The 229,234-nt window shown below is 43.8% G+C and carries 237 protein-coding genes, 2 tRNA genes and 5 pseudogenes (2 of these 244 only partly in view); 101 read left to right on the top strand and 143 right to left on the bottom strand.

Going from position 1 to position 229,234, the window contains the following annotated elements; all coding sequences use genetic code 11:
* The 6 genes from AC3CH3_RS08005 to AC3CH3_RS07980 all read right to left on the bottom strand — a co-directional run.
* Positions 1-1,980: the 5' portion of a formate dehydrogenase subunit alpha gene (locus AC3CH3_RS08005; RefSeq protein WP_488536905.1), read on the bottom strand. It extends 876 nt beyond the left edge of the window; the window shows 1,980 of its 2,856 coding nt (coding positions 1-1,980); the start codon lies at positions 1,978-1,980; the stop codon falls past the left edge of the window.
* Between the two features lie 10 nt (positions 1,981-1,990).
* Entirely contained in the window at positions 1,991-2,191 is a 201-nt protein-coding gene (locus AC3CH3_RS08000) for a twin-arginine translocation signal domain-containing protein (RefSeq protein ID WP_008217926.1), read from the bottom strand.
* Positions 2,192-2,269: 78 nt separating this feature from the next.
* Entirely contained in the window at positions 2,270-2,908 is a 639-nt protein-coding gene (locus AC3CH3_RS07995; protein ID WP_019824641.1) for a TorD/DmsD family molecular chaperone, read from the bottom strand.
* A gap of 9 nt (positions 2,909-2,917) precedes the next feature.
* The gene (locus tag AC3CH3_RS07990; protein ID WP_132940749.1) at positions 2,918-4,579 is read right to left on the bottom strand and encodes a 4Fe-4S dicluster domain-containing protein; all 1,662 of its coding nucleotides are present in this window, start codon (positions 4,577-4,579) and stop codon (positions 2,918-2,920) included.
* A 299-nt stretch (positions 4,580-4,878) separates the two neighbouring features.
* A complete protein-coding gene (locus tag AC3CH3_RS07985) occupies positions 4,879-5,607 on the bottom strand; it encodes a DUF3306 domain-containing protein (RefSeq protein ID WP_488536904.1) in 729 nt (242 codons plus the stop codon).
* Entirely contained in the window at positions 5,597-6,061 is a 465-nt protein-coding gene (locus tag AC3CH3_RS07980; RefSeq protein ID WP_019824644.1) for a DUF3305 domain-containing protein, read from the bottom strand. The genes AC3CH3_RS07985 and AC3CH3_RS07980 overlap by 11 nt, the downstream gene beginning before the upstream one ends.
* A 455-nt stretch (positions 6,062-6,516) precedes the next feature.
* Here AC3CH3_RS07980 and fdhD point away from each other — a divergent pair, with 455 nt between their 5' ends.
* A complete protein-coding gene (gene fdhD, locus AC3CH3_RS07975; RefSeq protein ID WP_488536903.1) occupies positions 6,517-7,362 on the top strand; it encodes a formate dehydrogenase accessory sulfurtransferase FdhD in 846 nt (281 codons plus the stop codon).
* A 160-nt stretch (positions 7,363-7,522) separates the two neighbouring features.
* Here fdhD and AC3CH3_RS07970 read toward each other — a convergent pair whose 3' ends face one another.
* Complete coding sequence (locus AC3CH3_RS07970; RefSeq protein WP_029405602.1) at positions 7,523-9,106, bottom strand: ABC-F family ATPase; 1,584 nt, start codon at positions 9,104-9,106, stop codon at positions 7,523-7,525.
* A gap of 451 nt (positions 9,107-9,557) precedes the next feature.
* On the opposite strand from AC3CH3_RS07970, the gene AC3CH3_RS07965 reads away from it, so the two are divergent.
* Positions 9,558-11,903 (top strand): ATP-binding protein, encoded by a 2,346-nt coding sequence (locus AC3CH3_RS07965; RefSeq protein ID WP_488536902.1) that lies wholly within the window; start codon positions 9,558-9,560, stop codon positions 11,901-11,903.
* Between the two features lies 1 nt (position 11,904).
* Positions 11,905-12,792 (top strand): mechanosensitive ion channel family protein, encoded by an 888-nt coding sequence (locus tag AC3CH3_RS07960; RefSeq protein ID WP_010440875.1) that lies wholly within the window; start codon positions 11,905-11,907, stop codon positions 12,790-12,792.
* A gap of 143 nt (positions 12,793-12,935) precedes the next feature.
* Here the strand turns inward: AC3CH3_RS07960 and AC3CH3_RS07955 are convergent, their stop codons facing one another.
* The 3 genes from AC3CH3_RS07955 to AC3CH3_RS07945 form a co-directional block, all read right to left on the bottom strand.
* Entirely contained in the window at positions 12,936-14,555 is a 1,620-nt protein-coding gene (locus tag AC3CH3_RS07955; protein WP_488536901.1) for a methyl-accepting chemotaxis protein, read from the bottom strand.
* Between the two features lie 229 nt (positions 14,556-14,784).
* Positions 14,785-16,812: a sensor histidine kinase gene (locus tag AC3CH3_RS07950; RefSeq protein ID WP_488536900.1), complete on the bottom strand. Its 2,028-nt coding sequence runs from the start codon at positions 16,810-16,812 to the stop codon at positions 14,785-14,787.
* Positions 16,802-18,265 carry a sigma-54-dependent transcriptional regulator gene (locus AC3CH3_RS07945; RefSeq protein WP_488536899.1) on the bottom strand — a complete coding sequence of 488 codons (1,464 nt, stop codon included), beginning with the start codon at positions 18,263-18,265 and terminating at the stop codon, positions 16,802-16,804. The genes AC3CH3_RS07950 and AC3CH3_RS07945 overlap by 11 nt, the downstream gene beginning before the upstream one ends.
* Positions 18,266-18,568: 303 nt before the next feature.
* Here AC3CH3_RS07945 and AC3CH3_RS07940 point away from each other — a divergent pair, with 303 nt between their 5' ends.
* The 6 genes from AC3CH3_RS07940 (at position 18,569) to AC3CH3_RS07915 (ending at position 23,880) form a co-directional block, all read left to right on the top strand.
* Complete coding sequence (locus AC3CH3_RS07940) at positions 18,569-19,375, top strand: ABC transporter substrate-binding protein (RefSeq protein WP_019820638.1); 807 nt, start codon at positions 18,569-18,571, stop codon at positions 19,373-19,375.
* 212 nt (positions 19,376-19,587) lie between these two features.
* The gene (locus tag AC3CH3_RS07935) at positions 19,588-20,286 is read left to right on the top strand and encodes an ABC transporter permease (RefSeq protein WP_009846742.1); all 699 of its coding nucleotides are present in this window, start codon (positions 19,588-19,590) and stop codon (positions 20,284-20,286) included.
* A gap of 10 nt (positions 20,287-20,296) precedes the next feature.
* On the top strand, positions 20,297-21,016 hold the full coding sequence (locus tag AC3CH3_RS07930) for an energy-coupling factor ABC transporter ATP-binding protein (RefSeq protein WP_102478347.1): 720 nt from the start codon (positions 20,297-20,299) through the stop codon (positions 21,014-21,016).
* Positions 20,994-21,578 carry a molybdenum cofactor guanylyltransferase MobA gene (gene mobA, locus AC3CH3_RS07925; RefSeq protein WP_488536898.1) on the top strand — a complete coding sequence of 195 codons (585 nt, stop codon included), beginning with the start codon at positions 20,994-20,996 and terminating at the stop codon, positions 21,576-21,578. The genes AC3CH3_RS07930 and mobA overlap by 23 nt, the downstream gene beginning before the upstream one ends.
* Positions 21,578-23,395 (top strand): bifunctional molybdopterin-guanine dinucleotide biosynthesis adaptor protein MobB/molybdopterin molybdotransferase MoeA, encoded by a 1,818-nt coding sequence (locus AC3CH3_RS07920; protein ID WP_488536897.1) that lies wholly within the window; start codon positions 21,578-21,580, stop codon positions 23,393-23,395. Before mobA ends, AC3CH3_RS07920 begins: the two co-directional genes overlap by 1 nt.
* Positions 23,396-23,613: 218 nt before the next feature.
* Positions 23,614-23,880 carry a DUF2960 family protein gene (locus AC3CH3_RS07915; protein ID WP_017063882.1) on the top strand — a complete coding sequence of 89 codons (267 nt, stop codon included), beginning with the start codon at positions 23,614-23,616 and terminating at the stop codon, positions 23,878-23,880.
* Between the two features lie 166 nt (positions 23,881-24,046).
* Here AC3CH3_RS07915 and nagK read toward each other — a convergent pair whose 3' ends face one another.
* Both nagK and AC3CH3_RS07905 read right to left on the bottom strand, forming a co-directional pair.
* The gene (nagK, locus tag AC3CH3_RS07910) at positions 24,047-24,955 is read right to left on the bottom strand and encodes an N-acetylglucosamine kinase (protein WP_019820649.1); all 909 of its coding nucleotides are present in this window, start codon (positions 24,953-24,955) and stop codon (positions 24,047-24,049) included.
* A gap of 163 nt (positions 24,956-25,118) precedes the next feature.
* The gene (locus AC3CH3_RS07905) at positions 25,119-25,865 is read right to left on the bottom strand and encodes a tRNA-uridine aminocarboxypropyltransferase (RefSeq protein ID WP_019820651.1); all 747 of its coding nucleotides are present in this window, start codon (positions 25,863-25,865) and stop codon (positions 25,119-25,121) included.
* Between the two features lie 68 nt (positions 25,866-25,933).
* Here AC3CH3_RS07905 and AC3CH3_RS07900 point away from each other — a divergent pair, with 68 nt between their 5' ends.
* Positions 25,934-26,737: a sterol desaturase family protein gene (locus AC3CH3_RS07900; RefSeq protein ID WP_488536896.1), complete on the top strand. Its 804-nt coding sequence runs from the start codon at positions 25,934-25,936 to the stop codon at positions 26,735-26,737.
* Between the two features lie 190 nt (positions 26,738-26,927).
* Here AC3CH3_RS07900 and AC3CH3_RS07895 read toward each other — a convergent pair whose 3' ends face one another.
* Entirely contained in the window at positions 26,928-28,973 is a 2,046-nt protein-coding gene (locus tag AC3CH3_RS07895) for a methyl-accepting chemotaxis protein (RefSeq protein WP_488538142.1), read from the bottom strand.
* A gap of 104 nt (positions 28,974-29,077) precedes the next feature.
* Between AC3CH3_RS07895 and AC3CH3_RS07890 the strand changes: the two genes are divergently transcribed.
* Entirely contained in the window at positions 29,078-29,563 is a 486-nt protein-coding gene (locus tag AC3CH3_RS07890) for a C40 family peptidase (RefSeq protein WP_488538141.1), read from the top strand.
* Positions 29,564-29,650: 87 nt separating this feature from the next.
* Here the strand turns inward: AC3CH3_RS07890 and AC3CH3_RS07885 are convergent, their stop codons facing one another.
* Positions 29,651-29,995 carry a DUF3802 family protein gene (locus tag AC3CH3_RS07885; protein WP_010440912.1) on the bottom strand — a complete coding sequence of 115 codons (345 nt, stop codon included), beginning with the start codon at positions 29,993-29,995 and terminating at the stop codon, positions 29,651-29,653.
* 585 nt (positions 29,996-30,580) lie between these two features.
* Between AC3CH3_RS07885 and AC3CH3_RS07880 the strand changes: the two genes are divergently transcribed.
* Positions 30,581-31,447 carry a fructosamine kinase family protein gene (locus AC3CH3_RS07880; protein ID WP_019823083.1) on the top strand — a complete coding sequence of 289 codons (867 nt, stop codon included), beginning with the start codon at positions 30,581-30,583 and terminating at the stop codon, positions 31,445-31,447.
* Positions 31,448-31,540: 93 nt separating this feature from the next.
* Positions 31,541-31,744: a CPXCG motif-containing cysteine-rich protein gene (locus AC3CH3_RS07875; protein ID WP_004733789.1), complete on the top strand. Its 204-nt coding sequence runs from the start codon at positions 31,541-31,543 to the stop codon at positions 31,742-31,744.
* Positions 31,745-31,929: 185 nt separating this feature from the next.
* Here AC3CH3_RS07875 and AC3CH3_RS07870 read toward each other — a convergent pair whose 3' ends face one another.
* Complete coding sequence (locus AC3CH3_RS07870; RefSeq protein ID WP_029405508.1) at positions 31,930-32,538, bottom strand: riboflavin synthase; 609 nt, start codon at positions 32,536-32,538, stop codon at positions 31,930-31,932.
* A gap of 161 nt (positions 32,539-32,699) precedes the next feature.
* Between AC3CH3_RS07870 and AC3CH3_RS07865 the strand changes: the two genes are divergently transcribed.
* Positions 32,700-34,070, top strand: coding sequence for an MATE family efflux transporter (locus AC3CH3_RS07865; protein WP_019823088.1), 1,371 nt, complete (start codon positions 32,700-32,702; stop codon positions 34,068-34,070).
* A 91-nt stretch (positions 34,071-34,161) separates the two neighbouring features.
* On the opposite strand, the gene AC3CH3_RS07860 is transcribed toward AC3CH3_RS07865, so the two are convergent.
* On the bottom strand, positions 34,162-35,004 hold the full coding sequence (locus tag AC3CH3_RS07860; RefSeq protein WP_488538140.1) for a DNA ligase: 843 nt from the start codon (positions 35,002-35,004) through the stop codon (positions 34,162-34,164).
* A 311-nt stretch (positions 35,005-35,315) separates the two neighbouring features.
* On the opposite strand from AC3CH3_RS07860, the gene AC3CH3_RS07855 reads away from it, so the two are divergent.
* From AC3CH3_RS07855 to AC3CH3_RS07775, 17 genes are all read left to right on the top strand, one after another.
* Complete coding sequence (locus tag AC3CH3_RS07855) at positions 35,316-35,645, top strand: STAS domain-containing protein (protein WP_488538139.1); 330 nt, start codon at positions 35,316-35,318, stop codon at positions 35,643-35,645.
* Between the two features lie 62 nt (positions 35,646-35,707).
* Positions 35,708-36,544 (top strand): OmpA family protein, encoded by an 837-nt coding sequence (locus AC3CH3_RS07850; RefSeq protein WP_488538138.1) that lies wholly within the window; start codon positions 35,708-35,710, stop codon positions 36,542-36,544.
* Positions 36,541-38,640 (top strand): SLBB domain-containing protein, encoded by a 2,100-nt coding sequence (locus AC3CH3_RS07845; protein ID WP_488538137.1) that lies wholly within the window; start codon positions 36,541-36,543, stop codon positions 38,638-38,640. The genes AC3CH3_RS07850 and AC3CH3_RS07845 overlap by 4 nt, the downstream gene beginning before the upstream one ends.
* Complete coding sequence (locus AC3CH3_RS07840; protein ID WP_019823098.1) at positions 38,640-39,329, top strand: P-loop NTPase family protein; 690 nt, start codon at positions 38,640-38,642, stop codon at positions 39,327-39,329. Before AC3CH3_RS07845 ends, AC3CH3_RS07840 begins: the two co-directional genes overlap by 1 nt.
* 554 nt (positions 39,330-39,883) lie before the next feature.
* Positions 39,884-40,876 (top strand): ABC transporter substrate-binding protein, encoded by a 993-nt coding sequence (locus AC3CH3_RS07835; RefSeq protein ID WP_019823101.1) that lies wholly within the window; start codon positions 39,884-39,886, stop codon positions 40,874-40,876.
* Between the two features lie 147 nt (positions 40,877-41,023).
* Positions 41,024-41,923 (top strand): ABC transporter permease, encoded by a 900-nt coding sequence (locus tag AC3CH3_RS07830; RefSeq protein WP_019823103.1) that lies wholly within the window; start codon positions 41,024-41,026, stop codon positions 41,921-41,923.
* Positions 41,916-43,148: a quaternary amine ABC transporter ATP-binding protein gene (locus AC3CH3_RS07825; RefSeq protein WP_488538136.1), complete on the top strand. Its 1,233-nt coding sequence runs from the start codon at positions 41,916-41,918 to the stop codon at positions 43,146-43,148. Before AC3CH3_RS07830 ends, AC3CH3_RS07825 begins: the two co-directional genes overlap by 8 nt.
* A 307-nt stretch (positions 43,149-43,455) precedes the next feature.
* Complete coding sequence (locus tag AC3CH3_RS07820) at positions 43,456-43,860, top strand: Hpt domain-containing protein (protein WP_488538135.1); 405 nt, start codon at positions 43,456-43,458, stop codon at positions 43,858-43,860.
* Positions 43,861-44,082: 222 nt separating this feature from the next.
* A complete protein-coding gene (locus AC3CH3_RS07815; protein WP_488538134.1) occupies positions 44,083-45,594 on the top strand; it encodes a sigma-54-dependent transcriptional regulator in 1,512 nt (503 codons plus the stop codon).
* Entirely contained in the window at positions 45,575-46,681 is a 1,107-nt protein-coding gene (locus tag AC3CH3_RS07810) for a glycosyltransferase family 4 protein (RefSeq protein ID WP_488538133.1), read from the top strand. The genes AC3CH3_RS07815 and AC3CH3_RS07810 overlap by 20 nt, the downstream gene beginning before the upstream one ends.
* Positions 46,682-46,932: 251 nt before the next feature.
* Complete coding sequence (locus AC3CH3_RS07805; RefSeq protein WP_488538132.1) at positions 46,933-48,309, top strand: O-antigen ligase family protein; 1,377 nt, start codon at positions 46,933-46,935, stop codon at positions 48,307-48,309.
* Between the two features lie 92 nt (positions 48,310-48,401).
* A complete protein-coding gene (locus tag AC3CH3_RS07800) occupies positions 48,402-49,187 on the top strand; it encodes an acyltransferase (protein WP_488538131.1) in 786 nt (261 codons plus the stop codon).
* On the top strand, positions 49,180-50,298 hold the full coding sequence (locus AC3CH3_RS07795) for a glycosyltransferase (RefSeq protein ID WP_488538130.1): 1,119 nt from the start codon (positions 49,180-49,182) through the stop codon (positions 50,296-50,298). Before AC3CH3_RS07800 ends, AC3CH3_RS07795 begins: the two co-directional genes overlap by 8 nt.
* A complete protein-coding gene (locus tag AC3CH3_RS07790; RefSeq protein ID WP_019823118.1) occupies positions 50,295-51,719 on the top strand; it encodes a GumC family protein in 1,425 nt (474 codons plus the stop codon). Before AC3CH3_RS07795 ends, AC3CH3_RS07790 begins: the two co-directional genes overlap by 4 nt.
* Positions 51,720-52,059: 340 nt before the next feature.
* Entirely contained in the window at positions 52,060-53,160 is a 1,101-nt protein-coding gene (locus tag AC3CH3_RS07785) for a glycosyltransferase (RefSeq protein ID WP_488538129.1), read from the top strand.
* The gene (locus AC3CH3_RS07780; RefSeq protein WP_488538128.1) at positions 53,157-54,344 is read left to right on the top strand and encodes a glycosyltransferase family 2 protein; all 1,188 of its coding nucleotides are present in this window, start codon (positions 53,157-53,159) and stop codon (positions 54,342-54,344) included. Before AC3CH3_RS07785 ends, AC3CH3_RS07780 begins: the two co-directional genes overlap by 4 nt.
* Before the next feature lie 9 nt (positions 54,345-54,353).
* Positions 54,354-55,013: a sugar transferase gene (locus tag AC3CH3_RS07775; protein WP_017063903.1), complete on the top strand. Its 660-nt coding sequence runs from the start codon at positions 54,354-54,356 to the stop codon at positions 55,011-55,013.
* 241 nt (positions 55,014-55,254) lie between these two features.
* Here the strand turns inward: AC3CH3_RS07775 and AC3CH3_RS07770 are convergent, their stop codons facing one another.
* The 8 genes from AC3CH3_RS07770 to AC3CH3_RS07735 all read right to left on the bottom strand — a co-directional run bounded on the left by AC3CH3_RS07770 (position 55,255) and on the right by AC3CH3_RS07735 (position 59,562).
* Complete coding sequence (locus AC3CH3_RS07770; protein WP_488538127.1) at positions 55,255-55,770, bottom strand: GNAT family N-acetyltransferase; 516 nt, start codon at positions 55,768-55,770, stop codon at positions 55,255-55,257.
* 78 nt (positions 55,771-55,848) lie between these two features.
* On the bottom strand, positions 55,849-56,130 hold the full coding sequence (locus tag AC3CH3_RS07765) for a hypothetical protein (RefSeq protein WP_019823127.1): 282 nt from the start codon (positions 56,128-56,130) through the stop codon (positions 55,849-55,851).
* Between the two features lie 194 nt (positions 56,131-56,324).
* Positions 56,325-56,729: a DUF1801 domain-containing protein gene (locus AC3CH3_RS07760; RefSeq protein WP_488538126.1), complete on the bottom strand. Its 405-nt coding sequence runs from the start codon at positions 56,727-56,729 to the stop codon at positions 56,325-56,327.
* A 70-nt stretch (positions 56,730-56,799) separates the two neighbouring features.
* Positions 56,800-57,279 carry a P-loop nucleotide/nucleoside kinase family protein gene (locus AC3CH3_RS07755; RefSeq protein WP_488538125.1) on the bottom strand — a complete coding sequence of 160 codons (480 nt, stop codon included), beginning with the start codon at positions 57,277-57,279 and terminating at the stop codon, positions 56,800-56,802.
* 112 nt (positions 57,280-57,391) lie between these two features.
* Entirely contained in the window at positions 57,392-57,937 is a 546-nt protein-coding gene (locus AC3CH3_RS07750) for a GNAT family N-acetyltransferase (protein ID WP_488538124.1), read from the bottom strand.
* Positions 57,934-58,131 carry a hypothetical protein gene (locus tag AC3CH3_RS07745; protein ID WP_488538123.1) on the bottom strand — a complete coding sequence of 66 codons (198 nt, stop codon included), beginning with the start codon at positions 58,129-58,131 and terminating at the stop codon, positions 57,934-57,936. Before AC3CH3_RS07745 ends, AC3CH3_RS07750 begins: the two co-directional genes overlap by 4 nt.
* 105 nt (positions 58,132-58,236) lie before the next feature.
* Positions 58,237-58,569, bottom strand: a complete 333-nt coding sequence (locus AC3CH3_RS07740) for a GNAT family N-acetyltransferase (protein ID WP_488538122.1) — start codon at positions 58,567-58,569, stop codon at positions 58,237-58,239.
* A gap of 72 nt (positions 58,570-58,641) precedes the next feature.
* On the bottom strand, positions 58,642-59,562 hold the full coding sequence (locus tag AC3CH3_RS07735; protein ID WP_488538121.1) for an IS5 family transposase: 921 nt from the start codon (positions 59,560-59,562) through the stop codon (positions 58,642-58,644).
* A gap of 646 nt (positions 59,563-60,208) precedes the next feature.
* Here AC3CH3_RS07735 and AC3CH3_RS07730 point away from each other — a divergent pair.
* From AC3CH3_RS07730 to AC3CH3_RS07720, 3 genes and pseudogenes are all read left to right on the top strand, one after another.
* On the top strand, positions 60,209-60,751 hold the full coding sequence (locus AC3CH3_RS07730) for a porin family protein (protein ID WP_488538120.1): 543 nt from the start codon (positions 60,209-60,211) through the stop codon (positions 60,749-60,751).
* Positions 60,752-60,769: 18 nt separating this feature from the next.
* Positions 60,770-61,057, top strand: a pseudogene (locus AC3CH3_RS07725) (transposase); the annotation flags it as partial.
* A gap of 360 nt (positions 61,058-61,417) precedes the next feature.
* Entirely contained in the window at positions 61,418-62,440 is a 1,023-nt protein-coding gene (locus AC3CH3_RS07720) for an IS110 family RNA-guided transposase (protein ID WP_488538119.1), read from the top strand.
* Positions 62,441-62,774: 334 nt separating this feature from the next.
* Here the strand turns inward: AC3CH3_RS07720 and AC3CH3_RS07715 are convergent, their stop codons facing one another.
* The gene (locus AC3CH3_RS07715) at positions 62,775-63,251 is read right to left on the bottom strand and encodes a hypothetical protein (protein WP_488538118.1); all 477 of its coding nucleotides are present in this window, start codon (positions 63,249-63,251) and stop codon (positions 62,775-62,777) included.
* Positions 63,252-63,362: 111 nt separating this feature from the next.
* On the opposite strand from AC3CH3_RS07715, the gene AC3CH3_RS07710 reads away from it, so the two are divergent.
* Positions 63,363-64,517: an IS110 family RNA-guided transposase gene (locus AC3CH3_RS07710; RefSeq protein WP_102461521.1), complete on the top strand. Its 1,155-nt coding sequence runs from the start codon at positions 63,363-63,365 to the stop codon at positions 64,515-64,517.
* A gap of 434 nt (positions 64,518-64,951) precedes the next feature.
* Here the strand turns inward: AC3CH3_RS07710 and AC3CH3_RS07705 are convergent, their stop codons facing one another.
* The 5 genes from AC3CH3_RS07705 to artP all read right to left on the bottom strand — a co-directional run bounded on the left by AC3CH3_RS07705 (position 64,952) and on the right by artP (position 69,368).
* A complete protein-coding gene (locus AC3CH3_RS07705) occupies positions 64,952-65,584 on the bottom strand; it encodes a RipA family octameric membrane protein (protein WP_488538117.1) in 633 nt (210 codons plus the stop codon).
* A gap of 829 nt (positions 65,585-66,413) precedes the next feature.
* Positions 66,414-67,082 carry an arginine ABC transporter permease ArtM gene (artM, locus tag AC3CH3_RS07700; RefSeq protein WP_065112560.1) on the bottom strand — a complete coding sequence of 223 codons (669 nt, stop codon included), beginning with the start codon at positions 67,080-67,082 and terminating at the stop codon, positions 66,414-66,416.
* A complete protein-coding gene (artQ, locus tag AC3CH3_RS07695; RefSeq protein WP_488538116.1) occupies positions 67,079-67,765 on the bottom strand; it encodes an arginine ABC transporter permease ArtQ in 687 nt (228 codons plus the stop codon). The genes artM and artQ overlap by 4 nt, the downstream gene beginning before the upstream one ends.
* Before the next feature lie 3 nt (positions 67,766-67,768).
* Positions 67,769-68,500 (bottom strand): lysine/arginine/ornithine ABC transporter substrate-binding protein, encoded by a 732-nt coding sequence (locus AC3CH3_RS07690; RefSeq protein ID WP_054546341.1) that lies wholly within the window; start codon positions 68,498-68,500, stop codon positions 67,769-67,771.
* 139 nt (positions 68,501-68,639) lie between these two features.
* Entirely contained in the window at positions 68,640-69,368 is a 729-nt protein-coding gene (artP, locus tag AC3CH3_RS07685) for an arginine ABC transporter ATP-binding protein ArtP (RefSeq protein WP_372384204.1), read from the bottom strand.
* A 562-nt stretch (positions 69,369-69,930) separates the two neighbouring features.
* On the opposite strand from artP, the gene AC3CH3_RS07680 reads away from it, so the two are divergent.
* From AC3CH3_RS07680 to AC3CH3_RS07670, 3 genes are all read left to right on the top strand, one after another.
* A complete protein-coding gene (locus AC3CH3_RS07680; protein WP_019820794.1) occupies positions 69,931-71,754 on the top strand; it encodes an ABC transporter ATP-binding protein/permease in 1,824 nt (607 codons plus the stop codon).
* 180 nt (positions 71,755-71,934) lie between these two features.
* On the top strand, positions 71,935-72,399 hold the full coding sequence (locus AC3CH3_RS07675; RefSeq protein ID WP_019820793.1) for an acyl-CoA thioesterase: 465 nt from the start codon (positions 71,935-71,937) through the stop codon (positions 72,397-72,399).
* 158 nt (positions 72,400-72,557) lie between these two features.
* Entirely contained in the window at positions 72,558-73,895 is a 1,338-nt protein-coding gene (locus tag AC3CH3_RS07670; protein WP_488537130.1) for an IS4 family transposase, read from the top strand.
* Between the two features lie 73 nt (positions 73,896-73,968).
* Here AC3CH3_RS07670 and AC3CH3_RS07665 read toward each other — a convergent pair whose 3' ends face one another.
* Entirely contained in the window at positions 73,969-76,224 is a 2,256-nt protein-coding gene (locus tag AC3CH3_RS07665; RefSeq protein ID WP_488538115.1) for a peptidase U32 family protein, read from the bottom strand.
* 104 nt (positions 76,225-76,328) lie between these two features.
* On the opposite strand from AC3CH3_RS07665, the gene AC3CH3_RS07660 reads away from it, so the two are divergent.
* The gene (locus AC3CH3_RS07660; RefSeq protein ID WP_019823532.1) at positions 76,329-76,988 is read left to right on the top strand and encodes a glutathione S-transferase; all 660 of its coding nucleotides are present in this window, start codon (positions 76,329-76,331) and stop codon (positions 76,986-76,988) included.
* Between the two features lie 212 nt (positions 76,989-77,200).
* Here AC3CH3_RS07660 and AC3CH3_RS07655 read toward each other — a convergent pair whose 3' ends face one another.
* The 3 genes from AC3CH3_RS07655 to AC3CH3_RS07645 form a co-directional block, all read right to left on the bottom strand.
* On the bottom strand, positions 77,201-77,650 hold the full coding sequence (locus AC3CH3_RS07655; protein ID WP_029405539.1) for a GyrI-like domain-containing protein: 450 nt from the start codon (positions 77,648-77,650) through the stop codon (positions 77,201-77,203).
* A 67-nt stretch (positions 77,651-77,717) separates the two neighbouring features.
* Positions 77,718-77,951: a hypothetical protein gene (locus tag AC3CH3_RS07650; protein WP_029405538.1), complete on the bottom strand. Its 234-nt coding sequence runs from the start codon at positions 77,949-77,951 to the stop codon at positions 77,718-77,720.
* Positions 77,952-77,959: 8 nt separating this feature from the next.
* Positions 77,960-78,211 (bottom strand): Rho-binding antiterminator, encoded by a 252-nt coding sequence (locus AC3CH3_RS07645; protein ID WP_488538114.1) that lies wholly within the window; start codon positions 78,209-78,211, stop codon positions 77,960-77,962.
* 207 nt (positions 78,212-78,418) lie between these two features.
* On the opposite strand from AC3CH3_RS07645, the pseudogene AC3CH3_RS07640 reads away from it, so the two are divergent.
* Together AC3CH3_RS07640 and AC3CH3_RS07635 are read left to right on the top strand one after the other, a co-directional pair.
* Positions 78,419-78,574 (top strand): annotated as a pseudogene (locus AC3CH3_RS07640) (c-type cytochrome); the annotation flags it as partial.
* Positions 78,528-78,707 (top strand): annotated as a pseudogene (locus AC3CH3_RS07635) (BamA/TamA family outer membrane protein); the annotation flags it as partial. The pseudogenes AC3CH3_RS07640 and AC3CH3_RS07635, both read left to right, overlap by 47 nt.
* Positions 78,708-78,878: 171 nt before the next feature.
* Here AC3CH3_RS07635 and catB read toward each other — a convergent pair.
* The 3 genes from catB to AC3CH3_RS07620 form a co-directional block, all read right to left on the bottom strand.
* On the bottom strand, positions 78,879-79,505 hold the full coding sequence (gene catB, locus AC3CH3_RS07630; RefSeq protein WP_488538113.1) for a type B chloramphenicol O-acetyltransferase: 627 nt from the start codon (positions 79,503-79,505) through the stop codon (positions 78,879-78,881).
* A 93-nt stretch (positions 79,506-79,598) separates the two neighbouring features.
* Complete coding sequence (locus tag AC3CH3_RS07625; RefSeq protein ID WP_265971498.1) at positions 79,599-80,330, bottom strand: glucose 1-dehydrogenase; 732 nt, start codon at positions 80,328-80,330, stop codon at positions 79,599-79,601.
* 70 nt (positions 80,331-80,400) lie between these two features.
* Positions 80,401-80,784 (bottom strand): nuclear transport factor 2 family protein, encoded by a 384-nt coding sequence (locus AC3CH3_RS07620; RefSeq protein ID WP_488538112.1) that lies wholly within the window; start codon positions 80,782-80,784, stop codon positions 80,401-80,403.
* Between the two features lie 336 nt (positions 80,785-81,120).
* Between AC3CH3_RS07620 and AC3CH3_RS07615 the strand changes: the two genes are divergently transcribed.
* Positions 81,121-81,453: a PBPRA1643 family SWIM/SEC-C metal-binding motif protein gene (locus AC3CH3_RS07615; protein WP_019823522.1), complete on the top strand. Its 333-nt coding sequence runs from the start codon at positions 81,121-81,123 to the stop codon at positions 81,451-81,453.
* A gap of 96 nt (positions 81,454-81,549) precedes the next feature.
* Here AC3CH3_RS07615 and AC3CH3_RS07610 read toward each other — a convergent pair whose 3' ends face one another.
* The 15 genes from AC3CH3_RS07610 to AC3CH3_RS07540 all read right to left on the bottom strand — a co-directional run bounded on the left by AC3CH3_RS07610 (position 81,550) and on the right by AC3CH3_RS07540 (position 89,216).
* On the bottom strand, positions 81,550-81,774 hold the full coding sequence (locus AC3CH3_RS07610; protein WP_029405536.1) for a hypothetical protein: 225 nt from the start codon (positions 81,772-81,774) through the stop codon (positions 81,550-81,552).
* 120 nt (positions 81,775-81,894) lie between these two features.
* The gene (locus AC3CH3_RS07605; protein WP_488538111.1) at positions 81,895-82,410 is read right to left on the bottom strand and encodes a P-loop NTPase family protein; all 516 of its coding nucleotides are present in this window, start codon (positions 82,408-82,410) and stop codon (positions 81,895-81,897) included.
* 259 nt (positions 82,411-82,669) lie between these two features.
* Positions 82,670-83,140: a DUF302 domain-containing protein gene (locus AC3CH3_RS07600; protein WP_048611159.1), complete on the bottom strand. Its 471-nt coding sequence runs from the start codon at positions 83,138-83,140 to the stop codon at positions 82,670-82,672.
* Between the two features lie 181 nt (positions 83,141-83,321).
* Complete coding sequence (locus tag AC3CH3_RS07595; protein WP_019823513.1) at positions 83,322-83,579, bottom strand: hypothetical protein; 258 nt, start codon at positions 83,577-83,579, stop codon at positions 83,322-83,324.
* A 203-nt stretch (positions 83,580-83,782) separates the two neighbouring features.
* Entirely contained in the window at positions 83,783-84,364 is a 582-nt protein-coding gene (locus AC3CH3_RS07590) for an HD domain-containing protein (RefSeq protein WP_488538110.1), read from the bottom strand.
* A gap of 67 nt (positions 84,365-84,431) precedes the next feature.
* Positions 84,432-84,839 (bottom strand): GNAT family N-acetyltransferase, encoded by a 408-nt coding sequence (locus AC3CH3_RS07585; protein ID WP_488538109.1) that lies wholly within the window; start codon positions 84,837-84,839, stop codon positions 84,432-84,434.
* Positions 84,840-84,934: 95 nt separating this feature from the next.
* Positions 84,935-85,348 (bottom strand): GNAT family N-acetyltransferase, encoded by a 414-nt coding sequence (locus AC3CH3_RS07580; protein ID WP_488538108.1) that lies wholly within the window; start codon positions 85,346-85,348, stop codon positions 84,935-84,937.
* A 52-nt stretch (positions 85,349-85,400) separates the two neighbouring features.
* A complete protein-coding gene (locus tag AC3CH3_RS07575) occupies positions 85,401-85,817 on the bottom strand; it encodes a VOC family protein (protein ID WP_029405534.1) in 417 nt (138 codons plus the stop codon).
* A 119-nt stretch (positions 85,818-85,936) separates the two neighbouring features.
* The gene (locus AC3CH3_RS07570) at positions 85,937-86,281 is read right to left on the bottom strand and encodes a VOC family protein (RefSeq protein WP_479273600.1); all 345 of its coding nucleotides are present in this window, start codon (positions 86,279-86,281) and stop codon (positions 85,937-85,939) included.
* 88 nt (positions 86,282-86,369) lie between these two features.
* Complete coding sequence (locus tag AC3CH3_RS07565) at positions 86,370-86,840, bottom strand: GNAT family N-acetyltransferase (protein WP_488538107.1); 471 nt, start codon at positions 86,838-86,840, stop codon at positions 86,370-86,372.
* Positions 86,841-86,876: 36 nt separating this feature from the next.
* A complete protein-coding gene (locus tag AC3CH3_RS07560; RefSeq protein ID WP_050649971.1) occupies positions 86,877-87,233 on the bottom strand; it encodes a hypothetical protein in 357 nt (118 codons plus the stop codon).
* Between the two features lie 89 nt (positions 87,234-87,322).
* Positions 87,323-87,757 (bottom strand): GNAT family N-acetyltransferase, encoded by a 435-nt coding sequence (locus AC3CH3_RS07555; protein WP_121603275.1) that lies wholly within the window; start codon positions 87,755-87,757, stop codon positions 87,323-87,325.
* Positions 87,758-87,830: 73 nt separating this feature from the next.
* Positions 87,831-88,238 (bottom strand): bleomycin resistance protein, encoded by a 408-nt coding sequence (locus AC3CH3_RS07550; RefSeq protein WP_488538106.1) that lies wholly within the window; start codon positions 88,236-88,238, stop codon positions 87,831-87,833.
* Between the two features lie 73 nt (positions 88,239-88,311).
* Positions 88,312-88,764 carry an NUDIX hydrolase gene (locus AC3CH3_RS07545; protein WP_019823495.1) on the bottom strand — a complete coding sequence of 151 codons (453 nt, stop codon included), beginning with the start codon at positions 88,762-88,764 and terminating at the stop codon, positions 88,312-88,314.
* Between the two features lie 26 nt (positions 88,765-88,790).
* Complete coding sequence (locus AC3CH3_RS07540; protein ID WP_488538105.1) at positions 88,791-89,216, bottom strand: nucleotide triphosphate diphosphatase NUDT15; 426 nt, start codon at positions 89,214-89,216, stop codon at positions 88,791-88,793.
* A gap of 56 nt (positions 89,217-89,272) precedes the next feature.
* Here AC3CH3_RS07540 and tnpA (AC3CH3_RS07535) point away from each other — a divergent pair, with 56 nt between their 5' ends.
* The 3 genes from tnpA (AC3CH3_RS07535) to tnpC (AC3CH3_RS07525) are packed head-to-tail and all read left to right on the top strand — an operon-like array spanning position 89,273 to position 91,535.
* On the top strand, positions 89,273-89,584 hold the full coding sequence (tnpA, locus tag AC3CH3_RS07535; protein ID WP_488537056.1) for an IS66 family insertion sequence element accessory protein TnpA: 312 nt from the start codon (positions 89,273-89,275) through the stop codon (positions 89,582-89,584).
* Positions 89,581-89,934 carry an IS66 family insertion sequence element accessory protein TnpB gene (gene tnpB, locus AC3CH3_RS07530; RefSeq protein ID WP_261893880.1) on the top strand — a complete coding sequence of 118 codons (354 nt, stop codon included), beginning with the start codon at positions 89,581-89,583 and terminating at the stop codon, positions 89,932-89,934. Before tnpA (AC3CH3_RS07535) ends, tnpB (AC3CH3_RS07530) begins: the two co-directional genes overlap by 4 nt.
* Positions 89,935-89,993: 59 nt before the next feature.
* Positions 89,994-91,535: an IS66 family transposase gene (gene tnpC / locus AC3CH3_RS07525; protein ID WP_488538069.1), complete on the top strand. Its 1,542-nt coding sequence runs from the start codon at positions 89,994-89,996 to the stop codon at positions 91,533-91,535.
* A 301-nt stretch (positions 91,536-91,836) separates the two neighbouring features.
* Here tnpC (AC3CH3_RS07525) and AC3CH3_RS07520 read toward each other — a convergent pair whose 3' ends face one another.
* The 13 genes from AC3CH3_RS07520 to AC3CH3_RS07460 form a co-directional block, all read right to left on the bottom strand.
* Positions 91,837-92,421, bottom strand: a complete 585-nt coding sequence (locus AC3CH3_RS07520) for a DUF1294 domain-containing protein (RefSeq protein WP_054546365.1) — start codon at positions 92,419-92,421, stop codon at positions 91,837-91,839.
* 112 nt (positions 92,422-92,533) lie between these two features.
* On the bottom strand, positions 92,534-92,875 hold the full coding sequence (locus AC3CH3_RS07515) for a hypothetical protein (RefSeq protein ID WP_017078746.1): 342 nt from the start codon (positions 92,873-92,875) through the stop codon (positions 92,534-92,536).
* A gap of 123 nt (positions 92,876-92,998) precedes the next feature.
* Complete coding sequence (locus tag AC3CH3_RS07510) at positions 92,999-93,844, bottom strand: MBL fold metallo-hydrolase (RefSeq protein WP_488538104.1); 846 nt, start codon at positions 93,842-93,844, stop codon at positions 92,999-93,001.
* 18 nt (positions 93,845-93,862) lie between these two features.
* Positions 93,863-94,351, bottom strand: a complete 489-nt coding sequence (locus AC3CH3_RS07505) for a GNAT family N-acetyltransferase (RefSeq protein ID WP_171308227.1) — start codon at positions 94,349-94,351, stop codon at positions 93,863-93,865.
* A 62-nt stretch (positions 94,352-94,413) separates the two neighbouring features.
* Complete coding sequence (locus AC3CH3_RS07500; protein ID WP_488538103.1) at positions 94,414-94,668, bottom strand: hypothetical protein; 255 nt, start codon at positions 94,666-94,668, stop codon at positions 94,414-94,416.
* Between the two features lie 61 nt (positions 94,669-94,729).
* Positions 94,730-95,206 carry a GNAT family N-acetyltransferase gene (locus tag AC3CH3_RS07495; protein WP_488538102.1) on the bottom strand — a complete coding sequence of 159 codons (477 nt, stop codon included), beginning with the start codon at positions 95,204-95,206 and terminating at the stop codon, positions 94,730-94,732.
* A 218-nt stretch (positions 95,207-95,424) separates the two neighbouring features.
* Positions 95,425-95,634 carry a DUF3955 domain-containing protein gene (locus AC3CH3_RS07490; RefSeq protein ID WP_065205270.1) on the bottom strand — a complete coding sequence of 70 codons (210 nt, stop codon included), beginning with the start codon at positions 95,632-95,634 and terminating at the stop codon, positions 95,425-95,427.
* A 226-nt stretch (positions 95,635-95,860) separates the two neighbouring features.
* The gene (locus AC3CH3_RS07485) at positions 95,861-96,112 is read right to left on the bottom strand and encodes a hypothetical protein (RefSeq protein ID WP_488538101.1); all 252 of its coding nucleotides are present in this window, start codon (positions 96,110-96,112) and stop codon (positions 95,861-95,863) included.
* Between the two features lie 228 nt (positions 96,113-96,340).
* Positions 96,341-96,748: a GFA family protein gene (locus tag AC3CH3_RS07480; RefSeq protein WP_488538100.1), complete on the bottom strand. Its 408-nt coding sequence runs from the start codon at positions 96,746-96,748 to the stop codon at positions 96,341-96,343.
* Between the two features lie 60 nt (positions 96,749-96,808).
* Positions 96,809-97,417, bottom strand: coding sequence for a sugar O-acetyltransferase (locus AC3CH3_RS07475; RefSeq protein ID WP_488538099.1), 609 nt, complete (start codon positions 97,415-97,417; stop codon positions 96,809-96,811).
* Between the two features lie 96 nt (positions 97,418-97,513).
* Positions 97,514-97,888, bottom strand: coding sequence for a VOC family protein (locus AC3CH3_RS07470; protein ID WP_146454515.1), 375 nt, complete (start codon positions 97,886-97,888; stop codon positions 97,514-97,516).
* Positions 97,889-97,953: 65 nt separating this feature from the next.
* The gene (locus tag AC3CH3_RS07465) at positions 97,954-98,679 is read right to left on the bottom strand and encodes a pseudouridine synthase (RefSeq protein ID WP_488538098.1); all 726 of its coding nucleotides are present in this window, start codon (positions 98,677-98,679) and stop codon (positions 97,954-97,956) included.
* Positions 98,652-98,813 (bottom strand): hypothetical protein, encoded by a 162-nt coding sequence (locus AC3CH3_RS07460; RefSeq protein WP_019823472.1) that lies wholly within the window; start codon positions 98,811-98,813, stop codon positions 98,652-98,654. Before AC3CH3_RS07460 ends, AC3CH3_RS07465 begins: the two co-directional genes overlap by 28 nt.
* A gap of 208 nt (positions 98,814-99,021) precedes the next feature.
* Here AC3CH3_RS07460 and AC3CH3_RS07455 point away from each other — a divergent pair, with 208 nt between their 5' ends.
* Positions 99,022-99,423, top strand: a complete 402-nt coding sequence (locus AC3CH3_RS07455; protein ID WP_004733901.1) for a YkgJ family cysteine cluster protein — start codon at positions 99,022-99,024, stop codon at positions 99,421-99,423.
* Between the two features lie 72 nt (positions 99,424-99,495).
* Here the strand turns inward: AC3CH3_RS07455 and AC3CH3_RS07450 are convergent, their stop codons facing one another.
* The 13 genes from AC3CH3_RS07450 to AC3CH3_RS07390 form a co-directional block, all read right to left on the bottom strand.
* Positions 99,496-99,897, bottom strand: coding sequence for an NUDIX hydrolase (locus tag AC3CH3_RS07450; protein ID WP_488538097.1), 402 nt, complete (start codon positions 99,895-99,897; stop codon positions 99,496-99,498).
* A 231-nt stretch (positions 99,898-100,128) separates the two neighbouring features.
* Positions 100,129-100,509, bottom strand: coding sequence for a SpoIIAA family protein (locus AC3CH3_RS07445; RefSeq protein WP_488538096.1), 381 nt, complete (start codon positions 100,507-100,509; stop codon positions 100,129-100,131).
* 111 nt (positions 100,510-100,620) lie between these two features.
* Positions 100,621-101,217, bottom strand: a complete 597-nt coding sequence (locus AC3CH3_RS07440) for a class I SAM-dependent methyltransferase (RefSeq protein WP_488538095.1) — start codon at positions 101,215-101,217, stop codon at positions 100,621-100,623.
* Positions 101,210-101,716, bottom strand: a complete 507-nt coding sequence (locus tag AC3CH3_RS07435; protein ID WP_488538094.1) for an HAD family hydrolase — start codon at positions 101,714-101,716, stop codon at positions 101,210-101,212. The genes AC3CH3_RS07440 and AC3CH3_RS07435 overlap by 8 nt, the downstream gene beginning before the upstream one ends.
* A 42-nt stretch (positions 101,717-101,758) precedes the next feature.
* Positions 101,759-102,259, bottom strand: a complete 501-nt coding sequence (locus AC3CH3_RS07430) for a GNAT family N-acetyltransferase (protein ID WP_488538093.1) — start codon at positions 102,257-102,259, stop codon at positions 101,759-101,761.
* Between the two features lie 39 nt (positions 102,260-102,298).
* The gene (locus tag AC3CH3_RS07425) at positions 102,299-103,243 is read right to left on the bottom strand and encodes a D-2-hydroxyacid dehydrogenase family protein (protein WP_488538092.1); all 945 of its coding nucleotides are present in this window, start codon (positions 103,241-103,243) and stop codon (positions 102,299-102,301) included.
* Between the two features lie 96 nt (positions 103,244-103,339).
* Positions 103,340-103,804, bottom strand: a complete 465-nt coding sequence (locus tag AC3CH3_RS07420; protein ID WP_488538091.1) for an ASCH domain-containing protein — start codon at positions 103,802-103,804, stop codon at positions 103,340-103,342.
* A 262-nt stretch (positions 103,805-104,066) separates the two neighbouring features.
* Positions 104,067-105,122 carry a glycerophosphodiester phosphodiesterase gene (gene glpQ, locus AC3CH3_RS07415; protein WP_488538090.1) on the bottom strand — a complete coding sequence of 352 codons (1,056 nt, stop codon included), beginning with the start codon at positions 105,120-105,122 and terminating at the stop codon, positions 104,067-104,069.
* A gap of 77 nt (positions 105,123-105,199) precedes the next feature.
* Complete coding sequence (gene glpT / locus AC3CH3_RS07410) at positions 105,200-106,573, bottom strand: glycerol-3-phosphate transporter (RefSeq protein WP_019823460.1); 1,374 nt, start codon at positions 106,571-106,573, stop codon at positions 105,200-105,202.
* A 502-nt stretch (positions 106,574-107,075) separates the two neighbouring features.
* Positions 107,076-107,330 (bottom strand): DUF3297 family protein, encoded by a 255-nt coding sequence (locus AC3CH3_RS07405; protein ID WP_017059204.1) that lies wholly within the window; start codon positions 107,328-107,330, stop codon positions 107,076-107,078.
* A gap of 242 nt (positions 107,331-107,572) precedes the next feature.
* Complete coding sequence (locus AC3CH3_RS07400) at positions 107,573-108,007, bottom strand: GNAT family N-acetyltransferase (protein WP_019823458.1); 435 nt, start codon at positions 108,005-108,007, stop codon at positions 107,573-107,575.
* A 67-nt stretch (positions 108,008-108,074) separates the two neighbouring features.
* Complete coding sequence (locus AC3CH3_RS07395; protein WP_158008806.1) at positions 108,075-108,218, bottom strand: hypothetical protein; 144 nt, start codon at positions 108,216-108,218, stop codon at positions 108,075-108,077.
* Between the two features lie 15 nt (positions 108,219-108,233).
* A complete protein-coding gene (locus tag AC3CH3_RS07390) occupies positions 108,234-109,364 on the bottom strand; it encodes a PcfJ domain-containing protein (protein WP_019823456.1) in 1,131 nt (376 codons plus the stop codon).
* 235 nt (positions 109,365-109,599) lie between these two features.
* On the opposite strand from AC3CH3_RS07390, the gene AC3CH3_RS07385 reads away from it, so the two are divergent.
* From AC3CH3_RS07385 to AC3CH3_RS07370, 4 genes are all read left to right on the top strand, one after another.
* Positions 109,600-110,022: a universal stress protein gene (locus AC3CH3_RS07385; protein ID WP_019823455.1), complete on the top strand. Its 423-nt coding sequence runs from the start codon at positions 109,600-109,602 to the stop codon at positions 110,020-110,022.
* Positions 110,023-110,215: 193 nt separating this feature from the next.
* A complete protein-coding gene (locus AC3CH3_RS07380) occupies positions 110,216-111,592 on the top strand; it encodes a DASH family cryptochrome (RefSeq protein ID WP_019823454.1) in 1,377 nt (458 codons plus the stop codon).
* The gene (locus AC3CH3_RS07375; protein WP_488538089.1) at positions 111,589-113,160 is read left to right on the top strand and encodes a cryptochrome/photolyase family protein; all 1,572 of its coding nucleotides are present in this window, start codon (positions 111,589-111,591) and stop codon (positions 113,158-113,160) included. Before AC3CH3_RS07380 ends, AC3CH3_RS07375 begins: the two co-directional genes overlap by 4 nt.
* Positions 113,160-113,900 (top strand): SDR family oxidoreductase, encoded by a 741-nt coding sequence (locus AC3CH3_RS07370; protein ID WP_019823452.1) that lies wholly within the window; start codon positions 113,160-113,162, stop codon positions 113,898-113,900. The genes AC3CH3_RS07375 and AC3CH3_RS07370 overlap by 1 nt, the downstream gene beginning before the upstream one ends.
* A 146-nt stretch (positions 113,901-114,046) precedes the next feature.
* On the opposite strand, the gene AC3CH3_RS07365 is transcribed toward AC3CH3_RS07370, so the two are convergent.
* From AC3CH3_RS07365 to AC3CH3_RS07335, 7 genes and pseudogenes are all read right to left on the bottom strand, one after another.
* Complete coding sequence (locus AC3CH3_RS07365) at positions 114,047-114,931, bottom strand: PA4780 family RIO1-like protein kinase (protein WP_029405529.1); 885 nt, start codon at positions 114,929-114,931, stop codon at positions 114,047-114,049.
* 161 nt (positions 114,932-115,092) lie between these two features.
* On the bottom strand, positions 115,093-115,227 hold the full coding sequence (locus AC3CH3_RS07360; protein ID WP_019823450.1) for a DUF2256 domain-containing protein: 135 nt from the start codon (positions 115,225-115,227) through the stop codon (positions 115,093-115,095).
* Between the two features lie 240 nt (positions 115,228-115,467).
* Positions 115,468-119,184, bottom strand: coding sequence for an SbcC/MukB-like Walker B domain-containing protein (locus AC3CH3_RS07355; RefSeq protein ID WP_488538088.1), 3,717 nt, complete (start codon positions 119,182-119,184; stop codon positions 115,468-115,470).
* Between the two features lie 5 nt (positions 119,185-119,189).
* A complete protein-coding gene (gene sbcD / locus AC3CH3_RS07350) occupies positions 119,190-120,443 on the bottom strand; it encodes an exonuclease subunit SbcD (protein ID WP_488538087.1) in 1,254 nt (417 codons plus the stop codon).
* A 213-nt stretch (positions 120,444-120,656) separates the two neighbouring features.
* Positions 120,657-120,833 (bottom strand): annotated as a pseudogene (locus AC3CH3_RS07345) (porin family protein); the annotation flags it as partial.
* A gap of 13 nt (positions 120,834-120,846) precedes the next feature.
* Positions 120,847-121,443 carry a LysE/ArgO family amino acid transporter gene (locus tag AC3CH3_RS07340; protein WP_488538086.1) on the bottom strand — a complete coding sequence of 199 codons (597 nt, stop codon included), beginning with the start codon at positions 121,441-121,443 and terminating at the stop codon, positions 120,847-120,849.
* 14 nt (positions 121,444-121,457) lie between these two features.
* A complete protein-coding gene (locus tag AC3CH3_RS07335) occupies positions 121,458-121,982 on the bottom strand; it encodes a GNAT family N-acetyltransferase (RefSeq protein ID WP_488538085.1) in 525 nt (174 codons plus the stop codon).
* Between the two features lie 723 nt (positions 121,983-122,705).
* Here AC3CH3_RS07335 and AC3CH3_RS07330 point away from each other — a divergent pair.
* Positions 122,706-123,449 (top strand): class I SAM-dependent DNA methyltransferase, encoded by a 744-nt coding sequence (locus AC3CH3_RS07330; RefSeq protein ID WP_488538084.1) that lies wholly within the window; start codon positions 122,706-122,708, stop codon positions 123,447-123,449.
* A 128-nt stretch (positions 123,450-123,577) separates the two neighbouring features.
* On the opposite strand, the gene AC3CH3_RS07325 is transcribed toward AC3CH3_RS07330, so the two are convergent.
* From AC3CH3_RS07325 to AC3CH3_RS07310, 4 genes are all read right to left on the bottom strand, one after another.
* Positions 123,578-125,626, bottom strand: a complete 2,049-nt coding sequence (locus tag AC3CH3_RS07325) for a TonB-dependent receptor domain-containing protein (RefSeq protein ID WP_488538083.1) — start codon at positions 125,624-125,626, stop codon at positions 123,578-123,580.
* 181 nt (positions 125,627-125,807) lie between these two features.
* A complete protein-coding gene (locus tag AC3CH3_RS07320; protein ID WP_019826667.1) occupies positions 125,808-126,728 on the bottom strand; it encodes a LysR family transcriptional regulator in 921 nt (306 codons plus the stop codon).
* A gap of 229 nt (positions 126,729-126,957) precedes the next feature.
* A complete protein-coding gene (locus AC3CH3_RS07315) occupies positions 126,958-129,147 on the bottom strand; it encodes an immunoglobulin-like domain-containing protein (RefSeq protein WP_488538082.1) in 2,190 nt (729 codons plus the stop codon).
* 487 nt (positions 129,148-129,634) lie between these two features.
* Entirely contained in the window at positions 129,635-130,633 is a 999-nt protein-coding gene (locus AC3CH3_RS07310) for a hypothetical protein (protein WP_019826670.1), read from the bottom strand.
* A 239-nt stretch (positions 130,634-130,872) separates the two neighbouring features.
* Here AC3CH3_RS07310 and AC3CH3_RS07305 point away from each other — a divergent pair, with 239 nt between their 5' ends.
* Positions 130,873-131,112, top strand: coding sequence for a PAS factor family protein (locus AC3CH3_RS07305; RefSeq protein WP_172379436.1), 240 nt, complete (start codon positions 130,873-130,875; stop codon positions 131,110-131,112).
* A 146-nt stretch (positions 131,113-131,258) separates the two neighbouring features.
* Here AC3CH3_RS07305 and AC3CH3_RS07300 read toward each other — a convergent pair whose 3' ends face one another.
* From AC3CH3_RS07300 to AC3CH3_RS07285, 4 genes are all read right to left on the bottom strand, one after another.
* Positions 131,259-132,983, bottom strand: coding sequence for a methyl-accepting chemotaxis protein (locus AC3CH3_RS07300; RefSeq protein ID WP_488538168.1), 1,725 nt, complete (start codon positions 132,981-132,983; stop codon positions 131,259-131,261).
* Positions 132,984-133,601: 618 nt separating this feature from the next.
* Positions 133,602-134,018, bottom strand: a complete 417-nt coding sequence (locus AC3CH3_RS07295) for a MarR family winged helix-turn-helix transcriptional regulator (protein WP_019826679.1) — start codon at positions 134,016-134,018, stop codon at positions 133,602-133,604.
* Positions 133,996-134,982, bottom strand: a complete 987-nt coding sequence (gene dmeF / locus AC3CH3_RS07290; protein ID WP_488538081.1) for a CDF family Co(II)/Ni(II) efflux transporter DmeF — start codon at positions 134,980-134,982, stop codon at positions 133,996-133,998. Before dmeF ends, AC3CH3_RS07295 begins: the two co-directional genes overlap by 23 nt.
* A gap of 275 nt (positions 134,983-135,257) precedes the next feature.
* A complete protein-coding gene (locus AC3CH3_RS07285) occupies positions 135,258-136,130 on the bottom strand; it encodes a LysR family transcriptional regulator (RefSeq protein ID WP_488538080.1) in 873 nt (290 codons plus the stop codon).
* A 183-nt stretch (positions 136,131-136,313) separates the two neighbouring features.
* Between AC3CH3_RS07285 and AC3CH3_RS07280 the strand changes: the two genes are divergently transcribed.
* The gene (locus AC3CH3_RS07280) at positions 136,314-137,573 is read left to right on the top strand and encodes an adenylosuccinate synthase (protein WP_019826682.1); all 1,260 of its coding nucleotides are present in this window, start codon (positions 136,314-136,316) and stop codon (positions 137,571-137,573) included.
* Between the two features lie 74 nt (positions 137,574-137,647).
* On the opposite strand, the gene AC3CH3_RS07275 is transcribed toward AC3CH3_RS07280, so the two are convergent.
* The 15 genes from AC3CH3_RS07275 to AC3CH3_RS07205 form a co-directional block, all read right to left on the bottom strand.
* Positions 137,648-138,589 (bottom strand): sensor domain-containing diguanylate cyclase, encoded by a 942-nt coding sequence (locus AC3CH3_RS07275; RefSeq protein ID WP_488538079.1) that lies wholly within the window; start codon positions 138,587-138,589, stop codon positions 137,648-137,650.
* 130 nt (positions 138,590-138,719) lie between these two features.
* Positions 138,720-139,358 (bottom strand): OmpA family protein, encoded by a 639-nt coding sequence (locus tag AC3CH3_RS07270; protein ID WP_488538078.1) that lies wholly within the window; start codon positions 139,356-139,358, stop codon positions 138,720-138,722.
* Between the two features lie 8 nt (positions 139,359-139,366).
* Positions 139,367-140,923 carry a TadE/TadG family type IV pilus assembly protein gene (locus tag AC3CH3_RS07265; protein WP_488538167.1) on the bottom strand — a complete coding sequence of 519 codons (1,557 nt, stop codon included), beginning with the start codon at positions 140,921-140,923 and terminating at the stop codon, positions 139,367-139,369.
* Positions 140,924-140,933: 10 nt separating this feature from the next.
* On the bottom strand, positions 140,934-141,491 hold the full coding sequence (gene tadF, locus AC3CH3_RS07260) for a tight adherence pilus pseudopilin TadF (protein WP_488538166.1): 558 nt from the start codon (positions 141,489-141,491) through the stop codon (positions 140,934-140,936).
* A complete protein-coding gene (locus AC3CH3_RS07255; RefSeq protein ID WP_488538165.1) occupies positions 141,481-141,963 on the bottom strand; it encodes a TadE/TadG family type IV pilus assembly protein in 483 nt (160 codons plus the stop codon). The genes tadF and AC3CH3_RS07255 overlap by 11 nt, the downstream gene beginning before the upstream one ends.
* Positions 141,950-142,687: a tetratricopeptide repeat protein gene (locus AC3CH3_RS07250; RefSeq protein ID WP_488538077.1), complete on the bottom strand. Its 738-nt coding sequence runs from the start codon at positions 142,685-142,687 to the stop codon at positions 141,950-141,952. The genes AC3CH3_RS07255 and AC3CH3_RS07250 overlap by 14 nt, the downstream gene beginning before the upstream one ends.
* Positions 142,688-142,699: 12 nt before the next feature.
* On the bottom strand, positions 142,700-143,542 hold the full coding sequence (locus AC3CH3_RS07245) for a type II secretion system F family protein (RefSeq protein ID WP_019826694.1): 843 nt from the start codon (positions 143,540-143,542) through the stop codon (positions 142,700-142,702).
* On the bottom strand, positions 143,539-144,441 hold the full coding sequence (locus tag AC3CH3_RS07240; RefSeq protein WP_488538076.1) for a type II secretion system F family protein: 903 nt from the start codon (positions 144,439-144,441) through the stop codon (positions 143,539-143,541). The genes AC3CH3_RS07245 and AC3CH3_RS07240 overlap by 4 nt, the downstream gene beginning before the upstream one ends.
* A gap of 1 nt (position 144,442) precedes the next feature.
* Positions 144,443-145,714: a TadA family conjugal transfer-associated ATPase gene (locus tag AC3CH3_RS07235; RefSeq protein WP_048658590.1), complete on the bottom strand. Its 1,272-nt coding sequence runs from the start codon at positions 145,712-145,714 to the stop codon at positions 144,443-144,445.
* On the bottom strand, positions 145,711-146,952 hold the full coding sequence (locus AC3CH3_RS07230; RefSeq protein WP_488538075.1) for a CpaE/TadZ family protein: 1,242 nt from the start codon (positions 146,950-146,952) through the stop codon (positions 145,711-145,713). Before AC3CH3_RS07230 ends, AC3CH3_RS07235 begins: the two co-directional genes overlap by 4 nt.
* Positions 146,952-147,431 (bottom strand): hypothetical protein, encoded by a 480-nt coding sequence (locus AC3CH3_RS07225; protein ID WP_488538074.1) that lies wholly within the window; start codon positions 147,429-147,431, stop codon positions 146,952-146,954. The genes AC3CH3_RS07230 and AC3CH3_RS07225 overlap by 1 nt, the downstream gene beginning before the upstream one ends.
* Entirely contained in the window at positions 147,428-148,798 is a 1,371-nt protein-coding gene (locus tag AC3CH3_RS07220; RefSeq protein WP_488538164.1) for a type II and III secretion system protein family protein, read from the bottom strand. The genes AC3CH3_RS07225 and AC3CH3_RS07220 overlap by 4 nt, the downstream gene beginning before the upstream one ends.
* On the bottom strand, positions 148,798-149,622 hold the full coding sequence (cpaB, locus tag AC3CH3_RS07215; RefSeq protein ID WP_488538073.1) for a Flp pilus assembly protein CpaB: 825 nt from the start codon (positions 149,620-149,622) through the stop codon (positions 148,798-148,800). Before cpaB ends, AC3CH3_RS07220 begins: the two co-directional genes overlap by 1 nt.
* A gap of 21 nt (positions 149,623-149,643) precedes the next feature.
* Positions 149,644-150,069, bottom strand: a complete 426-nt coding sequence (locus AC3CH3_RS07210) for an A24 family peptidase (protein WP_488538163.1) — start codon at positions 150,067-150,069, stop codon at positions 149,644-149,646.
* Positions 150,070-150,217: 148 nt separating this feature from the next.
* The gene (locus AC3CH3_RS07205) at positions 150,218-150,424 is read right to left on the bottom strand and encodes a Flp family type IVb pilin (protein WP_019826707.1); all 207 of its coding nucleotides are present in this window, start codon (positions 150,422-150,424) and stop codon (positions 150,218-150,220) included.
* 140 nt (positions 150,425-150,564) lie between these two features.
* Here AC3CH3_RS07205 and AC3CH3_RS07200 point away from each other — a divergent pair, with 140 nt between their 5' ends.
* The 5 genes from AC3CH3_RS07200 to tnpC (AC3CH3_RS07180) all read left to right on the top strand — a co-directional run bounded on the left by AC3CH3_RS07200 (position 150,565) and on the right by tnpC (AC3CH3_RS07180) (position 155,333).
* Complete coding sequence (locus AC3CH3_RS07200) at positions 150,565-151,485, top strand: IS5 family transposase (protein ID WP_488538072.1); 921 nt, start codon at positions 150,565-150,567, stop codon at positions 151,483-151,485.
* Between the two features lie 418 nt (positions 151,486-151,903).
* On the top strand, positions 151,904-152,797 hold the full coding sequence (locus tag AC3CH3_RS07195) for a LysR family transcriptional regulator (RefSeq protein ID WP_019826709.1): 894 nt from the start codon (positions 151,904-151,906) through the stop codon (positions 152,795-152,797).
* Between the two features lie 273 nt (positions 152,798-153,070).
* On the top strand, positions 153,071-153,382 hold the full coding sequence (gene tnpA, locus AC3CH3_RS07190; RefSeq protein ID WP_488537056.1) for an IS66 family insertion sequence element accessory protein TnpA: 312 nt from the start codon (positions 153,071-153,073) through the stop codon (positions 153,380-153,382).
* Positions 153,379-153,732, top strand: coding sequence for an IS66 family insertion sequence element accessory protein TnpB (tnpB, locus tag AC3CH3_RS07185; protein ID WP_261893880.1), 354 nt, complete (start codon positions 153,379-153,381; stop codon positions 153,730-153,732). The genes tnpA (AC3CH3_RS07190) and tnpB (AC3CH3_RS07185) overlap by 4 nt, the downstream gene beginning before the upstream one ends.
* Positions 153,733-153,791: 59 nt before the next feature.
* A complete protein-coding gene (gene tnpC / locus AC3CH3_RS07180; RefSeq protein WP_488538069.1) occupies positions 153,792-155,333 on the top strand; it encodes an IS66 family transposase in 1,542 nt (513 codons plus the stop codon).
* Positions 155,334-155,391: 58 nt separating this feature from the next.
* Here the strand turns inward: tnpC (AC3CH3_RS07180) and AC3CH3_RS07175 are convergent, their stop codons facing one another.
* A complete protein-coding gene (locus tag AC3CH3_RS07175; protein ID WP_248640262.1) occupies positions 155,392-156,234 on the bottom strand; it encodes a helix-turn-helix transcriptional regulator in 843 nt (280 codons plus the stop codon).
* Positions 156,235-156,414: 180 nt separating this feature from the next.
* On the opposite strand from AC3CH3_RS07175, the gene AC3CH3_RS07170 reads away from it, so the two are divergent.
* The 8 genes from AC3CH3_RS07170 (at position 156,415) to tnpC (AC3CH3_RS07135) (ending at position 164,177) form a co-directional block, all read left to right on the top strand.
* Positions 156,415-158,181: a solute:sodium symporter family transporter gene (locus AC3CH3_RS07170; protein WP_248640264.1), complete on the top strand. Its 1,767-nt coding sequence runs from the start codon at positions 156,415-156,417 to the stop codon at positions 158,179-158,181.
* 16 nt (positions 158,182-158,197) lie between these two features.
* Positions 158,198-159,724: a sulfatase-like hydrolase/transferase gene (locus AC3CH3_RS07165; RefSeq protein WP_248640266.1), complete on the top strand. Its 1,527-nt coding sequence runs from the start codon at positions 158,198-158,200 to the stop codon at positions 159,722-159,724.
* 81 nt (positions 159,725-159,805) lie between these two features.
* Positions 159,806-160,174 (top strand): YidH family protein, encoded by a 369-nt coding sequence (locus tag AC3CH3_RS07160; protein ID WP_488538071.1) that lies wholly within the window; start codon positions 159,806-159,808, stop codon positions 160,172-160,174.
* Positions 160,171-160,497, top strand: a complete 327-nt coding sequence (locus AC3CH3_RS07155; RefSeq protein ID WP_432715679.1) for a DUF202 domain-containing protein — start codon at positions 160,171-160,173, stop codon at positions 160,495-160,497. Before AC3CH3_RS07160 ends, AC3CH3_RS07155 begins: the two co-directional genes overlap by 4 nt.
* Positions 160,494-161,693, top strand: a complete 1,200-nt coding sequence (locus AC3CH3_RS07150) for an anaerobic sulfatase maturase (protein WP_488538070.1) — start codon at positions 160,494-160,496, stop codon at positions 161,691-161,693. Before AC3CH3_RS07155 ends, AC3CH3_RS07150 begins: the two co-directional genes overlap by 4 nt.
* A gap of 221 nt (positions 161,694-161,914) precedes the next feature.
* Positions 161,915-162,226, top strand: a complete 312-nt coding sequence (tnpA, locus tag AC3CH3_RS07145) for an IS66 family insertion sequence element accessory protein TnpA (RefSeq protein WP_488537056.1) — start codon at positions 161,915-161,917, stop codon at positions 162,224-162,226.
* Complete coding sequence (gene tnpB, locus AC3CH3_RS07140) at positions 162,223-162,576, top strand: IS66 family insertion sequence element accessory protein TnpB (RefSeq protein WP_261893880.1); 354 nt, start codon at positions 162,223-162,225, stop codon at positions 162,574-162,576. Before tnpA (AC3CH3_RS07145) ends, tnpB (AC3CH3_RS07140) begins: the two co-directional genes overlap by 4 nt.
* Before the next feature lie 59 nt (positions 162,577-162,635).
* Complete coding sequence (tnpC, locus tag AC3CH3_RS07135) at positions 162,636-164,177, top strand: IS66 family transposase (RefSeq protein WP_488538069.1); 1,542 nt, start codon at positions 162,636-162,638, stop codon at positions 164,175-164,177.
* 79 nt (positions 164,178-164,256) lie between these two features.
* On the opposite strand, the gene AC3CH3_RS07130 is transcribed toward tnpC (AC3CH3_RS07135), so the two are convergent.
* Together AC3CH3_RS07130 and AC3CH3_RS07125 are read right to left on the bottom strand one after the other, a co-directional pair.
* Positions 164,257-164,697, bottom strand: a complete 441-nt coding sequence (locus AC3CH3_RS07130; protein WP_488538068.1) for an RNase H family protein — start codon at positions 164,695-164,697, stop codon at positions 164,257-164,259.
* 76 nt (positions 164,698-164,773) lie between these two features.
* On the bottom strand, positions 164,774-164,959 hold the full coding sequence (locus AC3CH3_RS07125) for an AlpA family transcriptional regulator (protein WP_004734957.1): 186 nt from the start codon (positions 164,957-164,959) through the stop codon (positions 164,774-164,776).
* Positions 164,960-165,107: 148 nt separating this feature from the next.
* Between AC3CH3_RS07125 and radC the strand changes: the two genes are divergently transcribed.
* From radC to AC3CH3_RS07095, 6 genes are all read left to right on the top strand, one after another.
* A complete protein-coding gene (gene radC / locus AC3CH3_RS07120; RefSeq protein ID WP_488538067.1) occupies positions 165,108-165,578 on the top strand; it encodes a RadC family protein in 471 nt (156 codons plus the stop codon).
* Entirely contained in the window at positions 165,575-166,003 is a 429-nt protein-coding gene (locus AC3CH3_RS07115; protein WP_065678384.1) for a DUF2787 domain-containing protein, read from the top strand. The genes radC and AC3CH3_RS07115 overlap by 4 nt, the downstream gene beginning before the upstream one ends.
* Before the next feature lie 49 nt (positions 166,004-166,052).
* Positions 166,053-166,493, top strand: a complete 441-nt coding sequence (locus AC3CH3_RS07110; RefSeq protein ID WP_488538066.1) for a DUF2787 domain-containing protein — start codon at positions 166,053-166,055, stop codon at positions 166,491-166,493.
* A gap of 577 nt (positions 166,494-167,070) precedes the next feature.
* Positions 167,071-167,406, top strand: a complete 336-nt coding sequence (locus AC3CH3_RS07105; RefSeq protein ID WP_488538065.1) for a hypothetical protein — start codon at positions 167,071-167,073, stop codon at positions 167,404-167,406.
* A gap of 107 nt (positions 167,407-167,513) precedes the next feature.
* Positions 167,514-168,200, top strand: a complete 687-nt coding sequence (locus tag AC3CH3_RS07100) for a WYL domain-containing transcriptional factor (protein WP_488538064.1) — start codon at positions 167,514-167,516, stop codon at positions 168,198-168,200.
* Between the two features lie 56 nt (positions 168,201-168,256).
* Positions 168,257-169,612, top strand: coding sequence for a hypothetical protein (locus AC3CH3_RS07095; protein WP_488538063.1), 1,356 nt, complete (start codon positions 168,257-168,259; stop codon positions 169,610-169,612).
* 43 nt (positions 169,613-169,655) lie between these two features.
* Here the strand turns inward: AC3CH3_RS07095 and AC3CH3_RS07090 are convergent, their stop codons facing one another.
* Positions 169,656-170,291, bottom strand: coding sequence for an inovirus Gp2 family protein (locus tag AC3CH3_RS07090; protein ID WP_488538062.1), 636 nt, complete (start codon positions 170,289-170,291; stop codon positions 169,656-169,658).
* 1,165 nt (positions 170,292-171,456) lie between these two features.
* Between AC3CH3_RS07090 and AC3CH3_RS07085 the strand changes: the two genes are divergently transcribed.
* Positions 171,457-172,356: a hypothetical protein gene (locus AC3CH3_RS07085; protein WP_488538061.1), complete on the top strand. Its 900-nt coding sequence runs from the start codon at positions 171,457-171,459 to the stop codon at positions 172,354-172,356.
* Between the two features lie 41 nt (positions 172,357-172,397).
* Here AC3CH3_RS07085 and AC3CH3_RS07080 read toward each other — a convergent pair whose 3' ends face one another.
* The 4 genes from AC3CH3_RS07080 to AC3CH3_RS07065 all read right to left on the bottom strand — a co-directional run bounded on the left by AC3CH3_RS07080 (position 172,398) and on the right by AC3CH3_RS07065 (position 174,427).
* A complete protein-coding gene (locus tag AC3CH3_RS07080; RefSeq protein ID WP_102278574.1) occupies positions 172,398-172,598 on the bottom strand; it encodes a helix-turn-helix transcriptional regulator in 201 nt (66 codons plus the stop codon).
* Between the two features lie 177 nt (positions 172,599-172,775).
* Positions 172,776-174,017 (bottom strand): integrase domain-containing protein, encoded by a 1,242-nt coding sequence (locus AC3CH3_RS07075; protein WP_488538060.1) that lies wholly within the window; start codon positions 174,015-174,017, stop codon positions 172,776-172,778.
* Positions 174,018-174,203: 186 nt separating this feature from the next.
* Positions 174,204-174,280 (bottom strand) — tRNA-Val (locus AC3CH3_RS07070).
* 70 nt (positions 174,281-174,350) lie between these two features.
* Positions 174,351-174,427 (bottom strand) — tRNA-Val (locus tag AC3CH3_RS07065).
* Positions 174,428-175,184: 757 nt separating this feature from the next.
* Between AC3CH3_RS07065 and AC3CH3_RS07060 the strand changes: the two are divergent.
* From AC3CH3_RS07060 to AC3CH3_RS07050, 3 genes and pseudogenes are all read left to right on the top strand, one after another.
* Positions 175,185-175,691 (top strand): annotated as a pseudogene (locus AC3CH3_RS07060) (porin); the annotation flags it as partial.
* A 159-nt stretch (positions 175,692-175,850) separates the two neighbouring features.
* A complete protein-coding gene (locus tag AC3CH3_RS07055) occupies positions 175,851-176,981 on the top strand; it encodes an ISAs1 family transposase (protein WP_261875708.1) in 1,131 nt (376 codons plus the stop codon).
* Positions 176,959-177,516, top strand: a complete 558-nt coding sequence (locus AC3CH3_RS07050) for a hypothetical protein (protein WP_488538059.1) — start codon at positions 176,959-176,961, stop codon at positions 177,514-177,516. Before AC3CH3_RS07055 ends, AC3CH3_RS07050 begins: the two co-directional genes overlap by 23 nt.
* Before the next feature lie 127 nt (positions 177,517-177,643).
* Here the strand turns inward: AC3CH3_RS07050 and AC3CH3_RS07045 are convergent, their stop codons facing one another.
* Entirely contained in the window at positions 177,644-178,303 is a 660-nt protein-coding gene (locus AC3CH3_RS07045) for a DUF2726 domain-containing protein (RefSeq protein WP_017065541.1), read from the bottom strand.
* A gap of 273 nt (positions 178,304-178,576) precedes the next feature.
* Here AC3CH3_RS07045 and AC3CH3_RS07040 point away from each other — a divergent pair, with 273 nt between their 5' ends.
* On the top strand, positions 178,577-178,762 hold the full coding sequence (locus tag AC3CH3_RS07040; RefSeq protein ID WP_017059179.1) for a hypothetical protein: 186 nt from the start codon (positions 178,577-178,579) through the stop codon (positions 178,760-178,762).
* A 135-nt stretch (positions 178,763-178,897) separates the two neighbouring features.
* On the opposite strand, the gene AC3CH3_RS07035 is transcribed toward AC3CH3_RS07040, so the two are convergent.
* Positions 178,898-180,856 carry a GGDEF domain-containing protein gene (locus tag AC3CH3_RS07035; protein WP_488538058.1) on the bottom strand — a complete coding sequence of 653 codons (1,959 nt, stop codon included), beginning with the start codon at positions 180,854-180,856 and terminating at the stop codon, positions 178,898-178,900.
* Positions 180,857-181,116: 260 nt separating this feature from the next.
* Here AC3CH3_RS07035 and AC3CH3_RS07030 point away from each other — a divergent pair, with 260 nt between their 5' ends.
* Positions 181,117-182,223 (top strand): M20/M25/M40 family metallo-hydrolase, encoded by a 1,107-nt coding sequence (locus AC3CH3_RS07030; protein ID WP_019824125.1) that lies wholly within the window; start codon positions 181,117-181,119, stop codon positions 182,221-182,223.
* 105 nt (positions 182,224-182,328) lie between these two features.
* Here AC3CH3_RS07030 and AC3CH3_RS07025 read toward each other — a convergent pair whose 3' ends face one another.
* The gene (locus AC3CH3_RS07025) at positions 182,329-182,751 is read right to left on the bottom strand and encodes a DUF3859 domain-containing protein (RefSeq protein WP_488538057.1); all 423 of its coding nucleotides are present in this window, start codon (positions 182,749-182,751) and stop codon (positions 182,329-182,331) included.
* A gap of 69 nt (positions 182,752-182,820) precedes the next feature.
* Positions 182,821-183,189, bottom strand: a complete 369-nt coding sequence (locus AC3CH3_RS07020; protein ID WP_019824119.1) for an ATP-binding protein — start codon at positions 183,187-183,189, stop codon at positions 182,821-182,823.
* 274 nt (positions 183,190-183,463) lie between these two features.
* Here AC3CH3_RS07020 and metA point away from each other — a divergent pair, with 274 nt between their 5' ends.
* Entirely contained in the window at positions 183,464-184,405 is a 942-nt protein-coding gene (gene metA, locus AC3CH3_RS07015) for a homoserine O-succinyltransferase MetA (protein ID WP_488538056.1), read from the top strand.
* Between the two features lie 168 nt (positions 184,406-184,573).
* Complete coding sequence (gene pilW / locus AC3CH3_RS07010; protein ID WP_488538055.1) at positions 184,574-185,341, top strand: type IV pilus biogenesis/stability protein PilW; 768 nt, start codon at positions 184,574-184,576, stop codon at positions 185,339-185,341.
* An 89-nt stretch (positions 185,342-185,430) separates the two neighbouring features.
* On the opposite strand, the gene rlmF is transcribed toward pilW, so the two are convergent.
* Together rlmF and AC3CH3_RS07000 are read right to left on the bottom strand one after the other, a co-directional pair.
* Entirely contained in the window at positions 185,431-186,753 is a 1,323-nt protein-coding gene (gene rlmF, locus AC3CH3_RS07005) for a 23S rRNA (adenine(1618)-N(6))-methyltransferase RlmF (protein ID WP_488538054.1), read from the bottom strand.
* Between the two features lie 4 nt (positions 186,754-186,757).
* Positions 186,758-187,255, bottom strand: coding sequence for a YgjP-like metallopeptidase domain-containing protein (locus tag AC3CH3_RS07000; protein WP_004734935.1), 498 nt, complete (start codon positions 187,253-187,255; stop codon positions 186,758-186,760).
* A 153-nt stretch (positions 187,256-187,408) separates the two neighbouring features.
* On the opposite strand from AC3CH3_RS07000, the gene AC3CH3_RS06995 reads away from it, so the two are divergent.
* Complete coding sequence (locus tag AC3CH3_RS06995) at positions 187,409-187,645, top strand: glutaredoxin family protein (protein WP_016786183.1); 237 nt, start codon at positions 187,409-187,411, stop codon at positions 187,643-187,645.
* A gap of 402 nt (positions 187,646-188,047) precedes the next feature.
* Here AC3CH3_RS06995 and AC3CH3_RS06990 read toward each other — a convergent pair whose 3' ends face one another.
* The gene (locus tag AC3CH3_RS06990; protein ID WP_019824112.1) at positions 188,048-188,920 is read right to left on the bottom strand and encodes a LysR family transcriptional regulator; all 873 of its coding nucleotides are present in this window, start codon (positions 188,918-188,920) and stop codon (positions 188,048-188,050) included.
* Between the two features lie 110 nt (positions 188,921-189,030).
* Between AC3CH3_RS06990 and AC3CH3_RS06985 the strand changes: the two genes are divergently transcribed.
* A complete protein-coding gene (locus AC3CH3_RS06985) occupies positions 189,031-190,230 on the top strand; it encodes an MFS transporter (protein WP_488538053.1) in 1,200 nt (399 codons plus the stop codon).
* A gap of 85 nt (positions 190,231-190,315) precedes the next feature.
* The gene (locus tag AC3CH3_RS06980) at positions 190,316-190,882 is read left to right on the top strand and encodes a DUF1415 domain-containing protein (protein ID WP_446565484.1); all 567 of its coding nucleotides are present in this window, start codon (positions 190,316-190,318) and stop codon (positions 190,880-190,882) included.
* 16 nt (positions 190,883-190,898) lie between these two features.
* Here the strand turns inward: AC3CH3_RS06980 and AC3CH3_RS06975 are convergent, their stop codons facing one another.
* Complete coding sequence (locus AC3CH3_RS06975; protein WP_488538052.1) at positions 190,899-191,969, bottom strand: sensor domain-containing diguanylate cyclase; 1,071 nt, start codon at positions 191,967-191,969, stop codon at positions 190,899-190,901.
* A 213-nt stretch (positions 191,970-192,182) separates the two neighbouring features.
* Here AC3CH3_RS06975 and AC3CH3_RS06970 point away from each other — a divergent pair, with 213 nt between their 5' ends.
* Positions 192,183-192,758: a nucleoside triphosphate pyrophosphohydrolase family protein gene (locus AC3CH3_RS06970; protein ID WP_017059167.1), complete on the top strand. Its 576-nt coding sequence runs from the start codon at positions 192,183-192,185 to the stop codon at positions 192,756-192,758.
* A 156-nt stretch (positions 192,759-192,914) separates the two neighbouring features.
* Here the strand turns inward: AC3CH3_RS06970 and AC3CH3_RS06965 are convergent, their stop codons facing one another.
* The 4 genes from AC3CH3_RS06965 to gntH all read right to left on the bottom strand — a co-directional run bounded on the left by AC3CH3_RS06965 (position 192,915) and on the right by gntH (position 196,472).
* Entirely contained in the window at positions 192,915-193,403 is a 489-nt protein-coding gene (locus AC3CH3_RS06965) for a GNAT family N-acetyltransferase (protein ID WP_017068284.1), read from the bottom strand.
* A 114-nt stretch (positions 193,404-193,517) separates the two neighbouring features.
* Complete coding sequence (locus AC3CH3_RS06960; protein WP_488538051.1) at positions 193,518-194,027, bottom strand: hypothetical protein; 510 nt, start codon at positions 194,025-194,027, stop codon at positions 193,518-193,520.
* A gap of 179 nt (positions 194,028-194,206) precedes the next feature.
* Positions 194,207-194,722 (bottom strand): hypothetical protein, encoded by a 516-nt coding sequence (locus AC3CH3_RS06955; RefSeq protein ID WP_488538050.1) that lies wholly within the window; start codon positions 194,720-194,722, stop codon positions 194,207-194,209.
* Between the two features lie 124 nt (positions 194,723-194,846).
* Positions 194,847-196,472 carry a guanitoxin biosynthesis MBL fold metallo-hydrolase GntH gene (gene gntH, locus AC3CH3_RS06950; protein WP_017068281.1) on the bottom strand — a complete coding sequence of 542 codons (1,626 nt, stop codon included), beginning with the start codon at positions 196,470-196,472 and terminating at the stop codon, positions 194,847-194,849.
* A gap of 193 nt (positions 196,473-196,665) precedes the next feature.
* On the opposite strand from gntH, the gene AC3CH3_RS06945 reads away from it, so the two are divergent.
* The 3 genes from AC3CH3_RS06945 to AC3CH3_RS06935 all read left to right on the top strand — a co-directional run bounded on the left by AC3CH3_RS06945 (position 196,666) and on the right by AC3CH3_RS06935 (position 198,550).
* Complete coding sequence (locus AC3CH3_RS06945; protein WP_488538049.1) at positions 196,666-197,505, top strand: LysR family transcriptional regulator; 840 nt, start codon at positions 196,666-196,668, stop codon at positions 197,503-197,505.
* Positions 197,506-197,603: 98 nt separating this feature from the next.
* Complete coding sequence (locus AC3CH3_RS06940; protein WP_488538048.1) at positions 197,604-198,323, top strand: hypothetical protein; 720 nt, start codon at positions 197,604-197,606, stop codon at positions 198,321-198,323.
* Positions 198,324-198,382: 59 nt separating this feature from the next.
* Positions 198,383-198,550, top strand: a complete 168-nt coding sequence (locus AC3CH3_RS06935) for a hypothetical protein (protein WP_488538184.1) — start codon at positions 198,383-198,385, stop codon at positions 198,548-198,550.
* Between the two features lie 191 nt (positions 198,551-198,741).
* Here AC3CH3_RS06935 and AC3CH3_RS06930 read toward each other — a convergent pair whose 3' ends face one another.
* From AC3CH3_RS06930 to AC3CH3_RS06880, 11 genes are all read right to left on the bottom strand, one after another.
* Positions 198,742-200,214 (bottom strand): lytic polysaccharide monooxygenase, encoded by a 1,473-nt coding sequence (locus AC3CH3_RS06930; RefSeq protein ID WP_488538162.1) that lies wholly within the window; start codon positions 200,212-200,214, stop codon positions 198,742-198,744.
* 370 nt (positions 200,215-200,584) lie between these two features.
* Positions 200,585-200,899 (bottom strand): DUF6559 family protein, encoded by a 315-nt coding sequence (locus AC3CH3_RS06925; protein ID WP_488538047.1) that lies wholly within the window; start codon positions 200,897-200,899, stop codon positions 200,585-200,587.
* Between the two features lie 90 nt (positions 200,900-200,989).
* Positions 200,990-201,748 carry a vitamin B12 ABC transporter ATP-binding protein BtuD gene (gene btuD / locus AC3CH3_RS06920; RefSeq protein WP_488538046.1) on the bottom strand — a complete coding sequence of 253 codons (759 nt, stop codon included), beginning with the start codon at positions 201,746-201,748 and terminating at the stop codon, positions 200,990-200,992.
* Positions 201,735-202,730 carry a vitamin B12 ABC transporter permease BtuC gene (btuC, locus tag AC3CH3_RS06915; protein WP_004734896.1) on the bottom strand — a complete coding sequence of 332 codons (996 nt, stop codon included), beginning with the start codon at positions 202,728-202,730 and terminating at the stop codon, positions 201,735-201,737. Before btuC ends, btuD begins: the two co-directional genes overlap by 14 nt.
* A 133-nt stretch (positions 202,731-202,863) precedes the next feature.
* Complete coding sequence (locus AC3CH3_RS06910) at positions 202,864-203,892, bottom strand: succinylglutamate desuccinylase (RefSeq protein ID WP_065205363.1); 1,029 nt, start codon at positions 203,890-203,892, stop codon at positions 202,864-202,866.
* Between the two features lie 268 nt (positions 203,893-204,160).
* A complete protein-coding gene (locus tag AC3CH3_RS06905) occupies positions 204,161-205,957 on the bottom strand; it encodes a M3 family oligoendopeptidase (protein WP_488538045.1) in 1,797 nt (598 codons plus the stop codon).
* A gap of 133 nt (positions 205,958-206,090) precedes the next feature.
* Positions 206,091-206,708: an alpha-ribazole phosphatase family protein gene (gene cobC, locus AC3CH3_RS06900; protein ID WP_019824079.1), complete on the bottom strand. Its 618-nt coding sequence runs from the start codon at positions 206,706-206,708 to the stop codon at positions 206,091-206,093.
* 9 nt (positions 206,709-206,717) lie between these two features.
* Positions 206,718-207,311, bottom strand: coding sequence for a bifunctional adenosylcobinamide kinase/adenosylcobinamide-phosphate guanylyltransferase (cobU, locus tag AC3CH3_RS06895; protein ID WP_488538044.1), 594 nt, complete (start codon positions 207,309-207,311; stop codon positions 206,718-206,720).
* A gap of 26 nt (positions 207,312-207,337) precedes the next feature.
* Positions 207,338-208,144, bottom strand: coding sequence for an adenosylcobinamide-GDP ribazoletransferase (locus tag AC3CH3_RS06890; protein ID WP_488538043.1), 807 nt, complete (start codon positions 208,142-208,144; stop codon positions 207,338-207,340).
* Positions 208,144-209,172 carry a nicotinate-nucleotide--dimethylbenzimidazole phosphoribosyltransferase gene (gene cobT, locus AC3CH3_RS06885; protein WP_488538042.1) on the bottom strand — a complete coding sequence of 343 codons (1,029 nt, stop codon included), beginning with the start codon at positions 209,170-209,172 and terminating at the stop codon, positions 208,144-208,146. Before cobT ends, AC3CH3_RS06890 begins: the two co-directional genes overlap by 1 nt.
* A 44-nt stretch (positions 209,173-209,216) precedes the next feature.
* Positions 209,217-209,828 carry a flavin reductase family protein gene (locus tag AC3CH3_RS06880; RefSeq protein ID WP_488538041.1) on the bottom strand — a complete coding sequence of 204 codons (612 nt, stop codon included), beginning with the start codon at positions 209,826-209,828 and terminating at the stop codon, positions 209,217-209,219.
* Between the two features lie 657 nt (positions 209,829-210,485).
* On the opposite strand from AC3CH3_RS06880, the gene AC3CH3_RS06875 reads away from it, so the two are divergent.
* Positions 210,486-211,181, top strand: coding sequence for an NAD-dependent epimerase/dehydratase family protein (locus tag AC3CH3_RS06875; RefSeq protein WP_488538040.1), 696 nt, complete (start codon positions 210,486-210,488; stop codon positions 211,179-211,181).
* Between the two features lie 185 nt (positions 211,182-211,366).
* Entirely contained in the window at positions 211,367-212,740 is a 1,374-nt protein-coding gene (locus AC3CH3_RS06870) for an L-cystine transporter (RefSeq protein WP_017077997.1), read from the top strand.
* Positions 212,741-212,845: 105 nt separating this feature from the next.
* Here AC3CH3_RS06870 and AC3CH3_RS06865 read toward each other — a convergent pair whose 3' ends face one another.
* Positions 212,846-213,238 (bottom strand): GlcG/HbpS family heme-binding protein, encoded by a 393-nt coding sequence (locus AC3CH3_RS06865; protein ID WP_488538039.1) that lies wholly within the window; start codon positions 213,236-213,238, stop codon positions 212,846-212,848.
* Positions 213,239-213,247: 9 nt separating this feature from the next.
* On the bottom strand, positions 213,248-214,258 hold the full coding sequence (locus AC3CH3_RS06860) for an aldo/keto reductase (RefSeq protein WP_488538038.1): 1,011 nt from the start codon (positions 214,256-214,258) through the stop codon (positions 213,248-213,250).
* Positions 214,259-214,390: 132 nt separating this feature from the next.
* Between AC3CH3_RS06860 and AC3CH3_RS06855 the strand changes: the two genes are divergently transcribed.
* From AC3CH3_RS06855 to AC3CH3_RS06840, 4 genes are all read left to right on the top strand, one after another.
* Positions 214,391-215,275 (top strand): LysR family transcriptional regulator, encoded by an 885-nt coding sequence (locus tag AC3CH3_RS06855; protein ID WP_428783450.1) that lies wholly within the window; start codon positions 214,391-214,393, stop codon positions 215,273-215,275.
* 359 nt (positions 215,276-215,634) lie between these two features.
* Complete coding sequence (locus tag AC3CH3_RS06850; protein ID WP_488538037.1) at positions 215,635-216,396, top strand: YdcF family protein; 762 nt, start codon at positions 215,635-215,637, stop codon at positions 216,394-216,396.
* A gap of 464 nt (positions 216,397-216,860) precedes the next feature.
* Positions 216,861-218,333 (top strand): aerolysin family beta-barrel pore-forming toxin, encoded by a 1,473-nt coding sequence (locus AC3CH3_RS06845; protein WP_488538036.1) that lies wholly within the window; start codon positions 216,861-216,863, stop codon positions 218,331-218,333.
* Between the two features lie 218 nt (positions 218,334-218,551).
* Positions 218,552-218,773, top strand: a complete 222-nt coding sequence (locus AC3CH3_RS06840) for a hypothetical protein (RefSeq protein ID WP_017059142.1) — start codon at positions 218,552-218,554, stop codon at positions 218,771-218,773.
* A gap of 128 nt (positions 218,774-218,901) precedes the next feature.
* Here the strand turns inward: AC3CH3_RS06840 and AC3CH3_RS06835 are convergent, their stop codons facing one another.
* Positions 218,902-219,423 carry a DUF2058 domain-containing protein gene (locus AC3CH3_RS06835; RefSeq protein WP_019820462.1) on the bottom strand — a complete coding sequence of 174 codons (522 nt, stop codon included), beginning with the start codon at positions 219,421-219,423 and terminating at the stop codon, positions 218,902-218,904.
* Between the two features lie 415 nt (positions 219,424-219,838).
* On the opposite strand from AC3CH3_RS06835, the gene AC3CH3_RS06830 reads away from it, so the two are divergent.
* Entirely contained in the window at positions 219,839-221,173 is a 1,335-nt protein-coding gene (locus AC3CH3_RS06830) for a sphingomyelin phosphodiesterase (RefSeq protein ID WP_488538035.1), read from the top strand.
* A gap of 39 nt (positions 221,174-221,212) precedes the next feature.
* Positions 221,213-222,163, top strand: coding sequence for a chromosome partitioning protein ParA (locus AC3CH3_RS06825; protein ID WP_488538161.1), 951 nt, complete (start codon positions 221,213-221,215; stop codon positions 222,161-222,163).
* A 4-nt stretch (positions 222,164-222,167) separates the two neighbouring features.
* On the opposite strand, the gene AC3CH3_RS06820 is transcribed toward AC3CH3_RS06825, so the two are convergent.
* Positions 222,168-223,202 carry an AraC family transcriptional regulator gene (locus AC3CH3_RS06820; RefSeq protein ID WP_488538034.1) on the bottom strand — a complete coding sequence of 345 codons (1,035 nt, stop codon included), beginning with the start codon at positions 223,200-223,202 and terminating at the stop codon, positions 222,168-222,170.
* Between the two features lie 170 nt (positions 223,203-223,372).
* On the opposite strand from AC3CH3_RS06820, the gene AC3CH3_RS06815 reads away from it, so the two are divergent.
* From AC3CH3_RS06815 to cdd, 6 genes are all read left to right on the top strand, one after another.
* The gene (locus tag AC3CH3_RS06815) at positions 223,373-224,386 is read left to right on the top strand and encodes a DUF2804 domain-containing protein (protein ID WP_488538033.1); all 1,014 of its coding nucleotides are present in this window, start codon (positions 223,373-223,375) and stop codon (positions 224,384-224,386) included.
* 87 nt (positions 224,387-224,473) lie between these two features.
* Entirely contained in the window at positions 224,474-225,322 is an 849-nt protein-coding gene (locus AC3CH3_RS06810; RefSeq protein ID WP_488538032.1) for a sterol desaturase family protein, read from the top strand.
* A 198-nt stretch (positions 225,323-225,520) separates the two neighbouring features.
* Complete coding sequence (gene sbcB / locus AC3CH3_RS06805; protein WP_488538031.1) at positions 225,521-226,945, top strand: exodeoxyribonuclease I; 1,425 nt, start codon at positions 225,521-225,523, stop codon at positions 226,943-226,945.
* A 25-nt stretch (positions 226,946-226,970) separates the two neighbouring features.
* Positions 226,971-227,342, top strand: coding sequence for a CidA/LrgA family protein (locus AC3CH3_RS06800; protein WP_004734867.1), 372 nt, complete (start codon positions 226,971-226,973; stop codon positions 227,340-227,342).
* Positions 227,343-227,344: 2 nt separating this feature from the next.
* A complete protein-coding gene (locus tag AC3CH3_RS06795; RefSeq protein WP_488538030.1) occupies positions 227,345-228,022 on the top strand; it encodes an LrgB family protein in 678 nt (225 codons plus the stop codon).
* A 357-nt stretch (positions 228,023-228,379) separates the two neighbouring features.
* On the top strand, positions 228,380-229,234 hold the 5' portion of the coding sequence (cdd, locus tag AC3CH3_RS06790; RefSeq protein ID WP_488538029.1) for a cytidine deaminase. The gene runs 33 nt beyond the window's last position; the window shows 855 of its 888 coding nt (coding positions 1-855); the start codon lies at positions 228,380-228,382; its stop codon lies beyond the right edge, outside the window.

The raw sequence follows: 229,234 nt of genomic DNA, 5'->3' as shown, positions 1-229,234 counted from the left end.
AAGGATATGTGTGCCTGGGTGTTTCATTTCTGGCGTACCCCAACATGGCCAAGGAAGACCGTAAGTCTCACCATTTGCAGGCCCGCCCTCTGCTTCCAGAGACGTTTTGTGGAATGTATGCCAGTTCTGTTGGTGCTCTTTCAAACGTTCTGGGCTTTGACCTGTGTAACCGATCGTCCACATACCTTTGTTGAATTCACGAGTAATGTCTTCAATCAATGGTTGGTTGTTCTCAACACGGATGTTTTTGAACAGCTGATCAGAGAAACCAAGCTTCTTAGAAAGAAGGTACATGATTTCGTGGTCAGGCTTAGATTCGAACAGAGGATCTACCACCTTGTCACGCCATTGTAGAGAACGGTTCGATGCCGTTACACTGCCGTAGGTTTCAAACTGAGTCGTCGCTGGTAGCAGGTAAACGCCGTCGGTACGATCGTTCATTACCGCTGCAACCGTTGGGTATGGGTCAACAATAACCATCATATCCAGCTTCTGCATCGCTTTCTTCATCTCTGGACCACGAGTCTGAGAGTTCACTGCGTGACCCCAGTAGAACATCGCGCGGATGTTTTCACGTTGACGAATCTTGTCTTTGTCTTCAAGTACACCATCAACCCAACGAGAGACAGGAATACCTGCACTGTTCATTGGTTTTTGACCGCCGTAAGCGTTGTCGTCGAAACGGCCTTTGATCCAATCAAAGTCGATATCCCAAACTTTCGACCAGTGGCGCCATGAGCCTTCAGACAAGCCGTAGTAACCAGGCAGCGTGTCAGACAGTACGCCAAGGTCAGTTGCACCCTGTACGTTATCGTGACCACGGAAAATGTTTGCACCGCCGCCTGATTTACCGATGTTACCTAGCGCAAGCTCAAGTACACAGTAAGCACGTGTGTTGTTGTTACCTGTGGTGTGTTGAGTACCACCCATACACCAAACGATACAACCCGGACGGTTTTCAGAAAGCAGTTTCGCTGTGTGGTAAACGTCTTCTTCGCTTACGCCTGTTACACGTTCAACTTCTGCTGGGCTCCACTTCGCAACTTCTTCACGGATCTCGTCCATGCCGAATACACGTTGGCGGATGAATTCTTGGTCTTCCCATTTGTTAGCAAAGACATGCCATAACACACCCCAGATAAACGCAACGTCTGAACCTGGGCGAAGTGATACATAGTGATCAGATTTCGCAGCAGTGCGCGTACGACGCGGATCCGCAACAACGATCTTACAGTTGTTCTTCTCTTTCGCGATCAAGATGTGCTGCATCGCTACTGGGTGAGCTTCTGCAGGGTTTGAACCAATGAACAGCATCGACTTACAGTTGTGCATATCATTGAACGAGTTTGTCATTGCACCGTAACCCCAAGTGTTCGCAACACCGGCTACTGTGGTTGAGTGACAAATACGCGCTTGGTGGTCAACGTTGTTGGTGCCCCAAAGCGACGCCATCTTACGGAATGCGTAAGCTTGCTCGTTGCTGTGTTTCGCACTGCCTAGGAAGTAAACCGAATCAGGGCCAGACTCTTTACGAAGTTCTAGCGTCTTGTTACCGATTTCTTCAATCGCTTGTTCCCAAGAAAGCTTCTTCCACTTACCGCCTTCCAATTTCATTGGGTACTTAAGACGACGCTCACCGTGGCCGTGCTCACGAAGTGCTGCACCTTTCGCACAGTGTCCACCAGCGTTAAATGGGTGATCGAATGCAGGCTCTTGACCGGTCCATACGCCATTTTGAACTTCAGCGTAGATACCACAACCCACAGAACAGTGAGAACAGATAGTACGTTTCACTTCTGTTTTCGCTTCTGGATCGACTGATTTAGCCTGTGCTTTCTTCATCATGCCCGGTGCGAATAGACTTGCGCCTACCACTGCGCCACCAGCAGCTAATGAAGTGTTTTTCATGAAGGCACGTCGAGACACGCCTAACTGATTAGTTTCTTTGCTCACACTATCGGAGCGTTTGACAAGTTTCATCCGTTATCTCCTAAAGTGTGTCGTAGTAATCGCGAATATGTTGCGTTTCACGATACCCTGTCTTCTTCACGTCTTCTTTCGAAATTTCAACAGTTTCTGAAGCGGTTGCCACTTTAGTTGTACCAGCGACAACGGCACCAGCTACGGCTGCAGTCGTCAAGCCTTTGAGTAAGTCCCTACGGCTTGTATTTATATCTTTATTATCTTTCATCATTGCTTCCTTACCTTACGGTAGATCTTTTTTTGGAGGCTTAATGCCCCTCTATCGATATAATCGCGTACTGCTCGATTACTCGTAATCAGTGACGTTTTTCACATCAATCTTTAATTTGTGCTTACTGCTTTTTGTATTCACGCTAAAACGCACTTGTTCTAACGTTAGGAATGCTTCACACAGCTGAGCTGCCGATTTGTAGAAGTTCGCGCTTTCTGCCCCTTCAAGCTGACGCGTGAAAGAGTTAAACCAAGGGCCAAGGTGCTTATTGAATACCGCTTGTTGCAGGGCTTCTTCTTCGGCCGTTAGCATGGCCATCACTTCACACAATGCTGCGATGTGATCTTCTGGCTCTTTCACTTGATCGTCACGTTCAATGCCTAAAAGCTCTAAATCATGACGAATCTCTGCCAATGGTTTTTCCATCATGGCACCAGTGCGATGCCAAGAACCAAATGGAACAATTTCTCCACGGCCAATGCCAATGAACAGATCTTGATATTCGTCTTCTAACGCTTCGCGATTTGATTCTGTTGCCGCTTGTTGAATAGCAATCCAAGCTTTCTGCATTGCACTTTCAGACGCTTCAATATCTAGCGTTTTTAGAAAGTCGATCACCTCTTCAGAAGGTGCGCTACGAAACAGTGCAGATAGAACCAAATAGATCTCAGTTCTTAGTGTCTGTTCTTGTGCCTGATCCAAATTAGTTTCCAAGGCTAACTCCTAGTATTTCAATTGTTTCAATGGGTCTTGCGCCATTGAATCGAACATATCCACCACACGACAGTCCTCACACATAGCAATACGATTGATCGCTGCTTCATCTGAAAAGTGAGAGTGACCGCGTAACTTGTTCTGTAACATGTCGATCATAGACTGAGGTGCGAATGGTTTATGGCAACGTACACATTCCGCAGCTTTCTCTTCATGAATCACAACCGCTTTCTGACGTTCTTCTTTTACCCAGTTCATACGAGGCGTAAGAGTCAGAACATTTTCAGGACATGCCTTTTCACACAAGCCACATTGAATACAGTCTTGTTCTACAAATTTAAGTGATGGAGAAGCCCCGTCGGTATGAAGTGCACGTGTCGGACACACAGCCACACAACTCATACACAAAGTACAATCTTTGCTTTCACACGAAACCTTGCCATATGGCGCATTCGATGGAAGCTCAACAATATTTTCAACTGGAATACGAGCTGAAGACATTGCATCAAGTGCTGTGAATAGACGTTGGCGCTTATTACCTTGAAGATCGCCAAGTGCAAGGTCGAACGAATCCACACATAGTGTTGGAGGACCTTCACGTAGAGACTCTAAGTACAAAATATCGATGGTTTCTTTTGGAATACCGATTTGGTCTAGTAACTCTTGAGCGATCCCTACTTCGTTATTCAGAACACGAATGATCGTTTCTGGCATAAAGCGAGATGCTGCAAACAGAACTTGAGTCGCGCCATTTACTAAAGCAGCAAACCAAGTATCAATACCAATAGATGGAAGTTCTTCTACGACAATTGGAATCACGTTATCTGGTAGCGCTTTAAGAGCCATCACGTTGTAAGTTTCATGACGTGAGCTACAGATAAGCACGATAGGATCAAGACCGCCCGCTTGCTCGTAATTCGCTAGCGTACGTTCAATGAATTTTTGAGTATCGTCAGGATTAGGCAATGCGTAAGAGATAGCTTCTGTCGGACAGCTTGTCGCACAAGTTCCGACGCCTTGACATAGGTAAGGGTTAATCTCGATCTTATGACCGGTCTTATCCGAGCCTTCACTTGATAGTGCGCCAGCAGGACAAGCATCGACACAACGCTCACAGCCTTTTACGCCACGAGAACTGTGCGCACAAAGGTCAGTGTCTAGACGGAAGAACTTAGGTTTATCAAAGGTGCCCATAAGCGTTGGAATCTCTTCCAGTGCTTCAGCCAGTTTTGGATAGCCACGACCTACTGGGTAATAACCTGGTACAGGTACTTCCTCTGTCATGCAGCTATTCAGACATAGGTCTAGAACAACATCGAAACAATCGTGATTAATCGCGACTTTCGCTAGGTTGCTTGATGTGCCTTTACTTTCGATCACAACTTCAAACGTGCCAAGGAAACCGGAGACTTGAACCGAATTCGCGAAATACAGTTCTGGGTTTGTGCCCTTTTCGCCGTCTGTCGACAATAAGGTTAGGCTCGTCAATTGAGGTAATTGCGCCGCAGCACTTTCAATGATCGCAGTTGGACCAATAACAAGAGTATTACCGCCGCTTTCGTAGCTAACAGTAGGTGGAATCAGATTTGTTAACTCAACTGTATTTTCAAATGCATACAGTCTTGCTTTAGCGTTATTTGAAGTTGCTTGTTCTAATAATTGTTTAAGCATTGCTCAGTTCCATCTTTGGACATGGATAATCTGTTCAACTTTCATTGTAGTAAGCGATAGAGAACTTGCTGAGTAATCCGTTAACAACTAACCCTTTAGCCAGTGTGCCGTTCGTCAGACCATGAACTCGTCTATCTACAAAAAAGTTGATAATGAACGTTATTTAGCAAATGCCATGCCAGTTTAATAATCCCTATATATCAGTAGTTTAATGATTTATAGCGTTTATTGTGCGTATAAAAAAACCGCTTGGGACATTTTGTCGCAAGCGGCTCATTGAGTGTTTAGTCAAAATGTACCTATTCTTTGTGTGGTATATTTTGTCCCATCTTTTTCAGGTCAGCTTCGTCTGACATTGTAGCGTCAATATCTGGTACTGTATTTTTATACAGTTCATTTTCTTGTTCTGTTATTTCGTCAATTTCTGACGTTTCAAGTTCATTATCAGATACCTCAAGACCGCTTTCAGAATTTCCTAAAACCTCACCTTCATCTTTATTATCAATGGCTTGCTCTTCTTCTGGTGTGGTTTCGTCTTCCGTTTTGTCTTTAACCCAATCACGCAAGGTTTCCGCAACCCCTTCAGAAAGAGACTTCAAATTACTGTAATCGTCGTCGTAATCATCTAAACCATCACGAACGTTGAACTCTTCTGAGAGGAATAATTTACGCAAGGCCGCTTTTTTTACGCTCTCAGATGCTTCTGACACCAATAATTGAGCAACAGACAAGTCTTCAGTCGTTTCTGATGCTATCTCCTGAGAGTCAATAGCTTGAGAATCGACAGCATGAGTTTCTTCATTGCTTTCTGGAGAACCATTTTCTAAAGTTCTATTTTCTAAAGTTCTATTTTCTAAAATCTGACGGTCTAATGACTCTGATGTTTCTGCACCTATAGATGAAGCAGCAGACGAAGCCTCTGAAGAAATAAGCTCGGCTTCCTCAAGCGTTTGTTGCGCTTCTAATGGTTCATCAGACGATTCATCGAGCTTTCGTTGAGACCAACGGCTAAAAAAGTTAGTTGCCATTTGATCGACCCGCGCCTTTACGTTTCTTACGTCTTGCTTCTAGTAACTCGCCATGACGGCCAATGAATGCTTCCATCCAAGCTTGTACAGGCAAAGGAATGTCGTATGAAAGGACTTGGTTGTCACCGTCCATGTATTGCCCAGCAACCGTTTGTGATGCCGTAAGTAACTGAATGACTGGCTCAACACCAGAATCGACGTTATCCATCACTAAGAAAAGCTTAGGTTGTTGAGAGCTAAGGTTGAAACGATAGTCTGTACGCTCGTCTTTATGTAATTGAAGTAAACAAACGTCTTGAGTATCGTCTTCTGGCGACAGTTCAAACCCCGTCAATTCCCATTGTGTGGTTACCCAGATACCTGTTTTGATCTCTTTCTCTATTCTTTGGACACCGATTGGCCAAGCTGCTTCTGTTTTTTCATATTGTTCTTGGAATTCTTTTATCTCAGACATACTTCACCCAATTGATTTTCTTTGGTCTGAATGCACTTAGGACATTTTGTACTGTGCGCAATCATATACACGCCATAAAGCAATAAACACGCCAATACGGATTACCTATGAGAGCGTATCTATAGCGTTCGTTATCAAGTTGTCACTATAACGTTAGTCGATACTGGTTATTTCAGACAACTCCACCCGGTGAACTCTCATATTTTGCGCTATTTTAATCTAATGCTTCATGTTTCCATCAATCCCCGTTATTTTGGAATAAGATTTGCTTTAGCTAATTCGCTAATGTTATTCACAGAGCTATGTATTCACAGATCTATGGCATGTTCGAGAACGATAATCGAAACCTAGGCCATAGCGAACCAACAAACTAGCGCATTGATGAATGAGAGCCTTATTGCTCTTGTTGACTTCTTATCTCATAAAATCGCTATCTCATTAAGTAGGAAATGACTGTGGTAAAACCAAACATAATAAAAACCAGTGAGAACCCACTTCAGACAATCGAAGTTGAAGTGTTTGATGAATATGGCGAAAAGCTAACAAAACAGATCGCGTGTGAGCGCCCTCTTACCGTGATATTGAACTGGAAAGAGATCGTAACCTTAATGACGTTAGGTTCTCGTCCGGAGTCATTAGTATTAGGCTATTTGAAAAACCAAAGCTTCCTTTCCGACCCAGAAGCGGTTGAATCTATTATCATCGATTGGGAAACCAGCTCTGCAGCGGTTATCACCAAAGAAGATACAAGCCAACTTGAGCAAGCGCTTAAGAAGAAAACAGTAACCTCTGGCTGCGGTCAAGGTACCATGTATGGCAACGTGATGAAGCAGTTGGAAGATTACCAGGTGCCTCAAAACAAGATTAAGCAATCTGAAATCTACACAGCGCTTGAAGCGTTGACTCATTACAACGATACCTACAAGAAAGCAGGCGCGGTGCACGGTTGTGCTGTTTGCAAAGACGACCAAGTGTTGTCGTTTGTGGAGGATGTAGGCCGTCACAATGCCGTTGACACATTGGCTGGTGAGATGTGGCTTAACAAGGAGTCAGGTGAAGACAAAATCTTTTACACTACAGGTCGTTTGACTTCTGAGATGGTGATTAAGGTTGCGCAGATGGGTATCCCTGTTCTTCTATCACGTTCTGGCGTGACCCAAATGGGCTTAGATTTGGCGCAGAAGTTCGGTATCACCACGATTGCTCGTGCTAAAGGTCTACGCTTCCAAGTGTTCACAGGTGCAGACAAGATCGATTTTGATGTGAAAGGTGAACAATCAGCATCCGGACAAAAAGCGTGAGTTCGATTTGGTGATTCGCTAACAGCTTTTAATATGTAGTTCTGATGTGAAGAGTTAGTGGCTCACAACATATAAATACAAAAACGCCGTCATACTAAAAGTACGACGGCGTTTTTTTAATTCAAGCGTATGTAGTTAGAAACTACGGCTCGTTTAATGCTTAGTCACGAGCTTTCAAGAATTCAGCGTAAGTACCGCGGAAATCGTTGATCTTGCCATCTTTGATTTCAAGGATACGAGTTGCTAGAGAGTCTACGAATACACGGTCGTGAGATACGAAGAACAATGTGCCTTTGTAGTTCTCAAGAGCCAAGTTAAGCGCTTCGATAGATTCCATATCCATGTGGTTCGTTGGTTCATCCATAAGAAGGATGTTTGGCTTGTGCATCATGATCTTGCCAAGAAGCATACGACCTTGCTCACCACCAGAGATAACCTTTACAGATTTCTTGATGTCGTCTTGGCCAAACAGCATACGACCTAGGAAGCCACGAACAACTTGCTCGTCTTCGCCTTCTTGGCGCCATTGGCTCATCCAATCAAACAGGTTCATGTCTGTCTCGAAATCGTGTGCGTGATCTTGAGCGTAGTAACCGATGTTTGAGTTTTCAGACCACTTGTACTCACCAGTGCGAGGTTCTAGTGCGCCAGCTAGTGTGTTAAGTAGTGTTGTTTTACCTACACCGTTTTCACCGATGATAGCAACACGCTCACCTACTTCGAAGATGGCATCGAACTTGTTGTAAAGATCTTCTTCAAAACCTTGAGATAGGTTTTCAACCACAAGTGCGTTACGGAATAGTTCTTTAGACTGTTCGAAACGGATAAATGGGTTTTGACGGCTAGACGCTTTAACTTCGTCTAGTTGAATCTTGTCGATTTGCTTAGCACGAGACGTTGCTTGCTTCGCTTTAGATGCGTTAGCAGAGAAACGAGAAACGAACGTTTGAAGTTCAGCAATTTGTGCTTTCTTCTTAGCGTTGTCAGAGAGTAGACGTTCACGAGCTTGAGTCGCAGCCGTCATGTACTCATCGTAGTTACCTGGGAATAGACGAAGTTCGCCGTAATCAAGGTCAGCCATGTGTGTACAAACCGAGTTTAGGAAGTGACGGTCGTGCGAAATGATGATCATTGTGCAGTTACGTTGGTTTAGCGTATCTTCCAACCACTTGATGGTGTCCATGTCCAGGTTGTTCGTTGGTTCGTCAAGAAGCATGATATGCGGGTCTGCAAACAGTACTTGAGACAATAGAACACGAAGTTTCCAACCCGGTGCCACTTCGCTCATCAAACCGAAGTGCATTGACTCTTCAATACCTACAGCAAGAAGAAGCTCACCCGCTTTAGCTTCTGCCATGTAGCCGTCCATTTCAGCGAACTGAACTTCAAGGTCAGCCACCTTCATGCCGTCTTCTTCGCTCATTTCTGGCAAAGAGTAAATGCGGTCACGCTCTTGCTTAATAGCCCAAAGCTCTTTGTGACCCATGATAACCGTGTCGATTACCGTGAATTCTTCATAAGCAAATTGGTCTTGGTTTAGCTTAGCAACGCGCTCGTTTGGATCGTAGCTTACGTTACCAGAAGTCGGCTCTAGTTCACCCGATAGGATCTTCATGAACGTCGATTTACCACAGCCATTCGCGCCGATTAAACCGTAGCGGTTGCCTTCGCCGAACTTAACTGAAATATTTTCGAAAAGTGGCTTAGCGCCGAATTGTTGGGTGATATTTGCTGTGGAGATCAATGCCATTACCTTATTAATGTGAAAAACGCCGCAACGTTACTTGTTCAGGGCTTTAACTGCAAGTATTGATTGCATTTACCCGCTATTAAGTGAGTGATAACCCAGCCAAATCATAGTTTGAGCTAACTCACACTTTTGATTTTCAATTTGCTGCCTAAAATCCATCGATTTTCAGGAAAAACAAAATATCTAACAATACCCTGTAATTGGCGGCATATAACGCCCTAAATCATGCCAACCATTGAATATATCACATGCTGATTGGTCGCAGTGAAACTAACCTGACCAAAGCAACAGCAGACATAGGCAAAACTAGCCTAATCCCTGACAATTTCATGACAAAATTGGTCGAAACAGGAATAAAGTACTCGCCCCCAATACCGGATTGGATTTCACAAAGTCAGATTAACTAACTATAGTAATCCTAACCTCATAATTCTAAGAGACTTTTATGCGTTCACTATCGCGCTTCTTAATCCTCACTTTGGCCATTCTCTCTTGGCCTAGTCATGCCAACTTGGAATATGACTTACAATCTCAGCCGCAGGTATCCGATTCTGCTGTTGCCCTTGATGAGCGAATTGATTCGTTACCCGACCCTCTATTTATGGAAGCGTCGGATAGACGTCAGGTCAACATTTTGCTTGCCGAAGTTCTGCGAGTCCAAAAGCAAGAGATCAAAACCTTCGAGCAACAGATAAAAGCTTACCGAGATAACAGCGACGTCGATCAATGGTTTGCCGTTCAAACCAGTTACGTCACTTTGAATAGCTTGAACGTGAGTAAGCAGCACCTGTTAGAACAGACAAACTCTGCAAACAAAGAGCGCTTAACCGGTTTTGGCCCTTATGGTGTCACCCAATTTAAGCAAGAGTGGGAATTAACCAAGCTCAATATTGAGTATCTTGTTTATTTCCAAATTCGTAGCTTTAAAGCGCTTGTTAAAGACATCTTTATTTCGCCAGTGCCAGTGATTGGTGCCTCACTAAAAGTGTTATTCATCTACTTCGGTTTAGTGTGGTGGCTTGCCAACAGCACCCGCTTGATTGAACTGTTTCGAATTAACTTTCTTGAAGCGAAAACGAACCCTCCTTTTCTGGTTCGCGTGATTTGGTATATCAGCCGCGCTGATCGTGCGATTGCTTGGCTAATTGCCATCACATTGTCATTGAGAGTGCTTTCTAGTATCCCTAGTCTTCAACATTTGATTTTCCTGGAGATCTTCACTTGGTGGATTCTAGGTGGTTCGATTGCCATCAGCTTTATTTTGGAATTTGCCTACCGTTTAGGTCGTACATCAAATCAAGAAGTGATAGCACTACGCCTATCGACTATTCGTCGTTACGTGTGGAGCTTCATCGTTGCGGGTGTGATTCTCCAGATATCAAGTATTACGCTAGGCAAAGGTACGATTTACAGCTGGATTTACAGCGCTCTGTTTTTTTGGTTTGTGCTGGTCACGATCTCAGTTCTCAGACTATGGAGAGCGAAGGTCTTCGATACGTTGCAACACATCTCTGATCGTCCGGTTTGGGTGAATTGGGCAGTAAACCGCAAGGATACCTTCTTACTTAATATATTGGCGACGGTCATTGGCATCGTGTGGTTGAGTGTTTACAACTTTCAACATCGAATTATGGCCCTGCTATCCAATTACACTTTGTTTAGCCAGGCCTTAGCTTATCTATTTAGAATTGAAGTTGCTAAACAGTCTGACCTTGATAAGAATCAGCAAAACTTGGTTCGAATCAAAGGCGATCAAACCTATGAATACATTCTTCCGGGTAACATCGACAGTACGTTGATAGATTACGCGGGAGATGAAATTAAGCAGTTATCACGCTACTTAATGTCAGACAGCCCGGCTATCTGTATTGTGTCTGGCGAACGTGGTGTCGGCGCGACAACGCTGCTATATACCTTATTGCACAAAGTCTCTAACGCAGAGCCCGTTTATGTGAGCTGTCCTTATGCCGGTTACCAAGAACTTTTAGCGCATCTTGCCGTTAGTATTGGTTTGGAAGAAGAAGCCACTGAGATTCAGATCTTGGCGCATTTGCGTAAGAGCAATACGACTTACCTTATTGCGATTGATAACGCACAACGACTGGTGAAACCAATGGTCGGTGGCTTGTCTGATTTGATTCGTTTAACCAACCTTCTGCGTCGCTCTAAAAAGAACCACCGTGTCGTGATATCGATTGCCAAATCGAGCTGGCGGTTTGTTGATAGAGCGCGTGGCGAACGTTTGCTGTTTGACTTGGTGTGTTTCCTTCCGCGTTGGACTGAGAAACAAGTGGGTGAACTTCTAAATAGCCGTATCAATACGGAGCTTGAGAAGCCGTTGTCTTTTGATGGCTTAGTAGTCCCTAAACAGTGGGACCAAGATGATATGAGTGAAGAAGAACGCGCACGCCAAGGTTTCTATCGAATTTTATGGCACTACTCTGATGGCAACCCTACCGTTGCGCTGCGGTTCTTCCGACTCTCTTTGAACCGAAATAAAGAGACAGATCAAGCAGTGGTGCGCCTTTTCCATGTTCCTGAAGCTCAGGAGTTAGAGAATATGCCAAAACCAATGTTGGCTGTATTACGCTCTATCGTGCAATTGGAAATCGCTTCGCCAGAAGTGTTGTCTGAATGTACACAACTGAGCACGGCAGAAATAACGGGTATTCTGCGTTATTTTGAAAGCCGTGGTTATATTGGTTGGCATGAAGAAAAGGCTCGGATTTCTGAGCACTGGTTCCGCCATATTACGAACGTTCTCGACCGTCAACATTTATTAGTGAAGTGAAATGAAGAAGTTATTTGTCCTATTACTTGTTGGCTTAGCGACTACCGTGAGTTTTCCGACCTATGCAACGGAAGAGTTAGCCAACGTAGAGAACATCTCTAAGATTGCAAGCTTGGTACGATGGAGCGGTGTGTTCTTCTCCATGATCGTTATTGCAGCAATGTGGCTGTTGCTTAAGTTCATCAATTCGTTGGTGACCAGCTTTGGTAGCCAGTTTGTGCAATATAGAATGTTGCTACAAAAACTGCAGTCGTTTACTCAGTTCTTTATCTACGTAAGCACGGGTCTTATCGTGTTCATGATGAGTTTTAGAATTAACGACCAAATACTGGCTTTGATTGGGGGTACTCTTGCTGTTTCAGTAGGCTTTGCGCTTAAAGACTTGGCAGCATCATTTATCGCGGGTATCACGGTGATGATCGATAGACCCTTTCAAGTTGGTGATCGCGTCACGTTTGAAGGTAATTACGGCGACATAATTACGATTGGTTTGCGTTCTGTGCGCATGAGAACTTTGAATGATGACATCATCACAATTCCAAACAACAAGTTCTTAAATGAAGTCACTACCAGTGGTAACTATGGTGCGTTGGATATGCAGGTGGTGATTCCGTTTTACGTCGGAATGAATGAAGACATCACTCTAGCCCGTGACTTAATCCAAGAAGCGGCTTCTTCAAGTCGCTATATTCATTTACCTAAGCCGGTAACGGTTTTAGTAAAACAGACGATTACGGATAACTACTTAGCGATACAACTAACTTGTAAAGCTTACGTAGTGGACACCGCATATGAGAAGTTGTTTGAAACCGACATTACTTTGCGTGTAATGAAGGAGTTCAGAAAGCACAATATCAACCCTCCGAAAATTTCAGTGGCTGCGCATTAATCGAAGTCGGTTTAACGCTTGGAGAGTGAATTAACCTTCTCGTTATCGATAAACAAAAACACCTCCTAACTTATCTCAAGTGCGGAGGTGTTTTTTTATGAGGTTTCTATGTGTGGAAAGACTAAGAGTAAGAGTTGTTGGGTTTATACCTTAAAGTATTTCAACTGTTCTGTTAGGTACTCTGTGGTGTTAGCCATTTTCTGACTGTCTTCTGCCAGTGATTGTGATGCTTGTAGAACTTCATTCGCGGCTAAATGAATGCCAGTGACACTTTCACTCATTTCTGTTGCTACCGCACTCTGCTGCTCCGAGGCTGCAGCAATCTGTGCCACCATGTCGTTCGCGTTATGTAATTCAGTAACAATCACATCAAGTTGTTGGCGCGTGTCATTGGAAGCGACGACACTATGATCGACCTTCTCATTACTGCTTTGCATCGCTTTGTAGGTTCGTTCTGCTTGCTGAGTGAGTTTCTCTATTGTGTGTTGGACTTCGTTGGTTGAATTTTGAGTACGACTCGCAAGGTTACGAACTTCATCTGCAACCACTGCAAACCCTCTTCCTTGCTCACCAGCACGTGCCGCTTCAATCGCAGCATTTAGCGCCAATAAGTTGGTTTGTTCGGATACATCACGTATCACACTCACCACTTGGCTTATCTCAGTCACACCGGATTGTAAGTCTCTCACAAGGTCATTCGCTGTCGAAATGTTTTCTGAAACTTGAGATATCGTTTTGGAGGTCACCTGCATGTTTTGGTCGTTTTGATTCGCATGATCCACCACTTTATTGGTGCTCTCTGCTGTGTTTTCGGCATTTACGGCAACATCAGAAATGGTCGCACTCATTTCTGTCATCGCAGTAGACAATAACTCAAGCTGAGCGTGTTGCGAATTGACACTGGTCGCCGCCTCTTCACTCGCTTGAGCAATGTGGCTTGCCATGTTACTGGAAAGATCCGCAGATTGATTGGCGGTACGTAGCGTGCTTTGCAATTTATCGAGCATGGTGTCGATCTGTTGGCTCATATCGCCTAGCTCATCTTTACGCGTCATATTCATACGTACACGAAGATCGCCATCGGCAATCTTATGGGTGTTATCGATAAGCTTGTTAAGCGGCACAAGGATGTTATTGGATATCGCGTAGCCCATTGCAAACAACAGACCAGACAACACAACCGCAACCATCCCTTCTTTAATCGCCAACGCATAGAACGCATCTTGAATATCAGCGACCAATATTCCAGACCCTAGTACCCAGTTCCATTCAGGGAACAGTTGTACGTATGAGATCTTGTCTTTCAACTCTCCATTTGGGCTCTTCCATTGGTAGTCAAGAAAGCCTTTCTGTTGTGCTGTTTGAGAAATGGTGACCATCTCACGCCAGTGATGCTTGCCTGCGCCATCTCTTAAGTTACCCGCATTTTTGCCATTGAGTTCTGGCTTGAGTGGATGACTAATGATGTTGAGTTGTTGGTTTAAGATCCAAAAATAATTGGTGCTGTCATAGCGAAGCGTTTCAATAGCTTGCAGTGCTTGTTTCTTTGCTGTCTCTTCGCCAAGAACATTTCGTTGGTCATAATAGTGTTGAGCTAGGCTGACCGCTGTTTCTACTTGTGCACTGAGTTTATCTTGCCGCTCTTCCATGGAGCTAGCGCGCTGTTGCATTAGATTAAAAGTGGATGCCATTACCAATAGAACAACCGATAAAATGACGATGGAGACGAGTTTTGATTTGATAGATAGGTTACTTAATTTCATAGCTGACTGACTTTATTATTTGTTTTGATTATGTATTTTCGGCCAAGGTATCAAAATTTCGTACAGTTCAGATGATATGCATCAAGATCGAAAGATATACACTGTGTTACATAAGCAAAAAGCGGTGCTCGTCAAATCAGCAGAGGTTGAGATCTCGCTTGCGATAGATTAGTAGTGCGGGATTTTTGTGCTTGGGCTGAAAGCTCAAGTAACAGCCGGTAAAATTAACTTAGAGATTCGACACCAATAATTGAGGTGTAGCTTTTTGTTGGAGGTAGATACTAAAGCGACTTCCCTTGCCTACCTCAGATTCAACTCGGATCTCGCCACCCGTTTGGCTCAAGATACTTTGAGAAACGGACAAGCCTAAACCTGTACCGTCACGTTTGGTGGTGTAGAAAGGTGAAAAGATGCGTTTCAATTGTTCTTCTTTGATACCACACCCTTCATCTTGAACATGAACGATTGCACCATGAGACACGCCATTCTCCACCCAGTCTTCACTTGAGATAGTCAATGTGCCCTGTCCGTCCATCGCATGAATCGCGTTCATTTGTAGGTTAACGAGAATCTGCAGCAATTGGTTTCGGTTTACTTCCACCGAGCTTTTAGCGTTCAGTTGTGATACGTATACGATGCCTTTCTTCTTCGCGCCAGTCTTTACGAGCGTAATACTTTCATCGACAATTGGATTGATATGCTGCCACGTGATTTCGTCTTGTACGCCGCCATGTCGGCTGTATTGAAGTAGGCTTCGGGTAATATTTCGAATTCGGTCAATCTGTTCCATGATAGCGTGGACCTCTTCATCGACACGGCCCACTTCATCACCGAGTTCAAACTTCATCAGTTCAACATTGCCAAGAATTACTGCCGTTGGGTTATTGATCTCATGAGCAATGCCTGCCGTGAGCTCACCGAGCGCTGCTAATTTTTCATTAACCACCAGCTTATCTCGGGCTTGATTGAGAAGCTTGATATGCAGTTCCAGCTCTTCAGTTTTCTCTTTCAAACTCGCGGTACGAGAATGCACTTTGCACTCAAGTTCAGACGCCGCTTGTTGAATCTCTTGATTACGCTCGTGCAGTAGATCTAACATCTTATCGAACTGTTTAGCGAGCAGTGTCAGTTCGTGTTGATCATCCAAACCTAGCGTACCAATTCGCTTGTCTTGCCCCATCTGGACTAGCTTGACGACTTTATGAATGCGTTCAATTGGGTTGAAAAGATCACGTGCGCCACGGTGAACGATCAAACCGGATGCCAACAACAGCAACACAATGGTAATGCTAATTTCGCCAAGGTTGGTCAAGTAGGTTTCTATCAACGGCCAAATCAAATAACCGGTGTAGAGCATACCAATTACATTATTAAACTGGTCATGGATTGGTTGGTAAGCCGTGATATACCAAGCATCGTAAACATACGCTCGATCTAGCCACTCTTTGCCTTCATTCAAGACTTTTGAGTGAACCTCATGAGAAACACGTGTACCAATGGCGCGCCCTACACTGTCTTCACTGCTCAAAGGCACGTTGGTGCTGACGCGAAGATCATCAAGGAAAACCGTGACCGTACCAATATGACGATTGAAACCTTCTCGCTGTGGATAGATAAGGTTGCTGATTTGATCAACAAGTTGAGTGCTGTTGTTCAGTAAGATCCCACCATCCAGAAAACCAATCACATGATCGTGTTCGTCTTTTATTGATACAACGGTTCGGCTTACCAATCCGCGGGTCTCAACTTCTTGCCCATTGAGCATCGGAACTTCTGCTTTTTTAGCGAGGTCACGATCGAGATAATCGAGTTCATTACGGCTTAAGACACTGAAAAACGAAGACTTGTGAGTTAAGTTTAGATATTCGAGCTTCTTCTCCATGATCTCGACACTGCGCCAGCGCAGAAAATCGAGCTCATAGCGAGATTTGTTCTCAGACACCCAGCGAGTTAGCTCTTCGTGTGAAAGATCACTCGCAAGTTTGGTTCGAAAGTTATAAGACTCGGCAAACGCACGAACGTTGTATGCTTGCTGATTTTGGATCAGGTGAATACTGTTATCGGCAACATCCAAACGCTCATCGACATCAATCAGAGCGCCCTGCCACGTGTAATGTATTGACCAATACAGTGTGATAGCCACAAGCGCGCACAAGGTCAAAATTATCGGAGCTGATGTTAGGAATAATAAGCGGTAGCGAACCATGGTTTTGAATCGGAACGCCCACTTTGACCACCAACGACGTCTAATCGGCATATTCAGAGCCTTCTGTGTTCCAATCTTTGTACTTACGCTCTAGCGTTTTACGTGCCACGCCAAGATCTCTCGCAGCTGCCGATTTATTACCATCATGGAAACTAACAAGCTGTTCTATGTGAGATTTTTCCACTTCTTTGAGTGTCCAAGTGTTTGGATAACCCTCGGCAGCGTCTGCATTATTCAAGTTTGGCATTTCTGCACCATGTGACACCGTCACTGAAATGCTAGCAGGAACAGGGTCGCCATTAATCTCGCGCCAATAGTGTGCTGGTGGCTTGTCTAAAAGAATGCATCGTTCGACTAAGTTTTTAAGCTCACGAATATTTCCCGGCCATTCGTATTCGTTCATCGCCAATATATCTTCATGTGCCCAATTTGGAACAGGCATGCCAAGCTCGCTCGATAAAAGACGAGTAAAGTATGGAACAAGTTCAATTAGATCTGACGGGCGCTCTCTCAATGGCACCACATCAATCTTAAGTACATTGAGTCGGTAGAACAGATCACGGCGGAAGTGCCCTTTATCGACCTCTTCTTGAAGATTTCGGTTCGTCGCCGCCACTACTCGTACGTCAACGGAAATTTCCTTCTCGCTACCGACTGGACGAATGGTTCTTTGTTCTAACACACGTAACAACGCAGCTTGCATTGGCAGTGGCATTTCACCTATTTCATCAAGGAACAAGGTGCCACCACTTGCGACTCTGAACAGACCCTCACGGTTTTTCTTCGCACCAGTAAATGCGCCAGAGGTGTGTCCAAACAATTCACTTTCGAGAAGCTCCGGGGCAATCGCACCACAGTTGATTGGTACAAATGGTCCGGTACGTTTGCTGGCTTCATGTACACCACGCGCAACCAACTCTTTACCCGTCCCTGACTCACCTTCTATTAAAACTGATGCTCGAGACGGTGCAAATTGACTGATCAATAGTTTGAGCTGTTTGGTCTTGTCTGAATTGCCGATCAATTCGGTCTTGATATGACGACTAACATCACGCTTTAACGCGTACTGCATTCTTTGGTCGAGTCGCTTATCCATACAACGCAGAACCGCTTGTATCATCTGTTCGAGGTTGAATGGCTTAAGAATAAAATCTGAAGCACCAAGCTTAAGTGCAGATATGGTCATCTCTAGATCAGCATAACCCGTCATGAAAATCACATCGGCGCGTTTGTCATTGTCGTTAAACGCCTCTTCCCACTCAATACCAGAACGACCTGGCAGGTTGATATCAAGGACGATGAGATCAAAATGTTCGCTAGAACGTAGTGTTTCAGCTTCTTCAACCGAACCTGCGCTTGATACCTTGCCAAAGAACTTACCTAGTGCTTTCTTTAAGATAGCCTGCATACCCAATTCATCATCCACGACCAAAACGGAAAACGCCTGATAGTGAGTCAATGTGTTCGGGTTGAGATTGGATGCAGATGAACTAGGTAAAGACATAATGATTAGCCGGTGAGGAAAGTTGGGACAGAGTGTACCAATTAACCCTTTCTCCAACAGGGGCAATGTGCGACATTTTGTCCTAGCTCATGTTTTGATTCATTTTAACGGGGTAAATGGCGCAGTTTTGTGCGAAATAACAGCAATTTAGTGAGATCTGATGCATGATTTATTGGCATTAAGATTGCTTATAAGGTGTAGATTTCTAATTACAACAATTAGCGTCTTATGCACATGCCCTTCTTCGAGCCCTTTAAAACTGAAGGCATGTCATTCATTTATAACAGAATGGACATAATAATAATGAAAGCAATTCCCTTAACTATTGCAGCTCTATCTATCGTCAGTTACACGGCTAGCAGCGCGGAAGACACCACTCATATCAAGTTGGCGACAACCACAAGTACTTATCACTCTGGTCTACTGGACTACTTATTACCTGAGTTCGAAAAGGATTCTGGTATCAAGGTTGATGTTCTAGCCGCAGGTACAGGTAAATCACTTCGCATGGGCGAAAATGGTGACGTTGATTTGGTGATGACTCATGCACCAAAAGCAGAAGCTAATTTCGTGGAAAAAGGTTACGGCGTTTTACCTCGTAAGCTGATGTACAACGACTTCGTCATCGTTGGTCCACAAAATGACCCTGCGAAAATTGAATCTCAAAAAGCAGTGGCAGATGTGTTTAAAGCGATCGCGACTAATAACGTGACGTTTGTATCTCGTGGCGACGATTCAGGTACTCATAAGAAAGAGATGGGTATTTGGTCGCAAACTAAAATGGAACCAAACTTCGGTGGCTACCGCAGTGTTGGTCAAGGTATGGGCCCTACTCTGAACATGGCGTCTGAAATGCAAGGCTACACCATGACAGACCGTGGTACGTGGTTGGCTTACCAAAACAAACTGGATCTTAAAATCCTTTTCCAAGGTGATAAGAACCTCTTCAACCCTTACCAAGTGATTCTCGTTAACCCTGAGCGCTACCCAAGCATTAACTACCAAGCAGCGAAAGTATTCAGTGATTGGTTGGTTAACCCTAAAGGTCAGAAACTGATTAACGACTTTAAACTGCACGGCAAACAACTGTTTGTTGCAAGCGCAGAATAGTATGCTCTAAGTAATAAGTCGTTGGTTGTAAGTAAAGTGTAGCGTTGAAGATGTCGTCAAAACCAACAAACACTACACTTAACTAAATTCAAGTTAATGAGCACGCTTAAAAACAATAGCTGGCCAATACAGGCTCAAATATATTGTGTCAGCTATGATTAACATCAGTCATTACCGATAAAAACCTATTATCGATTCACACGAGATACTTCATGACCCTATGGCAAACAACGATTGATGCAATGAATCTACTGGTGAGTTTTGACCACGAATTGTGGCAGATCGTCGCGGTATCCTTCAGTGTGTCTTTGTCCGCCATCTCATTAGTGATTGTTCCTGCAATCCTTATGGCTTTCTTATTGGCTTATACCGAGTTCCCCGGAAAGTGGGCTCTGCTTTCGGTGATCAATACCCTGCAAGCGATCCCTACTGTGGTTATTGGTTTGTTGATGTACATGATGCTTTCTCGCTCTGGCCCGCTAGGTGATTGGCAATTGCTGTTTACCCAGAAGGCGATGATTTTAGGTCAGATGCTGATCTGTTTCCCTATCCTAGTCGCGATGATGCACGGTGCTCTGCAGGCCAGTGATCGCCGAGCAGTAGAAACAGCGCGTACGCTTGGTGTATCAACGACACGTGTGGCGTGTACCTTGATTTGGGAAACACGTTTTCCTCTATTGGCCGCAACCATTGCAGCCTTCTCTCGTATCGTTACTGAGGTCGGTTGTTCAATGATGGTCGGTGGCAACATTATGGGGATGACAAGAAACATCCCGACAGCTATCGCTATGGAAAGCCACAAAGGCGCATTCGCTCAAGGTGTTGCCCTCGGTATGGTGTTATTAGCATTGGCATTGGCCCTCAACTTTTTCCTTTCCAGTGTGAGAGGAAAAGGCTATTTAAGAACTTAGGAACGCTGTCATGAGTATAAAAATAACAACGCAGCAAATTTCAATGCGCTACAAAGAGCGTGTTTTGTTCCACATTCCCGAATTGTCGATCGGCCCCAACGATGCCATTTATCTCAAAGGAGACAATGGTGTTGGTAAAACGACCCTACTAAAAATCTTGTCTGGATTAATTCAGCCAAGTTCTGGGCGCATTCAGGCCCCAACACAGAGCTGGCAACAAAGATTATTCCCTCGACTCAAATTCAAAGACATCATCTACCTGCATCAAACCCCCTATCTTTTTGATGGCACGGTGTACCAAAATGTCGCTTATGGCATTCGCTTTAACAAAGAGAGCCAAAAAGATAAGCGAGCTCAAATAATTAATGCATTGAGAATGGTAGGTTTAGAAACCCTGGCAGATGAGCACATCTCTGTGTTGTCTGGGGGGGAGCGTCAACGCGTAGCAATGGCTCGAGCTTGGATTCTTAAGCCTTCAATCTTGCTTATGGATGAACCAAGTGCTTCTTTAGACAAAGAATCTATTGAAAGATTGGTGATTATGGCCGAAGATCTTCTTCAGAGAGGCGCGAGTTTAGTCATCACCAGTCACCAAACTAACGCGTTAACCGATTTATGTAAGAAGCAGTGGTGGATTAAAGACAATACTTTGACCGAATCCCCGCTTCTGCAAGTTATTCAGAAAGATAAAGCACAAGAGAATATTTATGCTGCTTCCAACGCAAACTAGTTGGGTTATTTTGGCTGGCGGACAGGCCAGCCGTATGGGCGGAAAAGATAAAGGACTCGTTGAGCTCAACGGTTCTCCGCTTATTCAATATGTTATAAACAAGCTGTCACAACAAGATGTCAGCATCACTATCAATGCCAATCGTAACTTAGACAGTTACCAAGCATTTGCTCCGGTTGTTTCTGATTCTTTCCCTGACTATCCAGGTCCGCTGGGTGGCATTCATGCTGGTCTTAAAAACGCGAGCACAGATTGGGTTGGCTTTGTCCCTTGCGACAGCCCACAAATAAGTGATGACCTTGTTCAACGTTTTTGCTCTGCAGTAAAAGAAGACAGCGACATTCTTGTCGCGCATGATGGCGAATTTAAGCAACCTGTATTCACCCTATTCCACAAACGTGTTCTGCCAAAGTTAGAAGCGTTTTTGGAACGTGGTGATCGTAAAATCATCTTGCTATACAAAGAGTGTGTCACTGAATATGTCGATTTTAGCGACTCACCTAACTGCTTTGTAAACCTCAACACGCCAGAAGAACTCACCCAATTCGGAACGCTTCAATAATGAAAGATTCAAAACAACGCCCTAACCTTCCTTTATTGGGCTTTGCTGCTTATAGCGGTACAGGCAAAACGACCGTACTTGAAGCCTTGCTACCTATATTGACGGATGCGGGTTTAAAAGTGGGTGTTCTTAAACACGCTCACCACGATTTCGATGTCGATAAGCCAGGCAAAGACAGCTACCGCCTACGTAAGGCTGGAGCCAATCAAATGCTGATCGCTTCGCGTAATCGTCACGTGATGATGACAGAAACGCCAGAAGCCGAAGCTGATTTTGATTACCTACTGACACGTTTCGATACCAACACGCTGGACTTGATTCTGGTTGAAGGCTGCAAGAACATCGCCTTCCCAAAAATTGAACTGCACAGAGACGAAGTCGGTAAGCCTTGGTTGTATCCAAACGATGACAACATTATTGCGATTGCTGCAGACAGCCAAGTTGAATCAGACTTGCCACAAATGGCGATCAGCGACTTAGAAGCGATTCGTGATTTCATCATCGAGTATGCTCAGTCATTCGACTCTACTTCGAAAACAAATAAAGTCGCTTCGTGTGCATCTTCAAAAGACAACACTCCAGTTGTTTGTTGTGATTCTTTCTCTCCTGCTGGCCTAACGGTTACTCAAGGCCAACAAAAGATTGTTGATAGCATTGACGCGATCGATTTGGCAGAGAGTGTTGAATTAGTGCAAGGCTATGGCCGAGTATTGGCTGAAGATGTAATTTCACCAATCAACGTTCCTCAGAACACCAACTCCGCAATGGATGGTTACGCAATTCGTAGTGAAGATTTAGATCTTGATAGCTACAACATCGTTGCTGAAGTTATGGCGGGTCACAGCTATGAGCAAACTGTTCAACAAGGTGAAGCGGTTAAGATCATGACGGGTGCCCCAATGCCTCTAGGCGTTGACGTAGTCGTCATGCGTGAACAAGCCGTTCAAGAAGGCGACAAAGTTAGCTTCCCTGATGCTAAAATCTCGGCTGGACAAAATGTCCGTATGGCGGGTGAAGATTTAGAAATCGGCCAACCTGTCTTTACACGTGGCACACGCATCGAAGCACCAGAAATGGGCATGATGGCGTCGCTTGGTTTCGGTACCTGCCCTGTTCTACGTAAAGTAAAAGTAGGTGTGTTCTCGACCGGTGATGAAGTTCAAGCGCCGGGTAGCGAGCAAAAACCAAACTCTATCTATGACTCAAATCGTTTTACTATTATCGGCATGCTTCAAAAGCTTGGCTGTGACATCGTCGATTACGGCATCATTGAAGATGACGAAAAAAAGATGATGGATGTGCTCCACTTTGCGTCGCTTGAAACCGATATGGTTCTGACTTCTGGTGGTGTGTCTGTTGGTGATGCGGATTACATCAAGCTTGCGTTAGATAAGCTGGGTCAAATCAACTTCTGGCGTATCAACATGCGTCCAGGTCGTCCATTGGCTTATGGCAAAATTGAAAACAAACCTTTCTTTGGTTTACCGGGTAACCCTGTTGCTGTAATGGTATCGTTCATTAACTTTGTAGAGCCTGCGATCCGCAAGCTTCAAGGTCAAACCAACTGGACGCCAGTAAAAGCGAATGCCGTTGCAACTGAGCAGCTACGTTCTCGCCAAGGCCGTACTGAGTTCAGCCGTGGCGTGTTCTCGATGAATGAATCAGGCGTGCTTGAAGTGAAAACGACAGGTAAGCAAGGTTCGGGTATTCTGCGTTCAATGAGCGAAGCGAACTGCTTAATCGAGATCTCACCTGCGGTTGATACCGTGAAAGTTGGCGAGACAGTGACGATCATTCCTCTGCAAGGTCGTGTTTAATTAATAGCACTGCCTAGGGTGTGTTGATTACACTAAAGTTGGGACGTCCGAAGCCCCTTACGCGATGGTGTAGTCACAAGGGGCTTTTATATTTCTGAGCAAACCTTAATAAGTAACCCATTAACTAAGTTAATCTTAAGATTTATTACCATTACCTTGAGCGACGTACGGTTTTTATGTAGAGTGCGCCCAAAGTAAAAATTCTATTGGAGAGCACCATGGCTCGTACCATTCTGTACACTTACAAAGACGAAGACAAAGAGTTACTGTTTTCAAAACAAGAACACCGCACTATCCAAGAAGCTGTTGCTGCAGCTGAAGGCATCGATATCTCTGAGTATCTAAAAACTGAGCAACAGCTCGAGTTGATTTCTGATACTAAAGCGGTTCGCAACTACCAAGACAACTACTTCCGCAAGCTTGGCTTTACTAAGCTTACGTTGAAGCAAAAAGACAACCTTGGTGTTGGTAAAAAGAAGAAGTAAGCCCTCTGGCTCTTTTTCCTATCTCTAGCTTTTCGTTTGCAGTCAGATATAAGAGCTAAAGAAAACACTGAACAATAAAAAATGCCGCAATCTCGAAAGAGGTTGCGGCATTTTTATTTGTTCTTTTTAACTATCTAACCCTAGCTAGCTTAACGTTAAGTTACGATTACTTAATGTTAAGGAATGCAGCCCCACGAACGCCGCCTGAATCACCGTGTTTTGCTTTGATGATCTTAGGACACTTCGCTACAGACAGTAGGTACTTAGGTATACGCTTTGGCATTTCTTCGTAGATAAGTTCGAAGTTTGAAAGACCACCACCCAGTGCAACAACATGTGGGTCAAGACCCGTAAACAAGTTCGCAAAACAGATAGCCAATAGCTCCATGAAGCGATCTACGTGCTCAGCCGCTTTTACTTCACCTTCGTTGTACGCTTGGATGATTTCAATCGCTTTCTTCTTCTCACCGAAGTAGTGCTCATAAATCAATTCGAAGCCACGACCTGATAAGTAGCTGTCTAAACAACCTTTTTTACCACAACCACAACCTAATAGCGGTGCGTTGTCGCCAAGGTGGAACCATGCATCAATAGGAAGACGCATATGGCCTAACTCGCCTGCAACGTGGTTACGACCAGAGAAAACTTTGCCTTCATAAACTAAACCGCCACCGAAGCCAGTACCTAGAATTAGGCCCGCAACTGATGGTTCGTCTTTAAGTTCGTCATCCCATGCTTCTGAAAGCGCAAAACAGTTCGCATCATTCTCGATTTTTACACTACGACCAATCAGCGCTTCTAAGTCTTTACGTAGTGGCTTACCTGTTGAAGCCGGTACGTTAACAACCAGCATTGTGCCGTCGTCTGCGTTTTCCATGCCAGGAAGACCAAGGCCGATTTTGCCTTCGCAAGAGAATTCGCTGTCGTATTTTTTAACTAAACCAGCAATCGTATCAAGCAGTAATTGATAATCGTCTGTTGGTGTTGGAACACGTTCTGTTGCTACTCGCTCAAGTTTCTCATTGAATGCACCAAACTCAATTTTTGTGCCGCCAACATCGAAGCCGTAATACATGAAATCTCTCCAATTTTTCCCTAAATTAGGGCAAATAAAATTTTTAAATTAAACAACTAAGGAGCATTATCCATAACACTCCCCCTACAAACCGTGATAGATGACAAACTTATCTCGTGTTCGAATCTGTTTGAACAACAAGTCAGCACAAAGCGGTTAAAGGTTAGAGTGACGTCTCATTTTTAGTGTGCTCTATGAAAGCGTTCAGGCTTGGTTTGGTTGGATCGGACTTATAACGCGTCTTACTTAGCATGTAGCTTTCGCGAAATGTCTCAAACCACAGCTGTAAAGTCTGAGCACCCTGCTCTTCACCTGCCTGTTTCAAAACCAAGCTCGCCACTTCTGCAGTCGAAAGATGTTGTTCGTTGTCTGACTTACGCATCATATATTGGGAAACCGATTCTGGTTCAATCGACAACACGGGTAAATCTTGCAGATACTCTGAACGACGGAAGATACGTCGCGCTTCTCGCCAACTGCCATCAATAAAAATCAGCAGCAACGTCTTGTTCGAATCTCGCATCTCACCAAGGTCTGCAACCACGCGCGATTTGTCATCGGTATAATCTTCAGGAAAGACCACGACTGGCTGATATTTATCGTCTTTCAGCACATCAAGCATCTCTTGATTTGGCTCAGTACGATGCCAAAGGTAGGCATAGCTGTCTTTAACGGTATCAAGGATTAAACGGCCGGTATTACTTGGCTTAAGTATTTCATTGTCCGATAAGATCAACATGGTCGCGACGTTCGTATTTACGTCTGGTTGATGTTCACAGATACAGCTGTCTTGTTTGATTTTGCAGAACTCACATCGAACCACTTTACACCCGCGCGCGTTAAACGGCTTGGTAGAAAGAGACAAACGGTGTTGATATAAACGGTGAAAAGCGTGGATTCTCATGGACAATAACGATAAATCTAGAAAAGTGGCACGATTGTACTTACAGTGTTCCTAGAATGATAGAAGGAATTCCCATGCAAGACCCATCACTGCTTCGCCTTGTTTGTTTTATTGTCGTTTTCGGACTGTGTTCGCTTTGGGAATACCGTTTTCCACGTAAAACACTGACTCAAAGTAAATGGTTTCGGTGGGGAAACAACTTTGCGTTGGTTGCTTTGAATAGCTTTCTATTGGCTACTCTAATTCCTATCGCAGCATTTCAAGCGGCGGTCATCGCACAAGAAAACCAATGGGGTTTGTTCAATACCCTGTCACTTCCGAAAGAACTGACCATTCTGATCTGTGTATTGCTCTTGGATTGCGCCATTTACCTGCAGCACTTGGTGTTTCACCGCGTTTCTTGGTTGTGGAAGCTACATCGAGTTCACCATGCGGACCTAGATATTGATGTCACAACCGGAACGCGCTTTCACCCTATTGAGATGATTCTTTCAATGCTCATCAAGGTGAGTTTGGTGATCGCGCTGGGTGTACCTGTCATTGCGGTCGTGATCTTTGAAATTGTTCTTAATGCGAGTGCGATGTTTAACCATAGCAATGCACGGCTTCCGTTATGGATTGATAAGCGATTGAGAAAAGTGATTGTGACACCAGACATGCACCGTGTTCATCACTCGGTTATCGTGAAAGAAACCCACTCAAACTTTGGCTTCTTTTTATCTGTGTGGGACATCTGGTTTAAGACCTACCGCGCACAACCCAAGCTTGGCCACGATAAGGTGCATATTGGTGTTCCCGAGATTCAAGATGGTAAAGAGCAGCGGTTGGATTTGATGCTGCGACAGCCATTTGCACGACTCCCGACAACGAAAGACTAGATTCGAATTCAGTTGAGTCTCAAGTTTATATTGAGACCAATCTTAGCTTAATCCGAAAACAAAACGCCCTTAGATTCTTGTGAGAATTTAAGGGCGTTTCTGTATCGATAGAATTATAAGAGCAGCTAGTGTTTCAACTCTTGTGCTGTCAGACTTAACTCAGCACACACGTTTACTTCAGTACGTTCGCTTATTTCAGTACGTATTTATGAAGCATAGCTTGTTGGTGCCCTGCTATCTCTCCGACTTGCTCTGAACTCTCGATCATAGATTCAAGTTGCAGCTTAGTATTTTCGCCCTGCTCAGACACGCGAGTGATAGAATGCGTTACATCGACAGTCGCACGTGCTTGTTGTTCGGTTGCCACCATGATTTGCTCAACACGCCCTTTGATTTGGCTTACTGCAAATTCTATTTTCTCGAAGGCTTGTCTTACATCACCACTGGTTTGCAGTGCATTGGCCATCTCGCTTCTCGATTCCGTTACAGAAGCACGTGAGCGATCTGCTGCCGCTACTAGTTCGTTCATCATGCTACGAATATTGGTAGTTTGCTGGGATGTGCCGCTCGCCAATTTACGCACTTCGTCTGCAACTACCGCAAAACCTCGACCTTGTTCACCTGCTCGCGCCGCTTCTATCGCAGCGTTCAGTGCCAATAAGTTGGTGTTTTCAGCGATACCACTGATCATGTCGACCATTTCACGAATCTGTTTAACTCGACCATCCAAGTCAGCCATCGACTCTTCACTCATGCTAAGAGAGTGCTCAAGCGCTTGTAATCGTTGTTGGTTAAGGCCAACCACTTGGCTGCCATTCACTGACTCATCTTCTGCTATTTGAGCATCGTCGTTCGATGCGTTGGAGATACGAGCAATCTCACCAATAGATGCTTCCAGCTCCGTAATGGTGGTGATCATATTCTGAAGTGATTCGTTCTGCTCGTTCAAGCTCGAATTGGTTTGCTCTGCAGCGTCATGGCTTACTTCAGCCGTTTGATAAAGCGTCTCACAGTTGCGCGTTACCAAACGAACCGAGTCCGCGGTTGAATCAACGACGGTATTGAGTTTTGAAGTAATAACTTGCAGCTCTAGCGGCCCAAGCAATTCGCTCTGTTTAGAGAAGTCATGTTCTGCGAGTGAACTCAACTGTTGAGTAATGTTTCTAAGCCCTTTATTCATCCAACGGCGTAACACTAACCATGAAATCACAATGATTACGGCAATCACTAGCCCGCTGATAAACAACACACGATCAATATTGGTGATGGTTTGATTTACAATCAGTTCACTTTCATCAATCAGGTGGGAAGCGGTAGAAGACAGCTGATTCAATGTGCTAATGACGGTATTCGCTAAGTCGATGACTTGCGTTAAGTTCTGCTCTTGCTGCTGAACCAGTTCGAGTTTCAAGAGAATTTGTTTGATTACACCTTCTTCGGTAAAGCCTTCTTTCACCATCTGGTAAGGCGCCGTCAAGCTCGCGAACTCAGCGATGTCTGGGTGCCAATCGGCAAAATCGCTGTAAGCCAAGTTAAGGCCTGCGATTCGGTTTCTCAATTGACGGTATTCATCTTGTGCTTTATCAATGTCAGATTGCATCATCAACATCAAGAAGGTGTTCGCCATAGCAGACGCACTGGATGTAAATCGGTTCGCTGCATCGCTCGCTTCTGGGTTGTCTTCAACCAAGAATGAGCTGATTCGATTCATTTCTGGTCCTATAGATCCAACGCCATAACGGAACTCGCCCATTTTACTGTCGATCAGATTTTGCTTACTTTGAATCTCAATCTGCGCCAGCAGTACCGTGTTGGTCATAGCTTGCAGTTGCGCCATGTCATCGACAAGGATTTGTTGCTGCTCTAAAGAGATCGCATCAGGAAAAGATTGGGAGATAAAAAGAAGTTCCTCTAGCGTGGTATTACTCTCTGTCGCGAGTTGGTCAATTGAGCCTCTTGTGGCATTCAGTGTATCTAAGTCGGTTGATTGGGTACTGTAAGTGAGAAGTTTTACTTGTTCTAATACGCTTTGCGTTAATTCGGCGTTATTTAGAGCAAGGGGTAATGCTTGTTCCGAGAGTGCATCAAAATGTCCCCCGACACGTTCAACGCCCCGAATGCTAACCATTGATAAAAAACTAACAAGTAAAAGAATGGAAATAAATACAGCAGTGACGGTTTGAATGAGCGAGAATGTATAACGTGAGGGTTTTATTGATAAATTTGTGTCGGGCATGTGAAATCCAGTTTGACTACGAAAAGAGATATCCTTAAGTTAGGTCGTATACTAGAAGTCCTTGATGACGTTTTTATTTCAGTTTTTTGTCAGAAGAGTTACATATGAAAATCAGAAAAATGGCTGTAGTTACAATAACTTTAGCAACATTGGCTGCTTGTAGCTCGTCACCTTCGCCTTCTCAGCTTAGTCAAACCGCACAGAAACCCCTATCAAAGTCAGAACAATTGACTACAAACGCTTATATGAGCGTGTATGAACAGTGGAAAGGTGTGCCATACCATTTCGGTGGGACATCATTTCGAGGTATAGATTGCTCTGCTTTTGTACAGATAGCCGTCCAAAATGCGACTCAACAAGCCCTGCCAAGAACCACAATAGACCAGAGTAAAAAGGGAAAAGAAATAGCGTATGGGCAGGCAACGAGTGGCGACTTGGTGTTTTTTAAGACATCGATGACAGTACGACACGTTGGAGTTTACTTAGGAAATAATCAATTCCTACATGCTTCTACATCGAAAGGTGTGATTATATCGAGGCTGGACAACCCTTATTGGGCTTCCAGGTTTTGGCACTTTAGGCGTTTATAGCGATTCAAAAGATTCACCGCTGAACGACATAACATGAAACGTTACGGCTTAAACGCCTTTTACCATTTTAGAGTGATACGCGAATAGCTAGTCGTATTTAGCAACAGCCGTATCAAACAGGTTCTTCACTAACGCGATATATTCATCAAGAAATACAATTTGTTCGTTAGTCGCTTTCTTAGCCCACACACCCGCTAATACTTCACCAAGATCCGCTACTACGGCATCTGCTTCTTTCAAAAGTTGAAAACGAACGCTCGAATGCAACTCTGGGTTTTGCTCGAAAATAGCCATGATGTTCGTTGAAATCATGTCGGTAACAATATCTTCGACACTTTCGTTTCCAGTATCACCATTACTATTGGTAAACACATCAAGGTTGAATGATAGGTGCTCGATTAAAGCCAAATAGCCATCGGTTTCTACAACCACAATAATTCTCCGTTTTAAGCTCTAGAGCAGATTAATACGTACTTGCCTAATACTATGTAAATGAAGCTATTTGTCATCACTTTATTGTCCAAAACCGCATTAAAATGATCCTAGTTAGTATTTCAGCTTAAAATTAAATCGATATAGCTTTATGTGGTATACCTGCCTACTTACGACATAAGTAAATTCACGCCAACAAAGTGTAAGACAAACTTTAAAGCAAAGTATTGCGCCAGTTAACAATAGCCCTTTCAACTAACTCTAAAAGCTCATTTAATTTAGTCGCTAGACAATAACAAGCTCAAATCACTTTTCCAGTTTGTTGCGTTCAAAACCGTTTCGATTGTGAGACCAGTTCCAAACTATTTCATCACGTCAGGTTTTCAATTTATGTTTGTATTTCAAAGAGCTTGAATCAGTTCGACTTCACAATTCGGCCAATTGATTCTGCGTAAGATGAAGAAGAGCCAAGAACATTGACCAGTGCGTCTATAAATTGTTCAGATTTATCCTAAACTATTGCTATTAAACAAACAGTATTTCTAACCTTCAATCTTTTTAACTTTCAGTCTTTGAGGATTTCCTATGTGGCAGGCCATTTCTCAACAACTTTCAGATACTCTTCTATTTAACTTTCAGATTACTGAACGTACCAAGGTTTCTGGTGGCGACATTAACGATTGCTATATGATCAGCGATGGTAATGAACGTTACTTTGTGAAAGTGAATCAGCGAGAATTTTTACCTAAGTTTGAAATTGAAGCTGAGAACTTACGCTTGTTAAGAGAAACCTCCACTGTTTACGTTCCTGAGTTGGTGCTTATTGGCAAAACCAAAGAGTGCTCGTTCATTATTCTGAATTACTTGCCGACCAAACCGCTCGAGACGGGCAACAATAGCTTCGATTTCGGCGTTCAGCTTGCGCAGCTTCATCAATGGGGCGAGCAAAAAGAGTTTGGTTGCGACCAAGACAACTATATCGGCAGCACACTTCAACCCAACCCTTGGCATAAGAAATGGGGTCGATTTTTCTCAGAGCAACGCATTGGTTTCCAACTGCAACTGCTCAAAGAGAAAGGCATCGAGTTTGGTGATATTGATGACATCGTTGATGTAGTGAATATGCGTCTTGCTGGCCACAACCCTCGCCCTTCTTTGCTTCATGGGGATCTTTGGAATGGCAATGTAGCAAATTCAGCCTTTGGGCCAATCTGTTACGACCCGGCTTGTTACTGGGGTGATCATGAATGCGATTTGGCATTAACGGAATTGTTTGAAGGATTTCCAAAAGAGTTTTATGAAGGTTACCAGAGCGTCAATCCACTCGACGTTGGCTATACTGATCGGAAAGACATTTACAACTTGTACCATCTTCTTAACCACTGCAATCAATTTGGCGGCGAATATTTAGCACAAACTGAAGCATGCATTCAGAAGATACAGGCCGTTTAATACCAATCACAGCGAGCTAAGTCGTTCTATAAAGCTACTGCGATCTATACAAGCGACTACGATTGGAACAAGTTACAGTGAGGAGAATTCGCGATGCATAAATACACAGAGAAACATGTCTCCTGCCCCCACTGTGGGCATGCCATCAGCATAACGCTTGATGCTTCTAATGGGAGCCAAGATTTTTATGACGATTGCCCAGCATGTTGCAATGCCATTCACCTCGACATGCAGGTAGATGAAGTAAGAGACAGGATTAATCTCTCGATTGATGCAGACGACGAACAAGTCTTCTAACACCTACTCTCTTGTCGAGTTGGCTCTACACCTCGATTTAAAGCTACCCTCGATTCTGAGGCTAGCCTAGAAAAACGCAGATACATACAAATAGAAAAAGAGCACTCAATGTGCTCTTTTTTAATGTCTTCGAGGTTTACTTAGTCAGCGCTTTTTAAGCAAGTGCTGCTGATAAACCGCAACTACTATTTTTGGTTTGCTAGTACGCGTTCAACAGTATCAACAATCGCTTGTGTTTGAGGATCAAACTCAATGTTTACTTGGTCGCCTACTTCACGGCCGCCAAACAGAGTACGATTCAGCGTTTCTGGGATCAGGTGAACAGAGAAACGGTTCTCTTCCACTTCACCAATCGTCAATGAACAACCATCAACGCCGATGTAGCCCTTACTCAACACATATTTCATTGATTCTTGAGGCAGCTCAAACCAAAGCGTGCGGTTATTTTCTGTCTTAATCACATCAACGAGATTAGCCATCAAAGTAATGTGGCCAGACATGCTATGCCCGCCAATTTCGTCACCAAACTTTGCTGCACGCTCAACATTCACTTTGTCACCAACATTCAGCTGACCTAAGTTCGTCAATCGCAATGTCGCTTGCATTAAATCAAAAGCAATCTGGTTGCTAGAAATTTCCGTTACCGTTAAGCAACAACCGTTATGAGCTACTGAAGCGCCAATTGCTAACCCCTCAACCATTTCGTCACTTAACTCAATGGTATGAGTTTGAAACAACTCTTTTTTGTTTATAGCAACCAGTGTTGCCATGCCTTGAACGATACCTGTAAACATAAGATTCCTATTTAGCATTCTAGTAACAGTTTTTCATAGCAGTTATTGTGACATTTCTTTATGATTCGTCCAGTGGAAGCTTAAGATCATTGTCTCTGATTCCCTCAGAATGTCCTTTCCTACACTATTATTCTAATTTTCCCTCTTATTTGGAGTTGTTTGTGCATCGTTACAAAGAAGAATCCTCGAATCTAATCAAACTTGCGACCCCAGTATTGATCGCATCTGTTGCACAAACTGGAATGGGTTTTGTTGATACCGTAATGGCCGGTGGCGTAAGTGCTATCGATATGGCGGCGGTTTCGATTGCAGCAAGTATCTGGCTACCATCAATCTTATTTGGTGTCGGTCTATTGATGGCGTTGGTTCCTGTCGTTGCACAGCTGAATGGTTCTGGTCGACAAGTCAAAATTCCATTTGAGATTCAACAAGGTGCGTTTTTAGCTCTCGTCATTTCCCTACCAATCATTGGCGTACTGTTCCAGACACAATTGATATTGGAGTGGATGGACATTGAACAACTCATGGCGGAAAAGACCATCGGCTATATGAATGCGGTGATGTTTGCTGTACCTGCGTTTTTGTTGTTCCAAACATTGCGAAGCTTTACCGATGGTATGTCTTTAACTAAGCCTGCGATGGTGATTGGTTTTATTGGCTTGCTATTAAACATCCCGCTGAACTGGATGTTCGTATACGGAAAACTTGGTGCTCCTGCTCTGGGTGGTGTTGGCTGTGGCGTGGCAACGGCTATCGTATATTGGGTGATGTTTGCTCTGCTGTTCGCTTACGTTTTAACATCAAAGCGTTTGGCGAAAATCAACATCTTCGGTACGTTCCATAAACCGCAACTTAAAGCTCAAATTCGTCTGTTTAGACTTGGGTTCCCTGTGGCGGCCGCTATCTTCTTCGAGGTAACTCTGTTTGCGGTGGTTTCTCTGTTAGTTGCACCATTGGGTTCATTGATTGTTGCCGCGCACCAAGTCGCGATCAACTTCTCTTCGCTAGTCTTCATGATTCCAATGAGTATCGGTGCAGCCGTGAGTATTCGTGTTGGCCATAAGTTGGGCGAAAACAACACCGAAGGTGCGAAGATCGCGACACACGTGGGTATCATTGTTGGTTTAGTTACAGCCCTTATGACAGCGGCGTTAACGATTCTGTTTAGAGAACAGGTTGCATTACTTTACACAGAGAACACGGCAGTAATTACGGTTGCAATGCAGTTGCTGTTGTTCGCGGCGGTTTATCAATGTACTGACGCCATCCAAGTTATCGCGGCAGGTGCTCTGCGTGGCTACAAAGACATGCGTTCAATCTTCAACATTACCTTCGTTGCTTATTGGTTACTTGGTCTGCCTATCGGCTACATCTTAGGTATGAAAGATTGGATTGTCGAACCTATGGGCGCGCACGGCTTCTGGATTGGTTTTATTGTTGGTCTAACATCAGCAGCGATAATGCTGGGTATGCGCCTACACTGGATGCACAAGCAGGACGATGAAGTTCAATTAGAATTTAGTTCTCGTTAGGCTCGTATTTACTAAATCAATATTCAATACAAAAAGAGCTCTGATTTTCAGGGCTCTTTTTCATTTACTGGTCAGCTAGATAACATACGCCCTAATACTCACTCTTTTCTCGAACAAAACGCGCAAACTTGGGCTTTCCGTTTTGCGTAAAGCCGTTATACCGGAAGGTGATTTGACTGCCAATTTCAGGCGGTGCAAGTCTCATCTGGTCACTGAACCCGCTTCCAATATAAAATTCAACACCCTCTTCTGTGTGAACCAAAATCGACCCCATCATCCCTTTATACTTCCCTGTTCCACCTTTGTAACCAATAACCGTGGCTTCCGCATCGTGATGCCTTTTAAGCTTTAAAAGGTCATTACTTCGGCCTGCTTGATAGCGACTGGTGATCTTACGAAGCATCAAACCTTCACCATTACTCTCATCGACATTATCGAGTTGATGGAAAAGAGCTTCTTCATTGTGAATCGGTACATGTTCGATGTAGCTGACATGAGGTTCTCCAATCGTGCTTACCCAATGCAAGATGTTGTAATAGCGCTTTTGATAATCACCAGCTGCCCCTGGCATATCAAACAACATGAAATCTATTTGGCGCCACGCTACGTCACTAGGCGTATGATCAAGGACGGTAGATTGGACTAAATGGAACTTACCTCTTCCTGCCCACAACTCCCCTTCGAGATGTACCTTAGGCAAGTTTTTTGTAAACCACTTCGGTGAGTAAATGCGATTCCCGTTTCGAGTATAAAGGTGTTGTCCGTCCCAAAGAGCCCGAATCCCATCAAGCTTTTCACTCTTCCAGTATTCAGAAACATCAATGCCTTGTTGGTATGTATTGGCGAGTACCAAATGGTCGGGAGGCAAATAGGATGAATGAGAAGAAAGCGAACACGCCCATAGAGTGGCTAAAGCCAATTTGGTTAATCTCATCATCTGCTCCGTATTAATATCTGTAGTGGTCAACAAATGCCTTTAATCCTAAGCGCTCTAACACGCAGTTAGACAATCTTTGCCAGGAGATGCGATCCACTCATCAACCTTATCTAACCTTTTCATTTATTCATTAAATTAATGACTTATAACTCTCATATATTCCGCCGTTTTTAGTTCTCATATTGAGAAACGTCTTTTCTCAATATGAGATAGGAATTCGCACTAAACATAACTCATTGAAAAATAACAACATAAAAGTTGGCACATTCAGTGCAATTGTCCATACATACTTAAAAGGAGATATCGCTATGGAACTACGTAAGATTGATTTAAACACAACGACACTGACACTTTCTATTTTCGGTGATCTGGATGCAGCAGGCAGTCGTTATGCACAAACCGACATCGATGATGTGATTTCTAACGATGGTCACCCTGAAATCGAAGTTGATTTTAGCCAGGTCGAGTTTTTAGATTCATCTGGTGTTGGCGCGATTGTTTATATGTTCAAACGTCTGACTGAGCGCGAACGCAACATGCGACTTGAAAATGTGACTGGTCAGCCTCTTGAAATTATGAACCTACTACGTATTGGCCACGCTATCCCAGTAAATTCAAAAAATCCTGCAAATTCATGAAGACCCACTAAGCTAGAAGTAACAAAAAATAATAAGAAAAATTAGAAACATAGGACGTTGGCATGAAAATACTGAAAAACTACATAGCCCTTTCTCTGTCCGCTTTCGTTCTGGGTGGCTGTACTAGCTATCCTGAACAACGCACAGGGGGTTTGGCTGAAAGTTACGATTCTATTAACTATCAAAACTCAGACTTCTCTCCTGTCATGCCAGACGAGCCTCTTGGTCCAGAACATGGATTACGCTTTGATTGGCAGCTCGCTAAATTGCACCTTGATGCTTTGATCCAAGAAGGTGCTCGTTGGTGTTTCCCAGCTGCTGTTGTTCAAGCAATCGAAAAGCAAAATCGTATTGCTCGTGAACTTCAAGGTGGTCTACTATTGGATGCAGCCAACGACTTAGTCATCCAAAGAAAACGCCTAAACGAGCTTGAAGTCCAACTGGATTACGTAACCTCTCAAGCCCGCTGTGAGCCACCAAAAAATGAAACCCAATTTAGAATGCAACTGTCGGTTATCGAACAGTTGTATGACCTGCTTAATGTTGACAACCAATTCGCGGAAGATTCGATTGAAGTAAACCCGAAGTATATGGGAAGACTTGCGGAAGCAACCAGTTTACTGAAAGAACACAAATCTCTAGACCTTGTGGTTACCGGTCATGCGGATGCGACAGGTACCGAAGAATACAACGATAAGTTAGCACTTGGACGAGCGAAACAAGTCGAACGCTACCTGACTATATTTGGCCTAGGCGCTCAACGAATCAAAGCAGTCTCTGTTGGCGAAACCGTCCCTCTTTTTGAAGGCGAATCTGACGGCACACGTTTAACTAACCGCCGAGTAAGTATCGAAGTTATCTCGCCTAAGAATGCCGAGAAAATGGGAGGTGGATTATGAAATTATTGATCGCTTTTATCATGACCCTATCGTTAAGCTTTACGAGTGTCGTCAATGCGAGCGAAGAGTTTTCAGACGCGGTGCAAGTCGGTGACCTTATCCAAGTTAACGTACCCGGTGAAAGCACCTTAAACACTGGTTTCCAGGTGGATAAGCGTGGACGTATTACCCTTCCTGAAGTAGGCGCTGTGTTTGTTGCAGGTTACGACAGCGAACAGCTTAACAAAGTCGTTCTAGAGTCGCTGGCAACCGCTTATAAAGATCTTTCGAACGCTTCAGTGTATGTAAAAGAGCAGCAAATCATTATCTATGTGCAAGGTTATGTAGAACAGCCTGGCGAATACACTCTCGCATTAGGTTCTAGCATCCAAATGGCACTTTACGCTGCGGGTGGTTTACGCCCGGGCGCGCAACTGGACAAGCTTATTCTTAAGCGAGGCGCGGATAAGAAAGAGTTTAACTACAAACGATTCCTTGATTCAGGAGACGAGTCAACATTACCTACTCTGCAATCACTGGATTCACTGTTCGTTCCAGCTTCTCCATTAGTCGGTAACATTGAACAAGAGTTCGACGCAGCAAAGCTTGCTAACTCAGGTGACAGTGCAGATTCTCGTAACTCCATCAAAGTGTTTGGTGAGGTGAACGCGCCGGGTTCGTTCACTTACAAAGAGAACACCGACCTTGTCGACGTACTTATGCGTTCGGGCGGCGTAACTCGTTATGCCAGTGTTGAGCAAATCCGAGTGATTTCGAACAACACCCCAACGCTATTCAACCTAAAACGTTACTTAGATTCTGGTGACGAAAGTCTGCTTCCAATTTTACGTCCGGGTGCGACCATTTTCGTTCCCAAGCAAGAAGAAGAGATCAAATCCGGCGCCAACATGGTTTACGTGATGGGCGAAGTCGCAGCCCCTGGTGCTTTTGAAGGCAAAAGAGACGCGACCTTTATGGATATCTTGGCTAATGCGGGCGGCCCAACTCGATTTGCAGAGTCACGACAAATCCGTGTCATCAAAGCAGATGGCAGAGTGCTTAAATTCGATTTAGCGGCTTACACTGAAGGCTTACCCAACTCTAACCCTCCTAGCATCAAAGCTGGTGACGCGATTTTCGTTCCCGAGAAAACCGACATGAACGAGAAGTCTTGGCTGAAAATCACGCCAGACAGAGCAGTTAACGTGATTGGTGAGGTCAATCGACCTGGTCGTATTGAGTGGTCAGATGAAATGAACTTCATGGGGCTATTGGCACACGTCGGCGGCCCTACGCTACGCGCAGACACATCGAAAATCGAGGTTGTCACTGGTAGAAAGCTAGTTGTGTTTAACCTTGATGATTTTATTCGAAATGGTGCGCCACGTGACCAGATGCCACAAATTCGAGCGGGTTCTATCGTGCGCGTTCACGACTTGCCACAAGATCCTTCAGACAATAAATCACAATGGGTTCGTCAAAGCTCTGATGCTTCGATCTACATCTTTGGACAAGTGAATGCGCCTGGTCGTTACCGCTTCACCAAAGACATGCACTTCCTTGACATCTTGTCAGCGGCTGATGGCCCAACAAAGGATGCCGACATCCACAATGTTCGAGTAACGCATCGTGACAAAACCTATTCGCAAGTAAGCAAACTTAACTTATCACTGTACTTCGAAACCGGTGACGAATCGTTACTGCCAAACGTAACCACTGGCGACACGATTTACATCCCAGAGAAAGGCAAAAACTGGTTAGATACACCGAAAGAAGAAACCGTTCGTGTGCTTGGTGCGATTAACAACCCAGGGCGTTATGTATTCAACGACAACATGACCATTCTAGATATTCTGGCAGAAGCTGCAGGCCCTACCGACAATGCTTACGTAGAGAAAATTACCATCGTCAATATGTCTTGTTGCCAAGGTCAGGCTCGTACTTTTGACCTTGTTGAATTCAGCAAAACGGCGAACATTTACAACCTGCCGGTGCTGCGCGCCGGTGACACGATTTACATTCCAGACCGTCGCGAAAGTTTTATTGAGAAAGCACGTGTCGGACTTGATGACATACTGCGTATCACCACGACCATCGTATTAATAGGAGCTTTATAATGACTATTTCAGCGACCCATGCCGAAGTCGAGCAACTGTATTTAGCTTCTGAACTTAACGGCCAAAAATCAATATGCGTCACCGCCTGCCATTCAGGTGACGGCGTAACATCTATTGCAACCGCATTAGCCGAGCGTTTTCTTCTTGCGGGTCATTCTACGCTTTATGTTGATCTCAACTTATTCAACCCTGCTTTCAAAGATTTGAATATGCTAGAAGATAATCAGCAAGGTCAATTGATTGAACATGTTGAATCTCAGCGTACATTTATCGGTGTCCCTGCTCCACAAGTTGCTTCAACGCAATTGGCTTATAAAGATCCGACAACGTTACAAAAAGTGGTCAACAAATGGTTAGAGAAATACGACAGAGTCATCATTGATACCTCACCGCTTCTCAACATAAACAAAGGAAACATTCCAGCGCAGTCTGTGGCGAGTGCTTGTGAAAGCACACTAATGGTTGTCGCCTATGGTGAAACGTCGAGTCACCACCTAGAACAAGCGAAAAAGCTGCTTGATGCACAAAGTATCAATCTAATGGGCTGCGTGATGAACATGAAACAAAAGCCTAGCTTTGCACAAGAGTTGGTCAGACAAATCAATCGAATGAAATTCATCCCCGCTAAGTTTCGCGATAGCTTGGCAAAAAAGCTGTATCAAAATGAGTTTTTGAACCTTCCGATGTAACTTTCTTTTGCTACTTTCTGGCTGTCATTAAACCATGACAGCCACCTATCCTATTAGACTTCAAGCTCCAACAGTTCTGAATAAATAAAAACCAAATTGAGTGTTTTTGGCGAAAATATGACTAAAAATACGATTTTAAAAACTATTCAACGCATTTCACGCACGCAAGTTGTGGTCTTACCACCTTTAAACTCATCCAAAAATCAACAGCCCCACACCTAACTTTAGCGGTAATGTGACACAGGCGGTTAAAGTGCCATGTAAATCGCATCAAAGATGGAATTCGTACGATTATTCCCTAAGATTATAAATAGAGGTGGTTTTTGACGAATTTGTAATAGTTTGACAAAGTTATCCGATGGCTGTTGAAACACAGTGGATGAATTGGCAAATCACACTTCGCTGACTTTGCACGTTCATCTATTCAAACTTCACCCATCCCTCCTTCTGCTCAAATGGTTCAAATACACGGAAAGGATCACCATCGAGCAATTTAGATAATCAATTTACCTTGGTTACCTTAGTTGTATTATTAAAGAGAAAGGAAACTCAATATGAAATACAAGTTAAGCTCCGTATTTTTGTTAGTAGCAGCAGCCAGCGGTAATGCTAACGCTGGAGAATGTGGCAGCGTAACAATCGCAGATATGAACTGGAACTCTGCAACACTGATCGCCAATATCGACCAATTCATCCTTGAACATGGTTATGGGTGTGATGCTGAACTTATCCCTGGCGACACTATGCCAACAGGCACGTCTATGATCGAAAAAGGCCAGCCTGATGTTGCACCTGAACTTTGGAGCAACAGCTTAAAAGACGCATTAGATAAAGGTGTTGAAGAAAAACGTCTTCGCTACGCAGGTAAAGCACTTGTGAACGGCGGCGAAGAAGGCTTTTGGGTTCCGGCTTACCTAGTTAAACAGTACCCTGAAATGGCAACCATCGAAGGCGTACGCAAGAACGCTAGCTTATTCAAACACCCTGAAGACCCAGATACATCTGCATTCTACAGCTGCCCTGCAGGCTGGAACTGTCAGATCAGCGCCGGAAACCTGTTTAATGCTCTTGAGCTAGAAAACAGTGGTTTCACGATTGTTGATCCAGGCTCGAGTGCCGGCTTATCTGGCTCTATCGCAAAAGCTTATGAACGTGAAGAGGCTTGGTTTGGTTACTATTGGGCACCAACCGCTGTGCTAGGTAAATATGACATGGTTAAAGTCGACTTTGGCAGTGGCGTTAATGAGGAAGAGTTCCTTAACTGTACCACCAAAGAAGATTGTGAATCGCCAAAAGCGACCATGTACCCGCCTTCACCTGTTCACACGATCACCACTGAAAGTTTTGCGTCACGAGCTCCTGAAGCGTACGACTACTTTACTAAACGTGGTTTCACAAACGACAAAATGAACTCGCTACTTGCTTGGATGGAAGACAACCAAGCTGATGGCGAAGAAGCGAGTCTGCATTTCTTAAGTGAATTCCCAGAAGTATGGCACCCATGGGTTTCTCAAGAAGTGGCTAAGAAAGTTGAAGCAGAGCTGTAAGAGCTTGGTTTAATAACAAGTAATTACGCTTCAACAATAAAACAGAAATAACGTCGCTATACTTGATGTTATTCATGATTCGGAGCCCTTTTCATTAGCGATTTTCTTATCGCATGGACAAGTGGCTCCGAACTATAAGGATATAAAATGGCTGACAGCAATTGGTTATCAAGCTTTCCAGAGATGGAACGCGGTGATTTACGAACCATAAAAAAGACGCTAGATGGCGCATATCGTGAATTTTCCCGTGAATACGGCGAAATGATTGAATCTCTCTTTGACCCTCTTCTTTCATTCCTCGTTTGGTTTGAAAAACTCCTTATCTCAACACCTTGGATTATAGTCCTGGCTGTGTGTACCAGCCTTGTTTACGCAGCAAGCCGTTCTTGGAAACTGGCTTTAGGCTGTGTGGTTTCACTCCTTCTCATTGGTTACTTTGGAATGTGGGAAGACACCATGCGGACGCTCAGTATCATCACTGTGTGTACCTTGGTATCGATATTCTTAGGCATTCCGATTGGTATTGCTATGGCTCGTTCAAATCGGGCTCAATCTATCGTTACGCCGATGCTCGATATCATGCAAACCATGCCTGCATTCGTTTACCTGATTCCTGTTGTGATGCTACTCGGCATCGGTAAGATTCCAGGGCTAATCGCCGTGGTTATCTACGCGATTCCACCTGTGATTCGTTTAACTAACCTAGGCATACGCCTAGTCGACAAAGAAGTCCTTGAAGCCGCTACCGCATTTGGTGCGAGCAAAAAGCAACGCTTATGGGGTGTTCAACTTCCTCTAGCAATGCCAACGATTATGGCGGGTATCAACCAAACCATCATGATGGCGCTGTCTATGGTTGTTATCGCATCCATGATTGGTGTTAAAGGCCTAGGACAACCGGTTCTCAAATCGATTACTAACCAGTACTTCACATTAGGCTTGATGAATGGTTTCGCCATCGTTGCCCTCGCAATCCTTTTTGACCGCGCTTCACAAGCGTACGCAAGAAGAACTAATGCGCATTTAGGAGGATTCAAGCATGACTAAACCATTGATTGAAATTAGTGGTCTATACAAGGTGTTTGGACCGAAACCAATGTCTGTTATGAACAGAGTTCAAAACGGCGAACACAAAGATCAGATTCTTGCGGATACGGGTCATACCGTTGGTTTGAAAGAGATTAACCTTGAGATTAACCGTGGCGAAATCTTTGTAATTATGGGGCTTTCTGGCTCGGGTAAATCGACGCTGATTCGCCACTTCAACCGTTTGATTGACCCGACTCAAGGTAAAATCATGGTTGAAGGCATTGATGTAATGAGCCTCAACACTAAAGAGTTAGAAGAGTTCCGTCGTCATAAAATGTCGATGGTATTCCAGCGCTTTGGTTTAATGCCTCATCGCACTGTGGTTGAAAACGTTGCGTATGGGTTGGAAGTACAAGGCATCAAAAAAGAAGACCGTTTAGCGAAAGCCAACGAATGGTTAGAAACGGTGGGCTTAAAAGGTTACGGCAAGCAATACCCAGCGCAACTTTCAGGTGGTCAGCAACAACGTGTTGGCCTTTCTCGCGCTTTATGTACTAACGCTGAAATCTTATTAATGGATGAAGCCTTTTCGGCACTCGATCCTTTGATCCGAAGCGAAATGCAAGACCAGCTTATCGAACTTCAAGAGAAGCTTCATAAGACGATTGTTTTCATCACTCATGATCTGGACGAAGCACTCCGTCTCGGCGATCGAATCGCAATTTTGAAAGATGGCGAGTTGGTACAACAAGGCACACCACATGAGATTCTGCTGAATCCAGCCGATGACTATGTAGAGGCGTTCGTTAAAGACGTAAACCGTGCTCGTGCATTGACGGTTGAAACGGTTATGCAGCCTCCTCTCTATCGAATCACTTCAGAAACGATTGAAGGTGCTCTGGCACAAATGAAGATGCTGAAAAACGATTACGCTTATCACGTAACGGATGACGGCTATCAAGGCCTAGTCACACAAGAGAGCCTACAAGACGCCGTTGAAGATGCCTCTGTTCATGACTTCAGTGATGAGATTTACGAAGAGGTTCCTGCTGTTTTACCTGATGCGGTCATTGAAGAAGTTCTACCAGACACCATGTCTTGTGACTACTCCCTTCCAGTTGTCGACGAAGATGGAAATCTGAAGGGTGAATTAGAGAGAAGCGCCGTTGCTGATATATTCTCTGAAAGTAGCGAGGAAGAAATAGAAGCTGACCCAAAGCCAAAGATTGATAAAGCTTCGTAGCCTAAACTACTTAACCCCCTCCAAGACCACTGTTGTTAATTCACTGCAGTGGTCTTTTTATTTGTATCGGCCTCGTTTTCTCCTGATCTCTACCCGCCCCTTACGTTTATAGGCACCTAAGTTTATATTTCATAAGTAAAAACAAAATTAAATCAGTCCGTTAGGTTTGTCACAAACCCAGTAGCAATATGAATGAGATGGTAATTAATTGCTCTGTTTATACGGCAAGCAGTTGAAATTATTCTAGAAAATGACTAGAACTTAATAGTACTCACGGATATTAGGCTCAATAGAAGGACTTAGTTTGATGAATTCCACTTTAGCGTCAGACACAGCTGCACATCTAAACTCACAAGAAGTTAGCGAGCTTGTTGATGAAAGCGTTCTAGAGCAAATGATTCGAGATACAAGTGCGGATATTATCCCGATCTTGATCGACCATTACGTCGAAGAATCACAAACACGCTTGGTCGCCATAAAAGAGGCTGTCGCTCAGAAAGACGCTCAAACACTTGAGTTCGAGATCCACACTCTTGGCAGCACCTCGCTCTCATTAGGTAATCGCCCCTTGGGTGAGTTAGCTCGCGCTCTAGAGAAGCAATGTTTAGAACATAATCATGATGCGGCATTTCGACAAGTTGACGAATTACTAGAACTCGCAGATCGTTCAATCAAAGCCTTACTTGAAAGAAAAGAGGCTGGTTTCAGTTAACTTTGGATGTTCATCATAAGTATCAGACAAAAACTCAACATAGTCGTTATCAATATAGTCACCATTAACATGTACTCCGGCGTGACCAACAACGCGAGAAGTACATCTATAGTTTGTTAAGACATTGCATGCGGTAGATAACAAATAAACAAGACTCGTATTGATGGATGCATACCACTATGTTATTGATTGGTTAGGATAAAGTTTCAAAAGGAATACACAATGCGCCCTAAGGTATTGTTAGTTGAAGACTCCACCTCACTCGCCGTACTCTACAAGCAGTACGTAAAAGACGAACCCTACGATATTTTCCACGTCGAAACCGGCGCAGAAGCTAAGATCTTCATTGAAAGGCACTCTCCACAGCTTGTTGTTCTCGATCTTAAGTTGCCCGACATGCCAGGTGAAGAAGTACTAGATTGGATTAGCGAAAATGAAATACCGACCGCCGTCATTATCGCGACAGCACATGGCTCAGTTAATATTGCTGTAGACCTTATCCAACGCGGTGCGGAAGATTTCTTGGAAAAGCCAATTCAAGCCGATCGACTTAAGACCTCTGTTCGCTTGCATTTGAAACGAGCTAAGCTAGAGAACCTCGTTGATGACATGCAAAGCAAGTTTGATCGTGACCGCTTTCATAATTTCATTGGCTCTTGCCTACCCATGCAGGCTGTCTACAAGATCATTGATTCGGTGGCGCCAACCACCGCTAGCGTGTTTATTAACGGCGAAAGTGGTACGGGTAAAGAAGTGTGCGCGGAGGCTATTCATCAGGAGAGTCAGCGTAACGGCAAGCCCTTCGTTGCCATTAACTGTGGCGCTATCCCTCGAGACCTAATGGAGAGTGAAATCTTCGGTCACGTCAAAGGTGCGTTTACCGGTGCGACAACCGACCGTAAAGGCGCGGCGATGCAAGCGCATGGTGGCACCCTATTTCTCGATGAGCTTTGCGAAATGGAACTGGAGATGCAAAAGAAGCTCCTACGATTTCTGCAAACAGGTACGTTTACTCCACTCGGTGGTAATCGCGAGATTAAAGTAGATGTCAGAATTATCTGTGCGACCAACCGCGACCCACTGGTTGAGGTCGAAGAAGGACGTTTTAGAGAAGACCTTTACTATCGTGTTCACGTTGTGCCTATCGAGATGCCACCACTTCGTGAACGAGGAAGTGACATTGTGACTTTGGCTAATCACTTTTTGAAATTGTATGCGAAGCAAGACAAGAAGAAGTTCAAATCCATAGACAAAGAAACGCAGAATCTACTTAAACGTTATGTGTGGCCAGGCAATGTGCGTCAGTTGCAAAACATCATCCGTAACATCGTGGTGTTGAACAATGAAACGAGCGTGACTAAAGACATGTTACCGCCTCCGATTAATAAAGTAGATGCCGCTCCATCATCTAAATCAGTGACACCAATTCGAGTAACTGCACCTCAATCTGCAGTTGTTGAAGCACCAGAAGCTAAGTTGCCACCGATTACTCCGGAAGAGTTGGAACAATCGTCAGTTGCTCAAGCTCACAACGAGCCGATGACGCCTGCATTTACCACAAGCGAAGGTGCTATTCGTCCAATGTGGCAAATAGAACGTGAAGCCATTCAACATGCCATCAATCATTGCGATGGGAATGTGTTAAACGCTGCTGTGCTGTTAGAACTTAGCCCTTCTACTGTTTATCGTAAGAAACAGGCTTGGGAATCGGAAGATGAGTACAATCAAGCCTAACCAAGGTGTACTCGACATAAACCTTCATGAGATTTGGCTGTTGATCGACAGCCAAACTTTTGGAGGCATAGAAACGCATGTTTTAGAATTAGCACAAGGCCTGATATCTGAAAGCGCTCAGTACTCAGAGGCTGTTCGCGTCGTTCTTTTAACTAAATTTAGTCCTGAAGCGATCATCGTTGAAAAGTTGAATGCGCTGAACATCCCTTTTAGTTACCTCTCCGATTTAGCCTCATGTTCTGCAGATTCAAATGGCAATAGCGCGACACTGCTTAAACGTGCCGTTCAACATTATCAGCCAAGGCTTATCCATGCTCATGGTTACAAAGCCAGTTTGGTCAGTAAGTTAATCAAGCTCCCACCTCGTTTCAACAACACAAAGCAAATCACCACTTATCACGCTGGTGAAACCCCAACAGGCAAAGTGTGGCTTTATGACTGGCTAGACCGTTACAGCAGTTTTCTTTCTGATCAGTCGCTCGTGGTCAGTGAGAAGATTAAAGCGAAAGTGCCGAGTAAAACCTATCAATTGAATAACTTTGTTAAAGTCCCAACTGGGTTAACAAACTCCTGTTCATCTAGCCCATTCCATGTTGGTTTTGTGGGGCGATTGAGCCATGAGAAAGCGCCTGATCGATTTGTTGCATTAGCCAAACAGTTTCCTGATGTTCGGTTTGAGCTTTTTGGTGACGGACCAGAAATGGACGTCTTAGTTAAATCGCAGCCTGATAATGTGACCTTTCATGGGCATCAGACCAATATGGATGACGTCTGGAGCCAAATCGATCTGTTAATCATCCCTTCTCGCTTCGAAGGCTTACCTATGGCGGCATTAGAAGCCATGATTCGCGGCATTCCCGTCCTTGCCACCTCGGTTGGTAACTTGCCTCAACTCATCGATCATCAAGTTAATGGCTACCTCGCCAATTCAGAGGCCGAGCTAGAACAGTTTTTATCTTTGTGGATGTCATTGACGAGCGAGCAACGTGACTCTCTCAAGAGTAACGCGATAGAAACCGTGAAAAACCAATACTCACCACAAGCTGTTGTCCCGCAGTTATTGGAAATCTATCAACTCGACCGTTAATTCTAGCCTTAGTTGATAACTGGTTATTTGAGCTTGATGATTTAAGTGCTTTAGTCAGTTTTATACTGATTCTCAAAATGATAAAACTCACCTCAAGGCTACGCCCTCACTTAATAATCCAACATTAAATCAGTCAGTTAAACAAAATTCATAACTGGCACTCACTTTGCAATCTTTAACATCAGGCGTAACTGCGTCTTAAAAGATTACGAGCCGAGTCATGAAGAGTTTATTTGCCAATAGAGGTCACAATGGTCAACCCTGAAGCCAATAGATTGCCAGTCATCATCACGATCAGCACCTTGTGTGTTGGGCTTGGTGTTGTTTGGTACTTTGTGCCTCATCCCGTTGTCATTGTGGCGCTCGCTCTTGTGCCATTAGCCGGCTTATTCGTGTTAAACAAGACATTCTGGTTAGTTCTATTGTTCGTTGTCTTTTCATTTTTCCGAATTCACGAAGTCATACCTCAGCTCTATTCGTTAAAAATACCGTTGATGCTTTCATTAGGCGCTCTGTCGGCTCTTCTCTGGCATGCATTAATCAGTAAAGAACTTAAAATCTTCTGGCACCCTTGTTTAAACTGGCTCGCCATATTCTGGGTGCTGGTTTTCATTGGTATTATCTTCGCGTCCAACAGGCCCATAGCACTGGCAGAATTCAAAGGCGTTTATTGGAAAATCATAGTGATGACGCTTGCGATTACTTGGCTAGTAAATACCACGGAAAATCTCGCAAAAACCGCGATGACGATTATCTACGCTGGCGCTTTAGTCAGCTCTATTGCCGTGTACAACTCAGTAAATGGTATTGGGCTTGTCGAGGGCTCACGCGTGACTATTGGCCGCGATTTTGGCTCTATGTTAGGCGACCCGAACGACCTAGCGTTGGTTCTGATGTTCCCACTGGCTTTTACGATAAGCCAAGCCACTACGTCTGGCATCTCATGGTCCAAACGTTTAATCAGTGCCTTAGTTTGTCTGTTACTGCTCGCCGCCATTATTGCCACTCAAAGCCGTGGCGGACTACTGGGTTGTATTGCCGTGATTGGTATTTTTGCGTGGAAGCTAGTGCGCTCTAAAGTCCTGTTAATCTCGGTAGGATCTGTCGCGGCCGTGGTGCTCTATTTAGTTGCTGGTATCTCAGACAGATCTTCTGGTGGTGCAGCTGAACAAGGTATCGATGAATCTGCAATGGGTCGAATCTATGCTTGGGAAGCGGCAGTAAAAATGGCAGTTGAAAATCCACTGACTGGTGTGGGGTTGAACAACTTCTTCTCGAACTACTTCTTTTATAGTTCGCACTGGGACGGACTGAATCACGCCGTTCACAGTACTTGGTTTGGTGTGTTAGCAGAAACAGGCTTTATTGGTCTGATCATTTTTGTCTGCCTTATCGTTTCTTTGATCAAAACCTCTCGCTCTACGCTAGCAAGATTAAAAAACTCGACCACAGAAATCGCACCCGAGCTTAATGCGGTCGCCTATGCGATCTATGCAGGTCTGATTGGCACAATCGTGTCGGGGACATTTTTGACTCAAGGCTTCAACTGGCCGATTTATATCCTCGCAGCACTCACAGTTTGCGTCTCAAACGTATCTCAAACTGCCTGTCAAAATGAGAAAACCTAAAAGCTATATTTTAACTCATTGAAAATATTATATTTATTAAATGGCACAGTATATGAAAGTACTTCTATATAACAAAACAGAGGATTTTCATTATGACGTCAGTATCTATACATCAATTCAAACATTGGCTTAAGTTTCATCCTAATTCTCGAATTAGAAATGTGTTTTTCATTTTGAAAAACATCAGAAGCGCAGAGCTGCCTACCCCTCAAATACTTAATCGTTGTCTATATCAAGCGCACAAGCTAGTGGTGAATTTGGTTTCTGGCTTTACGCGATTCTTCTACTGGACTCCGGCTTTCAAAGGTCGTGTGGCTCAATGTGGCAAACGCCTGTATTTGTATGGTGGTCTACCTTTCGTCAGCGGTCCGGTACAAATTTCGATTGGCGATAACTGCCGTATGTCTGGCCACACGACTTTCTCTGGTTGTACTCAGCCACTTGAAGGCTTGGAACACCCACTATTGTCGATTGGTAACAACGTCGACATCGGTTGGCAGTCGACTATCGCTGTTGGAGGTAAAGTGGTTATCTCTGACAACGTACGAATCGCAGGCGGCGCTTTCCTATTTGGATACTCTGGACACCCGCTTGATGCAAAACGCCGAGCGCTAGGTGAAGGTGACGACCCTCAGCAAATCGGCGACATCATTCTTGAACCCGATGTTTGGCTGGGCACTAATGTGACGGTTAAAGGTGGCGTAACCATCGGCGAAGGTGCCGTAATAGCCGCAGGCAGCGTAGTAACAAAGAACATCCCGGCCTTTGCAATCGCAGGCGGTAACCCAGCTCGAGTTGTCGGTCACATTAAACCCGTTGAAGTGACAGAATCCGATATGTTCGATTCGTTAGAGACTCATGGAGGTGACCATGCGTGATTTAATCGTATTTGGTGAAGACTTTGGTGGCCTACCTTCATCGACTCAACATTTAGTTCGTCACCTGGCTAAGCAACACAAAGTCTTATGGGTCAACTCAATTGGCCTAAGACAACCGAAGCTGTCCGCCAAAGATGTAAACCGAGCGTTCAACAAGTTGTTTGGTAAAACCAAGGCCGTTACTCAAAACATGCTCGACTCTGAGGGACACGACAACATTACTATCGTTAACTTAAAGACAATCCCTGCGCCTGCTTCTAAATTTTCTAGAAAGTTGGCTCAGCAAATGATGTTGCACCAACTAAAACCAGTGATTGCAGAGCTTAATCTTAACGCGCCTATCCTATGGACTTCTCTTCCGACTGCTGTTGATCTGTGCGGACACTTAGGCGAGTCATCTGTGGTTTATTACTGCGGCGATGATTTTAGCGCGCTGGCTGGTGTTGATCATGACACCGTTGCACAGCACGAATCAGAGTTAATCGATAAAGCGACGCTTATATTCGCGGCTAGCAAAAAATTGATGGATAAATTTCCAAAACATAAAGCGCACTTGCTACCACACGGCGTCGACGTAGACCTATTTTCAACACCCGCACCCAGAGCGAATGATTTACCAAGCAACCACCGCCCTATTGCTGGTTTTTATGGCAGCCTTTCTAAATGGCTGGATTATGAAATGATTGGTCAAGTTGCGAATGCGATACCGGAATGGGACTTTGTTTTCATTGGCCCAAACGAGCTTGATACGCTCATGCTGCCTAAGTTGAGTAACGTACATTACCTTGGCCCTCGTCCACACCACACGCTGCCAAGCTATTCTCAACACTGGGATGTGAGCTTGCTGCCGTTTGTTGATAACGAGCAGATCCGAGCTTGTAGCCCACTCAAACTAATGGAATACCTTGCGGCGGGCACACCCATTATCACAACACCGTTCCCTGCTTTGGTTCCATATCAAGAGCACGTAACGACTGTTGGTAGTGCGAACCAAATGATTTGGGCGCTTGATCATGCACGCCAACTGAACGATTCACCTATCTCTGTCGTCGAACAAGACAGCTGGCAAAACCGTGGTAACTTCGTACATTGGATGTTGGAGCTATTATGAATAATCTGAAATTGCGGTTATTAGTTATCATCAATGCGATGTGGCGCCAACGCTACGTTATCGTTCTTCCAATGCTTATTTTGCCCTTTGTAGGCTTTGGTGTGAGCAAGTTAGCTCCTACTAAATATGACGCGCATACCAGTATGTTGATTCAAGAAACGGCCAAGATGAATCCATTCTTGGAAGACATCGCCGTTTCGACCATGCTCAAAGACCGACTTAATGCATTGAGAACACTGCTTCACAGTCGACATGTGCTTTACTCGGTCGCTGATGAACTGCAATTAACCACGCCAGATATGCCTGAAATTGAGAAACAAGAGATCATTACAGACCTGTCTCAGCGTTTATCGGTGACTCAGCTTGGGAAAGACTTTCTAAAGATCAGTTTAACGTCCAACACTCCAACTGGAATGGAAGCGACGCTGCGCTCGGTGAGTGAACATTTCATTGAACAGTTGCTCGCGCCGGAACGCTCATCGATTGAAGACTCAAGTAACTTCTTAAAAATTCATATCGACAAACGTCGTATTGAACTTGAAACAGCAGAAGAAGCATTGGCCTTGTACATGAACGAACACGTGCAATCGACGCCAGAAGTACAAAGCCAAAGCTTAAACCGCTTAGCTTCACTCAAACAAACACTGGCGGAAAAAGAGGCAGAGTTATCGGGTGTCGAAAAAAGTTTAGGGTCAATCGACCAACAACTTTCACGAACCAACCCTGTGATCGGTAAATTAGAAGACCAGATCATCGACATTCGAAGTGACCTAACCTTGTTACAAGCAAAATACACGGACAAACACAGTGCTGTGCAAGCTAAAGTGCGTGAGTTAGACAGACTAGAGAATGAACGTAAGAGTTTGCTCGAGGTAACCCAGCCAACGATGAACAGCGACCAGCTTTGGGACATCGCAAGTAGTACGACACTGAACAAACTTTCTGATACCCAACCTCTTCTGGTCACTCAATTACATAGCCTACAGCTGGTTCGTGCTCGCTTTGAGTCTTTAACCGAAGAGACCAAAAGCCTTCGTACTATGATTTTCGAATTAGAACACAAGGCGAATAACTTCGGCGAAAATGCAAAAGAGATGTACCGCCTTAAACGTCAAGTTGAAATCAAACGTCAACTATATGATGAACTGACAGAGCGTTATGAAATGGCTCAGCTAACGGGTTCGCTTGGTGTATTCGAGCAAAACAAACGTGTGAAGATTATTGATTTGCCTTTCACACCGAGTATCAAATCTAACATGCCGACTTTTGTCTTTATTCTGGCTGGATTTGTCGCAGGCATCGGATTGGGCATTGGTCTGGCGATATTGTTTGAGTTGTTCGATTCTACAATCAAACGTAAAACCGAAATCGAAGATATTTTAGGTGTCCCAGTAATAACGGTAATTCCTAAAATGAGCTAGTCAGCTTTAAAATCAAACCTTATCTGAGGTTTACTTCCTTACAGCAAACGCCAACACTCGCTTGGCGTTTTGCTTGTCTACCCCCCAAACTCTTAAATCCAATTCCTATTTTCCCTAAGCCCTATGATCCGAATAGCCATTCAATCGCATTTTGTTTTGATTCCCATTTTGAGAAATTGAGTACTCTACAAAATAAAACACAATAAGCCATTGAATATATTCATTTATTTAGTTGGCACGACTTCTGCAATCTCCTTGTGTAGTTAAACGTTTTAAAGAATTTATTTCTATAGAAACGTCAGAAAGGCGAAACAAGAATTACAAAGGCAGGGTCTAAATTATGAATACGCATTTAACGAAGCATGGCAAAAAGATCATACACGTTGTTCAACACCTTGCACCGGGTGGATTAGAAACCCTAACTCTGGATTTGCTGCGCCTTGCTAAACCAACAGACCAAGTGTTGATTGTCAGTTTAGAAGGTACAAAACAGGAGTCTATAAACAACTGGCCGAAGCTAGAGCCATACAAAGAGCAAATCGTCTTTTTGGATAAAGCAGAAGGCGTACAATTCAACATCATTATTAAGCTAATTAAAGCCTTCAATGCGATTCGCCCTGATGTTGTTCATACCCATCATATAGGCCCATTGTTATACGCTGGTTATGCCGCTCGCGTAACAGGGGTTCCAACTCGAATCCATACCGAACATGACGCTTGGCATCTGAACAACAACAAACGTCGTCGATTACAAGCGCTTGCTTTAAAAGCTGCTCAACCAACGTTAGTTGCCGACGCGACACGTGTTTATAACCAACTACGCACTGCTTTTTCTTATGAGAACATCATTACCATCAAAAATGGCGTCGATTGTGAGAAGTTTAAGCCAATGTCGAAAGACCAAGCGAGAGCAATCCTAAACCTGCCGACAGACAAACACATCATCGGTTGTGCAGGTCGACTAGAACATGTCAAAGGCCAAGACCAACTTATTAAAGCACTGACTCTTTTACCTGAAAACATGGTTGTCGTATTGGCTGGCGTCGGTACTAAACGCAATCAACTAGAGCAACTTACTAGCCGCTTGAATCTGAGTGACCGAGTCATCTTTCTTGGCTTAGTTGAAGATATGACCGCGTTTTACGGAGCGTTGGATACCTTCTGCCTACCTTCACGCCACGAAGGTCTGCCGCTTTCTACACTCGAAGCTCAAGCATGCAATATTCCCACCGTCGCAATGGATGTTGGTGCCGTCGATGAAACCTTGTGCCCTATAAGCGGAACACTCGTTAAAAAAGGCAGTATCACGGGATTAGCCAATGCTTTATTAGAGATTCAAAATGAACGCTTTTTGTCACCTCGTCGTTACGTGCTCGACAACTTCGACATCATCAAAATGGTTTCGTCTTACAACGATATATCAGAAGGAGCTTACGCATGATTGATTGGTTTCTAGCGGGACTTTGTTTGTTTTCAGGTGCGTTGATTGTCTATCATCACGCAGCCTACCCTTTGTTACTGCGTTGGTATGCGAAAAGCCACCCCGCACGCAAAGTTGAAGAGAGTCATCGTTGTTACAAAGAGGAACAGCAAGATTGTACGTTACCGACTATCACCGTTCTTGTTCCTGCATTTAACGAAGAACAGTGGATCGCAGACAAGATTCGCAACCTTGCGTCACTCGATTACCCCAAAAAGAAGCTGCAAGTCATTATCGCTTGCGATGGTTGTACCGACAACACAGTCACAATTGCTCAAATGACCATCCAAGAAGCGATGTGTAGTGATGTTCATTTTGAGATCCATGACCATCAATTAAACCGAGGTAAAGTCGCGGTTATTAATGAAGAAGTGACACGTATAACCACTGACATCACAGCGATGAGTGATGTCTCTGCCCTCATTTCATTGGATGCTTTGCTTATAGCCGCAGCTCACTTTGAAAGTGATAAGGTTGGCGTAGTGAACGCGACCTACCAGCTTTGCCCAACAGGCAACGAAGGCGAAAACACCTATTGGCATTACCAAACCGCCGTTAAAGAGTCAGAGGCTTCATTAGGTTCTAGCTTGGGTTCTCATGGCGCTTTTTACTTGTTTAGAACACACCTGTTTGAACTGCTTCCACTCAACACTATTAATGATGATTTCATATTACCGATGCGAATCGTTAAACAAGGTTACATCGCAGAATACGAAACCCAAATGGTGGCATTAGAGCTAGAGGAATCGAACCTAGAAACGGACTTCAAAAGAAGACTACGTATTTCAGCGGGCAACATGCAACAAGCGATTAGATTATTTGGTTTGTTTAGCCCGAAGTTCAAAGGCATCGCGTTTGCGTTCTTTTCAGGAAAAGGACTTCGCCTACTCACTCCATATCTAATGATTGTGTGCTTAGTGTGCTCAATATTACTTAGCAACTACATGGTATTTGGAGCGCTGTTATGGGCTCAAGTTGCCGTTTATACCATTGGCGTCCTTGGCTGCATCTTGCCAAAGCGTCTAGTAAACAAACCTATTTCATTAATCTCTTATTTGATAGTTGGACATTATGCCAACTTCATTGGTGGTATTCGTTACCTAATCGGACTAGAAAACTCACCTTGGACACGAGCGAATCATTAAGGACTTATTATGATGAACATTGAACAGCTATCTACCCAAAACCTATACCAATACAAAATCTCACGTGCTAAACGTACTTTCGATTTTGTAAGCTCACTGATTGCTTTGATTTTGCTAGCGCCCGTATTTCCGTTGATTGCGATGGCGATTGCACTCACTTCTCGTGGTCCTATTTTCTACCGCCAACTGCGCGTTGGTAAATCGACGCCAGAGAAAATGGAAATCTTTGAAATCATGAAATTCCGTAGCATGTACGAAGATGCAGAAACTCGCTCTGGTGCAGTTTGGGCTACCGCGAATGACCCACGAATCACGCCCGTTGGCCGCTTTTTGAGAAAGACACGTCTTGATGAACTGCCACAACTGATCAATGTACTGAAAGGTGAAATGTCTCTAATTGGCCCACGCCCTGAACGCCCTACTTTTTACACCAAGCTAGAGAACGAAATCCCTTACTTTGCTGACCGTACATACGGTGTAATGCCTGGTATTACAGGGCTTGCACAAGTGAATCAAGGTTACGATACCTGTATTGATGATGTACGTCGTAAAGTGGGTTTTGACCACAGTTACGCACTAAGCCTATGTTCTGTTAAGTCTTGGATTGCCGCTGATCTGAGCATCATTTCAAAAACCATCATCGTAATGGTAGATGGTCGAGGTCGCTAAACCAGGATAGTCCAATGTGGATACAAAGCCTGTTTTCTATAAAGCCTTAGGGGGCGCTAATGAAACACAGAGTGCCGAATTAGCCCACGTTAACTAGACTCGCTGCTCTCGGTTCTCAGTTGAATGGTGTAATAAGGTTTCTTCCCTATCAATTGACGTAAACATTGGCAATGAATGTAAAACACAGATATGGCTTGAGTTAGGGATTAGAAATTAAGCACTGAGAGCTCAGAGTTAAGAGTTAAGAGTTAAGACGATAAAGCTTATATTCATAGAAAACCACGGGACTTTCATCAGAGGCTTGCTCAACAAAACCTAGCTTCTTAAGTAAGTGTGCAGAGGCGATGTTTGAACGATCGACACCGCCAATCAGTGTGGACCATGACTCCGTTTTAGCGACTTCCTTGATAAAACTCTTCAGTAGCTCACTCGCGAAACCCTTGCCCCAGAACTCTTCTGCAAGCAAGTAACCAATATGAGCATCACTTTCCTCTTCCACATAAGCGAACAGAAAACCAATCAATTGATTATCGTTGGATTTCACTTGAAGTAAGCGGCTCTCCGACAACATTCGGTCGAGCCAAATTTCAGCCAGTTCACGTGACACAATACCGTGAAAGTATGGTGGAAGGTTTTCAACAACTGATGGGGTTAGAATGCCAGGTACTCGCTCAAGCAGAACCGAACGTTCAGGAACAGTAAGCTCACCTGCAACTTCTTCTACTTTTAGTCTTTGAGTTTCAAACGAGATCGCCATGCGTCCTGCCTAATTCGATAAAAATGTGGATTATACACCTGAGTTCTCGTGTTGGTTTCGTTTCCCGGCCAAAGCAAACTAAAGAACAGTTACGCCTTCAACCTCAATCACTGAGTTAACATTAGCGCGCTCGATTATCTTGAGTAGCGTCGTTTGGATTAACTCATTATCTCGGATTTCGGTTTCACAAGAAAAACGTTCTTCTTGGACACCATCGCCCTCACCCAGCATAAATTGAACTGAGACTGACGTTGCGAGATCTTTGGTCGTTCCGTAGTACGCTAACGTGATTTTTGGGTATCCGTTGTCGCCTTTTTTAACCTGCTTTGCGATGCGTTTTTTAGCTTTATCTAAATTCATACAACTTCCTTTTTAGTCTGAAATACAAGGTGACTAGAACACCTTTTTAAACGGTAAGCAATACAATCAACGTTGGTTATCGAGTTTCCCTAGCCTCTTGATACTAATCAAGATGGTACAGTCTTAACGCTTTAAAGAGTGATAGCTAGAACACAGATAACCAGTTTAAGAAATATAATGACAGCGCGTAAGAGTTACGCGCCAAGAAGCGGCAGGTGTTTTCGTTGTTGATAAGTTAAGGCTAACTCTAAGCACTGCTTGATTGGTGCTTTGGGAAGTGGTTCTGTTAGGTTCAAGACGATTGCCCGATTACCTTGAAATGCCAATGTGCTGTCGTGCAATTCTCTGAATGTGTCGATTAGCTTTGTTTGACAGTTAAAGAACAAGTAATAGTTGTTTGGCGTTTTCAATTTCCAGTCGATTCGAATTGGGCTACCCGCCTTAACGCTGTAACTCGGTTCGCCCCATTTCAGAGACTCTTCGACTTCACCTAAACCCAAATCAGATGAAAGCTCAAAGATTAATGAACGCAGCTCTTCAAGCCGAGCTCGAACATCATTGGGATACTCATCGAAATGTGTTTTGATTGCCTTGTCCATTGAACCTCCGATTCACTTGTTGCGGTACTAAGGAGCTGCTAACTCAAATTAGGTTTGGCTACATAACTTGTTAAGCGTCTTGTTTAACCCAAACAACATTTTCATTTGAAGTTGGAACCTCAAACCAAGACCAAAACAGATCTAACATTTCCGGTGTCATTTCATAAGATTTGCCATTCAGTTCCGAGTTACGACTGAATGCCCTCTCCTTACAAGTCTCAAGCGGAACACCAAGGTAGTGAACTTCGCTGTCCACACCTAGGTTTGATGCCCAGCTTGTAAAAGAATCCCGATCAGACTTACGCCAAAAACCGAAGTCAAAAACTACCGGAACATCCAAGGAAAACAGCTGCATTGCAGAGTCCTTGAATAACCCTTGAAGCGTAGCCAGTCGGCGATCAAAAACTTCACGCTCCATATGCTCGCCATACAAAGGAATCATCCACTCATCGATTGAGAAACGAAAGGCGCCATGTTTTTCTGCAAGCGCTTTAGAATAAGTCGTCTTACCCGAACCAATAAAGCCACATACGAAATAGATTTTTGTCATGATTCCTCTTTTGCTTCTAGGTAGAGTTGCCGTGTAAAAGCGCTGACACCAAGCTTAAGCACTAACATAAGCTTAGGATGCCAAGCGTCAAAATTCATTCTTCAAAGCGTTCTTACCCGGAACTTCTCGTGCATAGTGTCATCATTGTTTCAGACACAGACTGTCCTTCTATAAGATAACAACCTGGGACTTCTCCAATCATTTCGAAACCACACTTCAAATACAAATTTTTTGCAGGAAGATTATTCGAGAGAACATTGAGATCTAACCAATCGATACTTGGGCTCTCGTTACAAAACTCAGTCACGCACTTAATCAGCTCTACACCTAACCCCTGCTTTCTTAAGCTCGAATCAACACCCATGCCGAGAAGCACTCGATGAAACTTATACTCTTCACTGTAATGACGTAAGTCTATATGACCAAACACTCGTTCATTAGAGTCTTTTATTACCCAGAGCTTTCTCCAGCCATGTTCGCCAAGGCTTACCTCAAAACCATTTCGAAACTTATCTTTAAATTGTTCTGAAACTACACAATTCTCTTTAGAGAGCGGTTGGAAAAGTGGAGAATCATCATCCGCATTTTCAAGAAGCTGCGCTTCTACATACTCGAAGAAAGACTCTAGATCAGACCGACTTGCTTCCACTATTCTCACGCAGACTCCTTTTTACGCATGATTATTTCTTTTAGAACGGTACCAATACTGCTAACTACAAACGTAAAAGCAGACACCACAATTGACCCATAAAAATCAAACGTACCGTCTGTCATAAAAAAGTACTGATAGATCGCAAAGCCAGATCCAATACTTACAGCTAACTGCATATTTCTGAATATTAGTTGTTTCATGTTTATTTCCTCGCAGCAAACAACCGAGTAAGTAACGCGACCCTCTACCCAAACTAAAAACACTTAAACTGAAATCAAGCGTTGAGCACCATTTTAATTGCTTCGTTATGTTAGTACTCTCGACATAATGACAATATCTATTAATTCATCTTCGACGAGTACAGCTTTACGCTTTGTACCTTCGATTTCAAAACCAAATGATTTGTACAACGCCAGTGCCGCTTTGTTGTTAGCGTGAACTTCTAGTTCAAGGCGAGCTAAATCGAGTTCATTCTCACAATAAGATAACAAGTGCCCCATTAAGAAACGACCAACACCTTTACCTCGTGACGCTTTGGCAACAACAATACCAAAAGACGCTGAATGCTTGAGCCTTGGTTTTTCAGTCGTGATAATAGCCAAGTGCCCAAACACTTCTCTACCGGTTTCAACAGCCACGAAATTGTGCTGGCTACCGGCTTTGTTGCGTAATTAAATTTATAGATAGAGCTACCCCATTTCGTGTGTTTCTTAGTCAATACGACAAGTTTCAGGCATACCTAACCCAGTAAGCTTGTTCAACGCTTTTATCATCGCGTAAGTCTCACCCACCTGCGCATTGTAATGTCTTAAGCTCAATCGTCCTCCTAGTAACTGTTTTACTCGATACATCGCTGTTTCTGATAGTGAACGTCTGTGGTACCCATACCGCTCTTTCCAATACTTATTTGAGCCGTATAACTTCTGGCAACCCACGGCGAGGTTTCGAGGATGACCACGCTCCCAGAAGGCTGCCCCTTCTCTTGGGGGAATAAGCGCAATGGCTCCCTTAATCTTAATAGCAGCATGACACAATCTCGTGTCGTAAGCTCCATCACCAGACACCTCAAGGATACTTCGGCGTGTTTGTTTCAGTAAGTTCGGGAGGACTTCTCCATCTGTAACCGTCGATAAACTTAGCTCGGCTGCGATAATTTCATGAGTGCTTGTATCAACGGCAATATGCAGCTTTCGCCAAACTCTACGCTTGCCATCTGTCCCGTGTTTTTTGACTTTCCATTCACCTTCGCCATAAACCTTTAGGCCAGTTGCATCAATGGCCAGGTGCTGTATTGCTCCTCTCGCTTTAGTCTTAAATGAGACCTCAACTTGCTTTGCTCTACGACTGATGCAGGTGTAATGCGGACAACTTAATGGAACATGGGCAAGCCTAAATATTGAGTCGATAAACCCTTGCAGAGCTCTCAGTGGCATAGAAAAAACTCGTTTCACCATGAGCGCTGTCGTGATAGCTAAATCGCTGAACCGACGTGGCCTCCCGCGCTTACTCTGTTTGCTTTGCGCCCACCCGTTTATTGCCTCTTCATCAATCCAAAAGGTCAGAGAGCCACGGTTAATAAGTGATTGGTTGTATTTCTTCCAGTTGGTTGTTTTGTAACGAGGTTTAGGCATAGAGCTACGAGAAGGAGTGAACGTAGCTGATCAGATCGTAGGCTCTTGATTTAGTTCCATTGAATTACGCAACAAAGCCCTGGCTACCATTGAACATTAAGTCGAATTCTTCCCGTTTTATATCGGGTGAATAGCGATTGTTGTTAACTACTTCCTTCTCAATATAAATATCATATAAGGCTGATAAATCAGCTGGACTCATTGCTCTAACTTTCATAAACCACCAGAAATTATAAACAGAATAAACGCCCTACCAGATAACGAACAACGTTACCAACGCACTAAAACTTATCGCCAAAATCAAACTTACCACCAAAACCAAATAACCTAAACCAAGTTAGAAGTGATAAACGTTGTCAGTTTGTTTAAGTTGATTGTGATGTAGAGGCTATCCACCAATTTTTTGACATGTTGAAACCTGCAACCTCAAAGCCAATATCTTGATACAACTTCAGCGCACGTTCATTGTTACAAGTAATCACAGGCGCTTGTTACATATGATGTCATTACACGAATGCTAATTACTTTTTGGAATAACCTCTATTCCAAAATACTAATTCCAAATTCAATTTCAATTTGACAACATCAAGCTATAGAAAAGTTAAAGGAGTAACTCTAAAGAATATCTACCGTTAATTGAGGCAATATGAAATCTAACACCGTTATACCAATGCTATTCTCAACATTAATTTTCCCTCTATCAGCGCAAGCTGAAAGCGAACAGTTTTCAGGTCATCGAATTGGCGCAGGTCTTGCGAACACAGTCGAAGTATACAATGGTAGCACTTACCACGGCGACTCAGGCTTACACTTAGAATACGGCTATGACTTTAATCGCATCGTAGGCTTGCAAGTTGATCGAAATGTATCAGGTTCTAATCTTGGCTATGGATTCAATGTCGACACTGCAACTTGGAAAGTGGGAGCTGACATTGGCTATGCTTTTAACTTTTCGCGTTGGGATTTGAAACCCTATGGTGCTATTGGACTTCAAAGCTCTAATATTGATTACTCTTACGGAAATCAAAGCCAAGATACAAGTAGCACCTCTCTCTACATAGGTCTGGGTGTCCGAGCACATTTAGATTCAGGGGTATATTTTGATATCAAAACAACCGGGTTTCAAGTTGATAGCCCATACGACACTGATATAGGTCAAGCATCATTGACGGTTGGCTATAAATTTTAGTAGTTAAACCCGCGACTCTCGGCTTGGCCAGGTTTAGTCGCGAAACAATACTCTACTGGAGGAAAACCTCGGTTAGGTCCAATAGCCAAACACGGTGATAAATATTTGCGAACACTATTAGTTCACGGCGCAAGGACCGTGATTGCCAACCTTGACGACAAACAAGATAAACTAAGTCAGTGGTGCAGAGGCGTTCTGGAACGAAGAGGAATGAACCGAGCAATAGTGGCACTTGCCGCGAAGAACGCACGAATTATATGGTCGCTTTTACACAATCAAACAGAATATGAAAACTATGCTGCTTAAGTAAAAACCGAAGCAGCATAAAGAGTTAAACCCACCGGGTCATTGCAGACGCTAATGATGGAGATAGGTTAAGACCACTTGCGGAGAGCCTGTTAATGCGGCGGACACACTAGATGTCATCTAACGAATAAGGCACCGCAGTCGCGCAAGTCATCAGGGCCACAACGTATGCGAATCGTCGATAAGTAGGCCGAATGTAGAGCGGCAGTCCAAAACCCATCAACATAAGTTTAGCGGATGTTTGACAACCGGGGGAATCCATGTAGCCCTGTTAAGGTGATGAGATGGTCTCCCCCTACCACTTCACATGACTGTAAGCCATGCTTGGAGTGTTCAGGTCCGAAGTAAAAGGAGAAGACCATGACTCAGCATAAAATCATCGGCATCGATTTAGCAAAAAATATCTTCTTTCTTTTTGAAATCAATCATAAAGGAAAGAACCTTTCTCGTAAAAAACTTCAACGAAGTAAGCTACTTAGCTACATCGCCAATAAAGAGCCTTGTACCATTGCTATGGAAGCATGCTCTGGTGCCCATTATTGGGCTCGTGAATTCTCTCAGTTCGATCACGAAGTCATACTCTACGCACCCCAACATGTGAAAACTCAAAGGCGTAAACAGAAAAACGACTATAACGATGCTGAAGCCATTGCCGAAGTCGCGCTCTATAAAAGACCTCACCCTGTGCCTCATAAATCCGTCGAGCAACAAGACATCCAATCTCTTATTCGAATGAGACGTCTGCTCGTCACTGAAAGAACTCGTATCGTTAATCAAGTGCGTGGCCTTATCTCTGAATACGGCATCATTATGCCCAAAGGAGCCGCTGCCTTCAGAAAGGCCATACCCGAAATACTCGAGAACGATGAAAACCAACTGTCTTGTATATTAAGAGAGCTGCTATCCCATCAGTACGAACGATATTTATACATCGACGAACAAGTAAAATGGTTCGACGATAAACTTAACCAAACCATCAAGCAGTTCGAAAACGCAAAGCGACTCATGTCTATTCCAGGCTTTGGGCCACTCACTAGCCAAGCAGTTGCGGTATGGCTTGGCTCCGGACAACAGTTCAAAACCGGTAGAGATGCCTCCGCCGCAATGGGCCTTGTGCCGAAGCAAGATACCAGCGGTGACAAAGTCATTCTTCTTGGGATAACCAAAAGAGGCAACACGTATATCCGCTCCCTACTCGTTCATGGAGCAAGAGCAGCGTTGAGGCGCGCCAAATTTAAATCCGATAATCTCAGTAAGTGGATGCTTGAACTCCAAGAACGACGAGGACCAAACAGAGCCGCTGTCGCTTTAGCAAACAAACTCATGCGCATAGCATGGGCCGTTATAACTAAAAATGAAGAGTATCGACCAACACAAAGCTAATGATGATCACCAACCCTTTGCAAAGTACGTAGTAAGATGAATAACAGGATAAATCCTACACGTTGAAAACCTTATACTCACACTGTCTTATAAAGTCGATAAGGTGATTAGGACTTCGTGTTCGACTTCCTCATCTTGGTCAAGGCAATAGCCGTTAAACAGGCCGTATATATGGAAGTTAACCTGCGCTTTTAATCATACTGCAGACTTGCAAAACTGGGGGAGACCATATATGTGAGCAACGCAATACCGGCGCTTCCGCATACTACCTTAAACACTAAACGCAACGCATAGTAAAAATGCCACGCGTTGCGAATCACTCTTAAACAGTTTGTTAGGATGAAAGCTCAGAGTAAAGTGATCGAATATGTGGATATACTTGTTTTTTATGCTCTTGTAATTCTTCAGCTAGAGCAAAGAGCTTACTTTCTTTACACTCATCGCTACGTAGTTCCTTATACATACATTCTAACACTTTAACAATTGATGCAAACTCACAGACTAACTCATCTTTTCCTAGCATATTAGAAAAAGCACAGCCTATGTTTGCAGCCTCAGTTGATTTTATTAAGCATTCTCTTGATTTATCAACTTCACTATTATGAAAATGAAAGGCTGTGTGAGCGTTTAAAATATCAATTTCTTCTAATTTCACAGAAAGCTCTTTTAGTATTTCTAATCTGTTATCAATTCCTTTAATCTTTATATCATGTTTATTTTTTGTCCTAGTCAGCAACCATGAAAATCCACCACCTATGGTTGCACCTAATCCTATTTTTATTGCTGAGTCTAATACTTCTATAAACGTCATATTCATCCTAGACATAATGACCCCCACGAGGTGCTAGCCTCCAATTTCGTGGGTTAGCGTAAAGCCAGAGCCATAATTAGTGTGTTCAAACAACTAAATTTGGAGGCTAGCATGAATAACGATAGCATAATTTTCATTGGCTTAGATACGCATAAGTCATTTATCCAAGTCGCCGTCTTGCAAGAGCAACGCGGGGCTACACCTGAACATTTGGGACGGATAAAGTCTAACAAGTCCGCCCTCATTAAACTCACACAACAACTGCAATCTAAATATCCAAAAGCCACCCTCCATTTTGTCTACGAGGCTGGGCCATGTGGATACTGGACATACCGATTGCTCACCAGCCTTGGCCACTGCTGCTGTGTCATCGCTCCTTCCCTTATTCCAAAGAAATCAGGGGATAGAGTCAAAACAGATAAGAGGGATGCTGCAAAACTTGCCAAGCTTTTTAAGGCTGAAGAGCTTACGCCTATTTATGTGCCTGAATCTGAAGACGAGGCGATAAGAGATTTATCAAGGGCTCGAGAAACCGCGATGAAAGATCTTAAAGATGCAAAATTCCAACTCAAAGGCTTTCTTCTACGTAATAATGTACAAGCGACGGTGAATGATAACTGGTCTAAAAAGCATCTACGGTGGCTAACCGACCTCATTCTTCCCCATCACAGCCAACAGATTGTATTGCAAGAAATGATCATCACCATCAGTGAGCGGATGCAAAGATTACAACGGTTAGATAACGAGTTATTACACCAAGTCAAAAACTGGCGTTACTACCCTGTTGTCAAAGCCATTCAAGCTATGCGGGGGGTGCGACTCCTTGTTGCTCTCGGCACCATTGCCGAGCTCGGCGACCTACGTCGCTTCGACCATCCCAGAAAACTTATGGCTTATGTTGGCCTCGTACCGACTGAAAGCTCCAGTGGCGGTAAAACGAAGCGAGGGAGCCTCACCAAATGCGGAAACAGTCGAGCACGACGGTTGCTTATTGAGGGCGCACATACTTATAAGCACAAAGCTAATATCTCCGTCGAACTGCAACTGCGACAAGAAGGACTGCCCAAAGAAATTGTCGATATTGCTTGGCATGCTCAGCAACGATTATGTCGCCGCTATCAACGATTACTACAAAAAGGCAAACATCGAAACGTTGTCGTCGCCGCTATCGCAAGAGAAATGATCGCGTATATCTGGGCTATCGCAAGAGAGGTGGTCGTTAGCGCAGTCGAACCAAAAACACGGATTGCAAGGCTGCCTGTATGAGAAAAGAATTAGTGTTAACGCATTGGATAGAGCATCGGGTGTGGCACAAACACCGACGGCGTTAGGATGGCAATAAAGCTCGCGCTTTATTGAACCACGAGCATAGACTGAAGACAGGTGCCACGACGAAATAAGTAAGGTAGGCGCTGCTCATCTCGCGATGAGTAATCCACGTATATCAGCATGAGAACCGACGAAATTACTTGCTTCATCTATGCGTTAACACTATCTCAAAATAAACAAAAGGCTCTGAAATGTGGGAGCAGAAACTTCTACGTTTTAATTGACAGTGGGGGTCATATCAACGCCCTGTTAAGGTGTGAGCAACGCAATACCGATGTTGCCGCATACCACCGTAAACACCAAACGCAACGCATAGTAAAAATGCCACGCGTTGCGAATCACTCTTAAACAGTTTGTTAAATTACAATGCCTTAGAAGCCAATTATATCAAAAGAAAAACCTGTCACCTGAATATCGATGACTGCTGTGATCATCACTAGCCAAACAATTGCTAATGTAAGACCGACATAAATCGGAATTCGACTGACTGAAAATTGCTTCATTATCAACCAAGAAGAAATAGACAAAAAACCAGATTTATGACCACTAAGTCTACTTGATACTATTTTTCTATATGTATCTCTATCATCGTGAAATAGTGCAAGTAAGTAACCACGCTTCGCCTCTGGTCCGCACAATCGGAGAAGTAGCTTTTTCTCAACTTCTTTCAGAGCTTCTTCCCAATACTCTTGCCAAAATTTGGCACCACTTGCCATACCAACTTGAAACAAAGATACAGCTAAGCCAACCAAACAGACCAAGAAACTAACCAAGGGCTTAGTATGGGCAGATTGCATTACGCCAGCAAACAATACACCTTGAAAGATCATAAAAAAGTTGTTTCTTTGCACCAATTGAGTGATCTCAAAATCTCTGGTAGCAAGCGCTATCTTGAAGAGGCTTTTTAAAGCTTCTATATCATTCTCTTTTCTTATAGCAGGAAGAATTTCATTAGTATCATGATCAATTTCTACACTATCTTCTCTATCTAACGTTTTACCCAATTTTTCCTCCTGTAATTTAACGCCGTGTTAAGCAGTGAGCAACGCCCACCAAACCCAAGACAGCATACCATAATCACCACTCTAAAACTTGACATCTAAAGTCGCAAGCGTTGGGAATCTGTCTTGAACACTTTGTTAGTTTGCCACCGCGATGAAGTCAAAGTTTAGCGCCAAGGTGCTGAACTAGATACAAAACTACTGGCTTAGAATGCAGATGTAAAATTGAAAACTACGGATCTAAACCCCAACCAACACACGAACTTGGCTAAGAAGACTTTCACTGAGCTCGACAACCACAAATACCAAACCCTAAGCTTTGCACTGAAGTCAAAACACCAAAGAAACAGCACCAAAGAACTTTGAGAAAAGAACCTTACTGACACGAAAGCAATGAATAACACGGCAGCCAATTAACCGAAAAACTGGCTACGTGTGATGAGAATTTCGATGATAAGTATTTGGGAGCTAACAGGTGAATAGCAAGAACACAGAACCAAGCTTTTAGACCATTAACGCTTTTCTACCCCTTGCAAACTAACAGCTATTAGACAGAATAATTCTGCATTTAAATACAGAATTATTCTATCTAGTTTCATATGGGTGAAACTCTACCACAATTAATCACAGTATTTCAGTGACTTAAAACATAGATAGGCTTATTGAATGACAAAATGCAGAATATTTCCATATAGTATGAATTTCGCAAAAAACCGAGCTACTGGATATAAAAACAGCACCCGTGCGCATACCCCAAACACAAAAAAGCCTGCCATTTATGCGAACATAAATGGCAGGCTTTATACGTTAATTAAACTTGTGAGTTACTAGCTTACGCCGCTTCGAATGCGAGGGCTTTCTTCTCTACTTGGCGGAAGATCAGCGTTAGTATGCCGTTTACTGCTAAGTAGAATGCGCCAGCAATGCCGAACACGGTGAGCGTGTCGTAGGTTTGGCCGTTGATACGCTGAGCGTAGCCCATCAAATCCATGATGGTGATCGTGCTTGCCAGTGACGTGCCTTTGAAGACTAAAATCACTTCGTTCGAGTATGCTGGAACGGCGCGACGTAGTGCGTATGGCAGCAACACTTTAAGCGTTGCGATTTTGTCCATGCCTAATGCGCGACATGCTTCCCACTGCCCTGCTGGAATCGCGTTGAATGCACCTCTGAACAGTAGCGTGCTGTATGCAGCGGTGTTCAAAGCTAATGCTAACATCGCGCAGAACCAAGGTTGGCTTAACCATGTCCATAGGAAGCTTTCACGAATCCAATCGAATTGACCTGGCCCGTAATACACCAAGAAGATCTGAACCAATAATGGTGTACCCGTGAACAACGTAATAAGGCCACGAGTGAACCAATGTATTACTGGTAATCTTAGGATCAGCGTTACAGTCATCAACAGTGACAAGATACAACCAACAAGCAATGACGCACCTGTGAGTTGAAGACTAGTCGCTAAGCCTTCAAGCATTTGAGAGAGGTATTGTTGATTCATGCCATTGCCCCTTTGTTACCCAAACCTTGAATAGAGAACGTACCATCAATCACTTTTACCAATCTTTGGGTGATTAAAGTGATGACCAAGTAGATTGCTGCGGCTGTCGCGTACCAAGTAAATGCTTCGTGCGTTGCCGCTGATGTTAGTTGCGCTTGTTTTAGCAAATCCGTTACACCAATTAGCGATACTAATGCGGTGTCTTTCAGTAACACTAACCATTGGTTGGTTAACCCTGGTAGCGCGTGTCTTACCGCTTGAGGTAACACGATACGAAAGAATGAACGAGACTGAGAAATACCAAGCGCGCTTGCTGCTTCTCTCTGCCCTTTGCTAACTGCTTTCAAAGCACCACGGATGGTTTGTGAAGCGTAAGAAGCAAAGATAAGTGACAGTGCAACAACACCAGATAAGAACGGGCTCACTTCGATGAAGTCGCCAGTGATCATAAACAGAACTTGTGTCGAACCAAAGTAGATAAACAGTACGACCAGAATTTCTGGTAAACCACGAACAATCGTCACAAATGCAGTCGTTGGCCATTTGATTGCAATACGACGAGACATCTCACCACTTGCAAACAAAACTGCTAGAACCAATCCAACCAATAGACTTACGAATGCAAGCTGAACAGTCATCCAGCTTGCTTCGACGAGCCCTAAAGAGTAACCCGTTAATTCCATAAATTACTTACCGAAGTACTTGTTGAAGATCTTGTCGTATTCGCCGTTTGCTTTTACTGCTGCAAGTGCAACGTTAAGCTGGTCTACAAGTTCTTGGTTGCTCTTGTTTACTGCGATACCAAAGCCGTTACCGAAGTACTCTTGGTTTGTTACTTGGTCGCCAACGTACGTTAGGTTATCTTCTTTCTTGAACCATTCTGCTACAACGGCTGTGTCACCGAACACAGAATCGATACGACCGTTTTTCATGTCGATGAATGCATCTTGGTAGCTTGAGTAAGGTACCGCTGTTACGCCAGTCATTTGCTCAAGTAGGAAGCTCTGGTGAGTAGAACCGTTTTGAACACCAACACGCTTACCTTCTAGTGCTGCTTGGTCTGCGACTTTGCCTTCGAAAGAGATGAATGCTGCAGAGTTGTCGTAATATGCGTTAGAGAAGTTCACTTGTTGAAGACGCGCTTCAGTGATGTCCATTGCCGAGATAGCCGCATCGTAACGTTTGAATTTAAGTGCAGGGATCAAGCTATCGAACGCTTGGTTATGGAAAGTACATGTCGCTTTAAGCTCTTCACAAAGTGCGTTTGCTAAGTCTACGTCAAAACCTTGAATTTGGTTGTTCTCATCCATGTATTCGAATGGTGCGTAAGTTGCTTCCATTGCGAATTTGATTTCTTCTTGCGCCGCGGCGTTGAAAGAAGCAAGGCCGATAAGTGAAGCTAGTAGAATCTTTTTCATGTTGTTACTCCGAATACTGTTTGATAGCGGCCTGTGGCCATTCTTATAATTTGATTGTTTTGATCGATGTTGTGTTTAGCTAAATCTAGAGAGTTAGGTGAATCTTATGCGTTAACTCAGATTTAGTGAGTCAACTAACCTAGTGAGTCAAATACTCGGCAAACTCAGGTGTCTTGGGATTAACGAATGAATCGCTAGTGCCGTGTTCAACGATGTACCCTTTCTCTAGATACAGAACGTGGCTAGCAATCTTCTTCGCGAAATCGACTTCGTGCGTCACGACTACTTGGGTAATGCCCGTTCCGCTCAATTCTTTAATAATGCTCACGACTTGGTTGGTGATCTCAGGATCAAGCGCCGCTGTTGGCTCATCAAACAACAACACATCCGGTTTCATCATCAGCGCACGTGCAATCGCAACACGCTGTTGTTGACCGCCAGACAGTTGAAGTGGCCAAGCGTCTGCTTTGTCGGCAAGTTGAAGTGTCTTTAGTACTTCTTGAGCTTGCTTAATCGCTTCTTGCTTATCCAAACCCGCAACTTTGGTTGGTGCTTCAATCAAGTTTTCCATCACCGTCATGTGTGGCCATAAGTTGTATTGCTGGAACACCATGCCGACTTTACGACGAAGTTTAAGCCCCTGCTTCTCTTGGATTTGGCTTGAAAAATCGAATTGCTCGTTCGCAATGTCTAATTCGCCGTTGTCCGCGATTTCAAGCAGGTTCAATACACGCAGTAATGAACTCTTGCCCGCGCCGCTTGGGCCAAGCAATACCAAGGTTTCGCCACTCTCACAGTCAAAACTGATGTCGTGAAGAACTTGGGTATCACCGTATGATTTGTTGATGCTCTTTACTTGAATACTCATGCCACAATACTGCATTAATTGTCATTTGTTGGTTATTCTATTCAATCCGATGTTTTATGCAAGAAAAATGTATAAAAAACTACTTTGTTGAATTTTTGTAACAAATATGGCACAAAAAACAGTCGCTATAACTGGTCTTACAACCAAAAATCGCAAGTCATTGATAAATTTAATATCGAGATAAATAGCAAACGTTTTACTATTAATTTATAAATAATTGCATGGTTGCTTGTTTATGTGTGCACTCTCCTATCAACGCCAATTTACTTGCATAAAAATCAGGGTTAAATCCCTTTCTTTCCTGTCGAACTGACTGGGTCAGAATGCTTAGTTTTCCTTTAAGGTCGTTTTGAATTATTCACTTAGTGTTGAGGAAATATTGGAAATTGAGTTTCCTGGGGAGCGTCACAGCGCAATAAATGCTTTAATGGGTTCTATTCTCAACAACAATTACTTCCCAGCGAACAACGCGCAGTACAGGCAATAAGTCATAAACCATAAGTAATTAGCCATAAGCAACAAGCCATCTATTTTTAAAGCGACAACACATTAAGGCAGTCATATGCAAAACGATGTCTCTTCTACGCTCGACTCAACTCAGCGATCGACTCAACAAGCACCAGAACCCAAATCTGAGAAAAAAAGCCTCAGTATTTTGTTTGAGCTGAGTAAATTCATTCAGCCTTATAAAGGTCGTGTTATTGCTGCGTTGATCGCGTTGATCTTCACGGCGAGCTTAACCCTTTCAGTCGGACACGGTATTCGCCTTCTTATCGACCAAGGTTTTAGCCAACAATCACTCTCAGATTTAGGAAGCGCGATTCAATTCATCATGGTCGTGGTTGTGTTGATCTCGATTGGTACTTTCTTCCGTTTCTATTTGGTTTCTTCTGTTGGGGAACGCGTGAGTGCAGACATTCGCTTATCGGTTTTCAATCATGTGGTGACGCTGCATCCGAGTTACTTCGAAACCAATGGCAGTGGCGACATCATGTCGCGCATTACAACGGACACCACTCTGCTTCAAAGCATCATTGGTTCATCGTTCTCTATGGCGATGCGCAGCGCGTTGATGTGTATTGGTGCAATCATCATGCTGTTTGCGACCAATATTAAGCTGACGTTGATTGTATTGGCCTCGGTGCCGTTTATCTTGATTCCGATTCTTGTGTACGGGCGTCGTGTGAGAGCCCTATCTCGCCAAAGCCAAGACTCGATGTCTGATGTCGGGTCTTATGCAGGTGAAGCGATTGAACATATTAAAACGGTGCAAAGCTATAGCCGCGAAGAGCAAGAGAAAGCGTCATTCGCGGTAGAAGTAGAAAAGGCTTATGAGATTGGCCGTCAGCGTGTAAAACAGCGTGCGATTCTTATCTCTGGCGTTATCGTGATTGTATTCAGTGCTATCGCAGGCATGCTTTGGGTTGGCGGCAGTGATGTCATCAACGGCACCATGTCGGCGGGTGATTTAGCGGCGTTTGTGTTCTACGCAATCATGGTTGCCTCGTCATTAGGTACGATTTCAGAAGTGATGGGCGAACTGCAACGTGCGGCAGGTGCAACCGAAAGATTAATCGAGATCCTACAAGTTGAAAGCCATATCGTTGCGCCAGTTGCGAACCCAACTTCGCTTGCTAACGTAACGCCAGAAGTCGCATTTGATGATGTGACCTTCTGTTACCCATCAAGACCAGACCAGCCCGCAACAAGTAACCTCACGCTCACAGCCCATGAAGGCAAAGTATTGGCATTGGTTGGCCCGTCTGGCGCAGGTAAAACCACCCTATTCGAACTGCTACAACGTTTCTACGACCCACAAGTGGGTAAAGTGACGTTAGGCGGCGTTGAACTGAATCAGTTTGACCCTAACGAGCTAAGAAAGCAGATGGCATTGGTGCCACAGCAACCTGCTCTGTTCAGTAACGATGTGTTCCATAACATTCGCTACGGCAACCCGCAGGCAACAGACGAGCAAGTTATCGAAGCGGCCAAGAAGGCACACGCGCACGAGTTTATTCAGAACCTACCAGATGGCTACAATAGCTTTCTTGGTGAACGCGGTGTAAGGCTTTCTGGCGGACAGAGACAACGTATTGCGATTGCACGTGCCATCTTGAAAGATCCAAATATTCTATTGTTGGATGAAGCAACCAGCGCACTAGACAGCGAAAGTGAGCACCACGTACAACAAGCGTTAGAAGAGTTAATGCGTGGCAGAACGACGATTATTATCGCCCATCGATTATCAACAATTAAACACGCCGACCAGATTGCAGTGCTCGATAAAGGACAGCTAGTAGACATCGGCGACCACCAGTCTCTCATCAATAGCTGCGAATTGTACCAACGCTTGGTTGAGCTGCAATTCAAACACCTTAGTGCGTAATCATTGAGTGGATGTGCAACTAAGTCACTGACATTGTGTGGTTTCAAGCTTCAAAAACTTAAATCACACGTGTTGCAGTTTTGTTAATTTAGCGGTAGGGTTTTTATTCCAATAACAACTTATTCCGATGAAGGATAAGTAAATAACGTTAATTACACAGATAAGAATAAGAGAGTTCGCATGGAAGCACTATTATCTGACTACCCGGTAGTAACAGAAATCCCTGTCGCTTGGGGAGAAATGGACGCACTCAATCACGTTAACAACGCCGTATATTTTCGCTATTTCGAAACCGCTCGCTTAGATTTTTTCAAGCACGTTGAGTTGATGGAAGAGATGGCGATTACCAAAGTTGGCCCTGTTCTTGGTGACACTTACTGTAAGTATTTCCGCCCAGTCACGTATCCAGATACCTTGATGGTTGGCTCACGTGTGACCGATATTCAAGATGATCGGTTCACAATGGAATACGCGATTGTCAGTAAGGCTCAACAAAAACTGACCACCGTTGGCACTGCGACTATCGTGATGTTTGATTTTGCTTCGAACCAAAAAGCCCTGCTCTCGCTGCGCTTAACCAATGAAATCGAAAAGATGAACACGTTGAAGAGTCCATGTTTCAAACAAGAAGCCTTGACGGAATAACGTATTCGCTGATTGAGAAAGACTCAGAAAGTTTAAGACATTAAAAAGGCCACTCGATTGAGTTAACACTGATCATTTAAGCATTTTCCTGATCAGTTGAACGATCCTACAGATGGTTAACAATACCCTTAAGCACTTTTGTTTAAGGGTATTTTTTTATGCTGTCACACTGGTTAATCGATGTTGACGATTTTGCTAATCCAGAATCTCTTTCTTTGTTCCAAAAAGACCTTCCGCTAGATTGGATAAACCAAGCTTTATCTGAAACGAATAAAGCGAGTATGCGCCGTAGAAAGCTACCCGCAGAACTCGTTGTATGGTTAGTCGTTGGTATTGGTCTATATCGAGATAGACCGATTACCGATGTACTCGATAAGCTCGACCTCAAATTGTCTAATTCATTGGGTGAAACGATTGCACCTAGTGCAATTCCTCAGGCAAGAAAACGCCTCACCGCTAAGCCTTTAAAGTCATTATTCTCAATCACAGCAAAGCACTGGACACAGTCGGAAGATGCGGGTGATAAATGGAATGGTTTGAGCCTATTTTCAATCGATGGCACACAGTTTAGAACTCACGATAACCCAAGCTTAGCTGAGCATTATCAATATGTTTACTACCGAAAAGACAGGCACACTGAGTACCCAATCGTTCGAATGTGCGCACTCACATCACTACGGAGTCGCCTTATTCATGATGTGGCTTTTGGGGATAGTTCTAAAGGTGAAATCAGCTATGCAAAAGATTTAATTTCATCAGCAGTTCCGAATTCATTGACCATTTTTGACCGTTGCTACTTGAGCGCAGAACTAATGCTTAACTGGCAACAAGAGCATGGAACAAGCCACTGGATGACGCCAATAAAGTCAAATGTGAAATATGAAATCATCGAGCAGCTCGATGATGATGGGCGAGATCTGATTGTGGAGATGAAAGTCTCTCCCCAGGCTAGAAAACAAGCCCCGAGTCTCCCTGAAACGTGGAAAGCTAGGCTAACTCTATATCCCGATGACGTTGAACAGCAACCCAATCATATACAAGGGCTGCTAACTTCTCTAACAGATAGAAAATACAGTTTAAAATCATTATTAGATGTGTACTTCGAAAGGTGGGAAATCGAGAATAGCTATGGCGAGATTAAGCATGACATGCTTGGAGATGAAATCCTGCTCCGCAGTCAATCTGTAGAGGGTGTAGAGCAAGAGATATGGGGTATCCTTATCGCGTATAACTTAATCCGTCTGGAGATTAGCCGAATAGCAAAAGAGGCTGAAGTCTCGCCACTTAGGATAAGCTTTACGATGGCACTTCGAGATATTCAAGATGAGCTAATGTGGTGTGCTATCGCCTCCCCAGGTTCGGTTCCCAAAAAGCTGCGAGCAATGAGAGAGCGAGTGAAACGTTATATTTTGCCCGAAAAACAAAAACGGCCCAAAGATAGGACCGTTCGTTTTAGTAAGACTCGCTACACTGTGCTATCTAAACACCTTAAATGATAGGTGTTGACTCGATTGAGTGGCCTTTTGTTTATTGGTTCAGAGTGCTTATAAGCAGTTACGCATTTAAGCGTTATAAACCTTGTACGTACTGAGCGTTAGTTCGAACTTCTACCATCTGCTCTAGGTTCTGTTGTGAACCTTCAACGCCGTTAAGTAGCGCTTCGAAATGCTTGATAAGCTCAACTTTGTCTTTCACTTCTTTAGAACCCGCACCGATGTTGGTTAGGTCGATGAAGAACTCGTCGAACAGACCAGAGAAGTCAGTTACTGCGTCGTGGTTTAAGAACTGCTCGTGATTGTAAATGCTTGGGTAGCCACCCTTCTGCTTATCAACCGCGAAAGAGATGCCTTTCACGTTGGTGATCGTGGTCGCTTTCTCACACTTCAACATACAACCTGCTTCGATGCTTGGCTTGTTACAACCCACGGTTCTTTGGAAGAAACACTGACGGCTGGTCATCATCAAGATTGGGTGGTAAATGCTGTAGAACAGTTTGAAGTTCTCTGGGCGACGAATATGACGAATCTGACCTTTGTTGATCTCGTTCGAAATGAATGCGCCGGCACAGTTAAGCTCTTCTTTCAGAGTAACCAGTGCGTGAGAGTTGGTTGTGTTCATGAACGGGCCTGCAACCCACTCAATTCCCATCTCGTAAGCTTTGTAAGCAATACCCGTGTTGTTAGTCACGATGCGAGCTGGCTTGATCTCTTCTAGAATACGAACCGCTTCATCGTAATCTTTACCGATCAATACCGCTGGGAACCAAGGAATCAAACGTGGGTTTGCTGCCAATATGTCGATGTACTTGTTACAACGCTTCTTGAAGCTTTCTGGAAGTTTGAAGTAAACATCCGCGTCAGTCACGTCACACAGGTGTAAGTCTTCTACATCGGCGATAAGCATCGACATAGTCGGCTTCTCGTTCACTTTAGGGTGCTGAGGCAGTGCTGGCACTTCAACGTGCTTAATCACTTCCACAGAGCCGTTCAGAATGAAGTCGATCTCGTCTTTCAGGTCTGAAACTTCTTTAAGAGGAATCAGCAAGCCCGCATCCACTTCGCTGAAGTCGTGGCTTTCTAGCGTGTGAACCGCACTCTTCACGTTTTTGAATCGCTTCTCAAGTAGCTCTTGAGTGATCGCCTTCTCTTCAACCGCTTTCAATAGCGATTTAGAGTGAAGGGTAAAGTTCTCTTTAGGCGTGTTCACAGTCACCGTAAATGGTTGACCCACTTTTGCACTGAACGACAGGGCTACTGGTGTCTTGCGAATATCGAGGAACTCGATCTTGTCACGCATTTCGTTACCAAGAACGTCTTTCGCTTGGTGAAGTTCGTTCGTCACTTCTTGAATCTGTACAACCGAGATTTCGTTGTTCTGTTCCGTCGCTTTCTCAACAGCGTAGTTCATGCTGTTGTCGCGCGGGTTATCGATAAACATGTCTTTCGTTAGATTGCCCTTTAGGAAAGAGTTGGTGAAATCACGGTTGAATACTTTGTGCAGGTTCGAATCGTCTTCGATCAACAAACCACTTTCTACAAAGCTATCAATCTGTTTACGCCATGTGTCTACCACAGTGTAAACGTAGTGTGCGCCTTTAATACGGCCTTCTACTTTCAATGAGTCGACTTTCGCGTCAACCAATTCAGGTAGGTCGTAGTAAGCTGAGTTATCTTTCAGGTTAAGTGGGAACTTGTTGCCCGCGTTGGTGATTTCGTATTCATCACGACACGCTTGGCTACAACGACCACGGTTACCTGAGTTACCCACACTTACTGAGCTTGAGTAACATTGACCAGAGAATGCAATACACAGAGCGCCGTGTACGAACACTTCGGTTAGTACATCATGGTCGTGTGCTACTTCCGTCAGCATCTTGATTTCAGGCAGGTTCAACTCACGAGACAAGTTAACGCGCGTCGCGCCAATCTTAGACAAGAACTTAATCTGGCCTTCGTTGTGCGTTGTTAACTGAGTCGACGCGTGAACGTCTAATGATGGGAAATGCTTCTTAACCAGGTTGAATAAACCCAAGTCTTGAACAATGATGCCATCCACTTTGGTGTTCACAAGCTGGTTCAGCAGTTTGGTGATGCTCTTAGTCTCGTGCTCCAGTAGCACAACGTTAAGAGTCAGGAACACTTCACAGCCGTATTCATGAGCAAGGCGAATCACACCATTCAATTCGTCTAACGATAGGTTAGAGGCTCTGTTACGAGCGTTGAATGTGTCTAAACCACAATAAACTGCATTAGCACCCGCTACGATGGCGGCTTTTATCGCTTCTACATCGCCACCTGGGGCTAATAACTCAATTTTTCTGCTCATTTTTGAAGTCGCTCACTTACTTATAATTTTTAAGCCGCGTATTCTACCCACATCACGATCTCTTTACCACCGTACAACACTTTTCAAACTAAATGACCTCAATAATGCCGAACGAATCCGAACTACCTATCCTTTATTCCTTGCGCCGTTGCCCTTATGCAATGCGCGGACGAATGGGTATCGCACTATCACAACAAAAAGTGTTACTTCGAGAAATCGTTACCAAAGACAAGCCTAGCGAACTATTGGCCAGTTCGCCAAAAGGAACCGTACCTGTATTGGTGTTACCCAATGGACAAGTCATTGAACAGAGCTTAGATGTGATGAACTGGGCACTTCAACAAAATGATCCTCAAGATCTTCTGCGTTCAAGCAATACAGCGCTTAGCGAACAAGTTCAGCTGCTCATTAAAACCAACGACGAAGAATTTATTGGTCACTTAGAAAAGTATCGTGCATCTGTTCGTTACCGAAACATCGATGTTGAACAACGCCGACAAGCCTGCGAAACCTTCATTAGTCAGTTAGAAGCGCGACTCACCGATCAGCCCTACTTTTTTGGAGAAACCCCAAGCTTAGCCGACTTTGCTGTGATGCCTTTTGTCAGCCAGTTTGTACGAGTCGAAAAGAAGTGGTTTGTGAAATCGGAATATCAAAACGTAGGACGTTGGTTAAGAGCGCACCTCGAAAGTAAGCTCTACACCCAAGTCATGAAGCAATACCCTTTGTGGAATGAAACCAAGCAAGATTGTGTTTTTGGATGACTTAAGAGAATTTTGGGTAACTTAAGGGTATCTGGGGTGATCTAGGGGAATTCAGGGTTAGATAAGGCGTGGGTATTAAGGTAATTACGTGACACTGTATCTTCTTTGTAATTAACCGGTATTCAAAGGCTTAGCTGTCTATTTACCGATAACTACTGTCTCTTAACTAGCGACCACAGTCTAAGCTAAGCCTTTTGTTCATTTCAAACTGATCACTGAATCGCGATCGAAATCTCGACTTCAGTTTCACCTTTGTAGAATTCAAAGTCTGTCGTGTAAGTTCTCACATGCGGGCAGTCTGCAGCGTTGAAATACGCCCACACTTCACCCCATAGATCGATCACAGCTTGAGGGAGTTCACCTTCAGCAGAAAATGTTAAGTACTTACCCGCCTCTATTTCGGTTTCTATAAGCGCATCTAAATTGTTATCCGTAAGTGCATTCGTACACGCAATAACATCAAACTCGCCCGTAAAGTCAGACTCGTAGTTAGTGTAAACGCCATACACTTTTGAATCCGGTGTTAATTTCGGAAATGCTTGGTCAAAAAAGCCCTGCCACAATTGCCCTATCTTGGCTGTTGCTGGGTCCATCTCATCCGTATTGGTGGTTCTTACTGAAAAACCATACGCCTTCACGGCTTCAATCGTTTCTACTTTCATTCGTTTTATTCCTAAGCCAATCGACGATCTAACTGTATTGAATCCAATGTTTTGTAAGATAACAATACTAATCTTGTATCTCTTTATGGCCACACTTTTCACAGACAAGGTGACGAGAAAACTCATCCATTGACGCGATAAACGGGCCAAGGAACCAACCTTTTATCATGCCTGCCCAAAACTCGCTTCGCTTTTGGTTAGGTTTGTCTGCAAACGCACTCTTCTTGCGAACCAATATAACGACATGCTGTGTGTCTTCTCTGCACGCGGTGCAATAGCATTGTTCTATGGTGTTATTCATTTGAAAGCCTACGACGTTTTGAATGAAACATGCTGAAAGTGAGGGTTGTCGACACCGACATCTAGTGTCGCTATTTGAGTTAAAACGACAAGTTGTTGCTCGCCTTGAATACTGACTTTAATGCACTCTTCACGGCTATCATTGCGTTGAGTATCTAACCCGACACATTCAATCTGCTCGCCAGACTTCAGCGTTAACTTGATTGGGTATCGGTGCATACACACAATCTCAATATAATCGTAATCGTTGCAACTAATCATAATACCCCTCCAATTCATCCACCAGGCTAATGCGGCACGCCATACTATGCAACATGCATATAATCAATCATTTACCTAAATCACATTGATGGTCATCCGTAGTCAAACCTGCATTTGAATTCGGGCTAATCAAGCTTTCTCATTCACGTTTCTTTTACTCACGCCTGATTATTCTTTCAATGTTAAATAATAATCGAGAATAGAATAATGAAAACCATCAACCATTTACACGTGTTAGCTTTCTTGGGTTTAGTCGCCTCAATGATGGCGTTTAATGCAAGTGCTGCCTCAGAAGTCGATGCGAGTCACTTCGCCAATGGCAAAACCAAATATCGACAGCTTTGTCAGGTGTGTCATGGCGACACACGCCGTCAGCTTTATCGATGAAATTGATGGCCAACTCGATATGGGAGAATACCTCGCAGAAAATGCCTACGGTTTTCTTCCTGTTCCAATTCTCATTACAGAGCCCGCAGTAGGGTACGGTGGCGGCTTCCGTTACCTTATCGCAAGACGCTATGGTCTGATTTCAGGGATTGATATTGCGTTCAGTGAAGAAGATACCGCCCTCTACTTCCAAGTCGGTGCAGGTATCTAATTCATTACGCTGTGCTTGCCCGATAAACTAACGCGGCAACGATGAGACAAAGTGCTCAGGTAACAGCGATTACTTGAGCGCTTTCCAATATTGATAAAGCCCATCGATATCTGAAGAGCACATCAACGACATTGCGCCTTTGATCTGTTCTTCGCTCCACTCCCACCATTTCATTTCTAACAACTGAGCAATTTCAGTTTCATTGAAACGATAACGGATGTGACGCGCTGGGTTTGAACCAACAATCGAGTATGGTACAACGTCTTTAGTCACAACAGCTCGACTTGCGACGATTGCTCCGTCACCGACCTTAACACCACTCATGATCATGGCTTCTGTGCCAATCCACACATCGTTACCAATCAAGGTATCACCAGAGCGTTCGAAGCCGTCTATCGCATCTTCAAATTTCTCGTCGTCTTGATAGAAGAACGGGAAGGAACTCACCCACTGATTTTGGTGACCTTGGTTGCCCGCCATCATAAATACAGCGCCAGAACCAATCGAACAATAGCTACCGATGATCAGCTTATCGATGTCGGTTCTATCCGGTAATAGGTAACGCGCACAGTCATCAAAACTGTGGTGATGGTAGTAACCCGAGTAATAGCTGTGCTTGCCTACGATGATGTTTGGGTTGGTCACTTGTTCTTTGAGTGACTTTCCGACAAACGGACTCTCAAAATAGTTTTTCATGTTTGTACTCTTAGTTTCGTTCTTTTAGTTAGGTACTTTTGTTGCGTGTTTATGGTTTTTACTGGTCTATCTTAGTGTAAAAGCTAACGAGCCCTATCGCCCGCCCGCAATATCAATGAATGATCCAGTTACATAAGAAGCTTCGTCTGACAGTAACCACGCAATAGAGTTAGCGACTTCTTCTGGCGTGCCACCTCGTTGTAGCGGCAGTTGCGAGGCTAATCTATCAACTCGCCCAGGCTCTCCGCCGTCTGCGTGCATTTCAGTGTAGATACAACCTGGCCTTACACCATTAACTCGGATATTACGCGCAGCCAATTCAAGCGATAAGCCTTTGGTTAGTGAATCCATCGCACCTTTCGATGCTGCGTAATCCACATATTCAAACGGCGCTCCTGTGCGAGAAGCAGCAGATGAGACATTCACGATAGAACCTGCACCGTCCGCTTGTTTGATAAAGGCTTTACTGCACAGGAAACAGCTTGATACATTCGATTTCATCACCTTCTCAAAGCGATCCAATTCGATGTCAACTAATGGTGACTGAGTAAACAAGATCCCGGCATTATTGACCAAGTGAGTCACTGGACCTAGCTTGTTACGAGCAATCTCGAATAAGGATTTCACGTCCGATTCAACAGACACATCCGCACGCACGCTTATGGCGGTTCCGCCTTGTTCACGAATCTCGTTCACTAGATCTTCAGCTCGTGACTCATTGTGTATGAAGTTAACGCATACAGCATAGCCTTTACTGGCCAACAATTTAGACGTCGCTGCGCCAATGCCTCGGCTTCCGCCTGTTACAATCACTACCTTGCTCAATGAAACCTCCTAATGCCACTTGTTTGTTATAACCTGATTTTTCGTCACAAACTGATCGTATCGATACAAACTAATTGCTCGATACAACCTCAACCCACTGCGATCGCCACGCCGGCGCTTCGAATGGGTCTGGCCAAAACTCAGTTTGCTTTTGAATTAAACCTTCAACGACCGTGTGAAAGGTGAACACTCGGCCTTTCAACACACTGTCAGTGACCGAAACGTCCGTTACTACGGTATCACCTTCACAGACAATTGAATTGAGCGTGAACTCCCAAACACCATTTGCTGGATATTCAGAGTTGATTGCCGTGAAGTTGTCGCGCCCTACCGTCAATTCAGACGACTGAGGCCAATAGCCTTCAAAATCTGCGGCTAGCCATTCACTCGCCTTTGCAAAATCATTACTGCGCATTGCATCCCAAAATCCTAATACCACTTGCTTTGGTGTCATTTTTAATCCTATGTGTTGGTTATTAGTCTGTTTTCAAACACATTAACGGGAGATATGTAACACAGCAAATATCCGGTTCTATAAATTACGAAAACCGAGCTATGCCGCAAGATTTGAATCATTAACGATGTGGCCAATGCTCTCATCTATGTTTGAAGGCGTTACTAGACAGCTCAATTTTAGAGGCAGCTCTGTTGTTTATGCTCACCGATACAAACTGAATCGCCGCTATGTTTCGTTCTCATCTTTATCAATTCGAATATATGCGTATAATCCCCCGCTCTATAACGCTACCCAACACCGGAATAGCGTCATCTAAATTTTAATGAGTACCCAATGTCGAAACTATTTTTCAAAGGCCGTATCGAAACAAGACAGAACCACGTTCTTGCTGGCTACAACGTAAACCGCGATGTAAAAGCGGGTACTGAAGAATCTCCAATCGCTGTAATGGTTCAAACTGAAGCGCGTAAAGCAGAAGTTGAAGCACTAGCCGCTGAAAATTCTATCTTCGTTACTATTACAGTCGACGCAGACAAAGAAGAGAACACCATCGAGCTTGATACGCTACTGAACAAGCCAAAAACGATGACGTTTGAAAAGACCCCTAACCGTAACGATCCATGCTCTTGCGGTAGCGGTAAGAAATACAAGAAGTGTTGCGCATAAGGCTTGTTACTCAAACTGCCAATAGCACGATGAGTTAAGCAATACCTAACGGGAAGATCATTGTGGTCTTCCCGTTTTTGTTTGTATAAGCCAAACTCAGTCTAGGTTGTCTGGCGTGCATAAATTGGTTCCACATTTAGTACATTGATAGTCACCAGTTGCACCGCTTGAAGCTAGCGACGATAAAATCATTCCAAGCAACCCTGGTTTCTTTTCATCTTGTGGTGCTTTTTGTACTTGGTTACTGAACATTGTGTACTTATGAAGTGTTACTTCCTTACAGTTACAGCAGAACGCTCTCGTCTTTTCACTTCCATACATAATATTTATAGCCTTAACCAGATATACAAAATTAACATATAGCAAATATGCCACACATCGTATTTAATCTACATATTTTCATAAGGTTACAAGCAATTAAGCAAGCTCAAACATTGCATGTTAAGTGACATGTTGGCAAACAAAGTTATTCAATTCACTCACGCTGCTGATAATGTGAACGTCTTTTTCTTTTGCACGTAATTCTAATCGCGCTCTAAAATCATCATTCCAAAATTTAGGACACAGTTTTAGTGTCTTGTAACTTTGTATCGTGCCTTTTATCACTGCACTTCCATCAGGCCAGCCTTCAGGTTTAACGAACAACCCTTTGAGCATTCGCTTGGTAACAAACCAGTAGCTAATTGGATAAGGAAGGTCGATATAAACCAAAGTATCTGCAGCTTCTAAACGTGTGTTGAATGAGCCTAGAGGACCAAAACCATCGATGATCCAGCTTTCTGACTTAAGTATGCTCTCATGAGCCTCCTCAAATACTTCACGTTCAACAAACTCTCCGTTGGCCTTATAAACAATAGAATCTAACTGGTGAAGCTCTATCCCTGTAGCTAGTGCTAACGCCTTGCTGATTGTGGATTTTCCACTCCCAGGCTTGCCAAAAACCGCGATCTTTTTCATATGACTTCCTCTATTCAGATAAAACCCATAAGACAGCGACAAAAAACCCACCTTACGGGTGGGTTCGATAAACAAAGCGCATCAACAATCCCACCATTCCTATGGAATGATGATAATTCGTTGGTTAGATTGCGCTAAATTCAGTTTCATAAAACTACTTTTATATACTGTTGCTTAGTTGTCAACACAATGACTAATGAGCGATATCATCGTTATATCGCACACATTAATAGTCTCAATGAGTGCTTATTGGTCTTGGTTATTTAGCTTTCGCTTTCTTTTTCGCCACTGTCGCTTCTGATAGCTTGCTTAGTACACCCGATACTTTCTTAACGACCTCGTCACAGCCATTGATCGCGTGACGCTCTACCAAGTAATTAGGATCGTTGTAAGACAACCATACTTTCTTATTAGAATCCTCAGTGACTAACACCTTCTGTGGTAAATCTATCGCGACTTCTTGAGCACATTGCATTAATGGCGTCCCTACTTTCGGGTTACCAAAGATGATGACTTCCGTTGGTCTCAATTCAAGATCGACCTTACTCGCGTTTTTCTGATGGTCGATTCGCGCAAACAAGGTCAAACCTTTGCTCTTGGCGATTTCTTCAAAGCGGTCAGCAGTCTCTTTCACTGAATAATTACTTTGGTATTTAATCAAACCATCAGAAGCCGCAGCTGAAAATGATGCCGAGAGTAAAATGGCGCATAGTGGTAGTAATTTTTTCATCGTCACCTCTGAGATTTAACCTAATCAAACTTACATTCATAGCGCCACTTCCAAAATCAGCGACGTAACCCATGTCAGTATAGACGCGTTTCCATTCTCAGTTTGCAGAGAGGATCACTTTTCTAATGCGTCTTATTATCATCAGTTTAGGTCAGAATTGTTTCAAAAGTTAAACACACGATCAGTGCCACGATTTAGTTCCACATTTCTCACATTGGTATTCGTAATCACTGTCGACATAAAAACCGGGAACATTATGGTCACCTCTAAACAATAACGTCATCAGGTACTCCATCAACACGCCTAACTTCCATTGTTTCTTTTCAGATTCAGCGTCCGCTTTAGATTGAGCATCGGAAGCGTTAACAGCAAGGTGCGGGGTAAGTGCGTTACACTGTTCACAGTGATAAGGGTGTTTAATATACTTATTATCAAGCATTTATATAAGCCAACTAACATTTATAAAGTTGATGCATACTAACAAGTTATCAGTCGGTTCTCGAACTTATTGTTGTCCATTAGAGTTATATTAGAAAGAAATGAGACACTAGATAAGTGCCATGCATCTTGAATCATTTTCCATCGAGAGCTCCCTCAATGAACCGCTAAAGCTATTGTTACGCTAAGATACGAAATTAACTTTTACTTTAATAGCCCTTTGTCCGCAGCACCTTCAAGTTGCACTTCTAGCTCTTTCCAGATAGCACGACTGCCTTTAGAAATACGCTCGCCATTGAAGGTCAGTACTTTGTCTTTGGATATGTTGTGCTTCTTCCAGCTGTGACCGCCTCCATGGATGTTATGAAGCAAAGGTGGCACTCTATCAATCGCCTTACCAAATCTGGCTTCCGGTGACTCACCCACTTCGAACTCAAGCCATAGATCCAAGTACTCAGCGCTTAAATGGCTCGGCAATGATTTCAGCAAGCGCTCGACGCAGTTTCTCTCTTTGAGCTTGTTTTCTTCGGCTTCACTGGCATAAATGATGGTGTCTCCGGCATCGATTTCCCCAAGGTCATGAATCAGCAACATCTTCATCACTCGCGCAATATCGATTTCTTCATTGGCATAGTCTTTCAACATGAGCGCGCTCAAACAGACATGCCAACTGTGCTCAGCGGAGTTTTCATATCGAGCCAATCCAACTGGCTTTGTTTGTCGATGAACATCCTTTAATTTTTCAATTTCGACCATGAATTGCAGAATGCCTTTTATTTCTTCCACGATGAGCTTCCTTAACTTAAGTTGATGATTTGGCGATACGGAGGGTTAACAGAGCTACAGAGAACCGTTACTCCCAATCAACCGACATTTTGTAATACGCGACACCCGATTTTTCAAATTCAGAGCCTTCTACAACCATCCCAAACTTTTGATAAAAACCTAAAGCCGTTGTACGTGCATCGCACCAAAAGTATTGGATGTTTAAATCTTTGAGGTTAGAGATCGCATGCTCAATCACGTTGGAACCGATTCCCTGCCCTTGGAATTCAGGCAGCGTAGCAAACTTTCTCAACCTAGCTTTATTGTCTTGAATATAGATAGATGCGACACATACCAGCAGCTCACCAACAAACGCGCCGTAATGCGTTGCTTGTTCGTCATCTGGCACCATGCAAAACGACATCGGTTTATCAGGCCAAAGCACTTGATGCCTAACCGGAAGTACCTCAATCGCTGAAAGCTGTTTTATTTCCATATTCTCTGTTTAAACTCCCGACTTGATTACCCTTGTTGTAATTGCAGGGCTTGTGATTGTTATGATTGTTATTACTAAACTTATTATTACAAAGCTTAGTACGTCATTAAGTGATAACGCTCTAACCCCTCTCCCTCTGTGGACGAGATAACAAAGCCTTGCGACTGATAAAAGCCAATGGCGTTTTCATTAGCAGTCAAGCACTTCAAAGTCAGATCAGAGTAATGTTGTTTGCAGGTATTGAGTAAAGCAGAGCCTGCCCCAGAACGTAGCGTTCGCGGGCAAACATAGAGGTGATGGATGAAGCTTTCAGGTTTCCAAATAGAGGCAAAACCTAAAACCTTATTGCCAGAAACGGCGACCCATATTTCTTCACCTTTTGTATCTAAATCGAAATCGGATAACTTAAAAGCGTTAGTATCAGCCCAATGAAAGGTGTCCTGTCTTGATTCTAGATAGAGTGCCTGTAAGGCGGTTAAATACTTGGGTTGATACCTTGTGACTTCCATGTCGCTCCTGCCAATCCGTATGACTAGAATTAAGGTTGTGGGTTAAGCTTTTCTACCTATTAGCCATAGGGTGTTCAGGGTTTAACTGAAGCAGATCCCACAAGTTGCCGTAAAGATCTTCAAACACAGCAACGGTGCCGTAGCCTTGCTCTTTTGGCTCTCGGACAAAGTTAATGCCCAAAGACGTCATACGTTCGTAATCACGCCAGAAATCATCGGTGTTTAAGAATAGGAATACGCGTCCACCAGCTTGGTTACCGATAAAATCAAGCTGCTCTGGCTTGGAAGCTCTAGCAAGTAATAGGCTTACACCGGTTGAATTTGGTGGAGCAACAACAACCCAACGCTTATCTTCTTCTGGTAAATACGTATCTTCAATGAGCTCAAACTTGAGCTTGTTTACGTAGAAATCAAGCGCTTCATCGTAGTCTTTTACCACGAGTGCAATGTGGACAATATTCTGTTTCATAACATATCTTGTTGGGGTTTTAGCTGCGTGGAATGATGCCATGAAGCTGACAAAGACACTAGGTGTCGTATCATAAATCGTAGTATCTCGTCCTTCACAATCTAAAAGCTATACATCACCTATAACTCCCAGAATCCCAGTTCGACGCCACCTTGAATAACAATGGCACACATCCCGTGACGTGGTAACTCCATTGGCGGTAACGCAACTTCGGCGCCTAATTTCTCGGCTGCATTTACTGCAGACTGAATATCCTCAACCAGCGTGTAATGACGAACAGCTGGTTCTTCAGTTTCACGAAGTGGTGCTCGAATGCCTATTACCCCACCATTAGATAGCTTTGCAGTGCGCGCCCCACCAAGGTTCACATCAGCACCACTGAACTTCACGTTATAGAGCTGAGCGTATGTTGCACAAACAATATCGACATCTGGGGTAACCACTTCAAGATATTGAACCTTCATCAAATTTCCTTCTCGTGCTCTTTAAGACTCTCAACCTGCATACAGTTGTGCAGGTGTTTCTCATCAACAATTAATCGGTTCCATATTACTAAGCAATTCGACCGCGCATGATAAATTGCGGCCCTGCTGCGCCACCTAAATACTGTTCATTGGTATCTTCGAAGCCGCCTTTCTGATAACAGTTAAATGCTGCGGGATTTTTGCAATTCACAGTTAAGTAAATCGACTGATACGCTGAGTAATTCGCTTTTAAATATGGAAACAAACCTTTGACCGTGCCAGCTCCTAAACCTTTACCTTGCTGGTTTTTATCAACAACAAAGGCTCTTAAGCCAATGCTTCCTTCAGGGCAGAATTCGTAGTGATCTGCGTAAGCGATATCCAGCTTAAAGAAACCCACAACTTCGTTATCAGACTTAATCACGTGCAAGTGCGTCGTTTCACTGCCGTCTAATAAAAACTCCGCAGCTGTGCCAGCGAACTTAACCTGTTCATCGGCGAGTTGGATGGCCTGAACTGACGCCACATGTAGTTCTTCAAGCCTTTCGATAATTATCATTGTTGTTCCTTCTGTATAACACGCACGAAAAACCGACTAGAGCTCATCGCTAGTGTCTCGAGAACCGTAGTTTGGGAAGTTGATATTAAGAACGTTATCGTCCTCAAGCGTGAATAGAACACTTCCATTCTCTACACCAGTTTCGTTCCTATCTGAACAACCTAGAAACAGCTCCCAATCAAACGAATATTGAAGTCGATATTGATTCGCATTGATGTGTAGAACGTCTTTGATTTTGATACCGTTCACCACATGTGCCATATCATCGATGTATGACAGATCAGGGATTAACTTTTCTTCGAAATCACTCTTATGCTCGGTTAAGAAATTGAGCAGTTCAGAACATAACTCGGAGCCATGAACCGATGGTTTAGACAGACTAGAAAACAACATTTCTAAATACTCCAAGGATTGTTTTGATATTGGGAAGATGCGCGCGAGTCTGTTACAAATTCAAGCTAAGCCCGCACAAATATTTAAGGCTAAACGTTACTATTATCCGAGCTATTAAACGAGTACATTCGAACTTCATCTCGAGGAAACCAGCCCAACTTTTCGTAAAACTGCTGAGCGTTGATGTTGTCGTTATAGACAAACAAGTGAGTCTTAGGGATACCTAACCCTGCAAGTGCGTTGACCGCCTCTGCGACAAGCTTACAACCTAGCTTTTGCCCTCTGAAGTTGCCCGAGACAGCTAAATGTTGTAAATACCCACGACGTCCATCCGTTCCGACCAACACAGCGCCAATGATCTCGTTGTTACTTTCAGCCACAAAACTCAGACCGGGGTTACGCTCTAAATAGCTCGCAATGCTTTCTTTCGAATCGGCATCGCGAATACTCATGCCTTCTGTCTGACACCACAACGCGATCACTGAGTCGTAGTCTGAAATTGCCATTTCCCGAATGTTGACCACTCTACTCTCCTTGTTTAAGCAAGTACTTAGTTAGCCATGTTTCTCGTAATAAGTAACCAATAATATTTATGTGTTAACGAATATCTTGGCAGAACCTAAAGAGGTAACCGTCTGGGGTTTGGACTATGAACTGCTTCTGAGTCGCGATCGAATCCCCACATTGATAAGACTTTGACTCTAACGCTAAGTAAATAGAATCAGCGGCGCTTTCGTTAACTCTCTGATATAGAGGTTCGATATCGATAACATCCCATTGGAAGTTAACACCACGCCCTAACGGAAACTCCAGATCACCTGAAAGCCATTTTCGACTTTTGCCCGTAATCCCTTCAAGCATCACATCAACACCATCGAGCGTTAGATAAGCAAACTCTTCATCTGGGCGCTCGTATTTCACTTCAAACCCCAACACATCGACAAAGAAGGATTTGCTCACATTAATATCGAAACAATAAAGCTCTGGAACTACTCGTAATGTCATGATTTTCCTATTCACTAAATAGCGAGAGATTAGTAAGAATCTAATCAGGATTTCCACTCTAATATAGAGTTAATTAATCTGTGTACTTTAAGCTAGCTTTGTAAAGCCTTTCGTTGATCTCCCAAAGCGCGTTTCTGTTCGAGTCATATGTTAGAAGTTCAATAGCTTCTTGGTAATCACACCAACGGTAATCTGTGTGTTCATTTGATAATTGAGGGTCTTCCGTCACTTTAACTGAGAAGGAATGCTCAGGAATTACGAATGGATGCTCAGTCCAATTGTGATTTCCTGCATAAAAGACTTTTGGAAGCATGCACATTGAATCAAGCAACTGCCAGTTACAACCGACTAGCTGAGCCTCTTCAGAGAGCTCTCGTTTTGCTGCTTCAAGTAATGATTCATTGTCTTCGCCACCACCCGATATTGCCTGCCATACACCATTGTCCCTTCTACGTGCGATTAAAAATCGAGATTTGTTATCGACTGTTTTGTAGGGAAAGACTAAAACTTGAAAAGGTGCTCTCATTGATTTTCTCTCCAATCGTTCACGTTTTACTGCGCTAGCTTCCCAAGAATGACCGGATCGTTAAGCAAATTCGTCAGAGGAAGAAACAGTGGTTCTGGTAGCTCATCTAGTTTAAACCATTCCCATTGCTTACATTTGTCAGGCTCAATCACCTGAGGCTCTCCGCTTGTGTCAGAAGCAACAACAAACAGCGTTATATAGTGCTTGTTCTCTTTCTCAAAAATATCATTGGTAAAAGTCAGCTTCTCAAATGCACTAACAACCAAGCCCGCCTCTTCGAGTATTTCACGTTTGGCACACTCTTCAATGCTCTCACCCCATTCAAGGTGCCCACCCGGCGTTGCCCACGTATGAGCTCCGTGAGAACCAATTCGTTCTCCAAGTAACACTCGCCCTTCACGCAGAATAACCGCAGCTACACCTACTCTGTAAGCGCTCCATAAACCCCGCATTCTAATCGCCTAACACGAATAATAAGATCAAGTCTCCAACCATGAGGAGATTTGAAATGGGAAAACGACACACTAAACAAGAATGGCAAACGCTTATCGAACAATCTGAATCGAGTTCATTGTCAACGATCGCATTCTGTAAGCTCAATGAACTCAATCCCTCAACGTTTTATGCTAAGCGCCAACAACTCAAAAAAGCGGATGTATCTCAAGGCTTTGTCCGAGCAGAGGTCGTCGAAAAGACAACGAAATACCAAGCTCAAATAGCAACCGCTAACATGACCCTTCTCGTCAATGATGTTGAGCTGAGTATTCCTCAAGGCACGCCTGCAACCTACCTAGCAGAGCTCATCGGGGCGCTGTCATGAAACGCATGCTGAGCGCACCAGACATTTATCTGTATCGTGAGAGCGTCGATTTTAGAAAGTCCATCAATGGCCTCGCTGCAATTATCGAAAGTGACACCGATTTACCCTTGGGGAGTGGCGCACTGTTCCTGTTCACCAACAAACAGCGCGACAAAATCAAAGTGTTGTACTGGGATAAAACAGGCTTCGCCCTGTGGTATAAGCGCCTCGAAAAAGCCAAGTACAAGTGGCCATCAAAAGAGAAAAATCAGGTATTTACCTTGACTCAATTTGAGCTTGATAGGCTGCTTTCTGGCTTCACAATTATCGGCCATAAACCTGTCACAATAAACGATTTTACAATGACTTAAACGATAATAAAGCCTTATCCACCAAGCGTTAACGGCACGATTTTAGTATAATCAATGTCATGAAAAAGACACTAAATATCGACCCAGAAAGTCAAGATATTGCCGAGCTACAAGCGATGGTGAAAGCACTGATGCTCTCGAATGAGCAGAAGGAATCACAATGGCAACAAGAGCGTCAATCGCTGCTTGAACAACTCAAGCTTGCCTTCGACCGTCAATTCGCGAAACGCTCGGAGGCGTTAAAGCCTTACGATGAATCTCAAGGAGATCTCTTCAACGAAGTGGAATGTGAAGCCGCTAAGGAAGAAGAGGTTGAGGTCACGACCACGACCATAACGAAGAAGCGTGGTAAACGTAAACCACTTCCAACGACCTTGCCTCGAGAGGTTATCGAACTCGATTTAGACGACCATGAAAAGCAGTGTTCATGCTGCAATCATAACCTACATAAAATCGGCGAAGACCGCAGTGAGAAATTAGAGTTCACACCAGCAGTGCTTAAAGTGCTGGAATATGTCCGCCCTAAATATGCGTGCCGCGAGTGCGAGAAAACAAAAGACAATAGCCGCATCGTTCAAAAGCCAGCCCCGCAGAGTCTTATCCCTAAGAGCTTCGCGACAGAAAGCTTGCTTGCCAATATCATTCTGGGTAAATACCAATACGCGATGCCACTTTATCGGCAAGAGTCGCTGTTTAATCAGTCGGGTATCGAGCTATCACGCACCACCATGGCAAGGTGGATTATCCAAGTCAGTGAGAAGTTCGAACCTTTATATGAAGCGCTGAAAGACCATCTTCTTCAACAAGTAGTGGTTCAAGCGGATGAAACGCCGCTTAATGTGCTCAAAGAAGAGAAACAGTGTTACATGTGGCTCTACTGCTCGGGCGCCGACTCACCCGAAGCCGCACTACCGAATATGAAAAATATCGCCTTGTACGACTACCAAAACAGTCGCGCGAGGGCGTGTCCCGTGGACTTTTTAGGTGACTACAACGGTTATCTACAAACCGATGGCTACGCGGCTTATGATGGTCTGCATCACGTCACCAATGTAGGGTGCTTAGCGCATGCTCGTCGCAAGTTCATGGATGCGAAGAAGCTTCAAGGGAAAGGTAAATCAGGCAAGGCCGATAAGGCGCTGGCTAAAATCCAAAAACTCTACGGGATAGAATCACGCTTAAAAGGTGCGCCTGCCCAAGAGCGAAAAGCAGAGCGTCAAGCGTATGCCAAACCGATACTGGATGAACTTTACGAATGGATGACGACCCAGAAAGTGATAGGCTCTAGTGCACTAGGTAAAGCGATAAAATATACGCTCGGACAATGGCCAAAGCTCATTCGTTATATCGACGATGGTCACTTATCTATCGATAATAATCGCGCTGAACGCGCAATTAAACCGCTGGTCATTGGCAGAAAAAATTGGTTGTTCTCTGACACACCAAACGGTGCTGGTGCGAGCGCGATGCTTTACAGCATCGTCGAGACCGCGAAAGCCAACGGACTTATCCTCTACGACTATCTGGTCAAGTGCATGAAAGAGTTGGCGAAAGCAGAGCCTGATATCGACGCACTCCTACCTTGGAACTTCAAACATTAGTAATATCGCCCCGTGGGTTCATGGGGCGGATACCCTACTCTTACTTCCTGACTCACTTAAAACTCCTTATTTCACGGAACGTGTGTTGCGTCGTGAAAAATATAATTAGACAAACATGAAACCGATTCACACTAGAGCGTCTAAGTTCAAGCTCTATAGGATAAAAAAAGATAGACATAGCGCGAGTTTCAGATACTAGCCCTTTTAAAGTATCACGGCTCTAAAGCTGGAAGGTCCGAGAATATATATAAAGCAAGATGACTCAATTAACCTTGGTCCGTTAGCTAACTCCAAATTATGACTAAAAGAGGTTAAGCACTCCCAGCGCTAAATTCCTACCTTGTTCCGTAAACAACCAAAGAAATCCGCAGACATTTAATAAAATCGCAACCCAAAGGATGAATTTGAAAGGCTGCTTTCTTGATTTATGTCGTAGCTGAAATTGAGCCAGTAGCGCGCCAGGCCAACCACCTAAGAGAGAAAGCATATGAAGTGTTTTCTCTGGCGTTCTCCAATCCCCGCTCAGTGCAGCTTGCTTATCCCAAGCAAACATAAAATACGTAAATATGCTCAATACAATATACAAAGGGATCAGAACCTTCTCACCATTGAAGACTATGACCGATGCGGTCGCTGCCACCAAAAAACTAAACCCGAACAACACAGCAAAAGGGAAGCCATTAACACCTTGAACTGTTACATTTTCAGCATTTAGATGCCCTTTATTATCTTCAGTTACTTCAAAGGTGACACTATCTTGTAATTTAGGGCGGTAACCGCGGTTTGTGACAGATGAAATATGGAAAAACACCTTCACACCACCAACAGAAGAAATGAAACCGTAACCCTTAGAGTCATTCCATTCTATTACCTGACCTTTGATCATAAAACGTCCTAATCTCTGACTTGTAAGGGTTAACGTCGCATCACTCGATGCCTCTTAACATATAGCGGTCTAATAGACAAAAAACACCGAGTGTTTAAATTCTTTGCGACGACTATACTTTAAAGCGCTTCATTAACTCTCTTTTAGAGCCCATAAGCTCTTGGTAAGATGATATGTCTATTTTGAAACACATGTGATTCTTATCATGCCGTATGTAGAAACCAGACTTATGCTGACGTAAGTAATCAGTCGGAATATCGAGCAAATGTAGATTCACACCATCTTCAAGTAAAAAATAGATTTGCTTAACCCGATTATCATCAATTTTGTCCAATGAAACCTCTAACCACCAAACAGGTAGAGCCTTGTTAATCTTGGAAAAATGAGTATTACGATTTTGAAAGTCAATACCATAGATACTTCTCGCTCGCTGCATTGCTTCTGACTTTTTCATGATTCATGTCCTAGCCTCGGATACAAACCAATTATAGCAACGAATAACATATCAAATATGCCAAGGATACGTATAAACACTCAAACTACTGATTGATAGTATTGGAGAAGAAAACAAGTTACGCTACACATTAATACACCTACCTGCCGGCATTGCTTCCAGACGCTCGCCTAATACTTCTTTCAACAGGCCATAAGCTTTCTTGCCTGTACAGTGCCCTGTATACAGTTTATCAATGGGGTACTGAGACAACGTCAACCCAAGCTCTCTAATGTCTTGCTTTGTGCAACCAATACTATTGAATAATGGTAACCCTACTAGATGGAAGCCCCCGACAACGGCTTTTATTCTCTCTTCTGGGAACAAAGTAACGGCTGTATCAACCATATTGAGAACGCCACTATGAGCACAACCGGTGAATATAACTAAACCGTCTTTCTCTTTAATCACTAACAGTAATTCATGATCAAATGAGTCGCGCTCCTGTCGATTCTTCGACTGTGTATATAGGTATTTATTGCCCTTAGGTTGTTCGTGTTTCGCACTAATATCAGTAATAGCAAAGACATTCGGTGCGATCTCAGTCGTACGATTGACGAAGACTAACCGATCGTTGCTGTTTTCTAGCAAGTCCGTATTGATCCCGACATCACTTTTAAAACCGAAAGCCCGGAAATGATAGCTTTTCTGTTCGCAATTTTTCAGAAACACTTTGGCTTTAGAGTTATGAGCAACAAAATCAGCGGTGCCATTACAATGATCATGATGCCTGTGTGATATGACAGCGAGGTCTACATCTTTGATATCAATACCCAGTAATGGTGCGTTTTGACAAAACGTATCGCCACTTCCCATATCGAACAAGATCTTTAGCGATTCAGTTTCAATATGCAGTGATAGTCCGCGCTCAACGGCTAAATCTTTCCTGTTATCCAGTCGAGAGTTATCAACCAGCGTCGTTATTTTCATAGTTCCCTTTTGATTCATTTACGAATCGCACATTGCCCAACGGAAATAAGGTCTTTGACCATCCATTCGCTCAACCTCTGCACCCAACCTTTTGTAGAAATCATGCGCTTTCTTATTATGTGGACTTGCCGTCCATGAGATGTGAGAGGCATATGATGACTCCGCTTGTGACTTTAAAGCCAACATAAGTTCACGGCCATACCCTTTTGATCTTTGATTTCCTGTAACCAATAGGTCGTCAAGCCAGATTGATGGCTCACCACTGAAGGATGAATATCGATAGTGATACAGTGCGAAGCCAAAAGGCTCACAATTCCGTTCCAATATTAATGCATGAGCAAATGCGTAATCACCAAATAGTGTGCGTTCGATTTTCTCTATAGTTGTCGAGATTTCACCACTAAACCCTCTCATACTCCGGTCAAAGTCAGCTTTTTGTTCAATAAACTCTAACAAGACACTTGAGTCTTCTTTCGTCGCAGTCCGTACGATCACTCTCTTCTCCATGGATGAATTTATTCGTTGTCGCCTAACACCTGTTAATTGATGAAAATGCCGCGCATTGCGAATCAGCTTAAAGTGCTTTCAGAATTTTGTTTCGCAGACATTATTGCTTGGGCTATTTTAGTCCTATGACTCGTTTCCCACTCAGCGAGTGTTAATGAAGCTTCATCACTTACTTTCTTTGAAGCCATTAGAAACACTTCTCCAAAAATTGGCGGCATTCCCTGCCAAAGAAGACCAATGCTAAAGTTGATAAAATGATCGTTACTCAATATGTTTCCGTAATCGGTTGTCGCAAGTTTTGAAAAATCTGACTTCATATTTTCACTCCAAGTTTGAATGAAACCTGCCGGTCTATGTATGTTGCTTGATCTGTTGAGGCTACCTGCTTAGTTTCTTAGACATATTAAAACCGGTAACTTCAAAGCCAACTTCTTTATACAACTTAAGCGCCCGCTCATTATGGTATGCGACCCTCAGTTTTATTTGATTGATACCAATAGTGAGTAGTTGGGTCTCTAACGCAGAAATTGATTGAGTACCATAACCTAGACCTCGATGTTCCTTCGAAATGAAAAAGTCATAGATAAACGTAGATTTATCCCCAATATTGACTGAGTGCCATAGGTAACCCACAAGCTTACATTCACCATCGACTTCAGCATCAATGCATAATAGCGAATGCTCATTGCCCTCTAGTCCATTAGGGAAGCTACGATGCAAGTCCTTCTTTGCCAATTCGACTGCAACGTCTAAAGAATGCCCATAGTTTCTAGCTATTTCCTGACTGTAATCGTCAATAAAATACTGACAATAAGCTGGATATTCGTCTTGGAGCATTCCTCTAAGTACTACCATGTTCATCCTTTATAAACGTTGAATTCAATTAGTAACATAACGCCCGCTTGAGCAGATTGCAACGCTACCAATACTCTCAAATTTAACAGCTAACCCACTGAAGTTAAAACGATTGGAAACACCAATACCGCCGCATGCCAAAAATGCCACGCGTACCGAATCGCGCCTAAGTTGTTTGTGATAACGAAACATCTTCGTTTACTCACAGCTTAACTGGTCTACTGACACTTTCTGTGTCTAACGAAGGTCACAACCAAAGCCATCAACGCAAGTAGCTCAAAAAGCCAAAATAGAGGAATAAGCCCGAATGGCTCAACCAACAAACCATTTTCATCTACGTATGAACCTATGGTGTTATAAGCAATGAAACACAAAAGGCCACTAACACAGAAAAGAAAGCTGATTTTATACTTACGGAGAAAATTCATCGGAGCCTCAACATTTGAATATCTAAAATGTCAAACACTTTGTAAGAGAACATGGTTCACTCGGATAACCATAATTGGATAGACGAGTTATCGCCGCTTGAAGTGGCTGACATCGCGACCACCTCACCTCAACCATGTACCGAAAACACTAAAGTTGATTCGATCTAGAAATGCCAATCGTTTAGCATCATCCTGATATGGATATTAATCACTTGTTATGTGCTTTCTATTGAGGCCTATCTTCTGGTTTAACACGATACCAGGCTTCGAGCAGTTCCCGACCATAGATGACTTCTGTCTGCATATGCATGTAAAGAAGGAATGCAGCCAATAGAAAACTAACTCCATTCAACCACCTTAATGCTTGTTTACGCTCTGCATCATAGAAAAACATACTGACACCAACAAGAAAGAAAGGATAACAACCGATAAGAAGTAACAACCAGCCAAGGTAACTTGATATTGCCATATCTGTCATTTCCGCCCCCTAAGAGCCATTAGAAAACTCAGTGTATATTAGAGTAACTATTCAGCTATTCGGAGTTCACACAATCGAGTTTCGAGGCACTTCAAATTGGGGGTTGATGCTGGGACGTTAAGCGTGAGCAACGCTACTACCTAACCAGAACACCGCAAATACAAAACTCGACCGAAACTAAAAATGCCGAGTGTTGGGAATTAGTCTTAAGCTAATAAAAACTAAGTGCTACTCTCCACTTTCAAAGTGAGCAAATACTTCTGCACCAGTCATATTTTGTGTTTCATTTTTAAATTCGTAGTATTCGGGCTTTTCATCGATGAATATTTGATGAGTTAACTTGTAGTCATCCCCAGACATCAATAACCCGACAGGAAGGTGATACTGATTATTTGGCACTAAAAAATAAAACAAGTGCGTACCACATTTACCGCAGAACCCCCTCTCAGCCCAATCGGACGACTTATATCTCACTACATTTGATTCACCTGATATTTTGACGGAATCAGCGCAATCAATGACTAACATCGGACCGCCAGACCAATTTCTACACATACTACAATGACAAGCCCCCAATTCATTACTGGCGTACTCTACTTCCAACTCAACCGAGCCACATAGGCACTTTATATACAACTAAGTCATTGCATAACAATGACTTATGTCACAGCTAATTTCAGGCGTGTGAAAAATCGCTTACTTTAGTTCATCAGGAATGCGGCGACCTTTGTGGTAATACTCTCGGTCACGTTCGTTGATTTCGCGTACCACACGGCATGGGTTTCCAACGGCAACCACATTAGCTGGGATGTCTTTGGTGACGATGCTGCCCGCTCCGATAACCGAGTTTTCACCAATGGTGACACCGGGAAGTACGACGGTGTGCGCGCCAAGCCATACGTTGTTTCCAATACGAACAGGAACATTGAACTGCGCTGCTTTTAGCCTGAGTTCTGGGCTGATGGGATGTGTGCCAGTGGCGATGGTCACGTTAGGCGCAATCATCACGTTGTCGCCGATGAATACGTCTGTGTCGTCGACCAGAGTTAGATTGAAGTTAACGTATACGTTGTTGCCTAAGTGGGTGTGACGCCCCCAGTTCGCGCGTAACGGCGGCTCGATGTAGCAGCCCTCACCGACTTCGGCGAACAGTTGCTTCATGATTTGTTGTCGTTTATCCCCTTCACTAGGACGAGTGTGGTTAAAATCGTATAGCACTTCTAAGCATTGAGTTTGCTCAGCAACCAAATCAACGTCGTCACAGTAGTAAACGTCTTGGCTGTGCATTTTAGCCTTTATATCCATGTTTGAACCTATTTGATCATTGCCTTATGTCGGCATAAATAAAGAAACAGATGGATAATTTGAAGTTTTCACTGACCTTAATGCAAGTTGGATGAATTAACGCGGCTTGATGTTTTCAGCCACACGCCAAAGCACACCACTTGGGTCAGTGATACAAAACTCAAGCATTCCCCAAGGCTGCTCAACAACCTCGGAAACGGTAACTTCAAATTCCGACACTACATTAGAGTTTTGGATGTGTTGATACCAACTTTTTACGTCTTCAACCAGCAAGTGCATCATGTAATTGTGACAGTGCGCAGGTTCATAAAAGTTTTGCAGAAGGAACGCACAACTGCCGTGACGCAGATAGGCGATATCGTGAAATTCAGACATCACTTCGAAGCCGATTGACTGGTAAAAACGCTTGGATAAAACGAAGTCTCTCGCGGGTACGAAAGACTTAATTTCTGAGACTTTTAGGTTTTCCATCCTACATCCTTATAGTGTTGATATTCTGCTCCTGCCACGCTTAACGCCTTAAGTGGTTATAGCGTTTATTCAGAGCCCTGCTGAAATGAGTCGACTTCGGCTTGGGTTAAATAACGCCACTGGCCTGCTTCAACATCTAAACGAACATCACCAATCTGTTCACGGTGAAGGCCAACAACTCGATTCCCTACCGCGGCAAACATTCGTTTTACTTGATGAAACTTACCCTCTGTAATGGTCAACAGCACTTCTTTACTGGTAATCACTTCGAGCTCTGCCGGACGCGTCAGTTTTTGCTCGCCTTGCAATTGAATGCCCGCTTTGAACTTGTCAGCGACATCGTCTTTGATATCTCGTGACAATGTCACGCGATACACCTTCTTACATGACTTGGTTGGCAGCGTGATATTGAATGACCAGCGCCCATCATCGGTAATCAAGACTAAGCCTGTTGTGTCTGCATCTAAGCGCCCTGCGATGTGCAGTTCTGATGCTTTGTCTACCTCGATGTAGTTGAAGAGTGAAGGATAAACTTCATCGATATTAGAGCAGATAGTACCCGCAGGCTTGTGCATTAGGAGGTATCGAAATTCACGCAACTTAAGCGGAGTGCCATTTAACAAGATGGTGTTGCTTTCATGAACCTGAGTCGATTCATCGGTCACAGCCTCACTGTTTACATTCACCTCGCCATTATGGATGCGTTCAATCGCTTCAGGCTTGGTTAGGTCAGTGCTTTTACATAGGTATTTATCAAGGCGCATTAATCGTCGGCACCACATTTTGCGCATGGCTTGTAAGTACGTTCGCCTTGAGCAATCACCACATAGTCTCGAACGCAGTTATCACATAGCGCCAACTTTGGGTAAGCGTCTCTCTGTTTCTTTGCGTTGATGTTGCCTTCGGTGGTGTATACGATTCTCATTTTGATGCCTTGTTTTAATAACTTGCTAGGCGCAAATTGTATCACTGTTTACAGCCTTGTTTGGAGTGGTGGTGCATAGATAAATTGATTTTAAGCGCCGTCATTCCATGTTCTCGCCCCGTAACGGCTTAACCATGAACAACAAAGTCAACGTGCCACGCCTATCAGTGGTAAAATGATAAAAGCTCACCAACCAATGAAGTCACTAATGAAAAATTGTAATCAATGCGGGAAATGCTGTATCAAATACGGAGATGGTGACCTTGCCGCAACGCAAGAAGAGATCGATTTGTGGGAGCTGTTCAACCCAGACATCTTTGAATATGTTCGAGGAAGCGAGATATGGTTTGATCCTGAATCTGGCGAACGTTTAACTCGATGCCCTTTTCTGGAGCTAGTTCCGACGAAAGACACCAAGGCTCAAGCCAAGTACACATGCAGTATTTACTTAGACCGACCAGAAGATTGCCGACATTACCCAAGCCTAATTAATGAGATGGTACGAGATGAATGTGAAATGATTGAGGTGGTGGATTTACAAGACACGAAGAAAGCTCAAAGGAAACTCGACCTGTTGATGAAAGACAGCCGCCCTTCAAGCTATTCGTAAGCGATGATCTTTTGAAGATCAATTTTCAGCATTAGCTAATATGCACTAATACAGCTGATAGATGCTAAAACCTCAAGACAAATACTGGTTCGCTTCTAACCAATCAAGCGCAACCAGTGCTGCCAATGAACATACCGCTCTGTCGTTGCCATCAACAAACTTAAGTTCTTCGATTTCGGCGTCTGGAGACAGTTCACCAGTATAATCAGCAAGATAACAAGTCAATTGCACTGATACGCCTTCCGCTTTGCCATCAGCTTGGCCTGTAAACGTCTCGACGTATTTGATGGAATCAGGCACTAAATCGACTGAGATCTCTTCTTTGATTTCGCGAACCAGTGCTTGCTCATCACTTTCGCCTGCTTCGCGCTTTCCGCCCGGCAAGTAGAACAGCTCTTTGCCTTTTGATCTCACCATCAACAGCTTGCCGTCTTTGATGAATATCCAAGCCAGCTTATCAATTATCTTATGCATGTCGTTAGACCTTATTTCTGTTTTAGTTCTCGTTATTACTGAATCTGGCCGCGCTATTAGTTACGACCAAACAAAGCCTGGGTATGTTACACGCTGGAGTGAATATACTCTATTGAATCGAATAGGAAATATCATCGCCAAAACGAAAAATGACAGCGTTCGAGACAATGCTCATCAACTGTCATTGGCGATGTTTACGAACTGCTCTCTAGCTGCTGCCCGCGAATAGTATCAATCGACTAGCCACTTAAGCGCAGAGTCATGGTCTTCGAATGACTTAATCTCACCGGACACAAACCAGCTCCCTACTTTTGAAGCGAATTCTTGCCAGCTTTTATCACCATAAATCGCGATTTTGTCTATCTTCGAATTGAGCTCTAATCCCAGTTTGAAATCATCCCAAGCAGCACGCAACTCCCAACCCGTTAAGGTGGAGATGTCGACCAGCATCTTGAGTTTAGATGAATCGAGTTCTTCTAGCGTGGTATTTAGAATTGGCATCATTGATTGATAGTCATCGTGTGTGAGTTTGCCTTTCGCTTTTAACACAACGATTGTTTCACCGCTAACACGTTCAATTCCAACCGATATTCCATGACGTTCGATACTCATAACCTAGCCCTCATAGTAGAAACTAGAGTTAGCTTAGAGGATTAAATAACAAAGAGATGAGAAGTTGGCGTCAAAACAGGCAAGCATCCGAACGAGTTTTAGTTACTGACTTTAACGACGCTTAATCGCAACGACCGAGTAAGTGTGCCAATGCTTCATCCTACCCAGCGACGTGAGTGCTTGTTCGTCTCGCTCATGGAATCGTACTATCTCAAAGTCGTTGAATAAGCTAAGTACTTTGGCTTTTGTTAACGGCGTTGTTGGGGTTCGATAGCCATGTGCCCAACTGTCATCGACGCCCATGAAGTCGCCTGCGAATACACCACCGATTTCAAGACAGTTTTCAATATTGTGCCAAACCCCGTCAAAACGGGTTGGGTCAGCAAAAAACAGACTCGAATTGGCAATCACTACGCCAGATTTAGGGTAATCATAGTGTTCAAATCCATTTTCAGATATCTCGACCGAAGATTTGCGACCCAAACGATCCCGACATAGTGCAATCGAATCAGGATTAACGTCGAAACCATACACTTGATACGCTTGCTGTTCTAAAAAAGCGATGTCACTACCTGTTCCACAACCACAATCGATCGCAACATTTAAACCTGACTCATTCAGTTTAATTGCGTATTCAGTTCTCTTTAAATGAGGTTTGCTTAGTGCCTTTTGATAATACTGACGCCAGATCTCAGAGTGATCATCCATGGTACTTCTCCAATAGTTCACTTAGGCTTTGAACTTGTACGATATTCGGATGCTCTGACTTAAGAACAGTGCCTTCTGTGTTCAACCACACAACGTGTAAACCACTCGCTAACGCAGCGTAGATGTCTTTTTCGAGAGTGTCTCCAATCATCGTCACATCCTGAGCTTGAACACCTAACTGTGTAATGATTGCAGGATAAAAATCAGAATCGTATTTGGATACGCCAAGACTCGCCTTGCAGAAATAACCGGAGAGATATTGAGACAGACCAACTCGTTCAAACGCTTGAATAATGTCTTGTTCTGTCGAGTCAGCGGCGTTGGTTGCGACATAGAGTTTGTGCTGTTTCGAAAGTGCAGCCAGCACTTCACGCGCCCCTGCAATTTCTTCGACAACTTCCCAGTCGCACATTTTCCCTTGTGCTTCTGGGAAATCGACCATCAGCGTATTGCCCCAGTCGAATAAGACTATTTCTGTTAATTCGATTAGCTTTGTCATCTTGCCTCCTGCATACGATGAATTTCTAGCGTTTAGGCGAGCCTATAAGAACTTCTCAATAAGAACTTCGTCAAAGTACTGGTCACCAATCTTACCGTGTTTCTTAGCCGTTCCGACGATTTCAAAACCTTGCTTTAGATAAACCGATAATGCGCGCTGGTTGTCTGCTCTTACATAGGCGAACAGCTTTTCATAACCTTTGGCTTTCGCTGATTTGAATGTGTAATCAAACAACTGCTTGGCGACGCCCTGCCCACGGCTATTAGCATCAACATAGGTTCCAATGATACCAACATGGTCAAAGGCTTTAGTATAAGTAGCAAATGGTTCAACATTCTGGAAGCCAAGTAACTGACTCGTAGCTTCGTTAACTGCAACGCTAAACACACCACGCTCAGGGAACAGCTCAATGAATGCCTTTTCTTCATCAACAGTAAAAGTCTGATCCAAGATCGTATAACGCGCTTCGATAATGATTGGATTCAAGACATCAATAATGCCTTGTGCATCTTCTACTGTTACTTCTCTGATTGTTAAGCTCATGCTTCTCTACCTTTTTATTGCTTTGGGCGGATTCTATCGCTACATGCCATCTCTTTGATAGGACAGAATGTTGTCGAAAGCGATATCGAAGTAGAGTTCGTAGCTATTTTGTTCAACATAGCCCAAATGTGGCGTTGCCGTGACGTTTGTTAAGGACAGTAACGGTTCAGTGTTCTCTGTTACAGGCTCACAATCGAACATATCAATAGCGGCAGTTTTGGTCGGTATCTCGTGTAGTTCATGATACAAGGCCATCGGTTCGACTAACTCGGCACGGCTGATGTTCACAAACAGTGAGTCCGGCTTCATCAAGCTGAGGTCGTATGCCGTAACACATCCTCTGGTCACATCATTCAAACGCAAATGCAAAGAAAGAACATCAATTTCTCGAAAGAAGTCTTGTTTGGTTGCTGCTGCTTCGAAGCCATCTGCTTGTGCTTGATCGCGTGAAGCTTGGCTCCCCCACACTACGACAGACATCCCAAATGCTTGGGCGTATTGTGCAATGCATTTTCCGATTTTTCCGTAGCCCCAAATACCTAGCTTCAAGTCCTTCAAAGTTCGACCTAACCCTAATGAGCCAGAATCCTGCCACTGGTTCTGTTTAAGGTTTGAAGCATAAGTCGGAATGTGGCGCGATGCAGTCATAATCAACGCCCAACATAGCTCGGAGGGCGCAACAGGCGAGCCTCGACCTTCTAAAACGGTAACACCAAATCGTTCGCACATTTGCGGGTCGATATGGTTGCTCACTTTGCCCGTCTGGCTAATCAGCTTGAGGTTGGGGAGTTGTGATAACAAAGATTCGGTGATCTCGGTTCTTTCACGAATGAGCACAATGGCTTCAAACGAGACCAACTTAGCGACGAGCTCTTGCTCTGAGTAAGTATCGGTAAATACCGTGACATCATGTTGTTCAAGTTTCTGGAAACAGTTGAGGTCTTTAACGACGTTCTGATAGTCATCCAATATCGCTATCTTCACATCACTCTCCTTGTGATTGTTAGTTATCTTGTATTGGTCAAATGAAGGCTAAAGTGCCATGCCTTCCGATTCAACACATCACGAGCGGGGACTTCACTATTGATAAACCACTTTGAAGCGTTCCAACATAAGTAACATGTCTTCACTTGGTGAGATCTTGAGCTCTTCACATTCACGAGAGAAGAAGTTCCAGTGCGCTTCTCGCCACCATTCAAGTGTTTTATCACCCTCGCCTTCGGCGGCAGCAAACTCAGCAGTAACTTCGTTGTATTTGCACTGTGAGACTGAAGTGATCTCTACAATGCAAACCGGTTTGCCATCCCAGTCAGTGACGACTTGTAAGTGACCTACTATGGGTCTCGTCTCGCCTTCATAGGTATACCAGTGTTCAAGGCCGCAGGACGCCTGTTTTTCACCTTTTAAAATCAACTGCGCGCAAAGGTTGGCGTTGTACTCGTCGGCGCAGTAATAATCAGCACTAAAGGAGGTGTATTGCGAAGCAACTTCTGCTGGCAATGTGTTGAGGTAGCTATCAAGATAAGCTTCGCTTCTTTGTTCCATGATCTTTCCAAATTCAATATTAGGTTGAACCGATAAACACTTATAGATTAAGCATCTGGCTGCATTGGGAGTAACCTATCAAGTCAGGTTATTGCTGTAAACCGAGTGAATATCAAAATGTGGGCTGAGAAAGAAGAATATCGGAAGGATTTCGAGGCCAATACAAAAAGATCCAAAAAGTGAAAGAAGAGCCAAAAACAGCTTTAGTGTGTGCTTTTGGCTCTGAATATCTCGTTACTAATAGCTCGTAACTGACAGGATACTAACGGTTCAAGAAGTCGACCGCTTTGTCTGGGAAGTCGGTAAACACACCATCGACTTTCACTTGGTTGTAGAAGACATCCAACATGCCATCAAAATTATCGGCATAAGCTGGGATTCTTCCTGGGTCGGCACGGAACGTGTACGGGTGAACGTCTAAGCCCGCTTCTTTTGCTGATTTCATTAACGGTTTAATAATGATGTTATTTTTGGTCGATGCATCGTCTACCAACATTGGCTTCCAAGGACCAATTCCTTCCGCATAAGTCGCCACTTTTTCCATGCCACCAGCTTCAAACATCCAGTCATAACTGTAAGGCGTTGCTTTGTCACCTTGGTACGTCATGGTTTCATTCCAATCTGTATAGGCCATCAACTGAACGAGCTTAAGATCCATTTCCATCGCAGGCATGAGCTCATCGTTAATACGTTGAAGTTCATTGGCGTCGAAACACTGCAAATACACTTTGTCGCCTTTCGATAGGTAACCATATTGATGCAAGGTCGCAAGTACCGCTTTGGAGATGTCTTTGCCTTCGTGACGATGGAACCAAGGTGCTTTGATTTCTGGGTAGATACCCACGTTATAACCAAGGGTCTTATTCAAGCCTTGGATCAGCTCGATTTCTTCAGCAAAGGTAGCGACACGGAAATCAGACTGCCACATTGGGAAGCGCGTTGGGTACCCTGCTACTCTATTACCTTGTTCATCTAAGTTAAAGCCTTCGGTCACCTTTAATGATTTGATCTCAGCGAGCGTAAAATCAATCGCGTAATAGCGGCCATCTTTACGAGCGCGTGTTGGAAAGCGATCCGCGACATCGGTGACTCGGTCTAGATAGTGATCATGCAAAACCACCAATTGGTCGTCTTTGGTCATCACGACATCTTGTTCGATGTAGTCAGGTTTCATCGCATAAGCGAGCGCTTTAGCGGGCAATGTGTGTTCAGGCAAATAACCAGAAGCACCGCGATGCGCAATCACTAAAGGATCGGCGAATACATTTGCAGATAAGCTTAGTGCTAATAAGGTCAGAGACAGTGACGTTGTTTTCATTATTGTTTCCCTTGATAAAACAGAAGCAGGATATACCTGCCTCTGTTGTTATTTATAGATGTGATTCAGTAAATACACTACTGAGCTAGCGCTTCTTTCTCTCGTTCAAGATCTTTTTGTTTATGGTGCGCACGCTCACCTAAAAAGGCGTACAGCAGACAGATTATTGAAGCCACACAAGCGCCGACCAAAATAATGAAGCCGCCATCCCAACCGTAATGGTCAACCATAAAACCGAGTATTGCGTTCGCAGCAACCGCGCCACCTAAGTAACCAAACAAACCAGTTAGACCAGCAGCTGTACCCGCCGCTTTCTTAGGTGCAAGTTCCAGTGCATACAAGCCGATCAGCATTACAGGGCCATAGATAAGGAAACCAATCGCAACCAATGCCAACATATCAACCGTTGGGTTACCTGCTGGGTTCAGCCAGTACACCAACACAGCAACAGTCACGAGTACCATGAACAGGATCCCTGCAGGTGCACGTCGGCCTTTAAACAACTTATCTGAAATCCAACCACACAATAAAGTGCCAGGAATACCTGCCCACTCGTACAAGAAGTAAGCCCAAGACGATTTATCTACTGAGAAGTCTTTCGCTTCTTTTAAGTAAACCGGAGCCCAATCGAGTACACCATAACGGATAAGGTAAACAAACGCGTTAGCAATCGCGATTGACCACAACAGTTTGTTAGAGAAAACGTACTTAAAGAAGATCTCTTTCGCCGTCATTTCTTTCTCATGAGACGTATCGTAGTCGTCTGGGTAATCGTCTTTGTGCTCTTCAATTGGAGGTAGACCACAAGACTGAGGCGTATCTCTTACTGTGAACCAAACAAAAATAGCAACGAGAGTGGCAAAAAATGCAGGAACATAAAAAGCGGTTCGCCAATCGTCATTGAAAGCCCATAGACCCAACAGGAACATTGGACCAATTAATCCACCGCCCACGTTGTGAGCAACGTTCCATACCGATACGATCTCACCACGTTCTTTTCGTGACCACCAGTGAACCATGGTTCGCCCACAAGCTGGCCAGCCCATGCCCTGAAACCAACCATTCAAGAACAGCAGGATAAACATCGCAGTGATGCTTCCTGTCGCCCATGGCATGAAACCAAAGCAGAACATGACCAATGCCGACATTAACAAGCCGCCACTGAGGAAATAACGAGGATTAGAACGATCAGAAACGCTACCCATTAAAAATTTAGATAGACCGTAAGCAATGGAAACTGCGGCCAAAGCAACCCCGAGCTCTCCGCGACTGTATCCTTGTTCAATAAGATATGGCATCGCCAAACTGAAGTTTTTGCGGACTAAATAGTATCCCGCATAACCAACAAAAATGCCGAGAAAAAGCTGCCATCGTAATCGTGTATAGGTGCTATCGATCTTATCGGTAGATAAGCGATCGATATGCGCCATAGGTTTGAATATTCCAAACATAGGAACCTCATGTGTATTGGGCGATAGAAATAAAAATGCTCGAACGAAAAAATTTAGCGCTCATTCGAAAGTCAGGGCATTGTATGTGCTTCAGGATTAATTTCTGTGATAGAGGTAGTCATTAACAAAAAATAACTTTAAATACAGCATATTAGTTTCATTTAATTAGACTACGCTTCATATTTTTGTTTGTATCTGGTTAATTAAACATCAGAACTTTCGAGAGTGAACAAACCAAAAAAGAGCGAGCGAACATAAATCAACCAACAACAACTTTGTTATTAATGCGAATGCATAGTGAATAACAACAATTTTGGTAGAGTCTGTGGAGTTATGAAGGTGGTTTGGGCTATTAGTTAAAGAAGTTCGCCAAAATCAATGCAAACAAAAAGGGTCTAGATTTCTCTAGACCCTTTTAGGTAATAACGCTTGGTGGCTTTATGTTGGCTAATTAAGCAAACATAGCTATTTACTCGAAGTATTAGCTAGCCACACGAAGTGATTATGCGTCGATGTAAAAAGCTTCTACAGTGCCTTTTAGAGTAATAAGCATTGGCTGACCAAAACGATCTAGCGCTTTTGGAGAAGGGATCTTAACCCAACCTTCGCTGATGCAGTATTCTTCAACATCAGTACGCTCTTTACCATTTAGACGAATGCCGATTGGGTATTCGAAACACTCAGCAACGTGGTGTGGGCTGCGTGGGTTGCCTGCAAGATGATCTGGTAAAGCTGGTCTTGAATTAGTATCGCTCATGTTCATTACCTGTATGTACGTAAATAAAAAAAGTGCGTCATTCTAGTCAATATAGGCTTTGTGCTCAACAACTGCTGCAATAAATCGTCTTGATCGTTTTAATCAACAGCTAGTTGTTTGATTTAAACGCGATATCGGCATGAGTTTCAACGAAAATTTAACAGGTTTATGCATTATGGATGAAAGGGAGAAATTCATTACTCGAACGGCAGATAAACTAATATCAGGCTTTTATTCCGAGCTTATCGATTAAGCTCAATACTCATCACTTTATGGTTCGGTTCTGATTCGATATTTACGATTGACCAACCTAGCCCTTGGTAGAGACCCATGATATTGGTGTACGCGTAGAGTTGAGTTTGCACTGCAGAAGAAACCTGTCTGACACCACGATTAATCAGTTCACTGGCAATGCCTTGACCGCGCCATTGAGGGGCGACGAACACGGCGTTGATCCACACTACATCACGAACTTGGTGAGGTTCTTGAAAATAGGAATACGCCAAGCCACCAATGACCACATTATCGCGAAGTACTGTTATTACTGGAGGGAGTTGTACGTTTTCTTTATAGGTATCTTTAAACTTGAAATCAGACCATTCGCTTTGAAATAAGTCCTCTAACTCATGCCAATAAGGTGAGCTTTCATCGCAATTTCTAAAGATTACTTTCTGCATTTTTTCCGTCCTTTGAAAGGGTGTGATTCGGCTATCCTAGCCTTTTTCAATCTAAGTGTAGGTAAAGCTACTCTTCTTCGTCGTAATCGCCTGCTGGGTCTTGATTGATTTCTTCGCCGCATCCTAGGCATTCACCTTGTAGATCCGTAGGCATCACAATAATCAAACCACAATGCGGGCATAAATCACCTTGTTGATACATATGAGTCATTCCTTTACTTCACTGCTATTGCTTAGGATATTTTTGCTTACTCGCTTCTAACCAGTCGTGAATCACTTGGCGAGCGGATTCCGACGGCGGTGCATTCCGCTTTCCGCAGATTTGGTCTATTTCAAAAGGGAATGCTTTGCTCGGAACGCGGCGTAAACCTATGGTTAAGCGCTGAGGCTTGAGCATGCGGAACACCACATAACGATCGCTCATGATTCGGTTGTGATACACGCCAATACAGTGCTTCTGCTCTATACCTTCGTGTTCAAGGTCATAATAATCCGTGAGCGGATGAATGTTGTCATTGCCGAGCAAAGGAACGGGATAAGGGATGTCTTTATCCATTGGGCGATTGCCTTCCAAACGACGTAATTGGCGTTGCTCCGTCCAGCGATCATGCAGTTGTTCAAACATCGCAAAAGAGTTCTGACTGGTAATCGCGCGCAGTGGATCATCCATCTCCAAATCTTGCCCTAGCAATATCGCATCTTGGAACATCGCCATCTTCGACGGTGCATTAAGTCTGCCCTCTTCCACCATTGCAATCCCTAATCGGCTACCAGTAAGAAATGGATGAACTTGATCCAAACGCAGGGCTGTGTATCCAACTTTTGAGTAGTGCTTAAACTTAAGGACTCGTCTTTGTAACGGCTCGAGAATGCGAACAATGTGGTCGAGTTCATCACCAACGTTGTAATGAAGCTCTAGCTTGTCGATGAATTTGAGTGTCGCCTTGCTGCTGTCTAAACCCAACTTAGCAAGGATCTTCTTCTGCCCTAAGCGACTCAGTGCCAATGCTTTCTTGTTGTCGACGCTGTGCTTCATACAGATCAAAGCCAAAATAACAGGCCTTAATTCAAGCAATTGCGCGGCTTCATAGGTATTCGCGGCAAGCCACAGCATCTGGTATTGGTATTCTGGAAAGTCGTCGGTGATTTCACGATAGCGCGCAGGTAATGAATTTAGCCAACGACCATTCACGTCAAACTGCTCAACAAGGTTGAGGCTCAGCCCAATGCCCCCATCAAGCGGTCGTCTACCATCGTCAAACACATGAAAGCCGACGAGCTTTTGAGACCAGTCTCGGATCTCAATGTCGTAGTCGAAACCTAATGTTCGAGTGGGAATGGTTAGTAGTGCTGTCATTAATGCCTCTTCGTTATTGGCGCATTGAACTATCAAGCCTATCTAACAGCATAAGCTAGCGCTTCAACCACTATATCAACCTTTTGTAAATTTCTTATCAATCAAAGCGATATAAATACGATAGTGCTTAGAAGAACATTGAATGATGATTTTACGCAATATGAGATCTCTTCGATATCATTTGCGCCAACAGAAACTATGCTTGTTACATAACTCACAACAAGAGGCTTTAATTATGGATTACCGACATATTCTGGTCGCACTTGAACTGTCTGACGACACCAAGATTCTCATTGATAGAGCGACCTTCTTCGCTGATAAACTGGAGGCTGGCATTTCGTTTGTTTATATCGATGGTACGCATGGAGAAATTTATCCAGAACTCGTTGATATTCAAGGAAATGACGGTGATTTACCCATCAATGAAGATGCCGTTAAGCATTTAAGAGAGTTTGAGGCGTACGCCAAGCACCCAATCAAGCACATTTTCGTGGGAACCGGTGACTTGAACGATAAGCTCAAAAATGCCATCGAAGTAAACGGCGTTGACCTATTGCTATGTGGCCATCACCATGATTTTTGGCATAAGCTCATCTCCCATTCTAAACAGATCATCGATACTTCCCCTATCGATATTCTCGTTGTTCCTATGGAATAGAAGCTGCAGTTCGACACTCAAAACTAGCCTGCATTGCCAACCTCTATCGGTATTATTGGTTGGCTTGATACCCTCTTCAACACCCTGATCCTGACCGAAATCTGCTATTACCCACTTAGAGTAGAAATTTGTGATCTTGTCAGCTTATCAACTCGTAAGCGTCTAATAATTAACAAATCGCCGAGTGGAAGTAATGAAAAAGATTGGCCTGTATCTTTTTACAAACGACTTAAGAACCAACGACAATGCGCTACTTTACCAAGCAAGCCAAATCGTCGATGAGCTCGTTTGTGTGGTTGTCGAACCGCTTCTGTCTCACTACTCAGCACAGCTCGCCCAAGAACAGCAATATGGCGCTCAACGCATAGCTTTCATTTCACAATCGATAAGCGATCTTAAGGCTAACCTGAACGACCTAGAACAAACACTGATCGTCCTTACACAAGACCAAGATAAAAGCGGTAACATTAAATACTCGCTCAACGAGATTATCTCTGATCTAAACGTCACTCACTTGTTTGCAAATGTTCATTGTAGCTACGACGAGCAACAGCTAGTGCAATCAACGTTGGCTGACTGCCCGAACTTAACTGCGATTCAATCTCATAACTCGACTTTGTTTGAGCTCGATGACTTCCCTTTTACGTTAGACAAATTACCCCGCTCGTTTACCAAATTCAGAAAACTCATCGAACACTTGTCTGTCGATACACAAAGTTTGACCATAACGACGTTACCACCAGCACCAGACCTAACAAAAACGTCACACTGTCACTCAGAAACCTCCCTTTTTATGACGGGTGATTTGGCGAGCGAGCAAAGCTTTAAAGGCGGTGAAACATCGGGATTAATACATCTCGATCACTACTTCTCACGCAATTACGCGATCTGCTATAAACAGACTCGGAATGCGTTGGATGGCGTCGAGAACTCGACCAAGTTTTCACCGTGGCTCGCATCAGGTTGTGTCTCACCAAAAACAATCTGCAGACACCTCACGCGATTTGAGTCGCATAATGGTTCCAATGATTCAACCTACTGGATCTATTTCGAGCTGTTGTGGCGAGAGTATTTTTATTGGAAGTGCATGTCGTTGAAGGCATCGTTATTTACAGGCTCATACACAAACCCCGTTATAGCAGAGAGTAGTACTCAATCGGCAAGCCTTAATTTTTCCAAATGGAAGAGCGGTAACACCAACTACCCGATTGTCGATGCATGTATGCGCCAACTTAATGCGACTGGCTACATGTCCAATCGCGGAAGGCAGTTAGCCGCAAGCTGTTTGATTTATGAGTTGGGCGTCGACTGGCGACACGGCGCGGCCTATTTCGAAAGCCAACTTGTCGACTATGACGTGGCATCTAATTGGGGAAATTGGGCGTATATCGCCGGGGCTCTCAATCAACCCGCCCGCAACAACCAGACGAAAAACCAATTACAACCTAAATCACGCCATTTTGATTTGGCCAAGCAGACTGAAATGTACGACCCAGACCATGCCTTCATCAATCAATGGTCAGGCGGTAACGCAGTCACAACAAGCCTCACAAACCAGGACGCATTATGAAATTTAAAACGGTACGACTTGTATTAGGAGACCAGCTAAATATAGAGCACTCATGGTTTCGACAGGTTAACGATGACGTTATTTACATCATTGCTGAGCTCAAACAAGAAACGGATTATGTCGCATCTCACATTCAAAAAGTGGCCGCGTTTTTCTGTGCGATGGGTTACTTCGCTGACGGACTCAAAGAACAAGGCCATCAAGTACTCCACCTCACTCTTGACGACACAACGCAATTTGAAAACCTAGATACACTTCTAAAGCACTATGTACACGAATTCGGCGCAGAGAAGTTTGAATATCAAAGGCCAGATGAATATCGCCTCTTAGAGCAGATGAACAAGCTCAAGCTCACCAATGCAACCAAAGGTTGTTGTGATACCGAACACTTCCTCTTTCCATTCGAGGAGATCGAACAACAGTTTCCAAAAGACAAACACATCATGATGGAACACTTCTATCGCCGAATGAGAAAGCGTTTCGACATTTTACTAGAAGACGGAAAGCCAGTTGGCGGCAAATGGAATTACGACGCGAACAATCGAAAGAAACTCAAGAAACAAGACATCGAAAACCTGCCTCAGCCTTTGATGTTTACCAATGACATAACAGACATTTTGCAGCGTATCGAGCGCCACCAAGTGCAAACCATTGGTCAAGTTAGCAGCCAATTATTATGGCCGGTGAACCGCGCACAAAGCTTGTCTTTGCTCGCCCATTTCTGCCAAGTTTGCTTACCGTTATTTGGGCAGTTTCAAGATGCGATGACGACAGAGCACGAATCTAAATGGAGCTTGTATCATAGCCGTATTTCGTTTTCGTTGAACAGTAAACTGTTGAGCCCTAAAGAAGTGATTGATGCAGCACTGTCGGCCCACCAATCATCCTGTCTTCGAGACAGTTCACCAGATAAACCAAGCATCGACATTGCACAGATCGAAGGGTTTGTACGCCAAATACTGGGGTGGCGTGAATACATACGCGCCGTCTATTGGGCGAACATGCCTGCTTACTCCAACAAAAACCATTACTCAGCAAACAACAACCTTCCCCATTACTTTTGGGATGGACAAACCAAGATGAACTGCATGAAGCATGCGATTGACCAGTCTCTTGAATTTGCTTACGCGCACCACATCCAAAGGTTAATGATCACTGGCAACTTCTGTTTAATCACGGGTATAGACCCTCACCAAGTAGACAGTTGGTACCTTGGTATTTACGTCGACGCGATTGAGTGGGTTGAAATGCCAAATACGCGAGGTATGGCACTGTTTGCGGATGGCGGGATCGTCGGAACCAAACCATACTCTGCCAGCGGTTCCTATATCAACCGCATGAGTGACTACTGCAAAGGCTGTCACTACAAGATAAAAGAACGCAGCGGCGAACAATCTTGCCCTTTCAATAGCTTGTATTGGCGCTTTATGAACCAACACCGCGATGCGTTAAACCGCAACCCACGCATGGGCATGTTATATCGCTCTTGGGACAACATGGACGAGCAATCACAACAAGCGATTCTCGATACCGCTGAACAACGAATCACAAACTTGGAGAACTTATAATGGTGGAGCAACTCAGATTACACATATTAGTGGTCGGTGGGAGTGGCGGTATTGGTTTCGCTGTGGTTAAACACCTATTATCTGAGCTCTCTCGGTTTGATTTTCTTGATGTGCATGTAGACGCGACTTACCACTCTCAACAGCCGGAACTAGAAAACAATCGCTTGAGCTGGCACAAAGTCGACGCGACCAACGAAGCTGATATTAAGCGTTTGAGTTCTGAGTTTGAGCAACTTGATTGGTTGATCAACTGCGTGGGTATGCTCCACACTCCAGATCTTGGACCGGAGAAAAACTTGTCGTCCATCGACCCTGATTTTTTCCTCAAAAACATCTCTGTGAACACCCTACCGAGCTTATTATTGGCAAAGCACTTCACGCCGATTCTTAGAGCGAGTGACAATCCAAAATTTGCTGTGGTATCCGCAAAGGTAGGTAGCATTTCAGACAACAGATTAGGCGGTTGGTATAGCTATCGCTCATCGAAAGCAGCCCTCAACATGTTCATCAAAACCATGTCGATAGAATGGCAACGCACCATTAAGAAAGGCACCGTGTTGGCTCTGCACCCGGGCACGACAGACACCGCTCTGTCGAAGCCTTTTCAGACCAATGTCCCTGAAGGCAAGTTGTTCGAATCGAGCTATGTCGCCCATCAATTAGTCGATATCATTCGCACTGCCACACCGGACAAAAGTGGGCACTTCTACGCTTATGATGGCGAGCAGTTAAATTGGTAGTTGATACGAGTTGCCGTCTTTCGTTAGTGCTAAAAAAGAAAACCCAACAGAGTTGAGGCTCCATTGGGTTGTTTTTTGAAAGAACGCCTCAGTTTTTTAAGGCGTTTGGTTGATATCTAGCACAAGATCAAAACTGATGATCACGATTACTCAGCCCAATTGAACTTGCTGTCATCGACACCTTCTTTTTCTTCTTTCGCACGTTCACGTCGGTGTTGCTCTTCAGTTCGCGCAGCGTCTATCTCTTGCATGATGGCTTCGATATCAGCCAAGTCGTCCGTTTCCGTAAACTCACCCGTCAGCTTGCTGTCTGGCTTTAAGTCGCCTTTCTCGTACAGCGCCCACATTTCCTTGGCATACTCGGTTTTCGCCAATTCAGGAGCAAACTGAGCGTAATAATCACGGATGTTATTGATGTCACGAGCCAGCATCCACTCAGCGTTGTTGTTCGCCGAAGCGTCAACCGCTTGCGGTAGATCGATAATTACTGGGCCGTACTCATCCACCAATACGTTGAACTCAGACAAGTCACCATGGATCAAACCAACACACAGCATTTTAACTACGTAAGTCATCATCACGGCGTGGTCTTCGATCGCTTGCTCTGCTGACATCACGACATCGTTCAAACGTGGTGCAACATAACCATCATCGTCAGTGACCAGTTCCATAAGCAGCACGCCATCAAAGCAACCGTAAGGGACAGGCACACGTACGCCCGCTTCTGCCAGTTTGTATAAGGCATCCACTTCGGCACTCTGCCAAACCTTTTCTTGTTGTTCACGACCAAAGCCAGAGCCTTTTTCCATCGCTCGAGCACGGCGGCTATTTCGGACTTTTCGGCCTTCACGATACGCGGTCGCTTTTTTAAAGCTGCGTTGGCTAATTTCCTTATATACCTTAGCACAACGGATCGTATCGCCGCAGCGTACGATGTACACCGATGCTTCTTTGCCACTCATGAGTTGGCTTGTCACCTCGTCGACCAAACCATCGTCAACTAAAGGCTGTATTCTTTTAGGTATCTTCATGCCGCCTTTATACATCACTTATCTTACAGATAGAAATATTAACTTGAGAAATGAATGACGAAACGATTAAAGGATCATCAAAATGATGACAAAGGAAGGAAATATTAGAGTTAAGGGCTTTAGATCATGAGGAATGAGCTGATCTGTTCAAGAGTATGGGACTAAGATTTATTACGACGACAACGTTCTGAACAGTAGATCACGTCATCCCAACAGCGCTGCCATTTTTTACGCCATGCGAAAGGCTTTTGGCAAACAGGACATGTCTTAGTCGGTAAATGAGGCTTCTTGTGCATGGTCGTTTCCTTTTGGATGAGTCCACTTCCTGCGTTTACTGGAGATTCCCTATTACGCTCGTTTCTCACTTTAGGGAGTGACGGCTACTTTTTGAACGCTCCTGACTTTAAGGAGTGGCGGCGGAATGATTGATAACAGCCCCCGACTCCGTCATCCTCGAGAAGGAGGAACGACTGAGTCGGGGAACTGCTTCATCTAGCTCTGCTTCTATTTCTGCACTGATGGAAGATAGCTATACGCTAAGCGACAACCTTGTACTGCTTCTCCATCTCACTCACACCTAAGCCTGAGTGTTTTGTCACTTTAAGCTGAACGGGTACTCGCTCTTTCAATGCTTCAACGTGGCTAATCACACCAATCATTTTGCCTGATGCATTCAAGTTATCCAGCGCGTTTAGAGCAATGTCTAATGTCTCACTATCCAGCGTACCGAAACCTTCATCTAAGAACAGAGAATCAATACTGGTTTTGTAGCTCACAAGATCAGAAAGTGCTAATGCCAGCGCCAAGCTCACCAAAAAGCTTTCGCCGCCGGACAAAGTCTTAGTGTCACGCATAACATCGCCCTGCCAAGTGTCGAGCACTTGCAGTTCTAAACCATCGTCGGCTTTACGTTTTAGCTCGTAACGACCATGCAAACGTTGTAGCTGCTTGTTCGCAAGGTACACCAAGTTTTCCAACGTTAAACCTTGGGCAAACTTACGGAATTTATCGCCGTTCTTTGAGCCGATAAGTGAGTTAAGACGTGAGATATCATCAAACTCGACTTGTTGCTCGTCGATCTGTTTGAACAGATCTTGCTGATTACTTCGGTTCTGGCTATCCGTTTCAAGATTGGCAGAAATTGCACCGATCTTGGTTGCATGGCTTTGCTGTTCGTTTTGACACTCAGTCGTCGCTTCTTCAACTTGCTGCTGGTTTTGCTCTTGCCATGCTTTCGCATTTTCGTGATTTTGTAGATCCAGTTGCGCTGCTTTAGCTGTGTTCAACCTTGCTTGTGCACTGACAATCGCTTCATCTAAAGACTTCTTCAGGCTTTTAAGTTGAGTTCTAACCTCTTCATCTAACAACGCTGCTTCAAAATCAACCTCACCTTCAAATGGGCTAGCTTTCAGCGCTTCTAACCAAGCATTCGACGCTTGTGTGTAGCTCGATTGCTTACTGCCCAACTCGTCCGAGAAACCAGTGTGTTTGGTTTGCTCGGTTCGGTGTTCCAGTTCGCAGCGGTTAAGCACTAACTGAGCGGCATCAAATGCATTAACCGCTTCAGTGACTTTTTGCTTCATCGCATTGCTGGTGGCTTGAATGTCTTTGTCACCAAACAATTCTGTTCTTTCAGCCGTTAGACGAGTCAGTTCTAGCACTAGAGACTCACTCTCTTGCGTCAGTGTCGCAAGCTCTTTCTCAACACTGCTTAGCTTGTCGTCTAAGGTTTTCAGTTCAGCATTTTGAGTAATCAGTTGCTTCTCAATGTCGGCCTGTTGCTGTTTGGTTTGCTGCCATGTGCTTGATGCCTGTGATTTCGCAGTAAACCAATCATCGATATGTTCAAGTTCAGGCGCTTCGATAGAAGTTTGAACAATGCTCTCTTTCAAAGCGATCCATTGCTGCTCTTTCGCTTGAATGATCTGAGTCACTTGCTCGTTTGCGACTTGGTTTTGCTTATTCAGATCCGCTAAGCGTTGCTCGGCCAACTCGAGATTAGACTGCGCCTTGTCAGCCATAACACTTACAGACAGGCGTTGTTTCTCAGCTTCGGCATAATGCGCTTTAGCATCACTCAACGCTTTGAGTTGCTGTGCGCTCTGACTTAGTTGAAGTTCACACTGCTGAGCAAAGGTTGCAACCGTAGCTTCATTGCCTAAATCGTTAATCGTCAGCAGCGCCAGTTCAGGAGCCGTGCCAACGAAATCCGATAAGCTCTGCTGAAGCTTGCCGACAACGCCTTGCCAATTCATTTGAGCCTGCTGAATATCCGCTTGCGCTCGCTGAATGTCATCGTTCAGCGCGGCAATCATAGGGGCAAGAGAATCTAACTGCTGACGATGCTCTTGGCCTTCTTTTTTGATAGCCGTTAGCTCTAGGTTTTCCGTTTCTTTTTGAGCAACCAAATTTGCAATATCTTGCGACTGTTCAATCGAATGCTCTGTTGAACCACACAATGGGCATTCAGATCCAGATTCTAGAGCTGCACGGTATTTTGCTAATTCGCCTTCTTGATCAATCAATCGCGTTAATCGCTCAAGCGAAGTCTCTTTCTCTTTATATCGCTCCACCAACACTTCACGTTCTTTCGAAAGCTTGTCGACCAACTGGGTGTTGGTTTGATGTGCCTGTGTTTTCGCGTGCAGCTGTTGCTGAGCATTTAGGAAGCCACGATTGATCTCAAGTAATGAGTGGGTATTGCGATTCCAAAACTCCAATAGATCTTTTTGCGCATTCAGCACCTGTTCACTGGTATCGCCTTGCAATGCTTCCCACTGTTGCTTCGCACTACTCTCTAGCACAACCAATTCAGCTAAAGTTTTGTCTTGCGTTGCTTTAGCGTCTTGTGCAGATTTGATGACCGTTTGCTGAGCATCAACCGCAGACAAAGTTTGCTTCGCTGAGTTTAACTGTTCTGCATGCTGACGCTCTAGAGTACGAACTTGCTCAACTTTGGCTTGCCATTGACCTAGGTATTTTTCCAGATGTTGGTCAGCTTGATGTGTATTTAAATACTCAGTGCTGAGTTGATCTTGTTGCTTTAGTGCATCTATTTTTTGGGCTAACACGATCTGTTGATTACGCTGCTGCGTATGTTGTTCGTTTAGCGTATTCGCTGCATTAACGGCCGCAGTTTGTTTATCTTTGAGTACGGCGATTTGGTTATCTAGTGGACGCACCAGATCGATGATCTTCTCTTGATCTTGTTGCTCGGTTTTTACCTGTTCGACTATCGCACTGCTTTGAGTCAGTTTAGTTTGCGCGTCTTGCTTTTCTGCATCACGAACGGCAAGTAACTTGGTGCTGTTATCTAAGTGTGCTTGAGTAGTGTTCACCTCTTGTTCGCAACGCTTTAAATCTTTGTGCATTGGACGCAGCTTTTCAGCCGGCTCACTGTTTGCCAAGCGCTCTAGTGAAAGTTGATTACGGTCTAGTTCATCTTGAGCTGTTTTAAGATCGTGCTCACTGGTCGCAATAGTTTGCTCAGCTTTAGTCACGTCTTTCCACCAGCTTAGATGCGCTTGCCACTCTTTTAATTGCTCGGCTAAACGCTTCTGCTCAACTTCTAGCGTTTCTCGCTCTGCGGTTAGCTCTTGTATTTGCTCTTCAGACAGTAAGCTCACCCCTTCAGCTTTCGCTTTAAGGTGATTAAGCGACTCTTCACTCGATTTGAAATGATCGTAGATACGCTCTGAAATCAGGCTATAGACTTCGGTTCCCGTCAGCTCTTCAAGTAGCTCGGCACGGTCGTTAGCATTGGCATTTAAGAACGCCGCAAACTCACCCTGAGACAACATGATGGATTTGGTGAAGCGTGAAAAATCGAGACCGGTTACCTGCTCCACCAACTTGGTCTTCTTAGTCAGCATGGTCTCTAAGACTTTGTCGGTGTCAGCATCGGCAAATTCACACGTTGGCGTTTGTAATGCGCCATCGTGTTTTCCACGCGCTCGCTTTTGGTGGAAGTTAGAGCGGTAAGTTTTGCCCTGCACTTCAAACTCCAGCTCAGCAAAACACTCACCCGTACCACGCGTCATTAATTCGTTGTTGCCTTTAGCAATGCTCTTTAAGCGCGGCGTGCGGTGGAACAATGCCAAACAAATCGCATCAAGAATGGTGGTTTTACCCGCCCCTGTTGGGCCAGTAATCGCAAACAGGCCATTTTCCGCAAACGGTGATTGGGTAAAATCGAGTTTCCAACGTCCTTTCAAAGAGTTCAGGTTTTCAAATTCTAGGCTTAAAATCTTCATACTGGTTACTCTTCTACTTTGTTTGGCGCTTGAGCGCTCTCGGATACTTCAACCATCACTTGTTTAAACTTCACTGTCATTCGCTCTAAACGTGCTTTTTCAGAATCGGTTTCAAACTCTTCTAAGGCAATACGCTTGCTAAAAACGTCCATCGGGCTCAGTTCAGATAAGGTTTCTGCCGACTCTTGCTCTAATGCTTGATTGCGACGCTCTCTTGCGCGTCGCAGTTGAAGTACTTCCACATTCAAACCTTCGGTCAATGCACGCATACGTTCTTGGAGATCTGAAAGGTAATCTTGCGCTTGCACTTCTATCGATAACCACACGCTTTGGTCGCTATCTAAACCTATGTATTGGTTAAGCTGAGATTCGATCTCGCTCAAGTCACCTTTGATTTCAGCTAGTGGTTGGAACGTTGGAACTGGCAATTGAGAAATGGTGCGCACTCCCTCAACAAATTCAACCACACAGACCTGTTTTTGAGATTTAAGTTCATCAAAGCTTAATGGGATTGGTGAGCCGCAGTAACGAATGTATTCACGCTTTGCCACCACTTGTGGGCGGTGGATATGACCAAGTGCAATATAATCGGCGTCTGGGAAGCCATCAGCGGCAAAACCATCAAGGTTACCGACATAGATGTCGCGTACCGAATCCGATTGTTGAACGCCCATCGCCGTTAAATGACCCGTAGCGATAATCGGCATGTGCTCGCTGTTTTCAAACGTCGCACGTTTTTCTAAAGCGGCATCATAAACACTTTGGTAGTGCTGTTTGATTGCATCTCCGAGTTGCTTCTGACGCTCAACGCCAGTGACACCTGCCTGACTGGTCAACACATCGCGAGGGCGAATAAAAGGAATGGCACAAACCAGCGCTTCTACATCGCCGTTCTTGCCTTTTAGTTCGACAACCTGAGTCGCATGATCTTCATTGGTATTAGGAATCACGTCTGCACCCATGTATTTGAGCAGCTGTTGTGTCTCTTTAAGCACAGACACCGAATCATGGTTACCACCTAACAACACCAATTGGCAGCCGATCTTGTTCGAGTCGACCACGAACTTGTTATACATCTCACGAGCGTAACTCGGCGGTGTGCTGGTATCAAAAATATCGCCAGCAACAATGATCGCATCGATGTCGTGCTCTGTAACTTGCTCAAGTAACCATTGTAAAAACCGTTCATGTTCATTCTTACGACTTTTATTGTAGAAGTTTTGGCCAAGGTGCCAATCGGACGTGTGAAGAATCTTCATTGCTGCTCACTGGAAGTCTGTAATACCTTTAATCTACCAAAATAGTCGAGATAATTCCCTTTTATAAGCTTGTGAAAACCAACTAATTTCAGGCTTTGGACCAACTCCGCCCACAGCGTGAGCAATCGTTATTTTTGACATAAAAAAACCGCTCAACGTTAGAGCGGTTTTGGGTGTCCATAGCTTTAGCTTTAAGCTATTTAACAGAAGCCATTAGAAATTGTATGAAGCACCCAGAGTTACTGTGCTAAAGGCTACATCACGGCTTTCCAATCGATTACCCGTTGTTCTATCGAAGAATTCGATGTTTACTGCGTCTGCTTGTGAGATCAAACGTAATGTTAGGTTTTCTACTGGCGTGTATTCAACACCTATACCAAAATGGAAGCCTAATTACGCGCAGCTAGACGATCAAAGATATTGCAATAGATGCCATGATCACGCCAACGACAAATTCCAACACCTTCCACGCTCTCGGGTTCTTAAACATTGGAGCCAAGAAGCGAGCGCCATATCCAAGTGAAAAGAAGAAAACGAATGACGCCGATACCGCCCCAGCGCCAAACAACATTTGATTCGGTTGATATTGGGTTGAGATAGAACCTAGCAGTACCACAGTATCCAAATACACATGCGGATTAAGCCAAGTGAACGCCAAACACATCGCAATCGCTTTGGTAAACGAGTCTTTGGTTTCAGCAGTGGCTTCTAAGGCGTGGTTTTCAGTAAATGCTGAACGGAAGCTTAAGAATGAATAGACACCCAAAAAGATAGCGCCACCATAACGGGCGAAATGCTCAATTTGTGGGAACTGCTTAACGATTGCGCCAAAGCCCGTCACGCCAAAGCTAATCAGTAAGGCGTCAGAGATGGCACATACAGCACAAACTGCCAATACGTGTTGGTTCTTAAGCCCTTGCTTTAAAACAAACGCATTTTGAGAGCCAATCGCAAGAATCAACGAAAGGCCAAGGGAGAAACCTGCAAAGTAAGTCGACATCTAAAGCTAGCCTCTTAACGCAATTCAATACGCATAAACTGGCTGTGCGGGTCCAACACATAATCAGCAAAGGGTTCACAGTAGCCGAAGCCAAACTTTTCATACAGGTTACGCGCAGCCTTAAAGTAGTCTTCTGAGCCGGTCTCTAAACTGATTGTTTGATACTGGCGGGCGGTTGCTGTGTCCAATACGTGCTGTAAAAGTTGGCTCGCAACACCTGACTTTCGAGCAAACTGTGAGGTTCTCATCGATTTGAGTTCAGCGTGTTGGGTATTCAACTCTTTAATGGCGACACACCCAAGCAGTTGGCTGTCTTTCCAAGCACTGAAAAAGGTAATTCCTGGTGACTTGAGCCCATCTAGATCCAGTGCATGGACACTTTCGGCTGGCGAAGTTGCGTACATATCAGCAAGATGCTCTTCAAGCAATTCAATGACTTCCCCACCCGACAAGTCATCCAGCTTAATTTCTATTGAAGCACTGCTTTCCAATGTTGTTCCATTTTCCATTGAATCCTGTGCATTTGTTTCTGGCTTCATTGTCTCACTCTCCTTGTTTAGTTCGCTTATTTTGCTTGAGTGATTTGGCTTTAATTACTAGGGCGTGTTGACCTTTCGAGGTTAAATTTTGTTCGAGATAAAAGCGTTTTAATCGCGGCGAGGGGGAAGTAGCCTAGCATTCTAAGCAAATCTCCCTCAACAAAGAGTAAAGCGCTTTTAGCCGAACCCTTCGGGCAGCGTTTGCTGGTCATTTCTACTACGTTATCGGCTTCTCATGTAGGCTAGCTACACATCGACGCCTCTGCCTTGTATAAATACCCAGCAACTCGCTGCAAAAATCAACTCGAAAGATCAACACGCCCTAGCCTACTTTCCTGAATTTTTTCCTTTTCAAGAGCTCGGTTTGAATCAGTAAAATTACTGATTCATCATGAAATTATAAATGTCACACTGGGTTTACCTAGATACCATATTTTTCCTATCTAGTCTCGTGATAAAAGCGTTTCGCAAAGCCCGTATGGTCGCAGCAGCGAGGGAGCAACACCTGTTTCAGTTAACGAATAAGTAGTCAGAGCAAAGTGAAAAGCGATGACACGCGTACCGATGTTGTTGGCAGCTTAAACGTCCCTTTAATCGGTCCCATTTAAAACGACCATAAGTTAGAAAATAAAACGCTTTCATTGACCGAATATTTGGTTGCGATTTCCCAATTTCGGTATATGATGCGCCACCCTAATTTTTCAGCTTATGCTGCAGGCAAATATGTCCGCCAACGCACTCTATACCGACCTATCCGGTTACTATGATTTAATGTGTGTAGATATTGACTACCAAGCGCAAAGCAACTGCGTACGTAGACTCCACCAAATCTTTGGAAATGAAGGAAAAACACACCTCGATTTAGCTTGTGGCACTGGCCCACACGTTCGTCATTTTATTGATTTTGGTTACCAAAGCGGTGGCCTAGATCTTAACAAGCCGATGTTAGACATCGCTGAAATTCGCTGCCCAGAAGCCAAGTTCTCAGTACAAAACATGAGTAACTTTGAGGTCACTGAACCACTCGATCTTATCACTTGCTTCCTGTATTCCATCCATTACAACGATGGCCTAGAGAAACTTAAAGAGTGTATCGAAAGTGTGCATCGCGCGTTGAAGCCAGAAGGTATTTTCTGTTTTAACGTGGTTGATAAAGACAAGATCAGCAACGACCTGTTTGTTAGACACACAACAAACCAAGACAAAGACGATTTCACGTTCCGTTCTGGTTGGTATTACTCTGGTCAGGGTGATAAGCAAGCGCTAAAGCTTAGTATCGAAAAGGCGACTGCTGGTGAAACTCAAGTGTGGAATGATGAACACCCAATGGTGGCATTCTCGTTTAAAGAGTTAATCGAGATATTGAAGCCCTACTTCGAGGTTAATATCTTCGAGCACGATTACGATAAGCTAATTCCTTGGGATACTCAGTCCGGTAATGCGCTGATCACATGTGTCAAAATCTAGATAAATAGATAAGTAGCGAGTTAAGCTAAACCTATAGATCAAAAAGAACCCACACTCGCCGTTCTCCTTTTAGAGCATCAGCCAGCATGGGTTCTTTTGTATCAAGCTATCAGTTACTGAACTCTCGATTAGAAGTCAGCTGTCATACCTACGTAGTAAGTACGTGGCTCTTCAACATAACCTAGATATTCTAGTTCTTCAGATACTGACTCGTCCGTTAGGTTCGAAATACCTGCACGCAGTCGTACTGAATCATTCACGTTGTACACTGTGCCGATGTTCAATGTTGTGTATGCGTCTTGAGATAGGTCGCTTTCGATCTGACGCTCACCACGGTAACGAGCACTGATAAAGGTGTTCAGGTCGAAAGTTGGGCTCCAGTTTAGTTTAACTAAACCCGAGTGCTTGTAACGCTCAAGTAGCTGTTCGCCTGTCGACTTATCTTCAGTATCTAAGTAGGTGTAGTTCCCAGAAAACGCCCACTTATCAGAGATTTGATACATACCACCTAGCTCAACACCTTGAATGATTGCTTCAGAGACGTTTTGGTAAGTTTTCGCACCTAGCTCTCCCGTTGGTGAACCGTCTGGGTTTTCACATTGACGAGCACTTTCGTTCCAATCACCGCCTTCAGGACAGTAACCGTCTGTTCTTTCAATAAGGTCATTAATCTCATTCCGGAACAATGCCGCTTCGATATTCCAACGAGGTTGAGTGTAAACCGCCGCCAACTCGTAGTTTAAGCTTGTTTCTGGGCTTAGATCTTCATTACCGATTAACGCACAGCCACCTTTACAGCTTGATACTTGGTAGTCAGATTGGTTTTGAGTCAATGTTGGTGCTTTAAATGCTTTACCCACACCACCCTTGATGATTAAGTCATTCGTTGTTTGGTGTACCAAGTACACACGTGGGCTGAGCTCTTCACCATACAGTTCATGCTTATCTAAACGACCACCAATGGTTGCCGTTAGTTGATCCGTCATTAACCATTGGTCCTGAACAAATAGTGCACCTTGGTATGCCTCAGATGAACCACTCACTAGGTTCTCTTTGTTCGTCAGCTCGCTCAGTTGGTAATCCATACCAAACGTTAGCGTATGGCTTTCACCAAGATAAGTGGTCGCAGACGCTTCAACAATCTGAGTTAATTCTTCGATATCGCTGCTGAAGTTATTACCCAGATCAGCCGCATCATTGTCAGTCACATTTTCGCGTGAGTAACGTACTTGCGTGTCACCCCAGCTCCAAAAACCACTGTGTGTAATCGCTTGGCTATTACGTACAACACGCGTGTCAGACTCAATAACTGAGCTTGAGCTTTCAGCCGCTGAATTACGTTCGTCGTCGCTGTAACCAAAATCGAAATCTATGGTTTGGTTATCTGATGCATGCCATGTCAGGTTAGCAAGCATGCTTAGCGTGTCACGGTCTTCTAAAGCTGTAATATCTTCACGATCGTAGCCAGAACTGTGTGTACCAGAATATGGTTGCCATGCGTTACGGCTTGTTTGGTTAACAGAAACTCGCGCGAACAGCTCATCTTCAATCAACGCACCAGAAGTAGTAAAACCAACAGACTGCTCTTGGCCACCGTTGCCATCCATTGGAGATGACGAGTCCATGCTCAGTGTAGAGCTCCAATCGTTTTCTGGAGCCTTAGTGATGATGTTGATTGTACCGCCCATACCATCCGAACCGTAAAGTGCAGACATTGGGCCACGGATAATTTCAACACGTTCAATTGAATCAGCAGGGATAGTTGATAGGTCGAAGTCGTTACCACGGATGATGGCACTCGCTGAGCTTAGACGGCGGCCATTCACCATGATAAGAGTGTAGTCTGAATCCATACCACGAATAGAGATCATCTGACGGCCAGCACGTGTGCTATCAAAATCAGACTCTACACTCGTTGATTCTGCAACGATATCAGCCAAGGTAATACCAGGGCTATCTTCAATGTCTTGCGCGGTGATAACCGACATTGAAGCTGGCGCTTGTTTTAGTGCCATCTCGGTACGAGTTGCCGTAACAACCATTTGTTCATCTGTTGCTTGCGCTTCTTCTTGCGCTAACACGTTAGCTGAAAGTGAGGTACAAATAACAGCGACTGCGATCGAAAGGGGTTTACGAACCAAAAGAGGTTTGCGAATCAAAAGAGATCTCTCAGACATGATATTCATTCTTATATGTGGTTGGTAATGATAATGGTTTGCATTAAACAACCCGCCACCATTCTTATCAACGAAAGTTTCATACCAAAAATCGATTCTCGTTATTCACCAATCAAATAACTAAAGAGATCCATATTCAACTCGATAGGTATTTGTAATTTTCATTCACCCTGCAGATGAATTATGTATAGAGCTCTTTGAATATATTGCGAACCCAGCGACACATCGGGTCGTTATGAAAGCGCTTATGCCAGTATAAGTAGACGTCTTCTGATGGGTGGCGCAACGCTTTAGGCACACGTTTACAAACAAGATCTCTTTGCTTAGCGGCTTGTTGTGCAAAAGGTGTCGGTAAATGAAAGATGATGTCGGTTGCTTCTGCCATATCCGGCGCGACGTTAAAATTGGAAAGCTGAATTGGAATGGACAACTGGCGCTGCTTATCAATCAAGCCAAGATCTTTAAATCGACTTTCGATCGAGAGCTTCTTATCCCCTTGCAGTGAGATTTGACCAAGTTGGCTATTCAACAAGTCATCAACGGTGAGCTCTTTATCTGCCAGAGGATGGTTTTTACTCATCAACAAACGGTAATCGCGGCTAATCACGAACATTCGATACAAATTTTGCTCTGAACTTAATGGCTCGTGGGTCGACAACACAAAGTGCGCATCACCGGATAACAGAGGCTCAAAGTGTCGTTTAGGAATCGAGTCGATATCAACAATCATGTTCGGCGCTTGTTGGCGTATCTCCGCAACTACCTTCGGCAACAAGTGCGCGACATTAGGCACTAAACCAAAAAAGCGAACCGTACTGTCACTGCTTTGTGGTTCGAATACATCGCCATGTACCAGCTTTTCTAAACGTGTCAGAACCGAGTTGAGATCTTGCTTAATGGCTTCTGCTTTTGGCGTTAACTCATAGCCATAAGCCGCTCGCACCAGTAGGTCATCATTGAAAACAGTACGCAGTTTTTGCAGAGCTCGGCTCACCGTAGGTTGGCTCATATCCAGAGCCAATGCCGTGTTGGAAACGTGCTTCTCTTCAAGAAGGTGTTTAAGAATAACGAGTAGATTGAGGTCGACTTGAGCAAGATTCATTATGCAAATATTAACAATATGGGAAATTCAATGAGCGCATAGTGCTATTTCTTAACAAGTAATACAATTGATAATCACTCCTGTTTTGATCTAGAGCAATATGCAGAGCAGAGTTTAAGGTTAAGTGGGTTTTAAAGCTCTAAGTAAGAAATATTTGAGCGTAAAAAAGAGAGGCACAATGGCCTCTCTTTGATCGTCTACTTTATATTGCTAGCGTTGAGCTATCAGACTACAGCTTTGTCCAAGCATCTTGCCAGTATTGGCTATCTGCTGGAGCGTAAGACGCGCTTGCACACCATGCCGTGTATGGCCAAGGTTTACATTCGTACAAGCCATTATCGCTGCCGACCACAATCTCACCCGCTGCGTAGTTTGTACCCGCTTCATATGGAGGGTAATCACCTGGAGGAGGTGTTGTACCGCCGCCGTCTTTAACAGCGAAAGAATCGTTTACCATCACCATTTCACCGTCAGACGCTTTGCCGACCACTTCGAGTGCATATTGCCCTTCCGCTACATCGTATAAGTCGATGGTAATAGCGCGGCTGTCCGTTACGTTAACCTTAGTTTGCTCAACCACAGTACCTGCACTGTTGATCACCATAGCGGTAACATCTAACGCTTCATTTGATGTCAGTGTTAGATCTAAACGAACATTACCGTTATCTGGCGCATATTCTGATTGAAGCCCTGAAACTACAAGCTCTAAGTCATCGCCCGGATCTGGGTTACCACCACATGAAGAGTCTGAAACTTTTCTCCAAACGCCCCACTCACCTGTCGTTCCAGGTTCTTCACCGCGAGTGTACCACCCAGCTCCCCACGTTGAACCGTCATGAGATACTTGGTCGCCTTCCACATAAACGGTGTCGGCATCCCATGCCGCAGCACAGTTAGAGTCATCAGTCACAGACACCTTACGGTCAGCGGTTACAGTTTGGTTCGCGCTGTCTGTTACGCTATACACAAGCGTGTAGTTGCCGATTTCATTTACATCGACACTGCCAGTGTGTGTGATAGTACTTGTTAGGTCGCCATCTTCAGCATCATTTGCTGTCACGCCCGCCATAGCATCAAACGCAGTTCCCAACACAACAGTCGTGTCAGACACACCATTAAATACCGGCTTCTGGCTGTAAACCTCTACCGTTCTCGCTTTAGTAGTTTCGTTGTTATCGCTGTCTTTCACTCGGTAAGTTAGAACGTAAGTACCAATCACACTGGTTTCAACGTAACCTTCAACATCGATTGATGACGTTAGATCGCCGTCTTCTTTGTCTGTTGCCGTTACGCCTTCCATAGGATCAAACGTTGTGCCGTGAAGAACACGGGTATTTTCGATACCTTTAAGAACTGGCTCACCCTCGACTGGTGGTGGCGTTACTTGACCGTGTACAAACGGGCCGTAGTCTTTAATAAACTGCTCGTTGTATTGTTGGCCATTTTTGTTCGTGCCCATGTCCCAGTTGATAGACCAAGTCATCACACCACGTAGAGGTTGGCCTTGCGCCGTTAGGCTATCAAACGCGTCGTACAAATCTTGTGGCTCTTGCACAAAACCTGTCGCGGCCGCATCGATACTTGAAGGAATACCAAACACGAGCTTGTCATGTGGGATTTTGTGGAAGCCGCGCGTTCCGTTGATAAGCGAATCAGAGATGTAGTAGATGAATTCTTCTTTTAACGCATCGTTGTTTTGAGCAATCCAACCCACACCTTCAACCCAGATACCGTCGCCACCTTGGTTGTAGAATTGTGGGTTAATCCAGTCGTAATAACCTTCTAGATTATCAATATAAGGTACATACTTGCCGCCTGTTGTTAGATACGGGAACTCAGGCGCCATAGTAATAAGGAAGTTTTTCCCTTCGGCACGGTAGTGATCTTTTACTAGCTTAAGTGCGTCAGGAATGACCGTTTGGTTGTTTGCTGCGGTTACGGCTGCTTGTTCAAGGTCGATATCTAGACCATCGAAACCGTAACGCTCGGTAAGACGGATAATCTCATCAGCAAAGGCTCTTTCATCACCGGTTTCTAGCTCTGCGTGTGCATCAGCACCACCCAAAGCCAACAGTACAGAACGACCTTGCTTGTTGAGTTCAGAGATTTGGTCAATAAATTGTTCTTCTGAAAGCCCAATGGTTGGGTCCAGTTTAAAAGTTGGGATTCGACCATCAGCCACATCGTAAACCTTCATGAATGACACATTCACGATGTTGTACATTGGGTTCACTTCATTCAGCGTCACACATGGCGCATTACCACCTTGGTAGCCGCCACCGTCACACCAGTTATGCCAATAACCAACCACGACGCCAGAATCTGGATTCGTCATATCTGAACCATTCGCATAAACAGCGCCTGACATAGCCGCCATGCCGACCGATACTGCTAATTGTAGAGCTCTACGTTTCAACATTAGTCCCACTTCCTTACTTAACAGCTGTGCCCATCACAACCGAACCAATTCATTGTAATCATGAATATTTATAGAGAAGTAATAGAATTTATAGGAAAAGATGACCTTTGATTTAACTTGTGATTTTAAGTCACAGATTGAATATCATAATCAATATGGTTTTGACTTTTCATTCAAATTGAAATGCTAAAAACTGTTATTTTCGGTCGAATGCATTGACCATGCAAATGTTTAATCAAGCTTAATTCACTAAGATAATTAACCAAAAATATAAAAAATCACCGACAAGAAAAAATGAACTTTAAATCGGCAAAATTCACCCCAAACACGCCGTAATTACTGACCTCAGACCAGACACCATTGCGAGTGACATCACTAAAATAGCCTGGATATAGCCATAATACATGTGCTAGCAATGCACACGTATAACGGAACATAGGAGTAAGAATTTTGGGAATTTTAAATCTATACACCGGAAATCTTTCAGTTAACCCTCAGCACCAGATGAATAATATACATCCAATAGTGAAATAAAATTCACCTTATCAAGTTCATTAAGTTGATTAATACCAGCCGCTGCTTTTCTTCCTCCACCCGTTTCAAAGCTTGAGCAAATTTCGTCTGCACCCGTTCTGTTTGATAATGGCGCCCGTAAGCTCACCGTGTAAGACTCGCCGTCTTGGTTTTTCGTTAATACTGCTTGCGCTCGGTTTGGATCTTGATTAACGATTTCATTACCAAATACGCCACTGATGCGCCTTGCCCACGTCTCACCTGGCAGTTCAAACACACGTGCGACTTCACTTTCATAAACAGGAGCAAGGTTTGATAACTGCTGGCGATCATTTTGATAAGCATCTCGTAGTCGATAAAACACCGAGTCTTTATCATCCAAAAGATCAAACGGATTCGGATATTGATAAAGGGTTTGGTAGAGCTCAATTGGCGTGAAATGCAAATCGCTTAGTGACGAACCGTAACCATTGTAGTTAACCAAGGTACCTAGCTCTTCTAAAAACTCTGTTTGAGATGGATCGAATCCATTTTCATCCGCTAGCCGCACGGCCACGGTTTTTAGATTATCGCCAAAGGCAGCCGCGATTGCCCAAGCCAGATGCGCACCATTCAGCTTCTGGTTTATCAGCAAGCTCGTGCAGCTCTCTGGCGCGGTATCAATCAGAGTATCTAAATGCTCAGAAGTTGGGACATCCCCTGTTCGGTGGTGATCGCAATAAAATACCTTGATGTTGGCGTCTAGCAGTGAGTGCAATGCAGGCAGGTTTTTCTCCATCGACACATCTAAAACAGTAACGGATGAAACGTCACCTTGCTTACCCGGCTCCGTAATTTGAGTAACAACTTGAGAGACCAACTTAATATCACGCTTTACACCTGTAATGAGCACGCTCTCCCGTGGATCACTTAATCGCAGCTGTAACAACGCGATTATGCCATCTGCGTCTCCGTTGAATACGTCGTAGTGCATGTTGTTCCTCTTCCTATAGATTTAACCGTTTGCCAGAAACGCGCTAATTCGTTCGTGTGTTCGATAGTCTGTCATTATTTTAGTTATATTTCACAGATACTTAAGTCTATTTTGGAATGCCTTATTCTCATTAGACTCAAAAGATAAACACATTAATAATATTGTATGACGTATATCACAGTAAACAAACCTCAAAAGATTATAAAATAAGCGCCTCCCACTTAATGATAAAGAGACGAATGAACACTACCACCACTCTTGTTTATGACACTTTGAAAAGCCTTGCTGCTCACGCTCCTGAGCAACATGCCGAGATTCGCCAGCGTTTATATGAGCAGTTGAGCCTGCCATTTAACAAGCAGCTCTCGTTATACGCTAATGTGCTTGGTCCTATCAGCTCAGGTAAATTAGCGGGATGCGACAATATTGATAAAGCGGTTGAACTGGCACTGGATGTGCTGGAATGCCGAAATAAGTAATTCCCCTTTAAATACGTAATATAACGGCCCAGATCTTCCCCCAGATCGGGCCGTTTTTTTTATTCTTGTCTTTTATCTATGTGAATTTCAGGCACAAAAAAGGCGCAGATGATCCACGCCTTTTGTTTTAGTAAGTTCTATGTGGTTTACGAAGTCTTGAACTGCGCGACCGCTTGGTCCATGTCGTTCGCTTGTTCTGCTACCTTGTCCACTTCAACTAAACAATGCTGCGCCGAAGCGTTATTGTCGTTCGATATAGTGTTCAGCTCATTGATTGAGTCGCTCACTTGCGCCATTACTGCACCCTGCTCTTCAATCGCTGAGGCAATACGTTCTGAATTACCTTGGATGCTTTCCATATCGCTCAAGATAAGTTGCAAGCTTGCATCCAGCTCTTCTGAATCTTTCAGCGTTAGTTGGCCTTGTTGATTACACTCGCCAATCTCTGTCATCGACGCCTGCATCTGGCTTTGAATTGCACTCACCACTGAGGTTATCTCTGTGGTCGATTGATGCGTTCTGCTTGCTAGTGCACGTACTTCATCGGCAACGACCGCGAAGCCTCGGCCTTGTTCACCCGCACGTGCCGCTTCAATGGCTGCATTTAGTGCCAGCAAGTTGGTTTGTTCTGCAATGCCTTGGATGATGTTTACTGCATCGCCGATTTGATCAACATGATGGTTCAGGGAGCTGATCGAATCTTGGCTACTTGAAAGGCGTTCAGACAACTGGGTGATATTGCTGATGGTTTCAACCACCACTTCACGGCCTTTATCGGCATTCACTTTTGCTTGATGAACACCTTCAGCCGCAACTGATGTGCTTTCTGAGATTTCACCTATTGTGAGTGCCATTTCTTGCACTGACGTTGTCATGGTAGAGGTGTGATTTGCTTGAACTTCAAACTGTTTGATGACTGACTCTAGCTCGTCATGCATGTTCGACGTGCTTTGCGTCAGCTGCAGTGACTTAGATTGAGATGCCGCGATCAAGCCTTCCAGCTGATCAAGCAATTGGTTGAAGTATTGGCCTAAAGTGCTGAGTTCGTCTTTACCATCAAGGTGGGAACGAATAGACACGTCGTTAGAATCAACAATATTGCGAATCACCGAAAGCAGTGACTCAATCTTGCCAATAATAGAACGGACAATTAACCAACTGAACAGAATGATTGACACGAGTAGCGTGACGCAAAGGATGTTGTTGATCAGCGATAGTTTGTCCATCTCTTGCTGCGTTTGTTGGTCTAGCACCGCCGAGAACTCTTTAAATTGAGTCTCGATAACGTGTGAACCAGAACGAGCTTCGCCTAGCAGGCCTTCGTTATGCTTCAAACCGATCACGCGCTTCTGCTCAACCACTTGGCGCGCAGCATCTATCAAAGCAATTGAGCTTCCAACACTAGAAGTAATAGAAAGAACACTCGGGTCAAACTCCCCCTTCTCAATTAAGTCATTGAACAGGTAAAGTTCGATTTTTTGTTCAGCACTGGCTGTCGCGCTGATGTTATCGAGTAAAACATGAAACTCGCCTAGCAGGCCTTTGTCACGAGCTAGACCATAGACTTCGCTCGCTTTGACTAGGTTAACAAAGCTGGTGTGGTAGGTTTCGATGTCTTCACGTAAGTGTGTGCTGTTGGCTAAACCTAAATCACTGAGCACTGTATCTAGCTCAGATTCCGACGCTAAGAATTTGTTGTAGTTTACGTCGAACTTGTCGAGGTATTTCATATCGCTACGCAGTAAGAAATCTTTCTCGTTACGGCGAAGGTTGAGCAAACGCACTTCAAGTTCTTTGGTTATTTGTTTGGCTTCGCTCATTTGAGCGGTGGTGTCTGCAAATTGTGATGTGGTAAACAGCAGTGAAATCATGCCGAAGATGGAGAACATCCCCAACGAATAGAGCTTTTTCTTTATATTCATATACGTGGCTCGTCTTTACTAAATTAACTATGAGTATCTAAATAAATCGCATCAAAGAATGGATAACCAACTTGCGCGACCTGATTATTATTATGGTTTTTATATCGATAATGAGCGTCTAAAACTGTGGCTTCTAAGTCCACTAGCTATGACGTTCTTAATTGCATTTAAACAGCAAATGAAACAGCCAACTAAAGTTAAATTTATCAATAACACAAATTTATTACATGTACATTAGTTGAATGATAAAAGTGAGAGACAGCTATTTGACGGAGCGTAAAGGCTTGAACGCCTTGCTATGTAAGGCTTTGAATTAAAACACTTTGGATAATTATTGACCTTAGGGTTAGAAATGACACTTTTTTGGCTCATCAGAGGAGCAAGAACGAAGACCAATATTGGAGATTTTGACTCGTTTTTTAAACAGTGAACCCATCGATGAGTGATTGTACTGTCGAGCGTAAACGGCGAAAAAAATGGACCTACTCAATTAGAGTCAGGTCCATTTTTGGATTTCTTAATCAATCGCTTTGCAGATAATAAGTTAGAGTGCGAACTTAAGGCTGACTAAAACGCTTTCACCATCTTGGTTAGGCACTTCAATAATACCAATTTCTCGTCTTCTTCGATGTCTTGCGTCAGCTCATTAACCAAATTCAAGTGAAGCTGGTTATGGTGAACGTGGATCTTCTGACCTTCATCAGTTAATGCCACCACAATTGCACGACGATCCGTTGGGTGTTCATGGCGTTCAATCAATTCGGCTTTAACCAACTTTTCGATTTGAACAGTAAGTGTACCCGTGGTGATACCCAACTTTTCAGCGAGCTCTTTCATTCTTAACGCGCCATGCATACCAAGTACTTCAATGGTGTGTACTTGAGCCAGGGAATAACCCGTCTCTTTGACAACAGACTGCTCCCACGAAGACATTTTATCGTAGAACTCAGTCAGTATTTGGTTAAGCTGTTCTATATTTCGCATGGACGTTTGAATGCACTTCAAGAGTAAGATGATTAATCTTATCAAACTTGGCGAGCATTTGTTTATATTCAGAGACGGTTTTATCACTGTTTGATTCAAGAGTAATCGCTGCTGAATAATGATGCCCACTCACCTTCCACATATGGAAATCAGTGACCGATGCATAAGGCGTTAAGGTTTCAGTCACTGAGTCACGATAATCTTGGTCGATATTCTCATCCAGCAGGATTGGACTGGTTTGTTTCATAAGGTTCATCGTCCACTTGGCAATCACGAATGCGCCAACCGTTCCCATAGCCGCATCCAACCAGTTCCAACCGTAAAACTTACCAAATAGCAGAGCAACTATCGCAAGCAGCGAAGTTAGAGTATCCGCCAACACATGCATATAGGCAGCGCGTAGGTTGTGATCGTGATGGTGCTCGTTATGTTTATGACTGGGGGCACTGTCGTGATCATAGCTGTGTAAATGACCGTGCGAATGTCCATGACTGTTGCTGTGGTCGTGTCCGTGGTCATGATGGTGATCACCGAGTAAAAACATACTCACGACATTCACAGTTAAGCCAATACAGGCGACGATGATCGCTTCATTAAACTGAATCGCTTGCGGGTTGAACAAACGATGCACCGATTCCACCAGCATCAACAATGCTACAATCCCCAATGCGATCGCACTGGTGTAGCCCCCTAACACGCTAACCTTACCTGTACCAAAAGAGAAACGTTCGCTCTCGGCATGTTTCTTCGCATATCGGTATGCAAACAAGGTAATCCCAAACGCCGCAGCATGTGTTCCCATATGCCAACCATCGGCAAGCAATGCCATTGAACCGTAAATATAGCCCGCAACGATTTCGACAACCATAGTAACGACTGTCAATAACAAGACGTAGAACGTGCGTTTCTCACCTTGGCTGTTATGTGAAGAAAAGTTGTGTTGGTGACGTGTTGGAAAACTCAAAATGGTGTCCTTAGCTGGTGTTTGTGGTTAGGCGATCGTTGTGAATAAAGCCCTTTGATTAACAAGTAATTTGACAATCAAAGTAATTAATTGAAATTTAGTTTGATTATCAAACTTTGTCAACGACGAGTTTTAAAACTCCGATTTGTAAGACGAATTGCTGATGGTGCGCGCTAGGTCGTTCCGGAGCCTATAGATTCAGTACAGACTGAGATTTTCAGGCACAAAAAAGCCCACACGATGTGGGCTTAACTGGAACAGATTCAGGGATGGTATTATTTGTTTTGCAACAGAGTAATCTCATCATTCACCCACCCTAACAACTGCTTGGTCGCTTTCGACAACACTTGATTCTGCCTCACAATATAGCCAAGACTGGTGCTCGAAAAGTTTGCCAATGGTGTGACTTTTGAGTTCAGATGTTGCTTAGTTGATATTGCAAATTCAGGAACAATCGCCACACCAAAACCCGCTTCTGCCCAGTCGATCTGAGCGTCGACACTTCCTACTTCCATTACCCTGTGATTGGGTAGGTTTAAATTTGGTAAACCTTCATCGATGAAGTCACGTGTTCTCGTATCATGGCCCAGTAGAATCAAAGTGAGCTCGACAGCAGAGTCTTGGATATTAAACCCATCGCCTAGCGCACACCAAGAAAGTTCCTGAAGCTTTGTGAAATATAACGACTCGTTGTGCTGTTCTTTGGCGATAACAAAGCCAATATCCGCCTGAGCATTTTTAACTAAACTCGATGCCTGAGATGACGTGGTATTCAATAGCGTAAGGTCAATACCGGGATACTGCGCTTTGAATTTCTGGAACGGGCGAATCAGCAAGAATCGAGAAATGATGTCACTTACGGCAATGGTTAATGTCCCTATTTTAAGGTCATTAATGGCGTTGAGATCGGCCTTACAAATTTGCAGTTCGAGTAACGTACGTTGGCTTGTTTCCAATAGCCGTTCACCCGCTTGAGTTAATTGAAATGGGCTTCTTTCAATCAACTTTATACGCGTTTGTTGTTCTAATTGTTTTAGGTGCAAGCTCACATTGGGTTGTGTCATATGCAGTGCATTGGCCGCTTTCCCAAAATGCTTGTACTCCGCAAGCGTCACAAACGTCTTCAACAAATTAATATCGAGCATCATGTCCCCTCTCTCGTGTCACTTATATCATTCCCTACAGTGATAAACGAACGCGATAGGGAATCTCGTTTCTAGCTTAAGACTTTAAGTATATATGGAATTCTTATCAAGATAATAAAGATAATTAATTTCTCTTATCCACTTTATAGGCCTAACATGATTTCTCAATCAGTTAGGAGAAAAATTATGCCATCTATCGTTGTTGTGGGCGCAAACTGGGGTGATGAAGGCAAAGGCCGCATCGTCGATTTTTTAGCAGACCAAGCTTCTGCTAGCATTCGTTTTCAAGGCGGAAACAATGCAGGTCATACTGTGGTAAATGACTTCGGTACTTTCAAACTGCACCAGCTACCGAGTGGTATTTTTAATCCTGATTGTACAGCGGTTCTTGGCCCTGGCATGGTGATAAGCCCTGCTGCGCTAACTGAAGAAATTGCAGAAGTACAAGCGGCTGGCATCAAAGTGAAAATGGCGATCTCCGATCGTGCGACACTGTGTCTCCCTTTACACGCTCTTGAAGATACACTTGAAGAAGAACGTTTGGGCGATGGCGCTTACGGTTCAACACGTCAAGGTATTGCTCCAGCGTACGGCGACCGCGTGATGAAGAAAGGCATTCTTGTCGGTTGGCTGAATCAGCCTGAGATTTTAGAGCAGCGCATTCAATTCCTGCTTGATTGGAAAATGCCTCAACTTAAAGCACTATACCCTCAATGTGACTTCACTCAGACTGCTTCTGAAATGACAGAATGGCTACTTGAAGTGACTAAAGCTTGGCGCCCGTTCATCTGCAACGTAACTGAGCCGCTAAAAGCACTGCAATCGCAAGACGCAAACTTACTGTTTGAAGCTCAGTTAGGCGCAGGTCGCGACCTTGTCTACGGTGAATACCCTTGGACAACGTCTTCGAATGTAACTGCAGCTTATGCAGGCATTGGTAGCGGTTTACCTGCCCTTCGCCCTGAACGCGTTATTGCTGTTGCTAAATCTTTCAGCTCGTCAGTGGGTACTGGCACGCTTGTAACTGCAATGGAAGAGCAAGACAGCTTCCGCGAAAGCTCTAACGAATACGGTGCAACAACAGGCCGCCCACGTGATATGGGTTACTTCGACGCAGTAGCAACTCGCAACGGCGTTGACCTGCAAGCTGCAACGGAAATCGCACTGACTAAGATCGATTGCCTGTCTGGTTTGTCTGAACTTAAGATCTGTACGGCTTACTCAGGCGAACATACTGAGAACCCGATTTGGCCACAAACGGCCGAACTAAAACCTGTTTATGAAGATATGGCAGGTTGGGACGAGGACATCACTGGCTGTCGCACGTTTGAGAGCCTTCCTCAAGCAGCACAAGATTACGTAACTCGTATCGAAGAATTGATGGGCGTGCCAATTGTGATGGTATCGGTCGGTCCTGAGCGCGAACAAATGATCATTCGAGCTTAGTTTCGAAAATAGCTAAAGCATCATCTACATCAAAGCCCACATCCAGTGGGCTTTTTTACAGCTGTCACAAACATCTAAATCTTGTTCTTCTTGTTGAGGTACATGTTTTCATCAGACGACTTTATTAGATTAATAATGTTGAAACTTCGAGAATCCGCGACACCCCAACCATATGAAAAACCGAGTGGCACCTTATCATCACAACGAAAACCTTCGATGAAATCATGGAACTCTGCATGGATGTTACTGACCAATTCACGAGCATACCCAGGCTCTTCTGAGTGTATGACGACGATGAATTCATCACCACCGACTCTAGCCGATATAGTGTTGTACTTTGAATTGTTTTTAATACATGACGCAAAGCCAGATATGTAATCATCACCTTTGAAGTGACCATACGTATCATTGATGTATTTCAGGTTATCCAAATCAAAATACAAACAAACGATCTCTCCATCGCTGATGTTTGCTTTGTTGAATTCATGGAAAAAACCCCTTCGATTAAGCAGCGTCGTCATGATATCAAAGTGACTGTTTTTGTATAAAATCCGGCTCTCTTCTTTTAACAGGATTTCAGAACGCAATAGAGTCGATATGTTCTCAATTAAGTTAACTTGGCTTTCGGTATACATTGTTGGGCTTAAATCAAACACCAAGAGCACCGCGAACACTTCTTCATCGATATCCCTAACAGGAACCCCGCAAAAAGACTTATAGGCATCCTTACCATTCTCAGAAACGGAATCACCACCAGCGTGACCACTCAAATAGACCGTGCGATTTTCGTTATGCACATACTCACAAAATAGGCTAATTTTGCTCTTATGTTGGTTACACGATATGTTTGAGGAGCTCCACACACTCTCAGAACCAGAGCAACTCAAATCAGAGAGCATGATGATGCCCGCATTCGATGCGTCCATTATATCTCGTATGTTATCCAATATAGATACCCAAGTATCGACATCGATATTTCTTTGCATCCCTTCAGAAGAGAACTTATCAAAAAGCATTTATATTTCTTTAGTATCAGATAGTTAAACTTAATCGAATATTCATTAGTATACGTTGTAACAAAAATCCCAAGAGCGATGATCTAGGGCGGTTATTACCTAGAACTAAGCAACAACCAAACCCTACATCCTAATTGTCTAATTCAGAAGCATCATTCGTAGAGGCCCAAATTTCTGTGCGTCGATTCTTCGCTCTACCCTCTGGCGTTGCGTTAGACGCGATAGGTTCACTTTCACCAAATGAACGAATGACCAAGCGGTTCTTCTCCACGCCATTGGTAACCAAAGCATTTGATGTCGTGAGCGCTCTTTGTAGTCCTAACGCTTGGTTATAACCCTCTGCACCTGTGCTGTCGGTGTGCCCATCCACCGTAATCGCACTGCCGTTAGTGTTTAATTCGCCTGCAAGTTGGCTCAGAGCTTTGCTGCCCATCGGCGATAAATTGTGTTGGTCAAAACCAAAATGAAGACGTGCTAGTAACCCTTGACGATCTTGGTTACTGATCCAAGTCTTACATCCTGATTGGTTCCTACCTAGATTAGATTGACCTGCTAACGCTTGCTTTAGCTCACTGCTGTCAGACGGCTGCTCTATTTGTAAAAAGCCCTGCCTGTGTTGTGCAATGCCAACGACATCGTCAACCGTAACACTGTGTTGATATTCACTAAACGCAGTGTCGCAATAAGTACTGATACCTTCTTCCGCATTAGCGATAAAACTAAGCTGCAATGTCGATAAAACGATTGAACTGACCATTAACTTTTTCATATTTTCCTCTAGTACAACTTAGTGATTCCGCTTGTTTTTGAGCCTTTACGGATGAGTTCTTCTATCTTTTCAATCAATTCATCGAGGTTAGATACATCGATGATGTCTTCACTTGAATCAACAACACAGTCTTGAAAACCACTTTGTTGAGATGCTCGAAAGTCGATACCAATAACACCTATGTATAAGCCCGGTATCTCTTCTCTTGCTTTGTCACACATCCCCTTGTCGACGAGCCCTTTGAGAATGCCGTTATTAGGGCTCTCCTGCCCGTCACTCAAAATCAGTAGCATCTTGATTTTCTTGTTGTAGACTTGCTGCTCTTCTTGATCGGAACTGTTTGGGTCACCATCATGCAGAACTTGAGAACCTCTCAATATGCCTTGAAATGCCGCCGTACCACCGTCTGCCCACATCGAACTAATCGGATTCAAGTCTGAAAGCTTGTTCGATAAGCGAATGTTGGAAAACTGCGATGAATCGGAAGAACCATGCGCGTTAAATAGACGAGTTCCACTCACTCCATAGAAATCAGGCTGTAACCCCGACTTATCAGTAAACATCGTCGACACTGATGTCGATAAATCTACATAGTTGTATACGTCAGCAACTCGGTAATTATCTTGATTAATCACATCCTTGATACGTTTGGCGTACTTTTGATTGTCCGATTTTGGTTTTGGGCAATATGATTTCCAGTACGCACAATCAAGCACATAATCTTGCGAATAGGTACGCCAGTAATCCCAGTTAACATCGTTGTAAGAATAAGGCGATACGTTGGTTTTATAGTTATCTTTGTAGCTCAATTGGCTTGTCGCGTTGGCTCTATTACCCGAGACGATTTCCCTCGTTCGAACGTTAAATGGCACAAAGCCAACTCGGTTAAGCAGCTTGTCTCCGGTGGTATCTTCTCCGGGCTCATCACAAACGTATTTCCACTCTCCATCGACATAGTCCTGTTTAATCGATGTGCAAAGAATTTTGCTGGATATTTCATCGATGGCGGTTTTCAAATCGTCGATTTTTCTGTTTCGATTTGAACCCCATCTGTCGTTCATTGAACCGGAAAAGTCCGACACAAAAACAATGTCGATGTTGTTGTCACCAAGATACACCGGGTACTTTCTCGCTAACGAACGGCCCGCCAGGTCTTGCTGCTCATCAAAAGACGGGATAAAGCTACTCGCAAACCAAGAGTCGTGTGTCGTCTTGGCATTCACTGTGTATTGGATGTATTCAAGAACCCCAGCACCCTCGTCTTCTGCTTGGTGGAAACGGTCTGCAGAAAGGTTGGTTGATTTGATGTCTCGAACATAGTTTTCGACATACTTGGTCGCCAATCCACGGGCCTGATCCGGTTGATCTTCAATCGTCACCGCTATGGCCGCAGCCTCTGCTGAATCTCTTAATCGGCTGGTCTCTTGAACATAACGTGTGCCTTCAACCGCCCAAAAGGTCATGCCCATGATTGGAACAAGCAGTAAGCCCATCCACACCGCGGCAACCCCTTGTTGTCTTTGGAGACTGATATGCTGGCGATTGATTTGACGCCCATACTGCATTTTCATTTCATTATCTCCCTGGCATTATTGAAGAAGAGCCAATCTTAACTGTGGTACTGCTACCACCGTTGAAGAAGGGTTTGAACCAAGAGCTTTCCTCTTCACAAAGACTGATTCGGTACAATGGATACACAACCCCCTTCTCTACAGACGCTAGATCCGCATGATCGAGAATCGAATCGGTTTGGCAATTTAGGCTTCGATACTTGCTGGTTGAGAATTCAGCAACATTCGTTTTATTGGTCAACGATTCAATCTTGATGGCCACATTGTCTACTGGTGTATTGAGCATTCGGCTTGCTACTTTCGTCATGTCTAGTAATTCTGCGTTGGTCACAGATAGGTTCGTTCCTGCCAACACATCTGCCTCAAAATAACGAGTCCGCTCTTTGATAACATTGACTAAGGCAAAGCTGGATCGATCAAGCTTGGCACGTGCGAGCAATTGATAGCTCAAGTCAGCCCCAAACAGATAAACGCCCCATAAGGCCACAAGAATGAAAACTAACTCAATGGTGTAAGAGCCTTGTTGACTACGTTTCGCATACACACCTTGATTACGGAGCATCATCTTTCCACCCCTCGTGCTCTAAGTTCAAAACCATGGTGCGTGAGATATTTCTATCTGCGGCACCGGCCAATTTAATGACTGGGGTATAACGGTAGGTCACAGTGATCTCGGCTAAGTCGTATTTGAAGTTCAAGCCTTGATCTGAGTGTCCCCTGTTCGCGATAAAATCGTCGTAGGTTTTGAAGTACTGACCTGCGATAGAGAACCTTGAGCTATCAATTAAGAAGCTCCATAGGTTGTCATCGTCTTCAATTAACGACCTAAACTTATTCTCGTACTGTTCGTTGATCCCTTTACCTTCATATATTTTGGTATTCCTGATGGTTTCTCTCAGCGAATACTCGGTCATGTTCACAACGTAGATTTGGTAACTTGATTCGAAGATCGCAAAGGTGGCAAAAAACAGAACAAGCGCACCTAGTACAAACTCAATCGCCGTCACGCCCTTCTGATTGTTAAGACGCTTCATCATTAACTCCCAATTGAGTCAATTCAGCAGCGATGTTCTGGATCTCTTCTGCTGAGAAGTCGCCTTTGAGTAACTTTTTGGCCGAGTCAATTTGCTGAGTTTTCATCAGAGCAATAGCCAGATTAGCTTTAACGGTTTTATTCGCTGGGTCTTCTTTTAAAACCGGAGCCAATGTTTGAATCGCTTGTTGGTACTCGCCATTAGCCATTTGAATCATTGCGATGTTGTTCTTAACGACGACATCGTCATAACCGCATAAACGTGCTTGGTTGAGCTCTTGTTGTGCTTCATCGTATTTCCCAACTTTGGTGTAAGACACACCAAGCAAGACGTGAATTTGACCTGTTCTGTTTCCAGCATCGATAGAGGCTAAGTAAGCAGAAATGGCACTTTCAATATCGTTTTTTGCATCAAACACTTGTCCTTCTAATTGGTACAAGTTGGGATTTTCAAACCCCTCTTTTTGCAGATGTTGAACATAAAAGTCTGCCGATTCGATATCCCCTTTATGGAAGTATGCCCATGCTAGATTCTCTTTCACCTCTGGATCTTCGGAGCCCTGCTCTAGCTGGGATTTGTAATAACTAATCAAGCCATCATAGTTGTTCACTTTTTCCATGCTCGTGACGTCGGCAAGCTGTAAATCTTGTTGTGTCGGTGCCGATTGACAGCCCACCAATACACTCAGCGTGAGTAAAATGAAGCCGATACGTTTTCCAATCATTCGCAATTCTCCCTAGATGCTCAATGTCATTTGCATGATGCTCGGCGCGAGAATCAGGATAACGATCGGGAACATGATGAAAAGGATCAAAGGCACACTCATCTTCGCAGAGAGCTTACCTACCTTCTCCTCAACGGTAAGAATTTGAACTTTTCGCATGTCTTCAGCGAGATCACTTAACACACTCGCCACGGATGTCCCGTATTGCAGGTTTTGAATTATAGTCAGTACGAAGCTTCGTACTGGTGGCGTCGGAATACGTTCACTCAGATCATTGAGCGCCTTTTCAAGTCCGTGTATTTTTGCAGAATCCGACGTGCGCTTAATTTGGTAACAAAGGTCTGAGTCAAATTCAGCAAGCTCTTTCCCCAAATAAACCAGCGCGGCTTCAATCGTCATACCGGTTTGCACACATACCGACATCATGTCGAGCAAATACGGTAGTTGAGCTGAGGTTCGACTGATCAACATCTTGCGTCGCATTTGCAGCAAGGTATCTGGCACGACGATGACGGCAATCAGCGAGAAAATAACGACGAGCAACTTGTTGGTTGATGTCATATCCCCCAACAGCACCAACCCTGAAATCAACGCCAATACCAATAACTTGGCAGGGAAATAAAATTTCGCCCACTCGGTGTTGTAATAGCCCGCCTCAATCATCTTTTGCTCGAGCTCGTGTCGATGCTCTTTACCAAAACGAACAAAAAATCGGTTTACACGCGAAGGTGGACGAACAGCATCGTCTCCAATATAGAGTGCAACTTTCTTATGTCGTTGCTCTTTGCGAATCGAGTCGACAATTAGAAAGAGTAACGAAAAGAACAACACAATAAGGGAAGCCAGTAACATCATGCGCGTACTCCTCTTACTAATAACCAAACAATGAACAAGCCGAACAGCTCACTACCCAGCACGTAAAACAATATGATTCTTCCCTCTGGGTCATAGAGAACAAAATCCACATTAGCGGGATTAACGTAGTTGAGAATAATCATAAAAATCAAAGGAATGGCTGCAACGATTTTGGCTGAAATTCGCGCTTCCGACGTCATCGCCATCTTCTTTTTCTCAAGTGTTCGAGAGTCAACCAAAACCCTAATCAGACGAGCTAACACGCCCTTTAGTTGACCACCGCGAGCGATGTTTGCCCTGATCGTCACGGTAAAGAACAAAAACTCTGGGTACGGGTAGTTTTTGCATGAGCGTTGAAGCACCACTTCTGGAGACTCACCTAGCTTCAGTCGCTCTCCCATTAGCTTGAACTCGCGTCCAATGGGGTTGTGCATCACATCACCCACATAACTGATGGCTTGCATTAAGCTGTCACCCGCGGTGACGGCACTCATTAGAATATTCAACGCGTCAGGGAACGTATTCTCAAAGTCTCGACGCCTTCTTGTGACCAGAAAACGATAACCGAAGAAGATAAACATCAAAGACGAACCCAGTACCAACCAAGAGTTGGTGATTGATAGTAGATCTGTAACGATGTACCAAGACGCAATAAGGCTACCCGTTATATATAACGCGATGTACAACGTCGATCTCGGGCCCAACACCATTAATGTTGGTGAGATGGAATCTTTGAATTTTTGCCAGCCTTGCTTGCGCACCAATGACTTCACGTTAATCGCATTAAAGTTTTCAGATTCTGCTTCTTCGATATTGAAAAATTGGTAGACCTTTTTGACCTTTGAATCTCGGATCAAAAGTAGCACAAACGCAAATAGGATTAATGAAATCCAAAGCATGCTATGCCCCCTTAAACGCAGCGATGAGCTCATCATAGAGCCCGAAAAATTGCGCTTTTTTCACAAGCTCAGATCGTTGCATAATACCGTCGGTGACGAATTCACCTTTAACAGTTTCTCCGTAATGCGCGTCGTCATAACGAAAGCGATAGATCTCTTCCATCACCACGCTCTCGCCTTCAAGGCCCACGATTTCAGAGATACTCGTGATCTTACGAGAACCATCGCGCAGCCTGTTGACCTGAACAATCATCTGAACGGCACTCACTATCGTTCTTCGAATCGCATCTAGAGGCTGATTCAAGTTCGCCATCATCACCATGGATTCAACACGGGCAATCGCATCGCGCGGCGTGTTGGCGTGCAACGTAGACATCGAGCCATCGTGCCCCGTATTCATGGCTTGCAGCATTTCAAACGCTTCAGAGCCACGACACTCGCCCAGAATAATTCGGTCTGGACGCATACGAAGCGCGTTGATAACCAATTCACGCTGCGTTACCGCTCCGGTTTGCTCAACGCTTGATGTTCGTGTTTCCAGTCGGACCAAGTTGGGTTGTTGGAGACGCAGCTCGGCCGCATCTTCAATGGTGACAATGCGCTCATCTTCAGCAATGTATTGAGATAGTGCGTTGAGCAGTGTGGTTTTACCTGAGCCTGTACCTCCAGAGATCAATACATTAATTCGGCAGCGCGAAGCGATCATCAGCACTCTCGCCATATCTGGAGACATAGACCCGAAGCCAATCAAATCTTCAAAGCCGATGTTCTGCTCTCTGAACTTACGAATAGAGATCGAAGTACCATCCAACGAAATGGGAGGAATCACGATATTCACACGGCTTCCGTCTTCTAACCTGGCGTCGACCGTCGGCGAAAGTTCATCAACACGTCTTCCAACACGTGAGGCAATACGCTTAGCAATGGCTAACAGTTGTTCTTCATTCACAAACGAGACTTCGGACTTTTTCACCTTGCCGTGTCGTTCGAAAAAGATGTTGTTGGGTCCGTTCACCATGATGTCGGAAATGGACTGGTCTTCGACTAAAGGCTGTAGAGGCCCCAAACCAAACAGTTCATCAATCAGGCTTTTTACCAAGCCTGACTTCATCATCGAGGTGATCGGTCTTTGATAGCTATTCGCCAACAAATCAACCGCTGCTTGTATCTGCGATTCAAGGTCTCGACGGCTCATTTTCTGAACCGCTTCTGCATCTAGGGCTTCAAATATCTGGCCACGAAACGCGAGGTATAAGTCTTTATTAGAACTCATTTAACACGCACCTTTTTCAACCAAGAATTCATGCCCTTCTGCTCCATCGGCTGACCATTGATCAGTTTCACCAGTTGTTCCATAGAACGACTAATGTGACGGTCATGCCTATGGCCGCGTTTACCATCGATAATGATGTGCGCTAACGCTTTGCAGTAATCGACTTCGAGGTCAACTTCTGCGCCTAGATACTTAATAAGATCGGGCTTTTGTAAGACGTAAGCGTTTTCCGGGCGATGGTAATTCACCACCGTAATCACGCGCGTACGCGACGATAACGAAAGCTGTAAGTTGGAGACTTTTTCATACAGTCGTTTTGCACTTCTTACTGAAGACACAGATGCGTCTAACACCAACACAACCACATCAAAGTTTTCTACCAAGAGTTGAGGTTCAACTTTGAAATCCACACCACCAGAAAAGTCTTCGATAATGAAATTGGTGTTGCGCGCTAACAACTCGCACAAGGTCTGGTTGTAATTAAGAACATCGCTTTGGCTCATGTCGCCATCAATCGCCAACAGTCGTAAATTTTTGCGAGCGTTGATTAGGTAACTCAACGCCCCTTCTTCATCCATTTCGTGCAATGGTGCGGTGAACTCATCGATGGTTCTCGGCTTAAAATCCTTTAAGCCAAGCAAGACATCAATGTTGGTATCGGCATATTGATGATCGACAAGAATCGTGTCCGAGCCTTGCGTCGATAATATTGAGCTCAACTCAGTAGTGATAAACGATGCGCCAACGCCACCTTTTGAACCGACAATCGCCACGCGCTTCGCTTTGCGTTTCTGACTCACACCAGAGAACGTCTTCAGGTTCTTGCTAACGTGATTTAAGAAGTCAGCAAATTCCTGCTTATTCACCGGCCAGAACACGTAGTAAAAACCCATGTCTTTAAGAGAACGAAGCGTAGAAATGGCATCCTCTTTACCAATCACCACCACGCCTTTGTGTGTGGGTAGTTTACTTGCAAAGGCTTTAGCGTCTTCAACAACATTGGTCGAATCATTAAGCTCTAGAATCACAATGTGGCTACTTTGTTGTTCTGTCAGCTTGGTCAAGCCGGCTTTGGCTTTAACGCATACAGGATCATTCCACCCTTCAAATCGAAAGACTTCTTGAACAAGGTCTAAACACTCTTGAGATTGATAGAACAAAGTACATCCGGCAACACCTGTCGTTCCGGTCTGAACTGGCTTGGCCTTTGTTGTTAATGCTTTAGTCAGGTCAAACATTATTGCTCTCCTACCAATCGAGACTTGTAAGCCACTTGCTTCAAGCGCATCGATTCAGCAAAGCAGTCTGGCTGCCTCAACCGAACGTGAATCTGTGCTGGTGCGCATTGTTGAGTCTTCAAACGCGTTAAGGTCACCTGAATCTTTAAGTCGCTTGGTAGCAACGGAGCGCTTCGATACGAGACTCTTTGTGGCGCGATGAGATGTGACGGATATTGATCGAAGATCTCTTGCAACATCTGTTTGCTGCGGGTTGATTTGTAATCCACGACATAAGTGGCTTCTTTGTCCGTTGATTCAATATCTTGAATCAAAGCGATAATCTGCTTGGTGGTTTCAGCACGGTTTTTCATCGCAAACTCAAAGCTGTGGTGCTCTTTGTACACCAAGGCTTCAGCTCCATGACCAACAAAATATTGCTCAGAGGCGCAGCCTAAAAGTGACGTGGTAAATAACGCCATTAATAGTAATTTCTTCATTGGATAAACCCTCCTTGCGACAACAGACGAATCGTTGCATCGGAAGATGTCACCGACTTACCATCCCATTTAATGTTTAGCCAACGCGCCAACGTGGAAGTCTTCTTGATGTAAGGCAGTTGAATGTCTTTCGGTTTCATCGGTTCCACAAGATTCACGGTCGCAACGATGATCAATTCAGTGCGCTTTCTTTCTGTGGTTGCTTTTCGGAATGCAGCGCCAAGTACTGGAATATCGCCAACGAAAGGGATCTTTTGCATTTTTTCCAAATCAGCACTGCTCATCAAGCCACCGAGAACGAAGCTGTCGCCATCGGCCAGTTCAACGGTTGTCATCGCACGTCGTGAAGCCAATTGTGGGACTTTGATTCCTGCCGCTTCAACATAGCCCTCAACTTCGCTCACTTCAGGCGCTAACTGCATGCGGATCTTGTCTTGGCTAAGCACTTTGGCAGTAAGGTCGAGTTTGATGCCGAACTCTTTGAATGAAATGTTCACGTTACTGCTGGTAGAAACGATAACGGGCACTTCACCACCCACAAGGAAACTTGCAGATTCACCAGATAACACGGTTAAGTTAGGTTCAGCCAAAACTTCTGCAATCTGATCGTTACCTAACGCAGTGATTAATGTACTTAGGTTAGCCGCATCGAACTGGTCGAAAACAAACTCGCCAACACTTGAGCCCACTGAGCTCCAATCGACACCAACGGTTTGGCCAAACGATTCAGTAACTTGAGCCACCGATATTTTGACGTTCACCTGCTGGGTGGTCGCGACTTCAATACGTTCGATGATCCCTTCCCACGTCATGTTGCGCGCAAAGACCATACTTTCCGGCTCTTCATAATCAGAGTTGTCGGATTTAAACTCTAGCTTCTGAGTTTTGTCCCACTTCTCGGTTTTTTCTCGTCCTAGCAGAGTGGCAACCAAACGATAGATGTCGTCACGAGTCGCTTCCGAATCCACAAGGCCACTGACGGCAACTTGCTCACCCACTGATTGAACCTTGACCTTGGCATCAGGGAAATGAAATTTGAGTTGACGCCTAATATCCGTAAGATTCAAATCAACAATGATGCGATCGGAAAGCAACACCTCGTCATCAATTCCGTAGACGATCAGACGTGACTGCCCAATAGCATTGGCGAACACGACTAGGGTGTTGTCATTGATTACCTTGTAGTCAACGATATCAGGGTTATTAATGAACACTTGGCCAATCGGGCTTTTGAATTTGATGTGCTGACCATCGTTGAGCGTAATGGAGCGATCGGCAGCAAAACTGTTTGTTATAAAAAATAAGCCAATCAGCGGTGCCAACATGGAAACACGCAGTGCTTGCTTGATTCGATGATGAATCATAATTACAAAACCTCTCTAGGATTATTCTCATTACCGCGTAACTCAGCAATCCCGGTATAGTTATCAATAATGTTGCGCACCTCCGCAAACTCAGGTTGCGTATAGGTTTGGCTTCGATAGATTTCGATGTGCATTGTGCGCTGGGCTAGTGCGAGTTTTGGTAACTCATCGGGGCTAACTTCAATGACTACCGTAGTCAATTCGTCCTCTTTGCTCGGCGCTCGAGCGGTGACAGAACTGTCGCCTGTTTCGTCATTTCCGATGTTGAGGACTTTGACGTTTTTAAGAAACATTGAGGCTTTCACTCCTCTAAAGCGCTTTGGCTTATCGATATTGCCAGCCAAGTTGGCATTAGGAGAACTCACCGTCAGAACATCGATAAACGAACCTGGTCGGATGTAGTCGTTAATTAGGTTTTTGTCGCTGACTTTCAGTGGGTATAGCGTCATACCGTCCGTAACAAGAAGATCAATGTATCCAGGTTGGCCAGGCGTCACCTGATATTCAGGCAGTACAACCTCGCCGGCGTTAAGGTTTCGATTTAACAAAATAGAGGGTGAAAAGCTGATTTGGGCGTCTTCTCTGACACCAAGCGTTAATGCTTTACTAAGAGGGAGTTGTTGTTTGACGACACCTTGAGCATCGAGCGGAAGCCCTTTTTCATAAGGTTCCGTGGTCATCCAAACAGAAACATACTCTTCACTTTTTTCTTCCGCTACTTCAACGGTCGTTGACGGTTTAGGTTCACTCTTAAACAAGTCGATAACGCCCAGTGCGCCAACTATCAAGGCGGCAATGGCAACAAGTAATACCAGTCGAGATCTCATAATGTTCTCATTCTTGGAGGTTTATATATGTGGCGTAGATTGAGTTAAAATGACTAAGTAAAATCCAATGCTAATGGCTACCCCATATGGAATACCCTCTTGGTAACAGCCATTTCCTATTATTGATTTTTTACTCATTAGATAAGTAACTGCTAAAATACCACCAGCAAAAGCCGTCAGAATATACGCCAATAATAAGTCATCAAAAGGGATGGTAAGTGACAAAATAGCGGCGTATTTAATATCACCTGCTCCAATCCATATCAGCTTATAAAGAATAAGCCCTCCACCTAACATCAGTAAAAAGCTCATCATTTGAATATCTAACGGGGATATGAAACACTGCAAGAAGAGTAATACGTACAGGGTGTAATTTTGTATCTTGCGATAGAGAAAATCAGTAACCGACACATATATACTCAGCACTGCCAAAGCCACTAAATACAATTCATGACTAAAAATTGGAAATACCACCTAAATTTGGTTAGAATAAATCTTATTTTACGATGTAAATTAACCAAGCCAGACCAATGTAAACAAGGGTCTGGCACGAATATCTTTCGATATCTTCTACATTAGCTAATAAGGCTTGATGTTAGCTGCTAGCAGTTTCAATAGCCGTAGCTACTTGTTCAAAAGCACCTTCTAGCTTACCAATGAAGCCATCAGCGCCTACTGCTGTAGTTACTAATACAGCCATTGCAACAGCAATAAGACCATATTCAATCGCAGTTACGCCGCGCTCATCGTTCTTGAATTGTGATAAAAACATGTTTGTTTTCACGTAAAGCTTAGTAATCATTATTTCTTCCTATAAGGGCTGTTGAAAATTCGTCGCTATTATAATTACCGCCCCTACTCAGGGCTTTGTTGCGTAATTCAATGGAACTAAATCAAGAGCCTACGATCTGATCAGCTACGTTCACTCCTTCTCGTAGCTCTATGCCTAAACCTCGTTACAAAACAACCAACTGGAAGCAATACAACCAATCACTTATTAACCGTGGCTCTCTGACCTTTTGGATTGATGAAGAGGCAATAAACGGGTGGGCGCAAAGCAAACAGAGTAAGCGCGGGAGGCCACGTCGGTTCAGCGATTTAGCTATCACGACAGCGCTCATGGTGAAACGAGTTTTTTCTATGCCACTGAGAGCTCTGCAAGGGTTTATCGACTCAATATTTAGGCTTGCCCATGTTCCATTAAGTTGTCCGCATTACACCTGCATCAGTCGTAGAGCAAAGCAAGTTGAGGTCTCATTTAAGACTAAAGCGAGAGGAGCAATACAGCACCTGGCCATTGATGCAGCTGGCCTAAAGGTTTATGGCGAAGGTGAATGGAAAGTCAAAAAACACGGGACAGATGGCAAGCGTAGAGTTTGGCGAAAGCTGCATATTGCCGTTGATACAAGCACTCATGAAATTATCGCAGCCGAGCTAAGTTTATCGACGGTTACAGATGGAGAAGTCCTCCCGAACTTACTGAAACAAACACGCCGAAGTATCCTTGAGGTGTCTGGTGATGGAGCTTACGACACGAGATTGTGTCATGCTGCTATTAAGATTAAGGGAGCCATTGCGCTTATTCCCCCAAGAGAAGGGGCAGCCTTCTGGGAGCGTGGTCATCCTCGAAACCTCGCCGTGGTTTGCCAGAAGTTATACGGCTCAAATAAGTATTGGAAAGAGCGGTATGGGTACCACAGACGTTCACTATCAGAAACAGCGATGTATCGAGTTAAACAGTTACTAGGAGGACGATTGAGCTTAAGACATTACAATGCGCAGGTGGGTGAGACTTACGCGATGATAAAAGCGTTGAACAAGCTTACTGGGTTAGGTATGCCTGAAACTTGTCGTATTGACTAAGAAACACACGAAATGGGGTAGCTCTATCTATAAATTTAATTACGCAACAAAGCCCCTACTCAGTGGAAAATACCCCCTATCGATTTAATCAATAGGCCGAGCAAAAAATGATCAGAATAAGCACAGTAAAAACAGAAGAATTAAAAACAAACCTCTAAATAACAACACCTTACATATAAAACCAACTCCCAAAAAGAATATCAATTTAATTTTATAAACTTGAAAAAGTAAGACACGGGGCAATATTCTTACTTATCTAAAGTTTATATAAGGTTTGGAAGCAACCTAAGAATTAATTGACCAAGCTTTATTACTCCTTATAAAACTTGTTGAAATACAATTATCATCACGCTATTGTTCTTCGAATCAACAACCAATAATAAATATAATTTCTTTGTGTCAAAAGGTTAGTCGAATCATGAAACTACATTTCGAAAATATTGTTTCGTTCATTGCAGTAGTTGAAGAAGGTTCATTTAGCTCTGCTGCTCGCATGCTTGGAAAATCACAGTCAACCGTTAGTACGGCGGTTCAGAATCTGGAGTCAGATTTAGGTTTCAATGTATTTAATAGAGAACATTCTAAAGTTTGGCTAACGGAAAAAGGAGAACGCCTATTCCAACTCTCTTTACCTGTGGTATCGAAATATCGAGAATTGGTCACCATTGCTCAACAAATGAATATATCTGACCAGATAGTTTACCGAGTAGGTATAGATCCGTTAGTGTTCAATCAAAACGTAAAGAAGACACTATTGGCATTTTCAGAGGCATTCCCAAATGTGGATTTACTTGTTGTCACTAAACCGAGTTTCGTTTTAGGAAACTACATAAATGAAGGGAAGATAGACTTAGCGTTAGGTAACCCCTATCACAAGACAAATTACGACTTCAATATAGAAGAGTTATTTCACGTCAACTGTTGGTGGGTAGCCCATGAAGACTTGGTAACCTTTGAGTCTCACGCAGCATCACAGCGAGTCTTATTAATGGATGGTTGTGAAGAGCTTCTTAACTTATCAAACATCGCTTCATATAACCTATGGCGACTGGATGACCTAGGGACCATTATCGACTTATGTAAGGCTCAAAAAGGTATCGCATTTTTACCCGGGTTTCTTATCGATGGTAACGTAAAAGAGAATAAGCTTAAGGTAATTACAGACCACCCTGACTTTTTTGGTAAACGAGTTATTGCTTCCCTCTTCTGGCACATACATTCTGACTTTAGCTTGTTTAACCAATGGATAAAAAAGGAGCTACAACCCACAACTAATTACAAACAAACATTTGTTGCTGATTTAGCTCAATAACGCTCTCTTACAATCTGGCAATCACGCTCTGGTACATTCACTAGCTTAGGGTGTGATACTAATAAATCCATACATCTTGATATATCTTCGAAACAAATCATAGATAATAAATATAATTAACGTCGTTATAAATTTGTTTATTCTATAGCTCATCAATCAAAACTTAACTGCACATATAACCTTTCATTGCTTAGTAAGCGCTCCATAAACCCCGCATTCTAATCGCCTAACACGAATAATAAGATCAAGTCTCCAACCATGAGGAGATTTGAAATGGGAAAACGACACACTAAACAAGAATGGCAAACGCTTATCGAACAATCTGAATCGAGTTCATTGTCAACGATCGCATTCTGTAAGCTCAATGAACTCAATCCCTCAACGTTTTATGCTAAGCGCCAACAACTCAAAAAAGCGGATGTATCTCAAGGCTTTGTCCGAGCAGAGGTCGTCGAAAAGACAACGAAATACCAAGCTCAAATAGCAACCGCTAACATGACCCTTCTCGTCAATGATGTTGAGCTGAGTATTCCTCAAGGCACGCCTGCAACCTACCTAGCAGAGCTCATCGGGGCGCTGTCATGAAACGCATGCTGAGCGCACCAGACATTTATCTGTATCGTGAGAGCGTCGATTTTAGAAAGTCCATCAATGGCCTCGCTGCAATTATCGAAAGTGACACCGATTTACCCTTGGGGAGTGGCGCACTGTTCCTGTTCACCAACAAACAGCGCGACAAAATCAAAGTGTTGTACTGGGATAAAACAGGCTTCGCCCTGTGGTATAAGCGCCTCGAAAAAGCCAAGTACAAGTGGCCATCAAAAGAGAAAAATCAGGTATTTACCTTGACTCAATTTGAGCTTGATAGGCTGCTTTCTGGCTTCACAATTATCGGCCATAAACCTGTCACAATAAACGATTTTACAATGACTTAAACGATAATAAAGCCTTATCCACCAAGCGTTAACGGCACGATTTTAGTATAATCAATGTCATGAAAAAGACACTAAATATCGACCCAGAAAGTCAAGATATTGCCGAGCTACAAGCGATGGTGAAAGCACTGATGCTCTCGAATGAGCAGAAGGAATCACAATGGCAACAAGAGCGTCAATCGCTGCTTGAACAACTCAAGCTTGCCTTCGACCGTCAATTCGCGAAACGCTCGGAGGCGTTAAAGCCTTACGATGAATCTCAAGGAGATCTCTTCAACGAAGTGGAATGTGAAGCCGCTAAGGAAGAAGAGGTTGAGGTCACGACCACGACCATAACGAAGAAGCGTGGTAAACGTAAACCACTTCCAACGACCTTGCCTCGAGAGGTTATCGAACTCGATTTAGACGACCATGAAAAGCAGTGTTCATGCTGCAATCATAACCTACATAAAATCGGCGAAGACCGCAGTGAGAAATTAGAGTTCACACCAGCAGTGCTTAAAGTGCTGGAATATGTCCGCCCTAAATATGCGTGCCGCGAGTGCGAGAAAACAAAAGACAATAGCCGCATCGTTCAAAAGCCAGCCCCGCAGAGTCTTATCCCTAAGAGCTTCGCGACAGAAAGCTTGCTTGCCAATATCATTCTGGGTAAATACCAATACGCGATGCCACTTTATCGGCAAGAGTCGCTGTTTAATCAGTCGGGTATCGAGCTATCACGCACCACCATGGCAAGGTGGATTATCCAAGTCAGTGAGAAGTTCGAACCTTTATATGAAGCGCTGAAAGACCATCTTCTTCAACAAGTAGTGGTTCAAGCGGATGAAACGCCGCTTAATGTGCTCAAAGAAGAGAAACAGTGTTACATGTGGCTCTACTGCTCGGGCGCCGACTCACCCGAAGCCGCACTACCGAATATGAAAAATATCGCCTTGTACGACTACCAAAACAGTCGCGCGAGGGCGTGTCCCGTGGACTTTTTAGGTGACTACAACGGTTATCTACAAACCGATGGCTACGCGGCTTATGATGGTCTGCATCACGTCACCAATGTAGGGTGCTTAGCGCATGCTCGTCGCAAGTTCATGGATGCGAAGAAGCTTCAAGGGAAAGGTAAATCAGGCAAGGCTGATAAGGCGCTGGCTAAAATCCAAAAACTCTACGGGATAGAATCACGCTTAAAAGGTGCGCCTGCCCAAGAGCGAAAAGCAGAGCGTCAAGCGTATGCCAAACCGATACTGGATGAACTTTACGAATGGATGACGACCCAGAAAGTGATAGGCTCTAGTGCACTAGGTAAAGCGATAAAATATACGCTCGGACAATGGCCAAAGCTCATTCGTTATATCGACGATGGTCACTTATCTATCGATAATAATCGCGCTGAACGCGCAATTAAACCGCTGGTCATTGGCAGAAAAAATTGGTTGTTCTCTGACACACCAAACGGTGCTGGTGCGAGCGCGATGCTTTACAGCATCGTCGAGACCGCGAAAGCCAACGGACTTATCCTCTACGACTATCTGGTCAAGTGCATGAAAGAGTTGGCGAAAGCAGAGCCTGATATCGACGCACTCCTACCTTGGAACTTCAAACATTAGTAATATCGCCCCGTGGGTTCATGGGGCGGATACGCTCAAACAAAGAGCATTGACAATATTATTCATTATCGTAACAAGAGGAAGGAGTCACACCAAATTTAGCCTTAAACGCTTTGCTAAAATGAAAGCTATCATAGAAATTAAGCTCATTCGCAAGTTGATAGATTGGAGTATTTTTGTGTACTATTGATGCATGAGCGTAATTCAACTTAGCTTCAAGAATGTAATCCTTTGGTGTTTGCTTAGTGTACCTCAAAAAGAGCTTTCTTAGTTGGGATTCACTGCAAGGTATTATTTGGGACAGCTCAGAAATACGCCATTTTTTTCTGATGTTAAGATGTATTTGCTCTATCACCCTTAAAGTCTGTTTTTCTGCATCGTGCTGTGGTTTCTCTACGACAGCATAAGTCAACCATTCATAAATCAGCTTATTAATGCGGGCAACACCTAATCGATTACGAGCATCACTATCACACCTAATTTCATCCATTGCTTTGTTGACCTCATTCAAGCTAGAGGTTTCATCTAAATCAATCACCTGCCCTAAAGGTAAGAAGATTGAACCTGAAGTGATCATCTCCATCCAATTGAGCGCCCACAACCTACCGCAGCAAAAATAATGACTGATTTCCATGGGATCAATGAATACGACACAATGGCCTTGAACTCTAATGATATTTCCATTCTTCAGATGAATTTGCCCATGTCCTCTGCGTGTATAAACAACAACAACGCTATTACTGCGAAGAGGCATAAGCCTATCTCGAGGCCATTCAACACTGTAACTTAATGGGCTGCCAATGATATTCCATAATGACAATAACGTAAGCCCAGAAATATTAATGTTTTCATCAATGGAGATCACATCGTTGAAAAGTGTCTCGTTTTTTACATCTAGCATGACATTATTTCCATTCTAAAACCCCTTCTGAGCGTGGATTATAAGTCTATGGCTGGCGAACTAAAAAAACAATATTGTCGTCAGTCTCAACCAAAACATCACTAAATTGACGTAAACCCCCTACAAGGAAATCGTTATGCGAAGTATGATAAGCAATTCAAAAGAGTTGGGAGATATATAATGTATACGTTGTTATCGTTTGTATTCTTCACTGCTCTAGTAGCACTCATTTCTTACATCAAGACCAAGAAAGAGAACTTATCTGAGATCTCTGGATACTTTTTAGCTGGTCGAAGTCTGCCATGGTACGTTATTGCTGGCTCCTTATTCCTCACCAACATCTCTGCTGAACAATTAACCGGATTAAATGCAAATGCCTTTCGAAATGGCGCAAATGTGATGGCTTGGGAGGCCACATCTGCATTAACCTTAATTGTCCTTGCGTTCGTCTTCTTACCTCGTTATTTGAAATCTGGAATTAGCACGATCCCTCACTTTTTGGAGCAACGGTTTGGCCACCGAATGCGAATCGTATCCTCATTCATATTCATCTATGCGATCGTTATTGGCTTTCTCCCTTTTGTGCTATATGCGGGTGCAATAACACTAGGTCAACTGTTCAATATCAGCGAATTGTTCGGAATTACCCAAGAGCAATCAGTTTGGATGATGGTCATTAGTTTAGGAGGGATTGGTGGTATCTATGCCATCTTTGGTGGCTTAAAAGCGGTGGCGGTTTCAGATACGATTAATGGTGTAGCCGTACTAGCTTGTGGCTTATTAGTACCAGCGTTGGGCTTGTACTACCTAGGTGGTGGTAGTATCTGGGGTGGTTTGGATATCGTCATAACTGAGGCACCTGAACGCCTCAATGCTCCGGGAATTGCTGACGATGCCAACATTCCTTGGCACGGTGTTTTATCCGGTGTGATCATCATTAATCTATTTTACTGGTGCACTAACCAAGCTATCGTTCAACGAACCTTAGCAGCAAAAAGCTTGGCGGAAAGTCAGAAAGGTGTCTTAGCCGCTGGATTTCTAAAAATTATAGGCGTCTTAATGCTTGTATTACCCGGAATCATTGCTTGGCACCTCCACCAACGTGGCATGTTAGACATTCCATTTAAGGTTTCTGAAGGTGAAATCACTGACGTCCTCAATGCAGATATATCTTATCCGTCCCTCGTGCGTATGGTCTTACCTTCATGGTTAACCGGATTCTTTGGAGCTGCAATGTTTGGTGCCATTCTCAGTTCGTTCAATAGTGGCATCAATAGTCTATCGACACTTATCAGCCTTGATGTCTACAAAACAATGATTAACCCCAAAGCCTCTGATCAAAAGACCGTACAAGTTGGGAAAGTGTTCGGCATTGCGACTACGATTATCTGTATAGTTGCCGCTCCCTATATATCTCAAGCAGACTCACTATACACACTCATGCGAACCATCATGGCAGTGATCAACGTGCCTATTTTTGCTGTCATCTTGTTAGGAATAATTTCCAAACGTGCGCCAGCAATCGCTGGATACGTAGGTTTAGCTACTGGCATGATATTTTTCTACGTAGCGCACTTTGTCCTTAATGGAGATCTAGGGTTCATTGAACTCCACTGGCTCAACCTTGTCGGGCTCAACCTTCTTCTCATGTTGGTTGTGATGCTCACAATCCGATACTTCAAGCCACTCAATGTTCCATTCAAGCAAGTTGAAACGCAAGAAGTAGAAGTCACTCCTTGGAGATATGGTAAGCATGCAGCTTGGGCATTAGGTTTCATGTTTTGCCTACTCTATTCCGTACTCTCCCCAATAGGTATCACGTCTGAATCTGGCTCAGTTACCAAAGCAACATTGGTGGCGGTCTTCATTGTGAGCACGATATACCTTGTATTCAAAGTAGTTAGCAACCGTAGAGCTGCGACAGAAACCGCAATATTTCCTAAGTAACCTTAAGGCCATTACTATGCTTAAAAAGCCCAATATAATTCTAATAATGACTGACACCCAGGCTACAAATATGGTTGGGTGCTATACCGGAAAACCACTTAACACCCAGCACATCGACGCATTGGCTGAGCAAGGTTATCGTTTTGACTCAGCGTACACTTGCGCCCCTGTATGTACCCCAGCCCGAGCAGGACTGTTTACAGGAATATATGCAAACCAATCTGGCCCTTGGACGAATAATATAGCTTTAGGAAGTAACATTTCAACGATGGGGCGTTACTTTAAGGACTCAGGATATCACACTTGCTATATCGGCAAGTGGCACCTCGATGGTCATGATTACTTTGGTACCGGTGTTTGCCCAGAAGAGTGGGATGCAGATTACTGGTACGATGGCGCTAATTATCTTGAAGATCTAAACGATAATGAAATTGACCTATGGCGAAACGGGTTGAACACAGCGCAAGATTTAAGAGATAACGATATCGATGAAACCTTTACCTGGGCACATCAAATTTCAAAACGTGCGATTAGTTTCCTCGATAGTTGTAAAGACGGCGAAAAAGAGAACCAGCCATTTTTGATGGTCTTGTCATACGATGAACCTCACCATCCCTTCACTTGCCCTGCTGAGTACATAGAAAAGTATGAGGACTTCTACTATGACCTCGGGGATAAAGCTTTTGACGATCTAAGCAAAAAACCCGAGCACCAGCAATTATGGTCTCAAGCAATGCCAGCTCCAGTTAACAGCCTGGGTCATTACCACCACCCACTTTACTTTGCATGCAACGATTTTGTTGATGATCAAATCGGACACGTAATCAAGGCACTTGATAAATCTGAACTTGATAATACATGGGTTGTTTACACATCTGACCATGGTGAAATGATGGGAGCACATAAATTAATAAGTAAAGGATCAGCAGGATACGATGATATCACTCAGATCCCTTTAATTATTCGTCCACCTAAGGATACCTTAAACAATGCAAAACCTATTATCACACCAGTTAGCCATATTGATGTTCTGCCTACCTTAATGGCCTTAGCTAACATTGATAAGCCGGACATATTACCTGGTGAGAATATTTTGGCGTTTATTGACAAGCCAAACTCAGAACGAGGTGTAATGGTTGAGTTCAACCGATATGAGGTTGAGCATGACAGTTTTGGTGGGTTCATTCCGATGCGAGTATGGGTAGAGACCGAGTTTAAGCTTGTGATTAACCTTTTCACTAGCGATGAACTTTACCATCGCATTAATGACCCAGATGAACTACATAACCTGATCGAACATAATGAATATGCAGCTATTAGAAATAAAATGCATGATCGTTTACTCGAATATATGAACGAGATACGTGACCCTTTTCGTACTTTTGAATGGTCAACACGTCCATGGCGTAAAGATAAGAAGTCCCAATGGATGGGTTCATTTAGACCTAGACCAAATGATGGTTACTCCCCCGTTGTACGTGACTACGACACCGGAATGCCAACAGTTGGCGTTAAGGTCGAAGATAAGAAATTGAAGTTCTAAGCAGATTATAGCGGTGAATAAGTAGAGCTGTTCACCGCCGTTGTATATCTCACCAAAACATAACTATGGGTTTATTAAAAAATGAAAAACACACCTACAGTTGCTAAAAGGCCTTGGCGCACTCAAGGAGAGGCTCCTGATTACCGCTTTTCTTTAGCCAACGAGAGAACTTATCTAGCTTGGGTACGGACTGCACTTGCGTTGCTAGCTGGAGCTGTCGCGATTGATCATTTAACTCCTGAATTAGCAGACCCAATTATTAGAATGACTCTATCATTCTTCTTATGCCTGGCTTCTGGACTTTTATCACTTTTCGCATATAGACGATGGGCTGACAATGAGAGAAGCATGAGAAATAAAGAAGAATTGAGCTACACGAGCTTCCTGAAGGTAATCAGTACAGGCATGCTCGTTTTAATAGGTCTAATCGTTGTAGCCATTTTGTCATGATTCGAGATAAAGGGCTCCAGCCAGAACGAACTGCCATGTCATGGCTTAGAACCCAATTAGTTCTGTTTGGGGCTGGTTTGCTTCTGCTTAGAACCTATTTTGTATATGACCACATACTCCTAGCGTTATCGAGCTTAATAGGTATTGTCCTCACATTCTGTTTTTCGACATATATTCAACTCCGGTTTAGACAGACTTTTACCGACAAAAACGCAATCACAAAATATGAATACGTCGCTAAATTCTTGCTGTCGGCAACTGTATCCTTATTAGCCTTGTGTTACGCAATTTTTAGCTTAATGCAAATATGGAAAATAATATGAATATTCGAGGTTGCCATGTAATGGCTAAACCATCAGGTCCTGTCTGTAATCTGGATTGTGAATACTGTTTCTATTTAGAGAAAGAGAAACTCTACCCTAAACGTCAAACAAACTGGAAAATGTCCGATGAAACATTGACCCGGTTCATTTTGCAGCACATAGAGGCGCAACCTGGCTTGGACGTCGAATTTGCATGGCAAGGTGGAGAGCCAACTTTACTCGGAATAGAATTTTTCCAAAGAGTCACTGACTTGTGTGAAGAGTTCAAAGGCGATAAACGCATTAGCCATACCTTCCAAACAAATGGAATTTTAATCAATGATGAATGGTGTGAATTTTTTAACAAGCACCGATTTTTAGTTGGTGTCTCGATTGACGGCCCTAAAGAGTTGCACGACTTTTACCGTGTAAATCGGAGCGGAAAAGGAAGCTTCGATAAGGTAATGAAGGCTATTAGTCTACTCAATAAACATAACATAGAATTTAATACACTAACGGTAGTTAACGATAAGAACGCAAAGCACCCCCTAAAAACTTATGAATTCCTTAAATCTATTGGCTCAAAGTTCATACAATTTATTCCTCTCGTCGAGCGTAAAGAGTCCGAGGAAAAAACTAGTATACTGTCCGGCCCCAATGAAACATTCACAGGGGTCACGGAGTGGTCAGTGTCACCCATCGAGTATGGCCAGTTTTTGAATGATATTTTCGACACTTGGTTGAGGCAAGATGTTGGTTCAACATGTGTTCAGACCTTCGAAACCACACTGGCAAGTTGGATTACTGGTTCGTCCAACATTTGCGTATTCTCTAAAACTTGTGGACATGCTTTTGCGTTAGAAGCCAATGGTGATCTTTATCAATGTGACCATTATGTCTACCCCGAATACAAAATTGGAAATATACACACCCAAAGAATTAGAAGCATGAACGCTAGTGACAAAGCAATCGAGTTTGGGCAACAAAAGTTCACAAACTTAAATAAAAAATGTAAAGCATGCCCCTACTTATCACAATGTTACGGTGGTTGCCCTAAACATAGGTTTAATATCAGTCCTTCTGGTAAACCGGACCATAACTATCTTTGCGAAGGTTACTTTAAGTACTTTCAACATACGGAGAATGCGATGAAATTCATGCGAATGTTGATCCAAGCAGGTAGACCTGCGTCTCACGTAATCAATTACGTTAAATAGTAGATAAATATAACAAGAATGCTTAATTACCGGGATGTGACGGTTTACCATCGCGTATTTTAGTTTATGTAAAACATCTATCTAACACGTAAGAAAACACCTAAGTTGGAGGTTGCACTATTACAACTAATAAGGAATATTGTAAGCGCTCCATAAACCCCGCATTCTAATCGCCTAACACGAATAATAAGATCAAGTCTCCAACCATGAGGAGATTTGAAATGGGAAAACGACACACTAAACAAGAATGGCAAACGCTTATCGAACAATCTGAATCGAGTTCATTGTCAACGATCGCATTCTGTAAGCTCAATGAACTCAATCCCTCAACGTTTTATGCTAAGCGCCAACAACTCAAAAAAGCGGATGTATCTCAAGGCTTTGTCCGAGCAGAGGTCGTCGAAAAGACAACGAAATACCAAGCTCAAATAGCAACCGCTAACATGACCCTTCTCGTCAATGATGTTGAGCTGAGTATTCCTCAAGGCACGCCTGCAACCTACCTAGCAGAGCTCATCGGGGCGCTGTCATGAAACGCATGCTGAGCGCACCAGACATTTATCTGTATCGTGAGAGCGTCGATTTTAGAAAGTCCATCAATGGCCTCGCTGCAATTATCGAAAGTGACACCGATTTACCCTTGGGGAGTGGCGCACTGTTCCTGTTCACCAACAAACAGCGCGACAAAATCAAAGTGTTGTACTGGGATAAAACAGGCTTCGCCCTGTGGTATAAGCGCCTCGAAAAAGCCAAGTACAAGTGGCCATCAAAAGAGAAAAATCAGGTATTTACCTTGACTCAATTTGAGCTTGATAGGCTGCTTTCTGGCTTCACAATTATCGGCCATAAACCTGTCACAATAAACGATTTTACAATGACTTAAACGATAATAAAGCCTTATCCACCAAGCGTTAACGGCACGATTTTAGTATAATCAATGTCATGAAAAAGACACTAAATATCGACCCAGAAAGTCAAGATATTGCCGAGCTACAAGCGATGGTGAAAGCACTGATGCTCTCGAATGAGCAGAAGGAATCACAATGGCAACAAGAGCGTCAATCGCTGCTTGAACAACTCAAGCTTGCCTTCGACCGTCAATTCGCGAAACGCTCGGAGGCGTTAAAGCCTTACGATGAATCTCAAGGAGATCTCTTCAACGAAGTGGAATGTGAAGCCGCTAAGGAAGAAGAGGTTGAGGTCACGACCACGACCATAACGAAGAAGCGTGGTAAACGTAAACCACTTCCAACGACCTTGCCTCGAGAGGTTATCGAACTCGATTTAGACGACCATGAAAAGCAGTGTTCATGCTGCAATCATAACCTACATAAAATCGGCGAAGACCGCAGTGAGAAATTAGAGTTCACACCAGCAGTGCTTAAAGTGCTGGAATATGTCCGCCCTAAATATGCGTGCCGCGAGTGCGAGAAAACAAAAGACAATAGCCGCATCGTTCAAAAGCCAGCCCCGCAGAGTCTTATCCCTAAGAGCTTCGCGACAGAAAGCTTGCTTGCCAATATCATTCTGGGTAAATACCAATACGCGATGCCACTTTATCGGCAAGAGTCGCTGTTTAATCAGTCGGGTATCGAGCTATCACGCACCACCATGGCAAGGTGGATTATCCAAGTCAGTGAGAAGTTCGAACCTTTATATGAAGCGCTGAAAGACCATCTTCTTCAACAAGTAGTGGTTCAAGCGGATGAAACGCCGCTTAATGTGCTCAAAGAAGAGAAACAGTGTTACATGTGGCTCTACTGCTCGGGCGCCGACTCACCCGAAGCCGCACTACCGAATATGAAAAATATCGCCTTGTACGACTACCAAAACAGTCGCGCGAGGGCGTGTCCCGTGGACTTTTTAGGTGACTACAACGGTTATCTACAAACCGATGGCTACGCGGCTTATGATGGTCTGCATCACGTCACCAATGTAGGGTGCTTAGCGCATGCTCGTCGCAAGTTCATGGATGCGAAGAAGCTTCAAGGGAAAGGTAAATCAGGCAAGGCTGATAAGGCGCTGGCTAAAATCCAAAAACTCTACGGGATAGAATCACGCTTAAAAGGTGCGCCTGCCCAAGAGCGAAAAGCAGAGCGTCAAGCGTATGCCAAACCGATACTGGATGAACTTTACGAATGGATGACGACCCAGAAAGTGATAGGCTCTAGTGCACTAGGTAAAGCGATAAAATATACGCTCGGACAATGGCCAAAGCTCATTCGTTATATCGACGATGGTCACTTATCTATCGATAATAATCGCGCTGAACGCGCAATTAAACCGCTGGTCATTGGCAGAAAAAATTGGTTGTTCTCTGACACACCAAACGGTGCTGGTGCGAGCGCGATGCTTTACAGCATCGTCGAGACCGCGAAAGCCAACGGACTTATCCTCTACGACTATCTGGTCAAGTGCATGAAAGAGTTGGCGAAAGCAGAGCCTGATATCGACGCACTCCTACCTTGGAACTTCAAACATTAGCAATATCGCCCCGTGGGTTCATGGGGCGGATACGGAATATTCAATAACCGACCCCCAACTATTTCCATAAACAAACAACTTAAAACACTTCCCTTGCCATCTCCCCCGCTCTCCCCATCTGTTCAAAATCCCCTACCTTATGCGCTCGCCTTACTTCAACAAACTTACTGGATCTCAACGCATCAACTTGTTGCCATAAATGACGGTTAGCTACTGGTTTCTTATCTGATTTGCGCCACCCTTTTGCTTTCCAGTTATCTAGCCATTCATTGAACCCTTTCACACAGTACTCACTACTAGAATATAGGCAGTCTCCATCTCTGGCATAAGCTATAGCTTCTATCAATGCGATAAGCTCTAACTCAGCACTATCGGCAATCTGACCGACTAATAGATTATTTTCGTCAACTAACTGCCCATCGTAGTTATAAACACTGATACCAACCCCACCCTGTAGTTTTGATGCGTTTCCTTTTGATGTTGCGATACCGATATAAATTGCACAGTTTTCTTCATTCATGGTCTTGCTCCTTTGTTCGAGTTTTGGCCTACCATTTTGGTAATGCCTTAATTGGTGCAGTGGCGTTAATTCAGTATTAATGGCTTGGTCTTTCAGCCAAGCGCATTTCCATCCAGTTATTCACCTCTTCTTCTACCCAAGCGACCGCCCTATCTCCCAAGCTTACCGATACAGGAAAATCACCCTCGTCCATTTTTCTGTAGATCGCCGAGCGGCTTAATGCGGTTTTCTCAATCACTTCTTTTAGCTTTAAAAATCTCATGGGACGTTCTCCTATGCCTGTGGTCCTCATGGGATAAGGAGATAGTGTTAAAAAAAATGAGGCTGGCTCGGCTTACTCTGATTCAAACCTTTTTGAGGTATATGTCATTAAAGTGAATGACCTAAAGCCTGATTAAAGGAGAACCAAAATGAGAACACTTTCACCACCACTACTCTCGCAGCAAGAGCATGAACATCGCGTTCTAGAAAAGGCAGCTGAGATATTAGAAGATCGTTATGTACGAGGAGATGTATTTACCAATCCACAAGCTACCCGAGACTATTTGCGATTTAAGATAGGCGGCAGTGAACGCGAAGTGTTCGCCGTCATGTTGCTAGATAACCAACACCGATTAATTGAGTTTGAGGAGTTGTTTCAAGGGACGATTGATGCGGCAAGCGTCTATCCAAGGGAGGTTGTAAAGACTGCTCTGAAGGCCAATGCGGCAGCGGTTATCTTTGCTCATAACCATCCATCAGGCGATCCTGAGCCGTCCCAAGCAGACAGGCGCATCACGACAAGATTGCAAGACGCTTTGGCGCTCATTGATGTTCGAGTTCTGGATCATATTGTTGTCGGGGAACAATGCATATCATTTGCCGAAAGGGGCTGGTTATGATTGAGAAACACTATGGTGACATCACCCTCAATAGCAAACTCCACCAGCAGTTAGAGCAAACTATCGCTCGCTACTCGATTCCTAAAGACACGACACGCATTGCACTCAACTGTCGAAACACAAGCTACTACAAAACAAAGGAAGGGGTCGCCCCTGTAGAGATTCAGTTAAAGCGGGAGAATTCACGCTCTGATTGGAATTTGGTTTTCGTGGCCAATTTTACTTATCAAGACAAAGCCACCGACTCGCTCGATGTGTATCTCTATTTCCACCTACTGAATCACTGGTGCTATCAACCAGATGCGGGGGCAGCGAGCCTGAGCCATCCAGTCACAACAAAAGTATTCCAAGCCTGGATGTGCGCTTTCCATGAACATTTAACTCAGCATGTCTTCGATGACATACAGCTCACTCAAGTCCGCTAAGGCTAACCCATCACCCTACTCGTTCACCTAAATTCAAGGAGGCATCATTATGTCTACTCTGCTCTTTCACCCATCAAGCTTACCCGTGTCTGACAAACTTCATGCACTGTTAAACAACCATTTTCAACAGCAATTAACCCTGAGTGAGTCAATAGCCCAAAGTACTTACTTGACGTTCAACTTTCGAGATAGTTCATACAGCTCAGAAGCTGGTGGATTTCACCCTGTTGAAATCGCGATGACACAGATCTCCAGTGGTCAATGGAATGTCGAATACATCACTGATTTTGCTTACGTTGGGAATGTGTATCCAGAATTGGCGCGATGTCTAGACTTTGACTTTCGAGACCAAGCGTTCTTTACAGAGTTCGGGGGATGGAGCCCAATCAAGGGTAACTATTCCGCGGTAGAGATGTTCGAGCTTTGGCAGGATAACTTCTTACACTACATCGATATGGAAGCGTTTGACTCTATATCTATCATTTCGTAATGAGAGAACAACCCGTCCGGGTCTATGTCACGATACAAAGGCACCGGACCACTACAGCCATCAAAAAGTCGTATTTCGGAGAGAGCCAACCCTATATGTAGCAAGGCCTGAATGACTTTTCATCATTGACTCCCACCCCACGACTTATCACGACATTACTGATAAGTGATACCAATCATGCCCAATATAGCCCCATTAAAAGAGCAGCTCACAAAAGCGCTCATCAGAGTCGCTCTCGCGAGTTGTCATTACCTTAATGAACAGTATCAGCACTTTAAAAAGGAGGTAGAGCAAAGTTCAGATCACGAACTGTTTGAATTCGTTCAACGCCTTTCTTCCACCCATCTGAAACGGCTCTTAGCCACTATTGAGTTGATGAGCAGAGGTTATCTACTAAGTGAAATTCTAGAAACAGCAAAGGATAAATAATGGCCTTTCCCGAGGTCATTTAAATTCAAATATACAGCCCATTTCACATAATCATTATCCGCAATTTGAGTGAGACGTTATTTGTCTCACCCATCCTTATCCTAATGCCATCAGTGATGGTTCATAGACACCCAACTAAGGATTCACAATGACCACAAGTAATGTACTGCATCATACCAATGATGAAGAGCTCATCGCTTTAATCCAACGAAAAGAGTCGTTCACCTTAACTCGGGTAAAAAACTTCTCTCAGACGGTGAAAAAGATTGAACGGCTTATAGAGGCTCAAAATCTATCTTGTCGAATATACACAGCAGGTCGTTCAACCACGATGGCAGCAACTTTGGCTTCAGGACCTGCTCTCATTTTTGGATTAGCTTCAGCGGCTGCAATATCGGCGCATAATTTAGCCACAAGAAACCCAGACTATGAAATAGCTAAATACCCTTTCGCAGACAAACTCGTCATTAACTACAAGAAGTAATCGTATCAGGCTGTGTGGCCACCAGCCGATCCCTAATCACGTTGATTCTTTAGCTCATCACTTAAATGTGTTGAGGCGATTGATCACGTTTAAATTTTGGTGGTCCCATGCCCTCTAAACCGAACAAGCAACGCATCGAACATATTGAGTTGGTGTTTGAAGTTTACTCTCTCATCCCAACTCAACGAAAGATCACAGCGAACGAAGTTCATCAACGATTAACAAACACGGGCATTGAACGCTCGAAACGCACAGTACAACGCTGCTTGAACATCTTGACGACTTATCTAGATATAGAAAAAGACGATAGAAGCCTCCCATATAGCTATCACAGGAGAACCCACCCTATATTCTCCTTGGGACCACAAGAATCTGTGCTTCTTGAATTCGCTTTTGAGAACTTGAAATCAGTTCTTCCTGAAAGCTATCTATCAAGTGTGCAATGCACTTTTATGCCCTTGCTATCAACGAATCATAACCTAAGGCCACGTAGTCATGTTCGACGTAAGCAGCCCTATCACAAAGGCGATTATGACGTAGCTGTCTTTGACAAACTTTGTCTATCCATCTATTACCAACGCGAAGCTCGGCTCCACCTACGTAATGAGCAAGTACTTCAATACGTTTGTCCACTTGGGTTGGTATTAGAGAATGATTGCCTTCAATTGATCTACCAATTCAAAAAGCGTATTTGCTCAGCCCCACTCAACCAAATTCAAGACATCTACGTCAGTACGTTCGAGTTCACCTACCCTGAAGGGTTTTTACTATCTGAGGCCATTACCTCTAAATAAAACTCAACACTCAAGATCAAGACCAACATGTTCAACTAACCACACAAGGAAGGATTATGAAAAACACTATGTTATTGAAGACAACTCTCGTCAGCTCTATTGCTTTCGCTCTAACAGCGTGCGGAGGGGGTTCCAATAGTAATACTCCAACGTCTCCACCAGCCGACCAAACGCGCTCAATATCAAGTATGAGTGTTGTTAATGATGGTTTTCAAACCTTTAAGCCTCGTAGTCATGACCTAACTGGCTATCGTGCATATTCTAGAGCAGCTACGTTCAATACGCCTTTAGACGACGGGCAAAGTGCTTACGTTTATGAGAACCCAGAAAACGGTGAGGTAAGCTCGATTAGCTTTGAAGGCGATGAAACTGAGAGCGTTGTGACTCCGACTATCGATATGATCGTCGACCTAAATACCACCTACTCTGCAATCAACATGAGCAATGTCACCGTCACCGTGGATGACGTGGTGTATGAAGGCAATTACACCCTCATACAGGACAAGAATACCGGTGATCTTTATCCATTGGTCGAGAGCGGCGTTCCTATCTATAAGAAGGTGGAAGCTGAACATGAGGCTTGGGTCACCAATACACGCTTTTCCCACAACGGAGACAGCACACATATTTACTTAAGGCACAGTGATGAACTCAGCCTGCATAAAGCGGAGCTTGTTGATGGTACGTTTACCATTTCTAAAGTCTTTGATGATTACTTCAGAAACAACATCATTCTATCAACAGGTGATATTGTCACCGTTCCTTGGAGTGGTGATAGCTTAACGTGGCTAGAGCCAGACGGTACCGAGCACAACTTTAGTTACGATACGTCACTGTTGTCTGTTCCATTTCTATACGCAGATAAACTCTATACAATTCGAGATTCCGATGATGCACTGATCGAGCTTACATTGAATGGCGCAACCTTAGACCAAACCGATGCTCTATGGACCACCAATGGGTACAGACCGTCCTCCATGAGTGTGGTCCGTGGTGATTATAAAATGCATTCAGATTGCTCTGTGTATCAGTTCGATGACACAACCAAAACCATCACACAACTCGAACCCTCTAAAGCGCATAGTGGTCACGTAGCCAATGCAGGCCAAACCTCACTGTACTGCATGTATTCAAGTGCCGATGATAATAGTGCACTGCCTAGCTTCATGCGTTTTGATACCAGTAAGGCTGAACTTAACCAACCCGCTACAACGACAATCGATGCTTCTAGTGGTGCTAAACTCGATGCCAATGAACGAATGGCCGTTGTCAGCGACAACGAGCTGATGTTCTATCAATATCCAAGTGGAACCTTTACTGAGTACTACATCAACTTTGACGCTGGTACTACAGTGGAAAAAGAAGTGAGTTCAATAACGGCTATTAAGATGCAAACCGTCACTCAAAACTAATTATTTAGAAGGATTAATGAGGGCGATGTTCTGCCCTCTTTTTTTAGGTTCGAGAGCACCCAAAACTTCGTGATCTATCGCCGTAGTGCTTGGTCTCAACCTTAGCTAAATAGCTGACTCGTTTAAACAGGCTACCCACCTGTTGGTCAAATTTATCTGAGTTTTGTTCTAACCAATAGGTAGGGTTGTCCGGGAAGTGGACTAAGGTATCACCTTCATTGGCTTTGATATCCAACGCTCGACACCACGCCTTCTTTATCATGTCTGATAAATTGCCTTTTTGATCAAACCTTCCAAGAGAATGGTACACGTCTTTGTTCAATAACAAGACAAGGTGGTAATGGTGACTCAATGACGTGCTTCTTTCTTTACACCAAGCATATCGAACCTTACAACTACGAGCAGCCTGACCTCTCCTTTTTTTTCGACTGAGGTCAGCTTGAATCTGAGCATCCAGCGAAGCAATAAAGTTCTTTATGACACTAGAATCATCAAACAATAAAGACTTAGCTAAACGTAGGTCTACTCTAATGGCTGTCGTACGAGGGTGTTGTGTGACGGCTTTATCAATCGTGTCATACAGTTTATCAAGGTAGCTAAGAACTAATCCACCTTTTGCCTTTAAGATTGGCAATCCATTGAATGTATCATTGGTCGTTGTTTTAAGCTTTTTCATCATTATACCTTTGGAATGAATATCTCTGGTATAGGATGATTGGGAATAGTTATTTAATGAGGTGAGTATCTTTATTGAATTGTGTTTGGTAAGGGTAAGTTAATGAATGGTATATACGTAATATTACCATACCGCAATAACGATATCTGAACATGCTCCGGACGAATCATTCCATTCTGGTTTTAACCAAAAATACATGATGTCAACGTTACAGCTCAATCAATTCCGGGTAATAAACTCCAAATTCCAGCATTTGAAGTTACTCTGAAATTAAGTAATAAGCGCTCATATATTATTCTTCGCCCAAATAAAATAGATATGCTCCTTTGTCATTCGATTATCACAATCCAAATCAAGCAAACGCCCGCTTCGAAGAGTTGGACTATCATAAGACTTGTAATTGACGACATTTAGGTCGTAATAGGTGTAATCAAAAACATATAACGCTGAAATACGACAGGAAGATAACATAGCAGTGATAGCATAATCCTTTTCCAATATATCTCATTCGATATCTCACCTTCATTTACCACCTTCTCACTTTACGCTTTAAATTGGCTTGTATTTTTTCTTCAATAGCAGAAATAAACCTTTAATAAGATTATTTCTTCGGCAATTTTTGTTGAAATTCGAAAGTCTATCTTAGCAGATATGTACTTTAGATAATCAACAGTATGCCCAGATTTATTCCTTAATATATATTCAACATTGAACATATCTTCATAAGGTTACTTGATCATTCGTATTCTTCATTTATACATTAACCATTATCATAATGTAAAAAATGAAACATCTATAATAGAAACACACCCAATCAAAGGCAACATATATTGATTACCTATTAATCGTTATTGAAAAGTTTACTCCAGGCTATTTATACAAGGTGATTTTTCACCTTGTATAAATAGAGCCTAAAACACACCACTACTTCAAACTCACAATTGAGATGTCAGCCTAAAAATCCAACAAAAACCTACAGAATCCTAACAATATAAGCTTTGATCACAACATTGTCACTCTATAAAGCTACACTAAACCTACTAGAATAATACGTTAACGTGACATTAAATCTACTGCGTAGGAAATAAATAATGGATAAAGAAGAACAACTAGAAAGATCTCAGGTTTTATCAAAGACAAATATAGAGCAAAAAAACAGATTATTAGGATGATGTACAAGCATGACTACATCACTAACGCAAATGAAATTAAAATTGACTCTCCCGATCTTATTGAAAAAATAGAAGAATCAATAAAAACAAAATCTAAAAATAATAACATCGACGCTATAATAACAGAATTTCTAAATAATATGATTGATGACAACTTCATGAAATTACTATCTATCGATCGAGTTTTTTGCGTTTTCTGTTATTTACACTTATCGAATAATGATATCTTCAATATAAATGAGCGTTATATATTCTTTAATAAAAAAGGCGTTATGCAAGAAATATTACGATTAAAGTCATTTTCAAAACTATCAAAAATGAGAACAATCAAAGATATTGAAAATGATGTTATTTATTTTTTAAATACCATAGAGTGTAACTCGCCGGACAAAATTAGTTACCTTAATTACCTAGAAGAAAAATACTACAATTCAAAAAATAAACATTCATTATCCTGGTTAGATGCAAAAGAGTACAATATTGATGCATGGTCTATAAATTATCTTACTGAAAATGAAACAATTAAAAGATACTGCAAAAACATGCCTGAATTAGTAAATAATAATGAAGCATTTAGGATAACTGTCCCTGCGATATTTCACTCCATTGAAATAGGAGAGTCTGACAAGACGTTGTTTTTAATAAACATGAAGAAAGCATGGAGTCAAAAAAAACATCGAATAAAAATTAAAAAGGAAAAGAAGAAATCTTTAAATATTATTGTTGACGAGTCAACAGTGGAACAATTAAAGCAGTTATCGCAAGAGTTTGATCAACCAGTAAACCAAATAGTGTCAATGATGGCTAGCCGTTGGGTATCCAATATAGAAAAAGTAAAAGAAGCGATAAAAAAAGAAAAACAAAAAAAGATAGAATCATTCGACCGTTTTAAGTGAAGTATATAAATTTGGAGAGCACATAGCTCTCCTTTGTCATATCAAGATAGGTGACGATCTTCAATTTTTTCAGCTATCCACATTTGAACCTCACTTTCTACCCATGCGACGGCTCTATCTCCAATTGGCACCTGTGATGGAAACTGCTGTTTTTCTATAGAGCGATACATTCCCGACCTTGATAAGCCAGTCATTACTAGTACTTCATTGAGACGAATTAAGCGAGTGGTTACGTTTGGCATATTGACACCTTACAAGTGAGTGGATTCACTTAAATGACATATGTCTGAAATTATTTAGGTTATATGCACCATAGAAAACCGTACTCTACGCCAAGCCAATGCCTTTCAATTTATTGAAGATTCAAAGTTACACCGTAACCCCAATTTACTAAAACATCAAATCACAATACATACCTATTAACCCACAACCTTCAGGCTCTTTTTACCACTCATCGACAAGCTTCCTGTTGCAACTTCTTCAATATGGTCGCTCCACCACGCCATGAGAACTTTACGACGTTCAAGGTAATCAGTGCGGTTGTATGCGCTTCTTACCTTATCCCTATCCACATGAGAAAGTGCAGCTTCAATAATGTCTGGATCAAAATTCTGTTCATTTAGAGTGGTACTGGCTAATGCGCGTAAGCCGTGAGACGTTTGCCGGCCCTTCATGCCCATTCTTACTAATGCCTTATTTGCTGTCTCTTTATTGATGTGATTTTTGTTACTTTTGTCAGCTGGGAATAGGTATTCACTATCACCCGTGATGAAATCAATGGTTTCTAATAGATCTAGAGTTTGTCTTGTTAAAGGGACAGTATGCACTCTTCCCTTTTTCATTCGTTCAGCAGGAATGACCCAAAGCATCTTTTCTCTGTCAATTTCATCCCAACGTGCCCCAGCAGTTTCAGCTGGCCTTGTCATGGTGTGAAGTTGCCATTCTAGCAAGCAGCGAGTGATGGGTTTAATGGATGCGTAGTTGATTGTTTTGAGGAGATCTGGAAGCTCATCTGGGGCTAACGAAGCTTGGTTGGTTACCTTGGCGGTTTCAAAAGCTTTACCAATGCCTGCTAGCTTGTTGTGCTCAATCACCCCCGTATTTACTGCAAAGGTCATTATCTCATTGAGGTTACGACACAAACGGCCTACTGTTTCTAATTTACCTTGATTCGCAATGGGTTTAATTGTTTTGATCGCTTGTGGTGCCGTAATGTCACCAAGAGGAAGCTTACCAAGATCAGGCAAGAGGTACTTCTCAATTCGTTGCTTTAGCTTCTTAGCAGTTTGCTCTTTGACGCTTGTTTTCTTCACTTCAATCCAGTCATCAAACACCGACTGTAACGTATTCGCCAATTCTAACTGTTTTTCTCGAAGAGTAGTGTCACGGTGCTCTTTAGGGTCAATACCATCAGCAAGTAGTTCTCTAGCTTCAATAGCTTTGGTTCGAGCTTTAGCTAGTGAGACGTCAGGGTACTTGCCTAAAGCTAGGTTCAAGCGCTTTCGTGAAATGGGATGATAATAAGAAAAACGCCATAGCTTTGTTCCTATAGGCTTAACCTTCAATGATAATCCATCACCGTCACCTAAATTATATTCTTTCTCTTTAGGCTTTGCTTGTTTGACTTGAGTTGCCGTTAAAGGCTGTACTTTTTTCGCCATCGTACCCCCCTGAAGTAACCTCGAAATTGCTTATTTCTTAAAAGACTACTTCAGAGATTACTTTAAACGATGGATTTTACAACATGCTATGGAATCTTATGGGACCAATAAATAGCTAACAACCTGATAAAACAAGGAATTATAGGCAAAAAAAAGCCCACACTAGGTGGGCTCTTTCGTATAATTTGGTGCCCGCTACTGGACTCGAACCAGTGACACCTTGCATGTCATGCAAGTACTCTAACCAACTGAGCTAAGCGGGCGATGTTCTAATTTTTTATTACTACCATTGTGACAAACTCAATAGTTATGCAATAAAAACTAAAGAAGGAATGGTGCGTCCGAGTGAACTCGAATCACCGACCCCCGCCATGTCAAGGCGGTACTCTAACCAACTGAGCTACGGACGCATTCCCTTAGAACGCCAACGATGATATCCATGATAAACAGATGGTGCAAGTATTAACTGGCATCTTGCGATTCGTTTGCTCACTTTGCAATCAAAGACATAACAACATGTCGATTTTACACCCAGATTATCGTCAAACCGCTGAAAAACAAAGTTTAGTTAGAAAAATTCTAATCCTTGATGACAATCAGTTAACTAACCTAATGTGTTCAATTTGGGATTTTTGTTGTCTATACCGTTTTTCTTGGCCTTTACAGTAACCATACAGATATAGATCAATGCCTATATTTAGTGTCAAAAATTTTGCTTGCCCACTGGGTTACCGTAGTATTTTGATCATTATAAGTGAAAGGCACGCAGAGGCTTTGTAACTCACTGAAATACATCATTCATAAAAATCACCACGATTTTGTAATCGTCGTCATCGAATTACTAGACCGCAATGACTAAATTCGGATTTTTCATATAAAGTGGCCGGGTTATTACCAACATACATAAATACGATAGCACTCTATAGTCGAAAAACATCAGCTACAATTAATCTCCCTCAAGAGCAACAATCTATAAGCAATTCAAAACCCAACCCCACACATCATAGCTATTTTGAATACATACAGCACAGTAATACATAATGAAATTTGCATAATGGTAAAGCGCGCCTATATTCATAACCTGTGGGAATCATTGATTTAAATTCAATGCCATACGTGAATTTATGGTTTACGATAAATACAAGTGTGAAAAATAGGGAATAAATTATGAAAAAATCACATATCGCCATTGCAGTGGTGAGCATACTATCGACATCTGCCGTATCGGCGGCGACCATTTATGAGACAGATGAAACAGTATTCAATATCGGCGGCCGCGCAGAAGTTCGAGGGAATTTCTCTGATGCGAATAAAAGTGCTGGTAATAGTAGCACCTATAGTGATAGATCACGTGTCCGCTTAAGTGTCGATGGCACACAAAAAGCGTCGGACGATGTTTCCTTTTTTGGGAAATATGAATTCGAACTAACAGAGTCTGAAGATGGCGCATCAGATGATATCGGCATTAACACTCGATTCTTATATACGGGTGTTCAAACCAATCACGGTAACGTCTATTATGGCCACCAAAATAATGCCGTTACCTACTTAACCGATTGGACGGATATGGCTGAAACCTTCAGCGGCTATATCAATGAATACACGGTGTCGACTGCTGATCGAGCAAAAAATGTTTTACGTTATGAACTGACAAGCGACAACATCACAGGGCAAGATCATGAAAAACCCATATGGAATAAGGGGTAGCGTGAAGTAATGTTTCCACTAATTTGTACACTGAAGTCACAATAATCTCAATACATCCAAGATCAATTTGATGATCAGATTTAGGTGTGATCATATACTGTTTTTTAACAGCAGATATTTAGCCTAATGAACGGATTAAGCCTTTTGGACCATATTTCAGTTATTCGAGACCCTCGCCAAGCTTGGAAAATAGAGCACACGCTAACCGACATTATCTTCTTAACAATTGCAGCAGTGATTGCTGGTGCTGAAGGTTGGGAGGATATTGAAGATTTTGGTGAAGATAACTTGGAATGGCTTAGACAGTATGGTGATTTCAAACAAGGCATACCAGTACACGATACCATTGCCCGAGTTATCAATCTTATTTCCGCCAAGCAACTACAACGATGCTTTACAGCGTGGATGAAAGACTGTCATGAGGTGACTGAGGGTGAAGTGATTGCTATCGACGGCAAAACTCTCAGAGGCACATACAACAAAGACAAGCGTTGTGGTGCAATCCATATGGTTAGTGCGTTTAGTGCTGCAAATCAAGTTGTGTTAGGGCAGGTTAAAACAGCAGACAAAAGCAATGAAATCAAAGCGATCCCCGAACTGCTTGAAATGCTTTCCTTACGAGGTTGCTTAGTGACGATTGATGCTATGGGATGCCAGAAGGATATAGCTGAAAAGATAGTCGGCCAAGATGCAGATTACCTCTTAGCGGTAAAAGGTAATCAAAAACGATTGGAGCAAGCGATTAGCCAAGTGTTTAATTCTAGTATGCTTAATAGTTTTGAAGGTGATAAATACGTCACTCAAGAGAAAGGACATGGTCGTACAGAAACGCGTTTGAGTATGGTTGTTCACAATACAGATTTCTTAGGCGATATAGCGCTTGATTGGGCGGGACTCTCCACCATTGGTATGGTCGTTTCAATTCGTCAAGAAGGTGATAAGCCAGCAGAAACAATGCAAATCAAGCACTACATAAGCTCAGCAAAACTGACGGCTAAAGCTTTACTAGAGAGCACGCGAGCACATTGGAGCATTGAAAATCAGATGCACTGGCGATTAGACGTAGGTTTTAAAGAAGATGAATGTCGGATTCGTCGAGAGCAAGCTGGTGAGAATTTAGCAGTTATAAGACATATAGCTTTAAATCTGCTGACGGAAGAAACTAGCTTCAAAGCAGGGATCAAAAGAAAGCAGAAAAAAGCAAACCGTAGCAATAGCTACCTTTCGCAAGTCCTTGCAGTACAAGGGGCTTCGTAATCTTGCCCTGGACAACATCACCTTTCAAATTGATGGCAATTTCAATTCAGATAGTGAATCAGCACAAAGTGACGGCTTCGGTGCAGTTGTCGCCGGCAGCACTTCGATTGGGTTAGATATTGGCGTCGGTTATGCGTCAAGTGATGAAACCTATGGCGTTGGGACAGATACAGAAACTTCTGATGCCTATATTGGTGCGGTTAAGTACACCAACGATCAGGGGGTTTGGTTCGCCGCACTCTATCAATTTGGTAGTATTTCAGGTCTAGGCGTAAAAGATTCAGACTACGATTCTGCAGATGCTTACTTGGGATACTCGTTTGGTGTCAACACCGTCAACCTGACCTACAGCTACTTTGAAGCTGACGATATTGCAGATTACGACATTAACTTTATCGGTCTAGAATACGCACGTTATATTGGCGATGTGGCCTTCTTTGGTAGTTATAAGTTTAACATGTTAGACGAGGGCGAAGGTGGGCAAGGCGATAACGACGAAGATGAGCTACAGCTCGGTATGCGTTACGCGTTTTAGTCTAAACCAATCCACTTAATATTAGTAAAGCCGAGCATAATCAATGCTCGGCTTTTTAGTTTGTATAACTTATTCGTATCTAAGCGATTGAATCGAGTCCAACCGGATGCATTACTATCGATACCAACTATTCTTCAACATCGAATACAACGTTGTAGTTTTCGGTATAGGTGCAGTTTGGCTGGCGGCTACAAGTGAAGAAGCGTCGGCCTTTGTAATCGCCTTGGCTTGCCAGTTTGATGATCATTGGACTACCACATTTCTTACAGAATCGAACTTCTTTGGATGGTTCAATTAAATCGATGTGGGCTGCCAGTAACCTCTTCAAACGGCTCACTTGGTAGCTGTGCTTAATTGAAGCACCAATCAGAGGTAAACCTGCCGATTTACAGACGTGAATCAGTAGCTTTTCGCGGTCGACTTTCCCTTTATTGAGTTCTTTGCCGTTATCAAGTTCGATGATCACGCGGGGTTCTAGCGTTCGCGGATCGCAAACAACAAAGTCGAAGTAACTACGTGAGATCTTGTTGTTTGCGATAAACCAATTCTTCTTGTTGTTCGTCTTAGCAGGAACAAGCACGTTCGACATGCTGACTTTCGCAAACACTTCCCCATGGTTACCCACAGCGGATTTTAGCGCATTATAGAATGTCGCCTGTTGCGCCGACATCAACGCACCTTTCTTCTGATAAGCGTGGTCTTTGGTGTCATCGTGTTTCACCACATACTTTTGAATAAAGTAAAAGAACACAACCAGAACAATTACAACGATAAAGATATTAGTCATTTTCCAACACAATCAAGTCTGTATAGGGATTAAGAGAGTGGCTAGCGTATGTAGAAAAGCACCAACTGGCAAGCAAAAGAGCGAGAGTTGCCAACCAGAATCACGACCTTTGAGCGCAGTACTCAACGAGAGGTCGCTCCTTCGCTAGACACACCTCTCCTATTTTGATAATCAAATCATCAATTACACTCTAGATTGATTTAAATCAATTTACCTAGATTTGTGATCAACTAGTCTGAAAAACGTTAGGCAAATGTTAATAAGGAAATTGATATGGAACTTAAACAAGACCCAAGATGTTATACCGACGTATGCGTAGATGGTAAATGGTTCCACTATGACCACTGCGGAACCCAAGCCTACATGTTAAAGGGAGGAGCTTCAGCGGTAATTGAACTCGCTAGCGAACCAGCGACAGAAGGCGAATTGGTTGAAATGCTCCAAGGTGTCGCTAAGTAACCCAGCAAGCCAAATCACAGTATTAATTAAGCGAATAAGAGTAGATAGCTGTATTAGTTCAGACAAGCACTCTTATTCGCTTAGTTGTTGAAGTTCAGGTTTCTTGATTACAGGGGATTAACCAAGTTTAGGCACTCAAATGATAACGACTTTATTGCGCCCTAACTGCTTAGCTTGATACAAAGCGTCGTCTGCCGATTTCAAGTGTTTCTTATAGGTACTGCTATTCAACTGTTGTTCCGTTAGATGAGTCGTCGCACCAATCGATGTGGTTAATTCTAGTGGGCCAGAATGTGTTTCAATCGGTCGGTCAGCGATCGTTTTTCTTATCAGCTCAAGCTCTTTATTAGGATCTTGATTCCCAGCCAACAACAAAACAAACTCTTCCCCACCCCATCTTGCCACTACATCGTTTGTTGATAAGATTTGCTCTAAACGCTGAGCGACTTCCACCAACACTTGGTCACCAATATCATGGCCATAAGTGTCATTAACTTGTTTGAAGCGGTCTAAATCTAGAATAGCGAGCGTATACCCAAACGACGACAAAGGATGTGGTATCGGCTGAGTTAACCGTTGCTCTAAGTAACGCCTATTGTATAAACCTGTCAGTTCGCATCTTGTTGATTGCTTAAGTAGTTCTTTGTTGGTCTTCTGGATCGAGCGTAACCTTATCAAAAGTAACGTGGCGCTGATCATCACCATGATACCCAAGGCGACAACGATTCGATTCCGTAACTGCTGCTTATCTAATGTCAGCTCACCCAACTCTTTTTCTGCGTTAAGCAGTTCGTTTTCTTGAGCTAATGATGCTGTAGCGAAATCTTGCTCTAGTAAAAAGATATCACTCTGGCGCTTATCAAATAGCAGCGCTTTGTTGCCCTTGTAATAGAGTTTGAAGTAGCGGAGTGCGTTCTCGCTGTCGCTTCTTGAATCATAGTATTCAGCAAGTGTTTTTAAGCCGAGAACCTTCCAGCTGCGAGTCCCAACAACATCGAACATTGCAGACGATCGCTTTAGATCAGCAAAAACAAAATTATCTCGGTTCAAACCAATATTCGCTAAGGCTCTATTTAGGTAACACTGCCCCAATTGAAGTGTGTATTTGTCGACGCCCGGGTATCTAAGACACAAGTTTGCGACTTGCCGCGCTGACTCAAAGTTCTTTTCCGCCAACAACACATCACTCTCGGCTTTTAATAGAATGATTTTGTATCGTTCACTCACGTTATCGCCATTGAGCTTAGCCGCACTTTGATAGGCTTCTCGACCCTTGACCAAATCACCACTGCGCAGATAAGCAAAAGACTCATTCACATGCAGCACGCCGATGGTAGACGCTTCAAGTAGCCCGCTCTTGTAATAGAGTTTTTTGGCTCTTTTAATCAGCTTGAGCGCTTTAGGCCAGTCTTCCAAATAGATATAAAGCAGTGCCATGTTTGACACTAACTTGCTGTTGTAGATGTGTTGAGGGTACTTCTTACCAAGGTCTAAACCTTTATGGAAAAAGTATTGAGCTTCGGGAAAGTCATTGCGGATATTGTTGATAACACCAGCCGTGTTATAGGCCTTAATCAACAACTCTTCATAGTGGAGCGATTCCGCGATATCTATCGCAGCTCTGATTTGGATTTCAGATTCCGCCAGCTCACCCTTACTGATGTATTCGATCGCCAATTCAACGAGAGATTGGGCCTTTAGCCAACCCATATGTTCGTGTTGTGCGAGTGCTTTAATCTGTCTGACGTATTCTGAAACCGCTTTGGTATCCAACTTGTGTTGCGCGAGGTTCGACAAAATCATCAATTCGTAAGCACGATAGATGGCTTTATCTTGGTCTGGGAACTTGGCTTGGAGAGCCTCGAGTTGTTGGGAAGCTAAATTAGGATCACCACGAGATACATCGAGAATATCAATCAATGCAGATCCATAATGAGAGAGTGATAATTCTTTCTCTGGACTATAAACACTCGGGTTTTCAGGGCGAATATGCTTTAAATCGTCGTCATAAGTTGGGTAGAGCAAATACAGCCCCAGCACAACACTCATCAGCAACACTAAAAGGAATGAACCTAACACATTGTTTCTATTCATTTATCAGTGCCATTATTGATTACATTCCAATTTCATCGACGTATGTTTAAAAGCGGTCAAACATTATACCCGACAGATATACAGATTAAAATCCTGCGCACTGGTGGATCTGGGTTGGTTTTTTCTCATTAATTAGAATAATCAGGCAACTTTCTTGATTTAACTCAGACAATCATCCTACAAAAAGGCGTTATAGTGATTTTCCTGTTCCTATAGCCGTGACTTCTAAGGAAAGAGCGGAACCATAATGAGAATTAACAATGACCCAAATTAATGAACAACGTCTTGTCGACCATTTCTGCGATCTTGTGAAAATCGATAGTGAATCACGCAACGAAAAAGCGATTGCTGAAGCGTTGGCTGAACAGCTAGGCGAACTAGGCTTTGACGTACATAAACTGGCTGTTCCAGAAGAAGTATCGAACGGTTTCAACATCTACGCGCGTTTAGATGGCACACTTCCAGGTAGCACAGTATTCAGCTGCCACATGGACACAGTAACCCCAGGTATCGGCATTGAGCCAATCATCGAAGACGGCATCATCCGCTCAAAAGGCAACACAATCCTAGGCGGTGACGATAAATCTGGTATTGCGGCTATCATGGAAGCGGTTCGCGTAATTCAAGCTGAAGGCCAAGCACACAAAACGATTGAAATCGCATTCACCGTATTCGAAGAAGGCGGTCTATTCGGTTCTTTGAACTTCGATATGTCTTACATCCAATCTGAGCACGCAATTGTACTAGATACAGGCGGCCCGATCGGCACTATCGTAAATGCAGCACCCGGCCAACAGAAAATCGTTGCGAAGATCAAAGGTCGCCCTGCTCACGCTGGTTTAGCACCAGAAGAAGGCATCAGCGCGATTCAAGTGGCAGCAGACGCTATCACTAAGATGAACCTGCTCCGTATCGATGAAGAAACAACAGCAAACGTGGGTATTGTTGAAGGCGGTCAAGCGACTAACATCGTAATGCCAGAGCTTAAAGTGGTTGCTGAAGCGCGTTCTCTAAACGGCGAAAAGCTAACGGCACAAGTTGAGCACATGATCTCGACTTTCGAAGAAAGTGCGAAGCAATTCGGTGCTGAAGTAGAAATCGAATCAACTCGTGCTTACGATGCGTTCGTTATTGCAGATGATCACCCGCATATTCTTTCGATCAAATCGGCATTCGAAAAGCTTGGCGTAACGGCTAACACTAAACGCACTGGCGGCGGTAGTGATGCAAACAACTTCAATGCGAAAGGTTTAACTACGGTTAACCTATCGACAGGTATGGCAAAAGTTCACACCACTGAAGAGTACATCGCAGTGAAAGACATGGTCGCTATCACTGAGTTTGTTGTGGCTTACGTAACACAATAATCTTACTTGTGAGCTAGATGGTGAAAGCCATTTAGCTCATATCAAAAAGCCGAGTCCACATGTGACTCGGCTTTTTTTTGCTTGAACTTAGCTGAAGGCTCGAGCCTAGAAACCCCTACGCTTCCAAAACTGTCCTTCATCTTTTGCTACTAGGTCAAACGTCTTGTCGGCAATGATGTTGCCTTTTAGTTCGACTGTCATGCGCCATTTACCGAGCTTGTTCGAGACAGGCGCCCAGATGGTGTCACCGAGGTAGAAATCCCAGTCGTTATTGCCAACGTATTCTTCACCATCGAACGGTTCAAGTACTTCGCCTTTGTCGGTGGTAATGTTCGGGTGGTAGATGCAGTAACGGATCTTTTCGCCTTTGGCTTTTTTGATATTCAGGATATAGCCAAACTCAACGTCAATTTCAGCATCAACCGTTGTGGTAAATTCTTTGATTTTTGGAAGATCTTTAGATTTAGAATCCCATGTGGAGTAGATACCATAAGAAGTCATGTCGACCACAACAGAGCGCTTTGCCATTTGAATCGTTACCTTGGAGTTGTTCTATTAATTTAATGCTATTTGCCGTTAAGTCACACATGTACGAGGCTATTCTTGCCAATCTTTCGCCATTCGCTTAATCACTGAAGGTTCAATGTCGTGAATAGTGCCATATTGCTCTCGGCACACTTCAATAACCAAGTCCGCTTTGTATTTAAGTGCAAGCTGGCGATAGGCTTTCATTTCCCACTGTTTGATGAAGGTATTTGAGACCACAACATCCAGACCTTGCTTCAAACCATTTTCAGCCGTGTTCTGACACCACTCATGAGCCTGCTGCAACTGCCTAGGATCGAAACGGTACTCACCTTGTTCATTCACATAATACATGTCCGCCTCGACATGCAATGCATCGTAGGTTTTCGCTTTTGTGGACTTACCCGAACCGGGCAGCCCTCGAATGAGTATTAACTTCATCAATCACTTTACAGGCTAATTTGAAAACATGAGTTTATCTTAATTAATAACGGGGTGCTCTGAAAACTGCTCCTATCCTACCCACTTATACAACTCTCCAAGCATTACCCGAATCGACAAACAACGTGATGATATGCCTTAAAAATCGATGTGTTGCTTCTGATAAAAAAACACAAATAATTTACAACTATCCATTTTGTATATCGACAAGCGTATTAAACTACTATAGATTTAGATGTATAGACGTCTACATATCTAGCTTAGGGAGAAAGCTTTGCCTATTCGCATTCCAGACCAATTGCCAGCGTCCGATGTTCTTCGTGAAGAAAACATCTTTGTTATGCCGCTATCAAGAGCATCGACACAGGAAATTCGTCCACTTCGAGTCTTGATCCTCAACCTAATGCCGAAGAAGATTGAAACTGAAACTCAATTCTTACGCCTACTATCGAACAGCCCATTGCAAGTGGATGTAGAGCTGTTACGCATTGATGATCGACCAAGTAAAAACACACCAACTGAACACTTAGATAACTTTTACCGCCAATTTGAGATGGTAAAAAACCGTAACTTTGATGGACTGATCATCACTGGTGCTCCGTTGGGCTTGGTTCAATTTGAAGATGTTATCTATTGGGATCACCTGAAAACCATCATGGAGTGGGCTAACAAGCACGTTACTTCAACTCTATACGTGTGTTGGGCGGCTCAGGCTGGCTTGAAATTACTGTATGATTTGCCAAAACGCACTCGTAAAGAAAAGCTGTCTGGTGTTTACAACCACGAGATACATAACCCATACCACCCTATTTTACGTGGCTTCGACGATACATTCTTAGCTCCGCACTCTCGCTATGCGGACTTCTCACCAGAGTATCTAGCAGAGCACACCGACCTTGATGTACTTGCGACTTCAGACGTGGCGGGTGTGTATCTGGCGGCAACCAAAGACAAGCGAAACGTGTTTGTAACAGGTCACCCTGAATACGATGCTCATACGCTTCACAACGAATACATTCGTGATTTGGGTGAAGGCATGGAGCCTGTGATTCCAATTAATTACTACCCAAACAACAATCCAGACAACAAACCGGTTGCAAGCTGGCGAAGCCATGGACACTTGCTGTTCTCAAATTGGCTAAACTACTGCGTTTACCAACAAACGCCTTACGATCTGGATCACTTCAGCGAAGACAACTTTACCAAAGACGATTAAGTTCTTTCTTCCGATTCAAAAACACATAAAGCCGTGTTCAGTATGTTGTTGATAAAACGACGAATTGGACGCGGTTTTTTATGGTGTGTGGGTCGCATTCCATAATAGATTTACCACTTTAATGGGTTTGATTTCATATGATGGGTTGGTGTTCATAAGGAGCTTCACATGCCTGCCAAGCCGTCATTCTCAAATCCGATTTCGTTATCCCGCCGCCTTTCGTTATCAAGTGTAGTACTACTCGCCTCGCTTTCCTTGGCCGGTTGCGTCTCTGTCACTGAAGGACCGCCAAAGATTGAAAGTGATCCTATCGCGATGTCTGAATCTCGAATCGAATTAGGTTTGGGCTATATGGGACAAGGCAACATGGTAAGAGCGCGTGAAAATCTTGAGCTCGCAATTAAACACGCACCTAACTACTACCGTGCTCGGCTTTCAATGGCGCATTACTACGAAAAAGTGGGCGAAGTAGACGAAGCGAGAACCACTTACCGCAAAGCTCTCAGTCTTGATTCAAGAAACGGTAATGTATTGAACAACTACGGTACCTTCTTGTGTAAACAAGGCGAATACGAACAAGCCGATAAGTACTTTAATCGTGCCATCGACCAACCCTACTACTACTTGGTGTCTGCAAGTTATGAAAACGCCGCATTTTGTGCATTTAAGGCTGGCAATACAGATCAAGCGAAGTACTACTTCAGCAGAGCGATTGACCACGATCCAAACCGCGTAAAATCGATACTACAATTATCAAAAATTGAAGTGAGTGACGCCGATTACAATGACGCTCGACTCCGTTTATTTAAATTCCACCAGCGTTATGGCTATCAAATTCCATCGCTTAAAATCTTGGTCGATCTCGAAAATAAAGCAGGCAACAAAGCTCTAGAGCAGAAATATCAGAGCAAGTTAGATGAGTTGCTTTCTGCTTAGCTTATATGCAAAACACAAAAAAACGGGCTTGTTGCGTTAACAACAAGCCCGTCCGTATTTCTGCTTAATATCTTAACTAAGTACAGCCGCTATTTAAGCGCAATCCACTCTTGTCTTTGCTCGTCGTCCATAAAGGTCCATGCGATAAAGCGACTCACCTTCTGGCCTTGTGACATCTCGACGACTTTTACTTGTTTAGCTCGTAGCTTACCCAACTCTGAACGAACCATATCGACGTTGTCTTTCTTAGAAATCAATGTCGTAAACCACAAGACTTGAGTAGCAAAAAGTTGACTCTCTCTCGCCATCTTCATAATGAAAGCGGCTTCACCACCTGGACACCAAAGCTCGGCTTTTTGACCACCAAAGTTTAGGGTTGGTTTATCGTGCTTAGTTGATTTATCTAACTTAACTGGCTTCTTATTCGTTTCTGGCTTGAACGACTGACCGGCTTTCTTAGCACGGTTAGCCGCTAGATTATCCAGTTTACGTTGTGACCCCCTTTCAGCCTCTTCAAGAGAGCTGTGGAATGGAGGGTTACAAATAGTGACATCGTAACGTTCATTATCCTTAATCACACCCTTAAAGATAGATTCAGAGTCGGCTTGCAGGCGAGCTCGGATCTTACCTTTTAGATTAGGGTTACTTTCAGCAATGAAGTTCGCTGTTTTGATGGAGATTGAATCAACATCAGTTCCCGTGCAGCGCCACTTATACTCTGTCGCACCAATAATTGGATAGATACAGTTTGCACCAACACCAATATCTAATGCTTTCACAGAAGCATGATTATAGGGTTCGCCTTGACCATCGCTATTAAGGATGTCGGCTACTCTGTGAATGTAGTCTGCACGGCCAGGAATTGGCGGACACAAGTAACCAGCAGGAATATCCCAATGTTTAACGCCATAGTGATGCGCCAACAAAGCTTTGTTAAGTAGCTTAACGGCTAATGGATCAGAGAAATTAATGGTGTCTTCACCCACTGGGTTCTTGATCAGATGCTCTTTTAGCTCGGGCAAGGCTGCAACCAACAACTCGAAGTCATAACGACCAGTGTGCTGGTTTCTTGGGTGTAATCCACCTTGAGGTTTTTCAGCCGAGCGTCTTTTCTGAGCTGCGTTCTTGTTAAAAGCCGTTTTATTGAAAGAACCCTTATTAGATGATCCTTTATTTGCACCCGGTTTGCCTTTGCTGTCTTTTGCAAAAGGTCGTTTTGCTTTGTTATTGCCCGCGCCTTTAGGTGCACTATTCTTGCGACTTTTATCAGATGTTTTCTTGGTAGAAATACGCTTGTCGCTGCTTGGCTTAGCTGTACTTAGCTTAACATCAGCTTGGTTGTCTTTTGTTTTTGCTGATGAAGTACTGTTTTTCGACAGGCTTAGCGTCGTTCTATTTTGTGATTGGCTCATTGGGCTACTTCTTTAAATCTAAATACATCATGAATAAACGGGCATCCAACTCAAGTTGATGATATTCCGGTTCCATGTGACAGCATAGTTGGTAAAAGGCTTTGTCGTGCTCTTTCTCTTTGATATGCGCCAGTTCGTGTACCACCAGCATTCTTAGCAAAGGTTCTGGTGCATTTTTAAAAACACTGGCGATACGAATTTCATTCTTTGATTTGATCTTTCCACCGTGATTCTTAGCTACGTAAGAATGCAGACCTAACGCATTGTTGATTAGGTGTATCTTGCCGTCGTAAATCACTTTGCTGATCGGTGGTGTTTTTTTCATGTAGCGATTTTTTATCTCAATCGCATAGTCAAACAGGGCTTTCTCGCTTTTGATTTCATGATTCTTTGGGTAGCGAGCTTCAAACCAAGGCACCAATTTACCCGACTCTACAAGTTGAGTAACAGGATCAAGAATGTGCTTAGGATAGCCTTGAATATAGCGTAAAGAAGGATGCATGCTGAAAGACCGTACAAGTTACACCACGACAATACGTTGTGGTCTTGAAAATTGAGCCGCATAGTGTAACTGATCACACTTTTCTAATCACCTAGGATTCGTTACACTTTAGCGAGATTCACCAAGAGCTAGACTCAAAAAGAGATTGTAAAAATGAAACGTGTTGTATTGTACGTCGCAGACAAATGCCCGCACTGTAAAGATGCTCAAAGGTATTTAGACTCTAAGAAAATTGTTTATCGCCTGACGAATGCAAAGATGCAGCGTGGTCGTAAAGAATTGCAAGCGATGGGTGCTCGTTCTATCCCCGTGCTTAAGATCGGCGATCAAGTGATGGTCGGTTGGAATCAAAAGAACTTCGATAAGATGTACAACTCAAAGAACACTTAACGTGCTCTGAGCCAGTAATACTTCTATACAACAAAGCCCGAATATCCAATCTAGGATACTCGGGCTTTGTTTTTTTACCTTTACTAAAGCACAAGAATTGCATCGCATCAGCCTTTGATTTTGAAAACCATACCGCAATTCACACATTGGTACCTACCTTTAATACCAAAGAAACGATCCATAAACGTTCTGTGTATCCTGACCAACTTTTGCTGCTTACACTCACATTTCATAACCTAAGAACACCATACCATTAAGTATGACTATTATTGAATACTGAGCTTTATTAGTAAATTATAACCCCTTAATGATTGGTTCTCATTTTGTGATTCAATACGCAAAATAACGTGCAAAGCGTGATGTTAGTTCAATTTACCCCTTATTTTGAACGTTAAAGATTAATCACACATACTGTTTAACGAAATCAATAAAGGTTCGGTCTGCCTTGGACAGATACCCTTCCTTTCTCCACGCCAAAGATAGGTTCAGTTTCACAGGGTCTTTAAATGGCACGCCGACAACATCTTTCTCGTACTCTGTCACTAAGCTGAGTAGTGCGGTAATGGCGAACTCTCGTTTTACAATAGATAGAATCATCGGGAGCAAGTTGGTTTCGAATGCGATTGTCATGTCTAGGTTGTACTTCTTACAAGTCGCATCGATAAAATCACGGTGGAAGTAACCCGATTTGAACATGATCAGCTCTTGAGCAAAAAATTCTTCAAAGGTGATGGATGGTTGCGTGGCCAGTGGGTGATCTTTGCCAACTACGGCTAACATTTCTGAGCTTAACAGGTGGTCAGTTTCAAGATCATCAGGCACGTTTTCATGGTTGATTACGCCAATATCGAGTTCGCCGTTTAACAACATTTCACGAATAGAAGCGGTGCCAGCATCAATCAAGGTCAACTTTAGGTTTGGGTATTGGCTTTTAAATGCCATCACGACTTGGGGGAAAAAGTAGCTCCCCATCATGCTTGGAGCGCCTAAACGAACCTCTCCTTTCTCTAGCCCCTTTAGCTCATTCATCGCGAGCTGAGCATCATCGAACTGCTGGGCGATTCGCTTCGCATGCTCAAACAGTACTTTGCCCTCCTCCGTTAAAGTGACGGATTTATCGCCTCGACGAAACAGAATCAACTCAAGCGTCTGTTCGAGTTTTTTAATAGAAATACTCAATGCAGGCTGAGCGATATGCAGCGCTTTGGCGGCCTGAGTGAAGTTACCAAACTGCGCAACAGCCAGAAAATGTCGAAGTGGTTTTGATTCAAGCATGACGATATATTAAATATATAGAGGTGATATTTTTAATATATTTCTTTAATCACACTTGTGCTGATAACTTGTTCACAAATAGCTTACTAACTCGTGCAGGCACAACGTAAATGTTTGATAAAGGCAGTCCTCAATACAAACGCATCACCCAATCATTGGCGATTGGCTCGTTTATCATTTTCTGTAACCTTTACCTCTTTCAGCCAATCTTGCCGCACATGGCGGAGCACTTCCAAGTTTCGGAAACTCAGATCAACTGGCTGTTTGCCGCGACAACACTTGGGCTTTCCATCAGTTTGGTGCCGTGGGCGATCGCTTCTGAAACCTTTGGGCGAAAACCCATCATTCTGTTCAGCTTATTTGCTATCCCACTAATTGGGCTGAGCATGGTGTTCACGACCACCCTACTACAGCTTGTTATTGCACGAGCATTCATGGGAATAGCGGTCGCTGCTTTTGCAGGCGTGGCGGTTGCCTATATGGTCGAAGAATTATCACCGAAAGCATTCGCAGTCGCGATAGGCGGTTATATTGCGGCAAACTCATTAGGTGGTATTTTCGGGCGTGTATTGGGTGGCTTGATTACGGATTATTTCGATTGGCACGCAACGGTTTTGTTTTTCGTTGTCGGCTCTTTGCTTGGCGCACTCTATATTGCGTATAGCCTGCCTGACCAACAAAACTTCAAACCACAGAAAGGGCTGTTCTTTCACCATAACCGCTCGGTAGTGATGCACTTAAAAAACCGCACACTGTGGCTCGCTATGCTGATTGGTGGTGCTAACTTCGCACTGTTCGTTAACCTCTATTCGGTAATGGGCTTTAGGCTCGTATCTGCGCCTCACTCGGTGCCCGTTGGTTTAGCTTCGCTTATATTCTTATGTTACTTGGCCGGTACGGTAAGCTCTAAGCTCTCCAACAAATGGACACTTCGTTTTGATCCGTTAAACGGTATATTGATGGGCGTGTGCGTTAGCTTAATTGGAATGCTGGTTTCTGCGGTCGATAAAGTCCCGTTCATGTTAGCTGGCTTGTTATTGATTAGTGGCGGTGCGTTCTTTTCCCACACCCTTGCCTACTCTTGGGTGAGTCAAAAAGCACCGAGCGCCAAAGCGACAGCAACGGCACTTTACTTAGTCCACTACTACATCGGCGGCAGTTTAGGTGGCTTCTTACTCCTATATTGCTGGCAACTATTCGGTTGGAATGGCGTGATTGCAGGCAGCTCGATCTTCTATGTCGCGATATTTTCTTGGGTCTACCAGTTGAAACAGCTACAAGTATCGACTTCCAAACTCGCACAAGCATAACTAAGACTGAATTTGTAACTCAATTATTGCTTTTGATTAACGTCCGTTCTGATATCCTACGCAAAATTTCATTTCGGAACCTGTTATGTCGAACACTCAAAGCACAGATCTTCAAACCATCCACGACCAAGTAAAACAGTGGTTAGACGATGTCGTTATTGGCCTAAACCTGTGTCCATTCGCAGCCAAGCCACAACGTAATAAACAGATTAAGATCTTTGTGAGTGAAGCAAATACGGAAGAAGCGTTGTTGAATGATATCATGACGCATTTCGTAGAGTTAGATAACACGCCTGTCGCCGAGTTAGAGACGACTTTGGTGGTTGTGCCTAACATGCTGCAAGATTTTTTCGACTACAACATGTTCATTGATTGGATTGAAGCGCTGATCAAGCAAGAAGATTGGGAAGGCGTTTACCAAGTAGCAACCTTCCACCCAGATTATTGTTTTGGTGGTGCGGATCCAGAAGACGATGAAAATCTGACTAACCGCTCTCCGTATCCGGTTTACCATTTGATTCGTGAAGCGAGTATGGAAAAAGTGTTGAAGCACTACCCTAACCCTGAAGCGATTCCTGATACCAACATCGCGAGAGTTGAATCCTTAACGCCAGAAGAACGCCGTAAACTGTTCCCTTACCTGTTCAGTTAATCGCTAACAAGATGGCTCATATTCCTGAGCGCTCTTGATGATATGGACGAGAAATGAACTGATCTCGTCCATTTTGTTTCGCAATGTACAGACATTCATCGGCAACCTTGATCAGTTTATCTAACGCCGACATCCTTTCCCCTTTGGTATCCCCTGTACTCAACTCAAAATGACACGCACCAATTGATATAGTGACAGGCTTTCGATCCAGTGTGATTTTCTTCATCTCTTGCAAAAGAGTCATGAACTTATCTTCAACATAACTTGGTGTTTTATTTGGATACCAAAGAATGAACTCTTCACCGCCAAAACGCGCCACAAACTCACCCTTTTGAGTGTTATTGTTCAGCACGCTCGCCACTTTCTTTAATACAACATCGCCCATTTGGTGACCGTAAATGTCGTTAACCTGTTTAAAGAAGTCGATGTCGACAACCGCCAAGGTTCCCTTTCCTAAAGAGCCTTTTAACTGCTCGACTTCCGCATTCAACGTTTTAAACAAGCAACGTCTATTTGGCAAATGTGTCAAAGGATCGTACATAGCTTGGTACTCTAACTTCTCATTGAGCTCTTTGAGTTTTCGTTCTTGTTGTCTTCTAACCAGTTCCACTTCGATCCATGAGGCCATTAGCCTCATCACGTCGACATCGAACTCTTTGAACTCGCGATGATAGGGTGCTGGGCTTGAAAAGTTTAAGGTGCCATAAAGCTCGTCATTAACGAAAATCGGGATGCCAATATAAGACTCTAAACCAAAAGACTGGTAAGCGGGATGCGTCGCATACTTATCGTGTTTGCCACAATGCTCAATGCAGATAGGGCCAATCGATTTACAGGTAATTTCGCAATAGGTCGAACGATAATCGAAGGTGTCGCCAGTGTTGAGTTCAACCCCTTCTGGCGTAACACAGTGCTCGACTAAATAAGAATTACCATCGACTTTAGATAAAATACCAATATCCAAATTAAAGCGTTCGAGCCCCATGATAAGCAGCTGAGCGATCTGACTCTCGAAGCCCTTTCGATAATCATTGGTGATTTGATACAAGCGGCGTATAACAATTTCACTTTCACTAGCTTGGTTCATAGCTGGGACCCCACTGCAGCCAAAGTTAGTGGCAACATTAATATTTGGTATATTAAGAAGAGTAAAGGGTAAAAAAACACAATAATCAATTGGTTTATATGCAAAGTACCTCATTGGTCCTATGAATAAAAGTCGACTTCTTCGACTTTGCGTTAGCACCCTATTCCTAGCTTTGGTAAAATAATCCATTAACGAAACAGAATGGATAGGAAAATGAACCTTTCTCAACTAAGCCAAGAAATCTACGACCACCTTTACCGCGATATTGAAGAGTTCCGCAGTACTTTTGATCTGCCTGTTGCTGCTCCTGAAACAATGGACGAAAAAGGCGATACGCTACATACCTCTCTAGCGATCGAAGAACTAACAGAACTTGCAGAAGCTGACTCAAAAATCGAACAAGCGGACGCTATTGTAGACAGCGTTTATGTTTTGATGGGGCGTCTGGTTCACCTTGGTCAAGCTAAGGTTGAAGACAATCTAGCAATCAGCTACCTGATTGACCTTCTGTTGAATGTTTCTAAAAACCGTTCAATCGACTTTCTGCCTTGCTGGGACGAAGTACACTCAAGCAACATGAGCAAAGTATGTCGTAACGAAACAGAATACGCAGAAACTGAAGCTTTCTACGCTGAGCAAAACATCAAACTGATGGCTGTTCAGAAAGGCGAATACATCATTGCAAAGTGTGCGGAAGATTTCGTATCTGAAGGCAAAACCGTTCGCCAAGGTAAAGTACTGAAATCGGTACACTACCGTCCTGCGAACCTTGAGCCTCTTACAGCTTAAGTAAAGTTAAGACTGAAGCGGTTAAAAGCTTCAGCTAACTTGAATAGCAAACGCCACGTTTAAATAACGTGGCGTTTTATTATCTGTCCGTAAATTCTAACTGTGTAAATTGCAGCTGTGTGTTAATTGTAGCCGGGTGTCAATTGCAACTGAATGCTATACCAGTCGCGCCATATGATAAGCCGCCACATATTCGCCATTTCTGAAAGCGAACCCTGCGGACTCTCCTTCAATCACGAAACCAAACTTCTTATACAAGCTAATCGCTCTTTCGTTATCGGTGTACACCGTTAACTCCATTCTTTTGATGTTAATCCAGTTATCACACAAGTCGATTGCTGTTGCGAGCAGTTGGCTACCGACACCTTTGCCTAGCACATCGTCCTTAACACCCATACCAAATGAAGCCACATGTCGTCTTCTTGGGTTCACACACACTTCCATTCCCAAGTTACCAACAATCTCATCATCGATCATCGCGACATACGAGTACACGTTGTCAGGCATATTAGAGATTCGCTTTTGCCAGCTTTCCAGAGATGGATTTGGGAGTTGCAGCGTACCGGTATAAGCATTAGTGCATTCGTAAACTTCTTTGATTCCCTTTGCATCTGACGGTTCAGACCGTCTCACTATAATACTCATCGCAACTCCTAATATTTCTTCGCTAAATATGAAACACATCCTCAATGTGCACCTAAACACATTAACAAATAGTAAATATTTAACAATAGGTTAGATGGACTTATTTTATGGGACTTAGTTGATACTAAGTAAGCGCCCTCTCTCAATATCTTGCTCAAGTACCTCAGGTGTTAAATCGCCATGTCCATGGTGGTCATGATTATGGTGATGACCATGATCGTGTCCGTGGGAATGACCTTGATGTTCATTTGCTCTTTGAGCTAACTTGTCTGAGTCCAAATAGGTATCAGTCAAATCAGCACAATAATCTTCAGTCCATAAACGTCGAGCCTCATCATCACTCATGATTTGCTCGGCTTTAGAGCCCAATTTGTCCATGTAGAACATCCCTAACTCCTCTCCTTCAACATTGGCGTGGTTGATAAGGTTCATAAAAGCAGGTTCTTGGTTTTCATCAGAGAGATGACCATTTTTGTAACACACGGTTAGACCAATAATGTCGTCGCCAAGTTGTTCTAGTGCAGGGTTGAAATGATTGTGACTGTGATTATGTTCAGCAGCGGCTACAAGCATTGGAGTAAGTAAAACACATGCGATAGCCAGTAATTTACTAGTGTTATTCATGGATAGACCTTCTAAATTTGAGAGAACAATTTGACTAGTTGCTTGCCTTAACTTCTGGTGAGATAAGCGGATGGGAGCGTCAGGAATATTTCAGCCTGAGCCCCCTCTTCATCTCACTACAAATAATCAATATGATTGGATAACGAGGCTCGATATAACGAGCGTTCTGTAGACAAAAATCACTTATCAACTACGATTCTTGCTGGTGCGATGGTGTAAGTCATTGGCTTCACCTCCCATTCACCTTTTGCTTCCAATGCAACCGCTAGTGCTTGCGCCTCTTCACATACCTTCGCGGGTTTTCCATCAGCCCAGAATGAAGGACCCGAGGTGTAGCCGCACATTACTGAAAACGTGTGTTGCCCATTCTTTGTGGTGTATTCCGTCATAATGACACCACCTTCTCCATGCGTTATTTTTAGCGAGCCTTCATCGGCAACATGCATTGCATCGGAAGGATTCGGTTTGACATACGTTGTGTAGGTCCCCCCATCTGACATCGATTGGTTGTCATACATGGTGTAGCCTTCTTTTTCTGAAGGTAAGGTCAGTTCGTAGTTGGGATCAATGTCCGCTAAACGTTCTGAGTTATTCGTTGCACCAGGTTGATAGTTATGCGCATTTGATTGCCCGTTAGCGAAAACAGAACCTGCCACTAAAGAAAGGATAACGACCGCTAAAGTTGATTTTTTCATAATGAACTCCAGATATTCTAAGCAAAGATGTTGCTAGCAATGATTTTTATGATTGAGTAAGAGAATGACCTGTTTCCTAAGTTTTTAGGATGTGAGGGCAATATCAGCCCTCACTACAAATACCCTATTTGTTGTCTGTTCCTGCTCCTTCACCAGGCTCAGTTGGACGACTTACCGACTTGCGCTCAAGGTTGTGGTGAGCACGCACTCTATCCATGTATTCTTGCTTGGTGTTCATACCTTGCTTCATTGCTTCTGGTACTTGTTCAGCTGGGATCACGATGTCACGGTCGACTGGCCACTCAGTTAACAGCTCTGGATGGTAGCCTTCTGGGTAGTACAGTTTTGGATCCAACTCTAAATCACGAATCTCTTGTTCTTGTATGTCTTCACGGCTGTTTTTCGGTAATGGAATTCTAAAATCAGACCCATCTGCCATATCAAATTGCGGCGCTCGCGCATTCGGGAAATCAGGTAAAATACCTTCACGAACCCACGCGTTATCTTTAGTCATGTTAACGACAATGCCATCTGGCGCACCGAAGTGGTAAGGCCCTTGCCAATGGTGGCGAACCTCTGCAACGGTTTCCTCATTGAGATATGGGTCGAATGTCATGTGCGTTGTCATGAACAAGCGCGGTTGTACTTCATTCGCCACATAACCCGCCGCGTACGCTGGTGTATGGTGAGTATCAACGGTGTAACGTGCTAAGAATGGCGGCACACCTTGAATAATCGAAGACACACCAAACGTTTCGGTTTGCAGCTCAGTAATGAACAAATCTGCACCTTTCGCATATTTCAAATCCAACTCGGTTGGGCGACCGTCTCCTGTCCAAACAAACGAAAGCACTCGACCGTCATCTTGAGTCCAATTCAAGCGGTAACCAGACGCGCCATCTTTTGCGTGACTGCGTCGCCAGTGAATCACTTCCACATTGTCTTGGTCATAGATAACGCCACCGTCGTCGCGGAAATCAAACTCGTGTACCACTATGTCGTTGCCTGATGGGAACACATCAAATGCATCGGTGTGCCAGTTCAACATTTGCTGCATGCCTTCAATCATATGACGAGTGCCATATTCTGGAGTCGCACCACTCGGACCATAAATGTTAAGCGGCTTTTCCCAGCGACCATTCCAACCACCAAATTGATACAGGTAAGGTAACGAGCCGTAATGGTCTACGTGTAAGTGAGTAATGAAGATATGGTCGAGTTCATTCATCGCGACACCCGCCGCTACGTAGTTCGCAATTGATCCTTCACCTAAATCAAAGACAAAGTTAGAGCCGTTACCCAGTTCTACGTATATCGAGGTGTTTGCCTGCCCCGGGCGAATCATTGGTGATGTTCCCATGAACGTAACACGCATTTCATCCGGTTGAACTTCTTCAGTGCGTGGGAACCAGTTGGCACCCGACACCATGTGATCGCCATAAGGTGCAATGCCCTCAAACATCAGGCCTTCTTTCCAACCTGAATTGGTTTCTTTGCGATAGTCACCATTGTTTACACCGCCCATTAACACAGAAAGCACTTCTTCTTCTGAAGAGTACAAGTTCCCCTTAGGTTGAGTGCTCAGATACTCTTCAAGAGTTTCACCCTCGTGATATTCAAATTTCTCGAGTTTTTGAATATCAGAGTTAGTCTGCTTGGTGTTGTATTGCATCATTGGGTCAGCAGCAAAAGCGGTTGTCGTGATGATCATTGCTGTAGAGATGATTGATAATTTTGCGAAAGTTCTCATAGTTTCACCTATCGGTCTGAGTATTTAGTAAATGAATGAAGTTCCTTCCTCACTCCGATGCAAACAAGTTTATTAATAAACAGAACCTTGATATATAGTGTAAAATTTACTTAAAACCTCCATTTCATTTATGAGTTAACAACGACCCCACAATGATCTGGATGAGTGGCAATAAGAATAGAGGGAACTGAATTTGGACCTTAATCTACTGACGACATTTTTGGCCGTTTACAAACACAGCTCTATCACCGTGGCATCAGAGCAGCTCGATATTTCTCAACCCGCGGTAAGCGCGGCGATTAAGAGACTCGAAGGTGTCGTGGGCAAGGCTTTATTTGTGAGAGAAGGACGAGGTATCGCGCCCACTGGAGCAGCGGTATCACTCGCTAATAAGGTAGAAGACCCATTGAACATCATTGGAACGGTTGAGCAGCAAAAGAATGACCTGAAGGTCTATTGCACAGAGAGCTTGCTTCATTTCGTTAGCCAGGTTGAAGGCGTAAGCTTCACGGAAGCGCCGCTCGAAGAAGAAGAACTGTTTGATGCGCTTACTGCACAAAAAGTGGATATCGTCATTGATGTACTTTCTAGTAAGAAACACTCATTGATTGAAGAAACCATCGTCGATGAGGAGCCCGTGTGTCTGACTCGAATCAACCACCCTCGAATTGGTGAGAAACTAAGTAAAGAAGAGTATTTCCAAGAGGAGCATATTGCGCTCAAGATCAAACGCGCTAACATGAACACAGTCGAGTTTTTATCAGAGAGCGATATCGAGCCGAGAAAAGTCAGAATTGAAACCAGTTCAATTTCAAGCATGCTGATTTTGGCAAGCACGACAGATTATATCGCCGCTTCTACTCGTTCTTTTGCAGAAATGCTCGCACCTGCGCTTGGCTTACGCGTTCACCCGATCCCCATCAAATTAAGACCGATCACGTTTCGAATGCTTTATCACCGCCGCTATGCTAATGACGAGCAACACATCAAAACCCGCGAAGCAATCAAATCGGCATTAAGAAAACATAAATGAAACTGAGGTTTTAACTAAAGTTAACCCCATTAATATAAATTCCGTTTAATCACATACTCTCCAGCAAGTTAATTCAATAGAACGACACTGGAGAATCCATGAAAAAGCTTAACCTTATTGCTCTACCACTTACGTTACTCAGCAGCGCAGCGTTTGCGACTTCGACTCAAGTTTACATCGAACAAAACGTTGCCTCTAATGCTGCTGATAACGGTGTCTACACCACAGAAGCTGGCGCATTAATCGATACCTCAGAAAATGGACAAGTCTATATAGGTTTTGATGACCAGGGTTGGTTGGCAGCGGGTTACGGGCACGATTTTCACATCAGCGAATCTTTCACGTTCAACTTATACGGTGAACTTGGTAAATGGGACAACGGTGAAGAGTTATTAATCGAAGGTATTATCGATTATCAAGTGAACGACAACTTCAATGTATTCAGTGGATTGGGATATAACCAGTCAGGGCAAGTACTCGAGAATGTAAGCGACACTACGGTCAACACCAATAAGTTCATCGCCGGTGCGGGGTACTCACTCGAAGGCTGGGATTTAGCTTATCAATACACTCACGAAAACAGTGATGGATCCAATGGCGGGTTTACCCATGACGGTGACAATGTCTATTTTCATCAAGGTGACTACCGTACCAACGAACACGAAGTCGTTCTCTCTAAGAGCATCGACGATTGGACACCCTACGTGAAATACACCTATTTCAACACCAACGAAGGTGACCTTTACTTGAACGGCCAATCGATGGGCCCGATCGACAACGACAGCATCATCACACTTGGTTTGTCTTACGACTTCTAAACATCTCAGATTCAATTCTCATAGGCAGATGGATTTGCCCAACTTTCGAGAGCACTACTATGAAAATGACTCATCAACGTAACAAAGTCATTAATATCGCTGCAGCGATCAGTATCGTTTTGTTTTCTGCGATTCCCACCTACGCTAACAACGACGAAGCCTATTTTACCGCTCCGGATCAATACGAGTGTTGTTTTGATGATAAAAGCGAAGAGCTCCATATCTAAGAGGTAACAAAGACAGGCCTAAAACCTGTGCCCCACCTCATAGCAAACTGACTTAAGCATAATCAAACCTATTTCATTAGAGGGATTACTTCCTTTAACAAAAAAAACACCACACTCATATGTAAGCGTGGTGTCATGATTATTAATTCCATTGGTTAGTCAAAACGAACAAACGAGTTCAAGCGTTGCGACTAGTGCACTGGACGCCAAACGCCCCATTTGTCATTTTCGTAGGTCGCTTTAGGGTTTGTACCACCTTGAACCCACCATTGCGCTTTCCATGACTGGTTCGAGTAAGTCACTACTTCACCGCCAAGGTAAGTCGCTGATGAATCCCAAGTGCCTGGGTCTGGCGTAGGGTCTGGGTCAGGAGTCGGATCAGGATCCGGCGTTGGATCTGGGTCTGGTGTTACGCCACCGTCATCAGCGATTACTTCGAATGTGAAGGTTTCAACACTTTCGCTTTCAATAGAGCTAGCAATGAACGACAAAGTTTCGTTCGCTGTAATCGCAGTCGTATCAACAACAATTGAAGCCGTTCCGTTGTTCTGAATGCTAACGGCAGAGCCTTGAGTCTGAGTTAGGTTTGCTGCTTCGCTCGTTGCAATCACAACTTTGTCGCCAGCATTAACGACATTGTCACTCTTCACTAATTCGTAGATGTCGCCTTTCAACGGCTCAACACCACCGTCGCCACCTTCAATCAACGTTAACTGGCCTGAAGCACGGCTATCTTTTGAGTTAAAGAAGTTACGTGACGGATCGTTTTGGAAGTACATGTAGTGCTCCATTTCGGCATGCCAGTCACCGATGAAGATCGCACCGTCTTTAAACTCTTCGTGCCAACCGTTGATTTCAGAAGCTAGCAGACGAGCCCAATCGTTCACGTTGCTCGCATCGATCACAATGTCGAAGCTACGTGCGATTTCACCATACTTGTTGATGATGTCGTACTTAACGGTGTCACCAATTTCTGGCGTACCAAACTGGTCAGAAACAAACAGGTCGCCACGGACTAGATCAGGCTCAGGACCTGGCTCTGGTGGAGGGGTTGTACCACCCGCGATAGTGATGTCAGAACAGTTGTAGAAGCCTTCACCCGCGGCATCGTCACGTTGCCAACGTACGTATAAGATTGCGTCGCCAGAGCGGTCTGAAGGAATCGTCACGTTGATACGGTATTTGCCACCGCTTACAGGTACATTCCCCACTTCTTGGATAAGATCTAAGTCCCCCCACGCTAGGCCTTTGCTCAAGTCTGCGTTTGGTTTCGTTAGGTAGAACTCCCAAAATGAAGGATTGTGTGGTGCAGTCGCGTTGAATACATATTCAAACGTACCTGTACTTAGCTCGGTACGCGTCCAGCCAGTATGAGGCGCACCCATACCGCGCTTTTGCGAATCGTTGGCATAACATAGCGTGCCATCAGGAATCGCTGCTTTCACTGCGTTGATGTTGTTGAAATCCTGAATGTTTTTTGCGTATTCGTTACGTTGAACAAACGGGTACGAGCCAGAAATATCTTTCGCTTGAGCACACGCCGCATTCGGTGGTGTACCCGACCAAATTCCGCCTTGCTCGTAACACGTGTTCTGACGTGCGCTTGGAAATTCAGACCAACCATGAGCGTTTGCCACTGACGGCACGCTCGATAGCATAGCCATACCTACTGCTACTTTTAGAATATTATTATTTATTGTTGTCACTTTCCCACTCTCTATTACTTTACCCTAAACACAAAACCAATTGGTTACTAACCAACCAGCACTGTAATTCGAAGGTTTATAGTTTCTGACTTAAAGAACAACGAAAAATATATACGTCAATTTTATCAATAACAGCGGGTTTTATATTGATAGGAATCAGAGTCACACAACTCAAACAAAAGCGTTGTAGATAGATGATGTTGCTTCGAATTATTGGATCTCAGTATTCCGTCTTGATTGGCGCAACATTATTCAAAGTGAATAAAAAAGCGGCTTGATGATTAAGCCGCTTAGGGGATATACAGGATGTTAAATGGTGAGAAAAGATTTAATAGCGGCTATGCATGCCCATGCGATGTGACATGTCGTCGTCCATACGACCGCCCTTCCAAGCCGCTTCCACCCAAGAGGTTGAGCACATCGCGCGCGGTGTGTAATTCTCGCCGCCGAAGAAGTCATTAGACACATCATTGCGTAACAGCTGGATAATGGGAACCAATTCAACATCTAAATCTTGTGGAGCCGCAAACAAAGACAATGCGATTTGTTGCTGGCGTTTACTTAGTTCATGAGTGCTGGTTTCAACTTGTCCGATAGAGAAAAAATCGCGGCTTCCGTAACTCTTTACCATCTTTGCAGACAAGAGCTTAATTACCTTTTTGATTCTTCGTCGGTGAATATATCTAAACATATTTTATCCCTTTACTCACTCGTCTTTAACCCAATAATCCGCTTAACCAAACAACAGATAAGTTTGATTATCGACTGAGATACTTTTGACTTCAGTGTTAAACACAGACTCTAGCTGTTCAGGCGTAAGAACTTGTTCTGCACTACCTGATGCTTGAAGTACGCCTTTGTCGAGCAACAACACTTGGTCTGCATGTCTTAAGGTTCGGTTCAGGTCGTGGTTAGCCATAATAACCGCAATGCCCTTCTCAGCCACTCGTTCGATAAGCTTATACAGCAACGCTTCTTGAGCAATATCCAATGGAGCTGCGGGTTCATCGAGGATCAGCAGCTTTGCGTAAGGATTAAGCGTCGGCCAAATTTGCAGGCACATTCCCGCCAAACGAACGCGTTGCCATTCACCACCAGACAAGGTTTGAATGGAACGATGAAGTTTGTCTGCAATGTCTAGCATCTGGTTGATTTCGTCCAAAGCTGCGTTGATTTCAATATCAAGTCCGTGTGATGAACTTGGCAGTGACAACGCAAGGTATTGGAACACTTCTAAGTTGAAGGCAGGTCTTGCACTTTGACAAAGATAGGCACGATACAATGATAAATCTTGTAGAGACAGTTCAGACAAATCCTGCCCGTCGATCTTTATATCGCCTTTGTAGCCATCACCAACGCCAGATATCGCTTCTAGTAAGGTACTTTTGCCACTGCCATTAGGACCGATAACGTGAGTCACCTGCCCTTGCTTGAGCTCAAATGATAATGGTAGTAAACGAGCGCCGACGCTCAGGCTCTTAATTTGAATCATGATTTTTAATTAACATCCAAATGAAGATAGGCGCACCGATACTGGTGGTCATCACACCCAAGGGTAGTTCTGCTGAATCTAGTAAAGTTCTTGCACAAATATCAGCAAATACAAGCAATGCTGCACCAGCAACGGCAGACAAAGGAAGAAGGTATCGGTTGTCAGTACCAATCGCTAAGCGCAACAAGTGTGGCACAACCAAGCCAACAAAGCTGATCACGCCGCCTAAGGCAACCGCGCAGCCGACTAAAATAGACACAGCGAAGATTAGACGCCAACGTAATCGCGGAACGTTCACGCCTAACTGTGCAGCATGAGTCTCGCCAATCATCAGTTTGTCTAGCTTACTGCCTTGCAAACACAACCAAATAATCACGGGGATCATCACTAAAGTGAGCGAGTGTTGATACCAAGTAACGCCACCTAAGCTGCCCATCAGCCAATACATCAATAAGCGTAGGCTGAGGTCATCACTAAAATAGAACGCCCATGTCACCATCGCACCAGAAAGAATGCCCAACGCGACACCGACTAGCAGTAATTTGGCGGTGGTAAGTCGCATCGTTTTTACCATGCTCACCAGTATCACGGTGAAACAGAGCGAACCTAAAACGGCGGCAATCATGAACAGTTCTGGTGTAGGAGCAAACGGCAAGAAGAACAGTACAATAACCATCGCCAAGCTTGCGCCACCAGAAATGCCGAGCACACCTGGCTCTGCTAATACGTTACCCAATAAGACTTGTAAGCTTGCGCCAGATACAGCCAAACCTGCCCCGATAGCAATCGCTGCTAATAATCGAGGTAAGCGTAAATCAATCAGTAGTTTTTGTTCTAACGTGGACAAGGTGCCCAGAGGGGAAATGAAAAGATCGCCAACCATTAGGTAAATCGCACTCAGCGCGACAAGCAGTGCTGCCATCAGATAAATGGCTCGGGTCCATTTGCGCTGTTTTTGGTGAAGAAGTTGTTGGAAATCCATATCAAGCTACTTTGAAATTGTTCGCGTAACCTTACCTGTATCCCTAAATAAACTCAAGGCTCACACCGTAATGTGAACCTTGATATTTCAACCAGTTGAGCGGTTGTTTTCGTTGCTTTAACCCAGCTCAGTATTAATCGTACACAAGCTGACCGTGGTCGAATCGCGTTTCAACTTCGCACACCATTAAGGCCGCTCGTTGACCGATAGCCACGTTTCGATTCGGGAATACCACGGCTTCGTTTTCATTCTTCGCCATCAATGGCTTATCACCATCATGACCAAATACTTCACCGTGCTTGAACGCGGTAAAGTTCTCTACAGAATCAGAGAACATGAAATCAAAGTCATCGTGCAAACGAACAATAGTGCGGCTCACACGATACATGATAGTTCGCTTAGGCAGATGCTCAGGCTCAGCTTCAGCAATCAAGTTACGCATTGCCAAATCAAAAGCAGTGAGCTTATCAAGTTGGTTCTCACCAATTTTTGCGACCTGACCCAATTCCATTGTCAGTGCTTGCGCTTCAAAGTTTTCAGCGCTGTACCAACTGAAGGTGCTCGTTGGTGCATTCGACAGCAACACAGCTTCAACGTGGGCACTGTTGATGAAATCGAAAAGCTCTTTATTACGTACTTCGTGGCGAACCTTAGGGCTCACCGCGAACGAGTAATGCTTAGATAAACGGATTGCGCAGTGCAGATCTAAGTGCCAACGAGTGGCAGGTACCGTTTCCTTGTAAAACTCAGTAACCAAGAACTTCAAGTTCTTCGCGATATCCACTTCTCGATTACTCTCGTGCTGTTTTTCATCAAACAGACGGTTCATATTCACATCAAGAAAACGAGTATGCGCATTGGTTGCTTCTGGGTGAGCAATGATGAACAAACATCTTGCTGTCACTACTTGGAAGCCTGTTTCAATATCCTCAATGAGCTTATCAATCAGCTCCATTGGTGAAGTTTCGTCGCCATGAACACCTGTTGAAAAGATGATGTTCTTGGTTTCAGAATTATACTCCGCGGGAATCACTTCCAATACACCGCGTTGATGAAGCTTAATTTGAACACCGTTACTCAGTACGGTCTGTCCTGCAACCACTTCTTGCTCAAGATCTAGGCTGTCAAAAAGAAATGATTGGCGAAAGAGGGTCTTCGTCATGCGTTACTCCTTAATTGCACGGCCGTATGTTAATAAATTGTACATGGAAATTGTGTTGCTAGGATCGCACTTATCAATAGAAACTCCGTTATCACTCACAAATACTACCCATATATTTTTATATTACCTGCTGGCTTTACTAACCGACATCTGTTCCAAATAACTTTCTCTATTTAAAGCAACTTTTGGCTGTCTCAGGTTATCTCAGCAAGATAAGAGCCACGTAAGCTAACACAGCTCTTACCTGCCATGAACAGATTGAGATCAATTAATCTTCCTGATCGAGCAATCTTTCAAATTCATCGATTTGAACTTTGACCATGTCGATGCTTTGTTGCCAAAAATCAGCTTGAGTCAAGTCCATTCCTAAGTGCTTTTGAACGACTTCTTCCGCCATCATGCTGCCCGTATCACGAAGCAACGAAACGTAATCGCCGTAGAATTGCTCACCTTTCGCATCGCGCTGAGCGTAAACACCTTTACTGAATAGGTAGCCGAACAGGTATGGGTAGTTGTAGAAGCTCACTTGAGAGATGCTGAAGTGCAACTTGCTTGCCCAGAAGTAAGGGTCGGCTTCTGTCATTGCATCGCCGTACCACTCTTTCCAAGTCGTTTCCATCAGGTCACACAGCTGCTGAGCCGTTAGCTCACCTTTTTCACGCTGCTCGTAGAAGGCTTTCTCAAACTCAAAACGAACGGGAATGTTCACCATTAATGCCAAAGAAGAAGAAAGCTCTTCCCACAGCATTTCAAGTTTCTCATTACGTGTTTGTGCTTGCTTCAATAGATGGTCACGAACGATGTTTTCAGCAAAGATCGAAGCGGTTTCTGCTAGCGTCATTGGGTAGCGTGTTTGACACAACGGCATGTCTTTCATCACCCAGTTGTGGAACGCGTGGCCTAGCTCGTGTGCCAATGTCATTAGGTCAGAGCGGCTGCCACTCCACGTCATAAACACAAGCGGTGTACGTGTCGCAGCAAACTTAGTGCAGTAAGCGCCTAAACGTTTGTTGGCTGCTGGTGCGGCATCAATCCAACCATTCTCAACCATTAATGCGACGAAATCAGCCATCTCTGGATTTACTTCAGCGAAGGCGGTTTTAATCACTTCGATCGCTTCATCAAATGGATAAACCTTAGATTCAGCGTCACCAAGTGGTGGCATGGCTGCTAAATGATTCCAAGGTTTCATTTCATCTAAGCCGTGAACTCTAGCCATCAACAGACCCGCTTTCTGGCCTACTGCGCGATTAGCCTTCGCAACCGACATCATTGTGTCTAGCGTTTCAGGCACAATGCGGCTGCCGTGTAGGCTTGGATCAAGGAAATGCACATCGCTAATCTTCGAGCGCTTTTTGTTTTCAGTCAGTCGCCAACCCGCCAATGCATTTAGGATCGAAGCAAAAGACTCTTGATGCGTCTTCATTGCGCCTTGAACCGCGCGCCATGCCGGTTCTTGTTTGTCGAATTCACTGCCATACAACAAACTCGCGGCTTGTGAAAAGCCTAAAGCTTCGTCTTCGCCGTCTAGCTTTAGCGACAGTTTCAAAGAACCCGTTAGGTTGTCGTATAAACGCCCCCATGCGTCGCGGCCATCCACTTTCATTGCTGCTAAAAGCTGTTCTTCAGCCACACTGAGACGGCTGCTTGATAACTTACGTGAGCTTTCAATCGCGAAGCGTTGGCCTGCAACATCGGCACTCTCGTGTTCTAAAACCGCATCAATAAACTCTGGTTCAGCGTGAATCAGCGTGTCTTCATAAGGGCTGAACGCTTGAGACATTTCAGAGTTCAGCTTAGCGACACGGCCAAGCAGCGCTTTTGCTTCTGTATGAGTCGCGTCTACCGAAGCGTGACAGTTAGCAAAGGTGTTAATTGTGCTCAGTAGCGTGCCTGCCGCTTCTGAGGTCTGGATTGCGTTTTGCATTGCCAGAATGATGTGACGCTTTTCAACATGCAGGTACAACAGTTCAATACACTGTTGAATCAGTTCAATGTCTTGTTCAATTTTTGCATCATCAAGATCGCGATAAGCAATGCTTAGATCCCAACTCGGTGTTGTCATGACTAAATTCCTTTCACGTAGGTAGTAGTGCCTATCTGGTACAGCGGTTATAGACACCGCTTTATACTTCTAATACTTCTTCAATTTACAGATCTAATTAGATGTTAATTCTTAAAACTGTGTTTTTGAACACTCAGAGAACAGGCAGGCCTATCGCTTTGACGCTGATAAAGCTCTGCGCAAACTGAGTGACTTGAATATGGGTTATCGATGCATTCTCTATCGATAACTTCGAGTACAAGCTCGGATTTTTCCAATCAATATCAAGGCAATGCGCCAATAACATTCGAATAACGCCACCATGAGTAACCAGCAATAAATTGTCACTTGGGTTATTCAAAAGTTGCGACCAAGCTTGAGTTACTCTGTCGTGGAAGCTCTGTAAACTTTCCGCACCAGTCAGTTGATGATTTGCAGGGTCTTGCCAAAAGGTGTCTAGCATCGCCCACTTATCTTCAAGTTCATCAAATGCGATGCCGTCCACTTCACCAAAGTTCATTTCTTGAAATTCTGGTGCAACTGACAAAGGTACCGACACGCGTTCTGAATAAAGGGTTGCTAGGTCGCTGCAGCGTCTTAATGGCGAGGTAACCACACCATCAAAAGCCACACCGTGTTGCACCAAGGCTTCACATATTTGTTGTTGAAGTTCTGGATTCACCAACACGTCAGATAAACCATTCAGTGCAGCTTTCCCTTCAACCTTGCCATGCCTCAGCAAATAGATATTTTTGGTTGTTCCATTGACCATGTGTGCGACCTAGATTTGAGTATAAAGCGAATGATTAGATGGTTTTAAGTGCAGTGGCAATCCTGCGGCTATCAACGTAACTCGTTCGACAACGCGAGCCAATGCTTGGTTCATTCGCCCTGCATTGTCTACAAACAAGCGCGACACTTTACCCAATGGAACCACGCCCAAACCGACTTCGTTAGACACCATGATAATGTTTGCAGGGCTTTGCTCTACGCTTTTGACCAAGGCTTCAACCAAAGCTTCGACTTGCTCATTAGTCGCATCCTCACCCAGTTCAAATATGATGTTGTTCAACCAGAGTGTTAGGCAATCAATCAGCACCACATCATCTTGGTTAAACGACTGCAGTTTCGTGGCTAATTCGACGGGCACTTCATATTCAATCCATTGCTCACCGCGACGGTCTTTATGATGGGCGATACGCTCACGCATTTCGTCGTCTAGATAAGTGGCGGTCGCAATGTAATGCAAACGTCCATTTGAACATGCTTCAAGCGCACATAATGCTTGTTGTTCTGCATAACTCGACTTGCCCGAGCGAGCGCCGCCTAAAACAAGATGGCGATGACTCTGATACGCTTGATTATTGGTTGTCATGTGTTGTCCCTGAAGTCCTGAATGCGTTACATAAGGCCATTATAAAAAGCAGCAACGAAAGCAACGTAAATCAATAGTTCCATCAACTGTTGAGCCGCACCCAAGCAGTCGCCAGTAAAGCCGCCAATTCGAGCCATTAACCACTTTTTAAAACCTGTTCTGAACAAATAGGCGACGATAGATAAAATCAAAGCGAACTCAAGACCAAACCATAGACTAGGCAGAACGCCAACAAGCAACAGAAAGACAAGCTCGCCCTTGGTTTGTTTATTGGCTAAAGGCTTGCTTTTACTGGTGTCCAAATCGCTGACATAAGGCATGTCGTAGATAAGGGAAGCCGCAATCGCCCGGCTAAAGGTATAACTCGTGACGATGACCATAAACAGTCCGGTCATGCTTATGAGTTCATTCAATAAAACCCACTTGCCCAGCAAAGCCATGATCAGCGCAGACGCACCATATGTACCAATTCGGCTGTCTTTCATAATGGTCAAACGGCGTTCTAAGGTCATGCCGCCGCCAATACCATCCGCCATATCGGTTAAGCCGTCTTCATGAAAAGCACCAGTGAGCATCAAGCTAAAACTCATCATTAAAAAGATCGCCACCGCACTCGGCAATATGGCATCAAGTAGCAAGAACACACCGCCACACAACACACCAAGTAACAAACCAACCGTTGGAAAGTAGCGACCAGAACGATTCATTCGCTCTGTTGAATAAGGCGTATCCTTCGGCATTGGCAAACGAGAAAAGAAGCCCATCGCCAACGAAAAAAGTTCCCATTGGTATGTGATACTATCTTTCAACGATCTTTCTGGTGCGTCACTCATTAAACCGTGACTCCTGCACTTTCGAAGCTCGCCATATTGTTATAGAACTCCGCTGCCGCTCGGATGATTGGCATAGCTAAAGCTGCACCCGTGCCCTCGCCCAACCTCAGCCCAAGATCAAGCAACGGTTCAGCATCTAGCAGTTCTAATAGGATTTTGTGCCCCGGCTCTTCAGAGCGATGCGCGAAGATCATGTAGTCACGGCAATTCGGTTCAATTAAGGTCGCGACATACGCAGCGACTGAAACGATAAAACCATCGACCAATACTGGAGTTCTGTTTTGATAAGCGCCAAGGAAAGCACCGACCATTTGCACTATTTCGTAACCACCGACTTGAGCTAAAACCGATTTAGGATCGAGTCCTTTACAGCGAGCAACACCTTGCTCAACCACAGCGACTTTTCGTGCTAACTGCTCGTTATTGATACCTGTGCCTAGGCCAACACATTCAACTGCAGACCGATTCGATAATGCACTTAAAATCGCTGATGCGCTGCTGGTATTACCGATTCCCATTTCACCAAACATTATGATATTCGTGCCATTCGAAATGGTTCTAGATACAAGCTCTGTTCCCAGTTCAATCCCACGTTCAACCGTTTCTAAACTCATTGCCGCTTCGTTGGCAAAGTTATTGGTTCGCGTACCTAAGCGCTGAGAAATCAACATGTCGCTGTCAGATTCAACAGGCAACAAAATCCCAGTATCCACGACTGTAATATCGACGTTGTTTATCGCACAGAAGCAATTGATCGCCGCGCCACCGCTTAAGAAGTTCAACACCATCTGTTGTGTGACGGCGCTTGGAGCAATACTCACGCCTTCGTCAGCAATGCCATGGTCGCCAGCAAAAATGATGATACTTGGCTTGTTCAATTCAATGTGTTCGACCGCAGCTTCTTTACCTTGGCTCTGAATCAATGCCAGTTGATGTGCGACTTTTTCTAGTAAGCCAAGCGCACCGAGTGGCTTGGTTTTTTGGTCAATACGGTGTTGGATGTACTGCGAGTATTGGGTATCTAACATAGTTTTTAAAAACGCTTATTCTAGGTACGTTAATTTAGGATCGGCTATTTTGGGCGAGCAACAGAGAACACATTAGAAAGCGTCGCGTATTCACCACCACCAAGTCTCGACAGTGGATCCAATGCCAGCGCATCAATCTTAAGACGTTCACTCTCTTTATCGATCACGTCTTCGGCAATGTACACGGTTTCGACTTGAGCAAAGATAAGGCTTTGTGGCACCTCTCCAACTTCTTTTACTTCGTACAAGGTGCAGCCAAAAGCGACCGCGCACTCTTTTACTCTCGGTAAAGAAAAGCCCTCAAATTCAACCAGCTCAATATCATTCGCGGTGACTTCAGAATCACCATGATCGAGAGTGGCTGCTGTCGCCGTCATGGTTTCGGCAGAACTTGAAGAAGCAATGTGAATCACTAGCTTACCCGTTTCAAGGACATTACGGGTGGTATCTTTGATTTCGCCCGATGGCTTCTTTCCGACCGACAACATCAGTAGCGGCGGATTGCTAGAAACAGGCGTGAAATAAGAGAAAGGCGCTAGGTTATACTCTTGTTCTGAAGATTCCGTCAATGCCCACGCTATCGGGCGAGGAACGACGGTTTGTGTCATCAGGTGATAAATCTGAGTGGGAGCTAGAGTATCAAGCTTGAGGTTCATAGCGCGTCCTTGGTCTATGTGAATTACGACTCAGTTTACGTGTTAAGCAAAGCTGTATCTATGCCTAACTAGCAGAAACCGCAGAGAGTGTTCTTAATTTAAACAGTTCCTGACCGTTTTTTCTCAAATTGAGAATCAAATTGACGCCCCCTAAAACACCAACAAAGCTGATGATAGATTTATCAATAACTTACATTTTGGCATCGTTTATGCTTTATCTAAATTACTTATTAATCTCTCCATTGATAAGTACCCATACAGTGAATGCCCACAACACTGACGCTACATGAAGAAAGACAATCCATTGAAAGACAAAACAGAACAACGATTTAGGAGGTGTAATGATTCCAAATTCAAGTAAGAAAACCAGCAAAAAGATAAGGAAAATCCCACTATCCTTCACCTAGAAAGCAGTAAAGTAAGTAACAAAGCCCGTCGCCCAGCGGGCTTTGTTATGTTTAACGCCTAACTTAAGTTTCAATCCGCATTTATCTTTACCACCGCCATTATGTTTCAAACCAAACGAAATGAAATCTTTTCCAAAAACCGGTCACTCTCCACACACGACTGAGTACTCGTTTAACAAACTTTTATTCGCTTAACATTCAAACACTGTTTATATTAAACAAGCACTTGTGGAGTGAAGAAGGGATTAAAATGAGCATTTCTGGAGACAAAACATCGGTCGTGGTGGCTGGTGCAACCGGGTTAATTGGTCATCATGTGATGAAGTTGCTCATCGATGAACCCGCCGTTGATCATATCTATGCCCTATCTCGCCGAGCGTTAGATTCACAGTTTGATTCCAACAAGCTCCACACACTCATTCACAGCGACCTGCAAGTTACCAGTTGGGATGACACGAATGCGACGCCTAATCTTGGCGTTATCTGCTTAGGTACGACTAAGAAAAAGGCAGGATCAAAAGAAGCGCTTCGCAAAATCGATGTGGAACTGGTTAGCCAAGTCGCACAGTCGATGAAGTTTCTTGGGGTTCAACGCGTAGCGGTCGTTTCTAGCTATGGCGCTTCACCAGATTCCTATTCGCACTACCTTCGCTGTAAAGGACAAATGGAACAAAATTTAAAACGTATTGGCTTCAAGCAGCTTTTCATCGCACGCCCTGGGCCTCTGGTGGGTGAGCGTGATGAACCTAGAGCTGATGAAAAACTCCTGCAAAGTGTCTTTCCTCTGCTGTCTCCATTTATGCTTGGTAAGTTCAAAAACCTGCGCCCTATTCAGTCAGAAGACGTAGCCAAAGCAATATTGTTCCGGTTATTCGAAAATAATTTCCAAAATATCGAAATTTACTCGTCAAGTGACATGCTCAATTTATTGGCAAAATATCGCTAAAAAGCTCACCTATTCATCACAATGTTGAATATCCACCCATCCTATTGAGTGAATATTACTAATCGTTCTAATAAATTACTTTTCCTTATTTTACGTTTTGTTACAGGTCGCTACTGTATCTAACAGTATTCGCGCCCATATATCTAAGCGCCCTATCGATTTAAAGAAATTCATAAGGAAAACAAATGTCATTTTCAGCTATCGCTGCCTTAGCGGTATTCACTGGTATCCTCTTTTTTCTCTACGGACAGCAGAAAAAAGAAAACACACTTTCTCGCCTCGTTTTACTCGGTTTAGTATTTGGTAGCGCATTTGGTCTTGGTCTACAGCTGCTATTTGGTGAAGGCAATCCCATCATCAAAGAGACGCTAGACTGGGTAAACATCGTTGGTCGTGGTTACGTTGGATTGCTTAAAATGGTAATCATGCCATTAGTCTTGGTTTCAATGATTGCGGCTGTAGTGAAGCTTGAAAAAGGCGGTTCACTGGGCAAGATTTCTGGTATCACTATTTCAGTATTACTCGCAACAACAGCGATCTCTGCGATTGTTGGTATTGCAGTGGCTCAAGCATTCGGCCTTTCTGCTGAAGGCTTAACAGAGGGCGCGCGCGAAACAGCTCGTATTGCAACACTAGAAAGCCGCATGGGAAGTGTTTCAGACCTAACCATTCCACAAATGCTGGTTAGTTTCATTCCGACCAACCCGTTTGCAGATCTAACGGGCGCTCGCTCTACGTCTATCATTGCGGTTGTTATCTTCGGCGTTCTAACAGGTATTGCTGCTCGTAAAGTAATGGCTGAGAAAGAAGAGCTAGAATCACCGATCCGTACTTTCGTTGACGCTGCGCAATCTATCGTTATGCGCTTAGTTAAGATGATTATGGCACTCACGCCATACGGCATCGCTGCGTTAATGGCGAAAGTTGTAGCAACATCAAGTGCTTCTGACATCCTAAGCTTACTGGGTTTCATCGTTGCTTCTTACGTCGCAATCATCCTGATGTTTGTTGTCCACGGTGTGTTGGTCTCTTTTGTTGGTGTAAACCCGAAAGAGTACTTCCAAAAAATCTGGCCGGTCCTAACGTTCGCTTTCACTTCACGTAGTTCTGCTGCAACGATTCCACTGAACGTTGAAGCTCAAATCACTAAGCTAAATGTGCCACCAGCGATTGCTAACCTATCTGCTACTTTCGGTGCGACGATTGGTCAGAATGGTTGTGCGGGTATCTACCCTGCAATGCTAGCAGTCATGGTTGCGCCTACGGTTGGTATCGACCCAATGGACATCAACTTCATTCTGTCTCTAATTGCTATCATTACAGTGAGCTCATTCGGTATCGCGGGTGTGGGTGGCGGTGCAACATTCGCGGCACTTATCGTGCTACCCGCTATGGGGCTTCCAGTAACGATTGCAGCACTGCTTATCTCTATCGAACCACTTATCGATATGGCACGTACAGCGCTTAACGTATCTGGTGCAATGACAGCGGGTACGATCACAAGTCGCCTATTGGGTAAGAAAGACAAGCAACAGGATCTAGAACAAGCGAACGCTTAATGGATTCATTAACTTGAGTCTCTTTAAACAAAAAAACCGATGCACATGCATCGGTTTTTTATTATTTGTCGTTTCTAGCTTCAGTTACTTCACAAGCAACAGCGCTTAGAGCACTCGTTGGATCACTTTTTCGGCGAGCGATTCATCGTCATCTTCACTCAATCCGCTGATGCCAATTGCGCCAATCACCCGCCCCTTTATCTCAATGGGAATACCGCCTTTAAAGCCAGTGATCTTTGAGTCGGTCCAGTAACTTAAGTTTTTACCAGTTTCTCTCGCCCAAAAACCTAAGTTACCACTTGGCTGCCTGTCTCTTGCAGACGTATAAGCTTTGTTCTGTGCTAACAACCCTGCTTGTACGCTCACATTATCCATGCGAATAAACGCCAATAACTCTCCGTGCGTATCACACACGCTCACCGCAATTGCTTGTTGATGATGCTCAGCAATATCGAGTGCGCTAGACACCAACTGTTGTGCGATCTTTTGATTCAACATGTTCATTCCTTATGGCAGTGCTTGACCACGTGAGTACACGTATAAGTTGTACCACTCTTCACGAGACAGACTTATCTGAGTCGCTACTGATGAAGCTTTGATTCGCTCTAGGTTTGTGGTGCCAATAACAGGTTGGATACGAGCAGGGTGACGAAGCAAAAATGCCAACACAATCGCTTCACTTTCTACCCCATATTGGTTCGCTAACTGAGCCACGTAGTGCGCCGTCTTTTTCACGTTTTCATGTTCTGAATACAAACCTTGCTCAGCAAATCGACCTTGTGCCAAACAGCCCCAAGCTTGTAGTTGGATGTTATTCATTTGGCAATGCTCTAGCGTGCCTGCGGCGAAGTCTGATTGATGGTGCCCTTGCGAGTTAATCATCACCCCATCATTCAACCAATCCAGTTTGGCTAAGCTCATCTCAACTTGATTCGCGACAATGGGCTGCCCAAGTGCAGATTGCAGGTACTGAATTTGGTGGCTGTTCATGTTCGACACACCAAAGAAATCGACCTTACCTTGCGCATTTAAGTGCTCTAACACTCTTGCCAGCTCATCAAGTTCCATCAGAGGATCAGGACGATGTAATAGCAGCACATCGAGTTTTTCAGTATTCAATCGGTTGAGAATACCGTCTACCGATTGGCTTACCCAATCAGCCGAGAAATCATAACGACCAACATTGCCCTCACCTTCAAAACGAATCCCACACTTAGATTGAATGAACATCTGTTCACGCAATACAGGCGCTTGTTGTAATGCTTGACCAAAGGCTTGCTCGGCTTTGCTGAAGGTATAGATGTCCGCATGGTCGAATAAATTAATACCCGATTCTAATGCTGTGTCGATTACGCTTCGTGTTTGAGCAACATCCGCACTTGTCACTAGATTATCATTCCAGCCACCACCTAACCCCATGCAGCCATAGGCAACTTGGCCGACATTCGGCAAATAATTTGATAACGGGATACTCTTTTTCTCATTCGTTTTGTTTGTAGATTCAATGCTGTTCGTCATATCGATTCTCGCTTAGAAGATTTGCTGACCAGAAATATGCCTCTATCATATTGTTCTTTTTAAAAAACAGAATATGCTAGTTACGAAATGATTGTTTGATATGACGAACAATAGATAGGTAGGAACGCGCAAATGAACGAACACAAAAGAATAGAACGACTGATCCTGTTTGTAGAACTTGCTCAGCAACTCAACTTTACCAAGGCAGCCGAAAAGCTCGGTATCTCTAAGAGCTACCTTTCTGAGCAGATCAAACGTTTAGAGAACGACTTACAGTGCCCGCTTTTGGTCAGAACCACACGCAGTGTTCGTTTAACCCAAGAAGGCGACCGCGCGTTACAACAAGGCTTAACGATTCGCTCGCAAGTCTTACAGCTTGAACGCAGCGTTTCGGAGCAACATGACATCGTAAAAGGTCTATTACGCCTCACTGCGCCAAAGATGTTTACTGAGGTATATCTATTCGATATCTGCCAACAGTTTAGGCAACAATACCCTGAGATCCGCTTCGAGATAAACAGTAGCTACACCAACTTTAATCTCAACCAAGATGATATCGATATCGCGTTTCGCGCCACCAATACGCCACCTGACAACATGGTGGCGAAACACTTGATTAGCTATCAGCATGATTTAGTCGCGACTTCCGGCTATCTTGATCAATTTGGCCGCCCCAGCAATGCCAACGACTTAAATGACCATCAATGCTTAGCAACGCTGCACCAAACCGAGTGGCCTTTAAAATCGGCAAATATTGATGTGTCCGGCTGGCTTTCAAGTAATGACAACCACTTACTTAAGCAACAAGCTATGGCGGGCAGTGGCATCATCCGTATCGCAAGTTATTACGTCGCAAAAGAGGTCGAGCTTGGAGAATTAGAGCGAGTGCTGCCTGATGAATGCCTGCAACAAGGCAACAGTATTTATCTTTTCTATCCGCAAGTTATTTATCCTGCAAAGAAACACCAAGTGTTCGTTAAATTTGTTCAGCATTACTTTGAGAGCTTGATAATTTAAGAACTTGAAAACTGGAGAGCTAGATCATTTAAGATCTTGAAGATTTGGTAGTTTAAGAATATGAAAGCTGAGTTAACGAGTTGAAAAAACGGAAACCGATGAACAGATAGATCAAATAACACGAAATAAGGTTTAAATAACTTTCTTGATTTATATACCTATATTTAGAATGGGATTATCGAACAATAATAAAGCGATTTTTTCGAATGCTCTCATCGATGATTGTTCTTGATAGAAAGAAATCGTGCATTTGTTCAATAATACAATGAGTTATCTATGAATGATTAACATAACTGATATATGATGCACCGCTTCAGTATGACACATCATCTTGGCACCAGTTCGATAACAGGATCCTCATGAGCTTTATTATATTATTACTTCTTCTGCTATTCGTAGGCTTTACACGTTTACTTGAGTGGCGAAAAACCTCTCTGTTTTTATCTCTTGTTCTTATATCGTCATTTGTGTTGATTGGTTCAGGCTTAATTCCTCGTTACTTACTGAACGACCTACAAGCCGATTACGAAAGTAAGCCTGATATCCAATGGTCTGACAATAACGCTATTGTTCTTCTGGGTGCGGGAACGCAGTTAATTAAAAGCACGCAAGAGTTCGAGCCAGCCTTTTTCTCTTTCGGCAGAATCAGCGAAGCGGCAAGCCAATATAAAGATTGCGCCAAAACCCAAACCACATGCGCAGTTATCATCAGTGGTGGCGATGCACAAAATAATGGTGTAACTGAAGCAGAAGTTTATCAACAACAATTGCTGAGACTTGGCGTTCCAATACGTGACATCATTCAAGAGCCAAATAGCGTAAACACTTGGAAGAATGCACAGCTCACTAGTGACCTAATGAAGCATCATAAATTCGATAACATTGTGTTAGTTTCGTCTGGCCTGCATATTCGTCGCAGCGAGCTCTACTTCAACCACTTCGGCTTAAATGTTATTCCAGTAAGAGCCGATTATATGGCAGCTCAAGTTTCGTGGTTGCCACTATGGTACAACTTTGCGGTCACAGATTTTGCTTTGCATGAACAGATAGGCTTTGCTCGTTACAACATCTACAACTTTATGGGTTGGAACAGTAAACGCGAACAGCCAGGTGATGCTTAAACACGTTCAATTGAGTTAACTAGAGCCATATAAAACAAAGATGCAGCAACAACCGAAAGGTTATTGGCTGCATTTTTTGATCCTGCCTATCACAACACCATTTCTCATTCTCATTTACGTCTGTTCTTGCCGTTCGGCAACCATTCCTACTAGCTAATCACTCAGCCAATTTTCCAAATAGCAGGCTACGAAAATGTAAACGTTCAACAATCAGCCATCTTATATTTTGATAGTTGAAACTAATTGAAAACAATCGCAATAATCCTTTATAAAAAAACAATCCAATCAACATAACCAATTGATAATTATAAGTATTTATTTTCAATTCATTTCAGTATTTTTGGCATTGTTTTATATGACAGAGTACACCCCGCTAGTAACCCTCGGCTTTAAATAATATCAATAAAATCTAATAACTCGATTCTAATAAAAATAGCCAAATAATGGCATTTAGGAACTTATTAATGATTAACGTCAGTAGAACCATTCTATTTAGCACTGCCCTATCGGTAATCTCTTTTACTGCTCATGCGAAGATATACTCAGACCAAATCGTCTTAGATAAACTTGGAGAAGATATCTGTCGTTTCGACTATCGCGCTCTCAACAATACAGAAGCTCAAGAACATAAAACAGCACTGATATCCCGCATGAATGTTTGGGACATTGTTGGCCTTCAGCATGATTGGGTGATCATGGGCTCCGGCTATCATGGCCTCATTAAACCAGGTCAACCAAGCGACAAAACCTGGTGCTACCCCAATACACCAGAAGCTGGCTTGCCATACTACGAAGCACAAGCTATTCAAGAGAACAGTAACCTTGAAGTTCAACGAGCTTTAGTCAATGACGACACGAACTTTATCAGGCCGCTAAGTTACTTGGCTCACAGTCTTGGGTACGCTTGGGTTAGCGGCAATAACGGGCGTTACGTCGGTCAAGATATGGCAATAGAGCAACTTAACCATGGTTGGGAGATCAAAGGGAATAACAATGGAAGCTGTACCGGTGAGCGTTGTAATGAGAAGACAACCATCAATATCGATAACTTCTCTTACGAGCTCGATAACACTGCGTTTTGGCACGGCTCGGTAGAAGAAACTAACCAAGAGCTGGTCAACACCCTTACAGCTTATGCTATTAACAATACTGATCAGCCGAAACAAATCGTCGTTGACCTTCATTTTAAGCAATCAACACAATGGAGTAAAACACAGCGCTTCGACCTTGCTGATTCAGTCGTCATTGATGAAACCTTTCATTGGCCGCAAGTTCGAAAAACAGAGGTAAGAGTCGTGCTAGAAGAAGGCCAGCGCTTCTCTGATACCAACAGTGGCTCTCGCTTTGAGCCGACTGACCTACAAGCCATCATCACTGTACCAGCGAACTCAGTACTTCCCTTTCAGGTTGAGTTCTTGCGCTCTACCATTTCATACCCGTACCGTATCAAAACGAGCATGAGTTACGACGTGAACTTCACAGGTTTCCTCCGTTATAGCGGCAATGCGCTAAGCTCCCACCCAACAAACCGCCCTACTGTCTCGCACACCTTTACGATGGGCACCAACAGCGAAAAGCAAGCCAATATTCGCTACCAATGGGACCATCGCTATATTCCTGGAGAGATGAAATGGTGGGATTGGAGCTGGGCAATCAACACCAATGGCTTAAGTAGCATGCAGTACGCCGCAGGTGCCAGTGTCCGTCCTTTCTACACCTATGTTTCAGGCCAGTTTAGTGCTGAGTCACAATATTCTGGAATGATCAATATCGGTACCGAGCACTCTATTGATTCATTTAATGCCATGACACCTCCTGCCGCTTACACAACTTACTACGCAGGTGACATCGAAGTTCTGACTGACTTCGACCCTGCGGCTCTAGCGCAACTGGGTTATAACAGCGCTCAGCTAACGCTTACCCCAATGCAGCAATAAGCCCATAGAAAGTTTCAGCTGTTATTCCAAGCCCTTTGCGTCTGCTCTGGGCTTGATTCGTCTTACATTCTCTCAGTCGTACATCTGCATTAGCCGCTAAGTATTCACTTTCTGAATCGTTTTACATTGACTTAAAAATGAAATCATAACGACACACTAATTTGCGTAACTTAGGGTGCAAATAGGCAATCAGATTACAGTGCCTATCAGGAGGATGTATGAAACCAAATCGATCTACGGTACTCACTGGACATGTAAAACACTGCCCATGTTGTTCTACCGAACTGGTCATCAAAGACCACATTCACGTTTGCCCGCGCAATGAAATTGGCGACTGTTACTTCGATGGCTACGACCAACACGAACAGCGCGCGAATACCGATTTTATCGATCATGCAAGTGCCAATGATAGCCTTGTTTACGGCATGTCAGAACACTGAACGTTAGATAAGATTTGCAGAAGTCATTTCGCGCCAAAAAAAATGCAGCGCCAATCGAGTGATTGTTCGCTGCATTCTTAGATCCTGTAAACTTAGCTAGCCATTAAAATGGAGCTAGGTAAAACGGACTACCACATTAGATCATCTGGGATCACGAAGTCTTTGTACGGGTCATCTTCGTCTACTTCGTCTGTGGTACCTGCCTGCGTATCAACGATAGATTCTTCGTCGCGCATAGCAATCTTGTTCGCTACTGCTGTTGGAATAACAACATAGCTCTCGCCTTGACGAGCAATACTTAGAATGCCTTTACTTAGTTGCTTTTGAGTCAGCTCTTCTACGTAAAGGTATTTAACTAGCGTACCATCGGTGAAGTTGTATTTGATCTCACCGTTCTTCTGTTCGATCTTGTTCATCTCAATCAGTTGCTTCACTTGAGCTTTAATTTCTTTGCTCAACTGCTGTTCTTTCAACTGTTGGTTTAACTCTTTGTCTTTCGCTTGCTGCGCCAGTTTAGTTTCTTCTGCTGCCGCTTTTGCTTCACGAGACTGAACGCGAGACTTTTTAGAGCCTTTCTTCGCCTTCTTCAATTTTTTCTCATTTACCAAGCCAGCTTTAAGCATCTGCTCTTGGAGTGTTAACTTTGCCATGACTTTCCCAGTTCAGGATTAAAAACGGCACTATCATACCTGTTTTTAAGGTTTCTGTTTACTGAACAAGAGTAAATTACAGAACAATCGCAAAATTTGTGCTGATAGCTCTAAGCTGTATCCATATTCCCTTCTAGTTGCTCACAATCTCTACCCTCCCCGAACAAACAGTTGTCACTTAAGCACGCCAACATTGGCTGTTCTACCGACTCGAAACCATTATCTGACTCTATTATTCGCGCGCGTACCATTTATCATTACAACAAGACAATATGTTAATTTTCAATGGTTAATCAATTTTATAAAACCTTGGCATATATCTCATATTTGAATAAATGCCATAGAGTTATAACTCCAATGTCATAACTCTTGACTACGTTATTCTAGACATCAATCAATAAGGATAACGTAAACGATGAAAACTCAATGGACTTGGTTAGCTGCACTTGTGGCATCCACATCAATCGCTTCGACCTCTACCATAGCAGACACTGACGTGTATCTCACCAATAACACCAATCAAGTAATGACCATTCAAGCCAACCACAGCGGTACCGACCTGCTTCAACTCGGTGATGAGTGGCAACAGCATGTTGAACAGATTGGTCCTTGGGAGACGAAGAAGCTGATCAGTTTTAACCGCTGGACTGATGTGAAATCTGGGAAGACCTATGAGTTTGACACTGTGGTATCGAACGCTGTGGGTGAGAGTGTCACGCTCAACCAAACCATGAAGGGACATTGGTATAACTCGACACTGCAACATGGTTTGAGTGCCGCAGACGTCAACCTAACGTTGCATGACGACCGTAATATTCATCGCAGCACCACCGATGCGTTCGGGGTCAATGCAGAGCTAGCACTTAAAGCCGATTCTACGGCGCGTTATGATGATATTTATTACACCATCACCCCGTCAAAAGTGGATGAACAACCAGAGCCGGATGCCAATACACTGAAAGTCATGACTTACAACATCTGGGCGCTGCCTGCTATCGCGTCGCATATTGGTGACCGCTACGATCTTCTCCCTCAATATGTAAAAGGCTACGACGTGTTGGCGCTTCAAGAAGTGTTTGCTAACGGCAGAGATGAATTCTTGCGTGAACTTGCGAAAGAGTATCCTTATCAAACTAAAATGCTCGATAAAGATGGGATTAACATATACGACGGTGGTGTGATCATTGTCAGCCGCTACCCTATCGTTAACGAAGCTCAGTATGTTTTCCCTGATTGTACGGGCACTGATTGCTTTGCAGATAAAGGCGTTAACTACGCGGAAGTGATCAAGAATGGTCAGGCTTACCATGTTTTCGGTACCCACACGGCATCATTCGATACGGACACCGCTCGTGATTACCGACAACGTCAATTCAAGCAGATGCGTGCACTAGCTCAGTCTCTGAATATCCCGGCATCAGAAACTGTGGTTTACAGCGGTGATTTCAACGTGAACAAGCTCAAGTTCCCAGGCGACTACCAACAGATGTTTGCTAACCTGCAGGCTGATGAACCAACATACTCAGGTTACACCACGTCTACTTTTGACCCTCACATCAACAACTTTGCAGGCGAACCTATGTCGGGTGGCGAGAATGTTGAGTATCTCGATTATGTAGTGGTGAGTTCAGAGTATGCTGCTAAAGCTCATAACGACAATCGTGTAGATGTCCCAAGATCAACAAGCAGTGAGTTATGGAAACACTACAACCTTTCAGACCACTTCCCTGTTAGCGCCCTCATTAAGTAACTCGGCGAACCCATAATGCATCGAGTCATCTTAATCCTAATGCTCGTCTTAACGGCGAGCATTGTTGGCTACTCATGGTCATCAAAGCCTGCTGAAACATCGCTTTCTTCCGCTCAACACACAGAAGCAAAGCCGCAGATTTCTACGACAACTGATGACGACAATTCCCCACTAACTAAAACCGGCAGGTCGGAAAACTCAGCATCGCAGAGCAATCAATCCCAAGCTGAATCCCGGGGCGGAGAAACGCATGTTAAAAACTTAAGCGAACTTGAAGGTAAAGCTCTATTCGATGAACTCGATGGGTTCTGGGCGCTTTGCAAACAACGCGATGACTGCACTGAACAACTCGTACGATTGAAATCAGAATTACCGAGCATATGGTTTGAGTTACTGAGCGACTATCCGCAGCTATTCGTCGATTGGCAATTAACCCAAAGCACTATCCCACTAGAATCCATAGAGACTCTTGAAGAGCGTGTTGCCCTATTCAAACAGTCTGCACGGCAAGTGTGGGGAGAGTTGGCCCACCAGCTATTCGCAGACCAATTTGCTCATCTAGATTTTACGCTTGACGCCAATACCCTTGAAGAGAACGAAGCGAGCCAGTTTTTGGCCAACTATCAAGATTTGCTTAGTGAATGGCAAAACAATACAGCGACATTAAACGCCGAAACACAGCTTCAAAAATATGAACTGGCAGTCTCTTTGATACCCAGCAGCTATAGCCCTGCTGAAATCGCATCAGTCAAAGCCGACCTTCAAGAAACCTACTTAGATGAAACGCAGACCAGCAAAATTACCGCGCGAGAACAACAAATCGCACAACAGCAACAAACCGTGATGACTTATCATGAGCAACTTGATCAGCTCAAAGCGACCTTGGACTCTCAGCGAAGCTCAAGTTATGCCACTTGGACTCAACAAGATTGGGACAGTTACTATCAGCAGCAAGTATCCGATTTCAGGGAGCAGTTTTTTAGCAAGTAACGCTTTAACTTAAACCGTTACGGAACTGAGCAGGCGTTTTATTGAGCCACCCTTTAAACGCCCTTCTGAAATTTGCAGGGTCGCTATAACCAAGCCTTTCACCAATATCATCAATGCTCATGGATGTGCCAAGTAATAGCTCTTTGGCTAGTTCCACTCGAACTTCGGTAAGCAATACTTGATAACTGGAATCATGAGTAACCAGCTCTCTCCTAAGCGTGCGAGAGCTACAATCAAATTCGTCTGCGAGCTGTTCTATATTCGGGAAACAGCCTGCGGTTTGATAAAAGATCGTTTTGATCTGGTTAGTCAGCAAATGTTCCGAGCCCAATGTCTCAACTATCGACTGGCAAGACGCAAGGTAGCGCTTCAGTGTCGCTGCATCATGAGTCAATAAGGTTTGTGACAAAACCGAGGCATCAAAACGCAGTTCACAATGGCTCTGCTCAAAAACTACAGGGCACTGGAAACGCTCGTCATAGAGCTTGGCGTAATTAGTGCGAGCATAAGGCAAAGCCAAAGTGTGAATATCCAACTCATGACCAGTCAGTTCTTTGAACAAAGAGACGATTGAACTCAAGAAATACTCACTGCAGAAAGGAAGCAGATCGCCCACTTCCAAGGTGTTCTCAATCTGAATCACTGCTTGCTCGGAATCTAGAAACAATTTAACCGAGAAGATAGGTCCATTCAGGCGCAAATACTTGAAGCCCGACTTGATGGCCTCCCCGACATTTTGACTGGTCGATAGCGCATAACCCAACACACCAAAGTGGCTCAAGCTAGCGTGCTCCCCCAACCAAAGCCCCAAGCCATCATGAGGAAAACTCTGATTAGCCGCGCTAAACAACGAAAGCTTGTCAGCGTAAGTCAGCTTTCCATTCGGGTCTCGCCAATCCATGGTTTCTAAACCCACATCCATGAGTAGTCTTTCAATATCGACGCCTCGTTGCTCTAGCGTATTTAACAGCAGCGCAATATCTAATGTACCCAACTGATACCGATGTCCGGTTGGCTTATACTCCGCGATAATCTCCAATCGTCTCTCCTTATATCGAGCACATTCCCATAAATATGACTACTCAGCCTCAACAACACATGCTGACAAAATCGTGACTGGTAACGCGCTCTTGTCCGAATATGACCTCCCAATTCTACGCGACTCATCGCACAATGGCTTTAGTTGTTAAATTTATGTGAACCATCGCAATGATAAAAACCAGCCCAGCCCCACACAGTTTGATTGATTCGAATGGTCAGCCGACCATCGGACATTTCGATGGCATCCCTAAACACCTGAACATAGAGAATTTTGACTATCGAAACTCGATGGATGCAAAAGCAAACTCTTGGCAGAAGCACTTCCACTACAAACAATTCCAGTTTGTCAGCATCGTCACCGACACACACATTATCGGCGTCGCTATCGCGGATATTCGTTACTTAGGCTCGGCATTTTGTTATCTGTACGACATAGAAAACAACCATCTGGAAGAGTCATCTTGGTTGAGGCCATTAGGGTTTGATAAGCATGTAACGCCTTCACCATTTGAAGGAAAGACAAGCATTGCAGATCAAAGCATTACTTTCGATATTGAAGGCGGACAATGGCGAGTTCGCTTGAATACCAAACTCATCAAGGCCGATATCGCTTTAGAGCCTGAAACTGATAGCTTTCCCATGGCGATGTGCAGCCCAACCGGTTATTCAGGTTGGACTTACACTCAAAAGCACAATGCTTTGCGCATCACGGGCGATATCCAAATCAAAGAAGAATCACTCGATCTCGAACCAGCTCGTGCTGGGTATGACTTTTCAGCGGGTTACATGAGACGTGAAACCAGTTGGCGCTGGGCAAGTATCAACACGCAATCCAATGGCAGTGATATTGGCCTGAACCTCGCGGCGGGCGTGAACGAAACCGGAGGCTGCGAAAACGTATTATGGGTGAATGGAACCCGGCACTTACTTAACCCAGTACAGTTTACGTTTAGTCGCCAAGACACTAATTTACCTTGGCAGATAACATCGCAAGATGAGCGTATAAACCTGACCTTTACGCCCTTAAATAACCGTAGCGAAAAGCTCAATTTATGGCTGTTAAAGAGTAACTTTCGTCAGTTCGTTGGTTACTTTTCTGGCTCGATTGAAGACAACAATGGAGTGACACACCAACTCGATGGTGTTCTTGGTCTAACAGAAGATCATTTTGCACGCTGGTAGCGAAATTCTGCTGACTGAATCTCAGACGATCAAGTCTAAGTAAACTTGATACTAAGAACGCGTATGGTGTCTCAACAAGGATAAAACATGAATATCGACGCATTAATCAATCACCCAGAATGGCTACTGCTAGTATTAGCGCCCTTATTCATGGTGTGCATGTTGGCTGAGTATTTTATCGGTCAGAAACAAGGTCGACTGCCAGATAATTCTAGCTATAAGCTTTCAGAAGTAATGTGTAACTTCACGCTTGCAGGAATGCATCAACTCTCCGATTTACTCACCGGGTTATTGGTCGTTCAGCTGTATCTCTGGATGTTTGGTTGGCGTTTAATGGACATTGAAATGGGCGTGCTGAGTTTTGTTGTATTGATGGTGTTACAAGACTTTTTCTATTATTGGTTCCATAGAGCAAGCCATCGTATTCGCTGGATGTGGGCGGCACACGTGGCACACCACAGTTCAGAAAGCATTAACTTCAGTACGGCTTTCCGTCAAAGCTTAATGTATCCACTTGCGGGTATGTGGTTGTTTTGGGTACCGTTAGTCATCATAGGTTTTGACCCTAAATGGGTGATCTTTGTGGTGCTTCTGAATCTAGGTTTGCAGTTCTTCGTCCATACACAATGGATACGAAGCTTGGGGCCACTTGAATACATCTATAACACCCCTTCGCATCATCGAGTACATCACGGTCAAAACCCGCAATACATCGATAAGAACTACGCCGGTGTTTTGATCATTTGGGATAAGTTGTTTGGTACGTTCGAGCCTGAAGTTGAAATCGTGCGTTACGGCGTCACTAAACCAGTAAACAGTTTTAACCCGATAGTCGTCACCTTTCAAGAATGGAAGGCTATATTCAAAGATTTAAAAAACCGAGAACTAACCATAAAACAAAAAGTACAGCTGATACTTTCACCTCCATCTGATTAGGTGAGAGATTATGATTACTAAGAAATAGCCACGATTAGATTCAAAAGCATACCCATTGACTCGATTGAATAGTAAAGCACCGTTTTCCGACAATTTATTTGTGATCTGGGTTGCGCGCGTACCGCATACTATCAGATACTGAACAAAACTAACCTTCAGCCACAGTAAACGTTCCGCGCTTGCTGTTCAGGAAATTCAATGAGTTCAGATAATCAGCCGACCTACTTCTTTTTCGATTACGAAACGTGGGGCGTTAGCCCAGCAAAAGACCGTCCGAGTCAATTTGCGGGTGTTCGTACCGACCAAGATTTCAATGTTATTGGAGAGCCTCTCGTTATCTATTGCCAACCTCCTGCTGATTACCTCCCTGCGCCTGAAGCTGCACTGATCACCCGTATCACACCACAAAAAGCGGCTTCACAAGGTCTTCCTGAACCAGAGTTTATCGCTAAGATCCATGCCGAGTTGGCGAAACCAAACACCACAAGCCTTGGCTACAACAGTATTCGATTCGATGATGAAGTAACGCGTTACACCTGTTACCGAAACTTCATCGACCCATATGCGTGGAGTTGGCAGAATGGCAACTCGCGTTGGGATCTGTTAGATGTAATGCGCGCTGTTCACGCACTGCGCCCTGAAGGCATTGTTTGGCCAGAGAACGAAGAAGGTTATCCAAGCTTCAAACTGGAACACCTATCTGTGGCAAACGGCATTGAACACGAAAACGCGCACGATGCGATGGCCGATGTTATTGCGACCATCGAGTTAGCGAAGAAGCTGAAAGCTGCACAACCTAAGATGTTCGATTACCTTTACAACATGCGTCATAAGCGTAAGCTGAATGACCTAGTTGATATCGTAAACATGACACCATTAATGCACGTTTCTGGCATGTTTGGCCGTGACTGCAACTACACCAGCTGGATTGTACCTATGGCTTGGCACCCAACCAATCAAAATGCCGTTATCGTGGTTGATTTAGCCAAAGATCCAAGCCCACTGTTAGAACTGGACGCTGATGAACTCAGAGAAAGGCTCTATACCAAACGCAGTGAACTGAGTGAAGACGAGTTACCCGTACCCATCAAATTGGTTCAACTGAACAAGTGCCCTATTCTTGCTCCAGCCAAAACGCTGACGGCTGAAAATGCCGAAACCATCGGTATCGATCGCCAACAATGCTTGAAGAACTTGGCACTGCTGCGCGAACATCCAGAGATCCGCGAAAAACTGATCGGCCTGTACTCACAAGAACGCGAGTACGAAAAGAGTGATGATGTTGATACACACCTTTACGACGGTTTCTTTTCACCTGCTGATAAAACAGCGATGAACATCATTCGTGAAACTGACCCAAATAACTTGGCAGCTTTAGATATCACCTTCGGTGATGAACGTATCAAACCGTTACTGTTCCGTTATCGCGCTCGACATTTCCCATGGACGCTCGACGAAGCTGAGCAATTGAAATGGGCGAACCATTGTCGTGAGTTTTATGAGAGCCGTTTAGAAGAATACATGCTCAACCTTGAAAACCTCGCGCATGAACATGAAAGCGACGAGAAGAAAATGGCTATCTTGAAGGCGGTTTATCAATACGTAGAAAAGTTAGCTAGCTAATTCCACTATCAAGAGACGTAACACTTTGAAAGAAAGATTGATCCAACTGGTTTACTGCTTAATCTCCTTCACCTTAATCATAGGTGCACTTACAGCAGGTAACGCGTTACAGCACTTTTTGGATACCTCAATCCCAGGCAGTATTTTTGGCATGTTGATTCTGTTTGCCGCCATGGTGATTGGTATTGTTCCTTCGCACTGGGTACAACCCGGTGCAAGCTTGATTATCCGCCTAATGATCTTACTGTTTGTTCCGATCAGTGTAGGGTTGATGGATCACTTCGACATGCTCATCGCGAACGCATTGCCAATTATGGCGAGCGCCGTTGGCGGCACGTTGCTGGTGTTGGTGTCCTTATCATGGTTTTTAGACCGCTTGCTTTCGAGAGGTAACTGATCATGTGGATTCTACTCACCATCGTGGTATTCCTGTTTGCTCGCTGGGTAAGTCAAAAAGTAAACTCACCGCTGTGTAATCCCCTGCTGATCAGCATTGGTATCATCATTCCGATACTCACGTTCTTCAAAGTACCGTTTGAGACTTACTATGCAGACAACACCTGGATTACCTACATGCTGCAGCCTGCGGTTGTTGCCCTTGCTTATCCGCTTTACGAACAGCTATCTCAAATCAGAGCCAACTGGCGCATCATCACCTTTGCTTGCACACTAGGTAGTGTGATGTCGATGACAACGACAGCATTAATCGCAGTGGCTTTTAAAGCGGACTTAACTTTGATTGCGAGTTTATTAGGTAAGTCAGTCACCACGCCAATTGCTATGGAAGTGTCGAGCCATTTAGGTGGTGAGGCAGCGATTGCGGCAATACTAGTATTGATTGTCGGTCTGTTTGGGGCAATTTTTGCTTACCCAATCTACAATCTCATTGGCATTAAGAGCCCTATCGCGCGTGGTTTAACCATGGGTACCGTGTCTCACGCTTTAGGTACTGCGACCTGTGCTGAAAAGAATCAGGAAGATGCTGCATTCAGTTCGTTGGCATTGGTTCTTTGTGGGGTTATCACCTCAATCATTGCACCGAGTATATTTTCGCTCGTGGTTTGGTTCTATTCTTAACCACTTTGATTACAGTTTATACGCGCTCTAATCGATGAGTTGGTAAATAACTAAACTCACTGGTTCGCGACTTTTAAGCGTTACAGATATCAATAAGCCCAAGCATAACCTGATTATTTCAGTGATAGCTTGGGCTTTTTTCTCTCATTTATTCATCAATACGTGACAAACCAAACTCAATTTCAAGCAATAAGTGCGATATCAATGGTAGTTTTTACTCTTGCAATCGATTTCATCTGTGACCTCACTCTAATTATGCAAACCAATGTAACAACAACAACGCAGTAGTGATCAAAGTCACAGAAAATTCCTGAGCATTGCATAGAATTAAAGCCTAAGGTCAATTAAGGATTCAACATGAACAGTCGTATTACCCTGGCGCTGGAAAGTGCTCCAACAGCAATCAAAGCACTTTTGAGTGACATCGTATTAGCAGACAACTTTGACGCGACATTGTCTCCAGAACAATTTGCTAGCCTACTGCAAGCAAGTGGTTTAGCGGATGACGAGCTACGTATTGCGCTACTTCCTTTTGCCGCAGCCTATTCTTACGCTCCGCTATCTGACTTTTATGTTGGTGCAATCGTGCGTGGTTTGTCTGGCACTCTGTATTTTGGTGCAAACCTTGAAATCGCTGGTGCTCAACTTGGCCAAACAGTACACGCCGAGCAATCTGCAATCAGCCACGCTTGGATGAAAGGCGAACAAGGTATCTCTGATATCACAATCAATTTCAGCCCTTGTGGTCACTGTCGTCAATTCATGAACGAACTGACCACAGCGAAAGAGCTTAAGGTTCAGCTTCCACAACGTGATGAAATGTCTCTGCAAGAGTACCTGCCAGACTCATTCGGCCCTGCTGATTTAGGTGTGACGACTGGCCTAATGACTAAGCTTGATCATAAGCACACGACTGAAGAAACAACGCCTATTGTTGTAGAAGCGCTAGCAGCACTAAACCGCAGCCATGCTCCTTACACCAAAAACCTAAGTGGTGTTTCACTGCAATTGACGTCGGGTGAGATTTTTACGGGTGCTTACGCTGAAAACGCAGCGTTCAACCCGAGCTTACCTCCTCTACAAGTGGCGTTGATTCAACTTAAACTGGCTGGCTTCGATTTTGATCAGATTGAAAGTGCAGCGTTGGTTGAAATTGCCGAAGGTAGCATCAGTCACCTAGCGGATACGCAATCTACATTAGAAGCGATTAAT

The sequence above is a fragment of the Vibrio sp. QJM3NY_35 genome (genome assembly GCF_057785915.1).
Note: the sequence above shows the minus strand (reverse complement) of the source record. Positions and strands in the feature narration are given on the sequence as shown.

What these genes read in the sequence shown, in the direction of transcription:
- AC3CH3_RS07850 (WP_488538138.1), top strand. Translation starts at nt 35,708, where the DNA reads ATGAAAATACTGAAAAACTACATAGCCCTTTCTCTGTCCGCTTTCGTT.
- AC3CH3_RS07755 (WP_488538125.1), bottom strand. Translation starts at nt 57,279, where the DNA reads ATGACAAAAATCTATTTCGTATGTGGCTTTATTGGTTCGGGTAAGACG.
- AC3CH3_RS07820 (WP_488538135.1), top strand. Translation starts at nt 43,456, where the DNA reads ATGAATTCCACTTTAGCGTCAGACACAGCTGCACATCTAAACTCACAA.
- AC3CH3_RS07560 (WP_050649971.1), bottom strand. Translation starts at nt 87,233, where the DNA reads ATGTTGTTTTCTAGTCTGTCTAAACCATCGGTTCATGGCTCCGAGTTA.
- AC3CH3_RS07735 (WP_488538121.1), bottom strand. Translation starts at nt 59,562, where the DNA reads ATGCCTAAACCTCGTTACAAAACAACCAACTGGAAGAAATACAACCAA.
- AC3CH3_RS07370 (WP_019823452.1), top strand. Translation starts at nt 113,160, where the DNA reads ATGGTGGAGCAACTCAGATTACACATATTAGTGGTCGGTGGGAGTGGC.
- tnpA (WP_488537056.1), top strand. Translation starts at nt 89,273, where the DNA reads ATGGGAAAACGACACACTAAACAAGAATGGCAAACGCTTATCGAACAA.
- AC3CH3_RS07165 (WP_248640266.1), top strand. Translation starts at nt 158,198, where the DNA reads ATGCTTAAAAAGCCCAATATAATTCTAATAATGACTGACACCCAGGCT.
- sbcB (WP_488538031.1), top strand. Translation starts at nt 225,521, where the DNA reads ATGAGTTCAGATAATCAGCCGACCTACTTCTTTTTCGATTACGAAACG.
- AC3CH3_RS07965 (WP_488536902.1), top strand. Translation starts at nt 9,558, where the DNA reads ATGCGTTCACTATCGCGCTTCTTAATCCTCACTTTGGCCATTCTCTCT.
- AC3CH3_RS07880 (WP_019823083.1), top strand. Translation starts at nt 30,581, where the DNA reads ATGTGGCAGGCCATTTCTCAACAACTTTCAGATACTCTTCTATTTAAC.
- AC3CH3_RS07665 (WP_488538115.1), bottom strand. Translation starts at nt 76,224, where the DNA reads ATGAGCAGAAAAATTGAGTTATTAGCCCCAGGTGGCGATGTAGAAGCG.
- AC3CH3_RS07020 (WP_019824119.1), bottom strand. Translation starts at nt 183,189, where the DNA reads ATGAAGTTAATACTCATTCGAGGGCTGCCCGGTTCGGGTAAGTCCACA.
- AC3CH3_RS07745 (WP_488538123.1), bottom strand. Translation starts at nt 58,131, where the DNA reads ATGAAACAACTAATATTCAGAAATATGCAGTTAGCTGTAAGTATTGGA.
- AC3CH3_RS07650 (WP_029405538.1), bottom strand. Translation starts at nt 77,951, where the DNA reads ATGAATAACACCATAGAACAATGCTATTGCACCGCGTGCAGAGAAGAC.
- AC3CH3_RS07870 (WP_029405508.1), bottom strand. Translation starts at nt 32,538, where the DNA reads ATGTTTACAGGTATCGTTCAAGGCATGGCAACACTGGTTGCTATAAAC.
- AC3CH3_RS07505 (WP_171308227.1), bottom strand. Translation starts at nt 94,351, where the DNA reads ATGGAGAAGAGAGTGATCGTACGGACTGCGACGAAAGAAGACTCAAGT.
- radC (WP_488538067.1), top strand. Translation starts at nt 165,108, where the DNA reads ATGAGAACACTTTCACCACCACTACTCTCGCAGCAAGAGCATGAACAT.
- AC3CH3_RS07245 (WP_019826694.1), bottom strand. Translation starts at nt 143,542, where the DNA reads ATGATGTTACTGGCTTCCCTTATTGTGTTGTTCTTTTCGTTACTCTTT.
- nagK (WP_019820649.1), bottom strand. Translation starts at nt 24,955, where the DNA reads ATGTATTACGGCTTCGATGTTGGCGGCACAAAAATTGAGTTTGGTGCA.
- AC3CH3_RS06880 (WP_488538041.1), bottom strand. Translation starts at nt 209,828, where the DNA reads ATGAACCTCAAGCTTGATACTCTAGCTCCCACTCAGATTTATCACCTG.
- AC3CH3_RS07155 (WP_432715679.1), top strand. Translation starts at nt 160,171, where the DNA reads ATGATTCGAGATAAAGGGCTCCAGCCAGAACGAACTGCCATGTCATGG.
- AC3CH3_RS07445 (WP_488538096.1), bottom strand. Translation starts at nt 100,509, where the DNA reads ATGAGTATCGAACGTCATGGAATATCGGTTGGAATTGAACGTGTTAGC.
- AC3CH3_RS07430 (WP_488538093.1), bottom strand. Translation starts at nt 102,259, where the DNA reads ATGAGCTTAACAATCAGAGAAGTAACAGTAGAAGATGCACAAGGCATT.
- AC3CH3_RS06985 (WP_488538053.1), top strand. Translation starts at nt 189,031, where the DNA reads ATGTTTGATAAAGGCAGTCCTCAATACAAACGCATCACCCAATCATTG.
- AC3CH3_RS06910 (WP_065205363.1), bottom strand. Translation starts at nt 203,892, where the DNA reads ATGACGAAGACCCTCTTTCGCCAATCATTTCTTTTTGACAGCCTAGAT.
- AC3CH3_RS07465 (WP_488538098.1), bottom strand. Translation starts at nt 98,679, where the DNA reads ATGCGCAAAATGTGGTGCCGACGATTAATGCGCCTTGATAAATACCTA.
- AC3CH3_RS07815 (WP_488538134.1), top strand. Translation starts at nt 44,083, where the DNA reads ATGCGCCCTAAGGTATTGTTAGTTGAAGACTCCACCTCACTCGCCGTA.
- AC3CH3_RS07440 (WP_488538095.1), bottom strand. Translation starts at nt 101,217, where the DNA reads ATGGATGATCACTCTGAGATCTGGCGTCAGTATTATCAAAAGGCACTA.
- AC3CH3_RS07830 (WP_019823103.1), top strand. Translation starts at nt 41,024, where the DNA reads ATGGCTGACAGCAATTGGTTATCAAGCTTTCCAGAGATGGAACGCGGT.
- AC3CH3_RS07230 (WP_488538075.1), bottom strand. Translation starts at nt 146,952, where the DNA reads ATGTTTGACCTGACTAAAGCATTAACAACAAAGGCCAAGCCAGTTCAG.
- AC3CH3_RS07330 (WP_488538084.1), top strand. Translation starts at nt 122,706, where the DNA reads ATGTCCGCCAACGCACTCTATACCGACCTATCCGGTTACTATGATTTA.
- AC3CH3_RS07340 (WP_488538086.1), bottom strand. Translation starts at nt 121,443, where the DNA reads ATGTCGACTTACTTTGCAGGTTTCTCCCTTGGCCTTTCGTTGATTCTT.
- tnpB (WP_261893880.1), top strand. Translation starts at nt 89,581, where the DNA reads ATGAAACGCATGCTGAGCGCACCAGACATTTATCTGTATCGTGAGAGC.
- AC3CH3_RS07540 (WP_488538105.1), bottom strand. Translation starts at nt 89,216, where the DNA reads ATGCGGGGTTTATGGAGCGCTTACAGAGTAGGTGTAGCTGCGGTTATT.
- AC3CH3_RS07565 (WP_488538107.1), bottom strand. Translation starts at nt 86,840, where the DNA reads ATGATAATTATCGAAAGGCTTGAAGAACTACATGTGGCGTCAGTTCAG.
- AC3CH3_RS07045 (WP_017065541.1), bottom strand. Translation starts at nt 178,303, where the DNA reads ATGACTAATATCTTTATCGTTGTAATTGTTCTGGTTGTGTTCTTTTAC.
- tadF (WP_488538166.1), bottom strand. Translation starts at nt 141,491, where the DNA reads ATGCTCCGTAATCAAGGTGTGTATGCGAAACGTAGTCAACAAGGCTCT.
- AC3CH3_RS07985 (WP_488536904.1), bottom strand. Translation starts at nt 5,607, where the DNA reads ATGGCAACTAACTTTTTTAGCCGTTGGTCTCAACGAAAGCTCGATGAA.
- AC3CH3_RS07320 (WP_019826667.1), bottom strand. Translation starts at nt 126,728, where the DNA reads ATGAATCTTGCTCAAGTCGACCTCAATCTACTCGTTATTCTTAAACAC.
- AC3CH3_RS07570 (WP_479273600.1), bottom strand. Translation starts at nt 86,281, where the DNA reads ATGAAGGTTCAATATCTTGAAGTGGTTACCCCAGATGTCGATATTGTT.
- AC3CH3_RS07075 (WP_488538060.1), bottom strand. Translation starts at nt 174,017, where the DNA reads ATGGCGAAAAAAGTACAGCCTTTAACGGCAACTCAAGTCAAACAAGCA.
- AC3CH3_RS07265 (WP_488538167.1), bottom strand. Translation starts at nt 140,923, where the DNA reads ATGCAGTATGGGCGTCAAATCAATCGCCAGCATATCAGTCTCCAAAGA.
- AC3CH3_RS07095 (WP_488538063.1), top strand. Translation starts at nt 168,257, where the DNA reads ATGAAAAACACTATGTTATTGAAGACAACTCTCGTCAGCTCTATTGCT.
- glpQ (WP_488538090.1), bottom strand. Translation starts at nt 105,122, where the DNA reads ATGAAAACAACGTCACTGTCTCTGACCTTATTAGCACTAAGCTTATCT.
- AC3CH3_RS07620 (WP_488538112.1), bottom strand. Translation starts at nt 80,784, where the DNA reads ATGACACCAAAGCAAGTGGTATTAGGATTTTGGGATGCAATGCGCAGT.
- artQ (WP_488538116.1), bottom strand. Translation starts at nt 67,765, where the DNA reads ATGGAATTAACGGGTTACTCTTTAGGGCTCGTCGAAGCAAGCTGGATG.
- AC3CH3_RS06975 (WP_488538052.1), bottom strand. Translation starts at nt 191,969, where the DNA reads ATGAACCAAGCTAGTGAAAGTGAAATTGTTATACGCCGCTTGTATCAA.
- AC3CH3_RS07090 (WP_488538062.1), bottom strand. Translation starts at nt 170,291, where the DNA reads ATGATGAAAAAGCTTAAAACAACGACCAATGATACATTCAATGGATTG.
- AC3CH3_RS07375 (WP_488538089.1), top strand. Translation starts at nt 111,589, where the DNA reads ATGAAATTTAAAACGGTACGACTTGTATTAGGAGACCAGCTAAATATA.
- AC3CH3_RS07520 (WP_054546365.1), bottom strand. Translation starts at nt 92,421, where the DNA reads ATGATCAAAGGTCAGGTAATAGAATGGAATGACTCTAAGGGTTACGGT.
- AC3CH3_RS07515 (WP_017078746.1), bottom strand. Translation starts at nt 92,875, where the DNA reads ATGAAAAAGTCAGAAGCAATGCAGCGAGCGAGAAGTATCTATGGTATT.
- AC3CH3_RS07110 (WP_488538066.1), top strand. Translation starts at nt 166,053, where the DNA reads ATGTCTACTCTGCTCTTTCACCCATCAAGCTTACCCGTGTCTGACAAA.
- AC3CH3_RS07325 (WP_488538083.1), bottom strand. Translation starts at nt 125,626, where the DNA reads ATGTCTGAGAGATCTCTTTTGATTCGCAAACCTCTTTTGGTTCGTAAA.
- AC3CH3_RS07955 (WP_488536901.1), bottom strand. Translation starts at nt 14,555, where the DNA reads ATGAAATTAAGTAACCTATCTATCAAATCAAAACTCGTCTCCATCGTC.
- AC3CH3_RS07285 (WP_488538080.1), bottom strand. Translation starts at nt 136,130, where the DNA reads ATGATGCTCGATATTAATTTGTTGAAGACGTTTGTGACGCTTGCGGAG.
- AC3CH3_RS06905 (WP_488538045.1), bottom strand. Translation starts at nt 205,957, where the DNA reads ATGACAACACCGAGTTGGGATCTAAGCATTGCTTATCGCGATCTTGAT.
- artP (WP_372384204.1), bottom strand. Translation starts at nt 69,368, where the DNA reads ATGAGTATTCAAGTAAAGAGCATCAACAAATCATACGGTGATACCCAA.
- btuD (WP_488538046.1), bottom strand. Translation starts at nt 201,748, where the DNA reads ATGATTCAAATTAAGAGCCTGAGCGTCGGCGCTCGTTTACTACCATTA.
- AC3CH3_RS06825 (WP_488538161.1), top strand. Translation starts at nt 221,213, where the DNA reads ATGCTCGTCTTAACGGCGAGCATTGTTGGCTACTCATGGTCATCAAAG.
- glpT (WP_019823460.1), bottom strand. Translation starts at nt 106,573, where the DNA reads ATGTTTGGAATATTCAAACCTATGGCGCATATCGATCGCTTATCTACC.
- AC3CH3_RS07040 (WP_017059179.1), top strand. Translation starts at nt 178,577, where the DNA reads ATGGAACTTAAACAAGACCCAAGATGTTATACCGACGTATGCGTAGAT.
- AC3CH3_RS07730 (WP_488538120.1), top strand. Translation starts at nt 60,209, where the DNA reads ATGAAATCTAACACCGTTATACCAATGCTATTCTCAACATTAATTTTC.
- AC3CH3_RS07170 (WP_248640264.1), top strand. Translation starts at nt 156,415, where the DNA reads ATGTATACGTTGTTATCGTTTGTATTCTTCACTGCTCTAGTAGCACTC.
- AC3CH3_RS07960 (WP_010440875.1), top strand. Translation starts at nt 11,905, where the DNA reads ATGAAGAAGTTATTTGTCCTATTACTTGTTGGCTTAGCGACTACCGTG.
- AC3CH3_RS07920 (WP_488536897.1), top strand. Translation starts at nt 21,578, where the DNA reads ATGAAAGATTCAAAACAACGCCCTAACCTTCCTTTATTGGGCTTTGCT.
- AC3CH3_RS07615 (WP_019823522.1), top strand. Translation starts at nt 81,121, where the DNA reads ATGTCGAAACTATTTTTCAAAGGCCGTATCGAAACAAGACAGAACCAC.
- AC3CH3_RS07365 (WP_029405529.1), bottom strand. Translation starts at nt 114,931, where the DNA reads ATGAAGATACCTAAAAGAATACAGCCTTTAGTTGACGATGGTTTGGTC.
- AC3CH3_RS07315 (WP_488538082.1), bottom strand. Translation starts at nt 129,147, where the DNA reads ATGTTGAAACGTAGAGCTCTACAATTAGCAGTATCGGTCGGCATGGCG.
- AC3CH3_RS07055 (WP_261875708.1), top strand. Translation starts at nt 175,851, where the DNA reads ATGAACGGATTAAGCCTTTTGGACCATATTTCAGTTATTCGAGACCCT.
- AC3CH3_RS07105 (WP_488538065.1), top strand. Translation starts at nt 167,071, where the DNA reads ATGACCACAAGTAATGTACTGCATCATACCAATGATGAAGAGCTCATC.
- AC3CH3_RS07435 (WP_488538094.1), bottom strand. Translation starts at nt 101,716, where the DNA reads ATGACAAAGCTAATCGAATTAACAGAAATAGTCTTATTCGACTGGGGC.
- AC3CH3_RS07980 (WP_019824644.1), bottom strand. Translation starts at nt 6,061, where the DNA reads ATGTCTGAGATAAAAGAATTCCAAGAACAATATGAAAAAACAGAAGCA.
- cobU (WP_488538044.1), bottom strand. Translation starts at nt 207,311, where the DNA reads ATGACAACCAATAATCAAGCGTATCAGAGTCATCGCCATCTTGTTTTA.
- AC3CH3_RS07840 (WP_019823098.1), top strand. Translation starts at nt 38,640, where the DNA reads ATGACTATTTCAGCGACCCATGCCGAAGTCGAGCAACTGTATTTAGCT.
- AC3CH3_RS06875 (WP_488538040.1), top strand. Translation starts at nt 210,486, where the DNA reads ATGAGCATTTCTGGAGACAAAACATCGGTCGTGGTGGCTGGTGCAACC.
- AC3CH3_RS07600 (WP_048611159.1), bottom strand. Translation starts at nt 83,140, where the DNA reads ATGAAAAAATTACTACCACTATGCGCCATTTTACTCTCGGCATCATTT.
- AC3CH3_RS07770 (WP_488538127.1), bottom strand. Translation starts at nt 55,770, where the DNA reads ATGGCGATCTCGTTTGAAACTCAAAGACTAAAAGTAGAAGAAGTTGCA.
- AC3CH3_RS07890 (WP_488538141.1), top strand. Translation starts at nt 29,078, where the DNA reads ATGAAAATCAGAAAAATGGCTGTAGTTACAATAACTTTAGCAACATTG.
- AC3CH3_RS07585 (WP_488538109.1), bottom strand. Translation starts at nt 84,839, where the DNA reads ATGGAAATAAAACAGCTTTCAGCGATTGAGGTACTTCCGGTTAGGCAT.
- tnpC (WP_488538069.1), top strand. Translation starts at nt 89,994, where the DNA reads ATGAAAAAGACACTAAATATCGACCCAGAAAGTCAAGATATTGCCGAG.
- btuC (WP_004734896.1), bottom strand. Translation starts at nt 202,730, where the DNA reads ATGGATTTCCAACAACTTCTTCACCAAAAACAGCGCAAATGGACCCGA.
- AC3CH3_RS07450 (WP_488538097.1), bottom strand. Translation starts at nt 99,897, where the DNA reads ATGCATAAGATAATTGATAAGCTGGCTTGGATATTCATCAAAGACGGC.
- AC3CH3_RS07305 (WP_172379436.1), top strand. Translation starts at nt 130,873, where the DNA reads ATGAACACTACCACCACTCTTGTTTATGACACTTTGAAAAGCCTTGCT.
- AC3CH3_RS07785 (WP_488538129.1), top strand. Translation starts at nt 52,060, where the DNA reads ATGAATACGCATTTAACGAAGCATGGCAAAAAGATCATACACGTTGTT.
- AC3CH3_RS07935 (WP_009846742.1), top strand. Translation starts at nt 19,588, where the DNA reads ATGACCCTATGGCAAACAACGATTGATGCAATGAATCTACTGGTGAGT.
- AC3CH3_RS06835 (WP_019820462.1), bottom strand. Translation starts at nt 219,423, where the DNA reads ATGGCAAAGTTAACACTCCAAGAGCAGATGCTTAAAGCTGGCTTGGTA.
- AC3CH3_RS07200 (WP_488538072.1), top strand. Translation starts at nt 150,565, where the DNA reads ATGCCTAAACCTCGTTACAAAACAACCAACTGGAAGCAATACAACCAA.
- AC3CH3_RS07610 (WP_029405536.1), bottom strand. Translation starts at nt 81,774, where the DNA reads ATGTATGGAAGTGAAAAGACGAGAGCGTTCTGCTGTAACTGTAAGGAA.
- tnpB (WP_261893880.1), top strand. Translation starts at nt 153,379, where the DNA reads ATGAAACGCATGCTGAGCGCACCAGACATTTATCTGTATCGTGAGAGC.
- AC3CH3_RS07790 (WP_019823118.1), top strand. Translation starts at nt 50,295, where the DNA reads ATGAATAATCTGAAATTGCGGTTATTAGTTATCATCAATGCGATGTGG.
- AC3CH3_RS07930 (WP_102478347.1), top strand. Translation starts at nt 20,297, where the DNA reads ATGAGTATAAAAATAACAACGCAGCAAATTTCAATGCGCTACAAAGAG.
- AC3CH3_RS06990 (WP_019824112.1), bottom strand. Translation starts at nt 188,920, where the DNA reads ATGCTTGAATCAAAACCACTTCGACATTTTCTGGCTGTTGCGCAGTTT.
- AC3CH3_RS06980 (WP_446565484.1), top strand. Translation starts at nt 190,316, where the DNA reads ATGTCGAACACTCAAAGCACAGATCTTCAAACCATCCACGACCAAGTA.
- AC3CH3_RS07645 (WP_488538114.1), bottom strand. Translation starts at nt 78,211, where the DNA reads ATGATTAGTTGCAACGATTACGATTATATTGAGATTGTGTGTATGCAC.
- AC3CH3_RS07025 (WP_488538057.1), bottom strand. Translation starts at nt 182,751, where the DNA reads ATGGCAAAGCGCTCTGTTGTGGTCGACATGACTTCTTATGGTATCTAC.
- tnpC (WP_488538069.1), top strand. Translation starts at nt 153,792, where the DNA reads ATGAAAAAGACACTAAATATCGACCCAGAAAGTCAAGATATTGCCGAG.
- gntH (WP_017068281.1), bottom strand. Translation starts at nt 196,472, where the DNA reads ATGAGAACTTTCGCAAAATTATCAATCATCTCTACAGCAATGATCATC.
- AC3CH3_RS07545 (WP_019823495.1), bottom strand. Translation starts at nt 88,764, where the DNA reads ATGAGAGCACCTTTTCAAGTTTTAGTCTTTCCCTACAAAACAGTCGAT.
- AC3CH3_RS07680 (WP_019820794.1), top strand. Translation starts at nt 69,931, where the DNA reads ATGCAAAACGATGTCTCTTCTACGCTCGACTCAACTCAGCGATCGACT.
- cpaB (WP_488538073.1), bottom strand. Translation starts at nt 149,622, where the DNA reads ATGAGATCTCGACTGGTATTACTTGTTGCCATTGCCGCCTTGATAGTT.
- AC3CH3_RS07490 (WP_065205270.1), bottom strand. Translation starts at nt 95,634, where the DNA reads ATGAATTTTCTCCGTAAGTATAAAATCAGCTTTCTTTTCTGTGTTAGT.
- AC3CH3_RS07360 (WP_019823450.1), bottom strand. Translation starts at nt 115,227, where the DNA reads ATGCACAAGAAGCCTCATTTACCGACTAAGACATGTCCTGTTTGCCAA.
- AC3CH3_RS07475 (WP_488538099.1), bottom strand. Translation starts at nt 97,417, where the DNA reads ATGGATATAAAGGCTAAAATGCACAGCCAAGACGTTTACTACTGTGAC.
- AC3CH3_RS07580 (WP_488538108.1), bottom strand. Translation starts at nt 85,348, where the DNA reads ATGGAAGTCACAAGGTATCAACCCAAGTATTTAACCGCCTTACAGGCA.
- tnpB (WP_261893880.1), top strand. Translation starts at nt 162,223, where the DNA reads ATGAAACGCATGCTGAGCGCACCAGACATTTATCTGTATCGTGAGAGC.
- tnpA (WP_488537056.1), top strand. Translation starts at nt 153,071, where the DNA reads ATGGGAAAACGACACACTAAACAAGAATGGCAAACGCTTATCGAACAA.
- AC3CH3_RS06960 (WP_488538051.1), bottom strand. Translation starts at nt 194,027, where the DNA reads ATGAATAACACTAGTAAATTACTGGCTATCGCATGTGTTTTACTTACT.
- AC3CH3_RS07950 (WP_488536900.1), bottom strand. Translation starts at nt 16,812, where the DNA reads ATGCCGATTAGACGTCGTTGGTGGTCAAAGTGGGCGTTCCGATTCAAA.
- rlmF (WP_488538054.1), bottom strand. Translation starts at nt 186,753, where the DNA reads ATGAGCCAATCACAAAATAGAACGACGCTAAGCCTGTCGAAAAACAGT.
- AC3CH3_RS06870 (WP_017077997.1), top strand. Translation starts at nt 211,367, where the DNA reads ATGTCATTTTCAGCTATCGCTGCCTTAGCGGTATTCACTGGTATCCTC.
- cobC (WP_019824079.1), bottom strand. Translation starts at nt 206,708, where the DNA reads ATGGTCAATGGAACAACCAAAAATATCTATTTGCTGAGGCATGGCAAG.
- AC3CH3_RS07990 (WP_132940749.1), bottom strand. Translation starts at nt 4,579, where the DNA reads ATGCTTAAACAATTATTAGAACAAGCAACTTCAAATAACGCTAAAGCA.
- AC3CH3_RS07030 (WP_019824125.1), top strand. Translation starts at nt 181,117, where the DNA reads ATGACCCAAATTAATGAACAACGTCTTGTCGACCATTTCTGCGATCTT.
- AC3CH3_RS07500 (WP_488538103.1), bottom strand. Translation starts at nt 94,668, where the DNA reads ATGAAGTCAGATTTTTCAAAACTTGCGACAACCGATTACGGAAACATA.
- AC3CH3_RS07690 (WP_054546341.1), bottom strand. Translation starts at nt 68,500, where the DNA reads ATGAAAAAGATTCTACTAGCTTCACTTATCGGCCTTGCTTCTTTCAAC.
- AC3CH3_RS07195 (WP_019826709.1), top strand. Translation starts at nt 151,904, where the DNA reads ATGAAACTACATTTCGAAAATATTGTTTCGTTCATTGCAGTAGTTGAA.
- AC3CH3_RS07130 (WP_488538068.1), bottom strand. Translation starts at nt 164,697, where the DNA reads ATGAATGAAGAAAACTGTGCAATTTATATCGGTATCGCAACATCAAAA.
- AC3CH3_RS07455 (WP_004733901.1), top strand. Translation starts at nt 99,022, where the DNA reads ATGAAAAATTGTAATCAATGCGGGAAATGCTGTATCAAATACGGAGAT.
- sbcD (WP_488538087.1), bottom strand. Translation starts at nt 120,443, where the DNA reads ATGAAGATTCTTCACACGTCCGATTGGCACCTTGGCCAAAACTTCTAC.
- catB (WP_488538113.1), bottom strand. Translation starts at nt 79,505, where the DNA reads ATGAAAAACTATTTTGAGAGTCCGTTTGTCGGAAAGTCACTCAAAGAA.
- AC3CH3_RS07595 (WP_019823513.1), bottom strand. Translation starts at nt 83,579, where the DNA reads ATGCTTGATAATAAGTATATTAAACACCCTTATCACTGTGAACAGTGT.
- AC3CH3_RS06930 (WP_488538162.1), bottom strand. Translation starts at nt 200,214, where the DNA reads ATGGCTATGCTATCGAGCGTGCCGTCAGTGGCAAACGCTCATGGTTGG.
- AC3CH3_RS07800 (WP_488538131.1), top strand. Translation starts at nt 48,402, where the DNA reads ATGACGTCAGTATCTATACATCAATTCAAACATTGGCTTAAGTTTCAT.
- AC3CH3_RS07125 (WP_004734957.1), bottom strand. Translation starts at nt 164,959, where the DNA reads ATGAGATTTTTAAAGCTAAAAGAAGTGATTGAGAAAACCGCATTAAGC.
- AC3CH3_RS07035 (WP_488538058.1), bottom strand. Translation starts at nt 180,856, where the DNA reads ATGAATAGAAACAATGTGTTAGGTTCATTCCTTTTAGTGTTGCTGATG.
- AC3CH3_RS07510 (WP_488538104.1), bottom strand. Translation starts at nt 93,844, where the DNA reads ATGAAAATAACGACGCTGGTTGATAACTCTCGACTGGATAACAGGAAA.
- AC3CH3_RS07810 (WP_488538133.1), top strand. Translation starts at nt 45,575, where the DNA reads ATGAGTACAATCAAGCCTAACCAAGGTGTACTCGACATAAACCTTCAT.
- AC3CH3_RS07115 (WP_065678384.1), top strand. Translation starts at nt 165,575, where the DNA reads ATGATTGAGAAACACTATGGTGACATCACCCTCAATAGCAAACTCCAC.
- AC3CH3_RS07855 (WP_488538139.1), top strand. Translation starts at nt 35,316, where the DNA reads ATGGAACTACGTAAGATTGATTTAAACACAACGACACTGACACTTTCT.
- AC3CH3_RS07845 (WP_488538137.1), top strand. Translation starts at nt 36,541, where the DNA reads ATGAAATTATTGATCGCTTTTATCATGACCCTATCGTTAAGCTTTACG.
- AC3CH3_RS06965 (WP_017068284.1), bottom strand. Translation starts at nt 193,403, where the DNA reads ATGAGTATTATAGTGAGACGGTCTGAACCGTCAGATGCAAAGGGAATC.
- AC3CH3_RS06815 (WP_488538033.1), top strand. Translation starts at nt 223,373, where the DNA reads ATGATAAAAACCAGCCCAGCCCCACACAGTTTGATTGATTCGAATGGT.
- pilW (WP_488538055.1), top strand. Translation starts at nt 184,574, where the DNA reads ATGCCTGCCAAGCCGTCATTCTCAAATCCGATTTCGTTATCCCGCCGC.
- cobT (WP_488538042.1), bottom strand. Translation starts at nt 209,172, where the DNA reads ATGTTAGATACCCAATACTCGCAGTACATCCAACACCGTATTGACCAA.
- AC3CH3_RS07295 (WP_019826679.1), bottom strand. Translation starts at nt 134,018, where the DNA reads ATGCGAAATATAGAACAGCTTAACCAAATACTGACTGAGTTCTACGAT.
- AC3CH3_RS08000 (WP_008217926.1), bottom strand. Translation starts at nt 2,191, where the DNA reads ATGAAAGATAATAAAGATATAAATACAAGCCGTAGGGACTTACTCAAA.
- AC3CH3_RS07300 (WP_488538168.1), bottom strand. Translation starts at nt 132,983, where the DNA reads ATGATTTCACTGCTGTTTACCACATCACAATTTGCAGACACCACCGCT.
- AC3CH3_RS07795 (WP_488538130.1), top strand. Translation starts at nt 49,180, where the DNA reads ATGCGTGATTTAATCGTATTTGGTGAAGACTTTGGTGGCCTACCTTCA.
- AC3CH3_RS07255 (WP_488538165.1), bottom strand. Translation starts at nt 141,963, where the DNA reads ATGAAGCGTCTTAACAATCAGAAGGGCGTGACGGCGATTGAGTTTGTA.
- AC3CH3_RS07100 (WP_488538064.1), top strand. Translation starts at nt 167,514, where the DNA reads ATGCCCTCTAAACCGAACAAGCAACGCATCGAACATATTGAGTTGGTG.
- AC3CH3_RS06955 (WP_488538050.1), bottom strand. Translation starts at nt 194,722, where the DNA reads ATGAAAAAATCAACTTTAGCGGTCGTTATCCTTTCTTTAGTGGCAGGT.
- AC3CH3_RS07670 (WP_488537130.1), top strand. Translation starts at nt 72,558, where the DNA reads ATGCTGTCACACTGGTTAATCGATGTTGACGATTTTGCTAATCCAGAA.
- AC3CH3_RS06840 (WP_017059142.1), top strand. Translation starts at nt 218,552, where the DNA reads ATGAAACCAAATCGATCTACGGTACTCACTGGACATGTAAAACACTGC.
- AC3CH3_RS07835 (WP_019823101.1), top strand. Translation starts at nt 39,884, where the DNA reads ATGAAATACAAGTTAAGCTCCGTATTTTTGTTAGTAGCAGCAGCCAGC.
- AC3CH3_RS06855 (WP_428783450.1), top strand. Translation starts at nt 214,391, where the DNA reads ATGAACGAACACAAAAGAATAGAACGACTGATCCTGTTTGTAGAACTT.
- tnpA (WP_488537056.1), top strand. Translation starts at nt 161,915, where the DNA reads ATGGGAAAACGACACACTAAACAAGAATGGCAAACGCTTATCGAACAA.
- AC3CH3_RS07085 (WP_488538061.1), top strand. Translation starts at nt 171,457, where the DNA reads ATGATGTACAAGCATGACTACATCACTAACGCAAATGAAATTAAAATT.
- AC3CH3_RS07825 (WP_488538136.1), top strand. Translation starts at nt 41,916, where the DNA reads ATGACTAAACCATTGATTGAAATTAGTGGTCTATACAAGGTGTTTGGA.
- AC3CH3_RS06995 (WP_016786183.1), top strand. Translation starts at nt 187,409, where the DNA reads ATGAAACGTGTTGTATTGTACGTCGCAGACAAATGCCCGCACTGTAAA.
- AC3CH3_RS07000 (WP_004734935.1), bottom strand. Translation starts at nt 187,255, where the DNA reads ATGCATCCTTCTTTACGCTATATTCAAGGCTATCCTAAGCACATTCTT.
- AC3CH3_RS07805 (WP_488538132.1), top strand. Translation starts at nt 46,933, where the DNA reads ATGGTCAACCCTGAAGCCAATAGATTGCCAGTCATCATCACGATCAGC.
- AC3CH3_RS07720 (WP_488538119.1), top strand. Translation starts at nt 61,418, where the DNA reads ATGACTCAGCATAAAATCATCGGCATCGATTTAGCAAAAAATATCTTC.
- AC3CH3_RS06810 (WP_488538032.1), top strand. Translation starts at nt 224,474, where the DNA reads ATGAATATCGACGCATTAATCAATCACCCAGAATGGCTACTGCTAGTA.
- artM (WP_065112560.1), bottom strand. Translation starts at nt 67,082, where the DNA reads ATGAATCAACAATACCTCTCTCAAATGCTTGAAGGCTTAGCGACTAGT.
- AC3CH3_RS06830 (WP_488538035.1), top strand. Translation starts at nt 219,839, where the DNA reads ATGAAAACTCAATGGACTTGGTTAGCTGCACTTGTGGCATCCACATCA.
- AC3CH3_RS07895 (WP_488538142.1), bottom strand. Translation starts at nt 28,973, where the DNA reads ATGCCCGACACAAATTTATCAATAAAACCCTCACGTTATACATTCTCG.
- mobA (WP_488536898.1), top strand. Translation starts at nt 20,994, where the DNA reads ATGCTGCTTCCAACGCAAACTAGTTGGGTTATTTTGGCTGGCGGACAG.
- AC3CH3_RS07945 (WP_488536899.1), bottom strand. Translation starts at nt 18,265, where the DNA reads ATGTCTTTACCTAGTTCATCTGCATCCAATCTCAACCCGAACACATTG.
- AC3CH3_RS07150 (WP_488538070.1), top strand. Translation starts at nt 160,494, where the DNA reads ATGAATATTCGAGGTTGCCATGTAATGGCTAAACCATCAGGTCCTGTC.
- AC3CH3_RS07405 (WP_017059204.1), bottom strand. Translation starts at nt 107,330, where the DNA reads ATGAGCGATACTAATTCAAGACCAGCTTTACCAGATCATCTTGCAGGC.
- AC3CH3_RS07355 (WP_488538088.1), bottom strand. Translation starts at nt 119,184, where the DNA reads ATGAAGATTTTAAGCCTAGAATTTGAAAACCTGAACTCTTTGAAAGGA.
- AC3CH3_RS07250 (WP_488538077.1), bottom strand. Translation starts at nt 142,687, where the DNA reads ATGATTGGAAAACGTATCGGCTTCATTTTACTCACGCTGAGTGTATTG.
- AC3CH3_RS07225 (WP_488538074.1), bottom strand. Translation starts at nt 147,431, where the DNA reads ATGAAGAAATTACTATTAATGGCGTTATTTACCACGTCACTTTTAGGC.
- AC3CH3_RS07280 (WP_019826682.1), top strand. Translation starts at nt 136,314, where the DNA reads ATGCCATCTATCGTTGTTGTGGGCGCAAACTGGGGTGATGAAGGCAAA.
- AC3CH3_RS06865 (WP_488538039.1), bottom strand. Translation starts at nt 213,238, where the DNA reads ATGTTGAATCAAAAGATCGCACAACAGTTGGTGTCTAGCGCACTCGAT.
- AC3CH3_RS06795 (WP_488538030.1), top strand. Translation starts at nt 227,345, where the DNA reads ATGTGGATTCTACTCACCATCGTGGTATTCCTGTTTGCTCGCTGGGTA.
- AC3CH3_RS07765 (WP_019823127.1), bottom strand. Translation starts at nt 56,130, where the DNA reads ATGAATTTAGATAAAGCTAAAAAACGCATCGCAAAGCAGGTTAAAAAA.
- AC3CH3_RS07940 (WP_019820638.1), top strand. Translation starts at nt 18,569, where the DNA reads ATGAAAGCAATTCCCTTAACTATTGCAGCTCTATCTATCGTCAGTTAC.
- AC3CH3_RS07915 (WP_017063882.1), top strand. Translation starts at nt 23,614, where the DNA reads ATGGCTCGTACCATTCTGTACACTTACAAAGACGAAGACAAAGAGTTA.
- AC3CH3_RS07310 (WP_019826670.1), bottom strand. Translation starts at nt 130,633, where the DNA reads ATGCACTACGACGTATTCAACGGAGACGCAGATGGCATAATCGCGTTG.
- AC3CH3_RS06935 (WP_488538184.1), top strand. Translation starts at nt 198,383, where the DNA reads ATGAAAATGACTCATCAACGTAACAAAGTCATTAATATCGCTGCAGCG.
- AC3CH3_RS06940 (WP_488538048.1), top strand. Translation starts at nt 197,604, where the DNA reads ATGAAAAAGCTTAACCTTATTGCTCTACCACTTACGTTACTCAGCAGC.
- AC3CH3_RS07160 (WP_488538071.1), top strand. Translation starts at nt 159,806, where the DNA reads ATGAAAAACACACCTACAGTTGCTAAAAGGCCTTGGCGCACTCAAGGA.
- AC3CH3_RS07860 (WP_488538140.1), bottom strand. Translation starts at nt 35,004, where the DNA reads ATGAGATTAACCAAATTGGCTTTAGCCACTCTATGGGCGTGTTCGCTT.
- AC3CH3_RS07775 (WP_017063903.1), top strand. Translation starts at nt 54,354, where the DNA reads ATGATGAACATTGAACAGCTATCTACCCAAAACCTATACCAATACAAA.
- AC3CH3_RS07605 (WP_488538111.1), bottom strand. Translation starts at nt 82,410, where the DNA reads ATGAAAAAGATCGCGGTTTTTGGCAAGCCTGGGAGTGGAAAATCCACA.
- AC3CH3_RS07470 (WP_146454515.1), bottom strand. Translation starts at nt 97,888, where the DNA reads ATGGAAAACCTAAAAGTCTCAGAAATTAAGTCTTTCGTACCCGCGAGA.
- AC3CH3_RS07655 (WP_029405539.1), bottom strand. Translation starts at nt 77,650, where the DNA reads ATGAAAGTAGAAACGATTGAAGCCGTGAAGGCGTATGGTTTTTCAGTA.
- AC3CH3_RS07575 (WP_029405534.1), bottom strand. Translation starts at nt 85,817, where the DNA reads ATGAAACAGAATATTGTCCACATTGCACTCGTGGTAAAAGACTACGAT.
- AC3CH3_RS07270 (WP_488538078.1), bottom strand. Translation starts at nt 139,358, where the DNA reads ATGAAAAAGTTAATGGTCAGTTCAATCGTTTTATCGACATTGCAGCTT.
- AC3CH3_RS07385 (WP_019823455.1), top strand. Translation starts at nt 109,600, where the DNA reads ATGGATTACCGACATATTCTGGTCGCACTTGAACTGTCTGACGACACC.
- AC3CH3_RS07495 (WP_488538102.1), bottom strand. Translation starts at nt 95,206, where the DNA reads ATGGTAGTACTTAGAGGAATGCTCCAAGACGAATATCCAGCTTATTGT.
- AC3CH3_RS07550 (WP_488538106.1), bottom strand. Translation starts at nt 88,238, where the DNA reads ATGACATTACGAGTAGTTCCAGAGCTTTATTGTTTCGATATTAATGTG.
- AC3CH3_RS07400 (WP_019823458.1), bottom strand. Translation starts at nt 108,007, where the DNA reads ATGCAGAAAGTAATCTTTAGAAATTGCGATGAAAGCTCACCTTATTGG.
- AC3CH3_RS06890 (WP_488538043.1), bottom strand. Translation starts at nt 208,144, where the DNA reads ATGAGTGACGCACCAGAAAGATCGTTGAAAGATAGTATCACATACCAA.
- AC3CH3_RS06970 (WP_017059167.1), top strand. Translation starts at nt 192,183, where the DNA reads ATGAACCTTTCTCAACTAAGCCAAGAAATCTACGACCACCTTTACCGC.
- AC3CH3_RS06845 (WP_488538036.1), top strand. Translation starts at nt 216,861, where the DNA reads ATGATTAACGTCAGTAGAACCATTCTATTTAGCACTGCCCTATCGGTA.
- AC3CH3_RS07760 (WP_488538126.1), bottom strand. Translation starts at nt 56,729, where the DNA reads ATGGACAAGGCAATCAAAACACATTTCGATGAGTATCCCAATGATGTT.
- AC3CH3_RS07420 (WP_488538091.1), bottom strand. Translation starts at nt 103,804, where the DNA reads ATGGAACAAAGAAGCGAAGCTTATCTTGATAGCTACCTCAACACATTG.
- AC3CH3_RS07175 (WP_248640262.1), bottom strand. Translation starts at nt 156,234, where the DNA reads ATGCTAGATGTAAAAAACGAGACACTTTTCAACGATGTGATCTCCATT.
- AC3CH3_RS07390 (WP_019823456.1), bottom strand. Translation starts at nt 109,364, where the DNA reads ATGACAGCACTACTAACCATTCCCACTCGAACATTAGGTTTCGACTAC.
- AC3CH3_RS07335 (WP_488538085.1), bottom strand. Translation starts at nt 121,982, where the DNA reads ATGAAGCCAGAAACAAATGCACAGGATTCAATGGAAAATGGAACAACA.
- AC3CH3_RS07395 (WP_158008806.1), bottom strand. Translation starts at nt 108,218, where the DNA reads ATGACTCATATGTATCAACAAGGTGATTTATGCCCGCATTGTGGTTTG.
- tnpC (WP_488538069.1), top strand. Translation starts at nt 162,636, where the DNA reads ATGAAAAAGACACTAAATATCGACCCAGAAAGTCAAGATATTGCCGAG.
- AC3CH3_RS07675 (WP_019820793.1), top strand. Translation starts at nt 71,935, where the DNA reads ATGGAAGCACTATTATCTGACTACCCGGTAGTAACAGAAATCCCTGTC.
- AC3CH3_RS07780 (WP_488538128.1), top strand. Translation starts at nt 53,157, where the DNA reads ATGATTGATTGGTTTCTAGCGGGACTTTGTTTGTTTTCAGGTGCGTTG.
- AC3CH3_RS07080 (WP_102278574.1), bottom strand. Translation starts at nt 172,598, where the DNA reads ATGCCAAACGTAACCACTCGCTTAATTCGTCTCAATGAAGTACTAGTA.
- AC3CH3_RS06850 (WP_488538037.1), top strand. Translation starts at nt 215,635, where the DNA reads ATGAGCTTTATTATATTATTACTTCTTCTGCTATTCGTAGGCTTTACA.
- AC3CH3_RS07235 (WP_048658590.1), bottom strand. Translation starts at nt 145,714, where the DNA reads ATGAGTTCTAATAAAGACTTATACCTCGCGTTTCGTGGCCAGATATTT.
- AC3CH3_RS07710 (WP_102461521.1), top strand. Translation starts at nt 63,363, where the DNA reads ATGAATAACGATAGCATAATTTTCATTGGCTTAGATACGCATAAGTCA.
- AC3CH3_RS07380 (WP_019823454.1), top strand. Translation starts at nt 110,216, where the DNA reads ATGAAAAAGATTGGCCTGTATCTTTTTACAAACGACTTAAGAACCAAC.
- AC3CH3_RS07205 (WP_019826707.1), bottom strand. Translation starts at nt 150,424, where the DNA reads ATGATTACTAAGCTTTACGTGAAAACAAACATGTTTTTATCACAATTC.
- AC3CH3_RS07460 (WP_019823472.1), bottom strand. Translation starts at nt 98,813, where the DNA reads ATGAGAATCGTATACACCACCGAAGGCAACATCAACGCAAAGAAACAG.
- AC3CH3_RS07715 (WP_488538118.1), bottom strand. Translation starts at nt 63,251, where the DNA reads ATGACGTTTATAGAAGTATTAGACTCAGCAATAAAAATAGGATTAGGT.
- AC3CH3_RS07660 (WP_019823532.1), top strand. Translation starts at nt 76,329, where the DNA reads ATGCCGAACGAATCCGAACTACCTATCCTTTATTCCTTGCGCCGTTGC.
- AC3CH3_RS07240 (WP_488538076.1), bottom strand. Translation starts at nt 144,441, where the DNA reads ATGCTTTGGATTTCATTAATCCTATTTGCGTTTGTGCTACTTTTGATC.
- AC3CH3_RS07875 (WP_004733789.1), top strand. Translation starts at nt 31,541, where the DNA reads ATGCATAAATACACAGAGAAACATGTCTCCTGCCCCCACTGTGGGCAT.
- AC3CH3_RS07900 (WP_488536896.1), top strand. Translation starts at nt 25,934, where the DNA reads ATGCAAGACCCATCACTGCTTCGCCTTGTTTGTTTTATTGTCGTTTTC.
- AC3CH3_RS07485 (WP_488538101.1), bottom strand. Translation starts at nt 96,112, where the DNA reads ATGACAGATATGGCAATATCAAGTTACCTTGGCTGGTTGTTACTTCTT.
- AC3CH3_RS06860 (WP_488538038.1), bottom strand. Translation starts at nt 214,258, where the DNA reads ATGACGAACAGCATTGAATCTACAAACAAAACGAATGAGAAAAAGAGT.
- AC3CH3_RS07275 (WP_488538079.1), bottom strand. Translation starts at nt 138,589, where the DNA reads ATGCTTTTTGATAAGTTCTCTTCTGAAGGGATGCAAAGAAATATCGAT.